This window comes from Vibrio sp. Vb1554 (assembly GCF_033344235.1).
Genome location: NZ_JAWPOJ010000001.1, coordinates 115343 through 346028, shown reverse-complemented (window position 1 = coordinate 346028; position 230686 = coordinate 115343). Strand labels below are relative to the sequence as shown.

General features: G+C 44.9%; 190 protein-coding genes, 1 tRNA gene and 7 pseudogenes (2 of these 198 cut by a window edge). 93 read left to right on the top strand and 105 right to left on the bottom strand.

What is annotated here, in order from left to right; translation table 11 throughout:
• A protein-coding gene (locus R8N28_RS01515; RefSeq protein WP_042521079.1) for an aldehyde dehydrogenase family protein crosses the window boundary here: on the bottom strand, positions 1–84 show its start. It extends 1377 nt beyond the left edge of the window; 84 of the gene's 1461 nt are visible here — the first part of the coding sequence; it begins with the start codon at positions 82–84; its stop codon lies beyond the left edge, outside the window.
• 73 nt (positions 85–157) lie between these two features.
• A complete protein-coding gene (locus R8N28_RS01510; protein ID WP_005375789.1) occupies positions 158–556 on the bottom strand; it encodes a RidA family protein in 399 nt (132 codons plus the stop codon).
• 155 nt (positions 557–711) lie between these two features.
• On the opposite strand from R8N28_RS01510, the gene R8N28_RS01505 reads away from it, so the two are divergent.
• Positions 712–1602, top strand: a complete 891-nt coding sequence (locus tag R8N28_RS01505; RefSeq protein ID WP_005375788.1) for a LysR family transcriptional regulator — start codon at positions 712–714, stop codon at positions 1600–1602.
• Positions 1603–1682: 80 nt separating this feature from the next.
• Here R8N28_RS01505 and R8N28_RS01500 read toward each other — a convergent pair whose 3' ends face one another.
• The 13 genes from R8N28_RS01500 to R8N28_RS01440 all read right to left on the bottom strand — a co-directional run bounded on the left by R8N28_RS01500 (position 1683) and on the right by R8N28_RS01440 (position 16612).
• Complete coding sequence (locus R8N28_RS01500) at positions 1683–2789, bottom strand: NADH:flavin oxidoreductase (protein WP_065275370.1); 1107 nt, start codon at positions 2787–2789, stop codon at positions 1683–1685.
• A gap of 662 nt (positions 2790–3451) precedes the next feature.
• Positions 3452–4366 carry a heme o synthase gene (gene cyoE, locus R8N28_RS01495; protein WP_033906955.1) on the bottom strand — a complete coding sequence of 305 codons (915 nt, stop codon included), beginning with the start codon at positions 4364–4366 and terminating at the stop codon, positions 3452–3454.
• Positions 4327–4638: a cytochrome o ubiquinol oxidase subunit IV gene (gene cyoD, locus R8N28_RS01490; protein ID WP_033906954.1), complete on the bottom strand. Its 312-nt coding sequence runs from the start codon at positions 4636–4638 to the stop codon at positions 4327–4329. The genes cyoE (R8N28_RS01495) and cyoD overlap by 40 nt, the downstream gene beginning before the upstream one ends.
• The gene (cyoC, locus tag R8N28_RS01485; protein WP_065275371.1) at positions 4638–5240 is read right to left on the bottom strand and encodes a cytochrome o ubiquinol oxidase subunit III; all 603 of its coding nucleotides are present in this window, start codon (positions 5238–5240) and stop codon (positions 4638–4640) included. The genes cyoD and cyoC overlap by 1 nt, the downstream gene beginning before the upstream one ends.
• Positions 5230–7266 carry a cytochrome o ubiquinol oxidase subunit I gene (gene cyoB, locus R8N28_RS01480; protein ID WP_033906952.1) on the bottom strand — a complete coding sequence of 679 codons (2037 nt, stop codon included), beginning with the start codon at positions 7264–7266 and terminating at the stop codon, positions 5230–5232. Before cyoB ends, cyoC begins: the two co-directional genes overlap by 11 nt.
• Before the next feature lie 5 nt (positions 7267–7271).
• Entirely contained in the window at positions 7272–8153 is an 882-nt protein-coding gene (gene cyoA / locus R8N28_RS01475) for a ubiquinol oxidase subunit II (RefSeq protein WP_005388604.1), read from the bottom strand.
• Between the two features lie 798 nt (positions 8154–8951).
• Positions 8952–9710 carry an SDR family oxidoreductase gene (locus R8N28_RS01470; protein ID WP_005375778.1) on the bottom strand — a complete coding sequence of 253 codons (759 nt, stop codon included), beginning with the start codon at positions 9708–9710 and terminating at the stop codon, positions 8952–8954.
• Between the two features lie 110 nt (positions 9711–9820).
• Positions 9821–10726: a 3-hydroxyisobutyrate dehydrogenase gene (gene mmsB, locus R8N28_RS01465; protein ID WP_065275372.1), complete on the bottom strand. Its 906-nt coding sequence runs from the start codon at positions 10724–10726 to the stop codon at positions 9821–9823.
• An 11-nt stretch (positions 10727–10737) separates the two neighbouring features.
• Positions 10738–11877 (bottom strand): enoyl-CoA hydratase/isomerase family protein, encoded by a 1140-nt coding sequence (locus tag R8N28_RS01460; RefSeq protein WP_017634260.1) that lies wholly within the window; start codon positions 11875–11877, stop codon positions 10738–10740.
• An 8-nt stretch (positions 11878–11885) separates the two neighbouring features.
• Complete coding sequence (locus R8N28_RS01455) at positions 11886–12671, bottom strand: enoyl-CoA hydratase (protein ID WP_017634261.1); 786 nt, start codon at positions 12669–12671, stop codon at positions 11886–11888.
• 38 nt (positions 12672–12709) lie between these two features.
• Positions 12710–13864 (bottom strand): acyl-CoA dehydrogenase family protein, encoded by a 1155-nt coding sequence (locus tag R8N28_RS01450; RefSeq protein ID WP_065275373.1) that lies wholly within the window; start codon positions 13862–13864, stop codon positions 12710–12712.
• A 19-nt stretch (positions 13865–13883) separates the two neighbouring features.
• Positions 13884–15377 carry a CoA-acylating methylmalonate-semialdehyde dehydrogenase gene (locus R8N28_RS01445; RefSeq protein WP_064354633.1) on the bottom strand — a complete coding sequence of 498 codons (1494 nt, stop codon included), beginning with the start codon at positions 15375–15377 and terminating at the stop codon, positions 13884–13886.
• Positions 15378–15400: 23 nt separating this feature from the next.
• A complete protein-coding gene (locus tag R8N28_RS01440; RefSeq protein ID WP_025767662.1) occupies positions 15401–16612 on the bottom strand; it encodes an acetyl-CoA C-acyltransferase in 1212 nt (403 codons plus the stop codon).
• A gap of 275 nt (positions 16613–16887) precedes the next feature.
• On the opposite strand from R8N28_RS01440, the gene R8N28_RS01435 reads away from it, so the two are divergent.
• From R8N28_RS01435 to R8N28_RS01415, 5 genes are all read left to right on the top strand, one after another.
• Entirely contained in the window at positions 16888–17262 is a 375-nt protein-coding gene (locus R8N28_RS01435) for a MerR family transcriptional regulator (protein ID WP_017821195.1), read from the top strand.
• 66 nt (positions 17263–17328) lie between these two features.
• Positions 17329–18498, top strand: coding sequence for an isovaleryl-CoA dehydrogenase (locus R8N28_RS01430; protein WP_005387610.1), 1170 nt, complete (start codon positions 17329–17331; stop codon positions 18496–18498).
• A gap of 25 nt (positions 18499–18523) precedes the next feature.
• Positions 18524–20128, top strand: coding sequence for a carboxyl transferase domain-containing protein (locus R8N28_RS01425; protein WP_065275375.1), 1605 nt, complete (start codon positions 18524–18526; stop codon positions 20126–20128).
• Between the two features lie 29 nt (positions 20129–20157).
• Positions 20158–20997, top strand: coding sequence for an enoyl-CoA hydratase-related protein (locus R8N28_RS01420; RefSeq protein ID WP_065275376.1), 840 nt, complete (start codon positions 20158–20160; stop codon positions 20995–20997).
• The gene (locus R8N28_RS01415; RefSeq protein WP_065275377.1) at positions 20997–21905 is read left to right on the top strand and encodes a hydroxymethylglutaryl-CoA lyase; all 909 of its coding nucleotides are present in this window, start codon (positions 20997–20999) and stop codon (positions 21903–21905) included. The genes R8N28_RS01420 and R8N28_RS01415 overlap by 1 nt, the downstream gene beginning before the upstream one ends.
• A gap of 46 nt (positions 21906–21951) precedes the next feature.
• On the opposite strand, the gene R8N28_RS01410 is transcribed toward R8N28_RS01415, so the two are convergent.
• The 3 genes and pseudogenes from R8N28_RS01410 to R8N28_RS27430 all read right to left on the bottom strand — a co-directional run.
• The gene (locus R8N28_RS01410) at positions 21952–22830 is read right to left on the bottom strand and encodes a DMT family transporter (RefSeq protein ID WP_318183314.1); all 879 of its coding nucleotides are present in this window, start codon (positions 22828–22830) and stop codon (positions 21952–21954) included.
• Between the two features lie 391 nt (positions 22831–23221).
• Positions 23222–23575 (bottom strand): annotated as a pseudogene (locus tag R8N28_RS27435) (methyl-accepting chemotaxis protein); the annotation flags it as partial.
• 180 nt (positions 23576–23755) lie between these two features.
• Positions 23756–24442, bottom strand: a pseudogene (locus R8N28_RS27430) (PAS domain-containing protein); the annotation flags it as partial.
• A gap of 868 nt (positions 24443–25310) precedes the next feature.
• Here R8N28_RS27430 and R8N28_RS01395 point away from each other — a divergent pair.
• Positions 25311–25751, top strand: a complete 441-nt coding sequence (locus tag R8N28_RS01395) for a phosphate-starvation-inducible PsiE family protein (protein WP_005375731.1) — start codon at positions 25311–25313, stop codon at positions 25749–25751.
• Between the two features lie 420 nt (positions 25752–26171).
• Here the strand turns inward: R8N28_RS01395 and R8N28_RS01390 are convergent, their stop codons facing one another.
• The gene (locus tag R8N28_RS01390; RefSeq protein ID WP_005375727.1) at positions 26172–26780 is read right to left on the bottom strand and encodes a MarC family protein; all 609 of its coding nucleotides are present in this window, start codon (positions 26778–26780) and stop codon (positions 26172–26174) included.
• Positions 26781–27059: 279 nt separating this feature from the next.
• Positions 27060–27485, bottom strand: a complete 426-nt coding sequence (locus tag R8N28_RS01385) for a TraR/DksA C4-type zinc finger protein (protein ID WP_064354628.1) — start codon at positions 27483–27485, stop codon at positions 27060–27062.
• 190 nt (positions 27486–27675) lie between these two features.
• Between R8N28_RS01385 and zigA the strand changes: the two genes are divergently transcribed.
• Complete coding sequence (gene zigA / locus R8N28_RS01380; protein ID WP_047100912.1) at positions 27676–28875, top strand: zinc metallochaperone GTPase ZigA; 1200 nt, start codon at positions 27676–27678, stop codon at positions 28873–28875.
• 148 nt (positions 28876–29023) lie between these two features.
• On the opposite strand, the gene R8N28_RS01375 is transcribed toward zigA, so the two are convergent.
• Entirely contained in the window at positions 29024–30238 is a 1215-nt protein-coding gene (locus R8N28_RS01375) for a CobW family GTP-binding protein (protein ID WP_047100911.1), read from the bottom strand.
• Between the two features lie 276 nt (positions 30239–30514).
• On the opposite strand from R8N28_RS01375, the gene R8N28_RS01370 reads away from it, so the two are divergent.
• Positions 30515–30694, top strand: coding sequence for a hypothetical protein (locus R8N28_RS01370; protein ID WP_224721246.1), 180 nt, complete (start codon positions 30515–30517; stop codon positions 30692–30694).
• A gap of 67 nt (positions 30695–30761) precedes the next feature.
• Here R8N28_RS01370 and R8N28_RS01365 read toward each other — a convergent pair whose 3' ends face one another.
• Entirely contained in the window at positions 30762–32027 is a 1266-nt protein-coding gene (locus R8N28_RS01365) for a peptidoglycan DD-metalloendopeptidase family protein (RefSeq protein ID WP_065275378.1), read from the bottom strand.
• 147 nt (positions 32028–32174) lie between these two features.
• Between R8N28_RS01365 and R8N28_RS01360 the strand changes: the two genes are divergently transcribed.
• The gene (locus tag R8N28_RS01360) at positions 32175–33047 is read left to right on the top strand and encodes an aspartoacylase (RefSeq protein ID WP_047100907.1); all 873 of its coding nucleotides are present in this window, start codon (positions 32175–32177) and stop codon (positions 33045–33047) included.
• 207 nt (positions 33048–33254) lie between these two features.
• On the opposite strand, the gene R8N28_RS01355 is transcribed toward R8N28_RS01360, so the two are convergent.
• The 6 genes from R8N28_RS01355 to R8N28_RS01330 all read right to left on the bottom strand — a co-directional run bounded on the left by R8N28_RS01355 (position 33255) and on the right by R8N28_RS01330 (position 38557).
• Positions 33255–34268 (bottom strand): CobW family GTP-binding protein, encoded by a 1014-nt coding sequence (locus tag R8N28_RS01355; protein WP_021707804.1) that lies wholly within the window; start codon positions 34266–34268, stop codon positions 33255–33257.
• Entirely contained in the window at positions 34258–34818 is a 561-nt protein-coding gene (locus tag R8N28_RS01350) for a carbonate dehydratase (RefSeq protein ID WP_017821071.1), read from the bottom strand. The genes R8N28_RS01355 and R8N28_RS01350 overlap by 11 nt, the downstream gene beginning before the upstream one ends.
• 44 nt (positions 34819–34862) lie before the next feature.
• Positions 34863–36197: a dihydroorotase gene (locus R8N28_RS01345; RefSeq protein WP_047104476.1), complete on the bottom strand. Its 1335-nt coding sequence runs from the start codon at positions 36195–36197 to the stop codon at positions 34863–34865.
• 82 nt (positions 36198–36279) lie between these two features.
• Positions 36280–36750, bottom strand: coding sequence for a Fur family transcriptional regulator (locus R8N28_RS01340; protein ID WP_065275380.1), 471 nt, complete (start codon positions 36748–36750; stop codon positions 36280–36282).
• A gap of 4 nt (positions 36751–36754) precedes the next feature.
• Positions 36755–37423 carry a DUF1826 domain-containing protein gene (locus tag R8N28_RS01335; RefSeq protein WP_065275381.1) on the bottom strand — a complete coding sequence of 223 codons (669 nt, stop codon included), beginning with the start codon at positions 37421–37423 and terminating at the stop codon, positions 36755–36757.
• Positions 37424–37762: 339 nt separating this feature from the next.
• A complete protein-coding gene (locus R8N28_RS01330; protein ID WP_047104473.1) occupies positions 37763–38557 on the bottom strand; it encodes an AraC family transcriptional regulator in 795 nt (264 codons plus the stop codon).
• 122 nt (positions 38558–38679) lie between these two features.
• Here R8N28_RS01330 and R8N28_RS01325 point away from each other — a divergent pair, with 122 nt between their 5' ends.
• Positions 38680–39486, top strand: coding sequence for a sulfite exporter TauE/SafE family protein (locus R8N28_RS01325; RefSeq protein ID WP_047104470.1), 807 nt, complete (start codon positions 38680–38682; stop codon positions 39484–39486).
• 123 nt (positions 39487–39609) lie between these two features.
• On the opposite strand, the gene R8N28_RS01320 is transcribed toward R8N28_RS01325, so the two are convergent.
• The 4 genes from R8N28_RS01320 to R8N28_RS01305 form a co-directional block, all read right to left on the bottom strand.
• Entirely contained in the window at positions 39610–40629 is a 1020-nt protein-coding gene (locus tag R8N28_RS01320; RefSeq protein WP_054574366.1) for an alpha/beta hydrolase family protein, read from the bottom strand.
• Between the two features lie 393 nt (positions 40630–41022).
• Positions 41023–41325: a hypothetical protein gene (locus R8N28_RS01315; protein ID WP_054574367.1), complete on the bottom strand. Its 303-nt coding sequence runs from the start codon at positions 41323–41325 to the stop codon at positions 41023–41025.
• Between the two features lie 205 nt (positions 41326–41530).
• Entirely contained in the window at positions 41531–42469 is a 939-nt protein-coding gene (locus R8N28_RS01310) for an alpha/beta hydrolase (protein WP_005375705.1), read from the bottom strand.
• Between the two features lie 72 nt (positions 42470–42541).
• Positions 42542–43456, bottom strand: a complete 915-nt coding sequence (locus R8N28_RS01305; protein ID WP_017821078.1) for an alpha/beta hydrolase — start codon at positions 43454–43456, stop codon at positions 42542–42544.
• Between the two features lie 128 nt (positions 43457–43584).
• Between R8N28_RS01305 and R8N28_RS01300 the strand changes: the two genes are divergently transcribed.
• Positions 43585–44514, top strand: coding sequence for a LysR family transcriptional regulator (locus R8N28_RS01300; protein WP_065275382.1), 930 nt, complete (start codon positions 43585–43587; stop codon positions 44512–44514).
• Between the two features lie 68 nt (positions 44515–44582).
• Here R8N28_RS01300 and R8N28_RS01295 read toward each other — a convergent pair whose 3' ends face one another.
• On the bottom strand, positions 44583–45776 hold the full coding sequence (locus R8N28_RS01295; protein ID WP_005375697.1) for an acetate/propionate family kinase: 1194 nt from the start codon (positions 45774–45776) through the stop codon (positions 44583–44585).
• 468 nt (positions 45777–46244) lie between these two features.
• On the opposite strand from R8N28_RS01295, the gene R8N28_RS27425 reads away from it, so the two are divergent.
• Complete coding sequence (locus tag R8N28_RS27425) at positions 46245–46475, top strand: hypothetical protein (RefSeq protein WP_224721257.1); 231 nt, start codon at positions 46245–46247, stop codon at positions 46473–46475.
• Positions 46476–46546: 71 nt separating this feature from the next.
• Positions 46547–46790, top strand: a pseudogene (locus R8N28_RS27420) (EAL domain-containing protein); the annotation flags it as partial.
• A 72-nt stretch (positions 46791–46862) separates the two neighbouring features.
• On the opposite strand, the gene R8N28_RS01285 reads toward R8N28_RS27420, so the two are convergent.
• On the bottom strand, positions 46863–48794 hold the full coding sequence (locus tag R8N28_RS01285) for a DEAD/DEAH box helicase (RefSeq protein ID WP_005375680.1): 1932 nt from the start codon (positions 48792–48794) through the stop codon (positions 46863–46865).
• A gap of 413 nt (positions 48795–49207) precedes the next feature.
• Here R8N28_RS01285 and rnb point away from each other — a divergent pair, with 413 nt between their 5' ends.
• Positions 49208–51211 carry an exoribonuclease II gene (gene rnb / locus R8N28_RS01280; RefSeq protein ID WP_054579642.1) on the top strand — a complete coding sequence of 668 codons (2004 nt, stop codon included), beginning with the start codon at positions 49208–49210 and terminating at the stop codon, positions 51209–51211.
• Positions 51212–51282: 71 nt separating this feature from the next.
• The gene (locus tag R8N28_RS01275) at positions 51283–52092 is read left to right on the top strand and encodes a helix-turn-helix transcriptional regulator (RefSeq protein WP_017635750.1); all 810 of its coding nucleotides are present in this window, start codon (positions 51283–51285) and stop codon (positions 52090–52092) included.
• Between the two features lie 33 nt (positions 52093–52125).
• On the opposite strand, the gene R8N28_RS01270 is transcribed toward R8N28_RS01275, so the two are convergent.
• Complete coding sequence (locus tag R8N28_RS01270; protein WP_017821084.1) at positions 52126–52479, bottom strand: DUF3024 domain-containing protein; 354 nt, start codon at positions 52477–52479, stop codon at positions 52126–52128.
• A 266-nt stretch (positions 52480–52745) separates the two neighbouring features.
• Between R8N28_RS01270 and R8N28_RS01265 the strand changes: the two genes are divergently transcribed.
• Positions 52746–53570, top strand: a complete 825-nt coding sequence (locus R8N28_RS01265; RefSeq protein ID WP_017635752.1) for a phosphate ABC transporter substrate-binding protein — start codon at positions 52746–52748, stop codon at positions 53568–53570.
• Between the two features lie 63 nt (positions 53571–53633).
• On the opposite strand, the gene R8N28_RS01260 is transcribed toward R8N28_RS01265, so the two are convergent.
• The gene (locus tag R8N28_RS01260; RefSeq protein WP_005375670.1) at positions 53634–54314 is read right to left on the bottom strand and encodes a MaoC family dehydratase; all 681 of its coding nucleotides are present in this window, start codon (positions 54312–54314) and stop codon (positions 53634–53636) included.
• A 329-nt stretch (positions 54315–54643) separates the two neighbouring features.
• Here R8N28_RS01260 and R8N28_RS01255 point away from each other — a divergent pair.
• Positions 54644–54734 (top strand) — tRNA-Ser (locus R8N28_RS01255).
• Between the two features lie 160 nt (positions 54735–54894).
• Here the strand turns inward: R8N28_RS01255 and R8N28_RS01250 are convergent.
• Positions 54895–56445 (bottom strand): PAS domain-containing methyl-accepting chemotaxis protein, encoded by a 1551-nt coding sequence (locus tag R8N28_RS01250; RefSeq protein WP_033907145.1) that lies wholly within the window; start codon positions 56443–56445, stop codon positions 54895–54897.
• A 285-nt stretch (positions 56446–56730) separates the two neighbouring features.
• On the opposite strand from R8N28_RS01250, the gene modF reads away from it, so the two are divergent.
• A complete protein-coding gene (gene modF / locus R8N28_RS01245; RefSeq protein ID WP_065275383.1) occupies positions 56731–58185 on the top strand; it encodes a molybdate ABC transporter ATP-binding protein ModF in 1455 nt (484 codons plus the stop codon).
• Here modF and R8N28_RS01240 read toward each other — a convergent pair.
• Positions 58173–59645 (bottom strand): EAL domain-containing protein, encoded by a 1473-nt coding sequence (locus R8N28_RS01240; RefSeq protein WP_065275384.1) that lies wholly within the window; start codon positions 59643–59645, stop codon positions 58173–58175. The two genes, modF and R8N28_RS01240, sit on opposite strands and share 13 nt — an antisense overlap.
• Before the next feature lie 348 nt (positions 59646–59993).
• Here R8N28_RS01240 and R8N28_RS01235 point away from each other — a divergent pair, with 348 nt between their 5' ends.
• From R8N28_RS01235 to R8N28_RS01225, 3 genes are all read left to right on the top strand, one after another.
• Positions 59994–60728 (top strand): IclR family transcriptional regulator, encoded by a 735-nt coding sequence (locus R8N28_RS01235; RefSeq protein WP_005386192.1) that lies wholly within the window; start codon positions 59994–59996, stop codon positions 60726–60728.
• 6 nt (positions 60729–60734) lie between these two features.
• A complete protein-coding gene (locus R8N28_RS01230) occupies positions 60735–61574 on the top strand; it encodes an arginase family protein (protein ID WP_025768977.1) in 840 nt (279 codons plus the stop codon).
• 309 nt (positions 61575–61883) lie between these two features.
• Positions 61884–64874 carry a DUF6701 domain-containing protein gene (locus R8N28_RS01225; protein WP_065275630.1) on the top strand — a complete coding sequence of 997 codons (2991 nt, stop codon included), beginning with the start codon at positions 61884–61886 and terminating at the stop codon, positions 64872–64874.
• 66 nt (positions 64875–64940) lie between these two features.
• Here the strand turns inward: R8N28_RS01225 and R8N28_RS01220 are convergent, their stop codons facing one another.
• The 4 genes from R8N28_RS01220 to pcp all read right to left on the bottom strand — a co-directional run bounded on the left by R8N28_RS01220 (position 64941) and on the right by pcp (position 68553).
• A complete protein-coding gene (locus tag R8N28_RS01220; RefSeq protein ID WP_005375652.1) occupies positions 64941–66233 on the bottom strand; it encodes a DEAD/DEAH box helicase in 1293 nt (430 codons plus the stop codon).
• Between the two features lie 170 nt (positions 66234–66403).
• Positions 66404–67390: a CobW family GTP-binding protein gene (locus R8N28_RS01215; protein ID WP_017821090.1), complete on the bottom strand. Its 987-nt coding sequence runs from the start codon at positions 67388–67390 to the stop codon at positions 66404–66406.
• 63 nt (positions 67391–67453) lie between these two features.
• A complete protein-coding gene (locus R8N28_RS01210; RefSeq protein ID WP_005375648.1) occupies positions 67454–67717 on the bottom strand; it encodes a hypothetical protein in 264 nt (87 codons plus the stop codon).
• A gap of 197 nt (positions 67718–67914) precedes the next feature.
• A complete protein-coding gene (pcp, locus tag R8N28_RS01205; protein WP_017821091.1) occupies positions 67915–68553 on the bottom strand; it encodes a pyroglutamyl-peptidase I in 639 nt (212 codons plus the stop codon).
• 289 nt (positions 68554–68842) lie between these two features.
• On the opposite strand from pcp, the gene R8N28_RS01200 reads away from it, so the two are divergent.
• The 4 genes and pseudogenes from R8N28_RS01200 to trpB all read left to right on the top strand — a co-directional run bounded on the left by R8N28_RS01200 (position 68843) and on the right by trpB (position 71902).
• Positions 68843–69091: a hypothetical protein gene (locus R8N28_RS01200; RefSeq protein ID WP_005375646.1), complete on the top strand. Its 249-nt coding sequence runs from the start codon at positions 68843–68845 to the stop codon at positions 69089–69091.
• Between the two features lie 306 nt (positions 69092–69397).
• The gene (locus R8N28_RS01195) at positions 69398–69610 is read left to right on the top strand and encodes a cold-shock protein (protein WP_005375644.1); all 213 of its coding nucleotides are present in this window, start codon (positions 69398–69400) and stop codon (positions 69608–69610) included.
• A gap of 359 nt (positions 69611–69969) precedes the next feature.
• A pseudogene (locus tag R8N28_RS01190) lies at positions 69970–70278 on the top strand (S1 RNA-binding domain-containing protein); the annotation flags it as partial.
• Positions 70279–70678: 400 nt separating this feature from the next.
• Positions 70679–71902 carry a tryptophan synthase subunit beta gene (gene trpB, locus R8N28_RS01185; RefSeq protein WP_005375643.1) on the top strand — a complete coding sequence of 408 codons (1224 nt, stop codon included), beginning with the start codon at positions 70679–70681 and terminating at the stop codon, positions 71900–71902.
• A gap of 131 nt (positions 71903–72033) precedes the next feature.
• On the opposite strand, the gene R8N28_RS01180 is transcribed toward trpB, so the two are convergent.
• Positions 72034–73491, bottom strand: coding sequence for a DUF3360 domain-containing protein (locus R8N28_RS01180; RefSeq protein ID WP_053303744.1), 1458 nt, complete (start codon positions 73489–73491; stop codon positions 72034–72036).
• 418 nt (positions 73492–73909) lie between these two features.
• On the opposite strand from R8N28_RS01180, the gene R8N28_RS01175 reads away from it, so the two are divergent.
• On the top strand, positions 73910–74326 hold the full coding sequence (locus R8N28_RS01175; protein WP_005375544.1) for a VF530 family DNA-binding protein: 417 nt from the start codon (positions 73910–73912) through the stop codon (positions 74324–74326).
• Positions 74327–74477: 151 nt separating this feature from the next.
• Here the strand turns inward: R8N28_RS01175 and R8N28_RS01170 are convergent.
• Positions 74478–75728: pseudogene (locus R8N28_RS01170) on the bottom strand (DEAD/DEAH box helicase).
• A gap of 576 nt (positions 75729–76304) precedes the next feature.
• Between R8N28_RS01170 and R8N28_RS01165 the strand changes: the two are divergent.
• On the top strand, positions 76305–77510 hold the full coding sequence (locus tag R8N28_RS01165; RefSeq protein WP_053307823.1) for an MFS transporter: 1206 nt from the start codon (positions 76305–76307) through the stop codon (positions 77508–77510).
• On the top strand, positions 77485–78441 hold the full coding sequence (gene yidZ / locus R8N28_RS01160) for an HTH-type transcriptional regulator YidZ (RefSeq protein WP_033907131.1): 957 nt from the start codon (positions 77485–77487) through the stop codon (positions 78439–78441). The genes R8N28_RS01165 and yidZ overlap by 26 nt, the downstream gene beginning before the upstream one ends.
• Positions 78442–78692: 251 nt before the next feature.
• Here the strand turns inward: yidZ and R8N28_RS01155 are convergent, their stop codons facing one another.
• Both R8N28_RS01155 and R8N28_RS01150 read right to left on the bottom strand, forming a co-directional pair.
• Positions 78693–78938, bottom strand: coding sequence for a hypothetical protein (locus R8N28_RS01155; RefSeq protein ID WP_033906842.1), 246 nt, complete (start codon positions 78936–78938; stop codon positions 78693–78695).
• A 40-nt stretch (positions 78939–78978) separates the two neighbouring features.
• Complete coding sequence (locus R8N28_RS01150; RefSeq protein ID WP_005375557.1) at positions 78979–79194, bottom strand: DUF3820 family protein; 216 nt, start codon at positions 79192–79194, stop codon at positions 78979–78981.
• A gap of 144 nt (positions 79195–79338) precedes the next feature.
• Here R8N28_RS01150 and R8N28_RS01145 point away from each other — a divergent pair, with 144 nt between their 5' ends.
• A complete protein-coding gene (locus R8N28_RS01145; RefSeq protein ID WP_080276966.1) occupies positions 79339–79647 on the top strand; it encodes a cysteine-rich CWC family protein in 309 nt (102 codons plus the stop codon).
• Between the two features lie 38 nt (positions 79648–79685).
• On the opposite strand, the gene R8N28_RS01140 is transcribed toward R8N28_RS01145, so the two are convergent.
• On the bottom strand, positions 79686–80030 hold the full coding sequence (locus R8N28_RS01140) for a HopJ type III effector protein (protein WP_005375560.1): 345 nt from the start codon (positions 80028–80030) through the stop codon (positions 79686–79688).
• Positions 80031–80229: 199 nt separating this feature from the next.
• On the opposite strand from R8N28_RS01140, the gene R8N28_RS01135 reads away from it, so the two are divergent.
• On the top strand, positions 80230–81999 hold the full coding sequence (locus R8N28_RS01135; protein ID WP_065275386.1) for a choice-of-anchor I family protein: 1770 nt from the start codon (positions 80230–80232) through the stop codon (positions 81997–81999).
• A 71-nt stretch (positions 82000–82070) separates the two neighbouring features.
• On the opposite strand, the gene R8N28_RS01130 is transcribed toward R8N28_RS01135, so the two are convergent.
• Both R8N28_RS01130 and phhA read right to left on the bottom strand, forming a co-directional pair.
• A complete protein-coding gene (locus R8N28_RS01130; RefSeq protein WP_005375563.1) occupies positions 82071–82409 on the bottom strand; it encodes a 4a-hydroxytetrahydrobiopterin dehydratase in 339 nt (112 codons plus the stop codon).
• Positions 82399–83193 (bottom strand): phenylalanine 4-monooxygenase, encoded by a 795-nt coding sequence (gene phhA, locus R8N28_RS01125; protein ID WP_065275387.1) that lies wholly within the window; start codon positions 83191–83193, stop codon positions 82399–82401. The genes R8N28_RS01130 and phhA overlap by 11 nt, the downstream gene beginning before the upstream one ends.
• 222 nt (positions 83194–83415) lie before the next feature.
• Here phhA and R8N28_RS01120 point away from each other — a divergent pair, with 222 nt between their 5' ends.
• The gene (locus R8N28_RS01120) at positions 83416–85389 is read left to right on the top strand and encodes an acetoacetate--CoA ligase (RefSeq protein ID WP_318183313.1); all 1974 of its coding nucleotides are present in this window, start codon (positions 83416–83418) and stop codon (positions 85387–85389) included.
• 149 nt (positions 85390–85538) lie between these two features.
• Here R8N28_RS01120 and R8N28_RS01115 read toward each other — a convergent pair whose 3' ends face one another.
• Positions 85539–86114: a class I SAM-dependent DNA methyltransferase gene (locus R8N28_RS01115; RefSeq protein ID WP_017821100.1), complete on the bottom strand. Its 576-nt coding sequence runs from the start codon at positions 86112–86114 to the stop codon at positions 85539–85541.
• A gap of 171 nt (positions 86115–86285) precedes the next feature.
• On the opposite strand from R8N28_RS01115, the gene R8N28_RS01110 reads away from it, so the two are divergent.
• The gene (locus tag R8N28_RS01110) at positions 86286–87164 is read left to right on the top strand and encodes a LysR family transcriptional regulator (protein ID WP_005375568.1); all 879 of its coding nucleotides are present in this window, start codon (positions 86286–86288) and stop codon (positions 87162–87164) included.
• A 176-nt stretch (positions 87165–87340) separates the two neighbouring features.
• Positions 87341–88234 (top strand): cation diffusion facilitator family transporter, encoded by an 894-nt coding sequence (locus R8N28_RS01105; RefSeq protein ID WP_065275389.1) that lies wholly within the window; start codon positions 87341–87343, stop codon positions 88232–88234.
• 151 nt (positions 88235–88385) lie between these two features.
• Here R8N28_RS01105 and yddG read toward each other — a convergent pair whose 3' ends face one another.
• Complete coding sequence (yddG, locus tag R8N28_RS01100) at positions 88386–89288, bottom strand: aromatic amino acid DMT transporter YddG (protein WP_065275390.1); 903 nt, start codon at positions 89286–89288, stop codon at positions 88386–88388.
• A 120-nt stretch (positions 89289–89408) separates the two neighbouring features.
• Between yddG and R8N28_RS01095 the strand changes: the two genes are divergently transcribed.
• The 4 genes from R8N28_RS01095 to R8N28_RS01080 all read left to right on the top strand — a co-directional run bounded on the left by R8N28_RS01095 (position 89409) and on the right by R8N28_RS01080 (position 92929).
• On the top strand, positions 89409–89558 hold the full coding sequence (locus tag R8N28_RS01095; RefSeq protein ID WP_165439042.1) for a hypothetical protein: 150 nt from the start codon (positions 89409–89411) through the stop codon (positions 89556–89558).
• A 12-nt stretch (positions 89559–89570) separates the two neighbouring features.
• On the top strand, positions 89571–90221 hold the full coding sequence (elbB, locus tag R8N28_RS01090; RefSeq protein ID WP_065275391.1) for an isoprenoid biosynthesis glyoxalase ElbB: 651 nt from the start codon (positions 89571–89573) through the stop codon (positions 90219–90221).
• A 333-nt stretch (positions 90222–90554) separates the two neighbouring features.
• Complete coding sequence (yiaY, locus tag R8N28_RS01085) at positions 90555–91703, top strand: L-threonine dehydrogenase (protein ID WP_042521463.1); 1149 nt, start codon at positions 90555–90557, stop codon at positions 91701–91703.
• A gap of 149 nt (positions 91704–91852) precedes the next feature.
• On the top strand, positions 91853–92929 hold the full coding sequence (locus R8N28_RS01080) for a PQQ-dependent sugar dehydrogenase (protein ID WP_065275392.1): 1077 nt from the start codon (positions 91853–91855) through the stop codon (positions 92927–92929).
• Positions 92930–92955: 26 nt separating this feature from the next.
• Here R8N28_RS01080 and R8N28_RS01075 read toward each other — a convergent pair whose 3' ends face one another.
• Entirely contained in the window at positions 92956–93951 is a 996-nt protein-coding gene (locus R8N28_RS01075; protein ID WP_206958927.1) for a S66 peptidase family protein, read from the bottom strand.
• A 124-nt stretch (positions 93952–94075) separates the two neighbouring features.
• On the opposite strand from R8N28_RS01075, the gene R8N28_RS01070 reads away from it, so the two are divergent.
• The gene (locus R8N28_RS01070) at positions 94076–94690 is read left to right on the top strand and encodes an HAD family hydrolase (RefSeq protein WP_065275393.1); all 615 of its coding nucleotides are present in this window, start codon (positions 94076–94078) and stop codon (positions 94688–94690) included.
• Between the two features lie 107 nt (positions 94691–94797).
• On the opposite strand, the gene R8N28_RS01065 is transcribed toward R8N28_RS01070, so the two are convergent.
• The 4 genes from R8N28_RS01065 to R8N28_RS01050 all read right to left on the bottom strand — a co-directional run bounded on the left by R8N28_RS01065 (position 94798) and on the right by R8N28_RS01050 (position 116897).
• On the bottom strand, positions 94798–95277 hold the full coding sequence (locus tag R8N28_RS01065; protein WP_005388254.1) for a Dps family protein: 480 nt from the start codon (positions 95275–95277) through the stop codon (positions 94798–94800).
• Between the two features lie 300 nt (positions 95278–95577).
• Positions 95578–97578, bottom strand: coding sequence for a methyl-accepting chemotaxis protein (locus R8N28_RS01060; protein ID WP_065275394.1), 2001 nt, complete (start codon positions 97576–97578; stop codon positions 95578–95580).
• A gap of 121 nt (positions 97579–97699) precedes the next feature.
• Positions 97700–98053 carry a hypothetical protein gene (locus R8N28_RS01055; RefSeq protein ID WP_005375589.1) on the bottom strand — a complete coding sequence of 118 codons (354 nt, stop codon included), beginning with the start codon at positions 98051–98053 and terminating at the stop codon, positions 97700–97702.
• Positions 98054–98219: 166 nt separating this feature from the next.
• Positions 98220–116897, bottom strand: a complete 18678-nt coding sequence (locus R8N28_RS01050; protein ID WP_065275395.1) for a tandem-95 repeat protein — start codon at positions 116895–116897, stop codon at positions 98220–98222.
• Between the two features lie 182 nt (positions 116898–117079).
• On the opposite strand from R8N28_RS01050, the gene R8N28_RS01045 reads away from it, so the two are divergent.
• The 7 genes from R8N28_RS01045 to R8N28_RS01015 all read left to right on the top strand — a co-directional run bounded on the left by R8N28_RS01045 (position 117080) and on the right by R8N28_RS01015 (position 126632).
• Positions 117080–117448: a hypothetical protein gene (locus R8N28_RS01045; RefSeq protein ID WP_031777210.1), complete on the top strand. Its 369-nt coding sequence runs from the start codon at positions 117080–117082 to the stop codon at positions 117446–117448.
• A gap of 9 nt (positions 117449–117457) precedes the next feature.
• Entirely contained in the window at positions 117458–118807 is a 1350-nt protein-coding gene (locus R8N28_RS01040) for an HlyD family type I secretion periplasmic adaptor subunit (RefSeq protein ID WP_005375593.1), read from the top strand.
• 3 nt (positions 118808–118810) lie between these two features.
• Entirely contained in the window at positions 118811–121042 is a 2232-nt protein-coding gene (locus tag R8N28_RS01035) for a response regulator (protein ID WP_053350477.1), read from the top strand.
• Positions 121017–122441 carry a TolC family protein gene (locus R8N28_RS01030; protein WP_062730940.1) on the top strand — a complete coding sequence of 475 codons (1425 nt, stop codon included), beginning with the start codon at positions 121017–121019 and terminating at the stop codon, positions 122439–122441. Before R8N28_RS01035 ends, R8N28_RS01030 begins: the two co-directional genes overlap by 26 nt.
• On the top strand, positions 122431–124017 hold the full coding sequence (locus R8N28_RS01025; protein ID WP_005389021.1) for an ATP-binding cassette domain-containing protein: 1587 nt from the start codon (positions 122431–122433) through the stop codon (positions 124015–124017). Before R8N28_RS01030 ends, R8N28_RS01025 begins: the two co-directional genes overlap by 11 nt.
• Positions 124014–126152 carry an ATP-binding cassette domain-containing protein gene (locus tag R8N28_RS01020; protein ID WP_065275396.1) on the top strand — a complete coding sequence of 713 codons (2139 nt, stop codon included), beginning with the start codon at positions 124014–124016 and terminating at the stop codon, positions 126150–126152. The genes R8N28_RS01025 and R8N28_RS01020 overlap by 4 nt, the downstream gene beginning before the upstream one ends.
• 105 nt (positions 126153–126257) lie before the next feature.
• Positions 126258–126632, top strand: a complete 375-nt coding sequence (locus tag R8N28_RS01015; protein WP_005375619.1) for a hypothetical protein — start codon at positions 126258–126260, stop codon at positions 126630–126632.
• A 26-nt stretch (positions 126633–126658) separates the two neighbouring features.
• Here R8N28_RS01015 and R8N28_RS01010 read toward each other — a convergent pair whose 3' ends face one another.
• From R8N28_RS01010 to R8N28_RS01000, 3 genes are all read right to left on the bottom strand, one after another.
• Positions 126659–127549: an RNA polymerase sigma factor RpoD/SigA gene (locus R8N28_RS01010; RefSeq protein ID WP_017635872.1), complete on the bottom strand. Its 891-nt coding sequence runs from the start codon at positions 127547–127549 to the stop codon at positions 126659–126661.
• A gap of 333 nt (positions 127550–127882) precedes the next feature.
• Positions 127883–129325 (bottom strand): diguanylate cyclase domain-containing protein, encoded by a 1443-nt coding sequence (locus R8N28_RS01005; protein ID WP_065275397.1) that lies wholly within the window; start codon positions 129323–129325, stop codon positions 127883–127885.
• A gap of 220 nt (positions 129326–129545) precedes the next feature.
• Entirely contained in the window at positions 129546–129842 is a 297-nt protein-coding gene (locus R8N28_RS01000) for an alternative ribosome-rescue factor A (protein ID WP_017635870.1), read from the bottom strand.
• Positions 129843–130207: 365 nt separating this feature from the next.
• On the opposite strand from R8N28_RS01000, the gene R8N28_RS00995 reads away from it, so the two are divergent.
• The 4 genes from R8N28_RS00995 (at position 130208) to R8N28_RS00980 (ending at position 132052) form a co-directional block, all read left to right on the top strand.
• Positions 130208–130417 (top strand): cold-shock protein, encoded by a 210-nt coding sequence (locus tag R8N28_RS00995; RefSeq protein ID WP_005375625.1) that lies wholly within the window; start codon positions 130208–130210, stop codon positions 130415–130417.
• Positions 130418–130506: 89 nt separating this feature from the next.
• Positions 130507–131052, top strand: a complete 546-nt coding sequence (locus R8N28_RS00990; protein ID WP_005375627.1) for a YaeQ family protein — start codon at positions 130507–130509, stop codon at positions 131050–131052.
• Positions 131039–131581, top strand: coding sequence for a hypothetical protein (locus R8N28_RS00985; protein WP_005375629.1), 543 nt, complete (start codon positions 131039–131041; stop codon positions 131579–131581). Before R8N28_RS00990 ends, R8N28_RS00985 begins: the two co-directional genes overlap by 14 nt.
• Before the next feature lie 111 nt (positions 131582–131692).
• Positions 131693–132052, top strand: a complete 360-nt coding sequence (locus tag R8N28_RS00980; RefSeq protein WP_005375631.1) for a glutaredoxin family protein — start codon at positions 131693–131695, stop codon at positions 132050–132052.
• Between the two features lie 190 nt (positions 132053–132242).
• Here R8N28_RS00980 and R8N28_RS00975 read toward each other — a convergent pair whose 3' ends face one another.
• A complete protein-coding gene (locus R8N28_RS00975) occupies positions 132243–132869 on the bottom strand; it encodes an OmpA family protein (protein WP_025768460.1) in 627 nt (208 codons plus the stop codon).
• 282 nt (positions 132870–133151) lie between these two features.
• Here R8N28_RS00975 and R8N28_RS00970 point away from each other — a divergent pair, with 282 nt between their 5' ends.
• Together R8N28_RS00970 and R8N28_RS00965 are read left to right on the top strand one after the other, a co-directional pair.
• On the top strand, positions 133152–133784 hold the full coding sequence (locus R8N28_RS00970) for a thiol:disulfide interchange protein DsbA/DsbL (protein WP_042521488.1): 633 nt from the start codon (positions 133152–133154) through the stop codon (positions 133782–133784).
• Positions 133785–133797: 13 nt separating this feature from the next.
• On the top strand, positions 133798–134271 hold the full coding sequence (locus R8N28_RS00965; protein WP_005375638.1) for an FKBP-type peptidyl-prolyl cis-trans isomerase: 474 nt from the start codon (positions 133798–133800) through the stop codon (positions 134269–134271).
• An 82-nt stretch (positions 134272–134353) separates the two neighbouring features.
• On the opposite strand, the gene cyoE (R8N28_RS00960) is transcribed toward R8N28_RS00965, so the two are convergent.
• The 4 genes from cyoE (R8N28_RS00960) to R8N28_RS00945 are packed head-to-tail and all read right to left on the bottom strand — an operon-like array spanning position 134354 to position 137594.
• Positions 134354–135253 carry a heme o synthase gene (gene cyoE, locus R8N28_RS00960; protein ID WP_005375639.1) on the bottom strand — a complete coding sequence of 300 codons (900 nt, stop codon included), beginning with the start codon at positions 135251–135253 and terminating at the stop codon, positions 134354–134356.
• On the bottom strand, positions 135246–136265 hold the full coding sequence (locus R8N28_RS00955) for a COX15/CtaA family protein (RefSeq protein ID WP_017635865.1): 1020 nt from the start codon (positions 136263–136265) through the stop codon (positions 135246–135248). The genes cyoE (R8N28_RS00960) and R8N28_RS00955 overlap by 8 nt, the downstream gene beginning before the upstream one ends.
• Positions 136266–136276: 11 nt before the next feature.
• Complete coding sequence (locus tag R8N28_RS00950; RefSeq protein WP_025768462.1) at positions 136277–136813, bottom strand: hypothetical protein; 537 nt, start codon at positions 136811–136813, stop codon at positions 136277–136279.
• Entirely contained in the window at positions 136803–137594 is a 792-nt protein-coding gene (locus tag R8N28_RS00945; protein ID WP_053307841.1) for an SURF1 family protein, read from the bottom strand. The genes R8N28_RS00950 and R8N28_RS00945 overlap by 11 nt, the downstream gene beginning before the upstream one ends.
• Here R8N28_RS00945 and R8N28_RS00940 point away from each other — a divergent pair.
• The gene (locus R8N28_RS00940; RefSeq protein WP_005391169.1) at positions 137593–137829 is read left to right on the top strand and encodes a DUF2909 family protein; all 237 of its coding nucleotides are present in this window, start codon (positions 137593–137595) and stop codon (positions 137827–137829) included. The two genes, R8N28_RS00945 and R8N28_RS00940, sit on opposite strands and share 2 nt — an antisense overlap.
• A 24-nt stretch (positions 137830–137853) precedes the next feature.
• Here R8N28_RS00940 and R8N28_RS00935 read toward each other — a convergent pair whose 3' ends face one another.
• The 4 genes from R8N28_RS00935 to coxB are packed head-to-tail and all read right to left on the bottom strand — an operon-like array spanning position 137854 to position 142141.
• Entirely contained in the window at positions 137854–138738 is an 885-nt protein-coding gene (locus R8N28_RS00935) for a cytochrome c oxidase subunit 3 (RefSeq protein WP_005385214.1), read from the bottom strand.
• Positions 138739–138789: 51 nt separating this feature from the next.
• Positions 138790–139329 (bottom strand): cytochrome c oxidase assembly protein, encoded by a 540-nt coding sequence (locus R8N28_RS00930; RefSeq protein WP_005385211.1) that lies wholly within the window; start codon positions 139327–139329, stop codon positions 138790–138792.
• 20 nt (positions 139330–139349) lie between these two features.
• Positions 139350–140981, bottom strand: coding sequence for a cytochrome c oxidase subunit I (ctaD, locus tag R8N28_RS00925; RefSeq protein ID WP_017821601.1), 1632 nt, complete (start codon positions 140979–140981; stop codon positions 139350–139352).
• On the bottom strand, positions 140978–142141 hold the full coding sequence (coxB, locus tag R8N28_RS00920) for a cytochrome c oxidase subunit II (RefSeq protein WP_053350487.1): 1164 nt from the start codon (positions 142139–142141) through the stop codon (positions 140978–140980). The genes ctaD and coxB overlap by 4 nt, the downstream gene beginning before the upstream one ends.
• 330 nt (positions 142142–142471) lie before the next feature.
• Here coxB and R8N28_RS00915 point away from each other — a divergent pair, with 330 nt between their 5' ends.
• Positions 142472–144166, top strand: coding sequence for a phospho-sugar mutase (locus R8N28_RS00915; protein ID WP_017821603.1), 1695 nt, complete (start codon positions 142472–142474; stop codon positions 144164–144166).
• Between the two features lie 98 nt (positions 144167–144264).
• Here the strand turns inward: R8N28_RS00915 and R8N28_RS00910 are convergent, their stop codons facing one another.
• Together R8N28_RS00910 and R8N28_RS00905 are read right to left on the bottom strand one after the other, a co-directional pair.
• On the bottom strand, positions 144265–144687 hold the full coding sequence (locus R8N28_RS00910) for a GNAT family N-acetyltransferase (protein WP_005375519.1): 423 nt from the start codon (positions 144685–144687) through the stop codon (positions 144265–144267).
• 79 nt (positions 144688–144766) lie between these two features.
• A complete protein-coding gene (locus R8N28_RS00905) occupies positions 144767–145399 on the bottom strand; it encodes a LysE family translocator (protein WP_005375522.1) in 633 nt (210 codons plus the stop codon).
• Positions 145400–145628: 229 nt separating this feature from the next.
• Between R8N28_RS00905 and R8N28_RS00900 the strand changes: the two genes are divergently transcribed.
• The 3 genes from R8N28_RS00900 to R8N28_RS00890 all read left to right on the top strand — a co-directional run bounded on the left by R8N28_RS00900 (position 145629) and on the right by R8N28_RS00890 (position 147557).
• The gene (locus R8N28_RS00900) at positions 145629–146456 is read left to right on the top strand and encodes an AraC family transcriptional regulator (RefSeq protein ID WP_065275398.1); all 828 of its coding nucleotides are present in this window, start codon (positions 145629–145631) and stop codon (positions 146454–146456) included.
• A 79-nt stretch (positions 146457–146535) separates the two neighbouring features.
• Positions 146536–147246 (top strand): AzlC family ABC transporter permease, encoded by a 711-nt coding sequence (locus tag R8N28_RS00895; RefSeq protein ID WP_005375526.1) that lies wholly within the window; start codon positions 146536–146538, stop codon positions 147244–147246.
• On the top strand, positions 147246–147557 hold the full coding sequence (locus R8N28_RS00890) for an AzlD domain-containing protein (protein WP_005385193.1): 312 nt from the start codon (positions 147246–147248) through the stop codon (positions 147555–147557). Before R8N28_RS00895 ends, R8N28_RS00890 begins: the two co-directional genes overlap by 1 nt.
• On the opposite strand, the gene R8N28_RS00885 is transcribed toward R8N28_RS00890, so the two are convergent.
• Together R8N28_RS00885 and R8N28_RS00880 are read right to left on the bottom strand one after the other, a co-directional pair.
• Positions 147554–148168, bottom strand: a complete 615-nt coding sequence (locus R8N28_RS00885; RefSeq protein ID WP_082240193.1) for a fumarylacetoacetate hydrolase family protein — start codon at positions 148166–148168, stop codon at positions 147554–147556. The two genes, R8N28_RS00890 and R8N28_RS00885, sit on opposite strands and share 4 nt — an antisense overlap.
• Before the next feature lie 220 nt (positions 148169–148388).
• Positions 148389–149447 (bottom strand): porin, encoded by a 1059-nt coding sequence (locus R8N28_RS00880; protein WP_042521502.1) that lies wholly within the window; start codon positions 149445–149447, stop codon positions 148389–148391.
• 609 nt (positions 149448–150056) lie between these two features.
• Here R8N28_RS00880 and R8N28_RS00875 point away from each other — a divergent pair.
• From R8N28_RS00875 to R8N28_RS00865, 3 genes are all read left to right on the top strand, one after another.
• Entirely contained in the window at positions 150057–151028 is a 972-nt protein-coding gene (locus R8N28_RS00875; protein ID WP_005375535.1) for a porin, read from the top strand.
• A 464-nt stretch (positions 151029–151492) separates the two neighbouring features.
• Positions 151493–152350 (top strand): DMT family transporter, encoded by an 858-nt coding sequence (locus tag R8N28_RS00870; RefSeq protein ID WP_005375542.1) that lies wholly within the window; start codon positions 151493–151495, stop codon positions 152348–152350.
• A 43-nt stretch (positions 152351–152393) separates the two neighbouring features.
• Positions 152394–153008: a glutaredoxin domain-containing protein gene (locus R8N28_RS00865; protein WP_053307846.1), complete on the top strand. Its 615-nt coding sequence runs from the start codon at positions 152394–152396 to the stop codon at positions 153006–153008.
• Positions 153009–153135: 127 nt separating this feature from the next.
• On the opposite strand, the gene R8N28_RS00860 is transcribed toward R8N28_RS00865, so the two are convergent.
• The 3 genes from R8N28_RS00860 to R8N28_RS00850 form a co-directional block, all read right to left on the bottom strand.
• Complete coding sequence (locus R8N28_RS00860; RefSeq protein WP_017635854.1) at positions 153136–153270, bottom strand: hypothetical protein; 135 nt, start codon at positions 153268–153270, stop codon at positions 153136–153138.
• 133 nt (positions 153271–153403) lie between these two features.
• Positions 153404–153751, bottom strand: a complete 348-nt coding sequence (locus tag R8N28_RS00855; RefSeq protein ID WP_005375501.1) for a hypothetical protein — start codon at positions 153749–153751, stop codon at positions 153404–153406.
• Positions 153752–153927: 176 nt separating this feature from the next.
• The gene (locus tag R8N28_RS00850) at positions 153928–155121 is read right to left on the bottom strand and encodes a multidrug effflux MFS transporter (protein ID WP_017821607.1); all 1194 of its coding nucleotides are present in this window, start codon (positions 155119–155121) and stop codon (positions 153928–153930) included.
• 105 nt (positions 155122–155226) lie between these two features.
• Here R8N28_RS00850 and R8N28_RS00845 point away from each other — a divergent pair, with 105 nt between their 5' ends.
• Complete coding sequence (locus R8N28_RS00845; protein ID WP_017635852.1) at positions 155227–156114, top strand: LysR family transcriptional regulator; 888 nt, start codon at positions 155227–155229, stop codon at positions 156112–156114.
• Positions 156115–156297: 183 nt separating this feature from the next.
• Positions 156298–158117: pseudogene (locus R8N28_RS00840) on the top strand (putative bifunctional diguanylate cyclase/phosphodiesterase).
• Positions 158118–158223: 106 nt separating this feature from the next.
• Here the strand turns inward: R8N28_RS00840 and R8N28_RS00835 are convergent.
• Entirely contained in the window at positions 158224–159507 is a 1284-nt protein-coding gene (locus tag R8N28_RS00835) for a peptidoglycan DD-metalloendopeptidase family protein (RefSeq protein WP_025768471.1), read from the bottom strand.
• Between the two features lie 121 nt (positions 159508–159628).
• Positions 159629–160261, bottom strand: coding sequence for a hypothetical protein (locus R8N28_RS00830; RefSeq protein WP_065275400.1), 633 nt, complete (start codon positions 160259–160261; stop codon positions 159629–159631).
• Between the two features lie 200 nt (positions 160262–160461).
• Between R8N28_RS00830 and R8N28_RS00825 the strand changes: the two genes are divergently transcribed.
• The 4 genes from R8N28_RS00825 to R8N28_RS00810 all read left to right on the top strand — a co-directional run bounded on the left by R8N28_RS00825 (position 160462) and on the right by R8N28_RS00810 (position 165816).
• Positions 160462–160863: a GFA family protein gene (locus R8N28_RS00825; RefSeq protein ID WP_065275401.1), complete on the top strand. Its 402-nt coding sequence runs from the start codon at positions 160462–160464 to the stop codon at positions 160861–160863.
• A 153-nt stretch (positions 160864–161016) separates the two neighbouring features.
• On the top strand, positions 161017–161688 hold the full coding sequence (locus R8N28_RS00820; RefSeq protein ID WP_005375484.1) for a YoaK family protein: 672 nt from the start codon (positions 161017–161019) through the stop codon (positions 161686–161688).
• Between the two features lie 455 nt (positions 161689–162143).
• Positions 162144–163508, top strand: coding sequence for a YjiH family protein (locus R8N28_RS00815; protein WP_017635848.1), 1365 nt, complete (start codon positions 162144–162146; stop codon positions 163506–163508).
• Positions 163509–163944: 436 nt separating this feature from the next.
• Positions 163945–165816 carry a methyl-accepting chemotaxis protein gene (locus tag R8N28_RS00810; RefSeq protein ID WP_054574423.1) on the top strand — a complete coding sequence of 624 codons (1872 nt, stop codon included), beginning with the start codon at positions 163945–163947 and terminating at the stop codon, positions 165814–165816.
• A gap of 144 nt (positions 165817–165960) precedes the next feature.
• On the opposite strand, the gene R8N28_RS00805 is transcribed toward R8N28_RS00810, so the two are convergent.
• The 3 genes from R8N28_RS00805 to R8N28_RS00795 form a co-directional block, all read right to left on the bottom strand.
• Positions 165961–166302 carry a hypothetical protein gene (locus R8N28_RS00805; protein ID WP_080276968.1) on the bottom strand — a complete coding sequence of 114 codons (342 nt, stop codon included), beginning with the start codon at positions 166300–166302 and terminating at the stop codon, positions 165961–165963.
• A gap of 232 nt (positions 166303–166534) precedes the next feature.
• Positions 166535–167692, bottom strand: coding sequence for an amino acid permease (locus R8N28_RS00800; RefSeq protein WP_005375474.1), 1158 nt, complete (start codon positions 167690–167692; stop codon positions 166535–166537).
• 722 nt (positions 167693–168414) lie between these two features.
• Positions 168415–168726 (bottom strand): hypothetical protein, encoded by a 312-nt coding sequence (locus R8N28_RS00795; RefSeq protein ID WP_005375472.1) that lies wholly within the window; start codon positions 168724–168726, stop codon positions 168415–168417.
• A gap of 141 nt (positions 168727–168867) precedes the next feature.
• Here R8N28_RS00795 and R8N28_RS00790 point away from each other — a divergent pair, with 141 nt between their 5' ends.
• Positions 168868–169200 (top strand): helix-turn-helix transcriptional regulator, encoded by a 333-nt coding sequence (locus tag R8N28_RS00790; protein WP_005375470.1) that lies wholly within the window; start codon positions 168868–168870, stop codon positions 169198–169200.
• A gap of 111 nt (positions 169201–169311) precedes the next feature.
• On the opposite strand, the gene R8N28_RS00785 is transcribed toward R8N28_RS00790, so the two are convergent.
• The 3 genes from R8N28_RS00785 to R8N28_RS00775 all read right to left on the bottom strand — a co-directional run bounded on the left by R8N28_RS00785 (position 169312) and on the right by R8N28_RS00775 (position 171224).
• Entirely contained in the window at positions 169312–169692 is a 381-nt protein-coding gene (locus tag R8N28_RS00785; RefSeq protein WP_005375467.1) for a hypothetical protein, read from the bottom strand.
• Positions 169693–169859: 167 nt separating this feature from the next.
• Positions 169860–170246: a GlcG/HbpS family heme-binding protein gene (locus R8N28_RS00780; protein WP_064369145.1), complete on the bottom strand. Its 387-nt coding sequence runs from the start codon at positions 170244–170246 to the stop codon at positions 169860–169862.
• Positions 170247–170255: 9 nt separating this feature from the next.
• Positions 170256–171224: an aldo/keto reductase gene (locus R8N28_RS00775; protein ID WP_033906813.1), complete on the bottom strand. Its 969-nt coding sequence runs from the start codon at positions 171222–171224 to the stop codon at positions 170256–170258.
• 141 nt (positions 171225–171365) lie between these two features.
• Between R8N28_RS00775 and R8N28_RS00770 the strand changes: the two genes are divergently transcribed.
• Positions 171366–172241: a LysR family transcriptional regulator gene (locus R8N28_RS00770; RefSeq protein WP_017635840.1), complete on the top strand. Its 876-nt coding sequence runs from the start codon at positions 171366–171368 to the stop codon at positions 172239–172241.
• Between the two features lie 9 nt (positions 172242–172250).
• Here R8N28_RS00770 and R8N28_RS00765 read toward each other — a convergent pair whose 3' ends face one another.
• Entirely contained in the window at positions 172251–174008 is a 1758-nt protein-coding gene (locus tag R8N28_RS00765; protein WP_065275402.1) for an SgrR family transcriptional regulator, read from the bottom strand.
• 564 nt (positions 174009–174572) lie between these two features.
• Between R8N28_RS00765 and R8N28_RS00760 the strand changes: the two genes are divergently transcribed.
• Together R8N28_RS00760 and R8N28_RS00755 are read left to right on the top strand one after the other, a co-directional pair.
• Entirely contained in the window at positions 174573–175112 is a 540-nt protein-coding gene (locus R8N28_RS00760) for a redoxin domain-containing protein (protein ID WP_005385152.1), read from the top strand.
• A 513-nt stretch (positions 175113–175625) separates the two neighbouring features.
• Entirely contained in the window at positions 175626–176309 is a 684-nt protein-coding gene (locus tag R8N28_RS00755) for a hypothetical protein (protein ID WP_065275403.1), read from the top strand.
• Between the two features lie 195 nt (positions 176310–176504).
• On the opposite strand, the gene R8N28_RS00750 is transcribed toward R8N28_RS00755, so the two are convergent.
• Both R8N28_RS00750 and R8N28_RS00745 read right to left on the bottom strand, forming a co-directional pair.
• Positions 176505–176870: a winged helix-turn-helix transcriptional regulator gene (locus R8N28_RS00750; protein WP_017821620.1), complete on the bottom strand. Its 366-nt coding sequence runs from the start codon at positions 176868–176870 to the stop codon at positions 176505–176507.
• 167 nt (positions 176871–177037) lie between these two features.
• Complete coding sequence (locus R8N28_RS00745; protein ID WP_005375454.1) at positions 177038–177622, bottom strand: NAD(P)H-dependent oxidoreductase; 585 nt, start codon at positions 177620–177622, stop codon at positions 177038–177040.
• Between the two features lie 270 nt (positions 177623–177892).
• Between R8N28_RS00745 and R8N28_RS00740 the strand changes: the two genes are divergently transcribed.
• Both R8N28_RS00740 and arsB read left to right on the top strand, forming a co-directional pair.
• Positions 177893–178234: an ArsR/SmtB family transcription factor gene (locus R8N28_RS00740; protein ID WP_009706198.1), complete on the top strand. Its 342-nt coding sequence runs from the start codon at positions 177893–177895 to the stop codon at positions 178232–178234.
• 85 nt (positions 178235–178319) lie between these two features.
• A complete protein-coding gene (arsB, locus tag R8N28_RS00735) occupies positions 178320–179375 on the top strand; it encodes an ACR3 family arsenite efflux transporter (RefSeq protein WP_065275404.1) in 1056 nt (351 codons plus the stop codon).
• A 36-nt stretch (positions 179376–179411) separates the two neighbouring features.
• On the opposite strand, the gene R8N28_RS00730 is transcribed toward arsB, so the two are convergent.
• The gene (locus R8N28_RS00730) at positions 179412–180191 is read right to left on the bottom strand and encodes a helix-turn-helix transcriptional regulator (RefSeq protein ID WP_065275405.1); all 780 of its coding nucleotides are present in this window, start codon (positions 180189–180191) and stop codon (positions 179412–179414) included.
• 19 nt (positions 180192–180210) lie between these two features.
• Positions 180211–180744 (bottom strand): annotated as a pseudogene (locus tag R8N28_RS00725) (YbhB/YbcL family Raf kinase inhibitor-like protein).
• A 187-nt stretch (positions 180745–180931) separates the two neighbouring features.
• Between R8N28_RS00725 and R8N28_RS00720 the strand changes: the two are divergent.
• The 4 genes from R8N28_RS00720 (at position 180932) to R8N28_RS00705 (ending at position 184909) form a co-directional block, all read left to right on the top strand.
• Positions 180932–181723, top strand: coding sequence for a PhzF family phenazine biosynthesis protein (locus R8N28_RS00720; protein WP_065275406.1), 792 nt, complete (start codon positions 180932–180934; stop codon positions 181721–181723).
• 207 nt (positions 181724–181930) lie between these two features.
• The gene (locus tag R8N28_RS00715; protein WP_373924835.1) at positions 181931–182881 is read left to right on the top strand and encodes an HlyD family secretion protein; all 951 of its coding nucleotides are present in this window, start codon (positions 181931–181933) and stop codon (positions 182879–182881) included.
• Positions 182882–182885: 4 nt separating this feature from the next.
• Positions 182886–183812: an ABC transporter ATP-binding protein gene (locus R8N28_RS00710; RefSeq protein ID WP_047101669.1), complete on the top strand. Its 927-nt coding sequence runs from the start codon at positions 182886–182888 to the stop codon at positions 183810–183812.
• A complete protein-coding gene (locus R8N28_RS00705; protein ID WP_017635233.1) occupies positions 183812–184909 on the top strand; it encodes an ABC transporter permease in 1098 nt (365 codons plus the stop codon). Before R8N28_RS00710 ends, R8N28_RS00705 begins: the two co-directional genes overlap by 1 nt.
• 109 nt (positions 184910–185018) lie before the next feature.
• Here the strand turns inward: R8N28_RS00705 and R8N28_RS00700 are convergent, their stop codons facing one another.
• Both R8N28_RS00700 and fdhF read right to left on the bottom strand, forming a co-directional pair.
• Positions 185019–185390, bottom strand: coding sequence for a hypothetical protein (locus R8N28_RS00700; protein WP_005375433.1), 372 nt, complete (start codon positions 185388–185390; stop codon positions 185019–185021).
• A 384-nt stretch (positions 185391–185774) separates the two neighbouring features.
• Positions 185775–190013, bottom strand: coding sequence for a formate dehydrogenase subunit alpha (fdhF, locus tag R8N28_RS00695; protein ID WP_065275407.1), 4239 nt, complete (start codon positions 190011–190013; stop codon positions 185775–185777).
• Positions 190014–190328: 315 nt separating this feature from the next.
• Between fdhF and R8N28_RS00690 the strand changes: the two genes are divergently transcribed.
• From R8N28_RS00690 to R8N28_RS00660, 7 genes are all read left to right on the top strand, one after another.
• Positions 190329–190751, top strand: a complete 423-nt coding sequence (locus tag R8N28_RS00690; RefSeq protein ID WP_065275408.1) for a hypothetical protein — start codon at positions 190329–190331, stop codon at positions 190749–190751.
• Between the two features lie 135 nt (positions 190752–190886).
• Positions 190887–192278, top strand: a complete 1392-nt coding sequence (locus tag R8N28_RS00685; protein ID WP_065275409.1) for a TolC family protein — start codon at positions 190887–190889, stop codon at positions 192276–192278.
• 164 nt (positions 192279–192442) lie between these two features.
• Complete coding sequence (locus R8N28_RS00680) at positions 192443–194161, top strand: efflux RND transporter periplasmic adaptor subunit (RefSeq protein WP_065275410.1); 1719 nt, start codon at positions 192443–192445, stop codon at positions 194159–194161.
• A gap of 2 nt (positions 194162–194163) precedes the next feature.
• On the top strand, positions 194164–197331 hold the full coding sequence (locus R8N28_RS00675; protein ID WP_065275411.1) for an efflux RND transporter permease subunit: 3168 nt from the start codon (positions 194164–194166) through the stop codon (positions 197329–197331).
• A 76-nt stretch (positions 197332–197407) separates the two neighbouring features.
• Entirely contained in the window at positions 197408–197974 is a 567-nt protein-coding gene (gene copI / locus R8N28_RS00670) for a copper-resistant cuproprotein CopI (RefSeq protein ID WP_054577088.1), read from the top strand.
• Positions 197975–198298: 324 nt separating this feature from the next.
• Complete coding sequence (locus tag R8N28_RS00665; protein ID WP_005375420.1) at positions 198299–199150, top strand: carbenicillin-hydrolyzing class A beta-lactamase CARB-42; 852 nt, start codon at positions 198299–198301, stop codon at positions 199148–199150.
• A 282-nt stretch (positions 199151–199432) separates the two neighbouring features.
• Positions 199433–200482 carry a sensor domain-containing diguanylate cyclase gene (locus R8N28_RS00660; protein WP_065275412.1) on the top strand — a complete coding sequence of 350 codons (1050 nt, stop codon included), beginning with the start codon at positions 199433–199435 and terminating at the stop codon, positions 200480–200482.
• A 112-nt stretch (positions 200483–200594) separates the two neighbouring features.
• On the opposite strand, the gene R8N28_RS00655 is transcribed toward R8N28_RS00660, so the two are convergent.
• Positions 200595–200747, bottom strand: coding sequence for a hypothetical protein (locus R8N28_RS00655; RefSeq protein ID WP_005375418.1), 153 nt, complete (start codon positions 200745–200747; stop codon positions 200595–200597).
• Between the two features lie 246 nt (positions 200748–200993).
• On the opposite strand from R8N28_RS00655, the gene speG reads away from it, so the two are divergent.
• Complete coding sequence (gene speG / locus R8N28_RS00650) at positions 200994–201533, top strand: spermidine N1-acetyltransferase (RefSeq protein ID WP_005375417.1); 540 nt, start codon at positions 200994–200996, stop codon at positions 201531–201533.
• A gap of 47 nt (positions 201534–201580) precedes the next feature.
• On the opposite strand, the gene R8N28_RS00645 is transcribed toward speG, so the two are convergent.
• From R8N28_RS00645 to R8N28_RS00615, 7 genes are all read right to left on the bottom strand, one after another.
• Positions 201581–202378 carry a hypothetical protein gene (locus R8N28_RS00645; protein ID WP_262635454.1) on the bottom strand — a complete coding sequence of 266 codons (798 nt, stop codon included), beginning with the start codon at positions 202376–202378 and terminating at the stop codon, positions 201581–201583.
• Between the two features lie 176 nt (positions 202379–202554).
• Positions 202555–203640, bottom strand: a complete 1086-nt coding sequence (locus tag R8N28_RS00640) for an OmpP1/FadL family transporter (protein WP_065275413.1) — start codon at positions 203638–203640, stop codon at positions 202555–202557.
• Between the two features lie 117 nt (positions 203641–203757).
• Entirely contained in the window at positions 203758–206898 is a 3141-nt protein-coding gene (gene vmeQ, locus R8N28_RS00635) for an efflux RND transporter permease subunit VmeQ (RefSeq protein WP_065275414.1), read from the bottom strand.
• Positions 206899–206914: 16 nt separating this feature from the next.
• Entirely contained in the window at positions 206915–208051 is a 1137-nt protein-coding gene (gene vmeP / locus R8N28_RS00630; protein ID WP_065275415.1) for an efflux RND transporter periplasmic adaptor subunit VmeP, read from the bottom strand.
• Between the two features lie 90 nt (positions 208052–208141).
• Complete coding sequence (locus R8N28_RS00625; RefSeq protein WP_017635247.1) at positions 208142–208933, bottom strand: hypothetical protein; 792 nt, start codon at positions 208931–208933, stop codon at positions 208142–208144.
• Positions 208934–209460: 527 nt separating this feature from the next.
• Complete coding sequence (locus tag R8N28_RS00620; protein WP_318183312.1) at positions 209461–211620, bottom strand: prolyl oligopeptidase family serine peptidase; 2160 nt, start codon at positions 211618–211620, stop codon at positions 209461–209463.
• 206 nt (positions 211621–211826) lie between these two features.
• On the bottom strand, positions 211827–213398 hold the full coding sequence (locus tag R8N28_RS00615; protein WP_053350525.1) for an ATP-binding cassette domain-containing protein: 1572 nt from the start codon (positions 213396–213398) through the stop codon (positions 211827–211829).
• 445 nt (positions 213399–213843) lie between these two features.
• On the opposite strand from R8N28_RS00615, the gene R8N28_RS00610 reads away from it, so the two are divergent.
• The 3 genes from R8N28_RS00610 (at position 213844) to R8N28_RS00600 (ending at position 217014) form a co-directional block, all read left to right on the top strand.
• Positions 213844–214269, top strand: coding sequence for a universal stress protein (locus R8N28_RS00610; RefSeq protein WP_005375398.1), 426 nt, complete (start codon positions 213844–213846; stop codon positions 214267–214269).
• Positions 214270–214435: 166 nt separating this feature from the next.
• Positions 214436–215053: an NAD(P)H-dependent oxidoreductase gene (locus R8N28_RS00605; RefSeq protein ID WP_005375391.1), complete on the top strand. Its 618-nt coding sequence runs from the start codon at positions 214436–214438 to the stop codon at positions 215051–215053.
• Complete coding sequence (locus tag R8N28_RS00600; protein WP_005385095.1) at positions 215050–217014, top strand: monovalent cation:proton antiporter-2 (CPA2) family protein; 1965 nt, start codon at positions 215050–215052, stop codon at positions 217012–217014. The genes R8N28_RS00605 and R8N28_RS00600 overlap by 4 nt, the downstream gene beginning before the upstream one ends.
• Positions 217015–217105: 91 nt before the next feature.
• Here R8N28_RS00600 and R8N28_RS00595 read toward each other — a convergent pair whose 3' ends face one another.
• Complete coding sequence (locus R8N28_RS00595) at positions 217106–217399, bottom strand: hypothetical protein (protein WP_005375389.1); 294 nt, start codon at positions 217397–217399, stop codon at positions 217106–217108.
• Between the two features lie 245 nt (positions 217400–217644).
• Here R8N28_RS00595 and R8N28_RS00590 point away from each other — a divergent pair, with 245 nt between their 5' ends.
• Positions 217645–217938 carry an ArsR/SmtB family transcription factor gene (locus tag R8N28_RS00590; RefSeq protein WP_005375388.1) on the top strand — a complete coding sequence of 98 codons (294 nt, stop codon included), beginning with the start codon at positions 217645–217647 and terminating at the stop codon, positions 217936–217938.
• Between the two features lie 108 nt (positions 217939–218046).
• On the opposite strand, the gene R8N28_RS00585 is transcribed toward R8N28_RS00590, so the two are convergent.
• Positions 218047–219396, bottom strand: coding sequence for an alpha-amylase family protein (locus R8N28_RS00585; protein ID WP_053350526.1), 1350 nt, complete (start codon positions 219394–219396; stop codon positions 218047–218049).
• Positions 219397–219916: 520 nt separating this feature from the next.
• Here R8N28_RS00585 and R8N28_RS00580 point away from each other — a divergent pair.
• Together R8N28_RS00580 and R8N28_RS00575 are read left to right on the top strand one after the other, a co-directional pair.
• A complete protein-coding gene (locus R8N28_RS00580; protein WP_047101703.1) occupies positions 219917–220273 on the top strand; it encodes a MerR family transcriptional regulator in 357 nt (118 codons plus the stop codon).
• 58 nt (positions 220274–220331) lie between these two features.
• Positions 220332–220712: a carboxymuconolactone decarboxylase family protein gene (locus R8N28_RS00575; protein ID WP_054728771.1), complete on the top strand. Its 381-nt coding sequence runs from the start codon at positions 220332–220334 to the stop codon at positions 220710–220712.
• Between the two features lie 74 nt (positions 220713–220786).
• On the opposite strand, the gene R8N28_RS00570 is transcribed toward R8N28_RS00575, so the two are convergent.
• Both R8N28_RS00570 and R8N28_RS00565 read right to left on the bottom strand, forming a co-directional pair.
• Complete coding sequence (locus tag R8N28_RS00570) at positions 220787–221017, bottom strand: PAS factor family protein (protein ID WP_005375384.1); 231 nt, start codon at positions 221015–221017, stop codon at positions 220787–220789.
• A 282-nt stretch (positions 221018–221299) separates the two neighbouring features.
• Complete coding sequence (locus tag R8N28_RS00565; protein WP_065275417.1) at positions 221300–223726, bottom strand: M9 family metallopeptidase; 2427 nt, start codon at positions 223724–223726, stop codon at positions 221300–221302.
• Between the two features lie 447 nt (positions 223727–224173).
• On the opposite strand from R8N28_RS00565, the gene R8N28_RS00560 reads away from it, so the two are divergent.
• The gene (locus R8N28_RS00560; RefSeq protein WP_065275418.1) at positions 224174–225151 is read left to right on the top strand and encodes a hypothetical protein; all 978 of its coding nucleotides are present in this window, start codon (positions 224174–224176) and stop codon (positions 225149–225151) included.
• A gap of 31 nt (positions 225152–225182) precedes the next feature.
• Here R8N28_RS00560 and accD read toward each other — a convergent pair whose 3' ends face one another.
• Positions 225183–226046: an acetyl-CoA carboxylase, carboxyltransferase subunit beta gene (gene accD, locus R8N28_RS00555; protein WP_065275419.1), complete on the bottom strand. Its 864-nt coding sequence runs from the start codon at positions 226044–226046 to the stop codon at positions 225183–225185.
• 141 nt (positions 226047–226187) lie between these two features.
• Between accD and R8N28_RS00550 the strand changes: the two genes are divergently transcribed.
• On the top strand, positions 226188–227087 hold the full coding sequence (locus R8N28_RS00550) for a LysR family transcriptional regulator (RefSeq protein ID WP_017635255.1): 900 nt from the start codon (positions 226188–226190) through the stop codon (positions 227085–227087).
• Between the two features lie 147 nt (positions 227088–227234).
• Here R8N28_RS00550 and R8N28_RS00545 read toward each other — a convergent pair whose 3' ends face one another.
• Both R8N28_RS00545 and R8N28_RS00540 read right to left on the bottom strand, forming a co-directional pair.
• Positions 227235–228794 carry a methyl-accepting chemotaxis protein gene (locus tag R8N28_RS00545; protein ID WP_065275420.1) on the bottom strand — a complete coding sequence of 520 codons (1560 nt, stop codon included), beginning with the start codon at positions 228792–228794 and terminating at the stop codon, positions 227235–227237.
• A gap of 549 nt (positions 228795–229343) precedes the next feature.
• Positions 229344–230420 (bottom strand): nickel/cobalt efflux protein RcnA, encoded by a 1077-nt coding sequence (locus tag R8N28_RS00540; RefSeq protein WP_065275421.1) that lies wholly within the window; start codon positions 230418–230420, stop codon positions 229344–229346.
• Positions 230421–230555: 135 nt separating this feature from the next.
• On the opposite strand from R8N28_RS00540, the gene rcnR reads away from it, so the two are divergent.
• Positions 230556–230686, top strand: the beginning of a protein-coding gene (rcnR, locus tag R8N28_RS00535; RefSeq protein WP_005375370.1) for a Ni(II)/Co(II)-binding transcriptional repressor RcnR. Its footprint extends 142 nt past the window's final position; 131 of the gene's 273 nt are visible here — the first part of the coding sequence; the start codon lies at positions 230556–230558; its stop codon lies off the right edge, out of view.

The following is a 230686-nucleotide window of genomic DNA, read 5'->3' as shown; positions in this document are numbered from 1 at the left end:
ATTGGCGATGGTGTCCATGCCCGATTGCCACTCACCCGCTATATAGAGGGATTTTTCTGCTTGAACATTGTTAATAAAAGTCATGGTTCTTTCCTTGTTCTTCCGATTTGTGATGGCAAGCCACCCACTCACTGATCTCTAATTGTTCTTATTGGATTTATTCTGGTTGGCTTGCCGACGCGTAGACGACAAACTCCACCAACATCTCTTCTCGCGCTAACCCTGCAACCACCATGGCGGCACGATTTGGGTACGGCGCTTCAAAATATTCCGCGTACACTTGGTTAACGGTCTTTAAGTATTCTCTGTCGGTCACGTAAATCAGGACCTGTAATACCGAGTCCAAAGATTCCCCTGCACACTCCAGGGTGTGAATGAGATTGTTAAAGGTTTGACGTGTTTGTGCTTCGATACCGCCTTCCACAACCGCGCCTGTGTCATCAATAGGAATTTGAGCCGTATACAGGGTTCCGTTGTTGACTATCGCCCATTCAAGCGGCGCTTTAGAAGCAAATAGACTGGTTTTAACTGGGTGTTTTTTAGTAGGAGTATTCACGTGCCTTTCAACCTTTGTAACAGCTTTGTTTCAATATGGTTAAATGATGCACATTGACAGGCGATAAATCTAACGCTAAATTTTTGACATTTGATAAAATAAACTTATCACTCTGTTTAAAATAACGTAAATAAAGGGATTAAGAGGCATTAGGGATGAGTATTAAGCTTCAACAATTAATGCATTTTGTGATGGTAGTCGAGGAAGGAGGCTTTCGAGCCGCTTCACATCGTGCAAATCGTTCTCAGGCGGCACTGTCCACATCGATAAAAGAGCTTGAAAAAATTCTAGGGCAAACGCTGTTTGAACCCGGAAACAAAACCAAATTGACCCCGTTTGGTGAAATTTGTCTGCCCAAAGTGGTTCAGTTTCTCAATATCTACAGTGCACTAGACAACGATCTCAAAGCAGCCGCTGCCGGACAGCAAGGGAGAGTGCGAATTGCGAGCGTTCCTTCTGTTGCAGCGAAGCTCATTCCTAGCGTGTTGGGCGCCTTTTGCGAACAGTATCCAAATGTAGAAGTAAGCTTGATAGACGATAATGCCGCTGGCGTCGAGGCTCGCCTACTCTCCGGTGAGGTCGACTTAGCGCTCGGTAACCCCTCTCACCTCGATGAGGGCGGCATTGACTTTACGCCGCTGTTAGCCGATCCAATAGGCGTGGTGTGTTTAAAGGACAACCCTATTGCGAGTCATCCAGAAGGAATCGAGTGGCAAACTTTGTTGGAACAACCCTTTATCCGTAACGGCACTTGTACACTTCTCGATCCAACCCCAGCAAGAGCTCTGAGTCAGCAAGCGCTCTATTCAGTCGAAAATATTACTTCGCTGTTTTCTGTCTTAGAACTTGGGATTGGTGTCACGACCCTACCGAAGCTTGCTTTCCCAACCAATGAAACACGCTTGGTTTGGATTCCGCTTATCGATCCACCACTTGAAAGGCAAATTGGTATATTTACGTTAACCGATCGCACGATCTCGCCTCAAGCTAAAGCATTTCACGATCTTTGTGTGCATTATTTAAACTATCAAAAAGAAGATAAATAATGGTTCGATTAACATGCGGATAATTAAAAGCCTCCATATTCAGAGTGGAGGCTAATTTGTATTTGTGTATTCGCTTCGTTCTATTTTTTGCGACGATTTCGGTTCTTATACACCACGCAAAAGTTACCACGCTTGGTACGACACTTTGAGCAACGTTCACAATCTACTGGTGCGCGATTGCCTTCTTTCCAACGTTTTATCAACTGTGGCTCAGCCAATAAAGGGCGTGACACAGCAAAAAATTGGATATCTGTGTTTTCTGCAATTTTCTCAATCGCATCAATGTCGCTCAGCCCGCCGACAGTAATCACCGGTATGCTAACGTCCTGGCTGATCACGTGACCATATTCGTGAAAGTAACCTTCTTCTTGTAGTGTGTAACCATCGAACGTTTGACCAACAAGTTCGTTTGCTTTGCCGTGAACATTGCCAGATACGATGATCGCATCAACGCCTACTTCTTCAAGTTTCTTACAGACGACGCGAGTTTCATCGAACGTTAAACCGCCGTCAAAGAACTCAGTTGCCGTCAGTTTAACGAGGATGGGAAATTCGCTTCCAACCAGCTTTCTGGTTTCAGAATAAATTTCTAAAAGAAAGCGCATGCGATTTTCTAAGCTACCACCATATTCGTCTTCGCGACGATTATAGTACGGGCTTAAAAACTGGTTAATTAAATAAGTGTGCGCCGCATGAATCTCTACGCCGTCAAAACCAGCGTCTTGAGCACGTTTACTCGCCAATGCGAATGCCTTTACGATGTAGTCGATTTCGTCCTTTGTCATCGCTTTGCCTTGCGTATTTGTACCACGCTCAGGCACGTCACTCGGAGCGAAGATGACACGCTCACCGACGTTATGGATGGTTTTGGTGCCACCGTAAGCAATTTGCATCACGATTTTAGAATCTAGTTGATGTACTAGCTCTGTTAGCTTTTTGTATTCTTCAATAAAAGAGTCGTTGTAGATCCCCATCATACCTGCGTTGGGTTTCTCTTCTTCAACGATATTGGCATAACCCGTGACAATAAGCCCAACTTCCCCTTTCGCAAGCGTTTCGTAAATATCGTAAAGCTTTGCCGTCATGTGACCATCTTCGGTCGCCATGTTCTCCCACGTTGCGCTTCGCACAAAACGGTTCTTTAGGGTCATGTTGCCAATGCGGGCTTCGGAAAACAAAATGCTCAAAACCAGTCCTCTTAAAGTTGTCTTTATGTTTTATCTTTTCGCAAGTAAACAAGAACGAAAAAGGAACAGCGATACACGATGTATGGCTGTTCCTTCTCTGAATCCTTGAGACCTGCAAACTACAGGCGCACCTTAATGCCTCGGAGACGACAAAACTTTAATCTGGGTTAAGGTTTAGTGAGTTTTTAGATTATGTAAATGGATGATTCTTAATCGTGTTCATTTCACTGGAGTTAAGATGCTTCGTCACCCACTTTCAGTCGTAAAGCTTTTGTATTTCGCTAGCTGGTGATTCAACTCAAACATTCACATTGTTAGTTTGTATGCTGCTATCGGAACTAGCACTACCCCAAATGTTTACATTACAAACTATCGATATTGAATTCTCATATGGCAAATAGAGTTATTGCGCTGTTTATACTTTTTGGCTTAATCGTCGCTATCTCTTGGCATTATTACGCGTCAGCGGAAACACGCGACCCACTATGTTTTACACACTGGTTGTTTTTGCTTTTAGATATGAATACGTGATAGTGAAGCTAGAGGAGGAACAGGAAAAACAAAGGACAATAGAAAGTTAAATGACCTTACTTCTAGGTAAGGCCATTCATGCATTCAGCAGCAAAAGATATTGGCGCTTAGCAAACGCTTAGGTTTGGTTGTTACAGAGCTAGAGGAATCAACTCGACACCAAGCACACCACTAATCCCCATCACCACTAGCAGTGAGACTTTAAACACCGACTTTGACCAAGCGATGTAGTTGTTGTCATCAATGCTGCGAAAGGTCACTTTCGTCCACATAAAGCAAACAACCGCTGCAACCGCTAAGTATTCATACCCGGCTTCACCTAGTAAAAATAACCCCAATGATGCTGCTCCAAACGCCACGACATACGCTTTCATGTGTCGATGCGCTTTATGAATGCCTTCTTTAACTGGCAATACGGGAATCCCGGCTTCTCGGTAGTCTTGCATGCGGAACATGGCAATGGCATACGAGTGCGGCATTTGCCAGAGACAGAACATGGTAAAGAGTAAAATCGCTTCCAAGCTAATGAAGTTTGTTACCGCCAAGTAACCCACCAATGGCGGAACTGCGCCTGAGATACTTCCCACTAAGGTTCCATACACCGAGTTACGTTTGTACCACATCGTGTAAAAGAACACGTAATACACGTAGCCAAGCAACACGACGACAGCGGATAGTGGGTTTACTCGGATAAATAACAGTGCGGTTCCTACCAGCAATAATGCAAGTGCATAAACAAACGCAATATCGATATTGATGTTGCCTTTCACTGTTTCACGATTTCGTGTACGTGCCATCTTTTGGTCGATATCACGATCGAAAATATTATTCACCACACAACCTGAAGCGATGACTAACCCAACACCAACTAACGTCGTAACGAACAACATTAGACTGGCTGGTTCTGTTTTTGCGGCGAGGAAGAACCCCGCCGCAACAGAAATCAGGTTGCCGAAAATAATGCCCGGTTTAGTGATAGACAAATAACTTTTCAGCATACCTTGGCCTACAACTTCATGTTGACGTTCATGTTGTAGATGATCCATACCGAGCCAGCGATAAGGATAAGTACAACAATGGCGGTAAACATCAGTGATACAAGGTTCCAACGTCCGTCGGATGTTTTTGTTTCCATGTGCAAGAAGTATTTAAAGTGAACAAATATCTGCACTAATGCACATCCAAATAGAATCGCATAGGCCGTTGTATCTGGTAATGATTTCGTCCAAACAAAGTAGAACGGAATTACCGTCAGAATCAGTGAGGCAATAAAGCCTTTCACGTAATCTGACGAACTGGTTTCTACATGTTGATCCATTACATTACCCCCAGTAAGTAAACGATGGTAAAGACACAAATCCAAACGATATCTAGAAAGTGCCAGAATAGGCTTAAGCAGTTAAAGCGCATTGACATATTGTCGTTCAGACCTTTCGTCGACAGTTGATGATACGTTACCGCTAACCAAATCAGACCAAAGGTTACGTGCAGGCCGTGCGTACCAACCAACGTAAAGAATGCCGATAGGAATGCACTTGTTTGTGGCCCATAGCCTTCTTCAATCAGGTGATGGAACTCATAGACCTCCATACAGATAAAGCCAAGACCAAGCGCGAACGTGACTAACATCCAACGTTTGAGACCAGCAACGTTGTTGCGCTTCATCGCGATAATGCCAAAACCAAATGTGATACTGCTAAACAGCAGTAGCATGGTTTCGACAAACACAAATGGGAGTTCGAAAATGTCTTTACCTGTTGGGCCCGCAATTGAATTGCTCGACAACACAGCGTATGTCGCGAACAAGGTCGCAAACAGTACACAGTCACTCATCAGGTAAACCCAGAAGCCAAATAGCTTGTTGCCATTCGTGTCATGGTGGTGATCATGGTCGTGATGTGCTGCGATATTAGTTTGCATACGTCACCTCCAGATCATCTTTACTTTCGCTGTCTTTCACTGAGTTTTTCTTCGCTTCTTCAAGCTGAGCTCGACGTTCGGCCTCAATTGCTTTGATCTCTTCAACTTCCACGTAGTAATCCACATCATCGTTATAGCTATGCTGAATACACGTCACGATAATACCGACCAAACTTGCCGCCGCTAGCCACCAGATGTACCAAATCATGCCGAAGCCAAATAGGAGCGACCAAGCCGACACGTAGATGCCTGTTGCCGTGTTTTTTGGCATATGAATACGTTCGTATTCCACTTCTTTATTTGGATCGAACTCGCCACTTTGTTTCTGGTACCAGAAGGCATCCAGCACATCACCTTTTGGTAGGTGCGCAAAGTTGTAGAACGGCGGTGGAGACGATGTTGCCCACTCAAGAGTACGACCACCCCACGGGTCACCAGTTAGATCACGGTTTTGCTCGCGGTCACGGATACTCACGTAAATTTGGATGAACTGAGACAATACGCCCAGCGCAATCACAACCGTACCTGCTGCGGCAATCGACAACAGTGGGAAGTATTCTGGGTTGATGTCTTGGCTTAAACGACGAGTCATCCCCATGAAGCCCAGCGCGTAAAGCGGTAAGAACGCCATTAAGAAACCAATAATCCAAAGATAGAACGCGCGTTTGCCCCAAGTTTCATTCATGGTGAAACCGGTCGCTTTCGGGAACCAGTAAGTGATCGCAGCGAAACATCCAAACACCACACCACCGATGATAACGTTGTGGAAGTGAGCGATAAGGAATACTGAGTTATGCAGAACGAAATCTGCGCCCGGAACAGCCATTAGTACGCCCGTCATACCACCAACAGTAAAGGTGATAAGGAAGCCCACCGTCCACATCATTGGCGTCGTAAAGCGGATGCGGCCTTTGTACATCGTGAATAGCCAGTTGAAGATCTTCACCCCAGTTGGGATAGAAATGATCATCGTGGCAATACCGAAGAAGGCATTTACGTTCGCGCCAGACCCCATCGTAAAGAAGTGGTGTAGCCAAACGACAAAGGCAAGAATCGTGATAACTACGGTAGCCCAAACTAGCGATGTGTAACCGAACAACTTTTTACGTGAGAAGGTTGCGGTGACTTCTGAGAACACACCAAAAATTGGCAAAATCAAGATGTACACTTCTGGGTGACCCCAAGCCCAAATCAGGTTGACGTACATCATTACGTTGCCGCCAAGATCATTGGTAAAGAAGTGCATGCCTAGGTATCTATCCAGCGTAAGCAGAGCGATAGTCACCGTTAGGATTGGGAATGAAATGATGATCAAAATGTTTGCACACAGAGACGCCCAAGTGAAAACTGGCATCTTCATCATTGGCATAGACGGTGTACGCATACGCAAAATGGTCGCGAAGAAGTTCACGCCTGTTAACGTCGTACCAACACCTGATATCTGCAGCGCCCAAATCCAATAGTCGACCCCGACTCCTGGGCTAGCCTCAATACCTGAAAGCGGCGGATACGCCAACCAGCCGGTACGACCAAATTCACCTAAGCCGAGAGACATGTTTGTTAGGATGACACCTACAACAAACAGCCAGAAGCTCAAGTTATTCAGATACGGGAAAGCTACGTCACGCGCACCAATCTGCAGTGGCACGATGATGTTCATCAGACCAATGACCAATGGCATCGCTACGAAGAAGATCATGATCACGCCATGGGCAGTAAAAATTTGATCGTAGTGATGCGGTGGTAAGTAACCTGCTTCACCCGCAGAAGAAAGGAGTTGCTGACTACGCATCATGACTGCGTCAGCAAAACCACGAACAAGCATCACCATCGCTACTGCGATGTACATGAAGCCAAGTTTTTTATGGTCTACTGAAGTAAACCATTCATTCCACAAATATTGCCACTTTCCGGCTTTGGTCACCGCGTAAACTACGGCTAAACCAACCAGCGCCACAACCGCTAGGGTGATGACGATAATAGGTTCGTGGAATGGAACTGAATCAAGAGTTAATCTTCCAAACATTACGATTATCCTTGGTTTTCAGGCAAACAGTTCATTGAACCAGGATGCTGAGTCACAACGTCGGTGAACAAGAACGGAGGAACGCTAGAGAACAAAGTGACTGGCTCTGCGATACTTGGCGCTGCCAGTGAGCTGTATTGCTCCCAATCTTCAATACGATCAGGGCTCGCCTTCACTTTCTGCACCCAATTTAGGAACGCAGCACGATCAGACATTGCTGAAGCTGTGAACTTCATTTGCGAAAAGCCTTCGCCGCTGTAGTTCGATGCAAAACCCTTGTAGTCACCTTCGTGGTTCGCTATCAGGTTGAGCTTGGTTACCATGCCTGGCATCGCGTAGATCTGTGTACCTAAGCGAGGGATGAAAAAAGCGTTCATGATGTTGTCCGAAGTCAGTTTGAACTGCACTGGCACGTCTTTCGGGAACGCCACATAGTTCACCGTCGCAATGTTTTCTTCTGGATAAATGAACAACCATTTCCAATCGAGTGACACCACTTCGATGGTCATTGGTTTAACATCACTTTCCAAAGGTTTGGATGGCTCTAGTTCATGAGTCGAACGCCATGTGATCGTCGCAAGAATCGCAATGATGATGATTGGAATTGTCCATACCACCACTTCGATTTTGGTCGAGTGTGACCACTCGGGTGCGTACTCTTCTTCAGTGTTAGAGGCGCGGTATCGGTAAGCGAAGTAAATCGTCATTAAAATCACAGGGATTACAACGATCAACATCAGCAAAAGAGCAGTAATAATTAACTCTTTTTCTTGCACACCAATGGCACCTTTGGGGTCAAGTAAAGCTGAATTACATCCTGAGAGCATAAGTATGACGGACGCCAAACTTCCCCTCGACAAGATGCGTTTATATCTTGAGGCTTCCATTAACTTTCTCGATGGTTGTCTGGTTTCAAAGCAGATGCCAATCAAAGTAAATAAAAGCTCACAAATAGCGCAGAGGTAATGTATGAGAACAAGAAAAAACTTCGATAAGTAGTTATTCTACTTACAATTTTTCAACTTCGTCATCAAGCATTTAACCAGCTAGAATGAACCGTTATTTGCTACGATACGATTGGTATCAAGCCAAGAACCAGTTGTTATAGTCATTAGAATGTTTATGTGTTGAGCATGAGTAACGTCGGGCTCAGAGCGAAACAAAACGGAATTGAGTGGAGATCAAAACCACACTCTTAGTGTGAGTTTATTGTTACACTTTGAAACACTATGTTACATTTGGCGCATTATGAGGAGTAAAAAGTTAAAGCTCATTAGCCACAACTGGAAACTAACCTTCCATTAATGGAAGTTACACACTTTAAATCGAATATTAACCTCAACACGAATTTCTCGTGCTTCAACAATTAATTATTTAAAAACAAATAGTTGAAACTTAAAATTGATGAGACTGACTATCAACTTCATTTACGCAGATAGCCTTAATCAGAAGCGGAAACTAAAAAACCAAAAGTGTGATAAGAATCAAATTAATGATTTCACTTAATATTTGAGTGGTATTTACATCTCTTTATTGGATTGTGAGAAATCATTCTCAAGGTAAATCCAAACATAAGTTGTAAATACATTTGGGTTGCGCAGAATTAGCACTCCACAACATAGAAAATGTTGAAATGGAAAGAGACTTATTATTCAGGTCTATCAGAGCCTTATTTCAGTGTTCACTTACATACGAATGCCGCCATCCACTTCTAAAACCCTGCCAGTAAAGTAATCACTCTCAATAATGTATTTTACTGCATGCGCGATTTCGCTTGTTTCGCCCATCCTGCCAACTGGGATCATCTTTTCTAATCGCTCTATGGCTTCGGGTTTCATTTGCTCTGCCATCGCGGTATGAACTACACCTGGTGCAACCGCCGCCGCGCGAATACCGTATCTTGCGAGCTCACGAGCCCATGTTGTCGCCATGGTCGCGACCGCCGCTTTTGACGCAGAATAATTGGTTTGTCCGATATTCCCAGCTCTCGCAACACTAGAAATATTGATGATAACGCCTTGGGAGCCACTCTCAATCATCTTGACGGCAGCTTCACGCCCACACAAAAACGTTCCTGTCACGTTAACGTTCATGACCAAGTTGAATTGATCCAAAGACATCTTACTGATCACGCCATCTTTTGCTTTTACAAGTAACCCATCTCTTAACACGCCAGCGTTATTGACTAAGCCATTGAGTTGACCAAAATCTTGGATAATCGCTTCAAACGTGGTTTCAACGTCGATTTCGTTGGTGACATCCACTTGATATGTCAACGCTTTCGCACTCAGCATTCGACACTGCTCTTGTGTTTCCATTAAGCCACTGGCGTTTACATCCAATAACGCTAAATCAGCGCCAGCTTGAGCAAGGGTAATGGCCATCATTTGCCCAAGCCCCTGCCCTGCTCCTGTAATGGCAATAACACTACTTTTTATGTCCATATTGGTGCACTCCATAGCTCGTAATGTTCTCTATCTCAACCAGTCTAAGTTGACCGAAATGATGCGCATTTTATGTCACCATCTCGGGCTGGTTTGTCACAAAACTCGGTCTAGCCTTTCTTACTCTTGTATAACTCAAATAAGCTTGAGAAATCGAGTTCGCCGTGGCCGCTCGCGTTGTGGAAAGAATATAAGTTGCGCGCTAACGACCCCATCGGAACCGAAGAATGTGTTTGTAACGCCGCATCTAACCCCAAGCCGAGATCTTTTAGCATGAGTTTGCTCATAAAGCCCGGTTGGTAATCGTGACTGGCTGGCGCACTGTCCATCACGCCTGGGCAAGGATTGTAAAGTTCCAATGCCCAATTTCGGCCAGAGCTTTGCAGCATAATGTTTGATAGCACTTTTGGATCGAGTCCATGATCGATACCTAGGTTTAATGCCTCGCACGTACCAGACATTAAAATGCCGAGCATAAAGTTGTTACAGATTTTCGCCATTTGACCATCGCCTGCTTTGCCAGCATGGAAAACATTTTTTCCCATATACTGCAAAATCGCATTGGCTTTAGAAAACGCTTGATCCGAACCACCAACAATAAAGGTTAATGTCGCCGCTTTAGCGCCAGCAACGCCCCCCGAAACGGGCGCGTCGACAAACAACACGCGTTTATTTGCCGCTTCATTGGCGACTAATCGCGCAGAGTCCGGATCAATGGTTGAACAATCAATCATCAAGGTACTTGGCGAGACAAGATTGAGGACACCTACGCCGCCGTGTAAGTCGCCAAGATACACGGAACGAACGTGAGATCCTGCTGGTAGCATCGTGATGACCGTGCTTGCACCATCCACGACTTCCTCGATAGAGCTCGCCACCACCGCACCAAAAGGTGCAAGTTGCTTTGCCGCTTCGCTATCGACATCAAATACTTGCACGTTAAATCCAGACGCTAATAAGTTTTGCGCCATCGGATGCCCCATTCTTCCTAAACCGATAAATGCGATGGTACTCATGATCATTCTCCTTATTGACCTAGTGTTTGTTCACCCAAATCAGCAAGCGGATGTTCGTCATCCGGCCAAAGTGAGGTAAACAAGGTATCGATGACATCTTCATCGACTTCACTGACACTGTTAAATATCCAGCTCGGCTCGCCATCCCGGTCAATGAGCCGAGAACGGACGCCCTCTTTAAACTCACCTAATAAGGCACTGCGAACCGACAAACTCAACTCTAAACGGAAACAATCTGCAAGCGGTAAGCTGTGGTACTCTTTCACTTGTCTAAAGCAAATATGCGCGGTGATCGCACTGCCCGATGCGAACGTTTGTTTCGCGTTTTCTATCCACTGGCTATTCCCTTCGATAGCCATGATTCGCTGTGCTATCGCATTAAGATCAAAGCCTTTGCACGCTTCCTCTATCTGATCTAAATATGGACAAATTTGCGTGGTTGGTTTGCTATCAATAACTTGTTCTTCCATTAACTGTAGTAGTGCAGTTACCAACTCTTTCGCATCTTCTTTGCCCCACTGGAGCCGCTTTAGCTCATCCAGTAAGGTGGGATACTGCTCTTCCAACAGTGACCAATCGGCCAAACCAATAGTGACAGCGTCACTTGAATTTACCATTGAACCTGTCAATCCGAGGAATAAACCCACTTGCGGATCTATCTGGCTTAAAAACCACGTACCTCCCACATCGGGATACAGTCCAATATTGATTTCTGGCATAGCAAGGCGTGATGTTGTTGTCACAACTTTATGGCTGGTTCCCATAAAAAGCCCCATCCCACCGCCCATGACAATACCTTCTCCCCAACCGATAATGGGTTTGTTGTAAGTGTGGATGAGATAGTCACACTCATACTCCAACGAGAAATAGTTCGTACAGAACTCTACGATTTTTTCTTTACTCTCGTTATGCATGACGTGATACATAGCTCGAACATCACCACCAGCACAGAATGCTTTTTCTCCAGCGCCAGTCAGTACCACACAAGCCATATGTGGATCATCTTGCCACTTGATAAGCTGATCGTTAAGTTGGACCAACATGTCATACGTCAATGCATTCAATGAAGCGGTGTTGTCTAACGTTGCGATACCAATGCGGTGCACGCCATCTAAGCACTCTATTTCACTGATGGTTACCATCCCTGCCATGTGGCCTCCTATCGGTTTTTCCATTGCGGTGGGCGTTTTTCTAAAAAGGCGCGAACACCCTCGACTTGATCTTCCGTATCAAAAAGATTCAGAAACAACTCTCGCTCTTTCATTAAGCCGTGCTGAAGTGGCGCAGAGCGCATATTTTGAATGAGCGCCTTACATGCGGCGACAGAAGATGGCGACTGGTTCGAAACAGATTCAGCAAGCTCCATCGCTTTACTTAAAGCTTCGCCTTTGGGAACCAACTCCTCAACTAGGCCTAGTTCTTTTGCTTTGTCAGCGCTGACTTGCTCTCCACATAAAATGATGCGCTTTGCCCAGCCTTCCCCCACTAACGCTGTGAGGTTTTGGGTACCACCAGCACAGGGCAAAAGTCCGACTTTGGCTTCTGGTAAAGCAAGTACCGCTTGCTCTTCAACGACTCGAATGTCACAAGCTAATGCCACTTCTAACCCTCCGCCCATGGCGTAACCATTAATGGCGGCAATGGAAACACCACGGAATTCAGAGAGCGTTTCAAAAGCTTCACCAAAGCATCGCGCCATGTCTAACGCAACCACTTTGTCACCATCAGAAAATAGCTTGAGATCCGCACCAGCAGAGAAAAACTTTTCTCCACTGCCGGTTAAAACCAGTGCGTAGACCTGCTTATCATTGTTAAGTGTGAGTATCAGCGACTTCAGTACCTTGAGGCTCTCTGCTGTCCACGTATTGGCTGGCGGGTTGTTCATCGTCACCACCGCAACGTGATTAGTGATCGTATGTTGAATGGCTGCTTGGGTTAATGGCATATCTGAATCCTTTCTCAATGAGCAAATACCATACTTTGCTAAAGCAAAGCCGACTCCTCAGAGAGCAAACGACGTGCGATGATTAAACGCATAATTTCGTTCGTTCCCTCCAGAATTTGATGCACACGCACATCTCTGAAATGACGCTCCATTGGATACTCTTTGATGTAACCATAGCCACCATAAAGCTGCAGCGCGTGGTCGCAAACCTGAAAGCCCACATCGGTTGCGAACCGTTTTGCCATCGCGCAATAAGCCGTAGCATCAGGGTCATTTCGGTCGAGTTTACTGGCGGCATAGCGCACCAACTGCCGCGCAGCCACTAGCTCTGTCGCCATGTCTGCCAATTTGAATTGTAAGGCTTGAAATTGCGCAAGCGGCTTGCCGAACTGCTTACGCTCTTGAATGTACCGTGCCGCCTGATTAAGGGCCTGTTGAGCCGTACCGACGGAACAGGTCGCAATATTTATACGCCCTCCATCAAGCCCTTTCATCGCAAAGACAAAACCTTGCCCTTCTTCGCCCAGTAAATGGCTAGCTGGAATAACGACATTTTCAAAAGTAACCGCTCGTGTTGGTTGGCTGTTCCAACCCATTTTGGGTTCTTTGCGCCCATAGCTGATACCATCAGCGTGAGCAGGAACAACAAATGCGGACACGCCTTTGGCACCCTCATCTCCGGTTCGCGCCATCACGACCAAAACATCTGTCTCTCCTGCGCCAGAGATAAAGGTTTTGCCGCCGTTGATGACATACTTATCTCCCTTTTTTGTAGCGGAAGTGGTCAGTGCAGCGGCGTCTGATCCTGCGTTAGGCTCAGTTAAGCAATAGGAGCCTAACCACTCCCCCGTAACTAATTTCGGACAGAACTGCGTTTTGGCTTCATCGGTAGCAAAACTGGCTATCATCCAACTGACCATGTTGTGAATCGTCATAAACGCCGTAGTGGACGTACATCCCATGGCCAGTTGTTCAAAGATAATTGAAGCATCCAAACGGCTTAACCCTAAGCCGCCATGTTCTTCTGGTGTGTAGAGACTGAGAAACCCCAGTTCCCCCGCCTCTCTCAATACGTCTTTGGGGAAAATCTGCTTTTCATCCCACTCCGCCGCCATCGGTGCTAAACGCTCATCGGCAAATTGTTGAGCGGTATCGGCAAATGCACGTTGATCTTCATTAAGTTCAAAGTCCATAAAAGCTCCTTTTATTCACTCAGCGCAGTTGGATGGTCAAATTAGGCCCCGTTGGAATATCGTCATCAAACCAACGCGCCGTCACCGTTTTGGTCTCGGTATAAAAACGTACCGCTTGTTTACCATACGCATGTAAATCACCATAGAAACTACCTCTCCAACCAGTAAAGGAGAAAAATGGTAAAGGGACTGGAATAGGCACATTGATCCCAACCTGACCGACTTGAATGTCATGCTGATATTTTCTCGCAGCAGCGCCATTAGCGGTAAATATAGAAGTTCCATTGCCGTAAGGGTTGCGATTCACTAACTCAATAGCTTCTTGCAACGTTTCGACTTCCATACAAACTAAGACAGGGCCAAATATCTCTTGCGTGTAAATCGACATGTTCGCTGTTACACCGCTAAACAAGGTTGGGCCAATCCAGTTTCCATCGGGAAAGCCTTCCACTTCACACTGACTGCCATCGAGTTCACACACTGCGCCTTGTTGTTTGCCATCTTCAATTAGGTCCAATACGCGTTGTTTAGCTTGCTCACTGATCAGTGGGCCATAAGCAGCTTGCTCATCGTCCCAAGGCCCTGGGTGTACTTTCGCCATTGCCTGTTTGAGGTCTGTAATCCATTGTTTTGAATCACCGACAAATACCGCAACAGAAATTGCCATACAACGCTGCCCCGCAGCCCCTACGGAGGCTCCGATTAGGTTATTCACCACTTGATCTTTGTTTGCATCAGGCATGATCACCATGTGATTCTTTGCACCAGCAAAAGCTTGAACCCGTTTAAAATGTTTAGTCCCTGTGGTGTAGATATAACGGGCAACGGGAACCGAGCCAACAAATGACACCGCTCGAATATCAGGATGAGCCAGCAGAAAGTCGACTTGCTCTTTGCGGCCATGAACGATCTGCAACACCCCTTTTGGCGCGCCGGCTTGCTCAAATAGTTCGGCTAAACGAATAGAGGTCAATGGCACTTGTTCGGAGGGTTTGAGCACAAACGTATTGCCCGCAGCGATGGCGATTGGGAACATCCACAACGGAATCATGGCAGGAAAGTTAAACGGCGTGATCCCACAACACACACCTAAGGGCTGAATCATTGAGTAACTATCAATATCCGTGGCAACGTTTTCGACGGTTTCTCCCATCATGTTGCTAGCAATGTTTGCCGCCTGCTCAACCACCTCGATACCACGCCACACATCGCCTTTGGCATCCGCTAAAATCTTACCCGTCTCATGAGAAAGCAGTGTGGCAAGCTCATCATGATGTTCTTTGAGCAAGTGCTGATAGCGAAGCATGACTCTGGCACGCTCGGATACTGCCACTTCCTTCCAAGATTGGAATGTCTCTTTCGCATTATCAATGGCGGCTTCCATCTCGTGCTCTGTGGAACATGGAACGTACGCAATGACATCATTAGTGGCGGGATTGGTTACCTCAACCCAATCCGATGTTTGAGATTCACGAAACTCGCCACCAATAAACAAGGGAACCAAACGAGTCATCATTTACTCCTTTCTGATTTCAATTAAAGCGGTATTTCAATGCCTATCGCCGTGGCTTCTCCACCACCGATACAAAGTGACGCAACACCCCGCATCACTTTTTTGGCTTCGAGATCACCATTGGTGCCTAACGCTTGTAGCTGACGCAAACTGTGAATCAATGTCACCAGAATTCGTGCGCCACTAGCCCCTATCGGATGCCCAAGCGCACAGGCTCCACCTTTAATATTTACTTTGCTCGTATCTAGTCCAAGTTCCGCCACCGCTATTTGTGTCACGACGGCAAAGGCTTCATTGATTTCCCACAGGTCCACTTCATAAATTGACCAATCTAGCTGGAACAGCAGTTGCTCAATTGCGTAGACGGGTGCCAAAGTAAATTCTGCAGGTTTTCTGGCATGTGTAGAGTGCGCCTTGATGATCGCAAGTGGTTTAAGCCCCTGATGACGCGCAGTGTCTTCATCCATAAGCACAAGAGCCGCTGCGCCATCTGAAATGGCACTCGAATTAGCAGCGGTCACCGTACCTTTTTCATCGAATGCAGGTTTGAGTTGAGGAATTTTACCAAGGTCAATCGAGCGAGGGTGCTCATCGTAGTTCAGCACCGCTTGTTCTGACTTGGTATTGAGTGAAACCGGCGAAAGTTCATCGGCAAACAAGCCTCGCTCTTGAGCTTCCAACGCACGTTTTGCCGACATCACGGCCCATTCATCCATTTGCTCTCTGGTGAACTTAAGCCTGTCAGCGACTTGCTGAGCATAAACACCCATTAAGTGCCCTTCGTAAGCATCTTGTAGCCCATCGAGAAACATGTGGTCATACGCAGACTGGTGCCCCATACGCATTCCCTTTCTCGCCTCCCTCAGCAAATACGGCGCATTGGTCATACTTTCCATACCACCAGCAATGGCAGAGCGAATCGTTCCAGCTTTAATGAGATCGTGCGCTAACATGACGCTCTTCATGCCAGAGCCACACACTTTGTTAATGGTGGTGCACCCTACGCCCAAAGGAAGATCTGCCCCCATAGATGCTTGCCTAGCAGGAGCTTGTCCACACCCTGCTGGAAGCACACATCCCATGAACACTTCATCCACCGAAGTCACATTCACTTCGTGCATTGCCGCCTTGATCGCCAGTGCGCCTAATTGAGGAGCAGAGTAAGTTTGCAACTTGCCTTGAAAGCGCCCAATTGGCGTTCTTTTCGCGCTGACAATCCAGATGTCTTTTCCCATGATTCGCATTCCCTTAAGGTATATGTGAACACTTGGCAGACTGATGACACCCTACATAGAGTTACTCACCAAGCGCCACACCAGCCTTTATCGCCTTTTTCACTAACAAACTTTCATTCCGCGATTTCTTGACGTTTACGTAAGCATAGCACTAGCCTTTACAATGAGATGAAAAAACACACCAAGCAGGCGTTTATATTTCAAAGTTGATGTTCGACCTTCCCATTAAAGGTTCGATTTCCAGAAACTGGATTTTTATTCGAGGTAAGTATGTTATGGAAAAATACAAGATCAGTGACCTCGCCAAGGAGTTTGATATTACTACTCGCAGTATCCGGTTTTATGAAGACGTGGGTCTGATTGAACCAGAGCGAAAAGGCAATATGCGCGTTTATCAACGCAGGGATAGAATTCGCCTCAAACTGATTTTAAGAGGGAAACGACTCGGTTTTTCGTTGGCAGAAATTCGTGAACTTTTCGAGCTCTACGACATGCAACAAACCGAAGGACAGTTGTTGAAAATGCTCAATATCATTGAAGAGAAACAAGCCGTCCTACAGCAACAACTCAACGACATCAGCGTCGTTATGGCAGAGTTGAATGCCGCTAAGGAGCGTTGTATTCAAACACTCAAAAGCAAGCAGACATAAACGCTATACTCAATTAGCAACACCGCTACAGGCTTTTCCACCTTACCTCTGATACCGGGAGACGTTATGAAAAGCACCTATACCCCACTCAATTTCGGACTTGGTGATACCATCGATATGCTCCGAGAACACGTTAATGCCTTTGCTACGGAACATATCGCGCCCATCGCCGCTGAGATAGACCGCGATAACCAGTTCCCGAATCATTTATGGCCTTTGTTGGGAGAAATGGGGTTGCTTGGTGTGACCGTCGATGAAGAGCTTGGTGGTGCAGGCATGGGATACCTCGCTCATGTTGTTGCCATGGAAGAAATCAGCCGTGCCTCTGCGTCTGTCGCTTTAAGCTACGGCGCTCATTCTAACCTGTGCGTCAACCAAATCTTTCGTAACGGCACGCCTTCTCAACGCGAAAAATACCTTCCAAAACTCATTGATGGTACGCACGTTGGCGCCCTAGCGATGAGCGAGCCCAATGCCGGTTCAGACGTGATAAGCATGCAACTGAAAGCGGAGAACAAGGGCGACCATTTTGTACTGAATGGCAACAAAATGTGGATAACAAATGGGCCCGATGCTGACGTAGTGGTGCTTTACGCTAAAACAGATGTCAGCGCAGGTTCACGTGGCATTACCGCATTCATTATTGAACGTAACTTCGCAGGTTTCACTCATGCTCAAAAGCTGGACAAGCTAGGCATGAGAGGCTCGAATACTTGCGAACTTGTATTTAACCATTGCGTAGTGCCAAAAGAGAATATTCTTGGCGAGTTGAATCAAGGCGTCGAGGTATTAATGAGTGGGCTGGATTACGAGCGCGTCGTCCTCGCTGCCGGACCACTCGGGATAATGCAAGCTTGCATGGACATTGTGGTCCCGTACGTACATGAACGAGAGCAGTTTGGAAAATCCATTGGCGAGTTTCAGTTAGTTCAGGGCAAGATCGCCGATATGTACTCTCGAATGAGTGCAGCAAAAGCGTATGTATATACCGTCGCAGCGGCTTGTGATCGAGGTAACGCAACACGCAAAGACGCCGCTGGCGCGATTTTGTACAGTGCAGAACTCGCCACACAAATGGCACTCGATGCAATACAACTGCTCGGTGGGAATGGCTACATCAATGAATACCCTGCTGGTCGTTTGTTACGTGATGCAAAGCTTTATGAAATCGGCGCGGGTACCTCAGAGATTCGCCGCATGTTAATAGGCCGAGAACTGTTCGAAGAATCTCGCTAACGGAACATACGACAAGGAAGTCATTATGGCCATTATCAAAAGTAAAACTAAGCCAACTGACGAGTTATTTCTTTCCAATAAAGCTGCGATGGAAACGTTGGTCACTCAACTTAATCAACACATCGAGACCATCAAACAGGGCGGCGGTGAAAAAGCCATTGAGCACCAGAGGCAAAAAGGAAAACTCCCCGCACGAGAACGCATCGCGCGCTTGCTTGATGACAACACTGACTTTCTTGAAATCAGCCAGTTTGCCGCCTGGCAAGTGTATGACGAAGCGATCCCCTGCGCTGGTGTTATCGCCGGCATTGGTATCATAGAGGGGATTCAATGCATGGTCATCGCCAACGATGCTTCGGTAAAAGGCGGAACCTACTACCCACTCACGGTAAAAAAACACCTTAGAGCGCAAGAGATTGCCCAACGTTGCCAACTCCCCTGCGTGTACTTGGTGGACTCCGGTGGCGCAAATCTCCCTCATCAGTCCGACGTCTTCCCCGACAAAGAACACTTTGGTCGCATTTTCTTTAACCAAGCGAGAATGTCGGCGAAAGGCATCCCCCAAGTTGCTGTTGTGATGGGGCTTTGCACTGCTGGGGGCGCGTACGTTCCTGCCATGGCGGATGTGTCCATTATGGTTAAAGAGCAAGGCACCATTTTTTTGGCGGGGCCACCTTTGGTGAAAGCGGCCACTGGCGAAGTCGTGACGGGTGAAGAGCTCGGCGGTGCAGACGTGCATTGTCGAAAATCTGGTGTCGCAGATTATTACGCTGAAAATGATGAACATGCCCTAATGCTTGCGAGAGAAGCCATTGCCAATGCCAATAGAACAAGACCTGTTAAGCCAGAAAACACCGTACTTCCTCCCCGCTACGACGCAGAAGAAATCTACGGAGTCGTGAATGCCAACTTACGACTGTCATTCGACGTTCGAGAAATTATTGCCCGCATCGTCGATGATTCTGATTTCGACGAATTCAAATCCTTGTACGGCAGAACGCTAGTGTGTGGCTTCGCTCGTATTCAAGGACACTTGATTGGTATTGTGGCAAACAACGGTATCTTGTTTTCTGAATCGGCACAAAAAGGCGCGCACTTTATTGAGCTGTGCGCCAAACGGAAAACACCGCTTCTTTTTCTCCAAAACATTACCGGCTTTATGGTCGGAAAAAAGGTTGAAGAAGAAGGCATCGCAAAACATGGCGCCAAGCTAGTGATGGCCGTCGCTTGTGCTGACGTGCCGAAGTTTACCGTGATCATCGGTGGATCGTACGGCGCTGGTAATTACGGCATGTGCGGCCGAGCGTATGATCCAACCATGATGTGGATGTGGCCGAACGCGCGTATTTCTGTGATGGGCGGAGAACAAGCAGCAGGCGTTTTAACACAAGTTCGAAAAGACGCGAAGGAACGTCAGGGGGAAGCGTGGTCAGAGCAAGAAGAGCACATTTTTAGAGAATCGATCATAGACTTGTATGAAACACAAGGACATCCCTATTTTGCGAGTGCTCGGCTATGGGATGACGGAATTATTGACCCTAAAAAAACGCGTCAGGTGTTGAGTCAAGCGTTAACGGCAGCATTAAATGCCCCCATTCCTGATAGCGAGTTTGGCGTCTTCAGAATGTAAACATCCAAAGATGAATTAAGGAAGTTAGTATGCAGGAAATGCAACCAAGCATTATTCCCAACGCCCAAAGGCAAGATGATGTTCTTTGGCATGTCGATGATAATGGCGTAGCGACCATTACCCTAAACAGAACAGCTAAACACAATGCTTTTGACGCTTGTACGATCGACTTGCTGATCCACCGCCTAGATTATCTCGCTTTACGAACGGATGTGCGGTGCTTGGTATTAAGAAGTAACGGCAAGCACTTTTCATCCGGGGCCGATTTGAATTGGATGCAGTCGATGGCCGACAGCACGAGGCAAGATAACTTCGTTGATGCCCAAAACTTGGCAAGACTCATGGAAACATTAGATTCGTTCCCTCAACCCACCATCGCAGTTGTTCAAGGTTCCGCTTATGGTGGTGCTTTAGGGTTGATTTGTTGTAGTGATATCGCCATCGCAAGCCAAAGTGCCAACTTTTGCTTAAGTGAAGTTAGGCTTGGTTTAGTTCCAGCAACCATTGCGCCTTACGTCATGCGCGCGATGGGGAATAGACAAGCTAGACGCTATATCTTAAGTGGTGAAGTCATTTCAGCCGAAGATGCCGAACGGTTTGGTATTGTGCACGAAGTGAAAGAAGCCAAACAGCTTGAAAGTGCGGTCGATAGCGTAATCAAGACGTTGCTACTGAATAGCCCAGATGCGATGCGTAAAGCGAAAACGCTCTGCCATCAATGTCATCAAAACCCCATCGATCAACAACTGATTCACTATACTAGCAAGCTCATTGCGGACATTAGAGTATCACCCCAAGGTCAAGATGGGCTGCAAGCGTTTCTTGAAAAACGTAACCCAAGTTGGGTCACCAAGTCACAGGACAAGTAATGCTGCCTTCCAAAGTAAAGATTGTCGAAGTAGGTCCTAGAGATGGGTTGCAAAATGAATCTCCTGTTGCGACCCAGACTAAAGTCCGGCTGATCAACTTACTCTCTGATACTGGGCTAACGCATATTGAGGCGGGCTCTTTTGTCTCACCCAAATGGGTGCCACAAATGGCGGACTCAACAGAGGTCATGAAAGCAATAACACGGCGAAATCATGTTACCTACTCTGCCCTGACACCAAACCTAAAAGGCTTAGAACAAGCGTTAGAGGCTGGTGCCAATCAGGTCGCGATTTTCACTTCATCCTCAGAAGGATTCTGCCAACACAATATCAATTGCTCGATTGCAGAAAGCCTAACTCGCTTCGAACCTGTAATGCGATTAGCCACCAAACACAGCATCCCTGTTCGAGGTTATCTATCCTGCGTTGCAGATTGCCCTTACGACGGTCCAACAGCCCCTAAACAGGTGGCGAGCGTGACCAAATCGCTCATCGATTTAGGGTGCTATGAAGTATCTCTAGGCGATACAATCGGCACAGGCACGCCAAATCGAATTGCTGCTATGCTGGAAGCCGTCATGTTGGTTGCACCTCTTCCCCAACTTGCTGTCCATTTCCACGATACATGGGGACAAGCTCTCACCAACATTCATCAAGCCTTGAGTATGGGCATCAATACCATCGACAGCAGTGTCGCTGGGCTGGGTGGATGTCCATACGCTCATGGCGCATCAGGAAATGTCGCAACGGAGGATGTACTATATTTATGCCAAGGGTTAGGAATAGAAACGGGGATCGACTTAGAGCTACTGGCTAAAGCTGGCTGGATGATCAGCGAAGAGCTGGGTCGGCTGCCTACATCAAAAGTGTCATTAGCATTGCGTAACCGCGTATTATCACTTTCGTAGAAGGCCATCCGGCACCTCAAATTCTCCCAACCCAAGTTAATTTGCTCTACTTTCGAGTAGGGAAGCGAAACCGCCCGCCAGTACGATAAATAATTAGAGAAAATAAGATAAGCACACAACCTACTAGTTTATTTGCCGTTAGCACTTCGCCATACCACAGCACGCTCAGAATAACCGTCCAAACTGGTTCTAATATCATAATTAGAGCAGCGTTACCTGCCTGAACAAATTTTTGCCCCATGGTTTGCATTACGTAACGCAAGCTCGTCGCTAATAAGGTACTCAACGCAAACCACCACCAAATAGAGGAGTCCACCTCTACCGGGAAAGATTCCATAAAAAATGAAACCAACAAACCTAAACAACCTGCTGAAAAAAGTTGCACGCAAGTAAGCAGCAGCACAGGTAGTTTTTGAGAGTATTTGCTGTTCACATTAAAATGAAGCGCCAAAACCAGTGCTGCACCAAGAAACCACAATTGACTGGCCGATTGTTTCCAGCCACCAACTAAAGAAAGACAAGCAAGACCTAATACAGCGATAGGCAAAGAAAGCCAGAAAATTCGTTGTGGTCGTTGACGAAACATAACCCATGCAATAATCGGCACAAACAGCATGGAAAGGCTCATGATAAATGCGCCTTCCCCGAGAGTATCACTGATAGAAATAGCGTAAATCCATGTCATAACGGCACTGCCTAACAGGAGCCCGACACCACCAGCAGAAAGCACATCTTTTAAGTTTGCTTTCAGCAAAGGTCGGTAACATAGAGGCAGTAAGCAGAGCGAAGCGATAGTAAATCGCGCCCCAATAAAGCCAAAAGGTGGTAAACCCTGTATTGTTTCCTTAGAGAATATCCAGCCAAGTGCCGCGATCATCGTCGTCGCAACCAGAATAACCGTCGCTTTGCGTTCTGAGTTAAACATAAGTACTCACAAAATATGGAACACACAATAGCGCAGCAAGAGAGTTTTACTGCGCTATTGTGTAAATTTGAAAGGGGTTTGTGTCGAGCGAAAAAGTGAAAGCCCGATCCTCTCCTGTATTGTTGTCACGCAGATTGAAGTTCTGCTGCTAGATACATTAAATGCAGGCAAAGTCTTAAGGCAAGCCTTTTCGCATACTAAATTACTTTAGCATTCTATACAGCAAGCAAACTGGCTAAAACCTGTACGGGGTGTCGAACTACCTCTCCTTCAAAACGCTTAACTTGACTGCGGCAGGAGTAGTATTGCGACTTCAGCGCTCCTCAATACAGGTTGAATAAGGCGAATTGCTTTTTACCCATCGCCCCTACAATGAAAACTTATTGATTAACTACAACGAACGGTTAAATTGCTCTACGGCCTCTACAACACGGCTAGCGCCATCTTGTATTTCATTCATCACATTGCCTGCTTTTTCAGAGAGCTCTAGCGTATCTAGTGCTTCTTTTTGGCATTTAGCGATCAGCTTAACTGCGTTATCTGTTCGCTGTAGGTTTTCACTGACCATTGTGACAATTTCATCGGTGGTTGCATTGGTTCTTGTAGCAAGCTGTCTGACTTCATCAGCAACAACGGCAAAACCTCTACCATGCTCACCCGCACGAGCCGCTTCTATCGCCGCATTTAACGCCAATAAGTTAGTTTGGTCAGCGATACCACTGATGCTATTTACCAACTCGCTAATACGCGATGAGTGCGCTTTAAGCTCGTCAATCGCGGTGTTCGCTTGCTGCATTTGCTCGGAAAGTATCTGCATCTTTTCTAACGTTGAGCCTATAACCTCTTGCCCTTGCAGGGTTTGTGTTCCAGTTTCTTGGGAGATTTCGTTCGCCAATTGCGCAGCCTGGGCCATTTTCTGTTCCTGCATCACCTGCTGGGTAATATCTGTCGCGAACTTAACGACCTTGTAGAGCTCTCCTCTGTCGTTATGGATAGGGTTATATGAAGCCTCTAACCACACCTCTTCACCATAACGGTTAACTCGTTTGAATCGCTCTGATGAAAATTGCCCTTTTGCTAAACGTTGCCAAAACTCACGGTAAGCTTGAGAGCTCGACTCTTCCTGATCACAAAACATGCGATGATGCTTCCCTAGAATCTGATCAAGCGTATAACCCATTGTGTTTAGGAAATTATCGTTGGCTTTTAAAACATGGCCATCTAATGTGAACTCAATCACCGCCATAGAACGACTTAATGCATTTAGCATGTCCTCTTGCTCACGGGATGATTTGATCGTTCGCGTAAGTTCAGAAGCAAAAACAAAAAAGCTTTCTACTTCTCTGCGCTCATTTAAAACAGGCTGGATAATCGTTCTTAACCAGGCTTCCTCACCATTACCTTTCCGTACTTGCAATGCCCCATTCCAGAACACTTTATCTTGGACGGCTTTCTTCATTCGATGAAAGTGGTCTGTATTGCGCGAATTTGACGGTACCAATTCAGTAATTGATTTCGTTAAGATCTCATCATCATGTAAGAAAAGTTCTTGCTGTAGTTTGGTATTTGCAGAAGTAATGAGGCCTTTACTATCCAATGTTAAGCGGATCATCTCTTCATCTAAACTGGTTTGGATTTGCTGCAGGATTTGCAACTCCTGCTTTAATCGTTGATTTTCTTGTTGAAGCGACTTATTAAAAAACATGACTTTCTCTCATTTGACCGACCTTCGGATTAGTCAAAGGTTTATTATTTGTATACCGAATAAACTGCAAGCGGCAAAATCGTTTGGTTGCATATTCAAACGCGATTTCTATTTCTTATCAAAGGACCCCGCTGGGAATACGGCGATTTTTTCTCCAGTGTAACCTAAGCGCAGTATACTGAAATTTCTTCAGCACCCACGTTGTTTATATATTTATCAATATTAAAGCTCTTTATCGCCAATTTGAGGTTTGTATTTGTGGATATACTTATATGGAGAAGTGGTGTGTTCAGATCAATAAGCCTTTTCATTTAAAAAAAGGGCCTTGACTTAGTTCCAATAATTTTCGCCGTTTTACCGCTTTTCCACCCGACTTTTGAGCGATTACCCACTCCTTATTCGCTTGTATTTCTATTAATAGCGCACGGAGGAACCAGCAACAAGCGCATCGATTTGCCCAGTATCAATACGTTGTGGTATCCGCTCATTCAGTTTGCCGTGAAGGTGATGAATCACCACCTCACCAGTCGACTCGTCACGATCAGAAATGAGGCAATGAGGTAATGAGGTAATGAGGTAATGAGGTAATAACGCATGACACCAGAGATTACATTATGTGTCCAACATTGTGCCCACTCCTAAGTTTCATAACTTCCTTCCCTCGGACGCTTCTATCTCTCACCACAGCAACTATGCTTTAAACGACATGTATTCAATTGTCTAGCTTCAACATATGAAGGTTAAGTGAACATAAACAAGCGAAGGAAACAGGGCCATGGAAGTCGATAAAAATGATAAGTTAACAAAAAAATTACAGATAGTGATTCATTGGTCTGTAAGAGTATTGTCGATAGTTATGTTGTTTGTAATCGTCATGGGTGTGATAGATGTTGCATGGACGATATATCAAAAACTTATCACGCCACCTAAACTTATTCTGACGATTTCAGATATGCTAGCCACTTTTGGTGCTTTTATGGCCGTTTTAATTGCTATTGAAATTTTCATCAATATAACTATTTACCTGCGAGAGAATGTTATTCATGTAAAAATCGTCATGGCCACCGCGCTGATGGCAATCTCCCGAAAGGTCATTATTATAGACTTTGAAACCTTGTCTCCAATGTACCTGATTGGAATTGCGGCTGTAGTTCTTAGTATGAGTCTTGGTTACTGGCTGATCCATAAACTGCCCAATAAGAGCCATACTGAATAAACATCTCAGCCTCCCGGCTTTGCAGATACTCTCAAAGCATGAAAAAGTCTTGTCTTGGCACGTTGAAGCTAATAGATTCCTCCATGCTAGGCTCTATATACTGCGAGACTACAAGATTATAGAGTAGTGCCTAGGCGGAGAAATTATCGATATTGTTTTCTAGCAGCTAATCTTTGAGTATTGGCACAGCTCAATGGGGGCAAGTGTTGCTCCAGTTCCCCCATCTGATATATACCCTCAACATCTATGCATTTTACTTTCAACTTTTCCGTGGTCCTCTTAAACAAGGTCGTCACGAGTAGCCTGAAGGATTACATCCGGCTAGAAGTAACAGCCAGAAAAGAGATTGTCAGGTGGTCGGTCATCTCGCCGTAAAATTAGCTCTTAACGTATACCTTCAGCTCAGTTTGCGAAACAGCCTTAAAGGTCAAAGTAACTTTCAATCCCATTCAGAGTGTTGGTCGTGGCCACAGCGGCTAATATCAACCCCATGATCCGACTTACAGCGCTAGCTCCTGTATTCCCAATAATCCTGTGTATGCCGCTGGCCATTAATAGCAAGATATAAACAACCAATAGTACCAGCAGCATCACAGCCACGGTCTGGACTTGCTCCCAAATATTAAACCGCACGTTCTCTGTGAGTAAAACGGCGGCTAATATTGCGCCAGGGCTAGCAATTGATGGAATGGCTAGAGGAAAAACTGCTGTATCATGATGACTATTGAGCGTTCTGATTTCTTCTGCTGGTTTACTCTCACCAAATATCATAGTCAAAGCAAACAAGAACAATACGATACCGCCCGAGATTTGAAACGCAGACAAGGGAATACGCATTGCTGTAAGTATGATTTCACCAGCAACAACAAAAAACAGTAGGATAGCAGCGGAGAATAGAGTCGCAAACAGAGCGACCTTACGCTTTGCCACTTCTTCATAGCTTTTTGTGGCTGCGATAAAAACGGGCACAGTACCTATGGGATCGATGACAGCAAAGAAAAAGATAAAAGTTGCCACAAAGTCAATCATGCTACTTTCTCCAGTACTAATTTAGCTTTAAGGATAGAAGATCAGCTTGAAGTAGCAGAGAAAATGTTTGACGCTAACATAGCGAGAGCTCATTCAGAAAAACAAAAATGGTGCGTTATTTACAATACAGAACTTACTTCTATCCTATCGATAACTATTAATATCTCAAAGGTAATGACTACCATACCTAACGGTAGTCGCCATCGCTTTAGACTTCTCAGAGAACATCAAAAAAACAAGTGAACGAGAAGAATATCGACGTCATAAGATAGTGAGGCTTTAGTGTTTATACCAGTGCTCTTTTGACTCCATTTGAGCTTTTACTTCTGCACTATATTCAGCAGTAGGTCGTGCCAATAACCTTGGAATGCCGATAGGTTCTCCGGACTCTAAACAATAGCCATACTCCCCTGCGCGCAAGCGAGCCAACGATCGTTGAATCTTAGGTAACAGCTTTTGCTCTCTATCTATGATTCTTAATGCGATTGCAGATTGCTCCTCACTGGACGCCCTATCGCTTTCGTCACTGAATTCCATTGGCGCAATCATCTCTTCTTTCGCGCGTTCAATATGCGCTAACGTCAATTCATAAAGCTCAAATAATCGGTTTTCAAAAAACGCGAGCTGAGCTTCATTCATATAATCCGCCTCGGGCGCTGCAAGAATTTCTTCTTCTGTCATGACATGCTTTTTCTCTTCGTTCATAGAACCTCCACACCGAGATAAGAGTTCGATCTCTAAATTCCGGACATCTGAACCTGTGCAACTAAACGACAAATAAAGCCGCCAATAAGGTGCAGTGCTCGACACACTCACAAACTGCTTGATGCCAGAGTTAAGATCACCGACTATATTAATTGTTATATTATAACATTACACTATAAAGAGCATGAGCATGAACACCCAGAAACTCCCTGTTACGGTTTTGTCCGGCTTTCTAGGCGCAGGAAAAACAACCGTTTTAAGTCATATTCTTAACAATAGACAAGGCAGAAAAGTCGCGGTCATCGTCAACGACATGAGCGAAGTCAACATCGATGCAGCGACCGTTCAGAATGAAGTTTCTCTCAACCACAGTGAAGAAAAGTTAGTTGAGATGAGTAACGGCTGCATCTGTTGTACCCTGCGTGAAGATCTACTTGAAGAAGTTACTAAACTCGCGCAAGAAGGCAGATTCGATTACCTAGTTATCGAGTCCACTGGCATCGCCGAGCCACTTCCCGTTGCAGAGACTTTTACGTTTGCTGATGAAAACGGGCTATCACTTTCAGACGTTGCACGTTTAGACACCATGGTTACGGTGGTTGATGCGATTAACTTTCTGCGTGATTACGATGAAGCTAAGTTCTTAACAGAGACCGCCGAATCCTTAGGTGAAGACGATGAACGCAGCGTCGCCGACTTGCTCGTTGATCAAGTCGAGTTCGCTGACGTTATCTTGATAAGTAAAACCGACCTCGCTGAGAAATCAGAAATCGAAAGGCTTCTTGCGATTCTTAGAACTCTCAATACATCCGCCACCATCCTTCCGATCTCAAATGGTGAAGTAGACCTTGATGCGGTACTCGACACACAAAGCTTCAGTTTTGAAAAGGCACAACAAGCCCCAGGTTGGTTAAAGGAAATGCGAGGCGAACACATACCTGAAACCGAAGAATACGGCATTTCTAGCTTTGCTTATCATGCGAGACGCCCTTTCCATCCAGAGAAGTTTTATGACTTCCTCCACAATGCGAAAGATTACGGCAAACTGATTCGTTCCAAGGGTTACTTTTGGCTAGCAACAAGACCAGAGTTTGTCGGTCAATGGAGCCAAGCGGGAGGCATCGCACGTTATGGTGTTGCTGGTATGTTTTGGAAAGCGATTCCGAAGGAGGAGTGGCCGACGGATCAAGATTACCTAGATGCTATAAACGACATTTGGCAAGAACCATACGGCGATATGCGACAAGAATTGGTGTTTATTGGTCAGGGATTAGAGCAACAGAAATTGATTGCTCGTCTTAACGAATGCTTGTTAACAGAAGATGAGATGGAGCAAGGGCTCGACTATTGGTTATCTCTGGAAGACCCTTTCCCTGAATGGGAACAGTAAACGACTGAGATACAAAAAAGCCTCCCACCATTCGGGAGGCTTTTTCGTTACCCAGAGCCAATTTTGGTATACCGAGCCAATTCAGTAAGTCCGTTCTTGGTACAAGCCGAGATTCAAACATGCACCAAGGGAATCCTCACCAGTACATTCAAACCGTCTTCTTCTGGCTCAACTTAGCTATTTTCTTTGGCCAAGGATCTTCAAATGTTGCCCCTTGTTGCCATTGCTCCAGTTCCGCATCCGTTAAAAAGCAGTTTTCCAGCGCATCAATAAACACATCGACTTCGTTTTCTTGCCCAATCACCGTTAAGCGACAACGACGATCACCAAAGCGGCTTTCAACGCTGTCTATCTTATCTTGCAGGATTTGACGATGTTCCTCAGTGAAGTTTTGCGATTCGTCATTGATTACCGAAGCGCGCCAAAAGCCTGTAATTTCAAGCCCCACATTGCCGCTTGCTTGGCTCCAAAGCAGTGAAACATCGTCTCGAGTTGGAAACCAAAAGAACCCCTTACTGCGGAACACACCTTTAGTTAAATACTGGTGGCAGGTACTCCACAAACGCGCAGGATGAAAAGGTCGATCATCTTTGATCACTTTGGCGACAAGGCTTTGTTCGTCTTTATCAGAGAGATTCAACGGCTCATTCACCGTCTCACGAAGTTCTGCGATTAACTGCTCAACAAGGAAGAAATTGTAGTCTTGCTCACCTTTCAACATGCGGATATCCAAGTTTCCCCATGACGTTTTGATTATCTCGGTGTAAACATTAAGCGGATGAATCGCCTGCGCGATGTTACGAACGGTATTGTCATCCACTTTGTCCGTCTTGGTGAGCATGACACGGTTTGAGAACATGATTTGCTCTACCAACAAGTTTTCAACGCCGCGAACACCCTGCTGTACGTTCTTTTGCCACTTCGGAATTAAGGCAGAGCCTTGTCGATAGTCATCTCGCAACCAAGTCGCATCCACCAACGTAATCACGTCTTTGAGAGCGAATTGTGCGTTATTTTTGAAATACTCAACCAAAGGCAAAGGATGACTACTGCCCGATGTTTCAATCACAATCCATTCTGGCGATTTTTCTGCGCAGAGCTTTTTAAGGGCTTTATCGAGCTGCTTTACACCACTCAGGCTGCTGATGCTGTCTCCACTGATCGTGACAAAGTTGCCCTGCTCTTCACTCACCGCATCGGTATTTAAGATAAGCACGCCATCGACGTCTAACTCACTCATGTCATTCACAATAACTGACAGATCAACACCAGAATAATCGGCTTGTTGAAGAATATTGCGTAAAAACGTGGTCTTCCCTGACCCGAGAAACCCATGCAAAATGGTGACTGGAATTGATGGCATACCTTTGACCTACAAACTCTGGATGAATGCATGTTATAACATAACAATTTGATGAGTTATAGAAGGAATCCAATTGCTGTCTTGTACCCAAAGATTAAGAGTCGGTTAAGACCACAGAGGCTGATTTTTCAGAGCTAGCCTTCGTTTCTCATCACGTTTCATCACCAGCAAAGGTCTGACTATTGATAAAAATAATAAGTGGTTACAAAACGACCATTGCTTTGTTTATAAAATTGGAGAAAGATGACAGTACAGCGATTTATAGGAGGTGGTGTTATGACTTTAGTTCTTACCATTCTTATTTTCCTAAGTTGTATTGCGATGCTCGCGATTGGTGTGATGTTTTCACGTAGGCCGATCAAAGGCGGAGGTTGTTGCAAAGCGTCCGATGTTGCGGATGTGGGCGCACGTAAAAGAAAAAATCGCAGTCATTATTCTTCTAGGAACACATATTGACACTCACCTATTGCTCCAACCTCACAACACAAAATAGCATAACTGAGCCCTAACAAATTGTCGGGACTCAGTTTTTCGTTTCTACTAGATAATCAAACTCTGATACTCGCGCCAAAAATGAAGGTTTCTGGATGTTAGGAAGCGACTTCGCGATAGGTAAGTCGGCTTTCATTGCATCAACCGGACGATTACGAACTAAAACTTCAAAATGTAAATGTGGTCCGGTTGAACGACCAGTATTCCCAGAGAGGGCTATTTTTTGCCCACGCTTTATAACTTGACCTTTTTTAACCAAGATTTTATTCAAGTGTAGGTAACGAGTTTTGTACACACTGTTATGTTCAATCACTAAATAATTACCGGCATAAGGGTGCTTGCGGACCGCAATTACTTTTCCATCCCCAGTAGAATAAACTGGCGCACCGATTGGTGTCGCGAAATCCGTTCCGTTATGCGGGGTGACTCTTCCCGTCACTGGGTGTTTACGCTTAGGGTTAAACCCAGAGGTGATTCGGCGGTATGCCCTATCGACAGGATAACGGTTAAACGCTCGCTCCAAACTGTTACCAGCTCTATCATAGAACCGTCCATCCTCGGCTAGAAATGCAGCGACTTCGCCCTTCGCTAAGTTAAAAGAAATAGCCTTAATCTCACTATTGCCAGTTTTGTGTTCACCTAAATATTGCTGTTTCACTAATATATCGAAACGGTCACCGGCTCTAAGAGATCGCGCAAAATCAATCTTATCTTTCATCACCTGCGTAATATTTGCGACGTGGCCTAATGCCAATCCTACTCGATGTGCCGAGACTGAAAAACTCCCTTTGATTTCTCCCGAAAATAAGGTTTCACGCCATTCCCCTGAAATTTCCTGAAATTCGTAAGAGAAGGAGCCATCGTTTTCTCTAGTGTAGATAGCCTTCTCTACAAGGCTCATATGATAAATTAGTCGACTCAATTGCCCCATGTCATCCATCACTAATTCAAGCTCTTCTCCGGGCTGAATCATATCTAGCTGGAGGTGATCAAGATCAACTGAGAGAATTTGCTGCAAAATACCGTAAGGGAGACCCAATTGAGCGAAGATACCACTGAGCGTATCTCCCACTTTAACTATGTAGTGTATTTGTTTAGGTTTAGGTTTAGGCAACGGAGTCAAACTGCTATCTGAGGGAACCAATATCTTTGATGATGGAGGTGGTGACGAATCACTGCTTTGATTCAGTTGAGTGCTGTGACTATCTTGATTTGGCTCATCCTCTGTAGGTAGAAGCAAAGCGACCGAAAAACAAAACACAGCAACGATTAAAGCAATAAATTTAAACTGACTCATGAGAAACTAAGTATCAATAACAACGATTGTTATGTTATAACATATCTAGGATTATTTTTACTCAGTTTAGTAAACGTTTATTCAGTTCACTGGATTGGCTAAGAGAAGACCAGTCATTCAACCCATTCTCTTTGAGAAGGCTCAATAATGAACACATTCAATTCAGCACTTATCGTTGCAGGAACACACGGAAACGAACTTTCTGGTATTTATTTACATAAACTAATCAAAGAAAAACGTTACTCTGTCAATAGATCAACCTTTTCAGCCTGCTCGATCATCGCAAACTCCGAAGCAGCAAAACACAACGTCCGATACATCGATACAGACTTAAATCGCGAGTTCTCAGCAATGAATAGCAATCATTGTCCTGATTTGCATGAAAGCAAGATTGCACATCAATTTATCGAAAAATATGCAAACCAAGAAAAACTGTTGATTGTTGACCTGCACAATACAACAAGCAATATGGGAGCGACGTTGATTTTGCTTTCTAACGATGTTTTTTATCGGAAACTGGGCGCGTACGTCAAACAACGAATGCCATCAGCACATATCCTTTTCGAAGAGCGAAAAGAATGGCAAGAGCAACCTTACCTTTGTACTGCTGGGCAATATGGAATAATGATTGAGGTCGGGGCGCAAGCACATGGTGCGCTAGAGTACAGTACGTTGGAGTTGATGAAACAGATGCTTACCGCAGTATTGGACTATGTTGAAAAGCACAACCTCAACCAAATAGGCTTACTGAGCGATTATGAGGCGTTTTTTTACACCGAAGAAATCAGGGTTCCACTTGATCAAGAGGGTATGCGGCAAGCACTAGTACACCCTACTATTTGTGGCAGAGATTTTGAGGCGGTCAAACCAGGAGCACCTTTATTAGCGACTTTCGCTGGTTATGATATCCATTGGAATGGCAAAGGGGAAATTTACCCGCACTTTATCAATGAGAGCGCCTACAGTACCGCAAATATAGCAATGGCCCTCGCTAAAAAAAGACGTGTTTCTTCCGTGTAACTTAAAGCAAGTAATTAGGCCACGTGTAACGTGGATACCTCACCCCATGAATAAAACTGTGCCTGAACCGCATAGGCAGAAAATACGGGTACTAACCCCACCCTAATACGGCAGCATAAGTGCCCTAAGCGCAGCTTTAAAAGAAACCCCACTAGAATTTTAAGGAGGTAAGACATTATGGTTAAAAGGAGAGTTTTCTCTTTTCTATCATGATGCCTTCTCCAAACATCGAAATAATCTATCTTCAAATTGGTCATCTAGACCGGAAGAGATCAGTTCTAGGCGGCTTTCTGAACACTCGTCTAGTTCAAACTCTGTGAGTCCATCTGATGTTAGATTGTAACCAAAAATACCGCTTCCCGTGATAAAAACCGCTTTCATTCGTTCGACCTTGAGGTCGAGCAGCAATAATCTCAGCTTTTGATGATCGAACACGTTTTCAGCGGATATACGCCAACCGATACTGTAGAAACCTTCCCCCTGATTGGTTGCTTTTAGAATGCCGCTCTCAGGCATAGGCAACTCAGGAACAAGTGACTTTTTCTCTCTTTCACGATAAAGAACAGAGGGCGTTTTTTGCACGTCAATACGAGTCGCTCCCTCACATTCATGAAAAGGGATAGCGCCATGTTCAGCGAAAATCACTTTTGTTTCCCGCAGACCGAGCTTTGCTATATAAGCCGTCAGCTTTTGCTCATCTTCATCTTGATAGAGATCGCGCTTATTACCTACCACTGTATCTGCGATAGTGATTTGCTGGTTAAACGTTTCATGCTCAGTGTACTTAGGATCCGATAGTTTACGTGCATCGACTAAAGTAATGTTTTTTTGCAAAGCGAGAATTTGACGATAATACTCGGTCGATAGCACTTGCAGTACTTCTTTAGGATGACCAAGGCCTGTAGGTTCAATCAACAATCGATCTGGCCTTGCTTCAGACAATAATTGATTTAAGGCGATTTGCATCGGAAGACCTGCTGCACAGCACATACATCCCCCGGGGACCTCTCGAATAAACACTTGGTCTTGTTGTTTTTTTTGGCCTTGTAACAAGCTGCCATCAATACCAACTTCGCCAAATTCATTGACCAATACAGCCCAACGTTCATGACTCGGTTTATGGGTCAATAAGTGCATTATTGCCGATGTTTTCCCCACCCCGAGAAAGCCAGTGATGATGTTAGTCGGCACTCGCGAAATCAGTGGCTTATTAAAGTTCATTGGCAATTCTCCGGTAGCCTTGGACTAGTTCATGGTTGGCAGAAACGACGGATTCGGAAAAAGCTGAATATTCTGGCGGCACTTTAGAGATACTCTCTAAATCAAAACCGACACCAATATTGGTCATCGGTGGTACATGGAAATAAGCGGGTAAATCGAGGCCATCGACGACACAGTTATGACGAATAACACACCTCTCACCGATGACGCTATTGAACACGACGGAGTTGAAGCCAATGAAAACATCATCACAAACCTGGCAAGGACCATGAATAATGGAACGATGAGCAATGGATGAGCGCTCACCAATGGTCACCGCAGCCCCTGCCTTAGAGTGAATTACGACACCATCTTGGATATTGGTGTCACGTTTGATGACGATAGCTTCCATGTCTCCATGGTTATTAACTTCGTCAGCTCGAATAACAGCATAGGGTCCAATAAAAACGTTATCCTCAATAATGACTTTGCCACAGATAATAGCGGTTGGATCGATAAAGGCTGTTGAGGACACCTGTGGCATATGGCCCGTTGGGTTTCTTCTTAACATAATGCTTCCAGTTTGTTTATGGCTCTTTCTTTGCGGTCAGCGACTTAACGATTGAAGGATAAACGCATCGCTCCAGCTGGTTTATCGATGACTTTGTTATTGGCATAAACTAGCGCGCCATTGACCCAAGTCTTTTGAATTTGAGCTGAAAATTCATGTCCAGCAAAAGGCGACCAACCACAGTGATATAAACTGTTTTCGTTGCTAACTCGTGTTGGGGTATGAGCATCAACCAACACCAAATCGGCGTAGTAACCTTCACGAATAAAACCTCGGCCTTGAATGCCATAGCGAATGGCCGGGTTGTGCGCAGTTTTTTCGACTACTTGAGTCAAACTCATATGACCTAAACGGACATGCTCGAAGAGAGTAAGTAACGCATGCTGAACTAACGGCAGTCCGGCTGGAGCCTGCTCGTAAGGCACTTGTTTTTCTTGCCAAGTGTGAGGAGCGTGATCTGTTGCAATGATATCTATTTGCCCCGTATTTAACGCTTTTAACAACGCATCGCGGTCACTAGGAAACTTGATTGAAGGATTACATTTGATCAAATTACCAAGAGCGCCATAATCTTTGTTGCTGAACCAAAGATGGTGAACACAAGCCTCCGCGGTGATTGATTTATCTCGAATGTCTCCCTCGTCAAAAAGTGCTAGCTCCTTCGCCGTTGTGATGTGCAGCACATGCAGTTGGCTGTGATACTTTTTGGCAAGTTCTACCGCATAAGAAGATGAAGCGTAACAGGCCTCTTCGTCACGCAAAATGGGATGGTCTTCGATAGTGAAACCTGGCTTCTTAAGCCTTTGCTTTTGCTGGTTTTGTTTAATAACAGTCCCACTTTCACAATGAGTAACAATGAGTACTGGAGAGTCACGAAAAATTGACTCCAACGCTTGCGGATCTTCGACTAACAAATTTCCTGTTGATGCCCCCATAAATACTTTCACACCACAATGTTGTTTGGGGTTAAGTTGTTTAATCTGTTCAAGATTGTCTTCGGTTGCACCGAGGTAGAAAGAATAATTCGCAAACGAGCTTTCTTTAGCGAGAGCGAACTTGCGCTCTAACGAGTCAATAGTCGTTGTAGCCGGACTAACATTGGGCATTTCCATGTAGCTTGTAATACCGCCGGCTACCGCTGCCCGCGACTCGCTTGCAATTGTGCCTTTATGTGTCAGCCCAGGTTCTCGGAAATGCACTTGATCGTCAATCATGCCTGGCAGTAAATAAGCCCCTTTAGCATCAATTACAATATCTCCGTGTTGTACGGATATATTAGTAGCAATCTTGTCAATTCTTTGATCAACAATACGTAAATCTGTTTCGGTAATGGCTCCTTCGTTGACCACCCGAGCGTTTTTAATCAATGTTGCTGACATAATTCATTCTTTTAGATAATTTGAAAAGGTGGCCAATACTCGGTCACCTTGTGAAGCTATAAGGGGAGATCGTGTGTCTGCCTCATAGGGGGCGGTTTGCGCATTCATCGCAAACACAGGAAATCTCAAATTGTGGGCTAAGAACGGTGAAGCCTTCTTGTATGGCTTTCGCACATACGCTAGAAATAACATTGGCTTCAACCGCTATTTCACTAACCTTTCCACACTGAGAGCAAATCAAAAACTGTGGAACGCCATGCTCCTGATCGCACGCGATTTGAGAACAAACGACGTATTTACTAGATGTATTGAGCTTATGGACAAAGTGCTCTGCTTCAAGGAAATCGAGTATTCGATAAACCGGCATCGCTTGAATGTTTTGAGAAAAGTTGTGATTGCAGTAGTCAACTAGTTCGTAGGCAGAAAGCGGCTTCTCCGCATATAGCAGCGAAGTCAGTATCAATTTCCGTTTAGTAGTGAGTTGTTTACCTCGCAGCAGGCAGATTTTCTCTACCTGCTTCATGACGTCATCTACCGTTTTGAGCTTTCTCATATCTCTAGATGAAATCCAATGTGAGTAGTAAGCGACGTTCATTATCTGCAACATGTGGAGAGCGATGTATAAGTCCAGTGGCTTCATTGCCTTCCCAACCACTTCCTTTGAGCAGGGCAACATCGCCAGGCTGCATTCGTCGTATGACACTTTCAGAGTCGTATAAGCCCGATAGGTGATCAGGTTGACCAAGACTACCGGCACCGAGTTTAGTGCGATCAATGGTATCGTTGGTTAACCATTCGGTCGCTCGGCCGGTATAAGTTATGACAAGTCTGCAAGGCACACGATCAAAGTGAAATTTCGGGCACATCGGGCTGTCTAGGCGAGTTAGTCTCAAACCTGCTTCTTTAACCTCAAACAAACAGCAGAACATATCGACGATTAAAGCAACATCTTCACTCAGCGCATCAGCACACGCATAGCCCTCTAACTTGCTTCGTACCCATTGTGCAGCATCATCTGGCGTGACACTTTGTACCAGTGCCAATCTAGGCTCCTGAGCCAGCATCAGATTAATGTCCTTCGTCAACTCTTTCGAGAGCGTTCGCTGCCATATGGCAATATTGTGCTCTGGTTTGTAGATGTCGCTAAGTATGTTCGCTGATGTCGATATCGCCAACGATGATGTTGTTTGGACACGAAGCGGGTTCTCAACTACATCAATGCTCATATATCTTCCTCCCAAGCGTTAAAAAGGTCAGGTAAAGGTTTTAATAACGTTGATTTTCTAGGGCTATGAGACCTAGTAATCGTTACGATTTCGCTCTAGTTCACGGACATATTGACACAGTCCCACCCCATGTAGAGTCAAGTCAGACAGCGCTTGTGAAGAAATCAACGTTTACTCTCTCTCAATAGGAGACTACTGGTTGTGAGATCAATTCTTTAAACAACAAATTGTAGAGCCCCAAACAAGGAAATGTTATAACATAACAATTAATCTTTTCAATATTTACCTTTTTTGATTAAAGATAATTAGGGGAACATCATGAGCATGCGAGCACGGAAATTATATTCCGCGATTAGAAAAGTAACGCGTGGGTGAATCGCCATAGACCCGACGAAACATCGCAATAAAGTTACTGGGCGTCGAATAACCTAAAGCATGTGCAATATCTCCCACCGATTCCCCTCGAGCTATCATTTCTAATGAATGTATTAGCAGTACTTGTTGCCGCCATTCACTAAAACTCATGTTTAACTCACTACGAATCAATCGTCTTAACGTCCGAGATGAGACTGCCCCGATATTGGCCCAATGCTCCACAGAATGCTTGCTGTTTGGGTCTATTAAAATTGCTTGAGTAACTTTTTGCAGTCTCGGATCACTGGGCAGTGGGATGTGGAGTGACTCATGAGGGCTATTGACGATTTCATCGGATATTACGGCAAGAATACGTAAAGACTGTATGGATAGATCGTCTGTTTTACTCCATATCGATGCTCTAACCGATAGGGCTTTCAACACATCGCTCATTTGGATCACGCAAGGTCTCATTGGAAACCGCTCACAACTCTCTGGAGTAAACAGTAATGAACGACCTTTCAGAGAACCACAAAAATAAACACTGTGCATCGCACCCGGGGGGATCCAACCAGCTCGGTGAGGTGGTAGTATCCACGTTCCTTCATCGGTTTTGACCTGAATTAGCCCTTCATCTATACACAGTAACTGGCCTCGATGATGACTGTGCCAATTATGTGGCCGTTGATCCAAATGGTTGAAGTCGCTCCTTTCATGCTGCCACTCCTTAGCGATCAGTGCGGCACCATTTTTCCATTCGCTGTAATCAGAGTTTGTCACTTTATTTACTCAATTCCATTTTGGCCATTATTCATTATTTTCTGTCCTCTTAACGTTACCATAGCAAGTTAGCGTTCGAGTAACATTTTAGCAACGATCATTTTATCGAAGGCAGAACCATCATGAACGAACCTATCTTTATTATCTATTACATTACAGCAGGCTTGGGCATTGGCTTTCTCGCAGGACTCGTTGGTGTGGGTGGTGGTGGAATGGCCGTCCCTATTTTTGCGTTTCTATTTTCACTACAGGGAATAGCTGATACGGAAGTAGTGCATCTTGCGTTAGGGACATCAATGGCTTCGATGATTGTTACAACATTGGGCAGCATGCGCGCTCACTACAAAAAAGAGAATGTAGACTCGACAATGGTAGTAAAAATGTTGAGCGGAGTTCTAGTCGGAACATTTTGCGCCACATTCGTAGCATCGTATCTACAAGGAGTCTATCTGGCAGGCTTTTTCAGCGTATTCATGTTGTATGTTGCTTATAAGATGTTTCTCAACACTGAAAATGAGTACAATCCGAACCCACATGGGGCTATCGGTAATATCACTGTAGGCTCGGTGATTGGCTCTGTATCAGCACTTGTCTCTATAAGCGGTGCGGGGTTGATCATCCCCTATCTTGTCCAGCAAAATTTTGAGGTAAAACGTGCTATTGGTACCTCTGCTGCGATAGGTTTCCCTATCGCGCTGTCAGGAAGCCTCGGTTACATGTTAAACGGATGGGGAAACACAGATTGGAACAACTTAGTATTAGGATACATATACCTTCCTGCAATGCTCAGCTTCTCCATTAGTAGCTACTTAACTACTAGCCTCGGCGTGCGTTGTGCAGAGTATTTCCCAAATAAAGTTCTTAAGAAAATCGTTGGTATTTTGTGTGTTCTTCTAAGTTTCAAAATGTTGGTACAAGTACTTAGTTAGAGCAAATAACACGGTCACTAGTAGGCCTTGCACTATGGTGAAAGGATAAGCCTGCAAAAACTTACTTCTCGCTTTGCTGGTCCAAGCACACAATGTGTAAGAAAGCTCCTCATTGTTGCACTCTTATGACTTTGTTAACCTGGCCAGAATTACATCCAAAATGTGCTGATGATTGTCCTTTCTGGAAACCTCGTCACGCTCCTGACAAAGTGCTTCCTCCCCTTCTGATGCGAGAATTTTAATGCCACGCTCAGTACATTCTGCGAACGCACTAAACTGACTCGCACTAGGAATCTCTTGAAACGTCACATTGGGAAGATCAACAAGTGATTCGGCTGGTGTCAGTGCGGGATGTAGCCGATCAGAAAGCGTCACCACGGTGATAGCATTGTTCATCAAAGCCAGAGTTTCAGGGACAAAAGTTTTCGTTAGCTCAGGGTTGATAACGACGACCGATTTCAGTTTGTTTTCAGACTGAAATCGGGGGAATTTTTGATCCGGGATGCTGGTAATATCAACGTTATTTTCACGTAACCAATGACAGTCTACATTGGTGGCGTTGTGACACGATGTTCGATATTTCTCCGGGCTTATTTGCGCTCCGGAGAGCATCAGCATAGATGTGCCGCCCAGAAAAAAGCCGACCCCCTGCACTGCATCAGTATCTACGCCTCCGGACAGTATCCCGACCGAACTTAATTCGTTCAGCCCAAGCACCAAATCACTGGTTCTGAATGTGATTTCATCAACAGCCATTTCTGCATTGATTTCGTTCGGTGCAGGAGGCTTTGGTACCACAACGACATAACCTTGTTGCGCCAGGCTCGAGGCTATCCAACCACTGTGGGAAAACGCTGACCGTGTTCCGCCCTGCGACAAAAGCACAACGGGAAATTTTCCACTTGCTAAAGGGGCATCTAACTGCGTTTCGACTGATTTAAAAATGTTCCCCCTACCAAACGTGAAATTGTTTTTTTCGTTCGTTGTGGGATACCAATAATAGACTTCTACTGGCTTGTCTCTGTCTTCACTGAATGCCGTTTTGATTGTTAGCGCAGAATGGTATTTCGGCTCATTCGTACTGGCGCTGGCACTGACACACAATGTAGCGAGTAGAAAAGACATTATTATTTTGGTTTTCATTTTTCCCTCAGCCGGTCAACACATTATTCTGCACGGCATCTAGAAAAATAACGCGCAGGAGATTCTCCATATATTTTGCGAAACATAGCAATTAAGCTATTCATAGTCGAGGTAACCCAAAGAAAATGATAGACCGCTCCAGCTAGAGCCTTTCTTTTCAATAATTTTCTGCGGATATCCACCATGCAGAAGTTTGTACTTTACTCATTGTAAACGACTAATCATGGCCTCTTAAGGCAACATTAGAAAACCAACCGTATTCACAATCCATAACTCGTAGTTACACCGATGTATATCTAAGTGAGCTGAAGCTTCATTGCCCATCCAGTGCCCTTTGCATTTTTATAGCAAGGTAGCCAAGCACCATTTTATTACGGACCATTGCTGCCCGCACTAACACTTTTGTTTTGTATCGTAACTGATTTGCTTACTGACGTTCTTTAGTTGCACTCCTGCCTTATTAAATGCCTTTTGAATAGTTGTGGAAACATGCTGGCGGCCCTCTCCTTCAAAAAAGTTAGCTCGATCTTGCTTCGTTTCGAATACGCAGACTATTTCTAAGCTTTGTGGAAAAGAAGAGAATTTGACGGTATGAGTCACCCAAAGAAAGCCATCGTAGCCTTTTAGCGTATCTTCACAAACTTCGGTCAACACTTCTCTAATTAGATTCTCGACCTTCTTATCTGATTTGCGCATAAATTAAACTTCATTCCTATCTAACGCCTTTAATTAGGTTTCAGTGTACATTGTCTTAAACAGTATTTGGCAGTGGTATTTAGTCAATAGCCTGTAGATGAGGTTATTCGCACGAAGATTTACCGACCTACTCGCTTCGAACTACATCTTACGCTGTTAAAAATAAGCGCTTTGCAACTCTACAAAACGCTTCTAACTTATTAGATTATTTTAAGTGTGTTTCAAGGAATGCAGAAACCTTGTCCATTGCAATGCCGACTGCTTCTGGATGGTCATACAGTTCATAGTGAGACCAATTTTCCAAATTAACCAGCTGTCGGTCTTTTGATTGAACAGAGCGGCCATAAATTTCCTGCCCATCACGATAAGCACCAAACGCCCCGACTTTTTGCCCTACCACGGCCATAACAGGCTGAGTCAATAACGTTTCGGCAAATGCAAAGGCATCCCAGCTCAGTGTTTTCTGTGCATGTGAAAACAGCATACGAGTTGCACCACCTTCGGTTTGTCCACGTGATGTTTTGTAGTATTCAGTAGCTTCGAACACGTCTCGTTCTGTTAATCCATTTTCTTTTGCAAATTCAATATTTGGAGGAAGAAGTTCATCGATTTTCAGCTCTGAGCCGCGAGCTTCGGCTGTTCTCTGTGCAGCCATAGCTTCAAGATTGGCGATAGGGTCGTACATACTAAAGCCTTCACGGAACAAGCGACCTAAGTTAACAGGCGTAATACCTACGACAGCTTTCAAGCGCTTTTCGGTTAGGGCTGAATTGATCATGTAACCACCACCGCCGCAGATACCGAGTCCACCAATTCTATTCTCATCGACATAAGGTAAAGTCACTGCATAGTCGATAACGCGACTGATATCTTCAACACGTTGACTTGGGTCTTCTACGTAGCGAGGCAATCCCCCCGATTCTCCTTGGAAGCTCGCGTCAAATGCGATCACGACGTAACCTAACTCAGCAAGGGCTTTACCATAGACAGCGCTGGATGTTTGTTCTTTACAACTACCAAAAGGATGAACACTTATCATTGTTGGGTAGCGTTTCGATTCATTGAAGCCTTCTGGAAATAAAATTAATGCAGACATATCCCAAGCCATATCAGCATTTCTAAAAGTGATTTTTTGCATATTCATAATCAATACCTTAAGAGTAAAAAGCCTTGAGAGCAGAAAGGCTCGAAGCAATTGAGCCTTTCATCGGGAATATTAAAGAGTGCGTTGGAAGAAAGATGCGAGTTGGGATACTGCGTCATCGACGTATTCGGCAACATCATAAAGCGACATATGGTTTGCACCATCAATGGCATACAAGGTTTTATCTGAACTCGCTGCACGTTCTATCAGGTCATCACTCATCCATTTGCTGCCTGCGTCACTACCAACGACAGCAAGAATTGGCTGAGTTAGGAATGCTTCCGCTTTGTGGTACGCATCGTAAGTAATGATCTGGTTTAAGTTACGAGTTAGAGCAAAACCCGGCGCATTTGGATGTTCACAACGTGGTGTGTGGTAATACTCCCAAGCTTCGCGTAGCTCTGCATTTGAGGCATCTTCTTCACGCATCGGAGCTAGAGGAATAGTCGCGAATTCTGTACCATTCGTGTCGGTTGTGCGAGCATTCGAACCAAATTCTAAGTAACCAACAGCGTCAGCATCGTTAACCGAATTATCCCAACCATTACGGAACATTTGGCCAATGTTTACGGCACTAACCATACCCAGTGCTTTGATTCGACGATCATTGATCGCTGCATTTGCACTATAGCCCGCACCAGCACAAATCCCCATTGCGCCAATTTTATCGTTATCGACGTACTCTAACGTTGTCAGATAGTCGACGACTGCGCTCACGTCTTCAGTACTCGTGTAAGGGTTTTCCATTTGGCGAGGCTCACCTGTACTTTCACCTTGATACGAACGGTCAAACGCAATGGCAATTATGCCGCTTTTTGCAAGTTTACTCGCATATAGGCCTGCGGTTTGCTCTTTTACGCCACCACCTGGGTGTGAAACAACAACCGCCGCATATTGTTTACTTGCATCAAAATCTGTAGGGAAGTTGATAACCGCTGAAATCTCAATACCTTGACCATTGAGATTTTTGAAAGTGACTTTAGACATAGCGACATTCTCCATTAGAGGTTAACTGTTCATCTCAGGCTGACCTAAGCTTCGATGTAATATTAGTCAACACACTGTTTCGGATAAATATCGTTTTATCTACATGACTGTTTAGTTATACTTAACAAATGAGAATAGAACCTTCTTTAATTTCATCACTGACGTGGTTTGGACATATTGCTCGCCATCGCAGTTTCACTAAAGCAGCCTTAGAAATGGGGGTAACCCGTGCTGCCTTATCACAACACCTAAAAGCGTTAGAACAACAGCTACAAGTTCGGTTAATTAATCGAACCACCAGAAGTATGTCGTTGACTCAAGAAGGCCAACGTCTGCTTGATATTTTGCAACCTTCATTGATGAACATTGAGCAGGTCGTTAACGAATTGAACGACTCTCATCTTGAGCCTTCGGGATTAATCCGTATCAGTGTATCAAGAACCGCTGCTCGGCTGCTTATTGAGCCCTATCTAGGTGAGTTCCTCTCTCGTTATCCTAAAATACGCCTAGAGCTAATCATGGATGATGGGTTTTCTAACATCGTCGCAGAAGGCGTTGACGCTGGCATTCGCTTAGGATTAAGCTTAGATGAACATATGGTTGCGGTCCCTATTACTCCGCCGTTAACAACGGCAATAGTGGGCTCTCCTGAATACTTTAGGCAAAATGGACTACCTCAAACTCCTGAGGATTTAGAAGGTCACAATTGCCTTGCTTATCGTTTTACCTCTAGCGGAACAATTGATCATTGGTCGCTAACCTCTCCAGATGTTGCAAAGCGCACCCTCGTTTTCGAGCCTAAAGGCAATGCTATTTTTAATGATGACTATAGTATGTTACAAGCTGCAATACAGGGTGTGGGTTTAGTGAAGCATATTGATTTATGGGTGGAAAAGCACATAAATGAGGGAAGATTGACCCGAGTTCTGACACCTTGGTGCAAAGAGTTTCCTGGGTTTTATTTATATATACCTTCACGAGAGCATATGCCGAAAAAAATCCGCGTCTTGATGGATTTTTTAATCGAAAAGCGCGAAGCTCTGAAACTCAAAGAGTAATTACCAAATTGCTTTAAGTAAAAAAGCGAGCACGAGGCTCGCTTTTAACTTTCTGTTTTCGTTATATATTACAATAGCTCAACCGATTGTTTAGCTATCACAAATTCCTCGTTAGTAGGAATAACAAGAGCTTTGGCACCTAATAACTCAGATGTTGCAATAACACCTGCGTTACCAAATCTTGCATCTTCGTTACCTTTCTCATCTTCAACAAAACCTAACAGTTTTAGGTTTTTCAAGATTTCACGACGAATTGGTAGTGAGTTTTCACCAATACCACCAGTGAAGATGATGCCGTCTAATGAATCCAGAGCCGCTAGGTAGGAAGTAATGTATTTCGCAACGCGGTAAGTGAAGATCTCAAATGCCAACTTCGCACGTGAATTCCCCGCTTCCATTGCTTCTAGTACGCCACGAGCATCACTTGTCACACCAGATACACCTAAGAAACCTGACTTCTTGTTCATCATCTCGAACACTTCGTCTTTTTCCCAGCCTTTACGGAAAAGGAACTCGATAACACTTGGATCAAGGTCACCACAGCGAGTGCCCATCATTAGGCCAGCTAACGGCGTCAAACCCATACTTGTATCAACACATTCGCCATTTTTAACCGCACTCACTGATGCACCGTTACCTAAGTGCACAGTGATAAAGCTGCTTTCTTCAACCGGCTTATCTAGCATTTTCGCTGCTTCACGGCTTACGTAGTAGTGGCTTGTACCGTGAGCACCGTAACGACGCACTTTATGCTCTTCGTAAAGCTCGTAAGGAAGTGCGTACATAAAGGCTTTGGCTGGCATTGTTTGGTGGAAAGCAGTGTCAAATACAGCAAATTGAGGCAGTGAAGGGAACGCCGCCATTGCCGCTCTCATGCCTTCAGCGTTCGCTTTGTTATGAAGTGGTGCAAGTTCAGCAAGGCGCTCTACTTCTTGAATAACTGTTTCATCAACTTTCACAGTTCCTTTAAAGGTTTCACCGCCTGCGACAATGCGATGGCCTACAGCGACAAATTTTGAGCTCAAACCTAGAGTATCGAGTAGTTTTACCACTCGCTCAACAGCGTACTGATGATGGTTGCCACCAGCTGGAATTGCTTCAACGGTTTTTTCTCCCTGATATTTCCAACTGATTTCAGCTTCAGGTAGGCCAAAACACTCACCAATACCTGATACCAAAGCTTCACCGGTTTCAGAATCAATAACAGCAAATTTTAATGAAGAGCTACCAGAGTTGATCACCAGTACAAACGAATTAGACATGAAATAGTTATCCTGTTGTAGAGCAGAGGTTGTAATAGCGCTTGTGCGCTGCGTACTTCTTGTTTGTCCCTCTATTATTCAATAATTTTTTAATCTTTCAACAATCTTTTAGTAAAAGCGATTTGATTGAACAAATTTTGTTGATCTGTAGCAAGTTTTGATTTTATTTGAAGACTAAAAAATATCACTTGTTAAACATAATTTATGAATAGGTCAATTTGTACAAAGTCAGATATATAAGCTACGTTGTTTATTGGGTGAACAAAAATAACAAACCAATCAATAAATCGGGGTAATAATGTGCCCACTATTGCATTTCTATTAGTGATCTTAGGTTTGATTTTGCTCTGCTGGGGATGGCAGATGACAAAAAACATCTGCTCGAAAACTGACGTAACCGGGTGGACTTTCCTATTATTGTTAATCAGCTGTTTCATTTTTGCTTATGCCGTTTTTTTGCACGCTATCATGCAAAAACCTATTACTTCTCTCTTAGAAACGGGGGTTTCTCTTATACTTTTTGGCGGCAGTATCTTTGTCGTGCTGGTGATTAAGTGGAGCAACGATTCGATATTAAAGCTTCATACTGTTGCTGAAAGAGAGAAGCGCAATGCCGTCCATGACGCTCTTACTGGGCTCCCTTATCGTAAATACTACTTTGAGTCTATCGAAGACATGACACAACCTGAAGGCCAATGACTGATTCAAATTATGAGATAACCTCAAAAACGTCGAAAGATTGATAATACGTTTCAAGGTAAGCTGGTTAATTTCTTTTCACAGCAAGCCGCACTGAAGGCTCCCGCTCTATCGTTGAGAACACGATTGCGCTAGCACATGGATTAGGGTATTCGGTCGTAGCAGAAGGCGTTCAAGACATGGACACACTGCATTTTTTGAGAAGTCGAGGCTGTGACATCATTCAGGGTTACTTGTTCTGCCCTGCCCTTAGACGAAGTAATAAGTTGGGTAAACAAACACGATGAAAAGCAAAACCGTATTAGACGCGCATAAAAAAGCCGAGCGCTTTGCTCGGCTTTCAATTCTTTTTGTAGCAACTTAAACCGTCGCTTTAATCACTCGTGATTATGCGTCTGTACGACGGCCACGACCGTGACCACGTTCACCACGATGTGCACCACGGTGATCACCACCACGGTTGCGATCGAAACGACGTTCGCCACCTTCACGATTACCATCGCGGTTGCCGTCACGGTTACCACGGAAACCACCTTCGCGACGACCGCCTTCACGACGATCACCACCACGATTGCCGCCTTCGCGGTTGCCACGGTAACCACCGCCATCACGACGACCACCATCGCGACGACCACCGTCACGGCGACCACCACGAGACTCGCGGAAATCATCGAAATCACATACTACAGCACCAACATCTTGTTGACGGATACGTAGTTTGCTTAGCTTGTTCGCCGCGTCTGAAGTCATTGCTTTAGGTAGCTGTACGAATGTGTGACCTTGAGCTAGCTTGATCGCACCGATAGAACCTTTACCTAGACCTAGTTCGTTTGCTAGAGCGCCAACGATGTCTTTAACTTGAACGCCTTGCTCACGACCAACTTGAAGCTGGTAAGTATCCCAGTCTTGGTTGTTGAAGTTACGACCGCCGTCGCGACCACCTTCACGGCGCTCTTTACGACGTTGCTTGTCACGCTCAATTGCTTCAACCATTGGGTCTTCGCCAATGTAGAACAGAGGACGTTTGCCTTGCTGACGCTTAAGAAGCATAGCAGCAAGTGTTGCTGGGTCGATGTCTAGAGAAGTTTGTAGTTTCTCTACCAGCTCAGCAAATTTGTCTAGTGCTTTGTGCTCTTTCTCTGCTTCAAGCTCAGCGCCTAGCTTAGCTAGACGAGCTTCAGCAACTTGGTCACGTAGAGGAAGTTGGATTTCTTCCATAGATGACTTAGTTACACGCTCGATAGTGCGAAGCATACGAATTTGGTTAGTGCGAACTAGAAGGATCGCTTTACCCTTACGTCCAGCACGGCCAGTACGACCGATACGGTGGATGTATGACTCAACATCAAATGGGATGTCGTAGTTAAATACGTGCGTAATACGTGGAACGTCAAGACCACGAGCTACAACATCAGTTGCAACTAGGATGTCAATAACACCTTGTTTGATGTGATCAACAGTACGTTCACGTAGAGACTGAGGAATGTCACCGTGCAGTGCAGCTGCTTTGAAGCCACGTGCAGATAGCCAGTCAGCCAGACGCTCAGTATCTTGACGAGTACGTACGAATACGATTGACGCGTCAGTTTCTTCAGTTTCAAGAAGACGAGACATCGCTTCATCTTTCTCTACACCTTTCACTACCCAGAACTGTTGTTGAACTTTGTCTACAGTGTGGTTTTTACCAGCAACGTCAACCGTTACAGGGTCACGAAGGAAGCGTTCAACGATCTTCTTCAGCATTGGAGGCATAGTTGCAGAAAACAGAACGCGTTGTGCTGACTCTGGAGCGTGCTCCATGATCGCAGTTACGTCATCTACGAAACCCATGTTTAGCATTTCGTCTGCTTCATCAAGAACGAAAGTACTAACTTCGTCTAGGTGTAGACGTTCGCGATTGATAAGATCTTGAACACGGCCTGGAGTACCGACAACTACATGAGCGCCACTTTTAAGAGCACGCATTTGGTCGACAATAGATGCGCCACCGTAAATCTCTAGAACTTTCAAACCTTTGATATTTTTACCAAGGTTTTTCATTTCCGCTGCAACCTGAATTGCCAGCTCACGAGTCGGAGCAAGTACAATCGCTTGCGGTTTGCGTTGGTTTAGATCGAGTTTGTTGAGAAGAGGCAGAGAGAACGCTGCTGTTTTACCTGTACCTGTTTGAGCTTTACCCAGCGCGTCAGCACCTTCCAATAGGTGTGGGATTGCCGCAGCCTGGATTGGAGTTGGTGACACGAAACCCATTCCGTCTAGAGCAGAAAGGATAGAATCATTCAGAGATAAATCACTGAATTGAATAACAGAATCTTGCATTGGGATCCTACTTAATTAAACAAAAAAACAGTCCCATATGCTCTTCCAATTCGATACTGATCCATCCAGATACTGATTCCATTCAGACGGGAACACAGCACAGTACACAACCGCGATAAGCCATTAGGGACGACTAAGGGAGGCGGATTATTCCTTAAAAGCATAAAAAAATCCAGAAAAAATTGAATTACATCACAATTTATTCTCAACAATGGTATTTTTAGCATATTTTTCCACCAGCCCTACCATTCCCCGTAGATTCGCGTAACTCACAGATGAGAATTTCATCAATATTTAAGCCAATTTCTCGTGGTTAAATTGGCAAAATTCACGGCGAAATTACGCTCCACAGGTAGTAATAATAGCTCGCAATGATTATAGTGTGCCCAACTCCATAGGTAATTTAAGAAAAGATGTTTCAAGATAACCCACTACTCGCTCAGCTTAAGCAGAAAATCCAAGAAAACCTGCCCAAAAAAGAAGGCTCAATAAAAGCCACAGATAAAGGCTTTGGCTTTTTGGAAGTGGACAGTAAGACGAGCTTCTTCATCCCGCCTGCGTACATGAAAAAGTGCATGCACGGTGACAAAGTCGTCGCCATTATCCGCACCGAAAATGAACGCGAAGTTGCAGAGCCACAAGAGCTGCTGGAACAAGCCGTGACTCGCTTTATTGGTCGAGTAAAAATGTTCAAAGGCAAGCTCAACGTAGCACCTGATCACCCACAGCTTAAAAAGCTATCTCTTAAAGCGAAACTAAAGAAAGGTCTAAAACCTGACGAGTTCGCCGAAGGTGATTGGGTTGTCGCACATCTTATTCGCCACCCTCTAAAAGGCGATAATTCCTTCTTCGTAGAAATTTCTGAAAAAATCACTGACGCGAATGATAAAATTGCGCCTTGGTGGGTAACGCTTGCTCAAAACGATCTACCAAACTCTGAGCCAGCAGGCATCGATAACTGGGAACTGAAAGACGACGCGGAGCTAGAACGCGTAGACATGACTCATGTTCCATTCGTCACTATCGACGGTGAATCGACTAAAGATATGGACGATGCGCTGTACGCGAAGAAAACCGTATCTGGCGATTTCGAACTCACCATCGCTATTGCGGACCCAACCGCCTACATCACACCTGAAGATGAAATGGATAAAGTAGCACGTGAGCGTGGCTATACTATTTATCTTCCAGGCCGCAACATCCCGATGTTACCTCGTGATTTAGCGGACAACCTATGCTCTCTGATTGAAGGTGAAACCCGCCCTGCTATTTGCTGTACCGTAACGGTAAGTAAAGATGGTGTGATTGGCGACGATATTAAATTCTTCGCAGCAAACATCAAATCACATGCACGCCTAGCATACGATCACGTGTCTGATTGGTTAGAAAACGGCAGCTCTGAAGCATGGACGCCATCTGAAGAGATCGCGACTATCGTTCGTGATCTTTATGAGTTCTCTCTTGCTCGCGCTGAATGGCGTGAGAAAAACGCAGTGGTCTTCCCTGATCGTCCTGACTACCGTTTTGAGCTCAGTGAAGATAACGATGTAATCGCTATCCACGCAGACATGCGCCGCAGTGCAAACCGTCTTGTTGAAGAATCCATGATTACCGCAAACATCTGTGCAGGTCGTACATTACGCGATAAATTTGAAACAGGTGTCTTCAATACGCATGCAGGTATCAAGAACGAGAAGATTGAAGAAGTGGTTCAACTTGTCAATCCAGAAGGCCAGTTGGAGTTCACAGCGGAGTCTATTGCTACGCTAGAAGGCTTTGCTGCGTTGCGCCGCTGGTTGGCAGCTCAAGAAACGTCTTATCTAGATAACCGCATTCGTAAGTTCCAAGCATACAGTGAGGTGGGTAATCAGCCTCTGCCTCATTACGCAATGGGTTTAGACATCTATGCAACTTGGACATCACCAATTCGTAAATACGGTGATATGATCAACCACCGTATGTTGAAGGCCGTCATCCTTGGTAAAGAACCCGTACAAAAACCAGATGACCAAGTAGGCGAAGAGCTAGCTCTACATCGTAAACATCATAAAATCGCTGAGCGAAATGTCTCAGATTGGCTATATGCACGCACGCTTGCTGATGAGCCGAGTAAGAAAACTTGTTTCACAGGTGAGATTTTCGATATTAATCGTGCAGGCGCACGTGTCCGACTTCTCGAAAATGGCGCAGCAGCCTTTATTCCTGGTGCACTAATTCTTGATAATAAAGAAAGAATTGAGTGCAATGGCGACAACGGTACCATCTCTATCGATAAAGAGGTCGTATACAAACTTGGGGATACATTGGAAATTGTCCTTACGGACGTAAACCAAGAAAACCGCAGTTTAGTTGCAAAGCCAACCCAGGTATTCGCTGAACAACCAGCAGCACAAACAGAACAGACTGTAAGTGAGTAATACCGAATGAAGTTAAAAGGCGCTCTATTGAGCGCCTTTTTTATTTGTTATGTAAAACGATAAGAAAGAGTATGCCGAACATTGAGATCATTCGCTTTAATCACTTCACTGCGCGCAAAAGTGAGCGTTACACTGCAACACATAATGGGTTATATATTGTTGAAGAAGGTGCCCTATTAGTTCATCAACCTAATGGCGAGCAATTTGAACTTAAAGCCGGAGATTTCACACTCTATAACTCCGCAGATCTGAGCAGTGCAGAAGCCGTCTCTAGTGACGGAGGCTTTAAAGCACTGGCTTTAGTCTTCAATCCAAATATATTCTGTGACTTTAAGAAAGCGCACCCGATGCTACGTTCCAAAACGGAAGAAAGGCGCTTCTATCCTTTTTCAACGCAATCCAGTAGCGAAGTAGCACAATTGAAGGACATGTTGGTTAAGTTAGCGAGTCGCAATGCTCCAGACTACACACAAAGCCATATCGCAATGGCATTGCTGTCGTTGATGGTTGAGGTAGAGCCAAACATCCTATCTATCATAGATGATGCAAGTAGCCTGAGCGACTCTCAAAAAGCCATTAAGTACATTGAGGGTAATATTGAAAAAGACATCACGCTAGAAGGCTTAGCGGCTCATATGAGCATGTCCATCGCAACCTTAAAACGTCGCCTCGCCGCAGATGATCTTTCGTTTTCTCAGATATTAAAGGTGAAACGGATAAACTTCGCAGCAACCCAACTGCGCAAGTCAGAAAAATCAATAACAGAAATAGCGTTTGAGTCTGGCTTTAAAAGTGCAGCGCATTTCAGTACAGCATTTAAATCCGTTTACAACATGACCCCCAAAGACTTTAGAAACCAAGTTGTTAGGCCTAAAGTATAAATCATGTCGGCATTCGCATCCGTTGGGCTCGCCCTATTCCCAAAAACACGCTTGAGGATCGCGCTCCAACTCGTTGAGTAAGTCCTCAAGCATTCGGCTAAATGGAAGTGGCTTATAAGGCACCCACCTTAACAGCTCGTTGTGATATGTGGGAACATAGAAATACCAAAGTTGGTTTTCCTCATCAAACATGATCTTCGCGACGGGAGAAGTATACTCGCTATGCTGGGAGTCGAGGAGAAAATGCGCCCGATGAAGCTCAACGCCATTTTCTACTAGCTCATAGAGGCACTTGCCCTGTTCGACAGGCAAGTTAGCATTACGCGCAGAGCAGAGCGATTGAACTGATTTGTATAAACGACTTGTCGCCATTTGGGACACTGACATCAACGTTCTCCCGATGGATGATAGTTAGAGCTGTCGATCCTAGTATATAACCTTTACATCATCACCGATGGTAGTTATCTACCTAACTCAAGTATAAGATAGCTATATTATCATTTGCCCAGATTATCATCTCAGTCCACTTGGAAACGCTAGCTCCATCACCTCTTGACTAGAAACAATTCCCCTGTTTAGCGCTAACAGTTCACAAAAGTGTAACCTGAACGCAATATCATAAACTCTGCTTTATCCCGTATATGGAGTTTAATATGTTACGTTTTACTGTGGCGACGTTATTGGCCATAGCAGTCTCCCTCCCTACCATTGCAAAAGAAATCAACATCTCGGGTTCAACGTCGGTTGCTCGTGTGATGGATGTACTTGCTGAGGAATACAACAAAACACACCCAGACGATTACGTTGCTGTTCAGGGCATTGGTTCGAGTGCTGGTATCACCATGGTCAATAAAGGAGTAGCCGAAATAGGCATGAGCTCTCGCTATCTGACTGAAAGCGAAAAAGGTGAAGATCTCAATGTATACCCTATCGCTTATGATGGCCTCGCTGTTGTTGTAAACCGTACCAACTCTGTAGAAAACCTTTCTCAGCAACAGCTGTTTGATATTTACAAAGGTAAGATTAAGAATTGGAAAGAGGTCGGGGGCGCAGATCAGCCTATCGCGGTGGTTACTAGAGAAGCGTCTTCAGGTTCACGTTACAGCTTCGAAAGCTTGCTGGGACTGACCAAAATCGTTAATGATCGCCTTGTCTCGGATATCAGCCCAAACAACTTGGTTGTAAACAGCAACAGCATGGTAAAAACCATTGTTAACCATAACACTCGCGCCATTGGTTTTATCTCTGTAGGGTCAGTAGATCGCTCGATCAAGGCGATTCAGTTAGATGGTATTGACCCAACCTCGACAAACATTAGCAATCATAAGTACAAGTTGGCGCGACCATTCCTAGTGCTATACAAAGTAGATAAGATTAGCGATGCAGGTAAAGGTTTTATCGCTTTCCTTCGTTCAGAGCAGGGACAAAAAGCGATTGCAGATTACGGTTATACGCCAGTAAAAAACTTTAATCAGTAAAAATGAAAAAGAGAGCACCCTGATGCTCTCTTTTACTATGTCGTGTTCTATCCGGTTTCGGAATTAGAAATGCAGTTGAATTACAGAGACCACAACCGCACCAGGTCGACGAATACCTTCAATTTCCACTTTAATTTCGCGCTCAATCTCCAAACCTTTTTTGATTGGCGTTACTTTTGTTAACGTGCTGACTGCACGAACATTATTGCCTGCTTTGACAGGGTAAGGGAAACGGACTTGGTTTAAACCCAAGTTAACTACCATTTTAGCTGTTGGGAACATTGGCTTGTCTGGATCGACTGAATCCGTCAGTTTAGGCAGCAATGCTAATGTTAAAAAGCCATGAGCGATAGTTGTCTTAAATGGAGATTCAGTTGAAGCACGCTCTGGATCGGTATGAATCCATTGCATGTCTTCCGTTACAGCACCAAATTGGTTAATACGTTCTTGAGACACATGAACCCAATCACCAGTGTGAATAACTTCGCCAATTTTTTCACTTAACTCGTCATAAAGCTTTTGAGCCTCAGGTGCCATTACGATCGGTGCAGGTTGAGGTGCAACTTCTTCGTTGACGGCTGGCTGCTGGTGATCACGAACTTTTGAGAAAAGAAAGCTATTTTGAGCTTTCCCCAAAAAGTCACTCCAATAATCGCGTAACGTTGGAGACATCCAATTCATAAACTCGGATTGATGAGCAGAAATCGCATCAACTTTGTCTTTAAATAGATTTGTGACCTTCATAAACACCCTTAAGAATTCTAAGCACAACTGGCTATACCAGTTAAGTTTGAATTAGTTCACAAAGTCTTGCAAATACTTTCGGGCGAACACATGTACCCTAAAAGCATGTTATGTCTTATATATCAGCAAGATAACAATAAAACACCATTTTATTGACGTGCGCCAATATAAAGTAAAAACTCTATAAATTGGTACTTTTTGTCCCTTTTTCACTCCGTTTTCAAACTGTCCAACATCACATCAGTGATCATAAAACAAGCAAACAGTACTTCTATTATAATTCAGCACTTTACAAGTCGGACTATGCTCCTTATTATACCACCCACAACGGAGAGATGGCTGAGTGGTTGAAAGCACCGGTCTTGAAAACCGGCATACGTTAATAGCGTATCTAGGGTTCAAATCCCTATCTCTCCGCCACTTATTTAGAGAGCTCGCATTTATTGCGAGCTTTCGTCGTTTTAGCTCTTAAAAAACGAGATTTAGAAATCCTCGCTCGTAAACGAATCCGGCACTTCACTATATTCCAGTTAAAAGCCCGCTAATGTTTAGCGGGCTTTTAACTTCGATTTTCTAAAGTTTAAGCAAACTTCTTAATCATTTCAGACAGGTCATTGGTGCAATTTTGCACTTTGGTGTTCATATGATTCGTTTCAGTCATCAGTTCATACGATTCACTGTACTTTAAATTAAGCGACTGGATGTTTTCATTTATTTCATCCGTTACATAAACCTGCTCTTCTATCGCGACCGCAATTTGTTGGTTTCGTTCGACGACGTCCTGAACAAGGGATTCCAATTGTTGAATGCTATCCAAAGCAGTACCTAACAATGTTACCGTTCCGGTCGACATTTCATTACCTTTCTCTAACGCAGAAACCGCTGATTTGCTCCCATTTTGAATCCCTTCAATGGCCGATTTAATCTCTGTTGTCGATTCCTGAGTTCTTTTAGCTAAGGTTCTCACTTCATCTGCTACAACGGCAAACCCTCTGCCTTGTTCGCCTGCCCTCGCGGCTTCAATTGCAGCGTTCAACGCTAATAAATTAGTTTGTTCGGCAATACCATTGATGACTTCAACAACGGTTCCAATTTGCTCGGTTTGTTGGTTCAAACGTATGACCACTTTAGATATTTCGCCGAGCTCACCCACCAACTCTAAAACCGATTGGTTAACATTATCGATAACGCTACGGCTGTCTATCATCGTATTTTGCGCTTCTAACGTAGCCTCGGCGGTCGCTTGAGCATTATTTGATATCTCAGATGAAGAGGCTTGCATCTCGTTGACCGCTGTTGCGACCGAGTCAATCTCCACTTTCTGTGCGCTTAAGTTCTCCGTCACTTGCTGGCTATTTGTCGCAGCACTGTTAGCACTTGCGCGCGTTTCTTCGCAAGAGTCTTTTACAGACACGCCAACGCGCCCCAATAGCGCATTTGCAAATTGCTTACGCATCTTCATACCCAGCTCAATCTCAGCCAGATCGTTGATTCTTCCGCAATAAATATATTCCATGAGTGGATTGTTGAAGTCTTGCCTAGCCTGTTTAGCGAGCTTCTCAACTGGTCTGGTTAATACATAAATAGAGAAAACGGAAAGTAACGCAACAACGCCAAACGCTATCACTGGTGATTGATTCATTTGTAGAATGAGTAAGCCAAGAAGGTTTGAAATTAAAAGGAAGAAGGCCGATCTCATCCACAAACGTGTACGAGGAAGATACATTTTCCACGGCTTACGATTATTTCGAAGCTTCGAATACGCTTTTTCCGCTCGCTGGATGTGTATACGCTCAGGTTTAAATCTCACTGATTGGTATTCCACAACTTCACCATTAGATTTTATAGGAGAAGCAAACGCGTCAACCCAATAATAGCCGCCGTTTTTACGTCGATTTTTGACCATTCCCATCCAGTGTTTGCCAGTTTTCAGGTGAGTCCATAAATCTTTAAAAGCCTGTTTTGGCATATCAGGATGACGCACAACATTGTGGGGTTTACCGATAAGCTCCCCTTCATCAAACCCCGCTACTTCATTAAAGTTTTCACTGGCATATTTGATGTAACTGGAGGTATCGGTAATGGAAACTAGGCTGTAACTCGAAGGGTAATCGTATTCCGTTTCACTCATAAACATGTGTCCTTACATTGATTAATTAACAAACGGCAAATATGAATTTATCAGCATAACATTTACATGCATAATGATAGGTTGATTCAAAAATAAAACAAAATTATTGACAAGCTTACTTGTTACTTAATGACTCTAGTCGCATTTTTATCCTCTAATACAAGGCTTCGTTAATATGCACAAGACTGAGCACTGTTCAAAATTAATACACAAAAGCGCTTCCGTACTGAGTTCGTAAATTGTTATAAGTAATCCACTAAAACGAAAACAAGGAAGACAAACACAATGACTATTCACTTTCGTCAGCTTGCAGCTAAGAGAAACACGACACACTTGTTTATTGACGATTGGAAAATTAACACTCAGCAGTCTTGGGGGATATTCAGCGCGGATGGAGATATTGGCTCTCTGCTTGGAGACCTTATTTGTGATGAAATATCACCAAATAGTGGGGAAATTGAGCTAAATGGGCTGTCCGTTGCGCAAGTGTCGTTATCAGAGCAACAGCGATTACTGGAAAGAGAATTAGAAAAAGATGATACGGATTTTCTTGATCGTATCGACCAAGGAAGCACTGTTTATTCATTAATCCTAGAACAGAGCCAAGACACTAACTTAACTGAACAGCTAGTTAATGATCTCGACCTAAGTCATCTTAGAGATAGTGGCTTCCGTGTTCTCTCTACCGGAGAAACCAGAAGAGTAATGCTCGCCCGAGCTTTAGCCACACAACCTGACTTAGTATTACTCGATAATCCATTTACTGGCTTAGATATTGCGCACCGAGCTGCTCTCGCTCGCTATTTACACTCGCTTTCTCAAAATGTGCAACTACTCGTAACCTTCTCTCGCGAATCTGACATGCCTGAGTGGATCAATAGCATCGCGCTTTTCAGTGCAGGAAAGCTTGATAGTACAATGGATAAGTCCAGTTGGGATAATCATCCAATCATTGGACAAATTAAATCTCAGTCAAAGCAACAGAGTGAAGAAATGATGAGCTTGATACGTCAGCATCAGCACTCGACGCCATTCAACAACCCAATATTTGAACTAAAGAATGGGGCTGTCGAATACACCGATAAGAAGATTTTTACTGACTTGAACTGGCGCATAGACAAGGGCCAACATTGGCAGGTCAAAGGCCCAAATGGTTGTGGAAAGAGTACCTTACTTGGATTGATCTTTGGCGATCATCCGCAATGCTACAGCAATGACATTGATATTTTTGGTAAAAAGCGTGGTACTGGCGAGACAATCTGGGAAATTAAGCAGCATATCGGTATGGTGTCTTCAGCGCTACACCTCCAATATCGAGTCAATTGCAGCGCATTAGAAGTCATTTTGTCAGGATTTTACGATTCGATTGGGTTGTATAACCAGCCAACTCGCAAAGAGATGAATATTGCAAACGAGTGGCTCGATATCTTACATATGAGCCAGTACAAAAAAACCTCATTCAAGCAATTAGAGTACGGTCAGCAGCGACTGTTACTGATTGCAAGAGCCATCGTGAAACAACCCACATTATTGATTTTGGACGAGCCGTATCAAGGGTTAGATTTTTTGGGTAGACGGTTAGTTAAGAACACACTTGAGCTCATCGCTAGAGAGAATTTAAGCCAACTATTGTATGTGTCTCACTACCAAGAAGACCGCTTAGATAGCATCAAAAATGAGTTAGAGTTTGTGTTTGATGAAAATGCTCAGTGTTATAGAGCTAACGTCTACCAATCATAATGACTTCGCTGCGCAAGCTGCTCATAAGGTAATGGTTTGGAGTACAGGTATCCCTGATGATATCTCACTCCCATCTTCTTTAAGTGTTCAGCTTGCGCTATGGTTTCCACGCCTTCAGCGATCAATTGTACTTGTAATTCTTCCGCGAAGTGAACCATCGCTTTTAAGACAGAAGCACTAAGGCTAGGAATACCAATAGTTTCGACAAAGCACTTATCGATTTTTAAGTAATCTATGCGCATGTGCTGTAGAAATGCTAACGAGGTTTGGCCAGTTCCAAAATCATCGATCAGCACATCAATACCATGCACTCGCAGCGCTGCAATGCATTTTCTCGCCTCTGAATCAATGAGCTGACGCTCCGTTATCTCTACCCCTAATGAGACTTTGTTTCGGCTCAACTGTCTGTCGAGCAATTGAATTTTTCTGATCGCGTTTGGTCCGACTAAATAACCAGGCGGCACGTTAATACCAAGGTGGACAGGCTGATCAAAGCCTAATTTACTGAAGTCCTCTGCCGCTTTATCCAGAACGAAATCAGTAAGTAAAAAAACCAATCCACTTTGCTCTGCCGCAGGGACAAACTCGTCCGGAGAAATGAACCCCTTACTTTGATGCTCCCATCGCACTAGCGCTTCAAACCCGAATAACTGGCCGGTATCAACGTTAACTTGCGGTTGGTAATACAGGGTCAACTCTCCTCTTTTTATCGCTCTTTTAAGATCCAGTATCAAATTGCGATGAGGATCAATAAACTTATTCAACGCATACAAGCAAAGGTAGATCACGAAAATAATTGGAATTGAGTACAAAAAATAGGAAAGTGTTCTCTGTTTGACGAAAAGATCGCTGGCTTCACTCAAAGCTTCATACTCAAACATTTGCGACGATTTGATACCGATAGGATTACTTCCCGCTCTTAATGCTCCTTCTGGTGAAACTTGATCATGGATAAACAGCGCAGAGCGTTTTAGGCGTAAATCGTTGTTAAACCCTATTGTCGCATTAAAGTAGTCATGATCGATAATCGTTACGGCTTGATAACCCCGCTCTCCTTCCGTTACCACTAGCAAGAACTGATCGTACAAGCTATCAACACTACCAAGCGCTAGCGTTTGTCCCTTGGGAAAGGTGATGTGCTCAGCTAACGGTTTAGAGATACTTCCCAATTTCGAAGAACAAGTAATGACTCCCTCTTTCACAATGAGCATTTCTTCAATATCTCGTTCAAACATTAAGCTTTGCTGGAGCTCTTCACATCGCTCAGGGTGTAGCAGCGCCGTGCGGTTTTCTGTCTCTATTTGGAATAAAATTTCATCTGCAATTTGCACATTTTTTTCTAATAAATGATTGAGATTGTTTTGCACGCTTTCACGAGCTAAATACAAAACCTCTCCAATAACCAAGGGAATAGGCAGAAGAAAAATGATGGCTTTTTTAAAAATCGCCTTATTCAGCATATAAAAGTAACCTTTTATAAAACCGATTTACTGAGATGGTACCTCGATTCCGATACCCGCTAGCAACTCACGTTTTTTAACATTATTTGTTTGGATTAACTCAGTATGCGAAACGCTGAGTAATACCGCAAACTAAACAATGTCTTAATCACTCCTGTTCCAATTTAGTATCAAGCGCCTCAAACCTGAGACTTTAATTCGACACCATGTTATGTCTATCGGTAGTTGCGAAAGTCTTTACCTGTCTGTTTCTCATCATGTAAGAATTACCCATTAAAATTATTTTTCTTTTCTCAGTGATTAAGAATTATATTTGTCGTAACTCCTACAACACGTTACAACACTCTCATGACGACAAACAAAGCTAATGCTAACCAGGTAAACGAAAAATCACTGCAGTTGTTAATGCAAGTTGCAGTTAGTCCGTTCCCAGTTTCTGCGAAAACGCTAAGCGAGCAATTGAACGTTCCTTTAAGCAGCCTTTACCGACACTTAAAACTGCTTAAAGAGTGGAACTTGATCGAAGAAAGCGTTCACGACAAGACATTTGTCGTTGGTCCGGCGGCATTATTACTCATGCACAGCTATGAGACCGCGCAACATGGGCTCGACATGGTCGAAACCATACTGGCTAGGTTGGTACAACAAACCGGGGAAATGGCCGCTTATATGGTACCAGCGGGTTATCGTGCGCTATGTGTCAGACAGAAAGAAAGTATGCAGGCGCTGCGTTGCAGCTTCGTCCAGGGTCAAAGTCAACCTCTGCTGCGCGGTGCCTCATCTAAAGTGATGCTTGCTTTTATGCCTCAAAGTCGATGCGAGAAAATCTTGAGATATTTTAATCAAGATCACCGACGTGACGAGTGGGAAAAAGAGCTCACAACCATCCGTAAACACGGATATGCCGTCAGTACTTCTGAGATTGACCCTGGTGTGTCAGGTATTAGCGCACCGGTAATGAAAGGAAGCAAACTGATTGGCGCAGTCTCGGTAATGGCTCCGGCCCACCGAGTCGAAAAGGATAAGCAGCGCATTATTTTACATGTACTGCAAGCGGCAAGGGCACTACCACCAGAAAGGTAATTCATCATGTTAAGCTTTTTCAAACGCTATAAACTCCATCACACAGTGAAACAGCCGCAGCATTACCCTTTTTCTTTTATGACAGTGTGTGAGTATTTGCCTCCTATGTCGAAGGGTGCGTTTGAATTAGCTGATCAAAGTTTGGAAAATGCTAGCGATTGGCTATACCAACAGCATGATCATGAAACCGCTGAAAACTTTGGTCACTTCAACCACGACAAGCTGGAAAATGGCGAGTTTCAGGAAGCATTAAGCCTTTCGCTTTCTCGCCACTCAATTCCTGTTTTAGTAACTAACTGTACCGAGGCAATCTTGTCCATGTTACCTGTGGTCGTGTCCTATCGAGACGAAGTGGGTGTGGTAAATATTGGACATGACATGAACTTGAAACCAACACTTGAACCACGTTTAGGCTCGGCATTTCATTTTGCTCTTTCTCGCTATCAAAACGTGCGATTATTTTTTGCTGGTGTTAGCGAACAAGATACAAAGCAAGAAACGTGGGAATACGCGGAGGATCAAGGTTGTGACTGGGTAACCGATAAAGAGTTTTCTTTTCGTCATCGCAATAATGTTAAGCAACAGATCGGCAATTACCTAGACCACTGCGACCAAATAATCATTAGTATCGACCTTGGATCTCTAAAAACCAAAAACAGCCTTGATGGCGCGTCAGAAATTGATATCCAAATGGTTCTACGCACGATTAGGCAATGTTTGGTTGCAGGTAAAGTGCGAGCAATTCAGCTCGTTGGCGATCGAGATTGTCTGGTGTATTCGAGACAAACGAAAGCCATACTCGAAGAGTTATATCAGATGGCCCCACTCATCGTTCACGCTGCCTAGCGTTATAAACATTCAGAATCAGGATCGCGTCCTTCCTGATTCTGAACCAACATGCTTACTTATTATCCTTAACTAACAAATAGTTACACATATAAATCGACACACATCACACTTACCTCTTGAACTAACCTGACACTTACGTTGTAATAAGGCCGCTAAACTTTGGTATGACATACGAAATAAAAAATAACCAAAGTTCAATAACTAAGCGGCTTCAAAACAAAAAGTACCGCAGCTATTCCAATTTCAGTGAGCATTTGCTCACGCTCGCTTGATGCCATCTTGTTCCACTCATTAGGACATTTGATGATGCGTCTTTGCAGTATTTTCACTGCGGTTCTTTTTTTACCGCTAACCTCACACGCCACCACTTATGACTTAGCAGATATCAAGTCAAACACTAATGTTGCCTTTTGTAAAAACGGAACCATTCATGTAACGGGTTCTACTTACGATTGCACTACAAATATTGTTCTCCCGAAAGGCGATCAAATTATAAATAGTAGTCAAAGCTCATCGTCTTTAACCGCTCATGGTTCCATAACACTCCGTGGGCAGAATGTCATAGGCTCAAAGGAAAGCCCTATAAACATCAAAGCTAAAGGAACTTGGTTAAAAATTAATGGTAATAGCTACGTACTAGGTAATGTCTCTGCTTTAGGTTCTATAAAAATAACTGATAGTGAAATCGAAGGAGATATAGAAACCAATGGTGTTGGTGGAAATGGCCGTTCTGTCGAGTTTTACGGAGAGCACAACGTCCTTAATGGCAACATCATTGCTCAAAGTGACGTGTACATCGAATCTGGTATGTTCTGCGGTGATATCAAATCAAAAGGAACAAAAGTAGAAATTAATCAACTGGAATCGTCGCTTTCTAATACACCAATAGTTGTGGGCAACATTAATGCTCTATCGGGGATAAATCTTAATAATACGACAGTTTTTGGTTCTTTGACATCTCAGGGACATACTGTAGATACAGGTTTTGGCACGACCAAAATATATGCGAATAAGCAAGCTATTTCGGCAATGCATTTTTCAATTAATAACTCCAATACTTCTATTTGTGGTAGTGTGACAGCCACCCTAGAATCAAGTTCAAATTTCAACCACTATTGTGGCATTGATGAACCCAATTGTAGTTACGCAAATCAAACACCAACAACTTGCCCTATTCCTTCTTATATCCCTGAATGTAAAATTACGCCTCCATCAGAGAACGACTTCGACCTCAGCGTCACACCATCGGACGACATGGCACTGATGTGCGGCGACGATCTTCCGCAATTTACAGCAATGACAACCAATAATGGAGAAGTTGTAAGCGCAGAAGTCAGTGCAGCCCTATCACACCCTGACTTGTTCACTTTAGAGGTGATCAAAGGTCAGCAGACATTAAAAGCAAACCAATTTATGTCTGACGACAATGGTGAGCTCGTTGTTCGAATGGTCCCGAACGATATTGATACCATCGCGTTAGGTACTAACTACACGCTGACTTTCACTATGGCAGAAGACACCAGCAAGCATCAAACGGTTAGCTTTATGTTTACGCCATTTATGTTTGAGGCCTACTCAAAGACGAAAAGCGCCACTTTAAATGAAATACGCGTTATTGCAGGTAAACCAGAAAACGTGCATACGCGATTGCTTGCTTGTGCTTCCACCGGCGAACCTGTAGTCGCAAGCAACTACAATGGTACTCCTAAGGTTTTTCATCCATTGGTTCAACCATTAGGAGGAAGTGAAGGAAACTTTAGCTATTCAGCGGAATTTAAAGACGGCTTGTCTGAACATGGTCTTGTCACGAACGAGTCCGGCATATTTGAAGTGACATTGTCCGATCATTTTGAATGTGAGGGATTTGAAGAGTGCCCTGAAGAAGGCAAAGTGGAAGTGAAAGGGACATTTAATGTGCACTCGCGACCATGGACATTCGCTATCTGTGACAACCAACGTGCTTTGCCTTCTGGCACCTCTGAACAAGGAGATGGGTTTATTGCCGCCGGAGAACTTTTCTCTCTAACAGTGAAGCCGATCATTTGGCAAACTGACGGCTCTGTAAGTGGTTCTGTTGAATCAGCACGTTATTGTGATGCCTCTATCACCCGTAATTTTATGCTTGATGACGCTCCAGCAGCATCGGTTGCCTTGTCGAGTGAGCAACATACGCCATCAGAGACAGCGAACCAAACCTCAAAATTGCTAAAAAGTAGTGACTCACTGGCTCAGGCGCATAATTCAGCCAAGAATGATCAATTCGTCTTTAATGGATTATATTGGGAAGAAGTCGGGAGCTTGAGAGTAAAAGCAAACCTAGAAAGTAAATATCTAGGTATGACTGTTAACGAAAGCTATCGTTACATCGGTCGTTTTTACCCAAAATATTTTCAAGTGCAAGACCAAGAATGGCACTACCCACATGGCCAAACTTTTGCTTACATGAATCAACCTTTTGAGAAAGTCACTTACGATGTTGTCGCACTCAATGCGAATAAGGAAAACGTGAAGAACTACGTCCACTTTTCATCTAACCTTCAACAACATTTCGACTTAGGCGAGCTAAGCTCATACTCCGATCGGTTTTTGCCGCCTAAGCCTAAGAAGGTAGACTGGAAACTACTGGGTAGCGCGAGTGTTGGAACGTTTGTGATCGAGAAGCCCTCGACCAATGCGACTTGTAACAATAGCCCATGTTGGAAAAAGAACACGACAGATAAACAATACCCTGATGGCCCATTTAATAAAGGGACTAACAGTGACAGCAGCCAAATAGGTTTAGTCACGACTAAAGCCGTTGATGAGGTAAACTTCTTCGACGATAGCGAAGTGCTCACAAAACAACCAGACATTCGATTCGGTCGTTTGAACTTTCAAGATGTAGGTGGCAACCAAGGCATGGTGATCAAAGTGCCACTTGATGTGGAAATTTGGCAAAACGGTCGATTTACGACTAACTTCGATGACAGCTCAACAACGGCGAGTGGTGAATATTACTTCAGCACGCCAATTTGGTCTCATGCGCTAGCAAACAACGCCCTGCTTTCTGGCGTTGGAACGATGAGTATTGGCAGAATGACCGATATCGTTGCAAGCCAAATTGACTCAGCACGCGAGCAAATACAATTCCACCTGGATTTAGACGGCTCAGGTAATCGCATCCCTTGGCTGAAATACGATTGGGATAACACGACAAGTGAAGAGGAAAATCCACCTGTTACAGTTACGTTTGGTGTTCACCGAGGAAACGATCGCATTATTTATCGTGGTGAGCCAAATATGCTTGGCCTAAATTAACGCGAAACGACAAAACAAAAAAAGCCCCTATATTGAGGGGCTCTTTTCATCTAAAACGGATGTAATTTACTTTGCGCCACGACGCGCTTTCAGGCGCTTCACCATAGCAAGACGACGCTCTGCCGACCCTTGGTCTGTTGCCGACTGGTTCGGGTTATTACGACGACCTTGACGATTCTTAAACGCTGGTTTTGAGTGCAGCTTTTCAATGTAAGATTCACGCTGTTTTGGTTCATAGCCTGCAAGCTCAATACGGCGAATTCGCTGCTGGATTAGATTTTCAACCTGAACAACCGTGAGCTCTTCATCTCGGTTTACAAATGAAACGGCATGACCTTGTTTACCTGCACGGCCTGTACGACCAATTCGGTGAACGTAATCTTCCGCTAGGAAAGGCATGTCATAGTTCACAACGTGAGGTAAATCTTCAATATCTAGACCTCGAGCAGCGACATCGGTAGCCACCATGACACGTGCTTTACCGGACTTGAACTCTTCTAACGCACGACGACGAGCACTTTGAGCACGGTCACCATGACAAACCACCGCTTTGATACCATCAAGTTTCAGCTCTTTTACTACTTCGTTTGCGGTCTCTTTGTAGTTCACAAATACCAACACTTGTTTCCAGTTCTTACGACCAATCAGCTCCGAAAGCAGTTCCGTTTTTCGCTCTTGATCAACTGGATATAACACGTGAGCAACTGTCTGTGCTGTCGTATTCGCTCGCTCAACTTCAATACGCTTAGGCTTACGCAGGATATCTTTTGCTAACAGATTTAGTTGGCTCGAAGTCGTTGCTGAAAACATCATAATTTGCGGATCAGTATCCACATCTAGCATGATCTTACGTACTGCGTGAATAAAGCCCATGTCCAAGATACGGTCTGCTTCATCAAACACTAAAAACTCTAAGTGTGCGACCGAGACATTACCTTGTTCAATGTGCTCTTCCAATCGACCTGGTGTAGCCACTAGGATATCTACACCGTTTTCTAATGCCGTTACTTGAGAAGACATTTTACGGCCACCGAAAATCGCAGCCACCGACAGGTTCGTGTACTTCGTGTAAGCTTTGATGTTGTCAGCAATTTGTTCAGCAAGCTCACGAGTTGGAGCCAAGATAAGTGCGCGAGCAGTCTTACGAGAAGCGCTACGGTTACTGTCTAGCAACTGCTGAATCATAGGCAGAGAAAACGCAGCCGTTTTACCAGTACCTGTTTGTGCTGTAGCGAAAATATCATGGCCTTTGCGAGCCATTGGAATCGCCTTCTGTTGAATTGGCGTTAACTTTTCATAACCGCATTCTGCCAGTGCTTTAACCACTTCTGGCGCAAAACCTTGAGATGAAAATGACATTGAGCGTATTCCTTAAACAAACCACTAAAAATAGCTTTAAAAATTTAGCCGTGCACTATACCCGAATTTGAGTGATTTATCTCACTTTTCTCATTGAAATCCTACAAAAGAAAAAACGGTGAGCACAGATATATTAGTGGTTCACCGTTTTCGTTTAACCTTTGCGCGATTTAATGTTTGATGCCAGATAACTGAAGGAGAATTCGCTCAAGCTCATCCCATGGCAACAGCTGAGAATCTATCACTTCTAATCGTGATTCAAAGCCTTCTAAGCTGATTTCATTCACCGACACGACTCGGTTGGCAACATTAAACGCGTAACAACCTTGATCCGTATTGACCACTGCTTTAACACGCTCTGCGGTCAAGTCCGAAAGCATAGAGAAAAGCTTTTCAAAATCAAACTTATACTCTGCCCCAAACAACCACCCACAACTAAAATAACCCTGCCCTTTGTTCTCTTTGCGCACAAAGGCTTCACCAGGCGCCAATTGGAATTGAGGCTCTTGATGAGCGTGGTCATGATGATGTGACTCGATATGGGAAGAAGCGCTGCCGTAAACCCGCTCAATATCCAAGACTTCTATCGGCAACTCACCGTCATGAATAAGCTTACTGAATACTTTTGAAGGGGATTGGTCCGTCACCCAGTCATTAAACACATCAAGGTCGTGGCTGGAACATAGGTCAACCTTACTACCAATAACCACATCTGCACTGTCTAACTGGTCCACGAAGTTTTGGTTAGAAAGATACTTTTCATCACTTAAGTTACGCGGATCAACCAAGGCAATCGTCGCTTTAAGATCAACGTAAGGTTCATACTGCTGTGAGGTAAGCGTCGCGATAACCTGTTTTGGATGACCAAGGCCTGTCGGCTCAATCAATAAACGGTCCGGTTTTTGACGCAATAATGCGGTGATACCTACCGACATCGGCACACCCGCAGTGCAGCACATACAACCACCCGGCACTTCTTTAATCAGCGCGCCTTGGTCGGTCATCAATGCACCGTCGATGCCAATCTCACCAAATTCATTGACCAAAACCGCCCAGTTTTCTTTTTCCGGTTTGTTCTTCAGTAGATTTAAAATCGTGGTCGTTTTACCGACACCCAAAAATCCGGTCAGTATGTTGGTTGGTACTCGATTTGACATGCTTATCTCCGACACGTTAGTGCATTAATGCTCCAGCAAAGTATACGGAGAATGTGACTCGCTTCAACGCTTTTTATCGCACGCATCAAGCTCATTGCGTGATGCGTTGGAACACATTTTTCGAGCTTGTTTGGGTTGACTTATCAACTCTGAACGCTTCATATCAGACAGGTATCTACTGGTATAAATAACGCAAGTAAAAAACGCGATAATAGCGACTACGATGGGAAGAACTCCGAGCGTGTTTTCGAATTTAAGCGCAGCAATAGCCAACGCGAAAACAACGACAGAGATAAGTGCGATTGACTTACTTTTGTTGCTTTTCATAATAACTCGCCTTTCGTAAAGTTAGCCCCTAACACCTCCTGTACTAGAGGAATGCCAGTTTGAACAACATCCAACCTGACTATTCAATGCTACTCCTTTCGCTACTTGTGAAATTTGACAAAGCTAACATTTACTACAACATCAAACGACGAGCTTATTATTATCTTTCATATACTTACTGGATTTTAAAACACTTACTAGCAAATCGACCCGCCGCTGACCAATATGTCGTTTTCATTGGCAATACAAACTTGCGCCACCAGCCTTAGCCCTTCGACTATCATCTCCAGAGACATAGAAGGCTGACTGCCATCTGCTGCTTGTTCTGGCAATAATGGAATATGAACAAACCCGTGACGAATCGGATTGTCTTTCAAGTAATGTTGGATGCCATAAAAAAGGTGGTTACATACAAATGTTCCAGCACTGTTGGAAATCTGGCTAGGTATACCCTGCGTTTGCAATGTTTGCACAACACGCTTTATCGGTAGTGTCGAGAAGTAAGCATCAGGACCATCAGCCACCACGGGTTCATCAATCGGTTGATGACCAGCGTTATCTGGAATACGAAAATCATCGACATTGATTGCGACACGCTCTGGGGTTATCGCGCTACGCCCGGCCGCTTGCCCTACAGTAATCACACAGTCTGGCTGGTGCGCTTCTATTGCTTCAATAACGACTTTCACCGAGTCATATCGAACTACGGGGACTGGGCAAGTAACTATCACACCTCCTTTTATGGCCGCGGCCTCTAATTGCTTGACCGCTTCTAAGGCGGGGTTAATGGCGTCACCACCAAAAGGTTCAAAACCGGTAATCAGGACTTTCTTCATAACAGCCTTTAGGAAAAGAGTTTCACAAATTATTGCACTCCCCTTCACCCCATCCAATAGCAAAAGTATTGATGAGATAAACCAGACAACATTATGTGACTCATGTCTAACCAGAGAGTGTTTTCTGCCTCATTGAATCTAGGCAAGTTCCGGACTATCGAGACTAACTTATTGATGATTAGTGGCAGGGCAAGGTTCTCTCATTACATGACGCACGTAGAAGCTTGGTTTCCACGCTTAACTTAGGTAGAGTACGCGACCGCAATGCAATTCGAAGAGATTGAATACAATGAATATTGATAACCATGTAATCGAAACGATTGAAGAGTTAGAGGCATTTCTGCATTTAGTAGAAAGCGGCGCTCTGGGTCTTGAAGGTGTCACTGGCGTTGCGCTAGCCACCTCTAATACCGATGGCCGTCCATTTGTTGCCGTATTAGGAGAAAAGCACCAATTGCTCCTCGGTCGCTGGGTTTCGCAGCACGTATATGACAATGGTAAAGACATCGTTCGTAACGGCCCAACCAGAAAACACTAAGCGCTCGACGCCACCTATAACATCACGCCGTCTTATACACCAAGCGTATGCTTTGAAAGCAATGCGCTTGGTGTACTCAAAAAATAAAAAAGAAAAGGCTAGCCTTTATTAATTTTGTCGGTATACTGCACATCAGCTCTTACGGAAAGAGCTATTAATGTAATTAAAGATCAAAGTTTCTCTCAGTTCCACATCGAATTCCTCGTTTACGTTCCTGCGACAAAATAGTTATCTCTAAAATCATATAGTAGCACTTGATATTAGCTAAAAATTCAATATTTAAAACAATCAAATATAGAGGTATCTATGTCTAATAAATTAACTGGTTCAGTAAAATGGTTCAACGAAACTAAAGGTTTTGGTTTTATTTCTCAAGACAATGGCGGTGATGACGTATTCGTTCACTTCCGTTCTATTGTTTCTGAAGGCTTCAAAACTCTTACTGAGGGCCAAAAAGTATCGTTCGTTGTTGAACAAGGTAACAAAGGTTTACAAGCAGCTGAAGTAACTGCACTGTAATTCTTTGTGTGGCATCAATGTTGTTGGTGCCACAATCCCCTTCCACTTATTACTGCCCTTACTATTCTCTATCTAAGTTTATATACCCAAATCACTTACCTCTCCCACACCATCATTAATCACTTTCAATAAAGTCACTTTGGTATACATCTTTAGGTAATCACACCGCCTACCTTGCAATTCCAGTTTGGAACTAAATTAATCTCATTCATATCTGAATCACTTCGCCTCATGCTTTGCTCATAAAAATAAAGTTTATAAAATAAAAGCGATTGGCGAATATAAGAGAAAAAATGAAATTAAATATATCTGCTCAATCAATAAATTCTAATAATTACGAGCACATTATCCCTAGCTGAGAGATTGAGTTTGCACTGAAATGCCATTACATGAAGCCATTTATCGGACAACACTTTATAGGGACAGCGTCTGGATTCACACACTTCGGAGCATTTGTTGAGTTAGAGGAAAACCGAATCGAAGGTCTCATTCCTTTATCAAGTTTCCAAAATGGTGAGTTCGAATTTGATGCAGTCAAACAAAAAATTTCTAGCCAGAGCACCACGTTTACTTTAGGGACTAAAGTGCACGTATTGGTTAAAAACGTCGATTCGAAACAAAGAAAGATCATGTTCAATTTAAAAGATGCAGAACACACGGTAGGTTAGTCTGTTTTAGGTTACTTTCTAATCCATTAATCAAAAATAAAAAATAAGCTTTTAATACCGCAATTAACTTGTGACATTTCGCTGACATCGACTCATTCTAAAACCCTAATATCTGACAAAGGAAACGAATCTAATTTTTGTTTCCAGACACCATCGCAGAGTGTATTTCCAGCACTCTGTTTGCCTCGAGAGGTTCTTATGACAGCCTAGGATCTCTCGAGGCTTTTTTGCACCTATTCAAACCACCTGATTCTACATCACAACTATTATCCCCTACACAAGCTGTACTTTTTAACTAGTGCACTAGATCGCGAACTCTGATTTAAGCAACTGATCACACAACCACTTCTAAATTTTGGGTATAAAAGTATCAATACTTTCGCTAACTAGGATGTAAATAATGAAAAACTCGTTTGATCTCACTATGCCCAACGAAGAAGGATACTTTGGTGAATACGGTGGTAGTTTTGTTCCACCTGAGCTTGAACAAATCATGCATGACATCAACGCAGCTTATGAGGAATGCAGCAAAGATCCTGAATTTAAAGCGGAACTCGCTCGCCTGTATAAGCACTTTGTTGGACGACCTAGCCCAATCTTCCATGCGGAAAACTTGTCTAAAAAATACGGAGCAGACATCTACCTAAAGCGCGAAGACTTAAACCATACAGGCGCACATAAAATTAACCACTGCTTAGGGGAAGCCATTCTCGCTAAAAAGATGGGTAAGAAGAAACTAATTGCAGAAACTGGCGCAGGGCAACACGGTGTTGCGCTTGCTACAGCCGCGGCATTGGTTGGCTTGAAATGCGATATTTACATGGGTGAAGTTGATATCGCCAAAGAACATCCGAATGTCGTCCGCATGAGAATCCTTGGTGCTAATGTCATTCCTGCCACTCATGGGCGCAAAACCCTCAAAGAAGCGGTAGATTCTGCATTCGAAGCTTATCTGAAAGATCCTGATACACAACTTTATGCGATAGGCTCTGTCGTTGGCCCTCACCCATTCCCTAAAATGGTGAGAGATTTCCAATCAATTATCGGTAACGAAGCACGAGTTCAATTCAAAGAAATGACCGGCAAGTTACCCAATAATCTCGTCGCATGCGTTGGAGGTGGTTCTAACGCGATGGGGCTATTTACTGCTTTCTTAGAGGATGAACAAGTCGCCATTCACGGCGTTGAACCTGCGGGCCGCTCTTTGCAAAAGGTTGGCGAGCATGCTGCAACACTCACACTCGGTGAGCCAGGTATCATGCACGGATTTAAGTCTTACATGCTTAAAGATGCGCAAGGCGAACCTCAGGAAGTGTACTCTGTAGCAAGTGGCTTGGATTACCCATCGGTTGGACCTCAGCATAGTTACTTAAAAGACATTGGCCGTGTCAATTACGGCTCAATCAGTGATGACGAAGCGATTGATGCCTTCTTTGAGCTGTCTCGTGAAGAGGGAATAATCCCTGCTATTGAATCCTCACACGCTGTCGCTTACGCAATTAAACTCGCACAGCAAGGAGAAACCGGCTCGATTTTGATCAACTTATCAGGCCGTGGTGACAAAGACATTGATTTTGTCGTTGAACACTACGGCGCAAAATACGGCATTGAATCACTCATATAGCCTAACTCCGTAGCCTAACCCTACATGCAAAAAGCTACCTGGTACTAGGTAGCTTTTTGTTTTTGTCTACTATTTTAAGAAGCAAGTCCCTTTACTCACTGCTCTCACTATACCTTTAGAGCATAATTCGATTAACCGATAAGAGCTGGAATGCCTGGAAGCTGACCAACAATAGCAAGGGAGCCTGCACATACGATAAACGCAGTGCCAGGAATCAGATATTTATCTTTGCGCGATAGTTCGTTAGCACGCTCATGGTCGCCGATAAGCCCGAGGTTATCCAACAGCATCGTGATTGCCCAACCGAAGACTGGATTAACGAATGCACAGGCAAAAATACAGATACCTGCACTGAGTGAATCTTTATGCTTATGGATCATCTGCATACCCGCTTCAAGGAGTGGTAAGAATACACCCACAATCAAAGCAACGCGCAGAACAGGTTCCCACATTGCTAGATCCATTGGGTAGCCAATTACCGCCGCCGCAATACACATGAAACCCGTCAACAGAGCGCCACCTGGAATAGGACGCTTGGCAATTGCGGCAGGAATCATGTACGTTCCCCAAGAAGAAGCTAGGTTTCCGCCCCCTAAGAGTGAACCAACCCCCTGACGAACAGATGCTCCGACCATCGTGTCGTCGACATCCATGAGTACACCTTTCGCTTCTTTTGGGTAGTTAAGTTCTTGAAACACACGATGGCCGAGATAATCAGGGGACCACATAGCGACTGCCAGTAGAGCAAATGGAGTCACGGCAATAAAGTGCTCTAGGGTTGGCCAGCCTAGCTGCCAGCCTGTATCTTCCCCCCACCAGTAGAATGGACTGAAATTAGGTAGGCCCGGTTCTGTGGTAAAAGCAAACTCAGCGCCCATCAAATAAGCAACAATACCCGCGAGTGCAGAGCACAATGGGATAGCGAGCCAACGTTTATTGATCTTGGCTAAGTAAGCGTAAACCATAACGGTTAGGCCTATGACCACAAACGAAATGTAACCTTGGTCCGTACTTGCAGCCCACGCTTCCGTCTTATTAATTTGCCCGAGCAACCCAACGGCACCAAGGTAGATCAACAACCCTCCTCGAACCCCGATACCAGTAAGAGTCATGAGTTTAGAGCCACCTTTGGTTAAGGCGAGAATTAACCCAAAAACACACACCATCAAACCTAGCGCGAGAGGGTGCCCTCCTGCAGCTGCAATCATAGGAATCAGCGGTATCATTGGGCCATGGGTTCCCGCTAAGTTTGCATTCGGGTTTAGGATGGCAGAAAACAGTATGACGAACAGGGCTCCAGCGATAAGTAATTCGTAACGCACGTTTTCTGCAATGAATTCCGGAGATAAACCAAACTGAGCAGCAAAAGCGGAAACCATGGCAGTGACCATAACCACTTTACCAATGGTTGCTGCTAATGCCGGTACCCAGTCTTCGATTTCAATACTGTAATCACGTGAAGGCAAATGAATTCCCCAGCGACGGAAACTCATGACGGTTAAATCATGATTTAGAAAGTCTTCTCGGCTTTCAAATTCATGCGGTTTTTTGCGCACATCCCTGTAAAAAGTCTTACTTTTGTCAGACATTGAGTCATCCTTTTATGTTTCAACGTTGAACTACGTCAACTAGAGTTTCGCTTGGTAGACAGGCCTTCGACCAATACGAGACAACACCCACATCAAACTTCTAGGCCATACTAAGAAAGCGGCATGAACCAATTTTGATTTTGAGCTTATTAAGCATGTGTTGCTATGGGTAGGAATATTAGACATTAGTAAAAGAACAACAAAAATCTCACTTATTACACAATAATTTAACATCGAGCTGGGACGCTTGAACTTTTAAGAGTCATTTTTGAGCAGAGAGCCAAGTAGAGCGGCCAATTCCGATTTATACTTTCAAGGTAGAGAGCACTGTGCTCGCATCCATCGCAAAGTAACTATAGATATCTCTACATTGTATACTTTGTTAAACTCCGCCCTTTAATGAGTAAGGCCCTTAAAAATGATGACTGACGAAGAGAGAATCGAGCTGCAACAGAACAATCCACTGCACGGATTAAAGCTAGAGACTATGTTGCAAGAGTTAGTGGATTTTTACGGCTGGGACATTCTAGATACAGCAATGCGTTTTAATTGCTTTAACACTAAGCCTTCGATTGCAAGTAGCGTGAAGTATTTAAAGAAAACCGAATGGGCGAGAGAAAAATTAGAAAACTTTTACCTTTATCGCTTTAAGCGCATGCCACGCGCGAGCGAAGAAGAATACAACTTACCACCAAGAGCTCGTACCTTCCCTCATGGCCTTGAACCTAAAGAGCCAATGCCGCTAACCGTTGACTCTATTCTTAAGTCACAAGCCAAAGCAGCGTCTGCATTTAAAAAGCGTTCACCTCGCGGACGCCCTGCTCGTCGCCAATAACACTATCTTGAAAAGCAATAGAGCCCTACTGGTAGCTCCAGCAGGGCTCTATTGTTCTTTAAAGGAATGGCTAGAAGCGAAGACTCAAGCTAGTGAGCATTCCTTTTCTCTAACAACTCCCGTAAGTAAACTCACATGTAGTTTACGTTTTCTATTGATTACGCTTTTTCTTCTTTTTACCCGTACCTGCCGGCTTCGCTCGCGGCTTCATTGGTAAAAAGTAGGCTTCACTCTGATCGTCTTCCACTTCAAAACCGACTACCTGCTCGCGTTCAAGTTGGAACTTATTTTTCTTTTCTATCACTTTGAAATGGTGGTAGTCGTCGTAATCGATAAGAGATAATCCTAAACCTACTTCACCAGCACGACCACTACGACCGATTCGATGCATATAATCAGCAGGGCTACGCGGAAGATCGAAGTTAATCACCACTGGAAGTTTTTCAATATCAAGGCCGCGTGCTGCGATATCAGTGGCAATAAGAACTTGAATCTCGCCAGACTTAAAACCGTCAAGGACACGAGTACGAGCGCCCTGCCCTTTATCACCATGGAAAACTTCAGCGGTAATACCGCGTTTTGACAACTTTTGAGCTAAATGGTTACAGGCATTCTTAGCGTTCACAAAAATCAAAGTCTGTCGCCACTGATGCTGTTTGATTAAGTGCGCGAGTACCGCCGTCTTCTCACCTTTATTTACACTAAACACGCGCTGCACCAAAGTGCTGGCTTCTGCGCTCTGCAACTGAACTTCAACAGGGTCGCGGAGCAACTGCTGAGCCAGCGTCGTGACTTTATCAGGGAAAGTAGCAGAAAATAACAGCGTCTGTTTCTTCTCTGGTAGTAACGCAAGAATCTTATTCAGTGCTTCGGTAAATCCGAGGCTCAACATTCGGTCGGCTTCGTCAAGGACGAGCGTTTCTACTTGGCTCAACTTAATCGCGTTACTGGATACCAGATCAAGTAATCGACCCGGCGTAGCTACGATAATGTCACAGCCACCGCGAAGCGCTAGCATTTGTGGGTTCACCGATACACCACCAAATACGGCAACCGTTTTGATCTTATCTCTAAGATGGTACGAGTAAGATTTGACGTTGTATGCCACCTGTGATGCCAACTCACGAGTTGGAACTAAAATCAGGTGAGAAACGAAGTTACCACGGCGATTGTTTGATCCGTCTTGCTGAACAATTTTTTACAGGATTGGCAGCGAAAAAGCAGCGGTTTTACCAGAACCCGTATTGGCACCACCAATAATATCTTTCCCTTCAAGGATATCAGGAATAGCACGGGATTGAATGGGTGTCGGTTGGCTGTATTCTAACGCTTCTAGTCGCTCGACTAAGGTTGGAATCAGGCCAAGATCGGCAAATGTCGCTTGCTGTGTTTTATCTGTCATTACGATGAGTGGCTCAGTGCTAGTAAAGGCCGTGTATCTTATGCTATTTCGCGTCTGGATGTTAGAGATAATGGCCCAAACAGAAGATTGGTGAAAGAAGCACTATAGGGTTCAGGAATTTCCTTTCACTAACATGAGTTAATGGTTTCGGTAACCAATACTCTACGACCAAGATGGTAGCGTTCGCGATAAGCAAAGGGAAAAGGAGCCAGGCATTCTGACTCCTGTAAAACAAAACACATTGTATTTTGGGGAAAGAGATTACAAAGGCAGGCCACATCCGAATCAAAGGCTTAACCACACTATTTAAGCCCTGTGGTTTTGAGAGCTTAATATAGCTTGAGAAAACTCCAGGTCACTAATGTCCATCGTTGTCTATTTAACTAATGTAGTGGACTCGGTTGTATAGATTACTTTCTCCCAATACCACGGTTCTTCTTAGGGCAAATTTGACTGCTATAGCCACAATCGTTACTGATGTCGTATATGGAAATACCTGTTGTCAGAAAGGTAACGCGCCAAGATGAGTAATGTTGCATATCATCCTCGTAAGCCCAATTCCTTCACGAGGTAGTAATGGAAAAAATTAATTTATCCCGATATCTGATATGTAGCTTCGCCTTTGTGTTGCTTTATCCTACGGCAATAGATCTCTACTTGGTTGCTTTACCACAAATCGCCCATGACCTGTCTGCCAGCGAATCACAACTTCATATTGCTTTTTCTATTTACCTCGCTGGTCTAGCATCGACTATGGTTTTTGTTGGGCGAACTGCTGATTGTTTAGGACGCAAACCTGTTGCCATTTGCGGTGCAGTGATTTTTACCCTTGCATCAATGTTCGCGGGCTCTGCTGAGACCAGTAATAGCTTCCTAATAATGCGCTTTTTCCAAGGCGTAGGTGCCGCATGTTGCTATGTAGTGGCCTTTGCCATTTTGCGTGACACTCTAGGGGACCCAGAGCGAGCTAAGGTTCTATCGATGCTTAATGGAATTATCTGCTCTATTCCAGTACTTGCCCCCGTGATCGGCAATCTGATTATGATCAAGTTTCCGTGGCCCGTGTTATTCACTGCCATGGCGATAATGGGTGTTGTGATAGGTTTAATTGCTTGCTTTGTCTTGAAAGAAACCTTGCCTAAAACCAAGCGCACAACTTTAAAGGTGAGTGAAGCTTCGAACGAATCACTATCTAACCGCTTTTTCATATCGCGCGTTATTTATACATCTTTAGGCGTCACAGCTATTCTCTCTTATGTAAATACGTCACCAATGATAATAATGGATTCAATTGGTTTTACTCGAGGCGAATATTCAACAACGATGGCACTACTCGCGATGGTAGGTATGACGACATCGTTTTCAGTTCCATTTGCTCTTTCTTGCTTCAAACAAACCACATTGATGTTCGCTGCACAAATGACCAATTTTCTGTCGGCTATCGTTATTCTCGCGGCTCACTTGAATAGCGATAGTCCGACACTTTATATGGTAGGATTCACTCTGCTCAGCATGAGTTTTCCAATGGGGTTTGGTGTGGCGATGAGCCAAGCGTTAAGCCAGTTCTCACGCAAAGCTGGACTTGCAAGCTCTATGCTTGGCATAGGTCAGGTTTCTTGGTCTGCACTTTACATTTGGTTGATGGCGACGCTAGGTGTGTCGGCCGTGATGATGTTAATGATAGCGTTGGTTGCTAGTGGCGTTATTGGACTCTCCGTAATATTATTATTTCCAAATCATAACGTTAGTGAGCCTCATGAAGAAATCTCTTGCCCGACTTGATCTTAATTTACTGCTCACTCTGCAATTGCTACTGCAAGAGCAGAGTGTTACTAAAACGGCGAAAAAACTTAATGTAACTCCCTCAACCGTGAGTAAGTCTCTAGGCAAACTACGCGCTTGGTTTGATGACCCGCTTTTTGTGAATACGCCGCAAGGCCTAAAACCAACAAATCTCGCGACAAACGTGCAAGTGCTTTTGTCAGACTGGATGCAGATCGGTAACCAGATTGTTTCACTCAGAGGTGATGATGTTCCAAGCGGAGTTAAATTTCATCTTGGAGTAGAGTCGCCATTGTCACTCATCATGGTCGACGAACTGACCAAACGAATCCATGACTTTTACCCAGACTCAACGGTAAAGTACCATAACTGGGATGAGGACTCATTAGATGCCATCACTAGCGGTGAAGTGGATATTGGTTTTACTGGCCGCGAAAGCCATCCTCGCTCCAAAGAGTCGTTAGAACTGCTACCGTATTTCATTAACTTCGAAGTGTTGTTCTCAGATTTACCTATGGTGTATGTCCGCAAAGATCATCCTGCGCTCAAGCAAGAGTGGAATTTGGATACTTTCTTAAGCTATGCCCATATCAATGTAGCATGGGAGAAAAATGACAGTTGGGTGTTGGATGAGATCTTGGCTGAGCAGGGACACACTCGAAACGTTAGCCTAACGATGGCGAGTTTCGAGCAAGCTTTATTTGTTGCAGAAAAGCCCGACCATCAAATGTTAACCACAGCACCAAAATATTGTCAGCGATACTGCGAACAGCTTCACCCCAACTTAATAGCGTTGCCTATCCCCGTTGCTGAAGATTATCAGCACAAGCTACTGATTCCATTTACTATGATTTGGCACAAGCGCAATAACCAGAACCCTAAAATCGTGTGGTTGAGGGAGACGATAAAGAGCCTGTATGGCACAAGTTGAACAGTTAATGTTTAAGTACATTTAAAGTAAAGGAATAGACATTCTCCCCCTTTATGTTGTCAATAAGCGTAGGAGTGTGATCTTGCCTTCTATTAGATTAAATACTTGAAAATCTTGAACTCTATTATCCACTTCGAAATTGATTTCAGCTCATTTGGGGACAAAAAAGAGTCAGCCTAACGGTCTGGCTCTTTTGAATGAAAAAATAGTCTGGTGGGAGAACTTGTAAGGCTGTGGCAGGTTACACTCACTTACTCCTTAGGCAGGTGACCAGTTTCCTTCGCAAGCTTTTGCATCGCCTCGGCAAACGTTGTTGTCCCGCCTTTAGCTTTAAGCTGTATTACCTTATATCCCAACTTTTCCAACGCTTGGCGCTCTGCCAAAACAGCTTTGTCATTGTGTTGGCTACCTTGAGCTGGCTGATGAATGTAACATCCCTCTAGTTTACCATCTTCGACCAATTGGTGATGTTTCAGTGCATCGATATCAAAATTCATAATAAGTCTTTTCATTAAGAGTGGGAGTTTCTGTGGCTAGTTACATACGCTTCAAAGGCTTCACGACACTATCTAAGCCTTCAATTTTGAGCGCTAAACATAGCTTGAGCAAATCCCCTAGCTCGCCGCTTGGCCAGCCCTTTTTATCAAACCACAGTAAGTATTCTTCAGGCAGGTCGATTAACACTCGCCCTGCATATTTCCCAAATGGCATTTGCATTCTAGCGAGTTTAATGAGGTTTTCTTTTTCTAACATAAGTGACAGAGAGTTAAGGTAACTCGTCCAAGGGTAACACTGGTTCTCCCTCCTCACCAGCAAATCGCAGTCACGTTTATTTTTGGCGGCCTTGACTCGCTTTATGCTAGAGTACGCGGCATAAAAAATGAGAACGAGAAAGCAATGAAGTCACCTTGTCGAGCTGCATGTAAAAATAACGCCGGAATATGCTCTGGTTGTCACCGAACGATGGATGAAATCATCCAATGGAAAGACAAAACCGATCTCCAACGAGATGCGATTATCGAACAAATCGCAGGAGAAGATTCAACGCACAGTTGTCCTGAGTGCGGGACTCAAGCCCATTGTGATATCGCCGCAGGCAAAGAGACATGCTGGTGCTTTACTATTGAAACCCGTGATTTACCCAAGCCAAGCGCCAACCAACTGTGTTTGTGCCGAAAATGTCTAGAAAAAAAGCCAGTCGCGTAATACGACTGGCTTACTGATCATCGTTTTCTGACTGGTGTTTATTTAGCGGTTAAAGCGGACGCTTCAAACTTAATGCCTTCCCACCCTGTCACCATAAAATTACGAATATTCTGGTGATCGCTGTTCTCTGGATGCTGCAATACATCTTCACGATAAAAACGGCCAAAGCAGGCTAGCGTCGCTTCTTTGTCTAGGTTGTTTAGCAAACCGAAAGCGAAGATCTTACACGAACCGTTGTTCTCGCCTGCATTGTTTTGTGTCTCACCATTTACAAAAGCGGTTGGCTCAAACGTATAGTTATCTTCGATCACCGCCATCGTTGCTTCAAATTCGACCTGCTCTGGTGACGCTGCCAATAAATCTAAAAACGATTTTAATTCCATTATTCCTCTATCCCTACTTCATCATATTGATGACACATTAGTTTCATAAAAAGCCAATATAAGAGTCATCAATCATACATATATTCAGAGCCTTACCAAATCAAACGTCATTCAGCGCTCTATCATTCCAATTGCGGAAATGGACAGCAGCATAAAACCCATGCTGATTGACAACCTATCGGATTGATAAGGAGATATCATGATCACCCCTTTAAAGGCAATCGGTGTACTCGCATTGTCATCACTTGCCATCGCGTGTTCATCACAACCCGAAGATACCGTGGCTTCATTCGCTACACAATGCAAACCTACCACTGCACCCGTTACTGGGGAAACGTCAATTCAAGGTTTAACGTTTATCGGAACATCCGTTGCTGATGCTCCATTCGACACATCGGCAGCTGAAATCGTCAGTTATGACGCTTGTACGGATAAACTCTATGTGGTTAATGCTCAAGCAAAACGTGTCGATGTACTTTCTATGGATGACAACGGCGTACCAACGCAAAGCGCATTCATTGATCTCAACAGCGCTGGCGAAGCAGCGGGCATTGAAATTGGCGCAGCAAACAGTGTCGCTGTATTCAATGGTTTGGTAGCAGTTGCGATTGAAAACAGTAATAAACAAGCGAATGGTATTGTTGGCTTGTACCGCTCCGGCGATTTGTCATTAGTCACGACTTTCCCAACAGGCGCATTGCCAGACATGGTTGGCTTCTCAAAAGATGGCCGATACATCGCAACCGCTAATGAAGGAGAACCAAACAGCGATTACAGCATTGACCCTGAAGGTAGTATCACTTTGATCGATCTGAGCCTTGGTGTTACTCAAGCAGAAGTAACACAAATTGGCTTTAACGAATTTGATGGTTCACGAAAAGCAGAGCTCCCAATGAATGTGCGTATTTCGGGGCCAAACGCCACCATCGCACAAGATCTAGAGCCGGAATACCTCACTTTTGCAGATAACGGTAAAATCTATGTCGCGCTACAAGAAAATAACGCCATGGCAATCGTCAATCCAGAGAGCAAATCGGTAGAAAAAATTGTTGGCTTAGGAGAGAAGTCTTGGTCGGGCGCTAAACTCGATGCATCCAACAAAGACAAAATCATTGGGAACTTGAAAAGCTACCCACAACTGGTTGGCTTATTTATGCCTGACACCATCGACAGCTACTCAGTGAATGGGAGTACTTACATCGTATCTGCAAATGAAGGCGACGGGCGTGAGTACAGATTCAAAACCACTCAAGAACTGTGCGACAAAGCTGGCTTTATGTGGGATGAAGACGATTACCTCGGTACAGATGAATACACATCTGAGCAAGGGAGCTGTTTAAGCCATATTGATGAAGTGCGCGGTAAGAAGCTGAAAGTGGCAGCAGAACACCCATTGGCAGAGGCACTAAAAGACAACAAACAACTCGCGCGTTTAAAAGTGATTAAGCCGGAACAAACGCTTTCTGCACAAGAGAATGTTCAATCATTTGGCGCGCGTTCATTCTCGATTTGGGATGAAAACGGCAAGTTGGTCTTCGATAGTGGTGACGATTTCGCGACTATCGCGCTGCTGAATGAAGGCAAGAACTTCAACAGCACCAACGATAACAATAATAGTGGCGATGACCGAAGTGATGATAAAGGCATTGAGCCAGAGGCGATTGAAGTAGCACAAATTAACGGCCGCCATTACGCGTTTATCGGCTTGGAGCGTCAAGGCGGTATCATGATTTATGACATCACAGACCCGAAACAAGCGCAGTTTATACATTACGTCAACCGCCATGATTACAATCAACCAGTGTGTACAGAAGTCGAAGATGGCGAATGCATGAACGATACATACAATCCAAAAGCAGGCGATTTAGGTCCAGAATCCATTAATTACTTTACCCGTAATGGTGGTCATTTTATCGTCGTTGGCAATGAGGTATCGGGCACGACATCCGTCTTCCGAATCAATCTATAAAGTAATGTAAAAGTCATTTAGAACCAAAACGCCCGACGTAAGCCGGGCGTTTTTTTGTATGAGGTAATGTCCTACTCTGCCGATGCTAGCGCGTCACACTTTGATGCGCAGATAAAATCGTTTTTATGCAGACCTTTGATAGAGTGACTCCACCACGTTACGGTAACCTTACCCCATTCCAACAAAATAGAGGGATGGTGGAACTCATCTTCTGCCAGTTCCGCGATTTTGTTACTGAAAGCCCATGCTTGTTTGAAGTTCTTAAATTTATACACCTTTTCTAGTTGAGGTATATCTTCTCTTTCAATGATCTGCCAATCAGACAATTGCAGAAGCAGAGACTGTTGCTCTTCTTTGCTTAGTGCAATGGCATCGATACTACAAGCTTCGCATTTTTGTTCATTCAACATGAGCAGGTTCCTTTGGTTCAAAAAGTGGAGGAAGCAGTCCAGCTTCAATCGCTAGATCGGCTTGTTTCAATAAATTTAACTGACTAATTTTAAAGAGCTGAGAAAAGTCATCAATCACGTAATACTTCGGTTGCATGATGTCGATACGATAAGGCGTTCTCAGCACTGTTTGTAATTCAAATGGGTCGCGAATTGCTGCATCACTCTCTAATGCGTAGAGGGTTTCGCCAGGAGATGAAAGAATACCACCACCGTAAATTTTGGTTTTGTCCCCTTCTTTCACCAAACCAAACTCTACGGTAAACCAGTAGAGACGAGCGAGATAGGCTCTTTGTTTTGGGGTAGCGGCTTGCCCTAGTTGACCATAATGCTCGGTAAATGCAGCAAAGTCTGGGTTGGTTAACATCGCGCAATGACCAAATACTTCGTGGAAGAAATCTGGCTCCTGTAAGTAATCGAACTCATCTCTTGTACGCAAGAATGTGGCGACTGGAAAGCGCTTATTACCGAGTAGATTAAAAAATCGGTCGAAATCAATAAGCGCGGGAACGGGCTCCACTTGCCAACCTGTTGTCTCCATCAAGACACGATTAATTTCTGGCAACTGAGGAACGCGGTCTTGAGGTAAATCAAGCAGCGTCAAACCGTGTAAATAAGCCTCACAAGCTCTGTTTTGGATCACACCCATTTGTCGTGTTACCAAATCTCGCCAAATGGCGTCTTCTTCACGGCTCCATTCAACCCTGCCTTCCTGGTTTACGGGTTTAGAACGATACTGGGTCATGGCTCATCTCCATTAACAAATCCTTTACATTAAGCCTATCTGTAGTCTTAAGAGCTTCCAATCCCTGCGCGATTTTCTCAGCATCATCCCGATGTAACATATTGTTTACAACTCATCGTAACTGCATGATTTTTATGACACGATATAATATCTGGCTTGTTTGACTTTATCGTGTATTCCTCTCAAACTAAAACCTGTTATCACTTTGTTATAGAGGGACCTATGCGCGAGAGCAGCAAAGTATGGCAACCGAGCGAAAGTCGTATCGAAGAAGCCAACATTACACAGTTTATTGAACACATTAATCGACAAGGAAATACCCTTGAAAGCTTCGCTGATCTGCATCAATGGTCACTCGATCATGTAGAAAAATTTTGGCAGGAAGTTTGGCTATTCTGCGACGTCATCGGCACTCAGGGAGAGACCATAAAAGAGCGAGCAGAAAGTCGCTGGCAGCAACCTGTTGAAAATAGGGATATAAAATGGTTCCCAAACGCGCAAATTAACTACGCCGAAAATTTGCTAACCTACGCGTGTCACCAACCCGATTATCTCGCGATTTGGTTTGAAAATGAACGTGAAGAAAAACAGACCTACACCTGGAAACAGTTGTGCGAAGAAGTTTCGAGTGTGCAGCAATGGTTGAAAGAATGTGGAATTAAGCAAGGTGATGTCGTCGCTGGTTATTTACCTCACCTACCTCAAACGGTGATAGCTATGCTAGCAACCACCAGTTTAGGGGCGACCTGGACTTCCACCTCACCTGATTTTGGCGTCGAAAGCGTTTTGGAGCGCTTTGGTCAAGTGAAACCCAAAATCCTGTTTACTTGTGATGGCTATACATTCAATGGCACAACTTTCGATATGTCTGAGAAAAACCAGCATATTGCGGATCATCTTGATGGTCTTAAACAAGTTTGCCAAATTAGCTACCTTAAACCACACATTTTTGAATGCGATGTCTGCACCCAAGATTGGCAAAACGTCCTGAATCAATACACACCCGAAGCGCTGACTTTTACTCGTGTGAATTTTAACGATCCGCTATTTGTGCTTTATTCTTCAGGCACAACAGGCAAACCGAAATGCATCGTTCATTCCGTCGGCGGAACGGTGCTTAATCACTTGAAAGAGCATCAACTGCATTGCGATATTCAACCGAACGACCGAGTGTTTTACTACACAACCTGCGGCTGGATGATGTGGAACTGGCACGTTTCTTCACTCGCGAGCGGTGCATGTTTGGTGATTTTTGATGGTAGCCCTGTTTACCCCACTCATAATGTGCTCTGGGACCTCGCAGAACAAGCCGAAGTGACGCTATTTGGAACCTCAGCAAAATACCTAGAGGCGCTGGAAAAAGCATCTTTTTCTCCGCAGAAAAGTGATGCATTTTCAAGTCTGAAAACCATTTGTTCGACTGGCTCTGTTCTGTATCCAGAACAGTTTGATTATGTCTATCAGCACATTAAAGAAGATGTACACCTCGCCTCGATTTCTGGCGGAACAGATATTTGTGGCTGCTTTGTATTAGGCAACCCTATTTCTCCCGTTTATCGGGGAGAGTGCCAATCAGCAGCGTTAGGGGTCGATGTCCGAGTCTTTAACCCACAAGGTAATAGCGTAATGGGAGAGCGCGGTGAGTTGGTTTGTGCCAATTCATTACCCAACTTCCCTGCTGGCTTTTGGAACGACACCGGTGAGAGATATCATCGCGCTTATTGGGATAAATTCGACAATATTTGGCACCACGGCGATGATGTTGAACAGACCAGCGTTGGGGGATACGTGTTTTATGGTCGAAGTGATACCACGTTGAATCCCGGTGGCGTAAGAATCGGCACGGCCGAAATCTATCAGCAAGTGAACTGTATAGACGGTATTCTAGATTCGATCGCAGTAGGAAAAGAAGTCGATCGCAACGAACAAATATGGCTGTTTGTCCAATTAGTCAAAGGGGTAGAGCTCAATGACGAGATGATCGCTTCCATCAAAGCACAGCTAAAGTCTGCATGTTCTCCAAGGCATGTACCTAGTGCGATTTACGCAATAAGCGATATACCTAAGACACGCTCAGGAAAGCTGGTCGAGTTAGCCGTTAAGCAAGTCGTTAACAACCGAAGCGTCGAAAATTTAGGCGCAATAGCCAACCCTGAAGTGCTGGAGGAGATACGCAGGATAGTCGTCTCAAAATAACCTCCGAAGACTTAGTTGTTCGAGTATGTCCTTGCCTGCACCACGACGACTTGTTTAGAGCAAGTGAAGTTACATATACCCTCAGCAGATAAGAAAAAAGCGAGCTTGTTAGCTCGCTTTTGTCATTTTGTGTTCTTTATTCAGCAGTATTAGCGGCGACCAAGCCCCATTAATACCGACATTGTTTTACCGTCAGATGTAATGTCAAAAACGTGTTGCGATTCAACTTCAGTAAAGCCTGCTTCTTTCAGTGCACGCTCAGACTTCGCAAGGGTAAAACCGTCTTGTTCACATTCTGCAATCCAATCAAAATGAACAAAATAGCCGCCGTGGTTAAGTAGAGAATGCGAGATCGTTAATGACGCGTCTAAGTCTTCCACGAACGCTAAAACTGATGATGCAACCACCAAATCGAACTGTCCACGAAACGCAGGGTGCTGAGCGACCAAGCCGCGAGATAGTGCATCTACCACAGGTTCTACGTTGACGAGCTCTTTTTTATCGAGTTCCTCAATCATGGCTTCCGATGCGTCTAATGCTACGATGTCTTTAACCATCGGTGACAATCGTTGACTTAACTGCCCTGTTCCGCATCCAAAATCTAGTACTTTAATGCCATCAAGCTGAGTTAGCTGTTGTAACTGCTCAAACACCGACTGCGCAAATTGCTCTGTTGCTGGATTTGATTCCCAGTTTTTTGCTAAGCCGTCCCAATCTTGTGCCATCGTGGCCTCCATGTTCACTTTTTGTAACCCACATAGATTACCGCAAAACCGTTAAAAGACCATAGACTTATCTGGCGGATTCGCGTTTTTTTCGATAATCTTTCATGGCTTTGGGAGCGCATCTGCATAATACCCAAATTATTTGAATTCATTTATTGGTTGTGTCAAATCATGAACTTAACTCAAGTAGAAGCCTTCTGCACCATCGCTGAGTGTGGTTCTGTTTCTGAAGCGGCAAGGCAACTCGACTGCAATCGCACCAAACTCAGTATGTCGATTAAGGCATTAGAGAAAGATCTCGACGTTGAATTGTTTAACCGAACTGGCAACCAGCTCACCCTCTCTGAAGCTGGTAAAGCCATTTACAAAGATTGCGAACACCTACTTATCATCGCACAACGGGTCAGAAAGACCTGCGCTCAAATCTCGGAAGGGTTTAACGCGGAAGTTTGGGTAGCACGTGACGACTCCTTACCTGATGATCTCTGGCAAGAATTATCTCATACATTGAATAACCGCTTTCCTTCAACAACCTTCAACTTAATCTTGGCATCCAGTGGCGACTTAGCCAACTTGGTCAGTACCCACCAAGTAGATTTTGCTTTCGGCGTTGATTATGAGCGAGTAGACGATCCTCGTATCGTATATAACCCTTTAGGTAAGATACGTATGATGTCAGTATGCAGTGTAGAACACCGCCTAAGTAAGATGCGCCGTGTCTCAGACGAAGATCTACGTAGTCAGATGCAAGCACTAATGGTGTACCTAAATGAGAAAGACAACCCTGAACTGCAACCTTTCTCGACTCGATATATTGGTTTTTCGAGTTTTGACTACATGCTGAACACCATCTTAGAAGAAGACGCTTGGGGCGTGCTTCCTGAACCATTAATCCGCCATTACCTTCGTCAGCAGAAGCTCGCCGTTATCAAACACACATACGGCTTGACGCAAGAAGACTACTGTATGTTTTCACCTAACGGCCATACTGAGCATCCAGCAATGACGTGGTTAGCAGATAAATTGAGCGAGTATTTATTTGACTTCTAAACATTTTATCAGTGAGCGTCAATTTTACTGACACCAAGAAATCATAGTAAGCCATTGTTTTATAAGAACATAAATAAAAACGCAATTTTTTAGATTAGTTACTGGTCACTTTGTGGTTGCCTAAATTACCTTATGAGCGAAGAATAGTAAGGTATTAAAATTCAAAGGCATCTTTTATGTGTGACAGGACAAGCAAAAACGAAAACCGTATTCTAACCATTTCAGCCCTTTTGGCATCTGGGTTCGCTGCTGGTGGTATGGTACTTGGCTTGCTTGTAGGCTCAATTGTAATCGTTTTTGACGGTGTTTACTCTTTGGTCAGCTTACTGTTAACTTTATTGTCACTGGCCGCTTCTTACTATATTAACAAGCCTTCAAAATCTGTATTCCCATTTGGAAAAGCGGTCTTAGAACCAATCGTTATTGCGATAAAAGCAGCCGTCATTTTAGTGGTTGTAAGCTTCTCTCTCTACTCTGCGATATCAGCATTGATGTCTGGAGGTCGCCAGGTCGATGCTTCTATTGCGACCTTATTCGGCATCGTGAATGTTATCGGTTGTGGTTACGCTTGGTGGTTTATGGCGAAACGCAGCCGCCGCTTCTCATCAGGCTTGATTGAAGCGGAGAAAAAACAGTGGCAAATGGATACTTTGTTGAGTGTGGCGGTGACCGTAGGATTTATCTCGGCTTGGGCTGTTTCACTAACGCCATTCTCTGAGTATGCGGTATATGCCGACCCCATGATGATGGTTTTAATGGGCTTTTATTTCCTCAAAGTACCGTTCGATATGCTAGTAGGTGCCTTACGTGAACTACTAATGATGACACCAAGCAAAGAGCTGTGTCAGAGCGTTGGCAAAGATGTTCTTGAGATTGAAAAAGTAACTGAGCATCAATTGAAACTGGCTGGCGTAACGAAGGTGGGCCAAGAGCTACGAGTAAATGTGGACGTACATATTGATGACGACACATTGGAGCTTGATACACTAGAGCACACTCGTAAGCAGCTTATCAAGCGACTGTCGAAGCACAGATTCAAGCTTCAACTACACTTGAACGTCGCTTATTAGAGCGCCACCAAAGAGCCGTTAAAACTCAATAAAAAGCTCCCAATCTCGGGAGCTTTTTTAATTTTTTCGATTTAGTTGCTTCGTATTCGAATACAGCTCGCAAGGGAGATCTGTTCGTTGCTCACTTAAATTCTCTGATCTCGTTGGTAACTTACCCAGCCGCTTCGCGCTTCTCTTTGGTGACTAACCAACACATCAGCGAGCCCACCGTTACCATCACAACGCCCTGCCAAAAGCTATGGCTCAGAGTTACGCCAAGAATAATAGAAGAAAATAAAGCGGAAAAAATGGGCGTGAAGTAAGACAAGGTGGCGAGAAAAACCATATTGCCGCCAACGATCGCGATGTTCCATAAACCATAACCACCAGCCATTAAAGCCGCAGAAGCCACTAAGTACCCCATCGCTTCCCAACTGAATGTCATTGGTGGCTCATCGGTAAACGCATATTTGATCCAAAGCGAAACAGCTGTTGCAATGAAAAACAGGGTAATCGCATTATGTTTAGATTGCTGCTTTTGGGTTAAGTTGCAATAAAAAGCCCATATAACCGCCCCAGCAAAAGCCATAAAATATACCAGAGGGTTACTACTAACATTGGACATGATCTGAGTTATGGATAAGCCATTCTCACCGCTCACAGTCCAAGCAACCCCAACAAACGCCAGCGTAACTGCTGGATAAAGCAACCAGTTTGTTTTTTTATTGCTGCCAAGGACCGCAAATAAAACCGTCAGTGCGGGCCAAAGGTAGTTGACAATCGACACCTCAATTGCCTGCGCGCGCGAGTTGGAATATCCCAAAGATAAAGCGAGAAATATTTCATAACAAACGAACATCGCACCACCAAGCACAAGATACTTGGGAGAAAAGTAAGACAACTTTGGAATACCGACCACGATAAGAAGGAAAACAGAGCTAAGAGAGTACAACATGGCTGCCCCGCCTACAGGACCTAAACTCTCCGTAACCAACCTCGCGATGCCAAGCAGACAACTCCAAGAGAGAATCGCGATACAACCATAAAGTGTGAAACGAAATTGCACTGATTTCATGTGACCTACCACTCACGAATGCCAAAGGAAACGTCAGCTTAACTCAAAAATGATCAGGTTCAACGTACTGTTTTATAAAAATCAGTATAAAAATCATTCTATTAAGCCGTTGGAGTTGATATGAAACATTTTCTGCCCTCTAGTGTTATGCTTACACCCTTTGTTGTGCGCTACTATGATGAAGATGACGACGAGAGTGAAAACGTTAAAACACACTCGGAAACGCATGGTCTAGATAGCGAAGAGCAATCTAAGGAACGTTCAGAGTAAAGGAATCCAAACATGAAAAAAGTCGCAGTCATTTTAAGTGGTTCAGGCGTTTACGACGGTTCTGAGATCCACGAAGCAGTGTTGGCGCTCTACGCCATCGAGAAAGCAGGGGCAACTTGGCACTGCTTTGCACCTAACATTGACCAACTCCACGTCATCAATCACCTAACTGGTGACGAAATGGATGAAGCCCGTAACGTACTGATCGAATCAGCTCGTATCGCACGCGGAAACATTGACGATGTTGCCAAACTTAACGTTGATGAATACGATGCCCTACTGCTTCCAGGTGGATTTGGTGCTGCGAAAAACTTAACCGACTTCGCCGTTTCAGGTGCGGAGTGCTCCATTAACACACACGTAGCTCAAGCTTGTCGCGCGTTTGCTAATGCGAAGAAACCAGCTGGCTATCTGTGTATTTCTCCTGTCATTATTCCGATGATTTATGAGCAAGGCGTGAAAGGAACGGTAGGCAACGATGAGGCAGTCTCAATAGCATTTAATCAAATGGGCGGTGAACACACCACGTGCCCTGTCGAAGGCATCATTTTTGATGAAAAACACCTCGTACTTTCAACCCCTGCTTACATGTTGGCAGAGAATATCTCTCAAGCGGCTTCAGGTATCGAAAAATTAGTATCAAAACTGATTAAAATAGCTTAATTATTAGTAGTTAGCTTATAAAACACTTCCCTATCCCCATTGATAATTAAGTTATTAATGGGGATTTTTTATACTTTAGTCGAATTTAGAGATATATCCGCGTCAGAAGTCAATTTCTGCCAATCGTTTGCGTCCATAGTTTCATATTTGTTCTACTTTATATCAGTGTTGCACTTATACGCAGTGCAACAAGATCACTGTCACAGTTTTTCTCTTGCAAGTACCTCTAAGTAGGTAAACTTGCTTCAGATCAACTTCAATCTGGAAACGAATGTGCGACAGTAAATGGCAAATTAAGAAAGATTATTAAAAATAACGACGGAGCTATCCAATATGACAAGTGCATTTTTTATCCCTACGGTAAACCTAATGGGCGCTGGTTGTTTGAAAGACGCAGCAGACAGCATCCAATCTCAAGGCTTTAAAAAAGGTTTGATCGTTACGGATAAGATCCTTAACCAAATCGGTGTAGTCAAACAAGTTCAAGACCTTCTCACTGAGCGCGATGTAGCAACCGTTGTGTTTGATGGTACTCAACCAAATCCAACTATCAGCAACGTTAACGACGGCTTAGCACTTCTTACTGATAACGAATGTGACTTCGTTGTCTCTCTAGGTGGTGGTTCACCACACGACTGTGCGAAAGGTATCGCGCTTGTTGCTTCTAACGGCGGCAAAATCGCAGATTACGAAGGCGTAGACCAGTCTGCAAAACCAATGATGCCACTTATCGCAATCAACACGACGGCAGGTACTGCATCTGAAATGACGCGTTTCTGCATCATCACTGACGAAGAGCGTCACATCAAGATGGCTATCGTTGATAAGCACACAACACCGCTTATCTCGGTAAACGATCCAGAGCTAATGCTAGCTAAACCTGCTTCGCTAACTGCGGCAACAGGTATGGATGCCCTAACTCACGCGATTGAAGCTTACGTATCTATCGCAGCAACACCAATCACTGATGCGGTAGCAATTAAAGCGATTGAGCTTATCCAGGCTTATCTACGCACAGCAGTGAAAAACGGTGAAGATCTAGAAGCTCGTGAACAAATGGCATACGCGCAGTTCATGGCGGGTATGGCATTCAACAACGCGTCTCTAGGTTACGTACACGCAATGGCACACCAGCTAGGTGGTTTCTATGACCTTCCACACGGTGTTTGTAACGCGATTCTTCTACCTCACGTACAGCGTTACAACGCGCAAGTATGTCCTGAGCGCCTACGTGACGTAGCAAAAGCAATGGGCGTAAACGTAGAAGGCATGTCTGCTGAAGCAGGTGCAGCGGCAGCAATCGACGCTATCGTTACTCTAGCGAAAGATGTGGGTATCCCAGCAGGTATCAAAGAGCTTGGTGCGAAACTAGAAGACATCCCAACACTAGCAGACAACGCACTGAAAGACGCTTGTGGTTTCACTAACCCTAAACAAGCAACTCACGAAGAAATTTCTAAGATCTTCGAAGAAGCGATGTAATCTCGCTAACTAAACAATTCTCTAGCCTTAATTCAATCCCCGATCTCGTATCGGGGATTTTTTACATTCATATACAAGTGAATCTCTGCCAAACATAGTCTTTTAGTGTTAGCTTTTAAGTATTAATACGATTCATATTGGAAGGAACCATGAGAACGATTGCTGCTGCCCTACTCGCTTGTTTATCCTTTTCTGCCAACGCTGCCGAATACCGCGCTAACGAAGTGGCGAATGGATTTCAGATCCCTTGGGGGATCGAGTTCTTAGATAGCCAACGCGTTATCGTTAATGAAAAGAACGGTACGGTTTCGTTGCTGGATATCACCACAGGCAAACCTCAAAAGCTGTTTAACGTCCCCGATGTGAACACCAGTGGGCAAGCTGGCTTATTGGATGTCGCGCTCGCACCGAATGCCGATAAGCAAAACCCGCAACTCTTCTTTACCTACAGCAAGCGAACGAGTAAAGGCAATACGGTGGCGTTAGCGACGGCGCAATTGCAAAACAATCAGCTTGTAGGTTGGAAAGATCTCTTTGTTGCTGATGCCATCACCGACACAGGGCGTCACTACGGCAGTCGAATTTCATTTGTTGACGACAAAGTTTACTTCTCAATCGGCGACCGTGGCGAACGTGATAATGGGCAAAACACTCAAACCCATGCTGGCAGTATTCTTCGTCTCAACCTTGATGGTTCGGTTCCGCAAGACAACCCATTCAAACCTTCCGAAGCTCGTCCTGAGATATGGAGTTACGGGCACCGCAACCCACAAGGTATGTTTTACGACGAAGCAACAAAACAGCTGTGGTCGATTGAACATGGGCCGCGCGGCGGCGATGAAATTAATCTAATCAAGAAAGGTGCGAACTACGGCTGGGCAAAAGTCTCTCATGGTAAAGAATATTGGGGTCCGTTGGACGTCGGGGAAGCTAAGTCGTTACCGGGAATGGAAGATCCAAAGTTGGTATACATCCCTTCTATCGCACCCAGCAATATGATCTTGTACCGTGGCGATAAATACCCAGAGTTGGACGGAAAAATCCTCGCCGGTGCATTGAAACTAGCGCACATCAACGTGGTTTCTATTGAGAATGGCAAGCTCACCGAATCAAAAAGATTGATGGAGAATCTTGGTGAGCGAGTAAGAGATATAACCATCAGCCCCGATGGTTATATCTACTTTTCTACCGACAGCGGCAAAATCTTTCGTCTTGAGGAGAAATAGTTTTCTCTCAGAGCTAGTCAAAAAAGCTAGCTCTTTAAACTCACTGTCACCGTTTCATTGTCAAAATCGAGCGTCATGGTCGAGCCCAATGGAACGGTGAGCATTGGGTGGGTATGACAGCTATCAAAATCATACAAAATCGGCAGCGGTTGACCGTTAAGCACTTCTAGCAACACATCTATAGGTGCTCGTCCTGTGCCTTTATCGTTGAACTTTTCATGCTTGCCGAGCACAATCGCACCAACTTTATCAAACACGCCAGAAAGCTTGAGCAGCGCAAAAGAGCGTTCGACCGTTTCAATGCCCTGCAAACAATCTTCCACTAGCAAAATATCGCCTTGTTCGATACTCGGCATAAACTTACTTGCCCAAATACCCGTCATGGTATTGAGGTTGCCACCAATCAAACGTCCGGTGATCTTGCCTTCACCTTTGAAGTGCCACTGGTTTTGCAAGGTTTGCTTTGCGCGATCTTGCTCGCCCCACTCTATCCATTCATCTGTCCACCCTTGAGGCATTGTGTATTGATGCGCCAAGCCATCTAACGTATTCACTATCGATTCGAACGAAGCGAAGGTCTCGTCCACCAGTGGTGGGAATTCACCCAGAGATGCCACCAAAGCAGGACCATAAAAAGTAACGATGCCAGTTTGTGCGTAAATGCCCATGAGTAGAGCCGTCACATCCGAATAGCCAACAATGATCTTGGGATCTTTCTTCAATGCCTCGTAATCAATGTAAGGCAGCAATGAGTTACTGTTGTTACCGCCAATGGTCGACATAATACAGCGCACTTCGGGATCACGAATCAGCGCATTCAATTCTTCTACTCGCTCTTGAATCGAACCCGAGCGATATTGGTCAGTTTTACCCGTTAAGCTGCCTGCTTTTAGCTGGTAACCATGAGATTCCACGTACGCTTTGGCACGCTCAAAACGCGCTGGTGCAAATACCGTGGCTGGGGAGGATGGCGAGAAAAAGCCGATGGTGTCGCCTTTTTGTAATGGTTTAGGAATGATCATGCGCGTCCTTGTTTTGTGATACATGGTTGATTTATTTTCGTACAATCTAAGCAGAAGAATCTAAACTTAACAATAACCTTTTGTTTTTTAAAACGATAGTTCGGTTAAGTTGTACGAGGTCATTATGATTCCATTCCCTTTACAGCTCGATAAAATTAAAGCCGTGGTGTTTGATTTAGACAACACCTTGGTGAGTTCTGATATGAACTTCGGAGAATTGCGACAACAGCTAGGTTGTCCGCAAAGTGAAGATCTATTGGATTTTGTCGACGCACTTGAGCATCCTCATCATCGAGAGCACGCTCATAACGTGATATTTGATTACGAGATTTCTGATGCTGAGCAGTCTGCTCCAATGATTGGCTGCCATGAATTGCTCGCCCACTTGCATCAAAATGAAATCAAAACCGCTATCGTGACGCGCAACTGCCAAATCGCCACGCAGCGCAAACTAGAACACAACCAAATCTCAGTGGAACGAGTCATCACTCGTGAATGCTTCCCGCCCAAGCCAGACCCTTTGTCTCTGCAGGTATTGGCGAAAGAGTGGCGTTTGATGCCGGACGAAGTGCTTTATGTCGGCGATTACCTTTACGACTTGCAGGCAGCGTATAACGCGCAGATGCCCTCTTGCCTTGTTCATCACGGTAATCAAGAAACCTTCAATGATTCAGCCTCGTTGGCGATTAATGAACTCAGCGATTTATTGAGCCGTTTCCAATCCTTACCACGCAAATAAAGCACACATATAAAATACGCACACAAAAAAGGGGCACCAACGTGCCCCTTATGACTTATTCCCGATTGTTTCATGCGTTCCCAAGGATTGCTTGGGTGATGCGCTGCTTAGCCTTGTAGGTAGGCGTTAAGCATCCACATTAATTTTTCTTGCTCACGGATGTAGTCACCCATCAATGCCGCTGTACCTTCGTCATCTGCTTCACCCGCGTTTTGTAGAATCTCACGCTGTTTTAGAAGTAGAACGCTAAAGCCTTGAACCAGACCTTGTACACACTCCTCACCAGAAGTCGCGTTTTGATGTTCTTTAATTTCACTTGCTTCTAAGTAGTTGCTGAATGCGTGCGCTGGCGTATGACCCAAAGTTAGAATACGCTCTGCAAGCTCATCGATTTTTGTTTGTAGATCAGTGTAGATCTCTTCAAATTTTACATGCAGTTCGAAGAATTGCGCACCTTTGATGTTCCAGTGGTAACCGCGAGAGTTCATGTACAACACTTGGTAATGCGCTAGCAGTTGATTTAACTGTTGAGCTAGTTGTGCTGATTGTTCGCTGTCTAGACCAATTAGGCTTACTTGTTTGTTCATAATCTTGCTCCTAGAAGGATAATACCAATCGTAGTAACGAACGATTCTCTTACCGGGATTGGTATAAAGTTTAAAAATTCTTTTGCAGTATTTGCTGCCGATGGAGTCATATTACGACTCCGACTCGATGAAGAAAATTTGGTTTTAGCTATGATTTAAATAGCTAAATCCAATGAGCAAGTAGACGAATATCGGCGTATCATCCAACAAAAAGCCCCAACCCTTTTTGTGTAAAAAGGATTGGGGCTTTTTTACTATTTGGTTAACGTTCAAAAGTAGATGAACAGGCGTAAACCTTATCTACGCCGTTTTAAAAGTTGCCATCTGTTGATTCAGCTCGGTAACTTGCTCTTTTACTTGCAATGATGTCTCTGATGCACGTTGGCTGTTATTCGAAACCTCATCTACTGATTGAGTAATACCGGACATCAATCCAGTGATCGAGTTGGTCGCATGAGATTGCTGCTCTGCCGCTGCCGCAAGCTCTGCCATTTGTTCATTCAAAGAACCAATTTGCTCGGTCGTGACAAGCAAACGAGTTACCGCTTTTTCAATGTGCTCAGCGCCCTGCTCCGCAAGTGATTGGCTGTGTTCTATCTCCTCAACCACCGAATTGGTCGAGCGTTGAATCGCATTGATAATGCCGTTTATTTCTGTCGTCGATTGAGTAGTGCGCGTCGCTAACATGCGTACTTCGTCCGCCACAACCGCAAAGCCTCGTCCTTGGTCACCCGCACGCGCTGCTTCTATCGCGGCATTCAATGCCAGTAAGTTAGTTTGTTCTGCTAAGCCTTCAATCACTTCCGTCACTCGACCAATGGCTTCGCTCTCTTTGCTTAACTGCGTCACTTGCGTGCTCGCGGCTTCAATGCTGCCATGTAAGCTTTCCATGGTGACTTTGTTTTGCTCTAGTGCATCGCGACCTTGTTCAATCTCGCCTTTTGAATCAGAAAGCTTCTGCACCGATTGATTGGCTTGATCTAGGGTGTTACGCGCGGCTAAAGCGATTTCATCCAATTGGCTTCCCATTTCAACAATGCTGGTCTGTTGCTGTTCAACATTCGATGAAGTGACTTGCGCCGATTCCAATAAAGCCCCCATGCTGGTATCCACTTGGTGCGCTTTCTCACTCACCCCTGCCACGATGCTCGCTAACGATTGGTTCATGCGGTTAATCGAATCGGTAAGGTCAGCCAATTCATCTTTCCCAACAACGGTGAGCGGAGGCTGAGAAACGTCCCCTGAAGCGATCGTCTTGGCTCGCTCCGATAAGTTTTTCACTCGGCGACCAATGGTATTGCCCATGTATTTTGAAATCGCTACTGCGGCAAACAAAACCAATGCCGCAGCAATCAACATAGTGGTCAGTACGTTCTTGATCGACTGATTAATACCCTGTCCGCTTTGATCTGCACGACTTTGCTGAGCTAATACGATTGTTTCTAAACTTTGGTCTAGTGCATCCGCTGCTGGCAACAGTTCATTCGCCATTAACAAGTTTGATTCGTTCCACTCTGGCGATTGACGCAATGCAATTACCTGCTCTGCTAAAGGAAAGTACAGTTGCTGCATTTCCTTAAACAGTGACCACAATGATTGGTCGTTATCAGTCAGTCTGTCGAGTTTACTGTCGATTTCCGCCACGGACTGATTGTGGTACTTAATCAAGTCGTGGTATTTGTCCAAATGATCTTGCTGCCCGTACAACAGGAAATCTCGCAAAGCAGACAGTGCATTAGCGAGCGAGGTATAGCTGTCGGCGTAGACTTTAAACAGACGTTTTCTGTCCCCACCAAATGGGTTTCCTGACTCTTCATTGATTAAGCTTTGAAGCTGATCAAGTGCCACTTCTGCAATGGGTGCCGCTTCGTTAATAAAGAGGTTGTGCGCAGGCAAGTTCTCGTCACTGTGGCTGAGTTCAATCAACTTGTTTAAAGAGACTTTTACCGCGTCCCACTGGGTTTGAATCGCTTGAAAATCCTGTTCAGAGATCAAAGCCTGCAAAGTCGGAAGCGACTCGTCTGTTGACGCCATGATATTACGCACGTCCCCACTCAGACGGGCGCTCGCCTCTTCATCGCCACCTAGCAACATGTAGGCTCGAATAGAAGACAGCGACGCTTGAACGGACTGTTGGATACCGCGACTGGTGTCGACGGTCGGTAAATCGGATTTAAGTAACGAAGAGGCGTATTGCTCTACGGTGGTGACGTTGCGATACGTGAATACCGCTGATGCCATAAAAAGTACGGCTAGCAGCACAAAACTGAGCTGCAACTTCCCTGATATCGTAAGGTTCATCCATAAACTCCTGACAACGATGAGCCTTAAATATAACGATGTTTACAAAAATGTTAAATACAGGTATCAAAAGTTACTAAGAAAACCATGTAAACGACTATTTCAAGCTAAGAAATGGGACTTATTCGAAGTATGGTATGCGCTCACTACGTAAAATCAGATAATTAACGTAAGTCGTTTCTAAGCAGTCTTGCTCCCACAACGAGAGAATCCGCTTGGTGGCGAAGTAGTAATCTTTATTACGCAGTAGCACGCCCACCGTACGGCTGAGTTGCTCAAAGCGCTGTTGCTCATTAGCAGAGATGTAATTGTCTTCATTTTGAATGATGGGCGCCAATCCATCGGCAAACCAATTGTTCAGAATTTCACGCATCTCTAGTTCTGACTCCGGCACATCGATACTCGACAACTCACGATGCTGTGGTGGTGGCACTATGTACTTCGATGCTTTTGGCGAACTGACATAACGGTACATATCGCTCCTCCTTGTAACCCACTCTTTAACTAGCTAAGAATACTTTTTTCAATTTCCAAGTTTTTTCTAAAGCTCATAGAAAGAAACCCAACAAAAAAGCCATGCAAAGTAGGCTCTGCATGGCTTTGGTTCGGGCAGCAATGACACTGCCCTTGTCTAGGACTGGTTACATTGAGCTTTGATCGAAATCGTTGCCTTGGTCAGTACCCGTTTGAGTATCCGAGTCGAAGCTGCCAGAGTCATCCGTGAAGTCGACACCTTGATCTTGACCTCCCGCACTTGTCCAGTCGCTGCCGCCAGATTCCATACCCGCCATGTCTGGTTGCTGATCTTGAGCAGAACCTTGCATGGTGTATTGATCATCGACTTCAACTTCAACTGTGCCACTCGCACCTTCTACCGCGTTGCCCAATTCGTCGTAACCTTGGAATTGGATTTCGCTCGTACCTTCGTAACCTTCTGGTAAGTCAACCGATACTGGTTGGTTCAGGTTGCCACTTAATGTGAAGCTGCCATCGCCATTATCCAGTGCGTTGCTTACTGATGCACCATCAGGTAGACCGGACATTTCTGCATAATCCACCGATTCGTTACCACTGACCTCATCTGGAACCGAGATAGAAATGGTATCGCCTGGTGCTGCAGTCACATCAGCTGCGCTCTCATCTTCACTGTCTGCACCGTTTGCTGCTTGCTCTTCAGGCTGTTGCGCTTCGCCGACTTGCTGCTCTGATGATGCTTGAGCAGTTTGGATTTGTGGCTCGTCGCTTTGCGCTGAATCGTCCGCAACTTGGATGCTCAGATTCTGAGTCGATACTTCACCGTTGTCGTTGACCTGAACATCCATAGCTAAATTGCCATCGAAGTCATCATTCGGCCAGTATGTCCACTCTTCATCACCTGATTTCGCGAAGAAACCAGCATCGTTTGCATCGGCGACATCCAACACTTCTGCTGAAGGGCTAATGCCAAGCTCATCAATCAACTGTGCTTCCGTTAGTGTTAGTGAGCCATCATCAGCCAGTGCGTAGCCTTCGCTGGTTGTGGTTTCACCTTCACCTTGGATGTCGACATTAAAGAAGCTCTCAATGCGGTTTTCACCGTCAGTTGCAATGAAACCAACTTGAACATCTCCGGTGTAGCCTTCTGCTGGTGTGAATTGGTAGTTACCTTGGTTATCGGTCTCTATCACACCTTGACCTTCCATTAGACTCACTGACTCAATGCTCAAGCTGTCGCCTTCTGCATCGCTCAAGGTCGATAGCATGTCATCATTGGTGAACGACAAGGTGCCATCCGCTGCCATTTCTGTGGTAGAAATACTGTCGATTTCTGGAGAAGCATTCTCTTGTGGCGCATCTTCTTTCACGACCACACCCGTTTGCTCATCATGAAGCACACCGTCTTTATCAATCACATAAGCGATATCCGCTTCACCAGTAAAGCCTGGTGCTGGATTGAATGTCCATGTGCCATCACCGTTATCGACAATCTCACCTTGGCTGCGATCAGCTAGGTGAACGAATTTCACTTCATCACCCGCGTCAGCGTCCACATTCTCTGCCAATCCGATTAGGTCATCTGCGGTTAGGATAACTGGCTCACCCGCTAGGGTTTCGAAGTCACCTGAATCGATGCCATCTTCAAACTCTTCTGGCTCGTCACCGTAATCCACCGTTGTTGCGGTCACGGTTACGAAGAACTCGCCATTAAAGTCAGCCGGAGGCGTCATTTGCAGGTCTGAGATATCCCACTCGTTCAAGTCGATGTATTGACCCGGTTCCGTGATGGTAATGGTGTTCACACCATCCGTAACTTCGAAGCCAACAGGGAAACCAGTCATCACTAGGTTACTTAGCGTTTCTGAATCGTCGATTAGACCGACATTCAAGCCTAGGTGACCCGTTTCGTCCTCACCGAAGACTAACGGACCATCATGGTCGGTTGTGATGACCGCGCCATCCGCAACAGGGCGAACAAACACTGGTACATCAAGTACTGTTTCAAACTCACCGTCACTTACCACAACTTGCAAGTCAGAAACCCCTGCAAAATCGCCAGTCGGTGTGAACGTCCAAGTACCGTCACCGTTGTCTGTTACCTCACCACCATCTTCACCTTCTGCGGTGATAATGCGTGATACGACTAGGTTTTCAGTATCGATATCGCCGAACAAGTTCATCAGGTCGCCAGCGTCGAAGGTGAATGCGCCATCTTCGTCGGTTGCCATAAAGGCATTACCCACATTGAATGGAGCATCGTTGACAGGGATAACATCCACATTCAACGAGCCTTCAACCACTTCTTCACCATCCGTCGCGGTGTAGCCCAGTTCCACCAAACCATTGAAGTCTTGAGTGGTTACCAAGTGGTACATACCATCTGGCTGCTGAGTTAATGTCGCGTTTGCAGGAGCACGAACCGTGATGCTTTCTACGCTGATTTCGTCACCATCAAGATCCGTAACTTGATCAGCGATGTAAGCTGGGTCAATCACCATGACCACATCTTCTTCGCCTTGCATCTGGATGGTTGGCGCTTCTGGTGCATCGTTAACCGCTTCGATGTTTAGATTGCCTTCAACCGGCGTAACTAAATCACCATCGCTAACACCGAACGACATTGGCACATCACCATTGAAGTTCTCAGCTGGAGTGAATGACCAAGTGCCATCACCGTTGTCTAGCAAGTCACCGTATTGCTCATCAATAACTAGGTCGACAGCAGACAGTTCGTCGTAGGTGTTGTCGATGTCTGTCGCGTTAGCAAGCAACATGTCCTGCGTGATAAGAATGGTGGTATCTTCGGTGCCAGCAATATTCACTGGCGTTGATTGCGGCGCATCGTTAATTGGGTTCACCGTTAGGTCAACGCCCACTTCCACGCTCGCACCATCGTTATCAATCAAGTCGAAGCTTAGGTCGATATCGCCATTGAAGTTCGCATCAGGCGTAATCGTGAAGCTACCATCTTGGTTCTCAACAACGGTCGCATTGGCTACCGCGGTTAAGTTCACCGCTTCTAGATTATCGCTGTCGACGTCACCCGCTTGAGCCAGTAACTGCTCTTGACTCAATGTGATTGAACCGTCTTCATCGACGCTGTAAGCCAAATCGCCAGATACCGGAGCATCGTTGACTGGCAATACATCAATGTTCGCGTTGGTTGTCGCAGTTGCACCGTCTTCATCAGCGACGACTACGTCTAGGCTTACGCCACCGTTGAAGTTTTCATTTGGTGCGAAGCTGTAAGTGCCATCGTCATTCGCCGTTAGAATGCCGTCGTTACCACTGTAAGAGACGCTTTCTAGGCTCACGTCGCCTTCCACATCGCTTGATTGCGCTAGCAGTTGCTCTTCCGTGAAGATAATGACTTCGTCTTCATTGACAGAGTAACTTGTCGCACCTGCGATTGGTGGATCGTTCACCTCAAGAACGGTAATACCCGCAGTGGTTGAGTCTGTCGCACCCTCTTCATCGACAACTACAACGTCTAGGCTGACCTCGCCATTGAAGTTCTCGTTTGGAGAGAAGGTGTACGTACCATCACCATTGTCTTGGAACACGCCATCTGCGCCGCTGTAGCTGACACTATCAATCGCGACTTCGCCTTCGACGTCAGATGAGTTAGCCAATAACTGCTCGTTACTGATGGTGATCGAATTGTCTTCATGCACCGTGTAAGACGTGCTGCCTGCAACCGGTGGATCGTTCTCTGGCGTCACGCTTACGTCGATATTTGCGGTCACGGTATCCGTGCCATCAGAAACATCGAAGGTAAAGTTCACATCACCATTGAAGTTCTCGTTTGGAGCAAAGCTGTAGGTACCATCACCGTTATCGGTTAGGACACCATCGGCACCAGTGTAATTGACACCTTCTACCGATAGGTCATCACCATCAATATCCGTTGCGCCATCAAGCAGATCTTGGTCAGTGAAGGTCAACACACCATCTTCACCAATAGTGAACGCTTGATCTTCTGGCTGCGGCAAGTCATTAACTGGGTTAACCGTTAGGTCCGCCGTTGCAACGATAGTATCGCTGCCATCGTTGATATCGAACGTGATATCAATGTCGCCATTAAAGTTCGCGTCAGGCGTAATGGTAAAGCTACCATCGTCATTAGCCGTAACCGTCGCATCACCGTCAACCACTAGGTTAGAAGCGGTTAGTGCATCACCTTCTACATCCGTTGCTTGTGCCAACAATTGTTCTTGGCTTAGCGTGATTGAGTTGTCTTCGTCGACACTGTAAGCCAAGTCACCCGATACTGGAGCATCATTGATTGGCAGAACATCAATGTTTGCCGTCGTCGAAGCGGTCGCACCATCTTCGTCCACGACTACAACATCAAGGTTCACTTCACCATTGAAGTTTTGGTTTGGTGCAAAGCTGAACGTACCATCACCATTGTCGGTAAAGATACCTTCGCTGCCACTGTAGCTCACGCTATCTAGTGCTACCTCACCTTCAATATCGGAAGAGTTTGCCAACAACTGTTCTGCACTGATGGTGATGACTTCATCTTCATCAATGGTGTAACTGGTTGTGCCTGCGATTGGCGGATCGTTCACCTCAAGTACCGTGATACCTGCGGTAGTTGAATCCGTCGCGCCATCTTCGTCGATTACAACAACATCTAGGCTCACTTCGCCATTGAAGTTCTCGTTTGGCGAGAAGGTGTACGTGCCATCACCGTTGATTTCCAGCACACCATCGTTACCGCTATAGCTCACGCTATCAATCGATACATCACCTTCAATATCCGATGAGTTCGCTAGTAACTGTTCATTACTGATGGTGATCGAGTTGTCTTCATGCACAGTGTAAGACGTGCTGCCTGCCACCGGTGGATCGTTCTCTGGCGTCACGCTTACATCGATATTCGCGGTCACGGTGTCCGTGCCATCAGAAACATCAAAGGTGAAGTTCACGTCGCCATTGAAGTTTTCGTTTGGCGCGAAGCTGTACGTGCCATCACCGTTATCGGTTAGGACACCATCTGCGCCTGTGTAAGTCACGCCTTCAACGGTTAGGTTGTCACCTTCTACATCCGTCGCGCCTGTTAATAGGTCTGCATCTGTGAAGGTAAGAACACCATCCTCACCCACGGTGAACGCTTGATCTTGTGGCTCTGGAGCATCATTGACTGGTGTTACTGTTAAGTCGAGGCCAGCAGCAACCACTTCTTCCCCGTCAGTCACATCGTAGGTGAACTCGATGTCACCGTAGAAGTTCTCGCTCGGAGTAATGGTGAAGCTGCCATCCTCGTTCATTTCAACCGTTGCATTTTCATCATTGGTGCTCAGGTTGATTGCACTTAAGTCATCGCCATCGATATCAACAGCGTGCTCCAGTAACTGCTCTTGAGTTAACGTAATGCTATTGTCTTCGGCAGTGACTGCGCTGATATCACCCGTCACTTCTGGTGCATCATTGGTTGGCGAGATATGAATCGTCACATCTTGCGTTGCTGTTGCCGTGGTTCCGGTATCCACATCTGTAGAGGTTGCATTCACGGTTAGCGTCACATCGCCATTGAAGTCCGCAGAAGGAATAAACTCTAGCCCTTCTAGCTCGCCCGGTTGTAGTGACCAAGTGCCGTCACCATTATCGACACCCGCTGATAGCGCGCTGCCTTCTGGCACATCTTCAATCAAGATAGAGAGGTTTTCTGAACCATCGGTATCGGTTAACGCTGCATCGATATCAAGCGGCACTGGTGTATCTTCGGTACCAATGATTTGGTAATCCGCGTCCGCTACCGTGATTTCAATGTTGTCGATGCCGAATGACTCGTCAGGAATACTTTGGTTTAGCGTAGAACCAAAGCCTAACTGAAGCTGACCGTCTTCCACCGGAACGGTTAAGTTCACTTGGTGAGCTTGGTCGTTCCAACCACTGAAGCCTTCACGTTGAGAGGCTCCGTGGATCACTTCACCCACTTCATTACCATCTGAGTCGTAAAGCGTTGTCGTGCCATCTTGAGTACGGAACGCGGAGTTTTCCAAGGTGGTTAGCTGTTCACCGCCCACAAAGATTTGGAACGACTCGCCATCCCAAGAATCGATTTCGTAGAAGCTAAACGAGATATTCACTTCATTAACATCGCTTGGGATCTCGTAGGTTTTGCTGACCGCTTCATCACCGCCAGTGCCACCAATACGACCCAACATGTCGCCCGTTTCGAAGCCTTGTGAGCTCTCAGTGTTCGCGTTCCAACCGTTCGAGCCAGACTCGAAGTTATCAGACGCAATCACCAAGTCCGAAGCAATCGAAAGCTCTGGCATATCAACCACAGATTGAACATCAATGTTCGCTTCTGCTGGCACGGTAGCGGTTCCATCGTTGACATCAAACGTTACGTTCACGTTGCCATCGAAGTTTTCATTCGGAGCGAAGGTGTACGTGCCGTCACCGTTGTCGACTAACGTACCACTGTCAGAAGCAACGTTCTCAACCGTTAGGTTATCACTATCGATATCACCTGCATTTTGCAGCAGTTGCTCTTCGGTGAAGGTGAAACTGGTGTCTTCTTGCGTAACAAACTGTGGTTGACCAACCGTTGGTAGGTCGTTCACTGGGTTCACAGTCAGATCGGCAGTGGCTTGAATGGTCGCATCGCCGTCCGTAATGTCGAAGCTCAGATCAATGTCGCCATTGAAGTCCGCATCTGGTGTGATAGTGAAGCTGCCATCGTCATTCGCAACAACGGTCGCATTGCCGTCAACAGTGAGGTTCGCCGCGGTTAGGTCATCACCATCCACGTCGCCTGCTTGTGCAAGAAGTTGCTCTTGGCTGAGAGTGATAGAACCATCTTCATCCACGCTGTAAGCCAAATCACCTGATACCGGAGCATCATTGACTGGCAATACATCAATGTTCGCGTTGGTTGTCGCAGTTGCGCCATCTTCATCGGTCACGACAACATCTAGGCTGACATCACCGTTGAAGTTTTCGTTTGGTGCGAAGCTGAATGTGCCATCGCCGTTGTCAGTAAAGATACCGTCGGAGCCGCTGTAGCTGACGCTATCAATCGCCACCTCACCTTCAACATCAGAAGCATTCGCCAATAGCTGCTCAGAGCTAATGGTGATGACTTCATCTTCGTTAACTGAGTAGCTGGTCGCGCCTGCGATTGGTGGGTCGTTCACCTCAAGAACAGTAATGCCAGCGGTGGTTGAGTCCGTCGCACCGTCTTCATCTACCACGACAACATCTAGGCTCACTTCACCATTGAAGTTCTCGTTTGGCGAGAAGGTGTAAGTACCGTCACCATTGTCTTGGAACACGCCATCTGCGCCACTGTAGCTGACGGTGTCGATTGCTACTTCACCTTCTACGTCAGATGAGTTAGCCAATAACTGCTCGTTACTGATGGTGATCGAATTGTCTTCATGCACCGTGTAAGACGTGCTGCCTGCCACTGGTGGATCGTTCTCTGGCGTCACGCTTACATCGATATTTGCGGTCACGGTATCCGTGCCATCGGAAACATCGAAGGTAAAGTTCACGTCGCCATTGAAGTTTTCGTTTGGCGCGAAGCTGTAAGTGCCATCACCATTGTCGGTTAGAACACCATCAGCGCCTGTGTAGCTCACGCCTTCAACCGATAGGTCATCGCCATCGATATCTGTTGCGCCATCAAGCAGATCCTCATCAGTGAACAACAAGACGCCATCTTCACCAATGGTGAACGCTTGATCTTCTGGCTGTGGTAGGTCGTTAACTGGATTAACCGTCAGGTCAGCTGTTGCAACAATAGCGTCGGTGCCGTCGTTGATGTCGAACGTGATATCAATGTCGCCATTGAAGTTCGCATCAGGCGTGATGGTGAAGCTGCCATCATCGTTTGCCGTGACCGTTGCATCACCGTCAACCACTAGGTTAGTCGCGGTTAGCGCGTCACCTTCTACATCCGATGCTTGAGCAAGAAGCTGTTCTTGGCTTAGCGTAATTGAATTGTCTTCATCGACACTGTAAGCCAAGTTGCCCGATACTGGCGCATCGTTGATTGGCAATACATCGATGTTTGCGTTAGTTGCCGCAGTTGCACCGTCTTCATCAACAACCACAACATCTAGGCTGACATCGCCATCGAAGTTGGCGTTTGGTGCGAAGCTGAATGTACCGTCACCGTTATCGGTAAAGATACCGTCGGAGCCGCTGTAGCTGACGCTATCAATCGCAACTTCACCTTCAACATCAGAAGCGTTCGCCAATAGCTGTTCAGAGCTAATGGTGATGACTTCGTCTTCGTTCACTGAGTAGCTGGTCGCACCTGCGATTGGTGGATCGTTCACCTCAAGTACTGTAATACCTGCGGTAGTTGAATCCGTCGCACCGTCTTCATCGACCACGACAACATCTAGGCTCACTTCACCATTGAAGTTCTCGTTTGGCGAGAAGGTGTACGTACCGTCACCATTGTCTTGGAACACACCATCTGTGCCGCTGTAGCTGACGCTATCAATCGCCACTTCGCCTTCTATATCAGATGAGTTAGCCAACAGCTGTTCGTTACTAATGGTGATCGAATTGTCTTCATGCACCGTGTAAGATGTGCTACCTGCCACTGGTGGATCGTTCTCTGGCGTCACGCTTACGTCAATGTTTGCGGTCACGGTATCCGTGCCGTCAGAAACATCGAAGGTAAAGTTCACGTCGCCATTGAAGTTCTCATTCGGTGCGAAGCTATAGGTACCATCTCCATTGTCAGTTAGGACACCGTCCGCGCCTGTGTAAGTGACACCTTCTACCGATAGATCATCGCCATCGATGTCCGTTGCACCATCCAACAGGTCTTGATCAGTGAAGGTCAACACACCATCTTCACCAATGGTGAACGCTTGATCTTCCGGCTGCGGCAAGTCATTAACTGGGTTAACGGTTAGGTCCGCCGTTGCAACAATAGTGTCGCTGCCGTCGTTGATATCGAACGTGATATCAATGTCACCATTGAAGTTCGCATCAGGCGTAATGGTAAAGCTGCCATCATCATTTGCCGTAACCGTTGCATCACCGTCAACCACTAGATTAGACGCAGTCAGCGCATCACCTTCTACATCCGATGCTTGAGCAAGAAGCTGCTCTTGGCTAAGCGTAATTGAATTGTCTTCATCAACGCTGTACGCCAAGTTACCAGATACAGGTGCATCATTGATTGGTAAGACATCGACTGTGATGTAAGTATCAACCTCTGCGCCATCTTCATCGCGAATGGTCACATCCAACTGTACTTGACCGTTGAAGTTTTCATTCGGTGCAAAGCTACAAGTACCATCACCGTTTACTGAGAAGATGCCATCTGGACCGTCGTAGCTGATGCCTACTAGCTCAACATCCCCTTCAACATCCGAAGCATTCAGTAGCACTTGCGATTCACTGAAGGTTAGAACTTGGTCTTCATCGATAGTGTATGCGGTAGGACCTGCGATTGGTGGGTCATTTACCTCAATCACAGTAATGCCTGCAGTGGTCGAGTCCGTTGCACCATCTTCATCGACAACGACAACATCTAGGCTCACCTCGCCGCTGAAATTTTCGTTTGGTGAGAAGGTGTACGTACCATCACCGTTGATTTCTAACACACCATCGTTACCGCTGTAGCTCACGCTATCAATCGCCACTTCGCCTTCTATATCAGACGAGTTAGCCAACAGCTGTTCGTTACTAATGGTAATCGAATTGTCTTCATGAACGGTGTAAGCCGTGCTGCCTGCAACCGGTGGATCGTTCTCCGGCGTCACGCTTACGTCGATATTCGCCGTCACGGTATCCGTGCCATCGGAAACATCGAAAGTGAAGTTCACGTCGCCATTAAAGTTCTCGTTTGGTGCGAAGCTATATGTGCCATCACCATTGTCAGTAAGAACACCGTCTGCACCTGTGTAAGTGACGCCCTCAACAGATAAGTCATCCCCTTCAATATCGGTAGCGCCTGTTAGCAGATCCGCATCAGTAAAGGTCAGCACACCATCTTCACCAACAGTGAACGCTTGATCTTGTGGTTCAGGCGCATCGTTAACTGGTGACACCAATAACTCAAGGTTGGTTGAGACAACATCATCGCCGTCAGACACATCGAACGTAAAGGTGATGTCACCATTAAAGTCCGCATCTGGCGTTAAGGTGTAAGTACCGTCACCATTGTCTGTGATGGTGATGTTTTCATCATCCGTTGCCAAGTTCAGTGCTATCAGTTGGTCTCCATCCAAGTCACGCGCATTAGCGAGCAAATCTTCTTGCGTGATTAGGATTGAACCATCTTCTTCAACCACAGCAGAAACAGGCAATGCTTCAGGCGTATGTTCAATGTGAGCACCCGTTGCATTGACGTAGATGGTTTGAGAAACGGTTTCAGAATCATTATTTGATAGCTCTGTCGCCGTTGCCGTTACATTGATTTCTAGCTGTTGGTTAAAGTCTTCTGGCAATTGAATCTGTAGCTCTTGTTCAATTGCTGTGGTTGGAAGCGTTACAGAACCATCTGGACCGACTGTTACTTCACCGCTGTAGATCTGGCTGTTCACTTCACCTACATCAATGGTGAAGTTGAAGTCACTATAATCGGCATCGCCGCCACCGTAGAGATCTTCAAAGCCGTAAACCAGTTCACCGTCTTCGTTCACAGTAGTTCGAGTATGTTCAATGCCATCTTGGTTGAGCTCTGAGCTTGTGCCGCCATGGAAGACTGCATCACCAAATTGGCTTTGAATCACGGTTTCAGAACCATCAGCACCCACAAACACGAGTTGTGGGTCGACCGTATCCATGTTCGCAGGAGAGCCATCTGCCGCACGGAACTCATACTGACCATCTTGCATGGACGCAAAGTCATTGAAGTTATGACCGTTAGGAATCAAGAATAGGTTGAAGCTTTCCCCTTCCGAGATTTGGAAGCTGAACTGATCTTGTCCCGGAATGAGGTCACCGCCTCCGCCAACTTGAGAGGCGTTTTCGTACACCACTTCAACGCCCGTGATATTGCCGTCTTCATCAACTTTGTAATAGCCAGCTGCGTTTTGGTAACCCGCGGTTTCACCTTCAAAGGTAACCGTGATTTCAGTATCGTTAAAACTGGTGATACCGTTGTCTTGATCGTTAAGTACCCCTTCGTTGTCGTAGCTGATCACCGAACCTTCTGGAACGCCATCAACGGTCACAGTCAGCGTTTCTGACAAGTCTTGGTCAACCAATGCTGCGGCGATGTTCACTTCAACAATACCGCCTGGCTCAACCAAGATCGCTTGGTCATCCACGTTTCGACCGTCGCCATCAGTGATGACTAGGTCTGGCGCATCTGCCACAGCTTCGATATGGACATTAATGTCTTGCTCAACTTCATCCGTACCGTCAGAAACCGTAAAGCTGAACTGCAAGTCACCACTGAAGTGCTCTTCTGGTACGAAGCTAAATGTGCCGTCACCGTTGTCCGTTACAGTACCTTCATCACCCGAGTAGTTAATGCTGGTAACGGTGAGGTCATCACCATCAATATCAATCGCGCCACTTAGCAGATCTTCTTGCGTGAACAGGATGCTGCCATCCTCTTCAATTTGGTACATGCCAGGCGCAACAATTGGAATGTCATTGACTGGATTCACCGTCAATGTCATTTCATTAGCAACACTTAGTTCACCGTCACTCACTTCATAAGTGAATGCAATGTCACCATTGAAGTTTTCCGACGGTGTCACCGTGAAGGTGCCGTCGCCGTTATCCACGATAGAGGCATTCGGATCATTGGTTTCTAGTGCCGTTGCGTATAGGTCATCACCATCTTGATCGCTGGCATTTTCAAGTAGCATCTCTTGTGTCACGAGGATAGAACCATCCTCGTCCACGTCTGCCACGATTGGCGCTGCTTCTGGTGCGTCGTTGACGAACTCAACTTTCAAGTCGATGTTTGCCGCCACCACATCGGTGCCATCGCTCACATCAAACGTGAGGTCAACATTACCGAAGAAGCCCTGCTCTGGCGTTAACGTGTAAGTGCCATCGCCATTGTCTGTTACTTGAACCGTGTCGCTTAAGCTCGTCACGTTCACAACAGATAAGTCATCGCCTTCGATGTCCGTCGCTTGAGCCAGCAGCTCTGCTTCAGTAATCGTGATAGCTTCGCCATCTTCTGTAGTGAAGGACAAATCAGGCACATCTGGCAGGTCGTTCACAGGGTTAACGGTGAGGTTTAGATCTGCAGCGACGGTTTCAATCGCGTCAGTTACATCATAAGTAAATTCGATTTCACCAAAGAAGTTTTCACTCGGTGTAATCGTGAAGCTACCATCAGCGTTCACAACGATGGTTGCATTAGGATCGTTGGTCGACAGGTTCACCGCTTCAAGGTTGTCACCATCCACGTCCGTCGCGTTCGCTAACAAGTCTTCTTGAGTGATGGTAATTGAGCCATCTTCATCGACGACCGCATCAACAGGGCCGCTGACCTCTGGACCTTCGTTGACGATCTCAACATCGATCTTCGCAGTGCTTGGTGCGCTTGCTTGACCATCGCTGATGTCGAAGGTCAGGTTCACTTCGCCGTAGAAGTTCGAAGTTGGCTCGAAGGTAAAGGTGTTGTCGCCGTTGTCTGTCAACGTACCTTGTGACTGGTCAACAAGCAGCAGGTTCTCGATATGCAGAATGTCGCCATCCACATCGGTCGCACCTGATAACAGGTCTTTTGCTTCGATGATGATCGTGCCGTTTTCTAGCATTTGAGTATGCAGCGGCGCACCAGGAACTGGCACATCGTTGACTGGAATAACGGTCAGATCTAGATGGGTATCGACTTCATCGGTGCCATCGAAGACTTTGTAATCGATGTCGACTTCACCATTGAAGTTTTCATTCGGCATAAAGGTGTAAGTGCCGTCGCCATTGTCGACAAGCTCACCGTTATCACCGCTGTAAGAGATATCAGAGATAGACAGCGCATCGCCTTCCACGTCACTTGCATTGGCAAGCAGATCGTCCGCGCTAAACGTAATGCCCACATCCTCATCAGTCGACAACACAATCGGACCAGAAACGATTGGCGCATCGTTTACTGCTTCGAAGTTGATGTTGATGATGTTGTCGTCAGTGAGTTCACCATCCGTGACTTGGTAACCTAGCTCAATCTCACCGTAGAAGTTCTCATCTGGTGTGACTGTCCATGTACCATCGCCGTTGTCGGTTAACGTAGCGTGCTCCGCGTTATCCCCCACCAGCTCTAGGTTTTGAATATCAAGGACATCACTATCGATATCACTCGCTTGTGCTAAAAGCTGCTCTTCTGTGATAACCACAGAGGCAAACTGCGTAGAACCTTCGGTATCGATGGTCACATTTGGCAAGTCAGCGGTCAGTTCGATTTCACTGTCACCTTCTCGGATATTCAGTTCTACCGTCTCCGTGATTTCCGTACCGTCCACGCCAATAGATGTGAACACCGCTTCATCATGACAAGTTTGCGAAACCGTCATGTTTTGAACCACGTAAGTACCGTTACCTTGAATCGTACCTAGTTCGAAGTAAGATACAGGCTCGTTCACCGTTAGGGTGTAATCCGTCTCATAGCTACCACGATCTTCTTTGTGATAAGTCATCGAGTCGATCAAGTCACCATCAGAGTTGAATGCGCGAATTTCGACTTCCGTAAAGTGGCGAGACTCTTCCATAAACCAGCCGCCTAGGCCATCTAGGTGGAAACTGATTTCGTTGATGTCTTGACCTTCAACAGTCACAGTCAGTTTTTCATCACCGCTCAAGCCTTGGCGGTCAGTATCGCCAATACCGTGACCGATGTGTGTTTTACCATTCCACGCACCGAGTGGGTCATCATTACTTTGAACAGTAACTTTCAAATCGCCATCAACAAACTCACGTGTGTAAGGGTCAACAGCTGTCCCCCAATCATCAAGGCTCGCATTGTCATCAAAGGTACCAATTTGACTCGTGTGCGTACCGTTTGCCAATGCATCATCATTGGGAATGAAGCGCACTTCCGTATCTGCAGGAACCTCCTGCCCGACTTCTAGCTGTACCCATTCGTCATTTAGATTCGCTTCGATGATGCCGTTTTCAGGGGCTTGGTCGAGACGTAACGCAGGCTCTTCACGCAGAGAAACACCCACTGTTTGGTCTTCTTCTGCTTGAATAAAGACCTCGTCGCCCGCTTCTGGCGCATCGTTGACAGGATTAACGGTCAGATCCAACGTGGTCAGAACATCATTTTCGCCATCGCTGATGTTGTAAGTGAAGTCCAACTCACCATTGAAGTTTTCCGTATGCGTAATCGTGAATGAACCATCATCGTTGGCTACGATCGTCGCATCCGGGTCATTGGTTTGTAGATTGCTGGCAACAAGGTCATCACCTTCAATGTCAGTCGCATTCGCAAGCAACTGTTCTTGCGTGATGGTGATGGCGTTATCTTCATCCACCTCAGCTTGAATACCTGACGTTTCTGGTGCGTCGTTCACCGCGATAACATCGATGCCTGCGGTTGTTGTATCCGTTGCACCATCTTGGTCGATAACCGTAACGTCGAGAGAAATGTTACCGTCAAAGTTCTCATTTGGCGTGAAGGTATATGTGCCGTCGCCATTGTCCACGAAGCTACCGTCGTTACCAGAGTAGCTAACATTCGCCAAGGCTACATCGCCTTCCACATCAGAAGAGTTAGCTAACAACTGCTCGTCACTAATGGTGATTTGACCGTCTTCTTGAACCGTGTAAGACGTAGAACCGGCAACCGGTGGATCGTTCACTGGTGTCACGCTGACATCAATGAATGCTGGTGTTGAACCTGTGCCGTCAGACACATCGAATGTGAACTGAACATCACCGTTGAAGTTCTCATTCGGCGCGAAACTATAAGTGCCATCACCATTGTCGGTAAGTACACCATCCGCACCTGTGTAGAGAACGTTTTCGATAGACAGATCATCGCCATCAATATCCGATGCACCTTCCAATAGGTCTGCATCCGTGAACAGCAAGGTGCCATCTTCTTCTACCGTGAACTGTTGATCTTGCGCTTGTGGCAAGTCATTCACAGGATTAACCGTAATATCCAGACCAACTTGTACCGAGCCGCCATCGTTATCAATGATATCGAAGGTCAGATCTAGGTCACCGTTGTAGTTTTCATCTGGTGTGATGGTGTAGCTGCCATCATCGTTGTATTGAATTGTCGCGTTGTCATCTGTCGATAGATTGATGGCTTCAAGGTTCTCGCTATCAATATCGCCCGCTTTGGCAAGCAGTTGCTCTTGGCTTAGCGTAATTGAGCTGTCTTCGTTGATGGTGTAAGCCAAATCACCCGATACTGGTGGATCGTTGATTGGCAATACGTCGACATTGATGTGCGTATCAACGGTTGCCCCATTCTCATCTTGAATGGTCACATCCAACTGAACTTGACCATTGAAGTTCTCGTTTGGCGCAAAACTACAAGTACCATCGCCATTGACGGTAAAGATACCATCCGAGCCTTCATAGCTGATGCCAACAAGCTCTACATCACCCTCGATATCAGATGCGTTGGCAAGAATTTGTGACTCACTGAATGTCAGTACTGAATCTTCATCAATCGTGTAAGACGTTGGACCGGCAACTGGAGGGTCATTCACTTCAATGACGGTAATGCCTGCGGTCGTTTCGTCAATCGCTCCTTGCTCATCCGCCACAATCACATCAAGGCTGATGTCACCACTGAAGTTCTCATTCGGCATGAAGGTGTAAGTGCCGTCACCGTTGTCTTGGAATACGCCATCGGTGCCTGAATAGGTCACGCTATCGATGGACACTGCACCTTCCACATCTGAAGAGTTAGCCAGAAGCTGCTCGTCGGAAATGGTAATCGCGTTGTCTTCATCAACCGTGTAAGACGTTGAACCCGCAACCGGAGGATCGTTCACTGGAGTGACGCTCACGTCCACGTTGGCTGGTACGGTCTCAGTACCGTCAGAAACACCAAAGCTAAAGCTGACATCGCCGTTGAAGTTTTCATTTGGTGCAAAGGTGTAAGTACCATCACCGTGGTCAGTCAGCACACCATCGCTGCCTGTGTAGCTAATGCCATCAACCGTTAAGTTATCGCCATCGATGTCGGTCGCGCCAGCAAGCAAGTCTGCATCGGTAAACTGAAGCGTGCCATCTTCTTCAACACTGAACTGCTGGTCTTGAGGAACAGGAAGATCGTTAACTGGATTAACCGTTAGATCCGCCGTTGCTTGGATAGTGTCTGTGCCATCTGTAATGTTGAATTGGATATCAATGTCACCATTAAAGTCCGCATCTGGTGTAATCGTGAAGCTGCCATCATCGTTCGCTGTGACGGTTGCGTTTCCATCTACAGTCAAATCGCTAGCAGTCAGGTCATCGCCCTCAATATCAGACGCTTGAGAAAGAAGCTGCTCTTGGCTGAGCGTAATTGCACCGTCTTCATCAACGCTGTAAGCCAAATCACCCGATACTGGCGCATCATTGATTGGCAATACATTCACATTGATGACGGTATCAACTTCTGCTCCATCTTCATCTCGAATGGTCACATCAAGTTGAACTTGCCCGTTAAAGTTCTCGTTTGGCGCGAAGCTGCACGTGCCATCATCGTTAACGGTGAAAATGCCATCCGGACCATCGTAGCTAATGCCAACAAGCTCTACATCGCCTTCCACATCAGAGGCATTCAACAGCACTTGCGACTCACTAAAGGTCAGAACAGAATCTTCATCAATGGTGTAAGAAGTTGGTCCTGCGACTGGTGGATCGTTCACTTCCAGCACCGTAATGCCAGCAGTGGTGACATCCGTTGCGCCTTCTTCATCAGCGACGACAACATCAAGCGTCACTTCACCATTAAAGTTTTCATTTGGAGAGAAGGTGTACGTACCGTCGCCATTGATTTGCAACACACCATCGCTGCCAGAGTAGCTCACGCTATCAATCGAGACATCCCCTTCTAGATCCGAAGAATTTGCCAACAGTTGCGCGTCAGAAATGGTAATAGAGTTGTCTTCGTGAACCGTGTAAGACGTTGAACCAGCCACCGGAGGATCATTCACCGGCGTGACGCTCACATCTACATTCGCTGAAACCGTATCTGTGCCATCAGATACGTCGAAGCTGAAGTTCACATCGCCATTGAAGTTCTCATTTGGCGCAAAGCTATATGTGCCATCTCCATTGTCAGTTAGAACGCCGTCGGTGCCTTCATAGCTGATTCCCGTTACAGAAAGGTCATCGCCTTCAATGTCGGTAGCACCTGCAAGCAGATCTGCATCAGTAAATTGAAGAGTGCCGTCCTCTTCCACACTGAATTGTTGGTCTTGAGGAACAGGCAGATCGTTGATTGGATTAACGGTTAGGTCAGCGGTTGCTTGAACGGTATTCGTGCCATCTGAGATATCGAAGCTGATGTCGATATCACCATTGAAATCTGCGTCCGGCGTGATGGTGAAGCTACCATCGTCATTTTGAGTCACCGTCGCATTGCCATCTACCGAAAGGTTAGAAGCCGTCAGTGCATCGCCTTCCACATCGGAAGCTTGCGACAACAACTGTTCTTGACTCAAACGAATCGAGCCATCTTCGTCCACCGAGTAAGCAAGATTGCCAGACACTGGCGCATCATCGACTGGCGTAACACTGACATCAATGTTGGCAGAAACCGTATCCGTACCGTCGGACACATCAAAGCTGAAGTTTACGTCACCATTGAAGTTTTCATTTGGCGCAAAAGTGTAAGTCCCATTACCGTTGTCGGTCAGGATGCCGTCACCACCGTCGTAGCTTACGCCCTCAACTGTTAGGTTATCGCCTTCAATATCCGTTGCGCCAGTAAGCAGGTCAGCATCGGTGAAGATCAGCGTACCATCCTCTTCAATCTCAAAGGTTTTATCTTCAGGCACTGGTGCGTCATTGATTGGACGAACAGTTAAATCAATCGAGCTAGAAATGGTTTCTTGACCATCACTGATATCAAACGTTAAGCCGAGTTCACCATTAAAATCAGTATCAGGTGTGACGGTATAAGTGCCATCACCATTATCCACAACGGATGCATTAGCACCCACTTGCACGTTGAATGCGGCAAGATCATCGCCATCAACATCACTCGCGTACCCGAGAAGTTGTTCTTGCGTGAAGGTAATGGTGCCATCTTCATCCATGATGTATGCCAGATCTTGCCCTACTTCTGGCGCGTCATTTTCACCTTCGACTTTAATTTGGAACGTTTCGCTCGTAGTTTCGGAGTCGAAATCGTCTTCTACTTGCGTCGTGGTTTCTTCGCTGGTGTCTTGTACATCCACCGCGAAGCTCTCTTCAGTGGTTTCTGAATCTAGCTCGTCACCACCTTGAGAACCTTCAGAGTCTGAAGAAGCACTTGGCGCAGATGAAGTTTGTACCGCTTGTCCTTGCGCTTCATTGCCTTCTGCGTCCGAACCACCTTCAGAGCCAGAGGCATCACCACCACCGACCGCTTGGGCACCCGCCCCAGAATCCGAACCACCGCTGCCCAGAGCCTCGTCACCTGATTCTCCGCTAGAAGCTACACTATCAACAACATTGGATTGTGCAGCGTCAGAGTCGCTGCTACTTTCAGTATCCTCTTCTTGAACTGCGCCACCCGAGCTCACTGCTTCTTCTTCCGTACCCGCGCCACTAGGATTTTCTTCCATCGCACGATTGGCTTCATCAACAGCATCTGCGCTTTCAGCACCGGTCGCTACAGTCGAAGAGACGGTCGACTGCTGTTTTTCTTCTTTTGTCCCCGTATCCTTCGTTTCTGTTTGCTCTACCGCATCGTTAAGCTTTTCATTGTCTTTTTCTTGATTAGTGTCGCCTGCCATTACAGCCTCCGTTGCTTTTAGCTAACTGATCGTATTTAGAGGCAGTAAAGGACACCATTTTTAGAAACCAACTTTTTTATACAACTTTTTTCATACCTTTCGAGTTCCATAAAAACAAAAAAATTTGAAAACCCAGTATAAAGATCCTTACTTGTTGTCATTAAAGCAATTAGTGCGGTGGGATAATGATAAATATGACAAATCTGTTGCGCTCAGTCGACAACAGCCATAAAGGGCTGCAATTGCTATTAGGCGATTTTTACCAAGATTTCAGTGACGCAGGGATTGATATTGAGATGCTGCATAAACAAAACCGTTTTGAAGCACTCAGATGTTATTCAAAAAGACTAAAGACCATTCTCGTCTTGTTATGTGATGACGACTTACCACCAAAATTGGCAAAGCTTGAACACTTAAACAAACACCATTTCCCTGCTCCTAATGAATTGATCGAGGATGTTAAAACCGAGCTTAACAACGTAAACAAACAAATTAGCCAGCTGTTAAAAATCGAAAATTCAATCGATAGCCGCACAGGTAGTGAATCGTAGGGGTGGCTCATGAGCAATAAGCAAATAGAACATCACCTCAAAAAGGCGCTCGTTTCGAACAACGAAGCTTCGAAGGTAACAACAGACGATACAATCGTGCTAGCCAGTGCAATGACCAGCGTACACAAAACCTTGCTGGTTATCTTTTTGCTTTCCATGGTGGCTATCGCCGTGGCATCTCAGGCTCGTATCGACATTGTGGTGTCGGTGCGCGGTGAGCTATTGCTCGAATCTGACATCGAAAAAGTGCAACACCTTGAAGGCGGTATTCTAGAAGAAATGCTAGTGCGCAAAGGCGAAGTAGTTTACGAAGGTCAGCCTATTGCACGCCTTCGCTCTCTGGATAGAAACACTCAACTCGATACGGTAAACACAGAGATCATTCAGCTTGAGCTAGACAAGATTCGTTACGAAAGCCTGCGCGATATGGTGGAACCCGATTTTTCTGCCTACATCGAAAAGTACCCAGAATTAGTGCAAGTCAACATGAATACCTGGCAGCAAGAATTTTCTAAAAACCGTTCCAATGAAGAGTTGATCACTCACGATATCCAACATAAGAATTCGCTTATTGATTCAATGCTCAAGCGCCGTAAAAGCTCCGAGAACCAGCTCTCCTTGATACGCAAGCAGCTCAATATTAAGAACACCTTGTACAAAGAGGAAATGGCGTCTTACGTCGATGTTCTGAATATGCAGGTTCAAGAGTCAAACATGGTGCGTGAGATTGAAAACCTTGATGAGTCGGTCATGAATGAGCGCTTCCAACTCGACAAACTAGAGAAGCAGTACCGAGACTTGGTGGAGAATCGTAATGCCGAGTATCAAGCACAAATCATTCAAGCAAACAAGGACTTAAAGTTGAAACGTATATTACGTCCTCAACACTCAGATAAAGTGGATCGCCTCGTGGTTTACGCCCCTATTGACGGTGTAGTAGATAAAGTGCACTTCAATTTCCGCTCCGCTGTGATACCGCCAGGTGAAAGCATCGCGGACATTGCACCGATCAATAACGCCCTTCACGGAGAGGCGAAGATCCCGCGTAAAGACATGGGTTTTGTAGAAATCGGACAAGCGGTCAAAGTGAAGATGGATACCTACAACTTTGCCAAATACGGATTTTTGGAAGGTCGAATTGCATCGATCAGCCGTTCTTCTTATGAAGAAGAAGACGCTGAATTCTATCTCGCGGAAATCCAAATCAGTCAAAACTATCTAGAGCGCGGAGGCACACAATACAAGCTGTCCCCTTATATGGAGTTTACCGCAGACGTGAAAACAGGTTCACGCCGGGTGATCGAATACGCAGCGAAGCCGGTTATGTCGGCTATCGAAGACGCATTCGATGAGAGGTGATGGATGAGTAGCAAACCTTCTTACAATATTTCCGTTCCTGTTATGCGCCTAAGCATCGCTTTCAGCTTGATGCTGGCTGCCCTCGCCTTTTATTTGTATATCTCTTGGGAAAAAGTGGATTCAGTCGAGAAAGTGCAAAACGCGCCTCTGTTGGTTCAAGCTCAACAGCTCAACCAAACTATCGAGTTTGATATTCAAACGCTTCAACGCTGTTTAAGCGCGCGTTATTGCAGTACAACAGAGCTTGATTTTGAGGTTCTGAAAGACGAAATTGACCAATTTAAGTCGCTCGCGTCACTCAACAAAACCGAGTTTAGCTTGGTGGGCGCGACCGAATACACGCAGCTTGAACTGGCAATCAATCGCTTCTCAGACAGCCAAAAAACACGCGACGATGTGTTGGCACTGTACCTCTCGCTCACCAATAACTACCTACAAATGGACGACAACTACCGGACCATATTTAACAACCATGCGAGTGACCTAATGATGGAGAAAAACGAGTTCTTCATTTGGTTGTTTGTGGTCGTTGTCGTACTGGTTGGTATCGCAGTGCTATCGAACTTGGTGGCAATCCTTAAACTGAAAAAATCCAGCTCGAATGAGCGTGACATTGACCAAGAATTCGATGAGCTTTATCAAGAACTCAAACTACTGGATTTACAAAGGTTGGAAGAGTTGCTGAATGAAGTGAGCATCAATCCTAAGCAGCGTCAGATCTACTCACACCTAAAACTGATTTTCAGCAAACTCGAAGAGCAAAAACGCAATAACGATCTCTACAAGCAGCTCTATGCTCTGATTGGTTACGAGATTCGTGGCATCACCAACACCATTAACGGCGGCGTGCAATATCTCGTTCAAGAGACCGATGAGAGCGGAGTGTTGATGGCGCAAGATATAACCTCGGCTGCCAATACCCTGTCTGAATTGGCGGAGAACTACAACCGACTCATTTCACAAGGGACCGAGAGCAAATCGAAAGAGTTTTCACTGCTGAATGTACTGTCTGAATTGATGATTCACATCAGTTCAAAAGTGCAGCGAAATGAAGGTGAGCTAGACTGCTTTATCTCAGATAACTTACCAAACCGTGTTGAAGGACAATCTACCAGCTTATTCTGGGTGTTGTTCCTACAGCTATCAAATGCCATCCAACTCAAAGCCGACAAGAAACTGTTTGTCACCATTGAATCAGGTGCGGCGTCAGACATTGAAAATACCCGCTTGACCATCAATCTAAACTTCTTAACCACACTGGATGTGCCGTTTGCCAAGCTCAATACCCTACACTGGAGCGACCATAAACAGCACACTGCAACCAAAGACGATTTGGCTAAAAGCGTACTGAAAGATTATGGCTATTACGAGAGCCATTGGTATCAATCGGGCAATCAGGAACGTTTTCAAATTCAGCTCGATTTGAAAGCCAAAAGCTTCCACACCGAGAAAACTCGCTTCGACAATAAGCGTTTGTTGCTGTGTGCCAACTCTCAGCTGCGCATTGATGTAATGAACAAAATGTTAGTCAACTTGGGCTTGGAGATCACGCCAATTCGAACGCCGAACGAACTCTTCTCTGCTGCAAAAACCTTTGGCGAATACGATGCCATCATGCTGACCGACACGTTCGAGCCAAACAAGCTGCCCTCACTGAGCAAAACGGTGAAATCGCAACTGCGCAATCACCCGAACACCAAGTTGCTGCTCTCGGTCACTAGCACTCAGCAAGCGCAAGAGAGCCATACCTTTGTCGACAAGATTCTGAACTCCCCTGCGATTCCGTATGAGTTTATCCCCAATCTTTTAGCAATCATGGAAGCGGAAGCCTCAGAAGATCAGATGGAGAACAGCTCATTCCTGATTGTGGAAGATGACCGTGTTCAACAGATTCTACTCAAACGTATTTTGAGCAAGCAAGAATACGAAGCCGACACCGTTGGCGATGGCGCAGACGCTGTTCAGCACTTCATGAATCAGCGCTCGGACATCATTTTTATGGACTGCATCATGCCTGGCATGGGCGGTATTGAAGCAACCAAACGCATTCGACAATACGAACAAGAGAGCGGACAAAACCCTTGCACCATCATAGGCGCGACAGCATTGACCAGCAGTAATGAACACCAAGCTTGTATCGAAGCTGGAATGGATTACGTGATCAGCAAACCTTATAAAAACGACGAAATCATCAAGGTGATCAACAAGTATGTGGCGGTACAGAAACTTAACTAGCTGCGTATTGGCAGCGCTTACATTGAGCAATGCTCCTTCGGCAATGGCGACCACCTTGCTTGAGGCGGTCAAACTCGGCTTGGAAAACAATTTATCTCTGCGCGCTAGTGACAAAGGCGTGGAAGAAAACGAATACAACATCGACATTAGCCGTTCTAAGTTCCTGCCTTCTTTAAACGGTGCCGCTGATACAACATGGAATGAAAACGAGACCATATTAACGGGAACACCAGATAAACGTTCAAGCTACAACTCAAATAGCTACAGCGTGTCTTTATCGCAATCGGTGTTTAACCTTGGCGACATCTTCAAATACGGCACCGCGAAGCTTGATTTCAACATTGAAGAAATCAAACACGAGAACAAAATCCAGAGCACCATTTCTGAAATCGCGACGCAATATTTCGAATACCTCAAAAACAACGCGCAAATCAAAGCCACCCAAGTAGAACTTAAATCGTCTGAAACACGTGAGCGTCAAATGCGTCGCAACGTGGAACTTGGCAACACTGCGGCGAGCGAGTTGTATGAGGTAATTGCCCAGAAAGAAGGCATTGCCAATCGCTTAAGAACCTTAGAGAAAGACCGGCGCGTAATTTTGAACGGTTTAGAGATTCAAGTTCAATACCCAGTCACCCCATCACAAGACATCTACGAAAGTGTGCCCTTGGAGGAAATCAGCGAATCCGAACAACGTGAGATTCTTGAACAAGCTTTGAAGCTCAATAACGACTTATTGGTTGCGAAGAAAACCGTCGAGCGCAGCCGAAGAGGCTTGAAAGAAAGCGGTTCAAACTTTGTGCCGACCGTATCGCTCTCTGCCAGTTACCGTTACGACGACGCGAACAACTATGACCGAACCGACCCAACCGCAACAGGGGACAGTAACTCGACCAGCGTCGGGTTGAACTTGAATGTGCCAATTTTCTCCGGCGGTTCGGATTACTACGGTTATCAAAAATCGTCGACTGCCATCGAGCGAACCGAGCTGCTGTACCAAGATTCATTGTTCGCGACGCGCAATAGCGTTAACACCTCAGTACTCAACATTAATGACTTCTCCCGCGCCATCAGCAGTTACGAGAACATCATCCGTGCCAACTACGCTTCCTACAAAGGCATTCAACGCGCCTATCAGCTTGGTACGCGAACCATTACCGACTTACTGGCAGCGGAAAGTAAACTGTTCAGCGCGCTACGTGATTACGAGAGCGCGCGCTATGACTACATCATTGAATCGATCAATCTTGAGCAAATCAAAGGCATGCTATCGGTTCAATCTATCGAAAGCATCATGCAGTTGATGAGCGATATCGAAGGCAGAAGCAATCAAGACTTAGTTCCAAAACACCTTCTCTCTAAACCATCGATTAAGAAAGGAGGTCGCAATGCAAACTGAGCACTTTTCCCAAAAGATTAACTTTGCTGACAAGTGTTATCTGACTTTCTCAACGGTCATCTCAACACTGTTTGGTTTAGTGCTGCCCTTTTCGATTCTTATTATCTTTGACCGTGTTTTACCTAACCAAGCCAAAGACACGCTGTTTCTTCTGTTTGCCATTATCTTGATCACCATCTTCCTCGACTATCACTTAAAGAATCAGGAAGAGAAGATTTCGTCGGTGATCATGAAGCAATTCGAAACCAACTTAACCAACAAGGTGTTTCAATCAATCTGTTTGGCTGAGATATCGAAGTTTCGTCGTCTAGAACCCGGTGAATACCTAGAGCGTATTGCGACCATTCCAGAGATTAAATCCTTCTTTGGCGGAGAATCTGTACGGGCATTGATCAACCTTGCCGTCAGCATACTGACCATTCTGATTATCGGTGTGATCAACATTTGGGCGGGAGTGACCATCTTGCTCGCCTCCATCATTTTGGCGGTGTTCGCACTCAGTCTTTCCAAGCAGAAAATCAACAGCTTAGAAAACAAATCCGACATCGAAGGCTTAACTACTTCTAAAATCATCGAGATCATCTCTAGCCCACTCGATATCAAAGCGCGCAATATGGAATATCGCGTTGAGAGCTTGATGACACAAATGGTGGAAGAACGTGAAGTCGAGAACATCAAATACGAGCAAATTGAATCAAACTTCAACCTTATCTTGTCGCTCATACAACAGCTCTCCATCGCTTGTGTGGTGGTGGTTTTGGCAACGGCAGTTATCAACATGCAATCGAGCCAAGGCATCATGGCTGCCATCATCATGCTTACCAACCGCTACTTCGCGCCATACCAGCAAGTAATGCGCACGGTGAGTCGATGGGAGTTGAACAAGCTTCATATTCAACGTATCGCCGAGCTGCTTGAGCTTGCTGCATCTATAGAACAACAAAACGACACGACGGAAGTCGAGCGCATCTCGGTGAAGTATTCGGAAAAACAACGCATTGAGTTTGAACGCGGTCAGGCTTACTTGCTGACGGGGAAAAGCGGCGCAGGTAAAACCCACCTCGCCAATTGCATTACGCGGCAAAACACCGACAGCAAGCTCGATATCCAAATCAACGAGACACCGCTCGATGACGTCAACTACAACGTCTGGCGTAATAGCGTGCTCATGGTCGACAAAACCAGTTCGTTCGTCGAAGGCACCATCATCGACAACTTGACTTGTTTCCGCCCGAGCTTAAATAACACGGCATTTGCGCTTTGCGAAACCATGAACATCAAGGCACAAATCGATGCCCTTCCCGCTGGTTTTTACACCGAGCTTAAAGGACATTTACGCAACCCATTCTCGCGCCAAGTCGCTTATGCCTTGTTGTTAGTGCGTGCCTTACTCGCGAACAAACGTGTGTTGATCTTCGACGACATCGACTGTGTTTATGATGACGACTTTGCTCGATTGGTTTTGACCAGCACCGCCTATCGCGCCAACGACAAAATCCTCATCATCGTCAGCAACAAGATGGACAAACTCAATCATCGCCTCAAACGCGTCAAACTTACCGGAGGTGACCAATGAGTATTTTGGTTGATTTTAATAATGTCCCTCAGCGCTTGTTGGACTTTGAGGCTCGCAGTTATGACGAGCGATACAATGAGTCACCTTTGATTCGTGGTTTAGCTTACACCCTCATAGCGCTTGAATGGGAAGGCACACCTTCTATCCTCAGTGACGCTTTTATCCCTAAACCAAAAGACAGCGACAGTTTTATTGCCACGATTGAACGCCTTGGTTACCGTTGTGACGTCACCAAATTAAAAACGTTGGAGCACATCGAGGGGCACCCTCATCCTTGTTTTATCGAGATAGAAAACCTCACTGCGATTTTCTTGGGTACCAAAGACGGCAAGCTGATCCTGTTTGATTACACCAATAACAACACCATTGAATACCCGCTCTGCAAAAAGCCATGCTTGTTGGTCTCGATCAGCGAATACTCGCGCTTGTTCCGAGAGCCACCACCTGAATCTCAAGACCGCAGTAACTGGATTAAATACGCGTTTTATCGCTACAACAATGAACTCAAGAGCCTGATTATCCTCAGCTTCGTGGTCAGTATTCTCGGCGCACTCCAGCCCTTTTTTATTATGAGTGTGTACAACTTCGCCTTGACGTCTAGCTCGCAAGCCACGCTCTATTGGCTCACGTTGTTTGCCGTGATTGTTGGGTTTTCGGAATACTTTTTCAAGAAAATGCGGGTCAACATCATCGCCACATCAGGGAAGGATTTGGCGGTGCATATTTCTCAAAACGTAATATCCAAACTGTTGTGGCTTCCTTATTCGATGACATCTACCGCTGGTGTCTCTTCTCAGTTAGCACGTTTGAAAGACATCGACACTTTCCGCCGTTTGGTAACCGCAGAGTCAACATTAAGCTACTTCGACATGCCGTTTGTTATCGTATTCATTATTGCCATTGCTCTTATGTCTGGTACCGCAGCGCTAGTCGTTATGGCGGGGTTGATTCTAATGTTGGTGTTCTGTGTTTATTCTCGTTACATCTACTCGCAAGCCACGTCCAAGAGCTCTCGCGCCAACGCCATGGTTTCTTACCAATGGAATGAGATTCTTCGTGGTATAAAAACCATCCAAGACTTGCCATTGTTGCGTGTTATCCAGTCCCGCTTTAGCGCATCACATTTACAAAGCACAAACGATGCAGAACATGTTTCAGTGACTAATAGCAGGGTTCAGGCAGCAGGCGGGAGTTTGATTCAGGTTATTGGTACCGCAAGTATCGTCGCGGCCGTTATCGGCGTGATGGACGGCACCTCCGATGCAGGTGCAATGCTTGCTACTGTAATTTTAGTCTGGAAGGCGTTGGGGCCTATTATGGGCATCTACAACTCTATTTCTAAGTTCCAATCCATTAAGGCGTCTTCTGCGCAAATCAACAACCTTATGGCGATGAATGACGATAAGCTAACGTTAGAGAAAAGCCCCCCTATTCGCCTCTTTCAAGGTAGTATCGTCGGCTCTGGTGTGAGCCATCGTTATAGTGGTGCGGCAACAGGCTTAACTAATCTTGGTTTTAAAATTCCACCGGGCGCAAAAGTCGTGATTTGTGGACCAACAGGTTGCGGTAAAACGACGCTCATCTCTATTATCGCTGGGCTAGAGGAACGCTATCAAGGCTCAGTTTCGGTGGACGGTTATAACATCAAACAGTTCAACAGTTACCGCTATCGAACCTCGATTAACTACATCCCGTTTAACCTGCATATTTTTGAAGGCTCCTTGGAAACTAACTTCATCTTGCATAATGGGTTAATCCCAACAGAAAAAATGCGTGAAATGGTGAGTTTCTTTGAGCTCGATACATGGTTGCCACAAGGCCTGGACACTCAATTGAGCGTTGATATCTGTAAAAGTTTACCAAATGGTATTCAACAAAGACTGCGGCTCGCATTAGGGCTAGGCAACTGCGAACAATCTTTGATTATCATTGACGAGCCATTTAATGGTGCAGAGCAAGAAAACTCGCACTACTTCAAGCGTTTATTCAGCGACAAACTACTCAATAAGACCGTTATTTTCTCAACGAATGATCCGGGCATGATCTCTACATCCAATATGAGCTTAGTCTTGGAGCCAGATGGCAACCTGAAGTATTTCGGGTTAACCGATAAGTACTTAAAAAGTCTAAGTTAAGTTCGGAATGTGGTGTGATTCATCATTCATACTTGAGCACAGTCATTGACAAAAATGTAAACGATGAGACTATTTACTCTGTAAGCGCGTACACTAAGGAATCCGATGTATACATTTGTTGCAGACAAATTGGATGTGGTTTATTTATCAACAATACCAGAAAACTACCAGTTACAAGACTTCGATGTGCCTGAAGAAGAACTCGAAATTCGTGAAATTGTAGAGGTATGGTATGAGTGTGCGTTTCTTCCTGACTTTAACCTTCAACACATCGACATCGAAAACAAAACTGCATTGGTCGAGACACAAGCGCAAGTCGTAAACAACTACACAAGTACGCTCGCTTTTTTACTCAAAAGTCGTACTTATCGCGCAGCACTTAACCGATTATTGAGTGTATGGAGATTGGAGGCAGCAGCTAAAGCACAGCTTGAGCTGCTGTTACTTACGGAAGAACAGAGTAGCAAGCCAGTAAATTAATCGGCTAGGATAAGGGGCTAAAAATCTTAAACCCAACCATCGAATCGGAGACGTTTCTGCACGCGTTCAACCGCCTCTATCTGCATCTGACGAACACGCTCGTTAGATACGTTTAATAACAGGCCTATTTCCGACAAAGTTTTCACTCTCTGGTCAAATAATCCGAATCGATGGATCAAGACTTTCTGCAACTTAGTTGGCAAGGTTTTAATAATATTTTCAATAGCTTGAGTAAAGCACTGGTTTTCACAGTCTTGTTGTGGATCTGGCGTATACTCACTTTCACACAGTTCAAGAACAAATGGAACGCGATGTAGGTCCGCAGTGGTCGATACATCAATAAAACCACTTAGAGCAACAAGTTCATCTATACGCTCTGCTTTCACCCCTGAGCAGCGTGAGAGTTCAGAAATAGACAACTCCTTGCTCTCACTTTTTGACGCATCGAGCTTTTTTAAAGCCAGGCTATTTATCTCTTTGCACACATGAGCAGGTAAACGTACCGTGCGGCCATTGTTCATTAATGCCGCTTCTATATTCTCGCGAATCCACCATACCGCATAAGTAGAAAAACGGTAGCCTGGCTCAGGATCGAACTTATCGACCGCTTTTATCAAACCAATATTACCTTCTTCTATTAAATCGAGCAGAGTAAAGTTATTACCTGGCCGTTTGAGGTAACCTTTTGCGATTTTCACAACAAGTCGAAGATTAGACTCAATCAACATTTCGCGCGCTTCTTCATCACCAGCTCGATTAAGTTTGGCGTAATGCAACTCCTCTTCACGAGACAATAAATCAATGCCCACAATATCTTTGAGATAGTGAGCATAAGGGTCTTTCCCAACTGACAACGATTCTTTCATTGACAGTTCATCCGTGACAGCTCGGAACCTAGCAAAGCATTCGTTGTTCATTCCCCGTCCTTCTCAAGCCAACTTATTTCTTATCTTCTTTAATTGTTTTTGTACAACACTGTATGCATCATGCTTTATATGCATTACTTTACACTGAGTGTAGACAGGGGTTCTGATCTTTACCAAGAAATCACTTATCACTTTAAAACAATTACTGCTTCTATGATAAAAACGTGAGCAGGTGGGGGGTTATATATATGAAAGTGCGAATATTTGTACGCAAATTGGCCTCAAAGAAAACAACGCAACGTAATCGTCAACGCTTACCACGTTACTCTGACTAAACCTTTGAGGCTTGAGGATGGTTTGAAGTATCAGTTGAATTAGCGAGACCTAATTCACTTGACGAAGCGCAGGTTGAAGCTGACAGTCTGTTATAACTTGGAAAACTGCACGATTCTTTCCTTCAGACTTACCTTGATACATCAACTCGTCAGCATCTTGCAAGCTCACGATGTGGGTAAACTCAGGATAGTAAGCACAGCCCAAACTGATACTCAAATGAATTGCTTGTCCGCCCAGTATAACAGGCTGATCGTAAACGGCTTTACAAAGCATATTGGCAAAATTGAGCGCTTCTCGCTCTGACAGAGAAGACGTAACGAGTGCGAACTCTTCTCCTCCAATTCTCGCCAATGTCATTCGGTCATCAGTCATCGACTTAGCGGCTTCTGCGATGGCAACTATTGCTCGGTCTCCAGCAAGGTGGCCATATCGATCATTGATTGATTTAAAATCATCAATATCAAACACCATCACCGTTAAGTTTCGCTTCAAATGATTCAGTAGCGCCAATTGCTCAATCAGGTGTCTACGGTTGTATAGCTTTGTGAGAGAATCCGTCAACGTCATCTCTAGCAATTGCTGATTGGCAATCGTTAACTGCCTTGTCCGAAGAGCAACCATACGTTTGAGGGCAAAAATATGATAAAGCGTTGCAACCGCCATAATGAAAATAGCAATAGGGAAAAGATAAAGTGGATAAACCGTTTTCACCACACTCCAACGGGTGAGGATCCGCTCACGATCCGTACCGATGACTTTTTCAAACGCTCTTGATACCTCTAAAATGGAAGTTGCACTGTGCATTCCTGCTGCAATCCGAAGATCTTTACTATATAAGCTAATTGTCGGGACAAACATACCCGCTCCCGGCGTGGTTGCCATATAAAAGTTAGCAACTTGCAGGTCTGCAACAAAGTACAGCACCTTTTTATCGACGGCGGCTTGTATCATCGAATCATTGTTAATGTATTCTGCGATAGGTGCATTCGGATAATTCGTCTGAACAAACTCAGACTCGTAACTTCCTTTAACAACGCCAATTGGCAGCGTCATTTCGCCAGTTAAAACACTCCTGATATCAACCGAAAGTACATCTTTATTTACGTACAGTTTGGTTTGGATAGGCATTATGACTGCGCCAAAGTCCATATACTTCGCTCTTTCGGGCGAGTAGACAAGTCCTCCGTGAAAGTCAGCCTTACCCTCTTTTACGGCTTGTAAAGAAGCATCCCAATCCAAAAGGAGAAACTGAACGTCGATTTGGTTGTTCGCCGCGTACTCTTTCCAAAAGTCGATTAAAATACCTTTAGGTTCACCATCTGGGCTAAGGTAAGAGAACGGCTTCCACGCTTTGGAGTTAGCAACAATTAAAGAATGAGACTCTGACTTGTGTGCATGCGCCATCGGACAAATGGACAGCCACAGTAGTAATAAAGAAGCACACGCTTTTTTACATTTGCAACCATAAGTACCATAACTCGTCGATGACATACCTACTTCTCACCAGTCTTTTTAAACCATAATCTCGGCTGTTTGATTAGACTAAAGATATAGTAGAGTTGCATAAGACAGGAAGTGACGCTTATTGATATGAATCTAACTTAGTAAGTTTTAGTACTTAATTGGTACTTTCAACGCCTAGCTCGCTGAAGCAGTTGAAGCAGTTGAAGCAGTTGAAGCAGTTGAAGCAGTTGAAGCAGTACATGATAAATTAGGAAAACTTATCTGGTACTAAAAATTGAATATCATCAGTTTTGCAAACACCTAGTACCAACAAAAAAGCCCTATTCAAAATCCACCTTGGGGAGAACTTTGAATAGGGCTCTTTGCCTCTATGCTTCATTTTACGGCTGAAGCTACCTTTACCTTTTTTCGCTTTAACGACTCGTGTTTGGAACAGCTGACTGGTAACAACCGCTTTTAACGCGTTGTCTTTGATTTCACCTCTGCCGAAGTCGGTCTCATGTTGTGAGCCACTCGGTTGAGGACTGATTTTACGCTTTGCCATAAATCCTCCTTAATGGTCGAACCAGATTGGACAATAATTATATAAATAAGTCAAATTTATAGATTTAGTTGAATTTTATGCTAAAAAACTTCACATCACCGTCATTTATTTGAAATTTAATCAAAAACATGCTGGTTAAATAGTGACTAAATACAAATATTTGTCCATAAAGCACTAATATATGTTGACTCTTCGTGGAATTAACCTAGACTCAAACACGGCTAGAAAGAAAGTTCTTTGTTTTCACATTTCGTTGGATTACTTGTAACCCGTCGTCCTGTGGTACGCAATAGCAATTTATTTTTCCACGCTATAAGCGCCGTTGAGGCGAAAGATTACATTATTTAGATATTTAGGAAATAGACATGTCTAACACAGCTACTGGCACAGTTAAGTGGTTCAACGAAACTAAAGGCTTCGGTTTCATTCAACAAGAAAACGGTCCTGACGTATTTGCTCACTTCTCTGCAATCACTGGTGACGGCTTCCGCACTCTAGTTGAAGGCCAGAAAGTAGAATTTGTTATCTCTCAAGGTCAAAAAGGCCCTCAAGCAGAGCAAATCAAAGTACTTTAATTCTTAAAGAATTTGATACGATAGCCAGCTTTTAAAGCTGGCTATTTTTTTGCCTAAAACTTATTTTGCCAACAAAACGATATAAATCTATGGCTCTTAAACCAACCATTTACAAATTTCGTATCGCCATTTCCGATATGAATAATGACTATTACGATTCTAAAAATCTAACTATCGCCCTTCACCCTTCTGAAAAGCCGCAACGAATGTTGGCTCGCATTCTAGCTTACTGTTTAAATGCTCAAAGCAATCTGGAGTTTACAAAAGGACTCTCTACGATTGAAGAGCCTGATTTATGGCATGTTGGCGATGATCAAAGCATTACTCACTGGATTGAAATTGGCGAACCAGAACCAGACAGAATTAAGAAAGCTTCTCGCCTAGCAAAGCATGTAAAAGTTTACACTTATAACACCAAAGCGGCTGTCTGGTGGGACAAAATGTCAGGAAAGTTCTCAATGCTTCCCGTCAACGTAGAGAGCTTTGACTATGACGCTATCGACTTGATTTGTCAGCACCTTGACCGAGGTACTAGCCTTTCTGTTATGATTACTGGCAGCTCAATTTTTGTTGATATCAATGATCAGCATATCGAAGTAACGGTGAAGGAACTAAAAAACCATGACGTCTCTTAGTGAACTGAGTCAAGAGATGGGATTTGAAGAAATCCCCTTTGTTAAAGAACATAAAGCAGCAAAGCGACGTTGGTTAAAAGAACAGTCACAACTATTTACAAAAGTTTGTGAGAACAAACCCACAACAGCACCTACTCTTCACCTGCTTGGCCTTTTGACCAAATCACATATTGAAGCAAGTGCTAACTACGAGCAACATGCTCACTCTACCCAGCGTATGCAGCAAGTTCTGACTGACTCCTTGGGTAATGAGCACGCGGATAAGTTTACTAACCAATCTGCTGAAGACCTAATCTTAGTCACCCACCTTTGGTTATACACGCAAGGCTATTTAAATATGGATTTCAGCTTGGCGCACGATCATGCTGAGCAGACTCAAAATACATTGCAGCACGAGCTTGTCATAAAACGCATGGACGTTGATGCATTCAGAACCGAACTCATGCAAAGTTTTTATCAAGGTAAGGAAGCCCGTCCGGCTTCAGCAAGTGGCTTTTGGGGTTGGTTTAAACGTCTATTTTCCGCATAAAATACATGGTTTTATCCATTTCAAACAACTGATAGACTTCACACTCAGTGCAACAAGCATCATGATTGCATTCTTAAAGGACAGTTACCCAATGAACATCAAGGGATCATTATGAAGTTTATCCGTTGGATTTTAGGCAAGGTTATCTTATTGCTGAACGCGGTGTTCTCACCTCGTGGTATTAAGCGCACCGCAGAAGAACAGCAACGTATTGATGAAAAAGCGAAACAATACGCACTTTACCAATTTGAAGCCTGCCCTTTTTGCGTAAAGGTCCGCCGTGCAATGAAGCGTCAATCGGTGAACATTGAGCTACGTGATGCAAAAAATAATCCTACTCATCGAGCTGAACTAGAGCAAGGTGGTGGGCGAGTTAAAGTCCCTTGCCTTCGTATCGAAAAAGATGGTGAAACACAGTGGTTATACGAGTCATCTGACATCGTCGCTTACGTTGAAAAAGAATTTGCCTAAGTTCCCCCTATGAACATTGGCGGATGTAAAAGAGGCACCTAACGGTGCCTCTTTTCTATTTTTTTAGCTAAATGTTGCCGTGCGAGCTTTCCTTATTCAGTCTTCTTGCTCAACTCCGAACTTAAACTCCACTAAGCAAATAACGGGTATGTGAGAACAACACAACGAAGATTACCGCCTAACGTCTGCGTTATTCATCCACGATCAATGTTAGCTCTACGCGCCGATTGCAAGCTTTACCACTCGCTGTCGCATTGCTGCACTTCGGTACATACTCTCCGAAGCCTCTAGAAAACACTCGTTGACGTGGAATACTCGTCGCCAATAGTTGTTTTTCTACTTCACGAGCTCGCTTTTCAGATAGCGTGTCATTGAAGCTTTCAGCTCCCGTGCTATCCGCATGACCATCAATCACGACATCAACATCAGTTCTTCCAGCCAGATAGTGACCAATGTTTCGAATCCAGTCTTGAGATTGAGCAGATAACCGTGCAGAACCCGTTTGAAAATGCACTTGCTCTTTCAAACGTATCATCAGGTGACCACCACTGAGCGTCTCGTGAGGAATGTTATGCCTGCTCAGGAACATTTCCAGAGAGGTCACGTTTTGCGACTTTTTTACTGACGCCCTCGCCGTTTGATATGAACGAGGGGAAGAAGCCACATTGGATGCGCTCGGGTATCCCCATTCTGGGTGTCTCAGCTCTGTGTTTGATTTAGGAGCTGTATCTAAAATGTTCCCACCTGGGACCATATCTTGATCGAGGCTACTGCACCCGGCCAGAATGCCACAAACAATTAAAAACCAATGCTTCATACCATTACCAACGTAGAAAAACTCTTGTTCATTGTGTCGACAAAACACGCCGAATCTTTAGCGCTTTTGTCCACCGATTGGTTTGCCTATGCAGCGTTCATGCCACTGGAGTCAATGCAAAATCATCTCTCAAATAAAACGCAACACTAAAATACCCTACCCTTGCAGCCCATACGTCAGGCTAAGTCTGTTACCAATGGTCTCACTTTATTGTTATTTAATGGTTTTAGTCACTATCGTTAACCGATAAACTAACGCAAATTTCTCATTTAGAGCACTACTATGTTAAAAACCATATCGAAAGGCTTTGCTGTTGTTGTTGCCGTAATGGCTTTGTCGGCATGCGATAGCGGCAAGAGTCAGCCTCAGCAAGGCAAACAATACGAAGTTTTGCCAGTATCCCTTGAAGAGTATGATTTAGCTCCCCTGACTGAAGCATTCTCTTTAACTTGTGGCCACTGCCGCTCAATGGAAGAGTTTGTCCCTCAAATTGAATCATTGACCGATCAAAGCGTTGAAAAAATGCATGTAACGTTCAATGAAAGTGCACAAGTGAGCGCCATCATCTTCTATACTGCCGTAATGCAGCTTGAATCAACACCAGATAAAGCGTTTATGGCGGATCTTTTTACTGCTGTGCAAATGGGTGCCGATGCAACGGCTGAGGAACGCCAAATCGCCGTAGAGAAAGCCTTTGAGTCTCGCAACCTTATCAGCCCTTACCATTTAGATGAAGCACAGCAAAAAGCGCTGTTTGAGTACATCACTAAGGCAGAAGCGATCACGACTCGCGGCCAAATTAACTCCGTTCCAGCCTTTATCGTAAACGGAAAATATCAAGTGATTACTGGTGGTCATGACAGCGTTGAAGCCATGGCAGAAACCATCAACTTTTTGCTAAAACAACCTAAATAGACAAGGAGATTACGTGTCTAAATTTTTGTTTCCTCTTATTATTTTTATTTTGGCGGGCTTTTTCATTTACCGTACTTGGACAAACCATAAAGTAGCAGATGAAAACTTTGCCAAAGGCCAAGCATTCTTACTAGAAAATGCGAAAAAAGAAGGCGTCATCACAACAGAAAGTGGCCTTCAATACATGGTTCTTGAAAAAGGCGAAGGTGAGGTTCACCCAACTGCAACAAGTAAAGTAAAAGTACACTACCACGGCACCTTGATTGATGGCACGGTATTCGATAGCTCTGTTAATCGTGGTGAGCCGATTTCATTTGGTCTTAACCAAGTCATTAAAGGCTGGCAAGAAGGTCTACAATACATGGTAGAAGGTGAGAAAATCCGCCTTTTCGTACCAAGCACGCTTGGCTATGGTAAGAGTGGCTCTGGCCCAATTCCACCAGCAAGTGTTTTGATCTTTGATGTTGAACTGCTAGAAATTCAATAAATCTAGAAAGCTTTGTCTTAAAGCCAAAGTATCAAAACCAAAAACGCCGCGAACCACGCGGCGTTTTCTGTTTTAAGAAAGGTTAAAAACCAATATAGTGATCCGAAAGCAATGCAATGAACAACGCCAAAAGATGATAGATAGAGAATTTAAACGTCTCCATCGCGGTATTTGGCTCTGGTGCATATTTTAGCTTCCATGCATGGTACATAAAGCCAACATTGAGTAGTAGCGAGGCAAAAAGATACACCACGCCGACCATACCAACCAAAACCGGTAGGACACAAACCAAAGTCAATAGCACCGTATACAACAGAATAGAAGTTTTGGTGTACTCAATGCCGTGTGTCACTGGCAGCATGGGAATATCTACCTTGCGGTAATCCTCGACACGATGAATAGCGAGAGCCCAAAAATGTGGTGGCGTCCAGATAAAAATGATCATCACGAGCAGCCAAGCATTCGCATGTAATTGCCCTGTTACAGCAGTCCAACCGAGAAGAGGCGGCATCGCACCGGCAATCCCTGCAATGACGATATTTTGGGGCGTAGCACGTTTGAGGTACATTGTGTATACCATCGCATAGCCGAGCAAACTCATCAAAGTCAACCATGCCGTCAGCGGGTTGACCATCGCATATAGAAGTACAAACCCTAAGACACCTAAAACTGTAGCGAAGGCTATCACCGATGATGGTTTAGTCTCACCCGATGGCAATGGTCGTTTGTGTGTACGTGCCATTCTCGCATCAATTCGGCGGTCAATTAGATGATTAAACGCTGCCGCAGACCCTGCCATCAGACCAATCCCCGTTAGGCCAACTACCGCCTGCAACCAGGGGAAATCATCAACCGGGGCTAAGCTCATCCCTACTACTGCGGTCACCAACATTAACGCCACCACTTTAGGTTTCGTTAACTTCAAATAAACGGAACTTAGTCGCTTTCGCCCATTTAACGACAGCGCGATTTCTTTACTCATAGCGAACTCCTTTCGCGGTGTAATTCCAAGCCGTTTTACCCTGCCACAAGTAAAACTGGCTAACACAAACGAGACTCAACATAACAGCGGCACCAAGGTTGTGCGCCACCGCGACATAGATAGGAAGTTGAAATACTACGTTGCTTACACCCAGCATAATTTGGCACACCAGAGTAAATAACAACCACCCTCCGATTCTCTGTGAATGATGAGAATCTTGCCTCATAAGCCCAATACTATAAGCCAATACCACGGTGGCGGTAACAATAGCGCCTATACGATGAGTGACGTGTATAGTCATTCTTGCCGGATACTCCAAGACACCAAATTCATAATTCTCGAATCCAGTTTGCCAGAAAGAAAACGCTTCTTTCCATGAGAGATGGCTCATCCAGTCTCCCTCACAAATCGGCAGTGTGGTACACATCAGCGCAGCATAATTTGACGAAGTCCATCCTCCAAGGAGCACTTGCACCAAAACAACCAGGAAAACCAACAATGAAAAGCCTCTCAGAGAGCTAGAAGATGGAGAGAAATAGAGATTGTTTTGCGCTTTTAATTGGCAGTAAAAAATCGCCTGTAACGCCAATAAAACAAAACCACCGAGCAAGTGAAGCATCACGATGACGGGCATTAACTTAAGAGTAACTGTCCACATTCCCAAAAGTGCCTGCCCAATCACCAATACGCTTAGCAACATCGGAATGGTTGAATTTACACGCTCAGACCTTACTGATATCGCTGCCATCGCAAAAATGACTAAACCTAACGTTCCTGCAAAATAGCGATGAATCATCTCAAGCCATGCTTTCTCATGCTCTACTGCCCGCTCGGGGAAGTTCAGGTTAGCACGTATGACGTCTTCTTCTTGATGCGGCACAGAAAAGTGCCCATAACAACCAGGCCAGTCCGGGCAACCTAACCCTGCATCTGAAAGGCGAGTATATGCCCCTAACATGATCACCACGAGAGTTAGGAGCAAACTGAATCTAACCAACTGAATTAATTTCATATGCACTTCCTCTAACCGACTCGTGACAGTTTTAAGAGCTTGCGTAAGTCCGCCAACATACCTTTATTCAATAGGACTAAGTCCTCATTTGGTTTCGGCGAGTAAGACATCACCAGTTGCCCAAGAGGATCAACGATCAACATTTGCCCAGGTTTCACTTTTGCGGTAACCAATTCATTCATTTGCATCGCTAACATCGATACTTCTATGGGATCTGAATGTTCAGTCTGCCAAACGACTGGCACTACTCGCTCTTGATACTTACCTAAAGCAACATGGCTTTGCTGAAGCAGGTAAAGCTGCTGTTTACATTCTTCAGTGCATTCGTTAGGCAATACATAAGCGAGTTGCCAACCATGGTCTTTGAGAGGTGACTCTTGACCAAGTTGCTCTAACGTCGTGTATGGTTCGACTAACTCGCCTCTATTGGTCACTCCGCTTTGATACCACCCTTGTGTGAGAATGACTTTTGCAATGACAGCGGGAAGCGCGAACGTACAAACCAGCGCAATCAACATTAGTCGTCCTTTGGTTACTTTAGATGTCATGCTTCACCTCCATGTGACGCAACTTTTTTTGCCAACGAACAAAAACAATTAAAGTCAGTAATAAGAAAACACCTGCCATTGAAAACCATTGAATCGAATAGCCAAAATGTTTGGCACTATTGAGTGGCAATGGATTCCAAGGAAAGTCATAGGGCCAACGAGTTAAATTGTCTGGCTGCAAGACTGCGGGCATAAGTTCAATATTCAGTAGCTGATTCAATTGCGCGATGTTTAGGTTTTGCACGCGAATAACATCGCCAACTTCCGGCATTAACTCTGAGCTCAGTGGATTAGTAGATTTTCGGTACAGGCGTCCTGTGATGAAAGTCGAATTATCGAGTTTGGTGACCGTTGGTAACATTGAGCGATCTGCTCTTCCCTCGACAAAACCAAGCTCCAATAACGCATAGGTACTAGGCTCATCGCTCGTCAATACAATCTGAAATGCTAAATATCCCACACTGCCTTGATGCGTTTGATTGTCTAACAAAATTACGGGAAACGCCTGAGGAACAACATTAACTTCCACTTTTTTCCCGAGGATACTTTCCTCTCGCCAGTCGTTGTCTTCAAGAACGACGCTTAGTGCTTGGTACGCACTATCCGCACGCGCGAGAATGGCTTGTTCCAATGCTTGTTTTTCTTGCCCTCTCTCAAACTGCCAAAAACCCAGTTTGACCAAAAGAGAAAACACAACCACAGTTAAACCAACTGCAACCCAAAACCGTTTCGATAGCCATAATTGTCTTGATAACAACAATGATGAAACCGGAGGTGCCATGTCCACCGTATTTCTATTCAAACTGACGCTTGTCCTTTTGCTGCTTTTCATTATCTTCAACCTCGCAAAAGCGCTTATCGAAATGGTTCGTGAAGACCCAGATAATCCTGAAAAAAGAGACAAACCCATGAGTCATTACTTAGGCCGTCGAGTCATGTTCTCCGCTTTGGTGGTCATCCTTCTGCTTATTGCGCTCAGCTCGGGTTGGCTAGCGCCAAACCCTCGCCCTTATTAGTCGGACCAAGAGTTCACAATGAGCCTAAAGTACGTAAACAAACACAAACAGACATAACCAAACCACATCCACGAAATGCCAATACCAGCTGCCCGCTTGAAAGGCAAAATGGTTCTTTGGCGAAAAGTGATCTTTAGCGATTCTGAACAGCAGCACGATTAAGAAGATAGTCCCAAGACAAACGTGTAAACCGTGGAATCCCGTCAACATGAAGAACGTGTTACCGTAAATACCGGACTGCAACGTGAGCCCTATGTCTTGATAAGCATGAACATACTCAACCGCTTGGTAATATAGGAAAAAGCCAGCAAGTACGATGGTTATCTCTAACCAAACAATCAGTGCCGTTCTTTTGTCTTGTTCAAGGCTTATATGCGCCATATGTAGCGTAATAGACGACAATAGCAGCAAGATAGTGTTGGTAAGGGGTATGCCCTGCCACGGCATAGCTTGTGTTGTTTCTCCTCCCGGCGTCAGTGTGAGTGGCCACATCGCTTCGAAGGTTGGCCACAGGACTTCGTTAGTCATGAAGTTATTATCTGCCCCACCTAACCAAGGCACAGAAATCATTCTGGCGTAGAACAAGGCACCAAAAAAGGCACCAAAAAACATCACTTCAGAAAAGATAAACCAGCTCATTCCTTGGCGAAAAGAACGAGTAATTTGCGAGCTGTATTTTCCACTCAGTGATTCAGTAATCACATTACTAAACCAACCAGCCAACATGTAAAGCAAGAACAAGAAGCCCACCGCTAGCACAATGCCACCAATGGTTCCCACTGCACCGTCACTTTGTGTCCCCTGGACGGTCATGCCTGCGCCAACAGCAACCAAAAACAGAGCAAATGCACCGATGATCGGCCAGCTACTTTGAGCGGGAACATAATATGTTCCTGGCTTGTTACTCATAATTTCTCTCCTTACTGACCAACCTTGGTCTGTATCTCTCTCCCTGAGTGGCTAAGAGCCTGTAGGAGGGGGAAGTTTATAGAGTGTGTAAGACAGCGTTAACGTGTGTATAGACTCCGGCAAGTCCGGTTCGATATAAAAAATCAACGGCATTTGAGCTTGCTGTTTACCATCCAGAGGCTGCTGGTTAAAGCAAAAACACTCAATCTTATTGAAGTAAGCAGCTCCAGTCCCGGGAGAAACAGAAGGAACGGCTTGCCCCACCAACTTCTGCCCGCTTTCATTAAATGCAAGGTATTCGGTTTGTACGACTTCACCTGGGTGAACATCCATCGAAATCACTTTGGGTCTAAACTCCCAAGGCATATCTGGGCTGACATGCGCCATAAACTCCACGCGAACAGTTCTGCTCATGTCCGGTTGCATACCTGTCGGTTGAATGGCGGCTACTTCACTTGTCTTTCCATTGATTCCCAGTGCGTCGCACATCACGTCATAAAGTGGGACCAGTGCATAGCCGAAGCCAAACATTAACAGGGTCGCCAAAAGCAACTTCACTGTGAGCTTCTTGTTTGATGGATTCGGTTTCATGTCACTCACCCCACTCTTTGCTAGTCAATCTCAGGCGGTGTAGTAAACGTATGATGTGGCGCAGGGCTTGGCACTGTCCACTCTAAGCCCTCCGCACGTTCCCACGGTTTTGCAGAAGCCTTTTCCCCGCCACGAATACACTTGATCACCAACCATAAGAAGATCAGTTGTGACAACCCAAATGCAAACCCACCAATTGATACTATTTGATTAACATCAGCAAACTGAATGGCGTAATCCGGTATGCGCCTTGGCATGCCTGCTAAGCCTAGGAAGTGCATTGGGAAAAACAGGACATTGACGGAAATAATTGAGCACCAGAAATGCCATAAACTCAGCTTGTGGTCGTACATATTGCCCGTCCACTTAGGTAGCCAGTAGTATGCCGCTGCCATGATCGAGAATACCGCACCAGATACCAACACATAATGAAAATGGGCAACCACGAAGTAAGTGTCATGATATTGGAAATCCGCCGGCACAATCGCCAACATCAGTCCCGAGAAGCCGCCAATAGTAAAAAGCACAATAAAGGCAATGGCAAACAACATTGGCGTTTCAAATGTCAGAGCTCCACGCCACATGGTGGCAACCCAGTTAAAGACTTTAACCCCCGTTGGTACCGCAATCAGCATAGTGCAATACATGAAGAAGAGCTCAGCAAAAACTGGCATCCCCGTGGTAAACATGTGGTGCGCCCACACAAGGAAAGATAACAATGCAATGCTGCACGTCGCGTAAACCATCGAATGATAACCAAACAGCTTCTTACCACTGAAAGCAGGCAGAATGGCGGAAATGATTCCAAACGACGGTAAAATCATGATGTACACTTCTGGGTGACCAAAGAACCAAAAGATGTGTTGGAACATTACCGGGTCACCACCACCAGCTGCGTCAAAGAAGCTAGTCCCGAAATATTTGTCAGTAAGAACCATGGTCACTGCACCCGCTAGTACCGGCATAACCGCGATCAACAAGAAAGCGGTGATTAGCCAAGTCCAAACAAACATTGGTAACTTGAACCAAGTCATTCCCGGAGCTCGCATATTTACGATCGTCACGATAACGTTGATCGCGCCCATAATGGAACTGATACCCATGATATGAACAGAGAATACAAACAGCGCAGTGCTATCCGGGCCATAAGTCGTGGACAGCGGAGCATAAAACGTCCAACCAAAATCAGGACCGCCGCCAGGTAAAAACAACGAGCTCAACAAGATGAGAAATGCAAAAGGTAAGATCCAAAAGCTCAAGTTGTTCATGCGCGGTAGCGCCATATCTGGAGCGCCGATCATCATCGGGATCATCCAGTTAGCAAGACCCGTAAATGCTGGCATCACCGCACCAAATACCATTACTAAACCGTGTACCGTGGTCATTTGATTAAAAAACTGCGGATCGACTAGCTGTAGCCCTGGCTGGAACAGTTCGGCACGAATGATCATAGCCATCGCACCACCTGTTAGAAACATCGCAAAGCTAAACCAAAGGTAGAGGGTGCCTATGTCTTTATGGCTTGTAGAATACAACCAACGAGTGATGCCCTGGGGTGCATGATGCTCGTGACCATCATCAATCGCAATGGTACTGTTCGCACTGGCTTCTGCTGGCGCAGACTTCACTGCCTTATCTATTGGCTTACTCATATTTCCTCCTTAGCACTGTCTTGTGCCTTAAAGGCATTCACATCGGATGCTTGCACTGTATCGCCAGTATCGTTGCCCCATGCATTTCGTTGATATGTGATAACCGCGCCAATTTCTTTGTCACTTAACTGATTAGAAAAAGCCTGCATTGCGGTGCCCGGGCGACCGTTGACAATAATATCTATGTGCTCTGTAACATCTCCGGTTGCAATAGGACTGCCTTTAATCGCGGGAAATGCACCCGGAATCCCCTCACCATTTGCCTGATGACACACAGCGCAACGCGCCGTGTATATCGATTCGCCTTGCGACATCAATTCGTCCATAGATAAGTCTTGAGAGAGCGCTTCTTGTGCCGCCGCTTTTTGAAGTGCGAGTTCTTCCTTCTTACTCGCTAGCCATTCATCGAACTTTTCTTCTTCCATCGCATGCACCACCACTGGCATAAATCCGTGTGCACGACCACATAGCTCCGCACATTGGCCGCGATATACGCCTGGCTCATCAATTCTTGTCCATGCTTCATTAATAAAACCTGGAATGGTGTCTTTCTTGACGGCAAAGTCCGGTACCCACCAAGAGTGAATAACATCATCAGAAGTCATCAAAAAACGCACTTTGCGATTCACAGGCAACACCAAAGGGTTGTCTACTTCCAGTAAGTAATGCGCGCCTTTAGCTTCGATTCCATCAATTTGTTTTTGGCTGGTGGCAAGCAAACTAAAAAACTCAACATCTTCACCAAAATAGCTGTAATGCCATTTCCATTGTGAGCCTGTGATCTTGACCGTGATATCCGATTGGCTTGTGTCTTCCATTGCTACTAGAGTTTTTGTTGCGGGAATCGCCATAGCGACAAGAATGATGATGGGTATGACCGTCCAAATAATTTCCACTTTTGTACTTTCATGGAAATGTGCGGCAACTGCTCCTTTTGACTTGCGATGACGGAAGATGGAATAGAACATCACACCAAAAACAATCAAAGCAATTACACAGCAGATATAGAAAATCAGCATATGTAATTCATACACTTGCCCACTTATCTCTGTGACCCCTTTTGTCATGTTGTAGTCATTTTCCTTTGACCAACCAAAAGAGGAAAATGTGATTAAAATCACATTCAGTGATAAGGCTAGAGTAGTCGTTAATCTTTTCAAAAGATCTCTCCTCTGCTCAGCCGCTACGCCTACGCGAGCTTCCTTGCGTCCCGATGCAAATATCGAACAACTTTACGAAAAATCACAAAAACTACGATTTCGACACGGTTTGTTATATTTATGTTAAAAGGCTAGTTATAGTTCCAAGGTTCTTCAAGAAATTAAATATGATTAAATTTTGTTCGGATAAGAAAAATTAATTCGGTTTATCGATTGCCCTCTTTGAAATGTAATTGAGAACCATTTACATTGATTTAAAAGAAAACATTGAGATACTTACCAAACGAAGTGTCCAAGAAAGTAGGCTCCCCCTACTAAGGAATGACTGATATGACAGCACTAATTACGCAATGGCTAGAACGAGACCCTGATCCTAAGACTCGTGAAGAGCTACAACACCTCGTCGATACGAACAATGAACAAGAACTTACTGATCGCTTTGGCTCACGCCTTGCCTTTGGTACTGCAGGCTTACGTGGCAAAGTGGGCGCAGGTCCAAACCGAATGAACCGCTTGGTGATTCAAGAGACCGCCACTGGTTTAGGGCACTATTTGCTTGAGCAAGTCAAAGATGCCGCGAGTCGTGGTGTCGTTATTGGCTACGACGGTCGTCCCGATTCAAAACAATTCGCGCATGATACCGCATCCGTACTGACGGCCCTTGGTATCAAGGTTTACCTAACGTATGACGTTGCAGCAACCCCAATTGTCGCGTTTGGTGTCCGTACATTGAATGCGGCGGCCGCTGTTGTTGTTACTGCCAGTCACAATCCACCAGAATACAATGGCTTTAAAGTATATTGGGAGAATGGCGCACAGATTATTCCTCCGCACGACTCTGGAATCGCAGCGAAAATTGATGACGCAACAACGAAGCCATTACCTTTAATGTCTCTCGATGATGCAAAACAGCACGGTTTGTTAGTTTGGTTGGAAGACGACTACTACCAAACTTACCGTAAGACAATGAATGAAAACGCGCTGCTTACTCCTGACAACAACACCGATATTTCTATCGCTTACACTGCGATGCATGGCGTTGGCGCGAATATGGCGGAAACGCTACTTGCCGACGCAGGCTTCCAAAAAGTGGCAAGTGTTAAGGAACAGCGCGAACCTGATGGAAGCTTCCCAACCGTCAACTTCCCAAACCCTGAAGAAGCCGGTGCAATGGATATGGTGATGGCGTTAGGTAAGTCCGTAGATGCCGATATCGCTTGCGCTAACGATCCAGATGCGGACCGTTTTGCCGTGGCAGTTAAACGCCCAGATGGCGAGTATCAAATGCTAACGGGTGATCAGGTGGGCTCACTGTTTGGCGATTACTTGTTGGAACAGCAACCTAACGCTTTGGTTGGCAACACCATCGTATCCTCAAGAATGCTGAGCAGCATCGCTAAGGCGCATGGCGCACAATACTATCAAACATTAACTGGCTTTAAATGGCTTACTAACGTTGCCATGGAACAAGAGACAGAAACCAACCCATTCTTGTTTGCTTATGAGGAAGCGCTCGGTTATACCGTGGGTAACAAGGTGTGGGATAAAGATGGTTTATCTGCAATCGTCGCGTTTTCACAGCTAACAGGCAAGCTTAAAGCGCAAGGCAAAACACTGTGGGATAAACTGGAAGAGCTGTACCGCGAGCACGGTTTCTACTTCAACGCACAACGCAGCATCGCTCTCGACCCGAACTCTCCACCAATCGGCGACAAACTCCGAGCAAATCCACCAACAGAGATTGCTGGTAAAAAAGTTGCAGTAACCGAAGATCTAAAAACATCGGTTCGCATGTTTGACGACGGCTCTGAAGAATCCATTGACTTACCGGCAAGTGACGTATTGATTTATCACCTAGAAGATCAATCACGCGTGATTGTTCGTCCTTCTGGTACTGAGCCAAAACTAAAATGTTACTACGAAGTCATCAACCTCTTCCCTGCGGATATGAGCTATGAGCAAGCACAGCAAGCAGCAGAAGCGAAGATGAACGAACTTATCGACGCGCACCAGCAAAGTTTGTAAGTCAAAGAGAAACATAGATATTTGATACAACAAGAGGCGCAAATTCGCGCCTCTTTTTTGATTTTCACTAGAACAAGTCAAGCTAACCCGTGCTTTCCCTAGCCTACAATTTCCTTTTGTAGAAAGTACTTGTGGATGCCCTCTGCAGGATAGCCTGAGTACTGCCCCACTTTCTCAAAACCCAATTTGAGATAGAACTCAAGAGCTTGAAAGCTGTAGGTATCCAAATAAACATGGGTAACCCCATGAGGCTTTACTTTTTGTTCTAGCATCGACATTAATTGACTACCGAGACCAGAGGTTCGACTTTCAGCGTCTACCCACAAAAACTCCACAAACACCGTATTTTTAAACATTTCGCCAGTCAAGCCACCCATGATCTTGCCATTCTCATCTTTTGCGAAACAGCCTACAGCATGCACTTCCCCTTCAGGTAAATGCAGTCGGTTATAAGATCGAATACCTTCACGAACAAAATCAAGGTCTGTTTGATCTGGATTTAAACAAAATTCAAGCTTCATATATCCTCTCCTTAGGAAACACCAATATCCTAAAACAAAAAGCCAGCAATTGCTGGCTTTCTGATGGAATATGATAACTTTACAAGGCGAAACTACTCAGCATCCACAACGCCAGAATAACAAACACTAACCCCATTAGTTTATGTTGATACGTGCGGAATTTTTCGTTCTCGAGCAGCCCTTTGCCCAATGTGCCTGCTAACCCAACAAGTAATAAATTGAATGACAAGCCAAGAACGTTCAACAATAACCCTAGCGCTAGCATCTGCTCACCGGAAGATGCCGTGATATTGCTTGAGACAAACTGCGGCAAAAACATTACAAAAAAGACCAAGGCTTTAGGGTTGAGCAAATTACTCATCAAAGCACGTTGATAATAAGTTGATGCCATTTTGTTTTGACCATCAAGCTCTGGAGCCGAAGATGCCTCAGCTCGTAAGCAGTCCCAACCCATTTTTAACAAGTAAGCGCCACCTAGTAGATGAAGGACTTTAAGGGCTATTGGGCTCATGGCAATCAGGGTAGATACTCCCATCGCAGCAAGCAAAGTAAGAATAACACCAGACGTCGCATTGCCTAAGCTAGCAAAAAGACCGACCTTCTTACCGTAACTCATACTAGAGCTCGCTATCAGCAACATATCGGGCCCTGGTAACAGCAACAAAGCCACTACTGCGGTGAGATAAACAGGAAGTACAGATAAATCAATCATGATGGAACCGCTTTTCTACAACAAGGCGGCGAATGTTATACCAACAAAATAACATCATCCAGCCCAAAATAGCCAAGATAAGTCAAAAAATAAAAATCATAGTTTGCCCAGTTGAAAAGTAGCAATCAATTCGCCTGTTTATCAAAATCGAATAGCAATTTTGTACAAAAATAAGCACGATGGATCCGTTACACTTCTAAAATGATTTTCTTGAGCAGACCGGATAAAGATGAAAGAAAAGAATAAGGAAATCGCTACCTTCAAGATAGCTCAAGAGCTCGGCGGTTTAGAACTTCTCGATGCAAAGTATGAGAAGCAGAATTTTTCACGCCATAGCCACGAAGGTTACACTATTGGTGTCATCGAAAAAGGGGCACAACAATTTTTTAGGACGGGCGGGAATCATATCGCGCCACAGGACAGCATCATCCTTGTTAATGCAGATGAAGTACACAACGGGCATTCAGCCTCGGAAGGCGGTTGGGAATACAAAGCAATGTACCCTGTACCTCAGCAGTTTCAAACTTTAGGACAAGAGCTTGGTTCACCAAATGTAGCTCTGCCCTATTTCCCTCAACCTGTGGTTTACGATCCTGAGCTGGCTAGTCAGTTACGATTGGTATTTGAAACACTAGAACAATCAGACAACCGTTTATTGAGAGAAACTTTGGTTTACGGCACGTTGATCAAGCTAGCCAGTAAACACAGCACTCATCGGGCACCACTGAAAGAGTCAACCAGAGCTCAGCGACAAGTGCAGCTAGTCAGAGAATTTTTGGAAGACTTTCCACAAACGGACGTCTCACTAGAAGAACTCGCCAAACTGTCTGGATTAAGCCCTTTTCATCTGCTGAGAGAGTTTCAAAAGCAATTTGGCTTTCCGCCTCATGCCTATCAAATTCAGCAACGTTTACGTATGGCGAAGAAGCTACTAAAAATGGGACAAAAAATTTCAGACGTGGCACAAGAATGCGGCTTCCATGATCAAAGCCATCTGCATCGACACTTTAAAAAAGCCATGGGCGTCACTCCCGGCCAATACGTCCGTCACAACTAAAGCAGCAATATTGTACAAGGCGTTATGCGACTACCGAGCTATCTTGGTAATCTGATTTAGGAATAAATAAGAAGAAACTATGGACCACACTTTGCCGTTACAAAAAGAATCAAAAGCCACGCTATTTTGGCAAGGTACACTTGCGATGATGCCTCTGAGTATCGCAGTGCTCCCTTGGGGCTTACTCGCAGGCTCATTCGCAATTGATACTGGGCTTCACCCTTTGGAAGGACAAGCACTATCCGCCATTCTGTTCGCAGGTTCTGCACAGCTCGTCGCGATGGGTATGATTAAAACGGGAGCAGGTCTAGTGACCATGTTACTGACAACGTTTTTTATCACCTCTCGACACTTCCTCTACAGTGTATCGATGCGCAGTAAAATTGCACCGCTCCCTCTAAAATGGCGATTATCACTCGGCTTCTTACTTACTGACGAGCTGTTTGCGATTGTAGGCCACCATTCCGATAAACAATTTAATCGCTGGTATGCACTTGGGGCTGGTCTGAGTTTTTACCTGTTTTGGAATGTCGCGACATTGACGGGCATTATTGCGGGAAGTCTAATCCCTGAACTGAACGAAATGGGTTTGGAATTTGCTGTAGCCGCTACTTTTATCGCGATAGTAGTACCCACCATTAAAAATGCAGCGGTGCTCGCGAGTGTTATTGTGGCTTTGGTGAGCTCAGTTGCCCTAACCTATTATCAAATTGAGGGAAGTTTGATGATTTCGAGCATTTTAGCCATGCTTACTGGTTACTTTGTGGAACAAGTAAAGGAGAAACGCTAATGATCATGTTGGCTATTTTGCTGATGACGGTACTTGTTTTCACCAGCCGCTACTTGTTTTTAGAACCCAAGCTACCATTGCGATTAGGGACGCGCACTCAAAAAGTACTCAATTACGCTAGCCCCGCAGTACTGACTGCGATCTGGGCACCGATCGTTTTCATTCCCGATGGGGAGCTCAGCGTCAATGTGCAAAACCCATTTTTACTGGCTGCCGTACTGGCTGCTTTAATCGCGTATTTTACTAAAAATGTTCTTTTAACGACGGTTATCAGTATGGTGGTATTTCTCGTTCTACGAATTTGGCTTTAATCCGCCAACCACTCAATCTCCAACAAGGTGACATCGCCACACTTTAATCGACCAAGGAAGATGTCACCTTCATGTACCTCACCAACGCCCTTTGGTGTACCAGTCATCACTACATCGCCATCTTGAAGTGTTGTGTAACTGGTTAATTCATCCAGGATACTTAGCGGCGGATAGAGCATTTGGTTAACGTGACCTTTTTGTACACGAACACAGTTAATTAAGAGCTCAAGGTTAAGATCATTGATATCAATGTTTTCCAAAGAGACAAACCGACTAAACACAGCAGATCCATCAAATGCCTTAGCACGCTCCCACGGCAACCCCTGATTTTTAAGCGAGGATTGCAAACCACGCTTGGTCAGATCCAATCCCAAACCAACCGCTGAATAACGTCCATCCTTGATCAAAAAGCAGATTTCAGCCTCATAATGAAGGGGCTCTTGATGGAATGAACGCAGAGTTGTTGATACGGAAGTTGCGGGTTTATTAAATACCACCATTTGCTCAGGCATTGCATTATTAAGCTCATGAATATGTTCAACGTAATTTCGTCCAACACAAAGCACTTTACCCACTTCTACTTTCTTTTCTTCAACTTGAATAACACTCATCATTCTTCCCTGCAAAACAAAAATCCCATCATAATCTAACCTATTGACTTAACGACACTAAATAGCAACCTCTAGTGTAAAAAATAAGACATTCACCCCGTTTTGAGTTTTGTATCATCTAATTGAAACAGCAAAGTATTTGTAAAACAAATAGACAAAAAGCCAGCACGAGGCTGGCTTTAGATCAATGAGCTTGAATAATAGTTCTCGCTAAACCCTATTATAGGTAGTAACGAGCACCTAACGCCCATTTGTCATCAGTTTCACGACCATTGTCGTCATTTAGGTCAAACTGGTAACCCGCGTAACCAACAAATTTAGGCGTGAAGTTGTATTCTGCTTGTAGTGCCATTTCTTCACGAGCAGTTTCTGTTTTAGAGCTCTTAAACTCTTTACCTTCCACCATCTCATAGTTAACACTCAAGTTTAGGCTGTTTGCTAGAGCGTATGCGATGATCGCTTCGTACGCATCACTTTCTTCTAAACGGTCGCCTTTTGCACTGAAGTTCATGTTTTCGTTTGAACCATAAACCGCAGCAAGGAATAGGCCTTGGCCGTACGCACCGTAAGATGCTGATACAACGTGTGATTCCGCCGTGTGCTTACCTGCATATGCAGGGTGCTGGAAATCACCGCCATTGTATGAGTAACCGATTTTAGCGCCCATGATTGAGTAAGAAAGCGCAGCTTGCACACGGTCATCGTATTTAGCACCGCCAGTTATAACTCCAGCATCGTTGCGCGTGTAATCATCGTTTGCACCCTGCCAACCAAGACCAAAGTTGATCACACCCGCTTCACCCAGCTCGATGGCATTACGGTAAGAAAGCATTTTATCCGCACGGCCAGTGCCAAGGTTTCCATGATCGTCATAGATGAAGTCGTTGGCAAACGCGATTGGCATATCTGCAATACCTGCGACATCGTAGTAAGGTGACCATTGCGTACCACCTACTGCACGACCATAAACCTCATGTGTTATACCTAAGTAACCTAGACGAGTTTTAAACGACTCTTCACCACCGTCTAAGTAGTTTAGCGCCCATTCACCACGTGCGTCTGCGGTGAAGCCATTACCCAAATCCTGTGTCGCAGAGATATTGATACGAGGAGAGTTAGTACCCACATCCGTGTCACCTTGCTCTGATCCATTTAAATTAACAGAAACGTGGCCGCCCATCGAAAATGTTGTGCCATCGTTATTATATAGTTCCACTGCAACTGCTTGAGTACCGAAGGTTGCTGCCGCGATTGCCGCTGCTAATAATTTTTTATTCATTTCTAAATCCATTACTTATTAGTTGGTTAGTCAGTTTTAGACCCGGCTTTGGTTCACTTTCGTAAAAACGAAATGATGAACAAAGAGAGGAATACAAAGGCTATCCGAGGCATCGTTTCCACCAGATTAGTTTTACCTTTGTGTAACAACTGCCGACACTTTATTTGATTAGTTCCTGACAACCGAGTGAAAAGATCTCAGACAAAACCTAAAAAGCAATCGTTTACTTAGCCTTCAAGAAATCGAGAAATAAAAACCTTACAATAAGAAATGCTTTAGAGAGAGTTAGCTCACAAATAGCTGATGATTCGCTATTTTTAGGCCAAACTTCCCTGCCAAATTGAAATGTTTACTTACATTTAGGGTCAAGAAGCAATTCAGGAACTTTTTGAAAAAAACACAGTCTTTAACGGAGAGGAAAAAACCTCAAAAAAGATAAACCTTTCTTTTTATAAGTGGTATGAGAAGGGGCACTTATTCTTGCCAGCAATAAAAGTGCAATCAAATCATAACTTAACAGAAATCTATCTTTCATTTTCAGCCTTTACCTTAGCGTCATCAACACATCGGGCAAGAAAGCCCATCGATTACAACTAGGGTAATAAGAAAATGAAAAAGGCAGCACTAACTACTGCAATTCTTACAGCATTGGTATCAGCACCATCATTCGCAGCAACTGTATACAAAAACGACGGTACTGAATTAAAAGTTGGCGGCCGCGTTGAGTTTCGTGGTGACTTCATCGGTTCAGACGGTGCTGAAGTTGAAGGTTCTATGGAAGATAAAAGCCGTGCTCGTCTTAACCTAAAAGGTAAAACAGACATCGGCAACGGTCTTTCTGCTTTCGGTGTTTACGAAGCCGAACAAAAAACGGGCAAGAGTGAATTCAAAAACCGCTACATGTATGCAGGCGTCGACTCTGATATCGGTGCTTTCTCTGTAGGTCGTCAAGACATGGCTGCAGTCATCATCTCTGACATGACGGATATCACTGAATTCTCTGGTGTTCAGCAAGTTATTGATTCGTCTTCTGATAAGCAAGACAGCGTTTTCGCATACCGTGGTGCGTTTGATGCACTACAACTTCAAGCAACCTACCAAGCAAACTCTAGCGATAACGAAGATAAATACGGCATCTCTGGAATGTACTCACTACCAATGGGCCTCGACTTTGGTCTTGCATACTCTGGTGGCGATGTAGATAAAGATAACTCTGAAGATCAAATTCTAGGTGGTATCGCTTACTCGATGGACAACCTTTACCTAGCAGGTACTTATTCTCAAGGTTCCCTGACTGACTCTGAAGACTTTACGGCTTACGAGCTAGTCGCAAGCTACAAAGTAGCAAGCAAAGTGACACTTGCAGCTCTATACACAGCTCAAGAGAATGATCCAGACAACGGTTCAAAGTACGACACCGTTGAAGGTATCGAGCTTGTTGGTTACTACAAACTAAACAGCAACTTCCGTACTTACCTGTCTTACTACATCAACCAACTTGATGAAGCAAAAGATGCAACAACAGGTCTAGTAACAGAAGGCGAAGATACACTGCGCCTAGGCGTACGTTACGATTTCTAATTCACTCTTGTCCTAAGAGCGAGTCCACTTGGCCAGCACCTTTGCTGGCCATTTTTTATTTAACCCAACACAACTCGATAAGTTTTCACACTATCCAAGCATCGCTCAGCAATGAAAAACGAGCGTAACGACGCCTACTTCTGCCCTCTTTTAATGCGATTGATCACTAAGTTAGTGCATTTCATCTAATCGACAACATAGAAAAACCAAAAAACCATTTAAAATCAAACATATAAAAGCTGGCACGTGTTCTGCAATATTATTTATGCAAATGCATGGCAGCGTTTGTGCTTCTCGTTCTTTGTACCTGTTATAACAGGCACGTCCTTTGAATTGGTAATGTCGCCTCCCTCTGGGAGGCATTTTTTTATTGGCGCGAAAAACAATAGGACGTATGATCCCGCCACCTCTATCAAACTGGAATTTTTCAATTGAATCATCATCCTGTTCAAGGTGCGTCCTGGATGCTAACAGCTGGCTTGGCATTCGCCATAGTGAACAGCTTCGCCCAAATTGCTAGCATCAACTTTGGTGTCTCCTCCACCACATTTGCGTTATTCCAATATGCAATCGCCTTATTTGTTATTCTGCCCTACCTACGTACACTTGGGATTAGACGTTCTTTAAGAACCCAACACTTTGGCTGGCATGCATTCCGCATTTTTCTCTCTGTTATCGGGATTCAACTTTGGTTATGGGCTCTCGCTTACCCAGTTCCAATTTGGCAAGGTATTGCACTTCTCATGACCTCCCCGTTATTTGCCACAGTTGGTTCTGGCTTGTTACTCAAAGAGAAAGTAGGTACTGCACGCTGGCTCGCTACATTGACGGGGTTTGTTGGTGCCATGATCATTCTTGAGCCTTGGGCAGACTCATTTACATGGGCGACCCTGCTCCCTGTTGGCGCCGCATTTTTCTGGGCAGCGTATTCATTAATGGTTAAAAAAATGTCGGTAAACGATCCGCCTTCAACCATGGTTGTCTATTTATTACTGCTGATAACGCCATTTAATATCTTGTTAGCGATACCGACGTTTACTATGCCAGATACGTGGACGATATGGGGTGTGCTTTTAGCCGCAGGTGCACTTACAGCACTCGCTCAATGGGCTATCGTTAAAGCATATGCAGTAGCAGACGCCTCATTTGTGCAACCATTTGATCACGCCAAACTGCCTTTGAATGTTGTTGCTGGTTGGTTGGTGTTTGGTTGGGTGCCTCCTGGTCGTTTATGGTTAGGTGCTGCGATTATTATTGCATCTATTGCGTTTATTACGCATTGGGAAGCGAAAAAGACAAAGTTAGTTGAAAGAAAAATCTAATTTAAAAGTTCTATATTTTCAGGAAAGGAAATGAGGAACCCATATGAGTCAACCAATCAAAATTACACTGTATCGCTGGGCTGGTAGTTGGGGCCCATTCAAAGTCAATATTCCTTGTGGTGAATGTACATTAACCAAAGATATTTTAAAGGATACTTTTGAAAACGAACTAGCCGATGTGCCCGTTGAACTTGAAGTAAAAGATTGGTTATCGCACTGGTGGGAACCATTAAAAGCTGGTGCTTGGCATGCACCCATTCTTCTTGTCGAAGGGAAAGTTATCAGCCAAGGAGAAGCATTGAATCGGGGTGTGCTTGTACAGTCTGTTATTGCTGAGTGGGTAAAACGCGATGAGCTAAAAGGCAACATTGTTTATGGTAAAGCAACTTGCCCTTACTGTGTCAAAGCCAAACAATTACTTGACGAGGCTGGCGTTCAGTATGAGTACCATGATGTAGTTAAAGACAGCGCCGCCTTATACCGCATGATTCCTGAAGTAAAAGCCATCATTGGCGAAAAAACACCGGTAACAGTGCCGCAAATTTGGTTAGATGGAAAATATGTTGGAGGCGCTGACGATTTAGAAAAGTGGTTATCAGCAAAGGGGCTAGATAAAGTGCCTAACAATGTTGTGGAGATACCAAGCCAATCCGCGTAATTCTAGATTTAAATGTCATCAATCTTTGAGTAGCGTTTTGCCAATGTTGTGCAATATGTTGGCTACTTACTAACAACAAAACAGAGAAAAGCAAAAAGCCCTGATTTTTCAATCAGGGCTTTTTAAATTATTTCGCCAGTTTTTTAATAACACGAGCAAAAACAGAAGCTTTTTTCTTCTTCGCTTTACCGTAAAGCGCTTTGTGCATCGCGTCTTTTGCAATCATCTGGCCAATATAAGCACCACCAAGTTCGTTACCCATGACCTTCTCCTGAATGTATTGACTTAACTATGTTGTAATTTTACACCACAATTAGATAAAAACAAGACTCCAGTCACATTTATTTTGTAATTAACTTTCAGTTTGATTTTCGTGGATTTCTTGAAATGAGCGTCTATCGCTTAGGTTGTTGGTATGTTTTACCCGCTGCGACGTACGTATCTTTCTGTTTGATTTCAAAGAATGTTTCAAAGAACCACGCAGCAAACTTGATCAAGTGATCGCCTTCATTCATGACGTGCTCTACGTATTCTTGCTCTTCTCCGGACTCATCTTCTTGAGTGGTAATATGGTAAATACGTTTCTCACCATCAACTTCTGCAAGGCCAAACTGACCCGTTAGGGATTGCGCCGCTTGTGCAACTTCTTCTTCCTCACACGCCTTCAAGATTTCAAGTGCCTTTGGCATGCTTTCTTGCTGAGTAATTTCTTTTACCAGTGTTTCAAATTCGTTCTGTTGCATTCTTTCACCTAACGATTAGAGATCGGATAGCCATTGGGCAGAAATGTATTCCAAGCTTGAGAGAAGTATCAAGGTTCGCCCTCTTCCTTTCAAACCAAGTCATTCAGTATACACAACAAGCCAGACTTAATTTAGCTGCGCATTTTAGAAAGCCGACCTTCTGGTTGCAAGTATATTCAGATGGAAGTTTCTGCTTGAACCGTCCCTTCTGGCACTTTACGAAATTGGCTTAGTACAAGAACAAAGCAAGAAAGTAACGCAATAAACAAATAAAACACCCCAAGCTGCTGCTGATTCGTAACCCATGAGTCTACTAAGTACCCACCAAACAAACCTGCTAAACACATTTGAATAGAGCCAGATAACGCAGAAACCGCGCCTGCCTGTTGCTTATGTGGCGAGAGTAGCAAACTAATCGATACTGGGAATGACATGCCTTGGGCAAAACTTAAACACGTGAATGCCGTCAGCAATGAAAATACACTGAAGGGGGTAACCAACAACATGAAGCCAGCAACAGCAACAATCGCGAAACTCATCAGCAAGATTTGCTGAGCTTTGTAACGAGCATTGATCAAATTCAGCACTAAGCTACCCGTCAGCAAACCAACTGACGGTATGATCATCAAAGAGCCGTAATCTGCCGCCGTTAATCCTAACTCTTGTTGCATTAAAAATGGATACAAGGAGAGCGTAACCAGAGCCGATAAATAACTAAGCCAGTTGTAGCTCGCACTACCAATCACTTGTGTATTCGTTAACAGACGCAAATAGTTCGCGCTTACTTCGCCTACTTTAAATTTTCTCTTCGGATAAGGCAGCGTTTCTGGCAGCACCAATAAACCAAGTGTAAAAATTGCCATTAAGTAAATCAGCACAAACACGAAGACAGCATGCCAACTCAGGTGAAAAGCAATCCAGCCACCAAACAGCGGAGCAATAATTGGCATCACAGATGCCGTGACTGAAATATAAGATAGTGCTTTGGTTAATTGCATACCGTCATAACTATCACGCAGTACTGACCGACCAAGTACCGAAGCGCTGCCCGCTCCTAGGCCTTGCAGTAACCGTCCCGCTTCAAGGGCAACAATGTTGTCCGAAAACGCGATGCAAATAACCGTACCAACTAGATATACACTTTGCCCCAGAATAAACACCGGCCGACGACCAATCGCATCAGACAATGGGCCGTAAAAAAGCTGAGAGATACCGAAGCCAACGAGAAATAGCGTGACGAGATTCTGAATCGAATGTTGCGGCAAATTCAAGTCATGACCAATCAACGGCAAAGAAGGAAGATAAATACTAACGCCAACTTGGCCTGTGGCAATGATCATCATCGCTAATAACAATGGTGTTTTACGCAAACGTTCCTCCTACTTTGTGACAGATTGATGGCAAACAGTGTATATTTGATACTCAAAGATGATAATCAGCTAAGTTGGAAAGGAATTAATTCCCAAGGAGATACAATGGACTGGATTCAAAGCGTGAAGAGTTATATTCGTGTGGTCGAAGAAGGTAGCTTTAATGCAGCAGCGCGGAAACTCAATACCACCAGCTCAGCTATCAGTAAGCGAGTTCAATGGCTAGAAGATAAAATTGGCGTTCAACTACTCAAACGTACGACCCGCTCAATTAGCCAAACTGAAGCTGGTGCGCTGTTTTATCAACGAGCAAAAAGTCAGCTTGATTCATGGCAATCGGTATTAGATGAAACTCGCTCAGTCAACCAATCACCAGCGGGGCTATTAAAAATTGGGGCAACGCTGGCCGTTGGTTCTAAATTTCTAGTTCATTATCTTGATGATTTTCTTGAGAAATATCCAGACATCACGCTTCAATTAACGACAACGCTACCAGGCCAATTGCCAGAGCTAAGCTTAGACCTGTTTATTAGCCGGGAATTAGAGCAACTGAACTCTCTGAGTTTCAAAGCCACTGCGCTTTTCGAACATAAAGCCCAGTTTTACGCTGCGCCTAGTTACCTAAAAAAATACGGCACCCCACAATGCGTTGAGGATCTGACAGAGCATAATGTCCTGATTTGGGGTGAAAAGCCCTCACGAGAAATCAAAACCAATCGAGGTAAACGTATCAGCTTGTCCGGTAACTTTGCCACGACTAACCCAGAAGCGCTGTTTCATGGTGCCAAAAGAGGCATGGGTATTTTGATGACGAACAACGTCATGATCAAAGATGATCTCAAATCCGGCGCGTTAGTCCCTATCCTGCCCGATATCACAGCGGATAAAGCCACTGTATATGCCTACTATCCAAAGCTGGATTATCAGCATACCCGAACTAAGCTATTCCTCGATTATCTCAAATCACGATTAGAAGAGGAGAAGCGCGCCTAGCTTAGCGTTTTTATCGCTATAGCTTTAAAAGGTTCAAGCATAAAAACATGAAAATAATGATTTGTTCGTTCACAAAATTTGAAAAATCTGCCTTAGTAACCGATAGTTTATTTGATGCATATCAAATAATAATTCGTCGTGTCTTACACGATATGTTAATAACAACGCTAGGTGAAATGCTCAATGGGTCAGGTACAAATCAGTTTCCACAAAATTGATGAGATATTGAAGCTAAACGGCACGGCTCAGCTAAACCGAGTCACGCTAGATATTCATCAACACTTGCAGAGCCATTGCACTTGCGTTGTAGAAGTTGCGCATCTTCAGCATTCGGCTCATACCATTTCCTTCGCCAGCAATGGAAAAATTACAGACAACCTAAGCTACCACCTTTCAGGCACCCCCTGTGAAAAAGTGGCGAAAGACATTGGCGAACATATTTTCTATCAAGACCAGGTATACAAGCGTTTTCCTGAAGATCAGATGTTTCAAGAAGATGGCATTCAAGCTTACATTGGCCTGCCATTGAAGACACAAAATGGCGAAGTTCTGGGAATTTTACTGTCTACCTTTACCCGAAGCATCCACGCGAAAGAAGCGCAAGATATCCTCGACTTCCACCGATTTTATGCCAATGTCATATTCATAGCTTACGTGAAAAGTGGGTCAGTGAACGTTCAGATAAGCTTCTTAATCAGCTTAGCTATGAGGTATCGCATGATAACCTAACTGGACTGCTCAACCGTAGCTGTTTAGCTGATACCTTGGAGACATTAACGCAGCAGGCGACTCGCCCATTCAGTTTGGCGTATCTTGATATCGATAATTTCAAATCGATCAATGATATCAACGGAAACTATATCGGCGACCAAATCATTAAGTTCACAGCTAACGCCATTCAACAGAGCTTGTCGTCGCCAAACAATGCGTTCCGTGTTGCAGGAGATGAATTCGCCTTCATCACGTACGACGAAGATCCTGTCGCCGTGTGTCAGGAAGTACTCGACAAAATTGAAAGCGGCTACAGCGACAAATCTAACCGGATTTCTTTCACCGTTAGTATTGGTATTGCACGTGCCCCAGTACATATGTTGAACAGCGATGAGCTGATTTTGAATGCCAGTCTCGCTCTCAAAGATTGTAAAAAACACCGCGATACACGGATTCAGCATTACGACACACACCTTAGTGCTTTATACCACCGTAGGACGCAGCTTATTGAGGCAATGCGAATCCAGCTAAGTACTGATATACAAGACAGCGATGAGTTGTATGTAGTGGTTCAACCGATCGTCGATATCACGAGCGACCGCTGGAATTACTTTGAAATTTTGACTCGTTGGAATAGCAATATCTATGGAAATATCTCTCCAGCGGAGTTCATTGAAGCTGCCGAACAATCAGGCCTGATTATCGAGTTAGGTGAACGGATTATTGAACTCGCGTGTATCGCAAAGCAAGAACTCGAAGCGAACCTAGGCTATAAAGTCAAACTCTCCATCAATTGCTCAGCGTATGAGCTGGTTGATTCCAACCGTTATATTAATCACTTAACCAACATGGTTGAAAAGTATCAGCACGAAGCAAAAGACTTTGTTATAGAGCTCACCGAGACCGTCTTACTCTCACAAAGTGGCCGTGAACAGATGGTACTTAACTCGTTGCGATACTTGGGTTTTAAAGTCGCACTGGATGATTTTGGTACGGGATACTCAAGCTTGAACTATATACACAATTATCCGATTGATAGCATCAAAATCGATGCTACCTTTGTGCAGAACATGCTCTCAAATACAACCTCTGAACAAGTAGTGTTTTTGATAGCGCAATTGGCAGAGCTGCTTGATGTGGATTTGATTGCCGAAGGCGTAGAAGACGATAGAGCACTACAAAAGTTAATTGAAATGGGCTGCCACTACATCCAAGGTTATTTTTACTCTCGTCCACACAGTGTTGAAGAGATCGTACACCTGATAAATGAACGTGAAGTGCGGAGTGCCTAACGTACTGAACAGACTGCTGTCATAGAATTCAAATCTAGTTAATGCACAAAGTAAAAGAGACCAAGCTATGCTTAGTCTCTTTTTGTTTTTTAAGCGAAGTACTTTATTACAGCACTGCTTTCTCTTTATCGCGTAATAGTCTATCCATTTCATCTCTGTTCGCGACAAAAGTAGCCATCTCTTTCTTAGGAACAGAACTCGCCATTGGGATATTTGCTCGCATAGCGTTAACTGGACGGCCGTATTCAATCAACTCATAGTGAAGGTGTGGCCCAGTCACTCGACCTGTTTTACCAGAAAGACCGATACGCTGGCCTCGAGAAACCTTTTGCCCTTTCTTCACCAAAATCTTACTTAGGTGTAAGTAACGGGTTTTGTATTTGCTGCCGTGCTCAACAACCACGTAGTTACCCGCATAAGGGTGTTTACGAGTCATGATCACTGTACCATCACCAGTAGAAACGACTGGTGTACCGGTTGGTACAGCAAAGTCAGTGCCGTTGTGCGGCGCAACACGCCCCGTTACTGGATGTAAACGATTAGGATTAAAGCCAGAACTGATACGCCAACGGCTACTTACAGGGTAACGCTGGAATGCGCGCTGTAAGCTTTCACCTTTGGCATTGTAGAATTGACCATCAGTATGAAGGTAAGCGGTGATCTCGCGGCCGCGATTATAAATCTTAATCGCCTCAATTTCGTTCTTACCTGTTGGTACACCATTGATGCTTTGTGAGCGACGAACAACTTCAAATCGATCACCTGCACGAAGATCACGTCCAAAGTTAAGTTGTTCTTTGAGTAAGCTTACGACTTGACTCACTTCCGCCGACGTTAAACCTAAACGACTCGCAGAAGAAGAAAAACTGCCTTGAATAACGCCAACTAAAGGTTCTTGGCTCCACACGCCAGGAATGGAAATATCAGTAAAGTCATAGCTACCATCACTATTCAGCTTGTAGACCACTTTATCTGCAATAGAAAATTGCAGTTCCATTTTCGCTAACTCGCCTGTCGCATCATCACGCCAGAAACGGAGCGTATTGCCCGGCTTAAGTGTATCAAGTGCCAAGTAGTTCAAATCCGTTTCCATTACTTTCATTAACGAGCTGTAACCGAAACCGAGCTGACTAAAAATAGTGCTTAGGTTGTCACCTGCTTGGATTTGATATTCGAAGTTCGGGGGAGTGACAACTTCGGCAGTTGTCGCATCAAGAATTTTTTCAACGACCTGAGATTCAGGTAGGTTCAATGCGATGGTTTTGGTTAAAGATGACTCTTTGAGAGAGTGAGAAACACCAATCGCAACTAAAACTGGCAAGGAGTATAACAGCAGCGCTCTACGACTTGTCAGATTCGGCAACCGTCTTGTAATTTCATTTGTAGACACGGGAATTACTATCTCCTTTCAAACAAGGCTCATAGCTTATGCATTCCCGAATAAGAAATCACTAGGAAATTTCGAGATCTAGCGCAGAAAATACTGAATTTTTACAGAACTCAAAAAAAACTCATCGCTGTTGCATATGTAAGTTATTCCCTACACGCTGTAATGTGGATGAATTGAATTGATTTGGCTTGTCTGCCATTGCTTGATCGTCACCGTGCGCTAAATATGAAAGCGTGATAGTTGTATCACTTTTCCATTCGAGCTGAGTAAATTTCACGCGGTCACCAACAAAAACACTGTCTAAAAGGACAACTCGGCTCGGCACGGGGTCAAACTTGAACAAGCCAACATAGTTAAACGAACCGCTACCTTGTGTCGTTACAATCATCGGTGCAACAACCCATGAAACACCTTCAATCTCACGCTGGCTAATCGACGCAGTTGGAACAAGTACCTGACCTTTTGTCGCACCTGCATCATAGTCACCGATCAAATAGCCGTTTTCTTTATCCCACTCATCAAGAAAAGTGACCGCACTTTGCTCGGGGACTTGGATCGTCCAAGGATTACGTGCAGTGATACCAAGCGTCTCTTGCACAATAACGTTAGTTTCTACTTCTGTTTGAGGAAACTTAGCCATGATCTCGTCATCAGACAAACTAAAACGATAAACACCCGCGATCACAACCACAACCAATAAAACGATTGGAATAAGTAGAATAAGTGGTATCGGCAGGATTTTTTTGTGAGTCATGAAGACTTCCTTGTTTCAAGGTATAAACGAAAAGCGAGTATACCATTGTATACCCAAATGATTTCACCCCTTCAAGTGTTTCAAAATTAAACTAAACTGATTGTATCCAAATAGTTTCAAGTCCAGAGCTCATAACGAGCTAGTGACACAAGCTCTGTGCTCTAGGTCTATTGGTGTATTGGGACAAATAGGTAATCACGATGACAAAAACCATTCATACATGCGAGTGCGCCTGCGGTTTAGTTGAGATCCGTTGTAAGGGAGAGCCCACCCACACGTCTGTCTGCCATTGCTTCGAATGCCAAAAACGAACTGGCAGTGTTTTTGGGGTACAAGCTCGCTTTGAAAAAGAACACGTCACTTTAAACGGTGAAGTCACTAGCTATACCCGAATTGGCGATGATGGCAGTGAGGTTCAGTATGACTTTTGTCCATCCTGCGGCACGACAATGAGGTTGTTCGTTACTGCATACCCAGAAATCATGATCATTCCCGTCGGTCTATTTACCGATAAAGAGTTCCACCAACCTACCGTTTCAGTCTATGAACAAATGAAACACGGGTGGGTGAGTTTCGAATGCACAACGGAACACATCTGCTAGCGGGCAATCCACGTTCACATATTTACTTTGGCTCGGACAAACACCCTATAAGTGAGATTTTTTTGAGAATGATCAATCGAGTTTTACTGTAAAGGGTTTCGTAACTCGGTGTGAGCGTTATAATCGGCTCCTAATATTTGGTGGGGGTTTATTGTGATTTCCAGACTTCCTCGTTGGGTGGAATATGGCGCGTTTCTACTAGCTCTTCTCGCGGGCTGCGTCAACGCCGTTGGTCTTCTCGGCTTTCAACACCAAGCGATAACTCATCTTTCGGGAACCGTAACTCAGCTAGGGAACAGCTTGCTAACAGGTGTGGATAGCTCCATTCACCTGCTCTTCATCGTATTTAGCTTTTTGATTGGCGCTGCCTTTAGCGGCTTTTTTATTGAAAGCAGTGCGTTAAAGCTAGGACGAAGATATGGTGTTGCACTGTGCATAGAAGGAAGCTTGCTCTTACTCAGCTTGGGCTTTTTGGTGCAAGGGGATTTGTACGGCCAATATCTAGCATCAGCAGCATGTGGATTACAAAACGCAATGATCACCACGTTTAGCGGCGCAGTAGTCAGAACCACACATATGACCGGAATCATCACCGATCTAGGGATTATGATTGGAGAGAGCTTGAGAGGTCGTCAATTTGACCGACGTAAAGCAAAATTATTCCTATTCATTTTCTTTGGCTTTTTGTTTGGCGGCGTCGCGGGAGCGGCTCTATTTACGGTATATGGTTTATATACGCTGGTTTTCCCAGCAATATTGGCTTTTTCTACAGCTCTGATTTACTGGAGTTACCTATACATACTTAGCCGTCAACAAAAAGCATAAAATTTCGATCCGATTGAAGCGACATGCTTCAATCGGATTTGGCTCAATAGGTTCACACTGCAACGGTACAAGAAACGCTGAACGGTATTTTGACACCACTAAAAACCTTAAAATAGATAAGGCTAACTGAATTTCTGGCAAAGAAGTTAGTTAGATCAAAATCACATTTGTTTACCATTTTATTATTCCAGTCACAATGCGCCCCATAATTCACTGCGCAATTCGCCTCTCGTGCTACAATTTTCTAACACAAGCAACATATTCGCATACACTTAGACGTTATTTGACCAATTACCCGACAAATCGGCTGAATAACTAGATGTATTTAATGAATAGTATTGCAATGGATGCAGTTTGCGGGTACCCTCCGCAAAACTGTGATTAAATACGGATGTTTAGTGAATATTTATGTCATGGAAATGGCAAGTATTGACTAGTAGTAACACGAGACAACTATGCATAACACCACTAATGCTACTGAAGCTCCTAAGGGCAACTTTTGGATGTTTTTCATCCCTTCCCTAATTGGTCTTCTACTCTTTATGGCTCCGATCTCTTACGATGGCGGCCTAACCATTCCCGTTGCCGTGATGGCAAAAGTCATCCCAGCGGTGTTAGGCGATACCTTGATTGCTATCGTCACCAGTATCATCGCTTTCATGGCCGTTGCTTCTGTTCTTTGCAAAATTTTTAAGCCAGCTGCAATTTTACGTAATGGTTTTTTAAACGGTCTCTTCAACCCATCTCCACTTTGGCTCGTTGTTCGTTTAATCGGCGGCGCTGCCGTGTTAATGACGTTCTTCCAAGTGGGTCCAAAAGCAATTTGGGAAGAGAACACTGGCGGGCTTGTTCTTACTGGTCTCCTACCTACTCTGTTTGCCGTTTTCATTTTCGCGGGTTTACTGCTTCCGCTTCTTTTGAACTTCGGTCTTCTGGAGCTATTTGGTGCGTTACTCAGTAAAATAATGCGTCCGGTATTCAACCTACCTGGCCGCAGTGCAATTGACTGTATGGCATCTTGGTTAGGCGACGGAAGTGTTGGTATCTTGCTAACCAGCAAGCAATACGAAAATAAGTTCTATACTCAGCGTGAAGCGGCTGTTGTCGGGACCACTTTCTCAGCAGTATCGATCACGTTTAGCCTAGTTGTTATCGCTCAGGTAAAACTAGAGCACTTATTTTTGCCTTTCTACGGCGCTATCTGTCTAGCTGGAATCGTAGCTGCGATTATCATTCCTCGCCTGCCTCCGCTTAGTCTGAAGAAAGATCGCTACATTGACGGCAGCAACCCTGATAAAGACGCAGATGCAGTACCAGAAGGCCACACCACATTCTCTTGGGGTATGGATCTAGCTCTTAAGCGAGCTGGTCAAGTCACATCGGTTCAGTCTGTATTTAAAGAAGGCGTACACAACGCAGTCGACATGGTATTTGGCGTACTACCTGTAGTGATGGGTCTTGGTACCGTTGCATTGGTGATTGCAGAATACACGCCTGTATTTGCAATTCTGGGTCAACCGTTTATCCCATACCTAGAGCTACTGCAAGTCCCTGAAGCTGTTGCAGCATCACAGACAATCGTTGTTGGCTTTGCGGATATGTTTATTCCAGCAATTTTAGCGGCCTCAATCGATAACGAAATGACACGTTTTGTTATTGCGGCAATGTCAGTAACTCAGCTTATCTACATGTCGGAAGTAGGTGCCCTACTGTTAGGCAGCAAAATTCCAGTAAACATTGTAGAGCTCTTCGTAATCTTCATTTTACGTACGTTAATCACGTTACCTGTGATTGCTGGCGTTGCTCATCTTATTTTCTAAAATCGAGACGTCAATAAACAAAGGCTCCGCATCGTCGGGGCCTTTTTTATACCCAAAACTCCGTTCACATTAGGCTTTTAGTAAAAAGCTCATAATTTACAAAGACAAAACTTCAACAAAACACCTGCCAGCACCAACAAAATTTTCATCACCTCACCTGCAAAGCCAGTTGATGCCACTATTTGTTAAGCAATTCTTTTCATTATGACGATTTCATTAATCGAGCTCGCAAACATGATCACACTCACAAGTTTTAACGTAAACTACCGTTTTGTTTAAATTTAGTTAAAAAAGACGACAAATGAGTTCATGTTTTTGACAAAGATGTCGATAAAAATATAACCAAACACAATAGGTTTCTCTTTATGCCCAATTCGCTCGGTTTAAAAGAGGCGAAAGCAAAGTGGAACCAACCGGGAGAATCAGAGGAAAGCTCATGAAATTCAGACATAAGGTTGTCACAGCCTCTTCATTTTTGCTGCTAATTACCGTGTCGTTATTGTCGACACAACAAGTTATGACCATCCGCTCCCAAACTCAGGAGCAAATCGACTCAAGTGTAAACGAGATATTGACCAGTGTTGGTAACACTGTGCAATCAGAAATGAATGCAAAGAAGGATCTCGCTCGCTCCATTACTGAAGTGATTGAGCTTGACCCCAGTTCACATAGCTATGTTCAAAACATACTTGAAAGACCCACGCCAAAAAGCAGCTTCCTTGCCATCGGTTTTGGTTATGAAAGTAATGGCTTTGTGATTGAAAATGACGACGGCTGGGATGCGGGCCCAGACTACGACCCACGTCAGCGTCCTTGGTTTATTGCAGCTAAGAGCAAAGGCGATTTGGTCGTAACCGATCCGTACGTCGATGCGTCTTCGAAAAACGTTATCATCTCTGTTGGTACACCAGTAAAAGAAAATGGCCAGTTTTTAGCCGGTATGTTTTATGACCTCGAATTAACTACCCTTTCAGATCTGGTCAACCAAGTGAATCTGTTTGATGCTGGTTACTTATTTCTGGTCACCGCTGATGGCACAACCATTGCTCACCCTCAAAGTAAATACAACGGTGAGAAAGTCGGTAGCTACCTCCCGCAAATCGAACTTACGCAATCAGCACAACATGTTGAGATTGATGGCAACCGCTACATGGTTAACCTGACTCACATTCCTGGCGAGAACTGGTACGTAGGTTCGGTGATCGATGAAGCTGTTGCCTACTCTGCCGTAGGAGAGCTTCGTAACAACGCTATTATTTATTCAATCATTGCCGTGATTGCATCTATTATCGCCCTAACTCTGTTGATTCGCACTCTCATGCGTCCTTTGGACACGCTAAACAATGCGATTAAAGATGTAGCATCAGGGAAAGGCGACCTTACACAACGCCTCGAAACAGATACTGACCAAGAGTTTTCTGAGCTTGCCACAAACTTCAATACGTTCATGGAGAACTTACAACAGCAAATCATTGAGTCGAAACGTATTTCTGATCAAATTTTAAACGGAACTCAAATCACCGCTGAGGGCGCAAAAGACTCGGCAGGCGCAATTCACACTCAACTGCAAGAGCTAGAACAACTTGCTACCGCGATGCATGAGATGTCTGTCACCGCGACAGAGGTTGCTAATAATGCGCAAGGTGCGGCAAGTGCAGCCAAAGAAGCCGACCAAGCAACGGTTGAGGGGTCTTCTATCGTTGGTGAATCGACACAAACGATAAACATGCTTTCCGATAGCATTGACCTTGCAGTCGAAGAAGTACAAGTGTTGGAATCTGCTACCGCCAATATCGAAACGATTCTAAAAGTCATCAACGATATTGCGGACCAAACGAACTTACTCGCGTTGAATGCCGCAATCGAGGCTGCACGTGCGGGAGAATCTGGCCGAGGCTTCGCCGTTGTTGCAGATGAAGTCCGTACACTGGCACAACGTACTCAAGAGTCGACAACAGAGATTCGTACTATGATTGAGCAACTACAATCTGGCGCTTCTTCTGTGGCAAATGCCATGCATCAAAGCAAAGGTAGTGCTATAGAGGCCGTTGAAAAAGCGGATTTAGCAAATAGTGCGTTACAACGCATTCGTGACGCGATTCAGCGTATTTCCGATATGAACTTGCAAATTGCCTCAGCAGCGGAAGAGCAAAGCCTTGTCGCTGAAGAGATCAACAACAATACGGTGAATATTAAAGACCTATCGACTCAAGTCGCCGAATCGGCAAATCGAACCAACGACGCGATGCAGGCGCAACAAGAAGATGTACATAAACAAGATCAAATCTTAAATAGATTTACTGTCTAACACTCATCTAAGCAAAAGCAGCGAGCACCGGCTCGCTGTTTTTGTTTTTAACCCTCAACCCTAGTATTGGTCGATGTTACATGTGACATGTTGTTGCTATTAAGCTCAACATTACAAGAACGCCGACTATGTGCCCTTTCAAGTTTAATTGAACTCGACATGGATATAGCGATCATTAGAACGGCGATAATAACGATCGTCCACTTTTAGATAAGTGAAATCTCCAATCTTTATGTAGGTACTATTCCGAGGAATTCGGTCATGGTAATAGTAACTGCGCCTTGGTCGTCTGGTCTCCACATAAATAACGTCACGATGTTTGTGTTTATGCTTGTGCTTGCGCTTGTGTTTATGATGGTGGTGATGCGCATGATGGTGATCGTACCGATGTCCATGCTTATGCTTCGGGTCAGCCACCGCTTCTGTACTCAACACACCTAAAGACAACATAACGCCAACCATGGCAAAAGATAATTGCTTTGACACAACAGAGCCTCTTATTCATATCAACATCGATATAATAGAAGGGTGAATCACTGTACATGTCAGCCTTTCGCTAAGGAGTTTTACTAAAAAGTCAGCGCTAACCGTGATTATCAGAGAAACGTCAAACATCACAAATGCTGATGACTTCGAGTGGCCTGGGTTCGGCTATGAATACAAAAAAGCCGCCCGTTTGACTACGAGCGGCTCAGTTTTTAAATAAGCTAGCGTGATTTTATACTGCTTGGGCAAACAGCAAGAAACAGCCGAATAGGAAGATCATGCTCATTCCCATTGCGCCGCCACCAGCTTCATAAATATTGTCATCTTCTACCGGCACTCGACGCACTTTCATGGTCATTGATAATGGAACAAAGACCGCGAGAAACACAAGAATAATCCCCGCGTAGCTGAGAATAGCTAGGAAGTGTTCTGGCGCAAATACAGCACCTAATAGTGGTAGCACAAAAGTAGTAACAAAAATCACTGGCTTACTTGCTTTCAGTAGGTCTGCATTTTGATCGTATAGCGCCATTGCAACACCTAAGAACGACGTTAGTAGTGCCAAACCAGTAAACATGGATAGGATGAACTCTAAGCCCTCGTATTGCTGACCTAGTACCGAGATCAACTCTGTTACGTTGGAGTATTGAACAAGCTCATGAGGTGGTAGATTGCCGACAACCGCTAACAACCATAATAGGTAACAAACAAGCGGAATAGTTGAGCCCACGATAATCATATTACGCAGCTGTGTTTTACTCGCTTCTTTGTTGTAAGTTACAAGCGATGGGATCACGACCATAAAACCGAAACTGGTGAAAAGCACCGAACTGGTTTTGATAAGTGCCATTTTATCGTCGCTCACAACCTCATCAAGTCCTTCAAACGAGACGCTTGGTGCAAGCGCAAAAAGTGTCAGGATCAGCGCTACGATCATGCCTAGGAACAAACCGCGATTCAGCTTATCTACTACCCCTGTACCTGCCGAAACAATGATACCAACTAAAAGAGTAAAACCGACTTGGCTTGAGATCGTAGATGTTGGAAGCCCAATTGAGGCTGTTACTTTTTGTACGAGATCACCCGCACCAATGATGTAAGCCATTAATAGACAAACTAACAGGGCGTAAAGCAAGCTGTTGGTTACCAACTGGCCTCCTTTACCAAGCGTTTCGCGAGCAATTGCATTCATGCTCACACCACCACCTACTTTGCAACTGGCTTCAAGAAGGAGCAGCGCAGCATAAGTCGTTCCAGCCCAGATGAACAACATAAGAAGAGTGCCCCAAAGGAGGCCAAATTGAGCAAGCACCATTGGTATAGCAAGCATACCAGCGCCAAGAGCAGTACCTGCAACGATCAGGGAGCTGCCGACAAGTTTTAGGTTCACGGTTAATACCTCTAAATTCAATCCGTTAATTTCTCGCCAGTTGTGCTTTATCTAAAGCACACAACAAAACGCTCCGACTTAGTCAAAATTTGGTTACAAGAGCACTATGTTACAAGAGCCCTGTATGGCTAAGAAGACACGCAACAAAAGGTGGTTAATCATTTGCACATGAACACTTGAGAGTCGTTTTTGGCGATGTCATCGTTGATGAAATGTGCGCAACTTTGGGTTCGAAGCAAAATTGTTCATCTTAATTCATCAACCCCATTCGTTATGAATGGATTTGGTTCGAAAAGATTGTAAGGCATAAGCAGGACGATTGAAAAGCAAAAGGTCAATCTTATAGCGATATATTTTAACAACTCTTATCTTTTACCTAAGATGTGTTGTTTTTTTCGTCACTAATTAGTCTTTTATCGCTTAAAGAGAAGGAAGAACGTGCTCAATGGCTCAATTTGGCTGGGTGTACAGATTAATTTACAGTTTAAGTGAAGGTGTTAGATTCCGAGGACGTAGCCTAGATCGGACAATATCGCTATTATTCGCTGCGTACCGACACGTTCGGTTCACATACCTCTAAACACTGATTTACGGTTCGAAAATATAGGTAAATGAGTGTCCGAATGCTGGGTGTGGTTCCCCAGCATTTGCATCCTTTCTTTTAGATGTCATCAATTGATCGAAATTGCGTAAATCTTGTATCGCCCGACTTTACGACTGTGTTAATACGCTTTATCTAGCGCGCCAATGATATAAGTTAACACTGGAATACCCATATCGGCGACCTGCTTCTCAGTCTCACTCATGTTTTCATGCGCCATCCGCAGCTCTACTTCACTTATCGATTCTTTGTGAAGGTAAAGCTCTTTGTAGTTCATCAATCGCTGTTGTGACTGTTGAATCAGTGTCACAACATTCTCTTTAGTCTCACGATGTTGCTGATCAATTTCACTAAATAAATGATCTAAAATGCGTTGCATTTTGCGAATAGAAGCTTTCGTTTCTATTGATTTGTATGATTGATACTTTTCCATTGAGTTAATAACTGACTAAAATATTTACGTTTTTATAAGACAGTTATTTTTATACTGATTGCAAAGCAGGTAAATATGTGGTGGTTAAACTGGTCCACTTCTTGCTCCGTTTAGGTCAAAACTGTCCTTTCAGGAGAGCACATGCAGGTAGACCCTATAATTCAAGCACTGATCGCAAGACGAAAATCGAATGGCCTCTCCCGTGAGCAAATGGCAAACATCGCTGGAATGAGCGTAAAAACATATCAAAGGATCGAGCGCGGAGAGTCCGATCTTAAACTCTCACAATATCGTGCCATATTGCGTTCGCTTCATTTGACTGACCTAGATATTGCTTTAGATGTACGTGATGTTCAGCATGTCACAGCAAATGACTTAACGGCCGTGGCGCGATTGCTCTCACCGGAAGCTCAGTCCCTGCTCGTTCGCCTGTTATCGTTAATCCTTGAACAAAAGAACAAGAAAGGTGATTAACGACATTACTCATACCCAAACGATGAATGCCCTGTTGAGCGTTGAAACATGAATCGTTTAGACAAAAATAAAACTCGTCAAATGACGAGTTTTATTCTTTATATCAGTCCGTTACTCTAGGCTTTTCAGTTCCGATGTATCAACGCCTTTTATTGCATCTTTCGCCACTTTATCAGGATCAAAGACATCACGTTCTTCATATGAATTATCAATCATGCCTTGTCCTATCGCGGTCGCCTGCTTTTGTAACTTGTTACCCTCTACCTCACCAGCATCCCAGCCTTGCCGATAATCTGAGTCGGTTTGATACCTTGTTTCGTCCTTAATATAGTGTTCAAAATCATTCCCTGCCTCTTGCATACCACTATGCCGACCGTCATGAAAGCCTTGGATATAAGCTTCATCATAACCGCTCTCTTTTAACGCGCTGTCACTCGTACCACAGCCTGAGAGGAGAACAAAAAATAGCGAAACGAATACCTTATGAAACATATTTAGGCCTCAAAGCTTTCAAATAAATTAATCATAGTTCGCGATTTCAACTTCTGCTTACTTCAGGCTATTAGATAGCATTGTGACTCGACGAAGCCTGTGAACTTGAGTCCCTACAGTGAGTACAAAGCTGGACAAAGCATCACACCTACTGATAAACATTATACTCAACGCGCGTTTAATACTTCCATCGCAAGTGCTTCATCATCTTGCTCAGCCAAACCGCTAATGCCAATTGCACCGACGACTTTCTCCTCTTGTTCTATAGGCACACCACCCATAAAGCCTGTGATCTTCGGGTCAGTCCAATAACTCAACTGCTTACCTGTCTCACGAGCCCAAGCGCCCAGATTGCCACTAGGCTGACGGTCTCTAGCCGAGGTGTAAGCTTTGTTCTGTGCCAACAAACCTGCTTGCACACTCACATCATCCATTCGGGCAAAACCGAGCAATTCTCCATGTGTATCAACCACGGCAACCGCAATGTTCTGCTTGCGAGCAGTCGCAATTTCCAATGCCGTTTGAATCAGAGTTTGAACTTGTACGTATTTCATTTTTCTCTCCTACGGGATCTCATGACCAAGGGTTTTCTCGAACAAGCCATACCAATGGCTACGTGATAGCGTGACGTTCTCTACTTGAGCACAAGCGCGAATACGCTGTGGGTTTGCAGTACCAATAACAGGCTGAATTTGGTTTGGGTGACGCGTTAGGAAGGCTAAAACAATCGCCTCAGACGACACGCCATATTCAGCTGCTAGCGCCATCACCATCTCCGCCGTCTGTCTGGTGTTGTGATCATCAGAATGTAAACCACGCTCTGAGAATCTTCCTTGCGCCATACTGCCCCACGCTTGCAGTTGGATATTATGCTTACGGGCATGTTCCAGTGTTCCCGCAACGTAGTCAGATTCCGACGAAGGAAGCCCCATGCCTTGCTTAATAAAGTCAGACTTAGCCAGACTCATTTCCAACTGGTTCGCCACAACAACTTCGCCCGTTGCTTGTTGAAGAAGGTCAATTTGAGCACTGTTCATGTTAGAAACACCGAAGTGGTTAACTTTGCCAGCTTGTTTCAGGGCTTTTAGCGTTGTGCCCAGTTCTTCAAATTCAACCAAAGGATCAGGACGATGCAGCATCAAAACATCAAGATTTTCCACGCCAAGGCGTTCAAGAATGCCCTCAACAGAAGCCGTCACCCATTTGGCAGAGAAGTCATACTGCTTAACACCTTGCTCATCTCCTAGACGGATGCCGCACTTTGATTGCAGATACATTCGTTCTCGTAAGGTTGAGTCATTGGCTAAGATGCGCCCAAACACTTCTTCAGCCTTACCGAATTTGTAGATATCCGCATGATCAAAGAGATTGATGCCAACCTCTAATGCTGCCTCTACAGCGGCATAAGCTTGGTTTTCATCTTGGGCGGTTAATGGGTTGCGATTCCACTCCCCTCCAAGTCCCATACAGCCGAAGACCAAGCGGCTAACGTTAGGTAAGGTTTTGGCGAGCGGTAGTGTTGGATTGTTCATCGTTATTCTCACTTTTCCGATTTCTGCATCTTCAATTTCTTAAATTAACTCGAACCATCTTACCGTTCGTAAAAATTAGTTTAATACCGTAAAATCGAATTCATTATCCTCGTTACCGAACAATTAAAGCGAGCAATAAAGATGGCAGATTATAAGAGAATCGAAAAACTGATGCTGTTTGCTGAAGTGGCTCAAACACTCAACTTTTCTAGAGCAGCAGAGCAACTTGGTATCTCTAAAAGTTACCTGTCGGAACAAATCAAGCGATTGGAATCGGAACTCGCAACGCCTTTGATTGTTCGAACCACACGCAGCGTGAGATTGACGGCAGAAGGTGAATCGATCTTTGCACAAGCGGAAGATCTCAAACGCCGCGTAATGGAAATGGAAAAGAGTTTAAGTCAGCGATCTGAACAAATAGACGGTCTGATTCGTCTTACCGCTCCCAAGATGTTTGCTGAAGCGGTGCTGCATGATTTGTGCGTAGCGTTTCGCGCTTTACATCCAAACGTAGAGTTCGAGATCCTTTCTAGCTATCAAGCGTTTAATCTGACAGAAACCAGCGTTGATTTTGCGTTTCGAGCGACAAGAACGCCGCCAGAGAATATGATTGCGCATCACCTTTTGGACTACCACCACTGGCTGGTTGCCTCTCCTCAGTATCTGCAAGAAGAAGGTACGCCGGAGACATTAGATGATTTACAAGAGCATCAATGCTTAACCACATTGCATCAAAAAGAGTGGCCGTTAAAAACGGGAACAGTTCAAACCCAAGGTTGGCTTTCAAGCAATGAAAACCGCTTACTCAAAGAATCAGCCCTGTCTGGCAATGGCATTGCTCGGTTAGCAAGTTACTTTGTCGAACAAGACGTTGAGCACGGCCGTCTAGTGCAGGTTTTATCGGAAGAAACCGACCACCAGCACAACGCGGTGTACTTGGTGTATCCGCAGCTCATCTATCAATCGGCGAAAACCAGAGCCTTCATTGAATTCGTGAAGCAGCACTTTGCTATATAACTAAGGCAGTTAATCCGCAGACCACACCGAGCGAATATCTGGCCAACCCCAGTTAGTAAGAGCGACGTCTTCTAAAACACCTTGGAAACGCAAAGTTTGTGTATGGTGGAACATGGGTGCAATCCAATACTCGCTGATCAACGTCGATGCAATTGGCTCCAATGCATTAAGGTAGTCCTCAAGTGGAACGAAAGATCTGACTCTCTGTAGTTGTTCATCTAACCATTGTGCGTTCTTTTCTCCCAAAGTGTGGAATAGCACAGCGTTGCTGAAGAAGTTCGTGAACGCTGAGGCATGACGATTATCATCTAGGTTTATGTTCGTCACGACCATCGTCTCATTTAGCTCACCGTTCTTAGCCTTCTCGTTCAGCTCACGGTAGGAATACATAACAATTTCTACTTTACTGCCAACACTCGCCAAACGATTAGAAATAGCCCGCGCACAGCGACGCAATGCGGTATAGTTATATCCGGCTATCGTAATGTGTTTAGGTAACTTAAGCGGCTCACTAAACGGACGGAGCACTGGCTTCCAACCTGGTAGCAGGTTATAAGCGGGTATACTCCCAAATACAATATTCTCGCGGCGCATCACTTCGGCCAAGTGCTCAGGTTGAATTAGCTCACTAGTATAACGGCGCTGCGCTAAAGAGAGTTTGTGCTTAGCGTGCTGATTAAATAAGGCGAATAAGCAACCATCTTCTATTCGACTACGCTTGCTCGCCGATGAGTTTTCTCGGTTTTGCGTCGACATATAGTGTCCACACAAATCCTCCTCGGGCGAAGCATCCCTTTGCAACGTATTTGCTGCCAATGACGGGTTCTCCATTTGCTCGTCATTAACAATCCAGATAGTCACCAAATCCGTTAGAACTCTACATGCATAGTAACCATTAAATGCTTGCAGTTTTAAACGACTTTCATTGTGCTCGACAACAGAGAATGGGCCACTTCCGACCACCAGCTTGTTATTCGCTACGTTAACTTGGCTTACTGGTTGAATGCCGTATTTCACACCAGAAATAAGTCCAGCAAAGCCCAAGTCAGCTCGATTAAGCTTAAAAACAACCTTCGATGGCGTTGGCGCAGTAATGTTAGCAACATGTGCCAACTCTTTTTCGTAATACTGTAGTGAACTCAACTTTGCAAACAAGCTAACCACTGTTTCTGCATCAATGGAATTACCATTATGAAAAGTCAGACCTGGACGAAGGTAGAAAGTCCATTCATAGGTGTCTTCGTCATAACGCCAGTGATGTGCGAGTTCTGGTTGCACTTTCCCATTGTTATCACTCGAAACTAAGCAACAATAGATTTGCCTTAATAAGAAACGTTCGCTGCTACGCTGAAGTTGATGTGGGACGACGCGCTCAAACATTCGCTTATAGGTTAATTGAATATTGAGCTGTCCTTCTTGCACAGAAGCACCAGACGTTGTTTTTAACAAACGGCCAAATGCCATTTCGTCTTCATCTAATATCGCCAGTGCTTTTTCATACTTGCCTAACTTGATACGTTCAAGAGCCAAGCTCTCTTTTAAAACGTCTAACTCCATATTCAGAATAAGAGTCGATCGTTGGTTCCGCCCAGCTTTCGGGTGCCAGCTCAACCACGCCTTCTGCTGCATCTGCGTTAGCAAGCTACGAGCATGCCGAGAAGAAGTGAACATGATGTCGGCAATGTCCTGTAACGTGGTTTTTGTTTCATCACCAACGCTAAACGAGAGTAATCGTTGGTAATAGCGAAACAAATTGAGATCAGACACTGAATCAACCTTAGATCTGTGAAGTTTGTGGATAGGAATAGTTTACTTAAGTTGGCGGTAATAAAATAAGAAAACTTCCTAATTATCTGTTCCCCTTTTCCACAATTAACCTACAAATTCGGCTTTAAAGCCCCATATATTTACGTTATTAGGAAAAAAGCCAACAAAAGCACTCTCTTTTTTATATCCCCTTTTATACACATAATTTACTCGTCAGCTAAAGGAGGAAAAAATGAAGAAGCCAATGATGGCGTACTTTTTTCAGCAACGCCTAGCTCTATCGAGTAATAAAATAGAAGTGATGACTCTGGTTTATCTTAACGATATGTTCCAGTGGTCATAGCCTAACCTCAAGCAGAACTTAGCTCCTGATACTACACCCCCACTTCGTTGTATCTTAAGTTCTGCTTTTTCATCTTTTGCACTCCAATACCTTATTGCAGGTTACTAAAAGTTAACTAGTTGAAACACCGCAAAACAGAGTCTACATTGAAGTCTCATCCCCCAATCGCTTTGTTGAGAAAGGGGCATTCATGGATATACACCACCAATTCGGGAGTCAATATGGCAACTTCAGTGAAACTTAAAGCGGGCGACAGCTTCCCTCATCTTCAAGCCACTTTGCTAGATGGTTCAAGCGTAACGTTGGGTCAGCCGCAAGGTGATGCGACTTGGCAAGCAGTATTCGTTTATCGTGGTAAACACTGCCCTCTTTGTACTAAGTACCTCAACGAGCTTGAGAGTTACAAACAGGCTTTCGCTGATGCTGGCGTCGATATTCTTGCCGTTTCTGGCGATTCAAAAGCACAGCTAGAGGGGCATCTAGAGAAACTCGAAATCAGCTTCCCTATCGCTTACGGCCTGACCGAAGAACAAATGAAAACGCTAGGCTTGTATGTATCTATTCCTCGATCTGAACAGGAAACCGATCATAATTTCGCAGAACCAGGTCTGTTTGTGGTGAATGAACACGGCGACTTACACGTGGTGGATATTTCAAACAACCCGTTTGTTCGCCCTGAGCTTGGCGCACTATCACGCGGATTGGCATGGATTCGCGATCCAAACAATAACTACCCTATCCGTGGCACATTGGATTACTAATATCTTCTACACCCAAGTAAACTTTCTATCCTTAAATAAGCTAGGATTCTTGCCTTAGTGAGAATAACTTGGAATGCATATCAGATCCGTGAGATCTGATATGTATCAACAAGTTGGAAATAGAGTCCTTGTTCATTATACAACGCCTTGATGAAAAACAAGATCAGTGAAGCCCAGGCTCCCCTCAAACAACGTTAGTTGTTTACTTCTAAGTCACTTTCACGATAAATACATGAAATTAAGACTAAAAACTTAGACTTAACGAATATATAAATCATAACGGTACCTACACAAGTAGTTGGCTAGCGATTATTATCCTATTGCAACTCACAATTGTGCAAATCTAATAATTCATACCATAAATGAAAACATAGATACCGTAAGAGACAAAATAAAATCAAACGATTAAATTACCAATAAAACACCGTTCAATTAAAAATAAAAAACATTTCACTTTATAAAAATGTAATTAATCGTTATTTGCAATCACACATCTTAATTGAGAAATACAGTATGAATAAAATCTCTTTGCTTTATATAGCCGTTTGTATCGGATTAGTTGGATGCGGTTCAGGAGGAAGCGACAACGATCCAGCAAAAGATATACATCCCACCATTTCAAATCCGGAACAAGTCAACGCAATGACGGTAGACAAAGGTCATTTCTATTGTTCTGTAAACCAACAAAAACTGGAACACGGAGGGACATCTGCAAGCATGTCCTACCTGATTGAAAAGACAAGAAATTCTACGGTTGTCGATGATTATGAATGTACCGAATACGGTTTAAAGAAAGGTGAGTCAATTATCGTCACTAAAAGTGCAATTGAAAACTTTTCATACTCAAAACATTATAAAAGCACGAAGAAGAATGACATTAATGGGTTTAAAATCATCTACCCTACAGGGCTTACGACTCCGATTAATAAAGATTATGAAAAAATTACGATCACGTATAATACGGAGAGACCTGACGTTAACATTAAGATAATTCAATATTTTGACGAAAAATCTAAATTATATACCATCAAAAAATATGAAAGCCACGTTAACGAAAACTCACCAATAGGTTTAGTTGAGAAAGAGGATTTCGATAAATATTCCGATTTTGAAAAGAAACTGGAATTAAATAGTGCTTTTTTAAATTCAACTGAAGTGAGTGATTTATTCTACAACTTATTAAGTATGATAAAATAATAACTAAAAATCAAAAACTTAAAAAGTACGATTATGCTCAAGTAGCTTCGATATGCCTGACTCGAAAGAGTACGTTGTTTTACGAAACAAATTACGATTTGAATGAAGCACATCTAAGTTACTTGGGTATAAACGGCGATGTATTGTTAATCAGCTTTCAAAAGAGAGTGACGTTTGCGATTAACTACTTTGGTCTTAACGAAGCTCAATTTGATGCTTTTCAGACCAAATTCGCAAATCATCAAGAATCTTAAGTGCGGTACGGCCGAACTCTGTTAGCTCATAGCTGACTGCAATTGGGCGATCGCTGATCACTTTGCGCACCACCATACCTTCCGCTTCTAGCTCTTTAAGGCGTTGGTCAATCATCTTTTTGCTTGCGCCGCCTAGCATGCGAGCTAAGTCATTGAAGCGAACTGGGCCGTCTTTCAAATGAAAAATCAAAGAGCCTTTCCATTTACCACCAATTAGACGCATCCCTTTCTCGATAGCACATGGCTCTGCACATACGTTCGCCACTGACTTACGACCTTTGCTATCTACACTGATTCTGCTTTCCACAATACACCTCAAGATACGCACCTAATCTAGGTAACGAAAAGTAAGCTAGATACATTTAGTGCTTTAGAGTAATAAAAACGTCACCTCGCCGCAAACAAATAAAAATGGACCGCATGCAGCAGTCCATCTCAATTCATCATTCAGTTCGCACTATCTTTCTAAAAGGATTAGAAGTTTTCGTTAATGTGCGCTTCGAAACGAACAAAATCGTTTTCGATATCTGCGTTCTTCATCACGTCGTAACAAGCGAATGTAGGCAGTGCTGACATACCAAAGAAGCGGAAATTAGCGTGCATGTGGAACATCAAATCGTCCACGCCTTTACCTTGGAATAGGTATTCGTTCTCATCATCAAACGATTCTTCTGGCGCGTTGAATGTCAGTGACAGCATGTATTTGCTGTTGGTTTGAGTACCGCCTGTACCATAGTTTTTCTTTGGTTCTTCTGCGCTACGGCCATCAAATGCACACAGTGCGCCGCCCATACCCGCAGTAAACACGTCGTCCATGTATTTTTTGAATGACCAAGGCACAGACATCCAGTTGATTGGGCTTTGGATGATCACGCGATCAGCCCATTCAAAGTGTGCGAGTTGCTCATCTACGTTGATCTCATCTTGCATTGTCACAACGCGAACCTCATGGCCTTTTGCTTGCAGAAGCGTCTGTGCTTTGTCGACAAGAGAAGCGTTTAGACGACCTTCTGAGTATGGTGATGGTTCGTGTGCGTTGATGATCAGTACGTTGCTCATGGGATTACCTTTAAATAAGTTCACAAGATGACGCAATAACCATTGTGCGTCGGATGTGGTTTATTATGGTAACCTAGAAATATAGTGCAATTAGTTAACTTTTAGTAACCTACTTGAATTTTGATTATATTACTGTTTTTAAAAGAGATATTTTTTCAAATTTTTATTCATCGTTATTTCCCGATTAATTTTTTCATCGATTTGTTGCATCTTCCACAGAGCAGGCGTACACTTTATCGCAATTCGACGATTAACTATTAAGGCCAGCGAATGAGTGATAAGTGCAACGACACGTGCGAAGTTGTTTTTCAGACAACACAACAACAGCTCGAGAAAGAACAAACTCTAGCAGCACAAGCAAAAGCTTTGTCACATCCAGCACGTTTGCGCATTCTGCATATCCTGCACACGCTCGATACCATGGGAGGTTGTTTGAACAGTGATTTGGTTTCTGAACTCGGTCTTGCGCAATCTACTGTTTCCGAGCACTTGCGCATTCTAAAGCAAGCTGGCTTTATCAGCGCCGAGCCAAACCCACCTAAGGTGTGTTACCGCATTCAACGCGACGCGTTTGATCAGTTCAATCTAGGATTTTCCAAGTTATTTGATTAATTCCCTTTGCACGCTGGTCAGGCGTGCAGAGATAAACTATACCTTTAACTATCGTCTTTCGACGATAAACGAATAAGAGAACACTATGACTACTCAAGTTTTAAATAGTGCCAGCGACAAAATGAGCTTCTTGGACCGTTACCTAACGGTGTGGATTTTTGTTGCAATGGCAATCGGTGTAGGCATTGGCGCAGCATTCCCTCAAGTTGCTGAGTGGAACGAGTCAATGTCAGTTGGTAGCACAAACGTACCGCTAGCGATTGGTTTGATTTTGATGATGTACCCGCCACTCGCAAAGGTGAACTACAACCTGCTAGGTACAGTGACGAAAGACAAAAAAGCGATCACGCTGTCTTTGGTCATGAACTGGATTGTCGGCCCTATTTTGATGTTCATCCTTGCATTGACTTTCCTAGGTGATCATCCGGGTTACATGGTTGGTATCATTCTGATCGGTCTTGCTCGTTGTATTGCGATGGTGCTTGTCTGGAACGATATCGGTGGCGGTAACAAAGAATACGGCGCAGCCCTAGTTGCACTAAACAGCGCTTTCCAAATCGTGACTTACAGTGTGATGGCATGGTTGTTCATCACTGTGTTGCCACCAGTCTTTGGTTACGAAGGTTTCGTGGTTGAAATCTCGATGATGGACATCGCGGAAAGTGTTCTGATTTACCTTGGGATCCCATTCCTAGCGGGCTTCCTAAGCCGCAAATGGCTGGTCGCTGCGAAAGGTGAACAATGGTACAACGACGTGTTCATCCCACGCATTTCACCAATTACGCTTATCGCCCTGCTTGCGACCATCGTACTGATGTTCAGCTTGAAAGGTGAAATGATTCTTGAACTGCCAATGGATGTATTCCGTGTAGCAATTCCACTGGCTATCTACTTCGTGTTGATGTTCTTTGTCAGCTTCTTCGTTGGTAAGAAAATGGGCATCGACTACGACAAAAATGCGTCGATTGCTTTCACGGCAACGGGCAACAACTTTGAATTGGCAATTGCGGTTTCTATCGCGGTGTTTGGCCTAAACTCAGACCAAGCTTTTGCTGGTGTCATTGGTCCACTGATCGAAGTGCCTGTATTGATTGCTTTGGTGAACGTAGCATTGCGAATGAAAGCCAAATATTATGGCTAACCTAAAAAGCACAAAAAATACAAAAGCGGTAAAACATTAACTCACTACCGTTTTAATATACTCGCTGGGCGTTAGGCCGAACTTACTTTTAAAGCGTTGGCTAAAACGCCCCTCTGACTGATAACCACACAACTGTGCGAGCATAGCAACGTTATACGAGCCATTTTGCATCAAGTAAAGTGCGTGATTTAAGCGCACTTCTGCCAATACTTCACGATACTGGGTACCTTCTTGTTTCAGTTTGCGTATCAATGTTGCTCGGCTCATAGCAAAGTGCCCCGCGACCATGTCTAATGGATGCTCCTCCCCTGGAGAGCGCGATAAGTAACGACTAAGTTTCTGACTAAAAGAGATATGTGAACTCGAGAACAACCGATGTAATAACCCTCTCTCAGCTAGCTGCTGATATAGACCCATAATCCAATAGCGTTGTGTCGCTTCACTTAAGCTTTCCCGCTCAAACGAAAACAAAGCATTTAACGTCGCTTGCAATGCTTTATCTATCTCAACAACGGGTACATAGTTTCCTAATGCGTTGCTCATGCTTAGCTCCAACATTTCATCGCTAGGCACACAGTGAAAACTGAACATTCGAGAAAGAAATCGCCCTTGTAGAGGAAGATTTTCAAAATTTAGGGATGCATTTGCTTCACAAAGCATGATATTTGGATGATGGATGTCGAGTACTTCGTCTTTCCAGAAAAGATGTTTACTCCCCTTAACAATCTGAATAAGGCTTGGGGAGTGAACCCTGACATTACGAAGCTTCTGCTGCTGCTCCGCACGAAACAGCGTAACCTGATATTGGTGACCCATTCTCTCCCCTTATATTCAATTATCGCGTGTAAGTCGTGGTTAATGTCGCTTTACCCAAAGCAACACTATTCAAAGTAAACCCTACAATGGCTGGTGGCGTGTTTTCATCCAAATTCAGTTCTTCAGTTGGCAATGCCCACACCGTAAACTGGTAACGATGCATCCCATCATTCTTTGGAGGACACGCGCCGCCGAACCCCGTTGTGCCGTAGTCAATACGAGATTCTTTGCCGCCTAACTTGTTCATATCAATGCCTCGAGGCAGCTCGCTAACGGTGGATGGAATATTAAACGCTATCCAATGCCAAAAACCACTGCCTGTTGGTGCATCGGGGTCATACACGGTGATCGCAAAACTTTTTGTGCCCTTTGGAGCTTCTTTCCACATCAATTGTGGTGATTGATTCCCGCCATCACATCCCCAACCAGAGTATTCAAATGTCTTCGCCATCGGGTGGCCTTCTTGAATATCTCTACTCACGAGTTAAAATGCATGGGCAGAACCGACCGCAAAAACACTCAATACCAAAACTGACCTGTAGATCGCTTTCATGTTTTTCTTCCTTTCAATGAATTCAACACTAGTCTAAATACCCAGTAGTCCGAATCCTTTTCAGCAAGTATCAAAAAACACAAAATAATCTATAATTTTGACACTTTAAGATTCTAACACAAACTTCTTACTCTCTTAATTGCACTTGGTTTATGCTAATTAATCGCTCACGGAATAAGGAAGGAAAATGGAATTGGATATCTACGTGGTGGACGCCTTCACCGATACGCAATTCAAAGGCAACTCAGCAGCGGTGATACCGTTAGAGGAATGGCTAGCCCCAGAATTGATGCAAAATATCGCGACAGAAAACAACTTGTCGGAAACGGCTTTTCTAAAATCCATTGGCGCAAACCGATATGAGATTCGTTGGTTCTCTCCGATTACTGAAATCGATTTCTGTGGACACGCAACACTGGCCTCTTCGTTAGTTCTGTTTGATGAGTTTGGCATTAATGGCACGATTGAATTTCATACACTGGAAGTAGGAACGCTCACTGTAGAGAAGAATGCGCAAGGTAAGATCGAGATGACGTTCCCTGCTCGTCCTCCAAAAGCCGTTTCTGATATTCCCTCGGCATTAATTGAAGGCTTAAGTTGCGATGTGGAACGCGTACTGCTTAGCCCTCAAGCGTATTTCGTGGTGGTCGACAGCCAACAGAAGGTACTTGAGGTTCAATACCGTTCCGAACTTCTGAAAACACTCGCTCCTTACGATCTGGTCGTTACTGCGAAAGGCGATCAGCAAGACTTTGTATCGCGTTACTTTTGGCCTGCAAATGGTGGCGACGAAGACCCCGTAACCGGCTCGATTCACGCTGGATTAGCACCATTCTGGGCAGAAGAATTAGGCAAAACATCACTGGTTGCTTATCAAGCTTCTCAGCGCGGAGGAATTTTGCATTGTGAAGTTACTGGCGAACAAGTAAGAGTATCTGGCGACGGCGTGCTCTACATGAAAGGCAAGATTTTTGTTTAAATGATATTCATGTAATCAACTTAAAAGAGCCAAGTAAAGCACGGCTTCAGCAGGATAAAGCCAGTTTCAATAATTAATCAATTGATGAATATTGAAGGAATTAACTTCCTAGCCGGACAAAACTGACTCACGTTACACTGAATGCAGTCCCATACTCTTCTATAGCTTGATACGAGTTCGAGCTCACCTTCTTAGAGGAAGCGTCGCATGATGAAGCGAATCATTCTTGGCACCCTAGCCCTGACTCTTGTAACTGCCTGTTCCAAAGATGACGGACAGCAAGCCCTTGGCACATTAGAACGTGACCGCGTAACCTTCACTGCCACCTCTAGCGAGATAATTCGTGCCCTACCCATTAAGGAAGGCAGCCAAGTCACCGAAGGAGAAGTGCTGGTTCAGCTCGATACAAAGAACCAAGAAGCCGTTTTAGCTCACGCCGTAGCTGAACAAGCCAAGGCTGACGCTTATCTTTTAAAATTGACCAATGGTGAGCGACCAGAAGACATTGCAGCAGCGCAAGCACGCGTTGCCAGAGCGGAAGCTCAATTGGTTGAAGCGCAAAAGAACTACCAACGTAAAGCGGAGTTAGTTCGCAAGAAACTCATCAGTCAATCAGAAAAAGACACCGCTTTAGCAGCCAGAGATTCTGCCCGTGCAGAGCTAGACTCCTCACAAGAAGAGTTCAGCAAACTGACCGCTGGCTCTCGTCCTGAAGATATTGAACAAGCGAAAGCCGCACTCATGGCTGCAAAAGCCGATGTAGCACTGCAAGAACAAAAGCTGGCAGAACTCACCATCACGGCCACGCGAGATGGCTTGTTAGATAACCTACCGTTTAACCTTGGTGAACGCGTTCCTGTCAATGGCATTGTTGCAGTAATTCAAGCGAGCCGCGTCCCATACGCCCGTGTTTATGTTCCTGCCAATTATCGAGTCAACTTTGTGCCGGGTAAAACGGTTAACGTGCATGTAGATGGCGTTGAGCAACCATATAGTGGCACCGTTCGTTGGGTAGCGACTGAACCTTCATTCACGCCTTATTTCGCGCTCACCGAGGAAGAACGCTCGCGTTTGATGTACCTAGCAGAAGTCGACCTTCAAGACTCAGCGCAATCCTTGCCTTCAGGTATTCCAGCGCAAGTGGATTTGGTGGAGTAAGCCAATGACCGAATACGCTATTCAAGCTGAAAATGTAGTGAAGAAGTTTGGTGACTTCACCGCCATCAACAACATCACGCTTAATGTGCCCAAAGGCAGTATTTATGGTTTTCTTGGTCCTAACGGCTGCGGTAAATCGACAACCATTCGTGTGCTGACGGGCTTGCTTAGCCCAAGTGAGGGCAACGTGGACGTGCTTGGGCTAGAGATCCCAAAACAATCTGAGCTTCTGCGCCTCAAGATTGGCTACATGACACAAAAGTTCTCCCTATATGATGACCTGACGGTTCAAGAGAATCTTGAGTTTATTGGACAAATCTTTGGTATGGAAACCAAGGCTCTGAAAGCTCGCATCGAAGAACAACTATCCACCTACGGTCTCGACCAACTACGTAAACAGCGCGTCGGCGGAATGAGTGGCGGGCAGAAACAACGCTTGTCTCTCGCCGCAGCCACCATGCACAAACCAGAACTGTTGTTTCTCGATGAACCCACATCTGCGGTTGACCCAGAGAACCGACGCGATTTCTGGGAGCAGTTGTTTGATCTCTCTGACCAAGGCACCACAATTTTGGTCACAACGCACTACATGGACGAAGCAGAGCGCTGTCATCGTCTGGCCATTATGGAAGCCGGGGAAATCCGCGCCGATGGTGAGCCAGAAGAGCTCATGGCGCAAATGGGCGTTAACATCGTCGAAGTCAAAGCGGATAACTTACGCGAGCTTAAAGAGAAAGTCATTCAGCGCGAAGAGGTACGCTCAGCCGCACAGCTCGGCATTCGCTTGCGCATTTTAATCCACCAGCACATCGAACAACCGATCGAATGGTTAACCCAAACCTTTCCAGAGCTTGAGGGCTGCGAGATGAACATTGCTCGCCCGAGCTTAGAAGATGTGTTTGTCAGCGTTACGGGGGAAGGCCGCCAATGATGAAATCTATTGCCCGTATGAAAGCGGTGATGATCAAAGAGATCCGTCAGCTTTCACGTGACCGCATTACCTTTGGCATGGTCGTGATGATCCCGCTAATTCAGCTTCTGCTGTTCGGCTTCGCTATTAATACGGATATTCGTAACATCCCCGTTGGTGTCGTTGATCAAAGTGGCAGTACCGCCGGGCGCGTGATTACCGAGTCCGTTAAAGTAACGCAAGTGGTCGATGTGGTTGAAACCTTTGCTACCGCTTCAGAAGCCGAGCAAGCCATTCAAGACGGTTTGGTGCGAGCGGCTTTAATTCTACCTAGCGACCTAACCCAACGTATGGTGCAAGGTCGAGAGCTTGGACAGTGGATTGTGGATGGTTCAGACACCATGATCAGCTCTGCGATTCTCTCGCTACAAACCATGCCGTTAACGGATTTTGATTTTGAGATACGCCCTGCCCCAACCAAAACCTTTGAAGTTGCGCTGTATTACAACCCGAGTCGGCGCTCGGCGGTGAACATTGTCCCTGGTTTATTGGGCGTGATTCTGACCATGACGATGATCTTGTTCACCAGTGCAGCCATTGTTCGAGAACGAGAACGCGGCAATTTAGAGTTACTGATTACTACGCCAATTCACTCCATCGAACTCATGGTGGCGAAGATCATTCCGTATATCTTTGTTGGTCTGATTCAGGTGTTTATCATTTTAGGATTGGGGCACTGGATATTTGGCGTGCCAATAAACGGCGCCATTAGTCAGATACTGTTTGGCACGCTGCTGTTTATCGCCGCGAGTTTAACCTTAGGTTTGGTGATATCCACCATTGCGACGACACAGCTTCAGGCCATGCAGATGACGGTGTTTATTCTTTTGCCATCGATTCTTCTGTCCGGATTTATGTTCCCTTATGAAGGAATGCCCGTCGCGGCACAATGGATCTCAGAAGCCCTGCCTGCCACTCACTTTATGCGCATTATTCGTGGTGTGGTGTTGCGTGGTGCAGATTTAATGGAGCTATGGCGAGATACAGTCTGGTTACTTGGATTCACTGTTATCGGCCTTATTGTCGCTTCATTTCGCTTCAAAAAATCACTCGACTAATCCCACGATATTGCGTTCATTCCTTAAAAACAAAAATAGCCCCAACGAAGGGCTATTTTTTGTTTGTGTATTCATACACTGTGCTATCGAGCTCAACTCTCAGACAATATTAATAGTACTCACCGTAGGAACAATCTCGTAAATCGGAAATATTGTAGTTTTTCAAAGAGTTTATTTTAAAGTTGAACACTACCTGTTTACAGACAACGCCTTCGCGATCCGTGTACGTGATAATACCTTCACTGTACGCACGCTGACCATCAGAGGATGTCACGTCAGCAACAAGTTCCAAATGGCCCTTATGCGCGTCTACGCGATTCATCATCTCAAACACATCTACCCACTCTTCGCGATTTGCCATTTGTATTAGCATGGACTTCGCCTGTGTTTCCAACTGCTGGGGGTATACATAATAACGGTTGTAACCAAAGTATGCGCACATAAGTAATAAAACGAGTGCAAATGAGGTTGTTCTTGTCATACAAGCTTCCTCTTGTTGTTATAAAAATCTTGCTTCGTTAATTCAGTATAGGAAGCGAGCAAAGTTTAGGTTATAGAACTTGCCCAAATAACAGAGGACAGTCAGAGACAGTCAATTCTATGACAAGCTCAACAACAAACTTTATTGCACTCTCATCATGGGCTTGAACAAAAATACGCCATAGAGACAGTAAGAAGTAAGAAGTAAGAAGTAAGAAGTAAGAAAGGAAAACTAACCGGAGCGCGGTGATAACAGAAAAGTAAAAGGAGTTTGAAGAAAAAGACAATCCGAGTGAATGTAGTGAGAGCGGAAATCAAGAGTAGATTATCCGCCCATCAACTAGGCTCAAATTGTCAGTGCCCACAACAACGTGACTCGCCGAATTTAAACGTGTTGGTAACTATCTTCGAGAGACTCTGTCTGCGTTGTCTTTTCGCTCACTTCCACTTTAACCGCAGCGACCTTGAACTCAGGGATCTTCGCATGCGGATCAGTCGCTGTTGTCGTTAGACGGTTGACTGGCGATTCAACAAAGTGGAATGGAATGAACACCACTCCTTTTTGAATACGCTTAGTCACAAAGGCATCAATCTCAATGCTCCCGCGACGTGTAGATACCGTCAGACGCTGACCATTACTGATACCTAACGCTTCTGCGTCTTCCACGCTCACCATCGCACGAGGGCCAGCAAGATTATCCAACCCTTTGGTTTTGCGCGTCATGGTTCCAGTATGGAACTGCTCAAGTACGCGACCCGTCGTTAACACAAGTGGGTACTCTTCATCTGGCAGCTCAGCCGCATAACGGAACGGTACACCCACCATTTGCCCTTTACCACGAGTAAACTGGGTTTGGTGCATGATGCGAGTACCCGCAGGGTTGTTCTTGTTGCTCGGCCATTGCACACCGTTTGGCGTAATGGCATCCCAACGAAGACCCGCGTATTGAGGTGTCACTCGTGCGATTTCATTAGTGATATCAGACACGCAGTGGTAATCCCAATCACTGCCCATTGCATTGGCGATCTCTTGGATAATCCACCAATCTTCTTTCGCTTCACCCGGTGCCGTTACGACCGGATTCACGCGTTGAACACGACGCTCCGTATTGGTGAAGTGACCCGCTTTCTCAGCAAACGAGCAAGAAGGCAGAACCACATCCGCGTATTGTGCAGTCTCCGTTAGGAAGATGTCTTGAACCACCAAGAAGTCGAGCGTTTCTAAACCTTCAATCACATGCGCTTGGTTCGGGTCACTCAACACTGGGTTCTCACCCATGATGTACATACCACGAACGTCACGATGGCAAGCCGCATCAATGATTTCTGTCAGGGTTAGACCTTGCTCAGAAGGCAGATTTGGTGCGTTCCATTCAATCGCAAACTTCTGACGCACAATTGGGTTGTATACCTTTTGGTAGCCCGGGAAACTGTTTGGCAACGCGCCCATATCACACGCGCCTTGCACGTTTGATTGACCACGTAGCGGGTTGATACCACCACCTTCAATACCGATGTTGCCACACAGCAATTGCAGGTTAGCGATAGAACGCACGTTGTCATGACCTGTCGTGTGCTGAGTAATACCCATTGAGTAGTAAACAGCGGTACGATCTGCCGTGCCAATCATACGCGCCATTGCTTGAATGTCTTCAGCTTTAACGCCCGTAACCAACTCCACTTTATCGAGGTTGTAAGCTGGCGACATTACTTCTTGCAGCAAGGTATCAAAGCCGTCGACACGTTCTTCGATGTACTCTTGATCGTACCAACCGTTCTTGATGATCTGCTGCATGACGCCATTTAGGAGCATCACATCCGTACCCGGACGGTGCGCCATGTACAACTCAGCATGCTCTGCCATATCGACACGTTTCGGGTCAGCCACAATCAAACGAGCGCCGTGGTGACGAATTGCTTGTTTGATGTGTGAAGCGATGATCGGGTGCGCCGATGTGGTATCCGAACCAATAATAAAGATCACATCCGAGTGCTTAATGCTTGGAATGTCGTTGGTCATTGCACCACTACCCAGTGACGCCTCAAGACCGGTTACACTCGATGCGTGGCACAAACGCGCACAGTGGTCGACGTTATTGGTGCCCAGTTCACGACGGACAAATTTTTGGAACGCGTAGTTGTCTTCGTTGGTGGTTTTCGCTGAAGAGAAACCCGCCAATGCGTTGCTGCCAAAATCTTGCTTGATGCCAGAGAACTTGCTCGCAATCAGTTGAATCGCCTCTTCCCAACTTGCAGGCTGCAACCAACCGTCTTTACGAATCAAAGGCGTGGTAAGACGCTCTTCACTGCCGATGAAATCAAAACCAAAGCGCCCTTTCACACACAGCATGCCTTGGTTCACTGGCGAGTCACCGCCCTTCACGTAACGAATCGTATTGGTTGCTTCGTCCACGAACATAGTCAACTTACAACCCACACCACAGTACGTACAAATGGTGTCGACCGCTTTCAGATCTTCAGTACGACCCTGTGAGCGGTCACGACTATCGACCATCGCGCCCGTTGGACACACTTGAACGCACGCGCCACATTGCACGCAGTTCGAATCGCCCATTAGGGTTAAGCCATTCTTGTTACTTCCAAAGTGTGGACGGTCGTCAGGACGTAATGCAGGACGACCTTGTTTGTCGCACACAAAGTTCAGTACGCCGTGCACGGCTTTGTCACGACACGCTTGGATACACTGACCACAGCTAATACAGCGGTTGGCATCAAACTCAATAAACTCAGAGCTACGGTCAACTTCGTACTTATGACGCAAGTCTTTCGCACGAAGATCTAACCAATCTTGATGCGATTTAATCTGTAAGGAGAAGTCAAAGCTTTGCTCAGCTTCATATTCGGTGGAGTAATCACGCAGCGCACAATCGGTATTTGCCTGACAGCCACATTCAAGGCAGCGCGCCGCTTCCTTCATCGCTTCTTCGTTATCAAAGCCCAACTCCACTTCAGCGAAGCTTTGCTCGCGTTGTGCTGGAGTCAGCTCAGGCATGATAGAGCGAGCGACTTTCTGGATGTTCTCGAAGTGAAGCGGATCGACTTGAGAGAGCTTCTTCTCTTTACGCGAGTTGAACGCTGCCTTTGGCATATCCGCCATATCACCATTCAAAAACAGGTCAATCGCTTTTGCCGCAACGCGGCCATCACCCACCGCTTCAACTGCCGTTGCTGGACCACGGCGGAAATCACCAATACTGAAGATATTGCCCGTGCCGGTGTGCATGGTCTTTTCATCGGCATCAGAGGTGTTCCAACGCGTAAGCGGAATCGACAAATCTTCGCCTTCGAGGAAGCTCAGATCTGGCTTTTGCGATACTGCCGCAATCACGGTGTCGAACTCTTCGGTGAAGAACTCGCCGGTTGGTTTAGGGCTGCGACGACCAGATGCATCCGGCTCACCCAACGCCATGCGTTCTAGACGAATCGCATTCACGCGTCCGGTTTCATCGGCAAGGTTTTCTGCCGGGTTGGTTAAGAAGTGGAATTTCACCCCTTCGTGTTCCGCTTCGACAATCTCGTAGTCTTCTGCCGGCATTTCGTCACGGGTACGACGGTAAATCAACGTGGTGTCTGCACCAGCACGACGCGCAGTACGAGCACAGTCAATTGCCGTGTTACCACCACCGATCACCGCGACTTTCTGACCCGTTACATAGTTTTGCTCAGTGACGTAATCTTTAAGGTAATCAACGCCTAAGTAGCAACCTTCAAGGTCACTGCCTGTGTAATGCATTTCAACCGCTTGAGACGCGCCGACAGCTAAACACACCGCATCGTATTCTTCGCTCAATTGAGAAAGCGTGAAATCCACACCCAGCTTTTGATTAGTGTGAACTTGCATGCCATTACGGCACATCAGTTCGATTTCTTTATCGAGAATGTCTTTTGGCAAACGGTATTCAGGAATACCGTAACGCAACCAACCGCCCGCTTTTGGCATGGATTCAAAGACCGTAACGTCATAGCCTTCGTTCGATAGGTAGTAGCCAGCCGTTAGACCACCAGGACCACTGCCGACGACGGCAATGTTCAACCCTTTACTTGGTTTCTTTTCTGGTACATAGGCTTCATGCGCAGACAAATCCGCATCCGCGGCATGACGTTTTAGCTGACGAATTGCAATAGGCTCATCGACTAACGAGCGGCGACATTCACTCTCACAAAATGCCGGGCACACACGACCAATCGATAGCGGCATAGGAAGCGTACGCTTAATCACTTCAATCGCTTTTTGATGATCGTTCTGTGCGATGTGATAAAGGTACGATTGGATATCAACGCCCGCTGGACACGCGGTTTTACATGGCGCTTCACAATCGGCGTAATGGTCCGTCATGATGCGGTTGAGTGCTTTTCTGCGGTGCTCGCTTAATTGTTCTGATTGCGTGACCACATTAAGGCCCCGGTAAACTTCAAGTTCACACGCACGCTTAGTACCGCCGCTTTCGACTTCAACCACACACAAGTCACACGGTACTTTTTCATTACTTTTGTTCATTCCGCACAGCGATGGGATCTCGACCCCACACACTTTTGCTGCTTCTAAAAGGGTTAGACCCTCTTCTACAATTCTATATTTTCCATCGATGACAATTTCTATCATGCAACCCCCGCAGCAAAGCAAATCCAAATCTGCACAAGTAAAACCATGCATTCTATAAGGATAATCATTTGTAAGACAAGTTAGTGTGATGTAAAACTTATAAACCACATTTTTCACGTGTCATAAAAAGCGAGGGCTTCTTTCGCTAACTTTCAACACTCGGTATTTAACAAACGTTTTACTCCCTCGAAAGTGCGAAAACTGTAGGGTTGGACTATTTTGAAAATAAGAGTAATAAATGATTGACCTTACCCTTAGGTTAACCTTTAGAATCGAAGGGTTTTCATCATTTTCATCAAACACATGGGAAAGGGTATGCACTTAAAATCGCTGCATACAATCTGGTTAACTCTCTTCACGACGCTAGTACTATTGGTATCTAGTGTGGCGAACAGTGAGCCGTTGATGAATATTCAAATGATGTCTACTGACATGGCTCACCATCCTTCTATGATGAGTGACAGCGAACACTGCGGTATGCCTGGCATGATGGACGTCTCCATGACTGACGCTTCTATGTCCGAAGATGGCGATGCAAGAGAAACCAGCATGAACTGTGGTGGAGGCTCCGGCATGGTTCATACCTGCTGCACTGCCGCGTGTACGATAGTTTTCGTCCCCCTCCCGAATCCTGTCAATAGCCCGATGCCCGTCGTCTATCGCGCAACTATTACTCCTGAAGTTGCTTCCCCAGTCGTACACGTCAGCCGCGACCTATACCGACCTCCTATAGCCTAAATCCGTCCTAGCATTCGACCCTGCGCGTGTATCGCAGGTTGTTTTAATGCGCCTGAGCGATGAGGTAACAAGGCTTTACTGTTCCCGCAATAAAATCCGCACCTCCATCGATCCGGCGAACACTGGATTTAGATTATGGATATCAAACCATACCGCTTAGCTGCACCTATTTTTATGGTGGCTCTGGTCGCTGCGCCAACCTTGGTTAACGCCGCTGGTAAAGAGACGCACGCAGCGCAAAATTCCGCATCAAGTGAGCGAGCTTCAACGACCAAGCTTGCCCAGCTGATCAACGTCGCTTTGAGTAACGATGGCAATCGTAAGCAATACTCTGCGCAATCTGCTGCCATGCGTGAAACGGGCGTCGCGAGCGCGACCTTGATGGACCCAAAACTGAAAGTGGGTTTTGGTGGCTTGCCTGTCGACAGCTTCAAATTCGATGAAGACCCAATGACCAATATCTCCGTTGGTTTAATGCAACAATTTGAGCGTGGGTCGACGCTTGATTTACAGCAGAAGAAAGCCAATCAACAAGCTGACGGCCTTGGGCTTCAAGTCCATGCTCGTGAGCTTGAGGTAGCCAACAGCATGACTCAACTTTGGTTAGAGCTTGGTTACCAGCAACGCGCGGAGCAAATCATGCTTGAGAACCGCAAGTTGATGAAGGAGATGGAAAGCTTTATTCAAACCAACTATTCGATTGGTAAGAGTGAAGCGCAAGACCTACTCAACGCTCAATTACAAGTCAGCAAGTTGGATGAGAAACTGCAAGCCAATGCACAAATGCAACGTCGTCTTATCTCTCAACTCTCCGAATGGTTGGGTTCAGATTGGTTGGCGAATGAACAGGCTCTGCACGCGAGCAACCAACTTAATTGGGACACACTGAACGGCAAACTTGCTGCTAGTCAGGGTTCCACCAAGCATTATCAACAACTCAGCCAACACCCGATGGTTAAGATGGCCGACGTCAGCATCTCTGCCAATAAAACTCAGGTGGAAATTGCTGAGCAAGCCTACAACCCACAATTTGGCGTCGAAGTAATGTACGCCTACCGCCAAGCCGACAACATGATGGGTGAGCCAGCATCAGACTTGGTCAGCGCTTACCTAACCATGGACATTCCGTTGTTTACGGGTGACCGCCAAGATCGCAATCTTGCTGCCGCTCAATACCAAGTTGGCGCGGCACAATCACAAAAAGACACCTTACTAACGCAGATGAATGCCAAGGTGAACACTTTGCTGGTTGATCGCGGCAACTTAACCCAGCGTTTAGAACGTTATCAATCCACCTTATTGCCTCAAGCGAAAGCGCGCATTCAAGCCGTTGAGCGAGGTTATCAAAACAACACAGCGCAGTTTAACGATGTGATTTCTGCCACGACTGACGAGTTGGCTCTGCAATTAGAGCAACAACGTCTGCTGACCGATCTCAACATCGCAAACAGCAATTTAGCCACCCTACTCGGTGGTTTCGACTACCAAGTGGCTTCACCGGAAGCTCGCTCTATTTCGACATATTAATTTGTGATTCCCCAAGACAGTTGGGGCTACAGCTAGGCGGCAAACGAGAGAATCCCATGAGCACTTTCCCTAACAAACTAAGGGATCTGCTATGTGATTTGGGTGAACGAGAGCAGGCAACAACGCTGTAGCGTCAAATGTGAAGGGGAAAATAAGGTAAAACAATGAAAACATTTAAAATTGCAACCATCGCGCTGATTGTTGGTGGTGCTTTAGGGTTTGGTGCTAATCATTTTCTTACGGGCTCGACTCACGACATGAGTGCGATGGGTGGCGAATCTGCTGCAAGCTCTAATGATCCGCTTTACTGGGTTGCCCCAATGGATCCGAATTACAAACGCGACAAGCCGGGTAAGTCCCCAATGGGCATGGATTTGATTCCTGTTTACGCAGAAGACCTATCCGGTGAACAAGACGCACCGGGTACAGTGACTATTGACCCTTCAGTAGAAAATAACCTCGGGGTTAAAACCGCAAACGCGACACTACAGCAGTTATCACCACGCATCGAAACGGTTGGCTATATTGCCTTTGATGAAAGTCTGTTATGGCAAACCAACGTTCGTGTGGCGGGTTGGGTAGAAAAACTCTACATCAATGCCGTGGGTGAGAAAGTGAAGAAAGGCGATGTGCTTTTCACGCTCTACTCTCCTGAACTGGTTAAAGCACAAGAAGAATTGCTGAATGCGTACCGCACTGGCCGCAAAGGTCTTGTAAAAGGCGCGACCGAACGCTTGGTAACGCTTGGGGTTGACCGTGCTCAAATCAAATCCATTACTCGTAGTGGTAAAGCATCGCAAACCATTGAAATCAAAGCGCCTGCTGATGGCGTTATCGCGAGCTTAAACGTGCGTGAAGGTGGCTATTTGTCCCCTGCTCAAGCGGTGATCAGTGCAGGTCCTTTGGACAATGTTTGGGTTGATGCAGAAGTCTTTGAGCGTCAAGCGCACTGGATGAAAGCGGGCTCTCAAGCCACGATGACCCTTGACGCGATTCCGGGCAATGAATGGCAAGGTGTTGTCGATTACGTGTACCCAATCCTCGATCCGAAAACACGTACGTTGCGTGTGCGCCTTAAATTCCCTAATCCAGATAGCGCATTGAAACCAAACATGTTCGCCAATATTGCCCTGCAGCCTGTCACTGACGACGCAGTATTAACGATTCCTAAATCATCTGTTATCCGCTCTGGCGGTATGACTCGCGTTGTCCTGGCGGAAGGTGATGGCAAATACCGTTCTGCTCGAATTGAAGTTGGCCGCGAAGCTGGCGAACAAGTCGAAGTATTACAAGGACTTAAACAGGGCGACAAGATCGTTACTTCATCTCACTTCATGCTCGATTCTGAATCAAGCCAGTCGGCGGATCTATCTCGCATCAATGGTGTAGAAGCGGCAGCAGAAACGGCATGGGCCAAAGGTGAGATCACGGATGTGATGAAAGATCACCGTATGCTGACCATCAACCACCAGCCTGTACCAGAATGGGATTGGCCGGGCATGGTAATGAACTTCACTTTCGCAGATGGCGTTGAAATGGGTGACTTGAAAAAAGGTCAGGCTATCGAATTTGAAATGCAAAAGACGGAGTCCGGTCAGTACCAAATCGTTGACTATAAGGCAGACAACAGTGTCATTACGGCAGAAGTTTGGCTAACTGGTGACATCACTATGTTGATGGCCGACTTTGGCATGATCACCTTAAACCACCTACCCGTTGCAGAATGGAACTGGGATGCAGGCGAGATGAACTTCTCAGTGGGTGAAGACGTTGATCTATCGGGTTTTGAAGAAGGACAGAAAGTTCGGTTTCTAGTTGAAAAACAAGGATCTGACTACGTTCTTAAACAGCTAGTTCCTGCAACAACAGCCGTCGAGGGTTAATTATGATCAATGCTATTATTCGTTGGTCACTGAGCAACCGATTCCTAGTGTTGGTCGCGACCTTAGCCCTTGTATTAGGCGGACTTTACAGTGTAAAGAATACGCCTGTTGATGCGATTCCGGATCTTTCTGATGTGCAAGTGATCATCAAGACAAGCTATCCGGGTCAAGCTCCTCAAGTCGTTGAGGATCAAGTTACTTACCCACTCACCACCGCCATGCTTGCCGTGCCGGGTGCTGAGACAGTTCGTGGCTACTCCTTCTTTGGTGACTCTTACGTTTATATCATTTTCAACGATGATACCGACATGTACTGGGCACGTTCACGCGTGTTGGAGTACTTAAGCCAAGTAGCACCAAAGCTGCCACCGAACGCAAAACCAACCCTAGGTCCTGATGCAACGGGCGTGGGCTGGGTTTACAGCTACGTATTACAAGACAAAACTGGCAAGCATGATTTGGCGGATCTTCGCAGCCTGCAAGACTGGTTCTTGAAGTACGAATTGCAAACCGTTGATGGCGTTTCTGAAGTCGCTACCGTGGGCGGTATGGTGAAGCAGTATCAAGTGCAGATTGATCCTGCCAAACTGCGTGCGTACAACCTCACTTTGCAACAAGTGAACATGGCAATCCAAAACGGTAACCAAGAAACTGGCGCATCCGTTATCGAAATGGCTGAAGCCGAACACATGGTTCGTACCACGGGTTACCTAACCAGCATTGAAGACATCAAATCACTGCCACTAAAAGTCACTGAGAAAGGCACGCCGTTGCTATTAGGAGACATCGCAGACATTAACCTTGGTCCACAAATGCGCCGTGGTATCTCAGAGCTGAATGGCGAAGGTGAAGCGGTCGGTGGCGTTATCGTGATGCGCTTTGGTGAAAACGCCAGTGAAGTGATTGCGAAAGTCAAAGACAAACTCGCAGACCTACAACGCAGCCTGCCAGAAGGCGTGGAAATTGTTGCAACCTACGACCGCTCTACCCTTATCGATTCAGCGGTAGAAAACCTATGGAAGAAGCTTGCAGAAGAGTTCATCGTCGTTGCGATTGTGTGCGCGTTGTTCTTATTCCACATTCGTTCTTCGTTGGTTATCGCTCTGAGCCTACCGGTCGGCATTCTCACTGCGTTTATCGTAATGCATTGGCAAGGCATCAACGCCAACATCATGTCCTTGGGTGGTATTGCGATTGCCATCGGTGCCATGGTGGATGGTGCAATCGTGATGATTGAAAACGTTCATAAGCACATTGAACGAACGCCACTGACCGACAAAAACCGCTGGCAAGTAATAGGTAAAGCCGCAGAAGAGGTCGGCGCACCGCTGTTCTTCTCGTTGCTGATCATTACTCTTAGCTTCGTACCGGTGTTCGCCTTAGAAGGCCAAGAAGGCAAGATGTTCTCGCCGCTTGCGTTCACTAAGACGTACGCCATGGCAGCGGCAGCAGGTTTGGCAATCACACTCGTCCCTGTGCTTATGGGCTACTTCATTCGCGGTAAGGTGTTACCGGAACACAAAAACCCGGTTAACCGTGGCTTGGTCGCGCTGTACCGCCCGCTGTTGAACACCAGCTTAAAATACCCTAAGACCATGATTGTTATCGCATTAGGTCTAATGGTGTCGGCTTACTACCCAACCAGTAAACTGGGTAGCGAGTTCATCCCGCCGCTGGATGAGGGCGACTTGATGTACATGCCAACGACCTATCCGGGTATCTCGATTGGTAAGGCGCGTGAGCTTCTACAACAAACCAACAAGCTGATCAAAACCGTTCCAGAGGTGAAAACCGTATGGGGCAAGATTGGCCGAGCTGAGACCGCAACCGATCCAGCGCCACTCACCATGATTGAAACCGTGATTCAGTTGAAGCCACGCGATCAATGGCGTGAAGGGGTTACAACCGAGTCACTGCGTAAAGAGTTCGACAAGTTGGTTCAGTTCCCTGGTCTTACTAATGCTTGGGTAATGCCAATCAAAACGCGTATCGACATGCTGGCAACGGGCATCAAAACCCCTATCGGCATTAAGATCGCGGGCCCAGATCTGAAAGTGATTGAGAAGATCGGCTCTCAGCTAGAGCCAATTCTTAACGGCGTACAAGGCACGGCATCGGTTTATGCAGAACGTGTCGCAGGTGGCCGTTATGTCACGATCGACATTAAACGTCGTGCCGCAGCGCGTTATGGCTTGAGCATCAAAGACGTTCAGCAGGTGATCTCCACTGCGGTGGGCGGCATGAATGTGGGTGAAACCATTGAAGGCTTGGAGCGTTACCCAATCAACGTTCGTTACCCACAAGACTACCGTGACTCAGTAGTTAAACTGCAAAACCTACCATTGGTGACACCAAATGGCGCTCGTATTGCGCTGGCTGACGTAGCGGACATTCGTTATGAAGACGGCCCTCCGATGATCAAAACGGAAAACGCGCGTCCAAACGGCTGGGTGTTTGTCGACATCGATGGTCGTGACCTTGGCTCTTACGTCGTGGAAGCACAGCAAGTCGTGGCTGATCAATTGGAACTTCCTGCGGGTTACTCGCTGGCTTGGTCTGGTCAATACGAATACATGGAGCGTGCGAAAGACCGCTTGAGTGTCGTGGTACCAATCACCATCGCCATCATTATGCTGCTGCTTTACTTCAGCTTCCGTCGTGTCGGTGAAGTGATGATCATCATGCTTACCCTACCACTCGCTATGGTTGGTGGTTTGTGGCTCATGCATATCCTCAACTACAACTTCTCGATTGCCGTTGGGGTCGGCTTTATTGCCCTAGCAGGCGTCGCGGTTGAAATTGGGGTCATCATGCTCGTCTACCTCAACCAAGCATGGCACTACAAAAAGCTGGATGCGGAAGAGAGCCAACAGAAGCTTGAAGCGAAAGACCTAACCGATGCCATTCGTGAAGGTGCAGGCCTTCGTGTTCGCCCAGTAATGATGACGGTACTGACGGTCATTATTGGTCTGATTCCGATCATGTACGGCGAAGGTACAGGATCAGAAGTAATGCAACGTATCGCCACCCCAATGATTGGCGGTATGGCATCGGCACTGCTGCTGACACTGTTGGTACTTCCAGCCATCTTCAAGCTGTGGAAACAACGCGAGTTGCGCCAGAGCAATGCGACTAATCACCAAGCTAGTGATGTAAACAACAACGCTTAATCCCTACCTTCCCCTCAATCAATTCGTTTGGGGGGAAGCAACCAAATTATTAATGAATTAAAACAAGGATATAAAAATGAAAAAGACACTAATCACTCTTGCTCTAGCCCTAACAACAACGACTGCGTTTGCCCAAATGGATCATGCAAACATGGACCACGCGAACATGGATCATAACAACATGAAGCATGAAAATATGGACCACGGCAGCATGAAGATGGACCACAGTAAAATGGACCATTCAAACATGATGGATATGCCGGGCATGTCGGCAGTAGGTATGCCAGCAAAAGGTGCAAAGCCAGACAAGGTGGTACACGTTATCTTGGGTGATGACATGACCATCAAGTTCAAGAAAGACGTTAAGATTGAGCCAAACGATGTGGTGCAGTTTGTAGTCATGAACACAGGTAAGATCAACCACGAGTTTACGATTGGTTCGGCTAAAGAGCAGCTAGAACATCGCGAAATGATGAAGACAATGAGTGGCGATCACATGCATGACTCAGACAACGCAGTTACGGTAGAACCAGGTAAAGCGAAGCAATTACTGTGGCACTTCCACGGTGACAACAAGGTTGAGTTCGCGTGCAACATTCCGGGCCATGCAGAATCGGGCATGGTTAAAAAGATTGAACTGTAAGTAATTATCCAACTAGACAAAGGAGCTGATGATTCAGCTCCTTTTATTTCTGGATCAAACTATTCGTTAGCTCATGACAAGAAATTCTGAGTCAGTGTCTCACGCTAAGATATTTTTGTGACCGAATCACTGACGTAATATATAAGCCAAACTACAGGCCTTGATAGCAACACTCTTCTCCCCATATTTAGACCGTTTAAGCGTATTGCAAAGAATCCTACATAAAATAGACATAGATTTAACAGTGTTTAGAGTATTGGCTCGTTATAGTTTACGTGACATCGCTACGGTGCGAACTAAAACTAAAATTGAAGAACACGATCCATGAAAAAGTTATTTTTGTTGGCTGGGCTAATGGTTTGCTCAACCCTAAGTTACGCGTCCCAACTGAATGAGGACATTTCTCTCCTCGAGCAACAAACCTCAAGCAGAATTGGGGTGTCAGTTTGGGATACCCAAGCAGACGAGCGTTGGGACTACCGTGGCGATGAACGCTTCCCACTCATGAGCACATTCAAAACCCTAGCTTGTGCCAAAATGCTAAGTGATATGGACAGCGGTAAGCTAAGTAAGAATGCGACCGCAAAAGTCGATGAGCGCAGTATCGTTGTATGGTCTCCAGTGATGGATAAGCTCGCAGGCCAAAACACACGCATAGAGCACGCGTGTGAAGCCGCTATGTTAATGAGTGATAATACCGCAGCCAACTTAGTATTAAATGAAATTGGCGGCCCTAAGGCCGTAACAATGTTTCTGCGAACAATTGGAGATAAAGCAACGCGCCTAGACAGAATAGAACCTCGCTTGAACGAAGCCACACCAGGCGACAGCCGCGACACAACCACACCTAACGCCATACTAAACACTCTTCGAACTTTGGTCGAAGGCGAAACGTTGTCTTATGAGTCTCGTGTACAATTAAAAATCTGGATGCAGGACAACAAAGTTTCAGACTCGTTAATGCGTTCTGTATTACCAACAGGTTGGTCTATTGCAGACCGTTCTGGTGCGGGGGGTCATGGTTCGCGTGGCATTAACGCGATTATATGGAAGGAAAATCATCGACCTGTTTACATTAGTATTTATGTCACAGAAACCGAGCTCTCACTTCAAGCTAGGGACCAACTCGTTGCGCAGATAAGTCAGTTGATTTTACAAAAGTACAAAGACAATTAAGTCACCACTCACCTGACCCTATTTGTATCCTTTTCTAGCCCTTCTATTCCAGAAGGGCTCATTCTGTACTTCCATCTTAAAAACACCACTTATTGAGTAATGACTTACTTATAAATAGGTATAAGATTTACTTATTTAGGGTGAGTTAACGCCCACATTAAGCAACCAAACGCACACAAACGGCGATAATTAAACCATACTCTTACCAAGAAGCACATTTTCTACAAAATAGCTTCACGTAATTTATTGTTGGTATTTGCAACATTGCCAAGGAGATGTCTATTGAGACTTGAAAGAACTTTTAACCCTGATGACTTATCGATGCAAAACATGAAAAGTCCGATATGTATGCCGATAGGGTTTGTTCACTTTTTAGCTCAATCGGAAACACTACAGCAAGTACTTGATACGGTGGCAGAATGGATAAATCGTATATTTAATTCTGACCGTGCGAGTATCACACTTTATGAAAACAATGATCATTTAAAGGTCTACTCTTTCTCTGGTAGTAAAGCGATTCCCGCTGAATTTTTAGTGCCCATTCATCAAGCGTTTGTTGGCCGAGTGTTCAAAAAGCAACAACTGATGATCTGCGACGATGTTACGCAATCTGATGAGATCGATTGTGTGATGCTCGCATCCAATGGTATGGGTACGTGTATGGACGCGCCTTTAATGCACGGTAAAGTCTGCCTAGGAACGCTTAATGTTGCGCATCATCAAACGCACATTTACACAAACGAACAAGCGGCACAGCTTCAGTGCATCGCTAATTGGATTGCTTTAAACATTGCCCTTCATATACAGATTATGAAAATGGAACACCTCGCCACGACGGATGATCTAACAGGTATTCCAAACCGCAGAGAGTTCATGCGACAAATCGAAAGCCGCCTAAATGAATACCGAACCCAGGGCATTGACTTCCATGTTGCTATTTTAGATCTCGACAATTTTAAAAGCCTCAATGACCGATTTGGTCATGACGCAGGCGATAAATCACTGATCCATGCAGTTAACACTATTAAAAGTCATCTACTTGATTGTGACTTACTTGCCAGAGTTGGCGGTGAAGAGTTTGCCATCGTATTAAGAAGTCGCTCATCACAGCAAGCTCTAGACACATTAGAAACGATTCGTAATGCACTAGAAACGACGACCGTTCAACATTCAGGTTGTGATATGAGCTTCACCGCGAGTATTGGGGTAACTCAAGTCTGTCGTCTCGACGACTCATTTGAACCACTCGTTAAACGCGCCGACTTAGCACTTTACAAGGCAAAAGAAACCGGAAGAAATCGCGTTGAGTTTCATATTGGTGAAGAAAGGTAGAAAAAATAAAAAAAGGTAGCGACTCATTGCGCTACCTTTTATCGATTCTAACCCGCTTAAAATAACTAATACGAACTTTAAGCCAGTTAAAAATAAGAATGAGCAAATTTAATTATGCTTTCTTAAGATCTTTAGCTGGGTAAGTTAGTGTTTTTTCGCCTGCTTTTACATGTGTGTAAAAACCGCCACTGCTTAAACCTGTAACAACCATTTCGCCAAGATCGATACCTTTAGTCGCTACTACTACGTCACCGATTGAAAACATATTAAATACCTTGTTTGTTTAGATTAAGACACTAAGTCGTTGCGCAGTATTTAATACGATATTAGGCAAAGCACCTAATCGAGTTTTTTATCGTAAAGATTAATTTATCTTTGTCGTGAACTCTAAGTTTCCACATTGAAAATCACAGGATATTTTCCAAAAAAAGATGCGCTATTCTTGTGAAATACGGTAATATTTTCTAGCATCAAGTGCGGAGGTATTCTCCGCCCTCATTGGAGAAAAATGATGAAGAAAGGCCTAAAAATGCGTGCATTAGAGCGTTCTGATTTGCGCTTTATTCATGAACTGAATAACAACCGAAATATCATGGCCTACTGGTTCGAAGAACCTTACGAGTCTTATGACGAGCTCGAAGAACTTTATCGAAAACATATACATGATGACGCTGAAAGACGTTTTGTCGTCGAAGATGAAGACGGCATCGTAATTGGCTTAGTTGAGCTGATCGAGATTAACTACATTCACCGCAGCGCGGAATTTCAGATAATCATCGCCCCAGAGCATCAAGGCCGAGGTTATGCGACAGAGATGATTAATCGTGCGTTAGATTACTCATTCTCAATTCTTAATCTACGTAAAATCTACTTATTAGTCGCAGTGGATAACGAAGTCGCTATTCACTTATACAAAAAATGCGGCTTTATTGAAGAAGGTCACCTTGTAGAAGAATACTTTATTAACGGCGCTTACAGCGATGTTAAGCGCATGTATATATTAAAACACCAGTACCAGAAAAAGATCGAAGAAAACAACTCAATTCACTAGTTCATTCTATCAAAGTAAAAACGCAGCTATTTGGGCTGCGTTTTTATTTATTCAAATTGATATTGATATGATAATACGATGCGCTTGTCTGCTTCATCCAAATAGGTGTTGTTGTCCATGACAAACGTCATTACGTTAAACGAGTGGCGTCTGTTCACAAGGTAACCAAGACCGATACCACCAAAGAAGCCTTTGTAATTCTCTCCTTCACTGTTTTCTGAGCCGTAAGTGCCCGCTGCGAAGCTGATTAACGTCAGCTCTTTGGTAAACGATTTCAGCGCAAATACACCAACGTAACCGCTACTGCCTGAAGAGCTCATCATATTGAAGCCATTCTCTGCACTTGGCGTGCCCGTAAAGTTAGGCTCGCTACAGTGGCTACTTTCTGCACCGTCACAAACAGGAACATCACCAGTGTTGTACGTATAGCCTGCCATTGGGAAAATTTGGAAGCCTGCTGGCTCAATCCCGAAATAACTTAGCGGCATAAAGGTACCAACGCTGTAGTTGGTTTGATCCGCGCCGTTTACGTATTCATTTTTACCGAAGTTGAAGTTCACGATACCGACCGGAAACAACCACGAGCCACCAATACGCCACTCGCTCGCATCATCATTGATACGCAGGTTAATTTTGCGCGCTTGGTCAAGCGCAAGTGAGCCCGGGAATGAGATGTTTTGATCATCAAAATCGTAGTTGTTTGCGTACGACGCGCCAAATTTCGTGATGACTTTTGTTGGGTCATCCGCCAACTTGTTTTTATTGTCTTTTACTCGATGCTCGGCACCATGAGCCAGCGTACTGACCAACAAAGTCGTACACACTAACGCTAGTTTGTTTTTCATTTTTTAGTCCTTTGAGATGTTGAATACCGGCACTTAGCTGCGCAGATACTTTTTGAATCATCACTCACTGGATGTGACAGAAGCGCCCTAACTACCTTAGATGGCATGACAGCATCCAGTGCAGGTAGTTAGGGTAGAATGGCCTGTAAGGAAGGCGTTTTAGCGATTAGGAATGATTAGTTTTTCCAGTTGTAGCTCATGCTCATGAAGTACAGAGCAGGCTCATCAAAGCCAGCTTGGAAGCGTGGCGTTTCTGACGATTCCATCAAGATCGCTTCAAACGCGAAACCAATTGAGTTTTCTGAATCCAATTTGTAATCAATGCCTGTGCCAATGCGGTACGCCTTGCCAGTAGGAACGGTAATGTCACCGTTTGATTGGCTTTCATACATGCTGGTATCGAATGCAAAACCTGCATTCCACATCATTTTTTCATTCAGTTTGTACTGAGTACCCAATGCGATTTGGTAAGTGTCTTGTGTCTCTACGTTCAGCGTGGTTGTGTATTCGCTCCAGTCTTGCCAGTTCACGTTCCACATCACCGCTAGGTCATCATTCACTTCGTGGTAAGCACTGAAGATCAGTTGTTGCGGAGCAATGGAGTTACTATTGTCGAATTCAAATTCGGTTTCAGAAGAGTAAGACAGACCAAGACGCGTGCCTGGTGTTGCCTCATAAAGTACACCTACTCGGCCGTTGAGCTGAGTATCTTGGTCTTCGTCATTGAAGTTCAAGGCTCCCTTCGTTTCCACTTCATACATACCGTACTGAATGCCAAGCGCCGCACCCACAGACCAGTGATCATTGATGCGGTAAGAAGCGGAAGGTTGAATGGTCAAGGCTTGCGTCGTTGCTGTAGGAATATCTAAATGATCACCCAAAAGACCTTCGTACTCGAGGCCAAGACCGTAGTTGCCATACAGACCAATGCCCAGCGTCCATTTGTCGTTCACTTGTTGACTGTAAAATGCCGACGCCATAGGAACAAAACCAATCACGTTGCCCGCATCGCCAGTCATCGTATCTAGTTGCGCGTCACCATAAAGGCCAATCAGGTTACCAGAGAAAGATTTACCAGAAACATTCGCCAGACCAGCCGGGTTTGCTGCCATTACTGAGGCATCTTGCGCACGAGCCGCCATACCAGCGGATGCCAAACCAATATCCGATGCTGTTGTTTCGTAAAGGTATAACCCACCCGCTTGCGCAGCAGCACAAGTCAGTAGAGAACTCGCTACGACGATTTTTGAAAGATTTTTCATGTTAAAACCTATTATTGTTTGGGGGAACCCACGCTGCGACGGTGGTTGTATATCAATGAAAGGCATTGGCCAATCGCACACAGCGTGGGGGTGTTGTGGAGTCAGTTGAAATCAGCGTTATTGCTCGCTCACCTCAAGTTCAGTGGGTTTCTTTCGCTTAAACTTCTCGCGCAGAGATTGCATCATCACGAAGAACACTGGCGTCAGTAACGTGCCAACAAACGTAGAGAGAATCATGCCGCCGAATACCGCAAAGCCCAGTGAGTGACGAGATGCCGCACCGGCACCCGATGCAATCACCAACGGGAACACCCCCCAGATGAAGGCGAATGCGGTCATCTGTACTGCTCGGAAACGGATTCGAGCAGCTTCTTTGGCAGCATCAATGATGGATAAGCCCTTTTCTTCTCGCAGAACTTTGGCAAATTCCACGATAAGAATCGCCACTTTGGCGGACATACCGATCAAGATGACCACACCAATCTGCACATACAAATCGAACGGTTGTCCCACCAGCAGTAGCGTGCCCATTGCGCCGAGAATCGCGACTGGAACCGCCATCATTACCGCAGCAGGAATGGTCCAACTTTCGTACTGAGCCACCAAGAACAAGTAGGTGAACAGCAAAGACAATGCGAACGCGATTGGTGCCATGTTGCCTGCTTTCATCTCTTGGTAAGTCATGCCTGACCACTCGTACGAGTAACCACTTGGCAAAGATTCTGCAGCCAGTTTTTCAATGGCTTTTACAACATCACCCGAGCTGTAGCCTGGCGCTGGCGCACCGTTCACGGTTGCAGAACTGAACATGTTGTAGTTCGACAAGGTATCAGGGCCGAAGATCGGCTTCACTTTCACTAGCGTTGCCAGTGACACCATTTTTCCAGAGCTAGAACGAACAAACAGATGGTCGATGTCGTCGATGTTGTCACGATATTGCTCTTCTGCTTGCACTTTCACTTGGTACGAACGACCAAACAAGTTGAAGTCAGAAATGTAGGCACCGCCCAACTGCGCTTGCAGTGTGCTGAAGATTTCATTCAACGGTACGCCCATCGAAATCGCTTTATCGCGGTCAATATCGATGTAACGTTGCGGAATGTTGGCACGGAAAATCGAGAACGCACGCGCCACTTCAGGCAGTTGGTTGATTTGGGCAACAAAATCAGCGGTTGTTTTTGCCAACTCTTGTGGAGAACGGCCCAAGTTGTCTTGCAGCACAAGGTTGAAACCATCTACCGCACCCATACCTTTGATTGCCGGCGTCGCGAAAACGAACGAAGCGGCATCTGGCGTTGAGTTCAGCATTTGGTTAACTTTATTCATCAATGCGCGTTGGTGTAGCTCAGGGTCTTTACGTTTGCTCCAGTTATCCAGTTTGATGATCAACATGCCCGAGTTTGGAATCGACGCCATGTTAATTACCGAGAAGCCCGCAACCGAAACCACGTTCTCCACACCTTCCATCTGTTTTAGTTCATCAACGTACTTCTTCATTAATGGTGCAGTACGCTGCAATGCTGCTGCGTCTGGTAACCGCATTTCGACCATGAACACGCCTTTATCTTCGTTCGGTACGAAAGAAGAAGGTACGGTCATGAACGCAAACGCCAGCACCGCAATAAGCGCGCCATACACACCGATACTCAGCACAATACGACGGCTCAAGAAGCCAACTAAACCTTGGTATTTGCGCGTTATTGCTTCAAAACCTCGATTAAACGCACGCAAAGGCGCAATAGGTTGCGAGTGAGTTGATTTCAACATCAACGCACAAAGCGCTGGCGTTAACGTTAATGCGTTGATCGCAGAGATCAGCACCGACACACAGATGGTGACTGCGAACTGGTTGAACATTCGACCGGAAATACCCGGCAATAGCGCAACCGGTACGAATACCGCCAACAAAATAAGCGTTGTTGCCAATACTGGCCCCGTCACTTCTTTCATAGCTTGGATCGTGGCCGGAATCGAGTCTAAATGCTCTTCATGGATAACCCGCTCCACGTTCTCTACCACGATGATCGCATCGTCTACCACGATACCGATGGCGAGGATCAAGCCAAACAACGAAATGGTGTTGATGGTCATGCCCATCACGCCCATGATTGCGAACGTCGCTATGATGGAAACCGGAATCGCTAAGGTTGGAATGATCGTCGCTCGCCAGTTCTGCAAGAAAACGTACACAACGAAGGTTACAAGAAGTACCGCAATCACCAGCGTCTCGTACACTTCATCAATCGATGTCTCTACGTATTCGGTAGAGTCATAAGCGATGTCGTAGACCAAATCATCTGGGAATGATTTCTCGTACTCTTTCATGGCCTCTTTCACGCGTTCCATCACGTCTAGCGCGTTCGCTGTCGGCAACTGGTACAAGGCCAGAACGGCGGCTGGTTCGTTATTCATACGACCATCAGCTTCGTAGCCTTGTGCGCCAACTTCGACACGAGCCACATCTTTCAAGCGAATCAAAGAACCTTTCTTGCTCGCACGGATGATGATGTTCTCGAACTCTTCCGCAGAAGTAAGGCGACCTTTGGTTTGCAAAACATATTGATATTGCTGGTCACCCGGAGCTGGCATACCACCGATCTTACCCGCCGCCACTTGGATATTTTGCGTTTTAATTGCGCCAATAACATCGCTAGCAGAAAGCTTCAAGGTAGCCAGTTTATTTGGGTTCAACCAAATACGCATTGAGTAGTCTTTCTTACCCAGCAGCGTAATGTCACTCATACCTTCGATACGTTTTAGACGCTCAACGATATTGAGATCCGCATAGTTAGAAAGGTAGATACTGTCGTAAGACTGTTTCGGAGAACGCAGTGTGATAACGCCCAGCATGTCGGAAGATTTCTTCTTAACCGTCACACCGATTTGGTTTACTTCTTGTGGTAGAGATGACGTCGCCTGTGCCACCAAGTTGTTCACACGAACCTGCGCCATATCGCCATCTGCGCCCACTCGGAAGTAGATACGCAGTGTGTATGAGCCATCGTTACCAATCACAGAAGACATGTAAATCATGTCTTCAACGCCGTTGACTTTGGCTTCTATCGGTTGTGCTACCGTCTTTTTAACCACGTCCGCGTTTGCACCCGGATACATGGTGCTCACCGTAATTACCGTTGGAGAGATTTGAGGATACTCAGAAATTGGCAAGACTTTCAGGGCGATCATACCCATCAATGTCATCGCCAGTGAGATCACCAAAGCAAACTTCGGCCGGTGAATGAAAAATTTACTTAACATCAGTACTCACTCAGCCTTATTCACTCTGTAGTTCAACGTCTTTCACCGTTGCACCCGGACGCACTTTTTGTAGACCATTGACGATGACTTTTTCGTTAGCCGCCAAGCCAGTCAGCACAGCACGTTTCACACCGTAGGTCTGACCAAGTTCAACGTTACGACGAGACACCACGTGATCATCACCAACCACCATGACGTAGTCACCCGCTTGGTCTTGCTGAACAGCCGCCGATGGGATAAGCAAACCATCAATGGTTTTGTTGCGCAGCTTGATGGTCAAGTTGCCATATTCACCCGGCATAAGCGCGTAAGTTGGGTTATCAAATTGTGCTTCTGCTCGAATTGAGCCTGTTTCTAAATCGATCTTGTTGCCAACGGCGTAGATCTTGCCATCAAGCGGATACAATGAACCGTCTGAAAGCGTCAGTGTTAAATCAACATCCAGTTTGTCATCGTTACGATGAGCCACATCAATGGCACTTCTTACGCGGCGGTAGAGCTTCTCATCCACATCAAAGCCAAAGCGAATTGGGTCGATTTGAGTGATCGAAACAAGAGGAACGAGTTGAATTTTCGAAATACGGTCACCCACTCGGAAGTTGCTGAAACCCACGCGGCCAGAGAAAGGAGCACGCACAGAGCTAAATTCAAGATCGAGCCTTGCTGAAACCAGCGTCGCTTTCGCCTCTTCTACCGAAGCAATCGCTGCGGCGTGCGCAGCAATGGCGTCATCGTATTGCTGCTCACTGATGCTTTTATCTTTGATGAGTTTCTTCACACGTTCTGCATCACGCGTAGTTTGAACGAGTTGTGCTTTTGCTTTTTGCAACGACGCTTTTGCATACGCCAGTGCCGCTTTGTAAGGACGGTCGTCGATTTCAAACAGCAATTGGCCTTTTTCGACCATATCGCCATCTTTAAAATGAATCGCGGTTAATTCGCCACCGACTCGAGGCATAATATCAACGTCATTTACCGCTTCAGTTCGACCGATAAAAGTATGATAAGGAGTGATTTTTGTTTCGGTTAGGGTAACGGTTTCAACAGAGGGTGCTTGGGCTGTTTTCGTTGCGATATCGCCAGTTTTGCATCCTGATAGTAATGCAGAAGATATAGCAATAGATACCAACGCAAATTTATATTTGGCTTTCATGATAAACCTACTTTATTTAGAAAGTGCCCTAGCCTAAATATTTAAATATATGGATAAACACACTTTCTATTCTGGAAATAAACGAGGGAGTTAGAATTGGTAGTTAAATTCGATACGGTGATCACCATCACCGAAATTAACGTGCTCATTCCAGTTTGCAAAGTAACGAATATTTGCGCGAGGATTAATTTGATAAGACAACGCAAACTCATGAGTCAAGATATTATCTTCACCCGCGTAATAAGTATCTTTATATTGACTAGACCCTGACAACGTATGCATATACATTGGGTTGTAGTTAATCCAGATTTTATCGGTTAATTCAATTTTTGAGTACATACCCACAACAGTGAAAGTACCTGGAATTTCATAACCTTTGTCATCACCACTAAAATCATTAGCAATAGTGACACCCGCACCAGCTAAAGGAAATAGCTGCAACATACCAAACTTAGGTAGACCTTGAATAAAGCTATAAGATGCATCTAATTTATCGTTATCAACGTCGTAGTTTACATCTAATTGACGGCCTAGACCTTTTGCGACTTCTACTTGGAAATTACGTAGTCGGAAAGAGTCAATGCTGTCATCAACGTTGGCATATATTGGATCGTCATTGTCGCGAATGCCAAATAGCTCACCACCAATGCCTTTCATTTCAATGATGTTCATCGCCATGGTACCAGGCTGGCTAGATTGGTAAGTTTGACCGATTTTGATGTTCGCGCCTTTATCAGTAATACCAAAGCCAGCTTGGGTGTATACCGCAAGTGGGTCAGACATATCTTGTAGTTCTTCGTTATTGTTTGTCTGCGCATAGGCAGAAGACGCGAGTTGTAGGGCTGCAACCATAATGGCAACAGACGGTTTCACTAAATTCATAAAACTGTATCCATTTTAATGATTATAAAATTATTCACGTCATGAGGTCATCATAAATAGCAAGCAACACAACTCGCTTTGGATAACATAAATTATCAAAGCAAATTCAATAATGACGAAACATTCGACGTTTTAATTAAAATAAAATAAAGCATCGTAAAAGTTCAATCACCGCTACTTATATCTTATATAACTTGAAATTTGGTAATACCAATGAAGAAGGAAATATTAAAACTTATGAAAATTCAATTATCATTAGAACAAATGATTAATTAATTTTACCATATGAATAGAGAGTGCAATGGATTTAGGTGATCGCGATCAATGTTTCATTTCGATCGTACAACACTCTTCAGATTAATTAGAACATTATAATAATTTAAAAACCTTAGTTTGATTAGCCTAGCATCAGATTAGAATAGTAGGCCTATAATAAATAAAAAGGGAATCACTCTCTGTGATTCCCTTTTATTATCGAGCGATAAATCGCCGATGCGTTTCGATAACTAAAACGCAAACAATTCGCACTATTGCAGTTTCTCTATTCCCATATTGAACAGTGCAAAACTATAAATATCTGCATTTGTCTCAATTATTTTACGCGTTGGTGTGCCTGCACCATGTCCTGCATTGGTTTCGATGCGAATTAAGGTCGGATTTGAACCCGCTTGCTTCGATTGCAACTCAGCAGCAAATTTGTATGAGTGAGCAGGAACAACACGGTCATCATGATCACCGGTTGTAATCAATGTTGCTGGGTATTCCACCCCTGCTTTTACATTGTGCACCGGCGAATAACTTTTCAGATATTGGAACATCTCTTTACTTTGCTCTGCCGTGCCGTAGTCATACGCCCAACCAGCACCTGCGGTAAAAGTATGGTAACGCAGCATATCCAGTACGCCGACTGCTGGCAGCGCCACTTTAAACAGCTCTGGACGTTGCGTCATAACGGCCCCCACTAACAAGCCACCATTCGATCCACCGTTAATGGCTAACTTGTTTGATGACGTTACCTTTTCATCAATTAGGTATTCAGCCGCCGCAATAAAGTCATCAAACACATTTTGCTTTTGCATTTGAATGCCAGCGTTGTGCCATTCTTTGCCATATTCCCCACCACCACGAATGTTCGCTACCGCGTAAACACCACCAAGCTCTAACCAAGCCGCACGTGTCGGGCTAAAAGATGGCGTGAGGCTAATGTTGAAACCGCCATAACCATATAGGATGGTTGGTGCACTGCCGTCCATCGGTGTCCCTTTTTTATAGGTGATGATCATCGGCACTTTTGTTCCGTCTTTTGAGGTGTAAAACACCTGGCGAGATTCATACAAAACAGGGGCAAATGGCGCTTTAGATTTGTAGTACACCTCGCTATCACCATCTTTGATGTTCAGACGATAGGTAGTGCTTGGCATCTTGTAGTTGGTGAAAGAGTAGTAGACTTCGGTTTCTTCTTTTTTCCCCGAGAAACCGTATGCGCTGCCAATATCAGGCAATTTGATTTCTCGGATGAGTTTGCCGTTCATGTCGTATTGCTTCACCATCGAGATCGCATCAACAATATAGCTCGCAAACAAATTGCCACCCGCGGTAGAAACACGTAACACGTTCTTTGTTTCAGGAATCAAATCTTTCCAGTTTTTGGGCTGCGGCTGACTTGCATCCACCGTCACGACGCGTTTGTTCGGCGCATTAAGGTTCGTAACCAAGTACAGTTTCGTGCCTTGGTTGTCTATCACCCAAGTATCAGAACTGGTGTTATCTAAAATGGTTTTCAGCGGGCTATTTGGCTTACTCAGGTCTTTAAAGAACAGTTTGTTGCCCGACGTCGATACGCTGGCTGAGATAAACAAGTAGCGTTCATCTTCCGACGTGTAACCCCCAACGTAGCGATACTTTTCGTCCTTTACACCACCGAAAATTAATTGGTCTTCACTTTGTTTCGTTCCAAGTTTATGAAAGTAGAGCTTGTGTTGGTCTGTCTTCGCGGAAAGTTCACTCCCTTTTGGCTTGTCATAACTTGAGTAATAGAAACCTTGATTGCCGAGCCAACTGATGCCGCTGAACTTAATATCCACCAGCGTTTCGCCGACGGGCTTTTTGGTTTCTGTGTCTAACACAATGACTTTGCGCCAATCGCTACCGCCTTCCGAAATGCTGTATGCAACCAAAGAACCATCACGTGAAAAGCTCACTCCCGCTAACGATGTGGTGCCATCTTCACTAAAAGTATTTGGATCGAGGAAAATTTCTGCTTCGCCATCACCTAACTGCCGATAAAGCACATCTTGGTTTTGTAGCCCGTCATTTTTGTAGAAATAAGTGAACTTACCCTCTTTGAACGGTTGGCTTTGCTTTTCGTAGTCCATGAGCTTAGTGATGCGCTCTTCAATCTGCTCGCGGTAAGGGATTTTCGACAGATAATCAAACGTCACTGCATTTTGTGCCTTAACCCATTCTGCGGTTTCTGGGCTGAGATCGTCTTCCAACCAGCGATAAGGATCACTCACTTTTGTACCAAAGTAGCCATCGACAACATCCACTTTTTGTGTGGTTGGATACGTGATGGTTTTCGGGGTTACCTGTTCAACCGACGATTGCGCCGCTTCATTTGCATACGCCACAGACAACACACTTCCGAGTGCGAGAGCCGTTGTGAGTGCTAGGGTGTTCTTTTTCATGAAATTCCTTTTTATTTTTCTGTTGTCTTTTTGTGCAATACATCAGAACTCTACTATATATCGACAAAATGAATCTAATTTCATTAAACGAGTTGTGAAAGCCATCCTAACTCCCTCATTTCCTTCCAGTTCTACAAACTAGTAAGTGGAAGTGTAGAACTTGGGAACAATACTGAAGAGCTACGATGACGTTTACTCTCTTTCGTCTAAGTCAGCTCGATTTGGCGCAAAACCCCAGACTCAGAAGCGAAATCTTGGTCGTGACTAATCAGAACAAATCCACCTTTGTATACATTTAACGCCTGACTAAGCATTATTTTTGACTCCAGATCGAGATGATTATCTGGCTCATCAAGCAGCAGCAAAGGCTGAGAGTTTTGGTGGCTGACTATCAGCATCGCGAGCTTCATCTTCTCGCCACCGCTCAGTAGGCGCCCCAATCGAAACACAGCATCTCGACGAAAACCGATCCCGGCCAATAAGGTCCTCGCTTCACTTTCCGTCATCTCTTGGCAGCTCTCCATTACGTTCTCAAGTAACGAAAGATTTGGATTCACTGCACCAAAATGTTGGTCGAGATAGTACAAAGGCGTATTCACTTGCAACTCACCACTCTGCAACGATAACTCGCCAAGCAACGTCTTTAACAAGGTTGATTTTCCGCAGCCATTTCTCCCTTTGAGATGGACTTTGTCGTTCGCAAAAATCTGCAACGTGATAGGCGTAGAATTCCCAAAAGGTAATATACCTTCTTGTATCGACAACACTTTTCGCGAACGGTTCGGATTATCTGTAAGATAAAGCTTTTGCGCCTTGAGTTGCTCATGTCGCAATTGCAACGCCTGTTCTTTGGCTTGTAAATGCGTTTGTCTGAGTTGCTCATTCTTATTGCGATTTGAGGCGCTGGCGGTCGCGCTATCCTTTTTTCCATCAAGCAAAATTTTGGGCTGACTGCCGTCTTTGCGCAGTTTGTTCCCTTGCGCGGCGCGTTGGTCTGCTTTTTCGCGATTTTTTTGGGCTTGCTCGGCTAACCGTTTTTTCTGTTTATCGACTTGCGCTAACTGCCTCTCGATCGCTTGCAGTTCAGTGCGTTTTTTCTCGGCGTACACATCGTAATTTCCACCAAAAGCCTGTAAACCTAGGCCCGATAGCTCCCAAATTTCCTCCATCTCTCGCAGCAGCTCACGATCGTGACTGATGAGTAAAATCGCACCGCTGAAATGCGTCATAGACTCTATCAGCCATTGTTTCGCCTCGGTATCAAGGTGATTGGATGGCTCATCGAGAATCAAAAGCTCCGTTTCGTTTTCAAACAACTGCCATAACTGCAAACGTGCCAACTGACCACCACTGAGCCGAGCACAAGAGAAATCAGGGTCTTGCGGTAATCCCATCGCAGCGAGCTGCTGTTTGAGTTTTAATTCAATATCCCACTGCTCGCCAACCAGTTCGAACCAATGTTCAGAAACATCACCTTGTTCAATCTGCTTTAAAGCATGCAAGACCGCATCTTTGCCCAGAAACTGGGCGATCGATTGCTGACCTGAAAGCAGATCAGACGGCTGCTGGCGATACATCATGAAAGAAGAGGGAGCAGTCACAACACCGCTGGCAGGCTGAGTTTCGCCCGCCAAAATGGAAGCCAAAAGCGACTTACCGATGCCATTGCGCCCAACCAAACCAACACGTCGTTTAGTCATGGAACAAGAAGTAGACTGGAATAGCGTATCGCCATTATCAAACTGATGGCTAACATTAAAAGCTTGTAAAACCGGCATAATTTGCCTCCTGTATGACAGGGACAACAGCCGTAGCTATGATTTGAAATTGCAACAAAACGCGTGCACAAACGCATTAAGCTCTATGTAAAGTTCGACGATATACGTCAAATCAAAAAGTCGTCTTGTTGCAAAGAAATATCGGAAAGTGAGCTACGCCTACTAACCCTGCAGATCCAAAAAATAAGTAAAAATATGGATGACAGGTTTAGTTCTTCATGTTGGCGTAATCTCCTAGAGAAATGATGCGCAGAGTGTAGCCGCTTTTTTGTTCAAAAAGCAAGCTTTCTAACCAAATGTGAACAAAAAGAAAGTTTCACAGTAAGTTGTTATATCACATTAACTTTTTAACAAGTCTTTGAACAATTTCGAGATCTTAGCAACACAATTTTTATCCAAGCCATACTATGCTTAGGGTAAAGATAATCCACATAAGGGCGTGGTTATGAAATACAAACATATCCTTGTTGCACTCGAACTGTCAGATGAAAGCACCGTGCTTATCGACAGAGCGGTATCAATGGCAAACTATCTCGACTCCGATATCTCCTTTATTCATATTGATGGTACGCACGGAGAAATCTATCGTGAGCTTGTAGACATCAAAGAAAACCCGGATCAAAGGCCGTTGAATGAGCATTCAATGGAATGTTTAAAAACATTTAGTGATTACATGGATTACCCACTTAAACATTTCTTCGTAGGTACTGGCGACTTGGCTGATAAATTAGAGGTCACCATTAAAGAGCAAGAAGTGGATCTTCTGATTTGTGGTCACCACCAAGATTTCTGGAGCAAGATTATTTCTTACTCCAGACACTTAATTAACAAGTCACCGGTGGATATTCTAGTCGTCCCTATTCATGATTAGTAAAACGTAACGCTTCCCAAAACCACCAATTTATTTGGTGGTTTTTTATTGATATTGAAACAGCTTAAACAGTTTTCCAAACTAGCTTGGCGATCATTTATGAGTTACATTTTCTAACCAACCCGCGCTCCTACTGGGCATGGTTATTTAGATAGCAAGGATCCCTATGGCAAATAAAAAAGTACTCATTCTCTTTGCTCATCCTTCCCAGCATCGTTCAGAAGTGAATACTCCACTTTTCAAAGAAGCTCAAAAAATTGAAGGCGTGACATGTGTTGATCTCTATGGCGAATACCCTCGTTTCGATATTAATATCGACCGTGAGCAGCAACGCTTACGTGAGCATGACGTGGTGATTTTCCAATTCCCACTATATTGGTATTCAACGCCTGCGATTTTAAAAGAGTGGCAAGATCTGGTTTTGGAATATGGCTTTGCTTACGGTACAGATGGCACAGCACTGCAAGGCAAGACCATGCTTTGTGTGCTGTCTGCAGGGGGCAAAGAAGAAGCTTATAAGGCAGAGGGCTACAACCACTTTACGATTCGTCAACTGCTTGCGCCCATTGAACAAATGTCCGCACTGACCGGCATGAACTACATTGCCCCTCTCGCGATGTTTGGCGCACGTACAGCAGATGAAGAAGGGCGAATCCCTCGTCATGTTGAGCGGTACAAGAGCCTGCTAACAGCTTTAGTCGAAGATAGGTTGGATGTTGAAGCTGCGGCGTCATTAATCAAGCTTAACAGCGCATTGCCAGAGCTCATTAAGGAGGCTTCATGACAGGAATATTCTTACAAGCCTTCATATATTTGATTGCTGCTGTAATTGCAGTCCCACTTGCTAAGCGTTTGGGACTTGGGTCCGTTTTAGGCTATCTCATCGCAGGTGTGGTCATTGGCCCAATTATCGGTTTAGTCGGTGAAGAAACAACAACAATCCAGCACTTTGCCGAGTTTGGCGTGGTGATGATGCTGTTTCTCGTTGGTTTAGAGCTCGAACCCAAAATGTTGTGGGCGATGCGCAATCGCTTAATGGGTTTAGGAGGTCTGCAAGTCGGTGGTACCGTCGCGGCGATTATGGGTATTGCCTTGTATTTTGACCAGCCTTGGACCATAGCCTTAGCCATAGGTTTGATCTTCGCCCTCTCTTCTACTGCGATTGTTTTGCAAACTTTTAGCGAAAAAGGATTAACGAAGACGGAAGGTGGACAAAACGCTTTCTCCGTGTTGCTTTTTCAAGATATTGCAGTGATACCAATGTTGGCGTTCATTCCCCTATTGGCCTTACCTGAATTAATTGAACAGGCACAGTCCGCAGCACAAACAGCCGCAGCGCACCATGAAGAATTAAGCCTCGTTGCGGGGTTACCCGGCTGGGCATACGGCATTGTAATCACAGCATCGATAGCAATCGTCGTCGTTGGTGGACACTTTTTAAGTCGACCTCTGCTCAATTATGTGGCTAGCTCTGGTTTGCGAGAAATCTTTACCGCAACTGCACTCATGCTTGTCATTGGTATCGCTGCACTGATGAGTTTAGTGGGCTTATCTCCTGCCTTAGGAACCTTCTTGGCTGGCGTTGTATTGGCGAACAGTGAATTCCGCCACGAGTTAGAATCCAATATCGAACCATTTAAAGGTCTATTGTTAGGTCTGTTCTTTATTACCGTTGGCGCAGGGATCAACTTCTCGGTCCTTTTTGGTGATTTCTGGTTGGTCATGGCATTGACCATTGGCGTGATGGTTTTGAAAGCCTTGGTGCTGTTTATTCTTGCACTGATATTTAGGGTGAAAGGCAGCAACCGCTGGCTGTTTACCCTAAGCTTGGCTCAAGCAGGTGAATTCGGCTTTGTGCTTCTAAGCTTTTCAGTGCAAAACCACGTCATCCCATTTGAACTTTCACAAACTCTTGCGTTAGTGGTTGCGATTTCGATGTTCCTGACACCAGGTTTGTTTATTCTGTTTGATAGAGTGATTCTGCCGCGCTTTGAAAGCCAGTCAAATGAACGCGAAAGCGATACGATTGAGGAAACAGGCACGGTGATCATCGCCGGCATCGGCCGCTTTGGACAAATAGTGAATCGCCTATTGGTATCAAACGGCGTGACTACCGTGGTACTTGATCATCAATCTGACCAAGTCGATAACATGCGCCAGATTGGCACTCGCGCCTATTTTGGCGACGCGACTCGACCAGATATGCTACATACAGCCGGCATTGAGCACGCCGCTGCGTTGGTTGTGGCGATTGATAACCAAGAATCGAGTGTAGAACTGGTGAAGTACGTTAAGCACACGTACCCAAAAGTAACAGTGATTGCACGTGCCTTTGACCGTGGACATGGCTATCTTTTGCGTCAAGCGGGGGCTGATATTATTGAATCAGAGACCTACCATTCTGCATTGGAGATGGGCGGTCACACAATGAAAGCCCTTGGCATTCACCCCTTCTTTGTTGAACAACAGAAGGCGACATATAAGCGTGTTGAAGCACGTAAGTCAGAAATACTTTACAAAGCTTGGGAGGATGATTCTGAAGGTGAACGCTATGACAACAATTTCCGACAACTGTTTATTCAGTTAGAGGAGAAAATGGCGGAAGAGATGCAAAAAGATCGTCATGACAAACTATCGCGGTCAGAACGTGGTTGGACACCGCCACCTAAAGGTTACGCCGATGATTTTAATGAAGATAACGTCCAAGAGCTAACACCACCAAGAGAAGAGCCTATCCAACGATAACGCACTCCATATTAAAACCTCCCACTTGGGAGGTTTTTATTTTTTCAGTACAGAGCCACACGCCGTGCAGGATAAAATGATCTTCTCGATATTACATAAGATCATTCATTAAAATCTCATACTCTTCGTTTGCTTCTTCCACTAAATGAGAAAGCTCTAACGCATCAGTAACTGCAAGATTGAACTGCCACGGAGTTGTGTCTTCTTTACCACAGATTCGAGTTTCACACCCACGACTCTCAAAAGACAAATCATCAAACTCTGTGGTGTGGCGCTCTTGAAGTTCAACAATCTCAACTTCTAATTTACCGACAGGATTGACTTTAACGTGGGCATGTAACTCCGAACTGTTAGACAAACAATAATCTCTATGAACCGCAATCATGGCCGCCTCCTTGGTCTGCCAACTGACAACTCAACATTGAGTGTAGACGAGGGATTTTGAACGTGGCGTGAAATAATAATGAAGATTGATCTGTCTCATTAGAACAGACAATTGTTGTCATGAAGGCATGAGCCAGTATGAATCTCATCTGATTTAAATTGTTCTGAGATCGTAATAGTTGGCATTTACCGAGACTTTCCCTATTATCGAAACAAAATTACTGTGGTCATTCTTTAGAGGTCAGTATGGAGCTTGAAGCCGTTGCTAAAGCACTAAAAGAGTTAGGGCATCCGACTCGTTTAAGTATTTACAAAGAAGTCGTCAAAGCGGGATACAAAGGTATCGCGGTAGGCGGCGTACAAGAAAAGCTTGGCATTCCAGCATCCACTCTCTCTCATCATATCTCGAGCCTTGCTTCAGCTGGTCTTCTCACCCAGCGCCGCGAGGGTAGAACCCTTTTTTGTGTTGCAGAGTATCAGTGCTTAGATGACGTAATTGGTTTTTTAAAAGCAGAATGTTGCGTTAACGAGTGCTCATAAATTTCTAGCAAAAACGAGAGAGTTTGAGTTTCTATTGAACTTCAGCAGAACGTGAATGACGATGAAAAACATACACACCGAAGTTGCTAACCTCGGTGTGTACATCTTCTAGTTCGCGACAAGTAACATTGACGACTTAGATGGTACGATTAACTTACCGTCAGTTGGAATGATTTGTTCTGTCATCAAATCAACCCAATTACCATCGATTTTTAATGTCAAAGACTGTTGACGCTGTGATTTATTAAGCACCACAATACCTTTGTCACCTCGCTTAAGTACGAGCATGTCATCGTTACCTTCAAGAACACTCATCGGCTCGCCATGCGTCATATTATGGAACTGGATCATTTTTGCCATTCTCGGATCGCTCCATGCACCCTGCCATCTTGGCTGACCATTTTTGCCTTTAATACCGCTGGTGTTTAAGTCGGTATAAATCAACGGCACACCACCATCTCGGCCTAGAATATAGGCATAAGCTAACCATTCGTTTTCCTCGTCCATGATGAGATCAAGAAAGACATCATTGTTAGGAATATCATGTGTGATAGCAAATGTAATCGCACGACCGGGGGACAGAGCCTGACCAAAACAATAGGGATCAATCAGAGACTTGAAGCTGCCCTTTTTAGCAAACGCCTTAAACATGGTTGAGAACAAAGGGAAATCGTACGCACCTAGGCGAGTTTCCTGTAGATACGGCTCAAGAAACAGCTGATACTCTTCTTCCGTCGCACCGCCATCGGTAATAATTTCACCAAATATATGCACATCCCGCGTGATGTCGTCTGTCCAAACACGCTTAAGATGCTCTAACGTCATGTGTTTCGCAGCGTCAATACGAAAACCTTTCACACCAATAGCTTTCAGCGCCGTTAGGTACGCTCGCTGCTGTTCAACGACATGGTCACAAACACGAAGAGTTGGCAAGCCAGGATCGGTTGGTCCACCTGTGATACGTCCATTTTGAACCTGCCACTTATCTTTCCAGTCTTTAATGCCGAATGCTTCAACAAAGTCCTCTTCATCAAAAAGTGGTTGAGATAGATCGCCAAACAACGCTAGCGACTGATATTTCTGCTTGTTGTTCTGGTATTCCTCCAAGACCTCTTGTCTTGGGTACTGAAGGTCTCTGCGAAGGTGGGCCTCATTTGCCATATGGTTAAACACTACGTCGGCATAAACCCACACACCAACTTGCTCCAGTTCACGAACCATATGAATAAAATCTTTGGTATCACCCAAGGCATTATCGATAACACGATAATCTTGTGGTTGATAACGCTGCCACCAGCGCTCATCGTGTGCGCTTTTCATTGGTGGCGAAACCAACACAGAGCCATAACCAAGCTTGCGGATTTCTTTTGCTCGTTGGGCAATGTCAGCATACTTCCAATCAAACGCATGTAAGATAACGTTTGCACCGAATGATTGTGTTTCCTGTGAGCCACTCATGTTGTTCTCCTGCTCGTTTCCACTCACGATTACTTGTTTGCATTTTTTTGTGAGTGAATTCAATAATCGAAATTATAAAAGCTATTCATCAGAGGCACTCACCCTTTTAGCACTAACTCAAGGCTGAAATCGAAGGCGTAGCGACTCATCCATTGCACAGCGATAAATCGTTCTGAGTGAATAACGGGCACACGACATACAACCCGAACAGACCAACACAAAACTAAGGCATTGTTTTGATTAACAAAAACTCAAATTCAAAAAGATAGAACATAAGACCTATGTACGCCCTAAAATAGGCCCAAAGGATAAAAATAGCCAAGCCAACCCGTTGAGTAATCAATTGTTAATAAAACGAAACTGGCAGATGGATCACGTTTGGCGCGTTTCAAAAATCCAGTAAATCACCATACCTAGCGTTAAAAGACTAAAGATTTCTGTTTGTATCTGTCCCGAAATGACTTCAAAATGCGAAACTTAGCTTATCTCTATGGGGTATGCTCTACCTTGGAGGATAATAATGAATATCAAAGAATTTTCTGACCTCGTCGGGCTATCTGCTCATACACTTCGATACTATGAAAAAATCGGTTTACTTAAACATGTCCATAGAAACGCGAGTGGACATCGAATGTATAGTTCGAAAGATCTAAACTGGATAAGCTTTGTTAAGCGTTTAAAAGAAACTGCAATGCCACTTGAAGAGATTCTAGAGTATGCCAAATTAAGGGAAGTCGGCTCTCAATCTGTACCACAACGTCAAGCCCTGTTAGAACGCCACCAAGAAAACCTCAAACGCCACATTGAACAACAGAAAAAGCACTTATCGGCTCTAGAAGAAAAAATTGCCTTGTATAAAAGCGGAAAAGTTCGTTGACTTAGAGTTAACTCTAACGATTAAGGTGTGTTTACGTTTATTCACTAGGAACATACCGATGGAACAATCACGCTTTAACAAAGGATTAGAACTACTCTCTCAAATTGATGGCGACGCTGGTCATAATGTCATCGAAAGCTTACAAGATATTTGTCCAGATTTAGCTCAGTACACCATTGAGTATCCGTTTGGCGATATTTATGCTCGCCCGGGCTTAGACCTAAAATCGAGAGAAATCGCAACCGTCGCCGCGCTAACGGCAATGGGGAATTGCGCGCCGCAACTAAAAGTGCACTTAAATGCAGCGCTGAATGTAGGCTGTAGCGAGGATGAGATTAAAGAGATCATTTTGCAGATGTCCGTCTACGCAGGGTTTCCCGCGGCATTAAACGGCATGTTTGCATTCAAAGAAGTGCTAGCGGAAAGAGCAGAGCAATAACGACGTTGAAATCAATTTAACCGCAATTAAAAACGGCCCTTGGGGTTCGGGCCGTGATTAAAACAACGAGTGAATTAGCGCTCAGGAGTTTCAAGCAGTTTAACCGCGCAATCTACCGCGTTGTTAATGCCTTGACTGCTCTCCAACTTGCCTGAACTTGCAGGACCAAGGGCACAAGAATACAAAGCCAGCTGCTTATCGAACGGCAGATCCAACTGTTCATAGAGATTTTGTCGGATTCTTGCATGTTGTTCTGGTTCTTGGTTAGCAAGGCTAATCAACGTTTCATAAATAAGCGTTTTCATGTCTTTCCCTTTTCACTTTATTGCACGGGGTGCATATATATTGTATCCATTTGGGAAACACAAATCAGAAGCTAGGTCACAGAACGCGTCGCTAAAAAAGTTTATGTGCGCGGTAAATTGCAATACAAACCTAAAGCCGTTTAGAAAAAGGGCAACTGATAACTCGATAGATCAGCCGATTAACTAGCATTCGCCGCTGTTTGTTTATAATCGTGTCCGATATAAACAAAAACGTCGCTGTATCAGCGACGTTTTATCTCGACTTTAGTTAATCGAACCTGTTTAGTTGAAGTGCACTAGCATTTCAACGTCATCGCCTTGCTCTGGAGCCTGAAGAGCGAAGTGCACGTACCCTGCTTCAGTAACAGGAATCGCAAGGTATTCATTGCTGCCTGCATAGTTGGACGCATACTCGTGCTGCTCTACTGTAGGCCAATGCTCCCTACTCGCGTATAGATCGACATTACCAGTTTGAGAGTGAGCCGTTAGCCATACACGAACCTCTTCTACACCTTCAGGCACATAAACTGCTGCATAACGCTGCTTGTAAACGGTAAGCATTTTGGCTTCACCAGACTCTAGTACCACAGGTGCTAAATCATCTTGCACTTGGGTTGGCGGTGTTTGCGCTTCCACTTCTAACGCAGCCACAAGATTTACTGAGTCATAGCTATCACGTCCAGTTAAGCTGATGTAGTAACGACCCGCTTTAACGTAACCATCTTGCTCTGGTTCAAACACAATCTCTTCATTGCTGCCATCAGCATATTGACTCATTTCGAAATCATAGTAATGCGCGACTTTGTTGTAGCTCATGTAAAGATCCGCATCACCCGCACCCTCAATAGATACATTGAAGTTAACGGTGTTGGCTGGAACATCAACGTAGAACAGTTTTTCGCTGTATGCTTCGCCACTGAGCTGAAGGCTTTGGTTCGCCGTCAATTCAGTCACTTGTGCTTCAGGGCTTGTTGGTTCTGTTGGCTCTTCTGGGTCTGTATCAGGTTGCTCAGGTTCCACTTTTAATGTGTCCAACCAACGTTCAAACTCAGCATCGTATTGTTGACCTAAAGACGTCACCTGCTGTGCCCATTGTTCGAACTGGCCAGAGCGCGACAATGCCAACAAGCTTTCGACGTCTTGTGGATGATTTTCTAACATGAATCGAACAGCTAGATAACCCCAACGATAGATACGATTGGTATCGTGAGAGTACGTGGTATCAAACACAGTGGAAAGGCTCAGTTTACCATCTGCAATCAGCTCAATCGCAGCTTGGTAACCTTGCTTGTAATGCATGTATTCAGCAAAACCTTCTAGCCACCAAACAATATGACCATGAGCCAAGTTATCGCTGAACGAACCGTATTGGTTAAATCGTGCATCTAAATAGTGCGTGTATTCATGTTCTAGGTTCAAGATAGAGAGATCTTCACCATTCGCGTAGCGATAAGCGACGAAACGCGCAGTATTGTCCGCTTTTGAAGGGTCACCTTCTAGGTACTGACCACCGTTGTCCGTTGTATTACCAAATAGGAATGAAGAGTAATCAACGTAACTAGTGTTACTCGCGAATACCGCCACTTCAACACGATCATTCAAATCATCAGCGACAGGTTGATTACCCGTATTCGCAACTCGATGGAAGTCGGCTTCTTTTGCCGCTAGCACTTCACACGCTTTCGCTGCTTGAGCATCGGTCAGATCCTCAGAGCGAATAATGGCAGGTCCCTGACATTCAAAACGATTTGGCATTACACGTGCAGCTAAATCTTGCTTGGCTTGCTCAATATTCAGACCATTTAGGCCTTCTGGTGCGTAGTAGCTCATCATTTCAACGGCAGCAAGCCATAGTTTGTCATGCTCACTACCCAGTGGATAACGCTGCATCACCTGTTGCATTACTGCCAATGCTTTGCGTTTGGTCTCCTGATCTGGGCTCGCGAGCAAACGACCAGTTTCACGTAATGCATTGAAAACGATAAAGCTTGCATCCGTATCTAATGCCCAAGCATTATCAGATGCGAATTTCACCAACGTATCAATATGGTGTGTATTGTTTGCCATGTATCGGTAGAACGCATCGTTCGCCGCATGGCCTGCCATAGAGCGGAACAAGTTGTTTAAACCATCGACCCATTGCGTGTCCTGCGCGGTTTCACGATTAAAGTGCATCAACGCGGCCATCATGCTATCCATGGTCAGCGGCAACTGCTTAACGTTATCAACCATCAAAGTCAGGCTCTTCATTGCACCAACTTGTTCACGACCTTGATCCAAAGCATGAGGGTTGTTTAGGAATAGGTTCGTCGACTGAGCAAAACGCTGACTCAACGCTTGCGAAAACTCAGGTGTACCAGTACCAGCGTTGTAGCGAACGTAGTAGGCCGCTCGAATAAATTCGCCTAGGTTCTCTAGAATACGAGCTTGATCTGCTTCACCACGATAGCGAGCGATTTCTTGATCCAGCGCGACTTGGATACGGCTTAGGCTCGCTTCACTATAGATATCATTCAGCGTTTCTGAAGGTGCTGAAAACCAAGCGTGGTAGCAATCATACTCAGCACCAGAAACGGCAGTAGCCAGATCTCGCGATTGTTGTAAATCAGCAACAGCACACTGATTTTGTGCAAAAGAGAAGCCAGACACACTCGCTAGCATACAAGCAAGCGCCAAACGATGGCGCGGGAAAAAACGGATATGAGACATAACAACACTCATTGATTATTAACATACATTGAGTGGGGGTTTATATTCTTTACAGCTCAAACAGTGAAATCAGTGTCATAAAATTTATGAAACCGCTCCCAAAAATAGGTCTTTTACTCTAATTAAATGGGAGCAGTCCCACTCCAAAAAACTCACAATTATCAATAAAAACATTAATTTACCTTTTTCTAAATAACGACTTTATGAGGAAAATTGCCCTTAAACGCCCCCCTTAACTCTTCCAGATAGAGTTCACGACAATCAAAGGTTCTAAATTAAATTTTGATGCTTGATACCATCTATTTTTATTTGTGACTCATTCCCAATAAGTCATAGAGTGCATATCAAAAGGTTGGCATTAATGGTAAATTCTCCGCCAAATCAAACACATTTACTCCTCCAGTCATTGATGAGTGAATAAAGCAGATATTTGGCTAGGGATAATACATGTCACTTTGGGGATTTTGGGGAGCGGGGATTGCCTACTTCATGACAACGTTTGCCTTTGTTTTTGGCGGCATTTTTTGGTTATGTTCTGAAGGTAATACATTAAGAGAAACAAAGCGCCAATCATCAATAATGTCCGGGGTTATTGCTTGTACTATTGGAACTTGGGTGCTTGCTTTTGGTGTTTACGTTTACGGTTACTTTTGGGATAACTCTTCTCACTATTATTTTTATTTGCTCGCTCCATGGGGACTTGCCATTTTTGGGGTAAAACTTCGTAACCGCTGGGTTAAGCAATACGCGCGTGTAAAACACGCAAAAGAAGAACAGTGGCAAAAGCACTGGCGAGAATTATTAGGGGAAGATACTGAAGAGCTTCCACCATATACACATGATTACGAGCTCTACTCGGGCATTTGGCAAGCCAATGAAGCGCTTCAAGAACAGTGTTTTGCAGCCCTTCCTCACGGGAAAGCAGTCTACGAGAGAGTGAAAGCCTTCCAAACGATGGCCTCCCCCGCTGGTGACATAAACAATCAAGTTTTGCTGAGTAAACTCGATCAACTAGAGGATGAAATCATTCAAGTTCTTGAGCAACACTCGCAAAAGAAAGTAAGCATTGAAACTGGCGCAGGTACTTTACACAAAGAGTCAAAACGCAATGTTTATCACCATGAGAATGGCCCAACAGAAGAGCAACTGTACGACTCAATCAACCTCCAACATGATTTGGATCGAGAGCTACGCAACATTATCTATGATCGGCTCGGTTACGATGGCGAAGATGAGTACTTTTTCCTCCAAGCGCCACTCGAAGAGCTTACCGAGAATGAAACCGCAATCAACTGGATGCTCTGGGGGTTAGTAAGCAACCATTTTGCTGTTGACCCATACCAAACGGCGTTGGATCTCAGCCTAATGAATGCGGAACCAAGATGGGGGCAAAATGAACGGTTTGTAATGATTACGGCTCAATAAACGCAAGTACTAAGTCTAATTTTAATACAACCTATTCTGAGACCACCCTCGCGTTGGTTAACTTAGCCAGTAAGCGGCCAACGCGATCGCGCATTTCACGTCTATCGACAATCATATCTAGCGCACCATGCGCTAGTAAAAATTCACTTCGCTGAAACTCGTCTGGTAGCTTTTCACGTACCGTTTGCTCAATGACCCGTCTTCCCGCAAAGCCAATACTTGCTTTAGGTTCACCAATATTGATGTCTCCTAACATGGCTAAACTCGCCGAGACGCCACCATAAGTTTGGTCCGTCAATACTGAGATATAGGGTAATCTGTGCTCAGATAAGTGGTTTAACGCGGCGCTGGTTTTTGACATTTGCATGAGTGCCACCAAAGACTCTTGCATGCGCGCCCCTCCGCAAGCGGAAAAACATACTAACCCAGATTTTGTATTAATTGCGCTTTCAACTGCTCGGACAAACTTCTCGCCAACCACTGCGCCCATCGAGCCTGCCATGAAAGAGAATTCGAATGCACACGCAACAACAGGCAGCCCCAATAACTTGCCCTGCATCACCACCAACGCATCTTTTTCTCCAGTCGTTTTCTGCGCTAAAGCAATTCGCTCTTTATATCGCTTTAAGTCTTTAAAACCCAAAATATCTTGTGGCTCCAACTCACTTGCCAACTCTTGTTGTGTTCCATGGTCCAGAAAAGAGATCAACCTTTGACGCGCAGCCATTCTCATGTGATATGAGCATCTAGGGCATACTTCCAAATTTTCTTTTAACGCGGCACGATAAAGTATTTGTTCACACTCAGGACACTTTGTCCAAACGCCCTCAGGGATAGACGCTTTGCGCGAACCTATTATATTTTTATTCTCAAATAACCGTTCTAACCAGCTCATAAATTCACCACTATTGATTACGTTCTAGCGCGATATCTCGTTGTTTGTTCGCTTAAACTTGTAAATAAAATTGTATGTAACTTAGTACAGGGATAAAGTGCGATATGCTGGCTTGATAATCCAATAAAGTGGGATAATGAAATGTTTGATAACGTTGACCAAATCTGGTTAAAAAGTTTTCACTGTGTTTATGAGAACAACAGCTTTAAGCGAGCCGCTGAGTGTTTGAACATACCAACATCAAATGTCAGCCGACACATTGCCCTGCTTGAAGAAAAGTTAAACATTAGGTTGTTCAATAGAACAACAAGGCGAATGACGCCTACCGAGGCTGGAGAAGAGCTCTATAGCAGCACTCGTCCGTTATTGGAGCAACTCAACGCCGCACTAGAAACGGTAACGCGCCACTCACACACGGTAACAGGGAAACTGCGAATTCTTATGCCAGACACACCTGTACTCGCCAAAGCGGTTGTCACCTTTTGCACGCAATACCCGTCAATCTCTTTGTCTTGCGATACAACGCTAAACCCTAAAGATGATGTTATTGACAGCTTTGATGTCATTTTGAGTTTTCATAGAGGGACTTTGTCAGACAGTAACTGGGTGGCGAGAGAGATAAAACGCTGGCCCAGTGCCATTTTAGCCGCGCCTCAACTAATTGAGAAATACGCCACCCCTTACAAAATTACGGATCTAAGTCATGTTCCCTGCATCACGACGCTTACCGCAGTAAATGGTGCACCATGGGTATTCAGAAACCCTGTTGGGGGCCATATTACTCAAACTGTGCAATCTTCATTCAAAGTAAACAGCGGTCATCTCGCCAGATATGGCGCGTTATCAGGGCTTGGATACGCAATATTGCCAATTGAGTCATGCCAAAATGAGATCAAAAATGGTGAGCTAGAAATCGTCACTCTAGAGTACGAACCTGAGGATTTAGTGCTTTACGCCTTTTACTCGTCAAGAAAACATGTAGCTAAGAAAATATCTATGTTTGTTGAACATTTAAAGCAAAACGCAAAACTTAACGCCTAGCTAAGCTTTACTCAACTAATTTATCGTATTCTGTTTTATCGTCTAGAAAGGACAAACACCGCTAAGCGATTTGAGACTCGATTTTTTCAAATAAAAAAGCCAGCAATTAACATTTACTGGCTTTTATTAAAGAGGGTCAGTTGGCGTTTAGATTCTAAACGCTCCTACGTGACGATCGAGTGTTCGCGATAGCTCCGCGAGTTGTTGACTTGATTCTTCTAGTTGCTCACTCGCCGTTAGCGCACTTTTCACTGAGTGGCTGACGGTATCCATGTTCATATTAATTTCGTTTGCTACCGTTGATTGCTGTTCTGTTGCGGTTGCTACTTGAGTATTGATATCTGAAATAGTCGTCACTTGTGCAGCTATTGCTTCTAAAGCCTGTCGAGCTAACTCAGTTTCTGCCGTTCCTTCTTCAATAAGAGTCTTACTATTGCTCATTGAATTCACCGCACTTTGAGCTTCAGTTTGTAGCTGGTGAATCATGTTGTCAATTTCATCGGTAGAATGAGCCGTTTTAGTCGCTAGGTTGCGAACTTCATCAGCTACGACTGCAAAACCTCGGCCGGCATCACCAGCGCGTGCAGCTTCGATAGCCGCATTGAGAGCCAATAGATTGGTTTGCTCCGAAATACCTCTAATCACCTCTAGAATACTACCAATCGACTGAGTATTTTCAGCAAGACTCACGATAATGTTGGAAGTGCTGTTCATCTCGTTTTCAAGATTAGTCATCGCCGTTTTGGTTCTTTCTAGCGTCGTGTAGCCATCTTGCGCTTCATTACTTGCTGCACTCGCAGCATTTGCCGCTCCGGCAGCATTGGAGGCAATTTCATTGACCGTCGCAATCATTTCGTTCATGGATGTGACAACCAGCATGGTTTGCTCGTTCTGCTCTTGCCCTCTTGTGAGCGCTTGTTGAGATTGCCCACGCAAAGCGACAGCTGAACTATTAAGCTCCACACCAGTATTTACAACTTGTGTAATAATCTCATGTACTTTCCCAACAAAAACGTTGAAAGCAGAAGAAATTTGCGCGACTTCGTCATTACCTTTCGCTGGCAAACGAACGGTTAAGTCTCCGTCTCCTTTTGAGATGTCTTGTAGAGCGTCTTTAAGCGAAGAAAGCGGTCTCATCAGCTTATTTAGCAGAAGTGACAGAATCAAAACACACATAACGAAGATCGCCACCATAGAGATCAACTGGTAAGTAATAATTCCATTCGTCGCTTGGCTCACTTCGGTAATAGGAATACCAATATCAAAAGTACCGTATAACTGACCATCTACATAAATTGGTGCCATGATGTCAAACACCCATACTTTCTGGACATCGGCATACCACTTTGAGTACTGTTGAACACCTCTCGTCGCGCCTTCAACAGTATATTCATCATTATAGGTTTTGTTCAGCTTGTGCTTATCACTGTGGGCTACTGCCGTTACGTTACGGTCAATTACAACGGCATAACTCACGTCTGAACGTTGTTTCAGCCCCTCAACAAGCGATTGTAAATCTTGCATTGGATTGGCTGAGTTCTCCAAAATATAACTCGCATTTCCCGCTAGAAACTCAGCTTGAACTTGGGATTTGTTTAAGATGATGTCATCGATTTTCTGACTCGAAATTAGGTACGTTGATGCCATACTCGCCACGACAGCAATACCAAACATGGCGCAGACTGCTAATAAGATGATTCTTTTCATTATAATTGTCTCAATACAATTCAATTGATGCTCATTAATCGAGCGCTAAGCCTTTCTTCTCCAAAACCAACCAAACTGCATTTTGGGTCTGTTTGGCAGAGCAAGACATAACTTTATAACTATGTATCTGCTTGGTTCCCGATTACTTTAGACAGAAGGAAAAAAGTCTTCAAAACGTCACATTTCTACGAGGTTTGGCGAAGGGACGAGTACGCAAAAGGAAACGTTTGCATAGTTAAATTTAACTATGCGACCAAATTGGTATCGAACATTAAAGAAAAGACTTCTAATTAGCGTTTTGACTATCGGGATCGCTTTGGTCAGTGCTCCCGTTTTATCATTTAGTATCTCAGATTCGAATATTAGAGCCACAATCGCAGCGGTTGTAATACGAGATGCTTGATGAAGCGAGAATGACTTGGTTTGTAGATATGGCAGCGATGTCGGATCGAGTGATTATCAATCAAAAATCGGCAGAAAAATAGGCAAACCAAGGCATTAAGCCATTACCAATGCAAAAAGAAAGAAAAAGAATCTTTACCACAGAGTTTAACTCGTCAGCGATATGTATCCATGCATACCCATGTATAAACCAACTGCACTGATCAAGACGCCCGATAAGTAAGGAGCTCGACGTGCAACATCATTCAAACCGCTCCATTTAGATGTCGCTTTTTGCACGCCCACTGCTGCCACAACGCCAACAGCAACCAGAGTCAAGGCTAAGCCAATACTGAATGACACAACTAAAGTCGCACCAAGAGTCATTGCCTTAAGCTGCAAACAGATAAGCAAAACCGTTACCGCAGCAGGGCATGGAATCAAACCGCCCGTTAATCCAAACAGCAGAATTTGCCCATTCGTCACGTCTCGATTCTCAAAGCGTTTTTGAATGTCTAAAGCGTGAGCGCGTTCGTGAGCATCTTGATATTCCTTATCTTCGCTTTCTAAATGAGAACCAGGACGAAAATGTACATCAAAGTCATGGGTATGATCATGGTGCCCGATGATCAAAGTGACAGAAAGTCCATTAGAGACTTCAATGCAAGACGCCGATTCCAAGTATCCATCACGCTCTATAAAGTGATAGATATCAGCAGGTTGATAACCATCACTCAATACCGAAACCTTGATACCTTCAGCAGTTAAAGGTTTACCGCTGAGTGTTCGCAACTGGAAACGGTGATGCTCCCCTTCCTCTGTAATCGAAAGCGAAACATGCCCATGTCCTGTATCCACAACTTGCGTCGTCCAATCGCGAGCATGATCCTGAGCTTTGTTCCAAGCTCGCTCATCGCTCCATGTCCGCCAAAACATCCATACGCCGGTTGTCACGATAATGACCCCAGAGATAAGTTGCATCCATGGTTCAGCCGCTTCAGCGGTGAATTTCTGGCTAATATACATCCCGCCAACAGCGATTAACCATACAATTGCAGTGTGAGAAAGTGTGGCAGCTAAACCCAGCATCACGGCTTGTTTGACCGTTCCTTTCACAGCGACAATGAACGCCGCCATCATCGTTTTAGAGTGCCCAGGTTCTAAACCATGCAAAGCGCCAAGCAAAATGGCACTGGGAATAAAGAACCACCCATTACCTTGTTGTAGTAACGCGACAAAATCCATTGTTGTTCTCTGTTGTTGATTCTAATTTATCGCAAACTATACTCCCCCCCAGTATTAAATACTACCCCCCAGTATAAATTGAGTGCTACATTATCAGTTAGAATAACTCGGCCCGTAACTTAAAGAAGATAAGACATGTCGCATACAACCAGAGATCAAAAGAAGCTCAACACTCGAGTCAGTAAAATACAGGGTCAGGTGAATGGACTTAAAAAAATGCTGGAAGAAGAGCATGAATGCCAAGATGTGTTGCAGCAGATTGCCGC

Coding starts and splice junctions, on each gene's coding strand:
- R8N28_RS01025 (WP_005389021.1), top strand. CDS start 122,431: ATGCAAACTGAGCACTTTTCCCAAAAGATTAACTTTGCTGACAAGTGT.
- R8N28_RS00585 (WP_053350526.1), bottom strand. CDS start 219,396: ATGAGTGGCTCACAGGAAACACAATCATTCGGTGCAAACGTTATCTTA.
- R8N28_RS00700 (WP_005375433.1), bottom strand. CDS start 185,390: ATGACAAGAACAACCTCATTTGCACTCGTTTTATTACTTATGTGCGCA.
- R8N28_RS01220 (WP_005375652.1), bottom strand. CDS start 66,233: ATGTCATTTTCATCTCAAGGTTTTGCGCCAGAAGTGGTTAAAGCACTG.
- R8N28_RS01010 (WP_017635872.1), bottom strand. CDS start 127,549: ATGAACAACGAATGCTTTGCTAGGTTCCGAGCTGTCACGGATGAACTG.
- R8N28_RS01115 (WP_017821100.1), bottom strand. CDS start 86,114: ATGGCACAAGATTGGGACGGCTTAGCAAAAAACTGGGAATCAAATCCA.
- R8N28_RS01340 (WP_065275380.1), bottom strand. CDS start 36,750: ATGAGAAAGCTCAAAACGGTAGATGACGTCATGAAGCAGGTAGAGAAA.
- R8N28_RS00745 (WP_005375454.1), bottom strand. CDS start 177,622: ATGAGCAACGTACTGATCATCAACGCACACGAACCATCACCATACTCA.
- yiaY (WP_042521463.1), top strand. CDS start 90,555: ATGACAAGTGCATTTTTTATCCCTACGGTAAACCTAATGGGCGCTGGT.
- R8N28_RS01505 (WP_005375788.1), top strand. CDS start 712: ATGAGTATTAAGCTTCAACAATTAATGCATTTTGTGATGGTAGTCGAG.
- copI (WP_054577088.1), top strand. CDS start 197,408: ATGAAAAAGACACTAATCACTCTTGCTCTAGCCCTAACAACAACGACT.
- mmsB (WP_065275372.1), bottom strand. CDS start 10,726: ATGAGTACCATCGCATTTATCGGTTTAGGAAGAATGGGGCATCCGATG.
- R8N28_RS00970 (WP_042521488.1), top strand. CDS start 133,152: ATGTTAAAAACCATATCGAAAGGCTTTGCTGTTGTTGTTGCCGTAATG.
- R8N28_RS01015 (WP_005375619.1), top strand. CDS start 126,258: ATGTATACATTTGTTGCAGACAAATTGGATGTGGTTTATTTATCAACA.
- fdhF (WP_065275407.1), bottom strand. CDS start 190,013: ATGATAGAAATTGTCATCGATGGAAAATATAGAATTGTAGAAGAGGGT.
- R8N28_RS01005 (WP_065275397.1), bottom strand. CDS start 129,325: ATGTCATCGACGAGTTATGGTACTTATGGTTGCAAATGTAAAAAAGCG.
- R8N28_RS01275 (WP_017635750.1), top strand. CDS start 51,283: ATGCCGAACATTGAGATCATTCGCTTTAATCACTTCACTGCGCGCAAA.
- accD (WP_065275419.1), bottom strand. CDS start 226,046: ATGAGCTGGTTAGAACGGTTATTTGAGAATAAAAATATAATAGGTTCG.
- R8N28_RS01150 (WP_005375557.1), bottom strand. CDS start 79,194: ATGTTAGAAAAAGAAAACCTCATTAAACTCGCTAGAATGCAAATGCCA.
- R8N28_RS01175 (WP_005375544.1), top strand. CDS start 73,910: ATGATGACTGACGAAGAGAGAATCGAGCTGCAACAGAACAATCCACTG.
- cyoE (WP_005375639.1), bottom strand. CDS start 135,253: ATGAGTAAAGAAATCGCGCTGTCGTTAAATGGGCGAAAGCGACTAAGT.
- R8N28_RS00885 (WP_082240193.1), bottom strand. CDS start 148,168: ATGAGTGTTATTCAAGTTGAAGAAAAGAAAGTAGAAGTGGGTAAAGTG.
- R8N28_RS01080 (WP_065275392.1), top strand. CDS start 91,853: ATGAGAACGATTGCTGCTGCCCTACTCGCTTGTTTATCCTTTTCTGCC.
- R8N28_RS01230 (WP_025768977.1), top strand. CDS start 60,735: ATGTTAAGCTTTTTCAAACGCTATAAACTCCATCACACAGTGAAACAG.
- cyoB (WP_033906952.1), bottom strand. CDS start 7,266: ATGTTTGGAAGATTAACTCTTGATTCAGTTCCATTCCACGAACCTATT.
- R8N28_RS01370 (WP_224721246.1), top strand. CDS start 30,515: ATGACTTTAGTTCTTACCATTCTTATTTTCCTAAGTTGTATTGCGATG.
- cyoC (WP_065275371.1), bottom strand. CDS start 5,240: ATGCAAACTAATATCGCAGCACATCACGACCATGATCACCACCATGAC.
- R8N28_RS00545 (WP_065275420.1), bottom strand. CDS start 228,794: ATGAAAAGAATCATCTTATTAGCAGTCTGCGCCATGTTTGGTATTGCT.
- R8N28_RS00640 (WP_065275413.1), bottom strand. CDS start 203,640: ATGAAAAATCTTTCAAAAATCGTCGTAGCGAGTTCTCTACTGACTTGT.
- R8N28_RS00795 (WP_005375472.1), bottom strand. CDS start 168,726: ATGGAAAAGTATCAATCATACAAATCAATAGAAACGAAAGCTTCTATT.
- ctaD (WP_017821601.1), bottom strand. CDS start 140,981: ATGAGTAAGCCAATAGATAAGGCAGTGAAGTCTGCGCCAGCAGAAGCC.
- R8N28_RS01095 (WP_165439042.1), top strand. CDS start 89,409: ATGAAACATTTTCTGCCCTCTAGTGTTATGCTTACACCCTTTGTTGTG.
- R8N28_RS00780 (WP_064369145.1), bottom strand. CDS start 170,246: ATGAAATACGTACAAGTTCAAACTCTGATTCAAACGGCATTGGAAATT.
- phhA (WP_065275387.1), bottom strand. CDS start 83,193: ATGACCCAGTATCGTTCTAAACCCGTAAACCAGGAAGGCAGGGTTGAA.
- R8N28_RS01350 (WP_017821071.1), bottom strand. CDS start 34,818: ATGTTAAGAAGAAACCCAACGGGCCATATGCCACAGGTGTCCTCAACA.
- R8N28_RS01060 (WP_065275394.1), bottom strand. CDS start 97,578: ATGAACCTTACGATATCAGGGAAGTTGCAGCTCAGTTTTGTGCTGCTA.
- R8N28_RS01430 (WP_005387610.1), top strand. CDS start 17,329: ATGAAAAGCACCTATACCCCACTCAATTTCGGACTTGGTGATACCATC.
- R8N28_RS00900 (WP_065275398.1), top strand. CDS start 145,629: ATGAAAGAAAAGAATAAGGAAATCGCTACCTTCAAGATAGCTCAAGAG.
- R8N28_RS01235 (WP_005386192.1), top strand. CDS start 59,994: ATGACGACAAACAAAGCTAATGCTAACCAGGTAAACGAAAAATCACTG.
- R8N28_RS01365 (WP_065275378.1), bottom strand. CDS start 32,027: ATGAGTCAGTTTAAATTTATTGCTTTAATCGTTGCTGTGTTTTGTTTT.
- R8N28_RS00605 (WP_005375391.1), top strand. CDS start 214,436: ATGGCAAATAAAAAAGTACTCATTCTCTTTGCTCATCCTTCCCAGCAT.
- R8N28_RS00550 (WP_017635255.1), top strand. CDS start 226,188: ATGTTTGATAACGTTGACCAAATCTGGTTAAAAAGTTTTCACTGTGTT.
- R8N28_RS01140 (WP_005375560.1), bottom strand. CDS start 80,030: ATGGAATTAAAATCGTTTTTAGATTTATTGGCAGCGTCACCAGAGCAG.
- arsB (WP_065275404.1), top strand. CDS start 178,320: ATGACTACTCAAGTTTTAAATAGTGCCAGCGACAAAATGAGCTTCTTG.
- R8N28_RS01075 (WP_206958927.1), bottom strand. CDS start 93,951: ATGATCATTCCTAAACCATTACAAAAAGGCGACACCATCGGCTTTTTC.
- R8N28_RS01320 (WP_054574366.1), bottom strand. CDS start 40,629: ATGAAAACCAAAATAATAATGTCTTTTCTACTCGCTACATTGTGTGTC.
- R8N28_RS00845 (WP_017635852.1), top strand. CDS start 155,227: ATGGACTGGATTCAAAGCGTGAAGAGTTATATTCGTGTGGTCGAAGAA.
- R8N28_RS00815 (WP_017635848.1), top strand. CDS start 162,144: ATGCATAACACCACTAATGCTACTGAAGCTCCTAAGGGCAACTTTTGG.
- R8N28_RS00895 (WP_005375526.1), top strand. CDS start 146,536: ATGGACCACACTTTGCCGTTACAAAAAGAATCAAAAGCCACGCTATTT.
- R8N28_RS01145 (WP_080276966.1), top strand. CDS start 79,339: ATGAAGTCACCTTGTCGAGCTGCATGTAAAAATAACGCCGGAATATGC.
- R8N28_RS01295 (WP_005375697.1), bottom strand. CDS start 45,776: ATGTCTAATTCGTTTGTACTGGTGATCAACTCTGGTAGCTCTTCATTA.
- R8N28_RS01120 (WP_318183313.1), top strand. CDS start 83,416: ATGCGCGAGAGCAGCAAAGTATGGCAACCGAGCGAAAGTCGTATCGAA.
- R8N28_RS00830 (WP_065275400.1), bottom strand. CDS start 160,261: ATGACTCACAAAAAAATCCTGCCGATACCACTTATTCTACTTATTCCA.
- pcp (WP_017821091.1), bottom strand. CDS start 68,553: ATGAAGAAAGTCCTGATTACCGGTTTTGAACCTTTTGGTGGTGACGCC.
- elbB (WP_065275391.1), top strand. CDS start 89,571: ATGAAAAAAGTCGCAGTCATTTTAAGTGGTTCAGGCGTTTACGACGGT.
- cyoD (WP_033906954.1), bottom strand. CDS start 4,638: ATGGATCAACATGTAGAAACCAGTTCGTCAGATTACGTGAAAGGCTTT.
- zigA (WP_047100912.1), top strand. CDS start 27,676: ATGAACACCCAGAAACTCCCTGTTACGGTTTTGTCCGGCTTTCTAGGC.
- R8N28_RS00705 (WP_017635233.1), top strand. CDS start 183,812: ATGAAATCTATTGCCCGTATGAAAGCGGTGATGATCAAAGAGATCCGT.
- cyoA (WP_005388604.1), bottom strand. CDS start 8,153: ATGGAAGCCTCAAGATATAAACGCATCTTGTCGAGGGGAAGTTTGGCG.
- R8N28_RS01335 (WP_065275381.1), bottom strand. CDS start 37,423: ATGAGCATTGATGTAGTTGAGAACCCGCTTCGTGTCCAAACAACATCA.
- R8N28_RS01040 (WP_005375593.1), top strand. CDS start 117,458: ATGAGCAATAAGCAAATAGAACATCACCTCAAAAAGGCGCTCGTTTCG.
- R8N28_RS01440 (WP_025767662.1), bottom strand. CDS start 16,612: ATGGGAAAAGACATCTGGATTGTCAGCGCGAAAAGAACGCCAATTGGG.
- R8N28_RS00740 (WP_009706198.1), top strand. CDS start 177,893: ATGAGTGATAAGTGCAACGACACGTGCGAAGTTGTTTTTCAGACAACA.
- R8N28_RS01435 (WP_017821195.1), top strand. CDS start 16,888: ATGGAAAAATACAAGATCAGTGACCTCGCCAAGGAGTTTGATATTACT.
- R8N28_RS01195 (WP_005375644.1), top strand. CDS start 69,398: ATGTCTAATAAATTAACTGGTTCAGTAAAATGGTTCAACGAAACTAAA.
- R8N28_RS01110 (WP_005375568.1), top strand. CDS start 86,286: ATGAACTTAACTCAAGTAGAAGCCTTCTGCACCATCGCTGAGTGTGGT.
- R8N28_RS00985 (WP_005375629.1), top strand. CDS start 131,039: ATGACGTCTCTTAGTGAACTGAGTCAAGAGATGGGATTTGAAGAAATC.
- R8N28_RS00905 (WP_005375522.1), bottom strand. CDS start 145,399: ATGATTGATTTATCTGTACTTCCTGTTTATCTCACCGCAGTAGTGGCT.
- rnb (WP_054579642.1), top strand. CDS start 49,208: ATGTTTCAAGATAACCCACTACTCGCTCAGCTTAAGCAGAAAATCCAA.
- R8N28_RS00790 (WP_005375470.1), top strand. CDS start 168,868: ATGCAGGTAGACCCTATAATTCAAGCACTGATCGCAAGACGAAAATCG.
- R8N28_RS00875 (WP_005375535.1), top strand. CDS start 150,057: ATGAAAAAGGCAGCACTAACTACTGCAATTCTTACAGCATTGGTATCA.
- R8N28_RS00945 (WP_053307841.1), bottom strand. CDS start 137,594: ATGGCACCTCCGGTTTCATCATTGTTGTTATCAAGACAATTATGGCTA.
- speG (WP_005375417.1), top strand. CDS start 200,994: ATGAAGAAAGGCCTAAAAATGCGTGCATTAGAGCGTTCTGATTTGCGC.
- R8N28_RS01070 (WP_065275393.1), top strand. CDS start 94,076: ATGATTCCATTCCCTTTACAGCTCGATAAAATTAAAGCCGTGGTGTTT.
- R8N28_RS01420 (WP_065275376.1), top strand. CDS start 20,158: ATGCAGGAAATGCAACCAAGCATTATTCCCAACGCCCAAAGGCAAGAT.
- R8N28_RS01165 (WP_053307823.1), top strand. CDS start 76,305: ATGGAAAAAATTAATTTATCCCGATATCTGATATGTAGCTTCGCCTTT.
- R8N28_RS00620 (WP_318183312.1), bottom strand. CDS start 211,620: ATGAAAAAGAACACCCTAGCACTCACAACGGCTCTCGCACTCGGAAGT.
- R8N28_RS00570 (WP_005375384.1), bottom strand. CDS start 221,017: ATGAAAACGCTTATTTATGAAACGTTGATTAGCCTTGCTAACCAAGAA.
- R8N28_RS00775 (WP_033906813.1), bottom strand. CDS start 171,224: ATGAACAATCCAACACTACCGCTCGCCAAAACCTTACCTAACGTTAGC.
- R8N28_RS01360 (WP_047100907.1), top strand. CDS start 32,175: ATGAACACATTCAATTCAGCACTTATCGTTGCAGGAACACACGGAAAC.
- R8N28_RS01105 (WP_065275389.1), top strand. CDS start 87,341: ATGTGTGACAGGACAAGCAAAAACGAAAACCGTATTCTAACCATTTCA.
- R8N28_RS01270 (WP_017821084.1), bottom strand. CDS start 52,479: ATGTCAGTGTCCCAAATGGCGACAAGTCGTTTATACAAATCAGTTCAA.
- R8N28_RS01470 (WP_005375778.1), bottom strand. CDS start 9,710: ATGGACATAAAAAGTAGTGTTATTGCCATTACAGGAGCAGGGCAGGGG.
- R8N28_RS01450 (WP_065275373.1), bottom strand. CDS start 13,864: ATGGACTTTGAACTTAATGAAGATCAACGTGCATTTGCCGATACCGCT.
- trpB (WP_005375643.1), top strand. CDS start 70,679: ATGAAAAACTCGTTTGATCTCACTATGCCCAACGAAGAAGGATACTTT.
- R8N28_RS01265 (WP_017635752.1), top strand. CDS start 52,746: ATGTTACGTTTTACTGTGGCGACGTTATTGGCCATAGCAGTCTCCCTC.
- R8N28_RS00930 (WP_005385211.1), bottom strand. CDS start 139,329: ATGAAACCGAATCCATCAAACAAGAAGCTCACAGTGAAGTTGCTTTTG.
- R8N28_RS01030 (WP_062730940.1), top strand. CDS start 121,017: ATGTGGCGGTACAGAAACTTAACTAGCTGCGTATTGGCAGCGCTTACA.
- R8N28_RS00625 (WP_017635247.1), bottom strand. CDS start 208,933: ATGAATTTAGTGAAACCGTCTGTTGCCATTATGGTTGCAGCCCTACAA.
- R8N28_RS00720 (WP_065275406.1), top strand. CDS start 180,932: ATGGAATTGGATATCTACGTGGTGGACGCCTTCACCGATACGCAATTC.
- R8N28_RS00715 (WP_373924835.1), top strand. CDS start 181,931: ATGATGAAGCGAATCATTCTTGGCACCCTAGCCCTGACTCTTGTAACT.
- modF (WP_065275383.1), top strand. CDS start 56,731: ATGACTATTCACTTTCGTCAGCTTGCAGCTAAGAGAAACACGACACAC.
- R8N28_RS01050 (WP_065275395.1), bottom strand. CDS start 116,897: ATGGCAGGCGACACTAATCAAGAAAAAGACAATGAAAAGCTTAACGAT.
- R8N28_RS01055 (WP_005375589.1), bottom strand. CDS start 98,053: ATGTACCGTTATGTCAGTTCGCCAAAAGCATCGAAGTACATAGTGCCA.
- R8N28_RS01415 (WP_065275377.1), top strand. CDS start 20,997: ATGCTGCCTTCCAAAGTAAAGATTGTCGAAGTAGGTCCTAGAGATGGG.
- R8N28_RS00560 (WP_065275418.1), top strand. CDS start 224,174: ATGTCACTTTGGGGATTTTGGGGAGCGGGGATTGCCTACTTCATGACA.
- R8N28_RS00730 (WP_065275405.1), bottom strand. CDS start 180,191: ATGGGTCACCAATATCAGGTTACGCTGTTTCGTGCGGAGCAGCAGCAG.
- R8N28_RS01395 (WP_005375731.1), top strand. CDS start 25,311: ATGGAAGTCGATAAAAATGATAAGTTAACAAAAAAATTACAGATAGTG.
- R8N28_RS00975 (WP_025768460.1), bottom strand. CDS start 132,869: ATGAAGCATTGGTTTTTAATTGTTTGTGGCATTCTGGCCGGGTGCAGT.
- R8N28_RS01215 (WP_017821090.1), bottom strand. CDS start 67,390: ATGTCAAATCGAGTACCAACCAACATACTGACCGGATTTTTGGGTGTC.
- R8N28_RS01355 (WP_021707804.1), bottom strand. CDS start 34,268: ATGAACTTTAATAAGCCACTGATTTCGCGAGTGCCGACTAACATCATC.
- R8N28_RS00915 (WP_017821603.1), top strand. CDS start 142,472: ATGACAGCACTAATTACGCAATGGCTAGAACGAGACCCTGATCCTAAG.
- R8N28_RS01285 (WP_005375680.1), bottom strand. CDS start 48,794: ATGCAAGATTCTGTTATTCAATTCAGTGATTTATCTCTGAATGATTCT.
- R8N28_RS01425 (WP_065275375.1), top strand. CDS start 18,524: ATGGCCATTATCAAAAGTAAAACTAAGCCAACTGACGAGTTATTTCTT.
- vmeQ (WP_065275414.1), bottom strand. CDS start 206,898: ATGTTAAGTAAATTTTTCATTCACCGGCCGAAGTTTGCTTTGGTGATC.
- R8N28_RS00760 (WP_005385152.1), top strand. CDS start 174,573: ATGGCAACTTCAGTGAAACTTAAAGCGGGCGACAGCTTCCCTCATCTT.
- R8N28_RS00685 (WP_065275409.1), top strand. CDS start 190,887: ATGGATATCAAACCATACCGCTTAGCTGCACCTATTTTTATGGTGGCT.
- R8N28_RS01410 (WP_318183314.1), bottom strand. CDS start 22,830: ATGTTTAACTCAGAACGCAAAGCGACGGTTATTCTGGTTGCGACGACG.
- R8N28_RS01300 (WP_065275382.1), top strand. CDS start 43,585: ATGAGAATAGAACCTTCTTTAATTTCATCACTGACGTGGTTTGGACAT.
- R8N28_RS00590 (WP_005375388.1), top strand. CDS start 217,645: ATGGAGCTTGAAGCCGTTGCTAAAGCACTAAAAGAGTTAGGGCATCCG.
- R8N28_RS00665 (WP_005375420.1), top strand. CDS start 198,299: ATGAAAAAGTTATTTTTGTTGGCTGGGCTAATGGTTTGCTCAACCCTA.
- R8N28_RS01445 (WP_064354633.1), bottom strand. CDS start 15,377: ATGACTCGTTTGGTTCCCTTGTTTATTGGTGGCGAGTTTCGTGAATCT.
- R8N28_RS00825 (WP_065275401.1), top strand. CDS start 160,462: ATGACAAAAACCATTCATACATGCGAGTGCGCCTGCGGTTTAGTTGAG.
- R8N28_RS01065 (WP_005388254.1), bottom strand. CDS start 95,277: ATGAACAAACAAGTAAGCCTAATTGGTCTAGACAGCGAACAATCAGCA.
- R8N28_RS00880 (WP_042521502.1), bottom strand. CDS start 149,447: ATGAATAAAAAATTATTAGCAGCGGCAATCGCGGCAGCAACCTTCGGT.
- R8N28_RS01200 (WP_005375646.1), top strand. CDS start 68,843: ATGAATATTGATAACCATGTAATCGAAACGATTGAAGAGTTAGAGGCA.
- R8N28_RS00995 (WP_005375625.1), top strand. CDS start 130,208: ATGTCTAACACAGCTACTGGCACAGTTAAGTGGTTCAACGAAACTAAA.
- R8N28_RS00990 (WP_005375627.1), top strand. CDS start 130,507: ATGGCTCTTAAACCAACCATTTACAAATTTCGTATCGCCATTTCCGAT.
- R8N28_RS01250 (WP_033907145.1), bottom strand. CDS start 56,445: ATGAGTGAAACGGAATACGATTACCCTTCGAGTTACAGCCTAGTTTCC.
- R8N28_RS00600 (WP_005385095.1), top strand. CDS start 215,050: ATGACAGGAATATTCTTACAAGCCTTCATATATTTGATTGCTGCTGTA.
- R8N28_RS01385 (WP_064354628.1), bottom strand. CDS start 27,485: ATGAACGAAGAGAAAAAGCATGTCATGACAGAAGAAGAAATTCTTGCA.
- R8N28_RS00575 (WP_054728771.1), top strand. CDS start 220,332: ATGGAACAATCACGCTTTAACAAAGGATTAGAACTACTCTCTCAAATT.
- R8N28_RS00785 (WP_005375467.1), bottom strand. CDS start 169,692: ATGTTTCATAAGGTATTCGTTTCGCTATTTTTTGTTCTCCTCTCAGGC.
- R8N28_RS01240 (WP_065275384.1), bottom strand. CDS start 59,645: ATGCTGAATAAGGCGATTTTTAAAAAAGCCATCATTTTTCTTCTGCCT.
- R8N28_RS00655 (WP_005375418.1), bottom strand. CDS start 200,747: ATGTTTTCAATCGGTGACGTAGTAGTAGCGACTAAAGGTATCGATCTT.
- R8N28_RS00980 (WP_005375631.1), top strand. CDS start 131,693: ATGAAGTTTATCCGTTGGATTTTAGGCAAGGTTATCTTATTGCTGAAC.
- R8N28_RS01315 (WP_054574367.1), bottom strand. CDS start 41,325: ATGCGCAAATCAGATAAGAAGGTCGAGAATCTAATTAGAGAAGTGTTG.
- R8N28_RS00855 (WP_005375501.1), bottom strand. CDS start 153,751: ATGCAACAGAACGAATTTGAAACACTGGTAAAAGAAATTACTCAGCAA.
- R8N28_RS00950 (WP_025768462.1), bottom strand. CDS start 136,813: ATGACATCTAAAGTAACCAAAGGACGACTAATGTTGATTGCGCTGGTT.
- cyoE (WP_033906955.1), bottom strand. CDS start 4,366: ATGGATCATCTACAACATGAACGTCAACATGAAGTTGTAGGCCAAGGT.
- R8N28_RS01455 (WP_017634261.1), bottom strand. CDS start 12,671: ATGCCATTAACCCAAGCAGCCATTCAACATACGATCACTAATCACGTT.
- R8N28_RS00755 (WP_065275403.1), top strand. CDS start 175,626: ATGAATAAAATCTCTTTGCTTTATATAGCCGTTTGTATCGGATTAGTT.
- R8N28_RS00595 (WP_005375389.1), bottom strand. CDS start 217,399: ATGATTGCGGTTCATAGAGATTATTGTTTGTCTAACAGTTCGGAGTTA.
- R8N28_RS01305 (WP_017821078.1), bottom strand. CDS start 43,456: ATGTCTAAAGTCACTTTCAAAAATCTCAATGGTCAAGGTATTGAGATT.
- R8N28_RS01375 (WP_047100911.1), bottom strand. CDS start 30,238: ATGCCATCAATTCCAGTCACCATTTTGCATGGGTTTCTCGGGTCAGGG.
- R8N28_RS00680 (WP_065275410.1), top strand. CDS start 192,443: ATGAAAACATTTAAAATTGCAACCATCGCGCTGATTGTTGGTGGTGCT.
- R8N28_RS00690 (WP_065275408.1), top strand. CDS start 190,329: ATGCACTTAAAATCGCTGCATACAATCTGGTTAACTCTCTTCACGACG.
- R8N28_RS27425 (WP_224721257.1), top strand. CDS start 46,245: ATGCAAAAACCTATTACTTCTCTCTTAGAAACGGGGGTTTCTCTTATA.
- R8N28_RS00565 (WP_065275417.1), bottom strand. CDS start 223,726: ATGTCTCATATCCGTTTTTTCCCGCGCCATCGTTTGGCGCTTGCTTGT.
- R8N28_RS01020 (WP_065275396.1), top strand. CDS start 124,014: ATGAGTATTTTGGTTGATTTTAATAATGTCCCTCAGCGCTTGTTGGAC.
- R8N28_RS00860 (WP_017635854.1), bottom strand. CDS start 153,270: ATGGGTAACGAACTTGGTGGTGCTTATATTGGCCAGATGATTGCAAAA.
- vmeP (WP_065275415.1), bottom strand. CDS start 208,051: ATGAAAGCCAAATATAAATTTGCGTTGGTATCTATTGCTATATCTTCT.
- R8N28_RS01130 (WP_005375563.1), bottom strand. CDS start 82,409: ATGTTGAATGAACAAAAATGCGAAGCTTGTAGTATCGATGCCATTGCA.
- R8N28_RS01390 (WP_005375727.1), bottom strand. CDS start 26,780: ATGATTGACTTTGTGGCAACTTTTATCTTTTTCTTTGCTGTCATCGAT.
- R8N28_RS01345 (WP_047104476.1), bottom strand. CDS start 36,197: ATGTCAGCAACATTGATTAAAAACGCTCGGGTGGTCAACGAAGGAGCC.
- R8N28_RS00935 (WP_005385214.1), bottom strand. CDS start 138,738: ATGAGTAACAAGCCAGGAACATATTATGTTCCCGCTCAAAGTAGCTGG.
- R8N28_RS01325 (WP_047104470.1), top strand. CDS start 38,680: ATGAACGAACCTATCTTTATTATCTATTACATTACAGCAGGCTTGGGC.
- R8N28_RS00940 (WP_005391169.1), top strand. CDS start 137,593: ATGTCCACCGTATTTCTATTCAAACTGACGCTTGTCCTTTTGCTGCTT.
- R8N28_RS00865 (WP_053307846.1), top strand. CDS start 152,394: ATGAGTCAACCAATCAAAATTACACTGTATCGCTGGGCTGGTAGTTGG.
- R8N28_RS00610 (WP_005375398.1), top strand. CDS start 213,844: ATGAAATACAAACATATCCTTGTTGCACTCGAACTGTCAGATGAAAGC.
- R8N28_RS00955 (WP_017635865.1), bottom strand. CDS start 136,265: ATGAAATTAATTCAGTTGGTTAGATTCAGTTTGCTCCTAACTCTCGTG.
- R8N28_RS01210 (WP_005375648.1), bottom strand. CDS start 67,717: ATGAAAAGCAACAAAAGTAAGTCAATCGCACTTATCTCTGTCGTTGTT.
- R8N28_RS00890 (WP_005385193.1), top strand. CDS start 147,246: ATGATCATGTTGGCTATTTTGCTGATGACGGTACTTGTTTTCACCAGC.
- R8N28_RS00645 (WP_262635454.1), bottom strand. CDS start 202,378: ATGAAAAACAAACTAGCGTTAGTGTGTACGACTTTGTTGGTCAGTACG.
- R8N28_RS00540 (WP_065275421.1), bottom strand. CDS start 230,420: ATGGATTTTGTCGCGTTACTACAACAAGGTAATGGGTGGTTCTTTATT.
- R8N28_RS01035 (WP_053350477.1), top strand. CDS start 118,811: ATGAGTAGCAAACCTTCTTACAATATTTCCGTTCCTGTTATGCGCCTA.
- yddG (WP_065275390.1), bottom strand. CDS start 89,288: ATGAAATCAGTGCAATTTCGTTTCACACTTTATGGTTGTATCGCGATT.
- R8N28_RS00770 (WP_017635840.1), top strand. CDS start 171,366: ATGGCAGATTATAAGAGAATCGAAAAACTGATGCTGTTTGCTGAAGTG.
- R8N28_RS00910 (WP_005375519.1), bottom strand. CDS start 144,687: ATGAAGCTTGAATTTTGTTTAAATCCAGATCAAACAGACCTTGATTTT.
- R8N28_RS00710 (WP_047101669.1), top strand. CDS start 182,886: ATGACCGAATACGCTATTCAAGCTGAAAATGTAGTGAAGAAGTTTGGT.
- R8N28_RS00810 (WP_054574423.1), top strand. CDS start 163,945: ATGAAATTCAGACATAAGGTTGTCACAGCCTCTTCATTTTTGCTGCTA.
- R8N28_RS01000 (WP_017635870.1), bottom strand. CDS start 129,842: ATGGCAAAGCGTAAAATCAGTCCTCAACCGAGTGGCTCACAACATGAG.
- R8N28_RS01180 (WP_053303744.1), bottom strand. CDS start 73,491: ATGTCTGACAAAAGTAAGACTTTTTACAGGGATGTGCGCAAAAAACCG.
- R8N28_RS01460 (WP_017634260.1), bottom strand. CDS start 11,877: ATGGCAGGGATGGTAACCATCAGTGAAATAGAGTGCTTAGATGGCGTG.
- R8N28_RS01225 (WP_065275630.1), top strand. CDS start 61,884: ATGCGTCTTTGCAGTATTTTCACTGCGGTTCTTTTTTTACCGCTAACC.
- R8N28_RS01135 (WP_065275386.1), top strand. CDS start 80,230: ATGATCACCCCTTTAAAGGCAATCGGTGTACTCGCATTGTCATCACTT.
- R8N28_RS01310 (WP_005375705.1), bottom strand. CDS start 42,469: ATGAATATGCAAAAAATCACTTTTAGAAATGCTGATATGGCTTGGGAT.
- R8N28_RS00675 (WP_065275411.1), top strand. CDS start 194,164: ATGATCAATGCTATTATTCGTTGGTCACTGAGCAACCGATTCCTAGTG.
- R8N28_RS00870 (WP_005375542.1), top strand. CDS start 151,493: ATGCTAACAGCTGGCTTGGCATTCGCCATAGTGAACAGCTTCGCCCAA.
- R8N28_RS01155 (WP_033906842.1), bottom strand. CDS start 78,938: ATGAATTTTGATATCGATGCACTGAAACATCACCAATTGGTCGAAGAT.
- R8N28_RS00580 (WP_047101703.1), top strand. CDS start 219,917: ATGAATATCAAAGAATTTTCTGACCTCGTCGGGCTATCTGCTCATACA.
- yidZ (WP_033907131.1), top strand. CDS start 77,485: ATGAAGAAATCTCTTGCCCGACTTGATCTTAATTTACTGCTCACTCTG.
- R8N28_RS00615 (WP_053350525.1), bottom strand. CDS start 213,398: ATGCCGGTTTTACAAGCTTTTAATGTTAGCCATCAGTTTGATAATGGC.
- R8N28_RS01260 (WP_005375670.1), bottom strand. CDS start 54,314: ATGAAGGTCACAAATCTATTTAAAGACAAAGTTGATGCGATTTCTGCT.